Annotated in this window: 176 protein-coding genes and 2 pseudogenes; 112 read left to right on the plus strand and 66 right to left on the minus strand. The window is 57.0% G+C overall.

Translation table 11 applies throughout. The features are described from left to right. Positions 1-178: 178 nt before the first annotated feature. Genes bcsG through bcsE form a run of 3 tightly spaced genes read right to left on the minus strand, consistent with a single transcriptional unit; the run spans position 179 to position 3,604 of the window. Positions 179-1,858 carry a cellulose biosynthesis protein BcsG gene (gene bcsG, locus PU683_RS01865; RefSeq protein ID WP_277169841.1) on the minus strand — a complete coding sequence of 560 codons (1,680 nt, stop codon included), beginning with the start codon at positions 1,856-1,858 and terminating at the stop codon, positions 179-181. Beyond that, positions 1,848-2,048, minus strand: a complete 201-nt coding sequence (gene bcsF / locus PU683_RS01870) for a cellulose biosynthesis protein BcsF (RefSeq protein ID WP_277169842.1) — start codon at positions 2,046-2,048, stop codon at positions 1,848-1,850. The genes bcsG and bcsF overlap by 11 nt, the downstream gene beginning before the upstream one ends. Beyond that, entirely contained in the window at positions 2,045-3,604 is a 1,560-nt protein-coding gene (gene bcsE, locus PU683_RS01875) for a cellulose biosynthesis c-di-GMP-binding protein BcsE (protein WP_277169843.1), read from the minus strand. Before bcsE ends, bcsF begins: the two co-directional genes overlap by 4 nt. Positions 3,605-3,776: 172 nt before the next feature. Between bcsE and bcsR the strand changes: the two genes are divergently transcribed. The 9 genes and pseudogenes from bcsR (at position 3,777) to PU683_RS01920 (ending at position 19,401) form a co-directional block, all read left to right on the plus strand. After that, complete coding sequence (bcsR, locus tag PU683_RS01880; RefSeq protein WP_277169844.1) at positions 3,777-3,965, plus strand: cellulose biosynthesis protein BcsR; 189 nt, start codon at positions 3,777-3,779, stop codon at positions 3,963-3,965. An 11-nt stretch (positions 3,966-3,976) separates the two neighbouring features. Continuing rightward, positions 3,977-4,723: a cellulose biosynthesis protein BcsQ gene (bcsQ, locus tag PU683_RS01885; RefSeq protein ID WP_277169845.1), complete on the plus strand. Its 747-nt coding sequence runs from the start codon at positions 3,977-3,979 to the stop codon at positions 4,721-4,723. Further along, complete coding sequence (gene bcsA, locus PU683_RS01890; RefSeq protein WP_277169846.1) at positions 4,720-7,323, plus strand: UDP-forming cellulose synthase catalytic subunit; 2,604 nt, start codon at positions 4,720-4,722, stop codon at positions 7,321-7,323. Before bcsQ ends, bcsA begins: the two co-directional genes overlap by 4 nt. Positions 7,324-7,348: 25 nt before the next feature. Further along, positions 7,349-9,745, plus strand: coding sequence for a cellulose biosynthesis cyclic di-GMP-binding regulatory protein BcsB (gene bcsB, locus PU683_RS01895; RefSeq protein WP_277169847.1), 2,397 nt, complete (start codon positions 7,349-7,351; stop codon positions 9,743-9,745). A gap of 6 nt (positions 9,746-9,751) precedes the next feature. Further along, on the plus strand, positions 9,752-10,858 hold the full coding sequence (gene bcsZ, locus PU683_RS01900) for a cellulose synthase complex periplasmic endoglucanase BcsZ (RefSeq protein ID WP_277169848.1): 1,107 nt from the start codon (positions 9,752-9,754) through the stop codon (positions 10,856-10,858). Further along, on the plus strand, positions 10,840-14,328 hold the full coding sequence (gene bcsC, locus PU683_RS01905; RefSeq protein WP_277169849.1) for a cellulose synthase complex outer membrane protein BcsC: 3,489 nt from the start codon (positions 10,840-10,842) through the stop codon (positions 14,326-14,328). Before bcsZ ends, bcsC begins: the two co-directional genes overlap by 19 nt. A gap of 219 nt (positions 14,329-14,547) precedes the next feature. Further along, positions 14,548-16,194: pseudogene (locus PU683_RS01910) on the plus strand (EAL domain-containing protein); the annotation flags it as partial. A 213-nt stretch (positions 16,195-16,407) separates the two neighbouring features. Next, complete coding sequence (locus PU683_RS01915; RefSeq protein ID WP_277169851.1) at positions 16,408-17,694, plus strand: dicarboxylate/amino acid:cation symporter; 1,287 nt, start codon at positions 16,408-16,410, stop codon at positions 17,692-17,694. Between the two features lie 216 nt (positions 17,695-17,910). Beyond that, a complete protein-coding gene (locus PU683_RS01920; protein WP_277169852.1) occupies positions 17,911-19,401 on the plus strand; it encodes a M16 family metallopeptidase in 1,491 nt (496 codons plus the stop codon). 37 nt (positions 19,402-19,438) lie between these two features. On the opposite strand, the gene kdgK is transcribed toward PU683_RS01920, so the two are convergent. Next, the gene (gene kdgK, locus PU683_RS01925; RefSeq protein ID WP_277169853.1) at positions 19,439-20,368 is read right to left on the minus strand and encodes a 2-dehydro-3-deoxygluconokinase; all 930 of its coding nucleotides are present in this window, start codon (positions 20,366-20,368) and stop codon (positions 19,439-19,441) included. 231 nt (positions 20,369-20,599) lie between these two features. On the opposite strand from kdgK, the gene pdeH reads away from it, so the two are divergent. After that, a complete protein-coding gene (gene pdeH / locus PU683_RS01930; RefSeq protein ID WP_277169854.1) occupies positions 20,600-21,370 on the plus strand; it encodes a cyclic-guanylate-specific phosphodiesterase in 771 nt (256 codons plus the stop codon). A 67-nt stretch (positions 21,371-21,437) separates the two neighbouring features. Beyond that, positions 21,438-23,492, plus strand: a complete 2,055-nt coding sequence (locus PU683_RS01935) for an AsmA family protein (RefSeq protein ID WP_277169855.1) — start codon at positions 21,438-21,440, stop codon at positions 23,490-23,492. A 38-nt stretch (positions 23,493-23,530) separates the two neighbouring features. Here PU683_RS01935 and PU683_RS01940 read toward each other — a convergent pair whose 3' ends face one another. The 3 genes from PU683_RS01940 to PU683_RS01950 all read right to left on the minus strand — a co-directional run bounded on the left by PU683_RS01940 (position 23,531) and on the right by PU683_RS01950 (position 27,112). After that, positions 23,531-24,847, minus strand: a complete 1,317-nt coding sequence (locus tag PU683_RS01940; RefSeq protein ID WP_277169856.1) for an MFS transporter — start codon at positions 24,845-24,847, stop codon at positions 23,531-23,533. 270 nt (positions 24,848-25,117) lie between these two features. After that, positions 25,118-26,161, minus strand: a complete 1,044-nt coding sequence (yhjD, locus tag PU683_RS01945; RefSeq protein ID WP_277169857.1) for an inner membrane protein YhjD — start codon at positions 26,159-26,161, stop codon at positions 25,118-25,120. A 48-nt stretch (positions 26,162-26,209) separates the two neighbouring features. After that, positions 26,210-27,112, minus strand: a complete 903-nt coding sequence (locus tag PU683_RS01950; protein ID WP_277169858.1) for a LysR family transcriptional regulator — start codon at positions 27,110-27,112, stop codon at positions 26,210-26,212. 118 nt (positions 27,113-27,230) lie between these two features. Here PU683_RS01950 and PU683_RS01955 point away from each other — a divergent pair, with 118 nt between their 5' ends. Beyond that, positions 27,231-27,989, plus strand: a complete 759-nt coding sequence (locus tag PU683_RS01955; protein WP_277169859.1) for an SDR family NAD(P)-dependent oxidoreductase — start codon at positions 27,231-27,233, stop codon at positions 27,987-27,989. A 42-nt stretch (positions 27,990-28,031) separates the two neighbouring features. On the opposite strand, the gene PU683_RS01960 is transcribed toward PU683_RS01955, so the two are convergent. Then, positions 28,032-28,430, minus strand: coding sequence for a YdeI family stress tolerance OB fold protein (locus tag PU683_RS01960; protein ID WP_277169860.1), 399 nt, complete (start codon positions 28,428-28,430; stop codon positions 28,032-28,034). Between the two features lie 276 nt (positions 28,431-28,706). On the opposite strand from PU683_RS01960, the gene PU683_RS01965 reads away from it, so the two are divergent. After that, positions 28,707-30,299, plus strand: coding sequence for an STY4199 family HEPN domain-containing protein (locus PU683_RS01965; RefSeq protein WP_277169861.1), 1,593 nt, complete (start codon positions 28,707-28,709; stop codon positions 30,297-30,299). A gap of 369 nt (positions 30,300-30,668) precedes the next feature. Here the strand turns inward: PU683_RS01965 and PU683_RS01970 are convergent, their stop codons facing one another. From PU683_RS01970 to aguB, 3 genes are all read right to left on the minus strand, one after another. Then, the gene (locus tag PU683_RS01970; RefSeq protein WP_277169862.1) at positions 30,669-32,351 is read right to left on the minus strand and encodes an alpha,alpha-trehalase; all 1,683 of its coding nucleotides are present in this window, start codon (positions 32,349-32,351) and stop codon (positions 30,669-30,671) included. 408 nt (positions 32,352-32,759) lie between these two features. Then, positions 32,760-33,842 carry an agmatine deiminase gene (aguA, locus tag PU683_RS01975; protein ID WP_277169863.1) on the minus strand — a complete coding sequence of 361 codons (1,083 nt, stop codon included), beginning with the start codon at positions 33,840-33,842 and terminating at the stop codon, positions 32,760-32,762. Next, on the minus strand, positions 33,842-34,729 hold the full coding sequence (gene aguB / locus PU683_RS01980) for an N-carbamoylputrescine amidase (RefSeq protein ID WP_023481996.1): 888 nt from the start codon (positions 34,727-34,729) through the stop codon (positions 33,842-33,844). Before aguB ends, aguA begins: the two co-directional genes overlap by 1 nt. A 131-nt stretch (positions 34,730-34,860) precedes the next feature. Between aguB and PU683_RS01985 the strand changes: the two genes are divergently transcribed. From PU683_RS01985 to PU683_RS01995, 3 genes are all read left to right on the plus strand, one after another. Beyond that, positions 34,861-35,754 carry a LysR family transcriptional regulator gene (locus PU683_RS01985; RefSeq protein WP_277169864.1) on the plus strand — a complete coding sequence of 298 codons (894 nt, stop codon included), beginning with the start codon at positions 34,861-34,863 and terminating at the stop codon, positions 35,752-35,754. Positions 35,755-35,959: 205 nt separating this feature from the next. Next, entirely contained in the window at positions 35,960-36,493 is a 534-nt protein-coding gene (locus tag PU683_RS01990) for a type VI secretion protein (RefSeq protein ID WP_277169865.1), read from the plus strand. A 3-nt stretch (positions 36,494-36,496) separates the two neighbouring features. Continuing rightward, entirely contained in the window at positions 36,497-36,931 is a 435-nt protein-coding gene (locus PU683_RS01995) for a putative T6SS immunity periplasmic lipoprotein (protein ID WP_277169866.1), read from the plus strand. Between the two features lie 24 nt (positions 36,932-36,955). Here PU683_RS01995 and pqqF read toward each other — a convergent pair whose 3' ends face one another. The 9 genes from pqqF to PU683_RS02040 all read right to left on the minus strand — a co-directional run bounded on the left by pqqF (position 36,956) and on the right by PU683_RS02040 (position 45,768). After that, positions 36,956-39,133 carry a pyrroloquinoline quinone biosynthesis protein PqqF gene (pqqF, locus tag PU683_RS02000; protein WP_277169867.1) on the minus strand — a complete coding sequence of 726 codons (2,178 nt, stop codon included), beginning with the start codon at positions 39,131-39,133 and terminating at the stop codon, positions 36,956-36,958. A 2-nt stretch (positions 39,134-39,135) separates the two neighbouring features. After that, the gene (gene pqqE, locus PU683_RS02005; protein WP_277169868.1) at positions 39,136-40,269 is read right to left on the minus strand and encodes a pyrroloquinoline quinone biosynthesis protein PqqE; all 1,134 of its coding nucleotides are present in this window, start codon (positions 40,267-40,269) and stop codon (positions 39,136-39,138) included. Then, positions 40,262-40,540 carry a pyrroloquinoline quinone biosynthesis peptide chaperone PqqD gene (gene pqqD / locus PU683_RS02010; RefSeq protein ID WP_431190920.1) on the minus strand — a complete coding sequence of 93 codons (279 nt, stop codon included), beginning with the start codon at positions 40,538-40,540 and terminating at the stop codon, positions 40,262-40,264. The genes pqqE and pqqD overlap by 8 nt, the downstream gene beginning before the upstream one ends. Continuing rightward, a complete protein-coding gene (gene pqqC, locus PU683_RS02015; protein WP_277169869.1) occupies positions 40,540-41,295 on the minus strand; it encodes a pyrroloquinoline-quinone synthase PqqC in 756 nt (251 codons plus the stop codon). Before pqqC ends, pqqD begins: the two co-directional genes overlap by 1 nt. 8 nt (positions 41,296-41,303) lie before the next feature. Then, the gene (gene pqqB / locus PU683_RS02020) at positions 41,304-42,215 is read right to left on the minus strand and encodes a pyrroloquinoline quinone biosynthesis protein PqqB (RefSeq protein WP_277169870.1); all 912 of its coding nucleotides are present in this window, start codon (positions 42,213-42,215) and stop codon (positions 41,304-41,306) included. Between the two features lie 55 nt (positions 42,216-42,270). Next, complete coding sequence (pqqA, locus tag PU683_RS02025; RefSeq protein WP_277170473.1) at positions 42,271-42,342, minus strand: pyrroloquinoline quinone precursor peptide PqqA; 72 nt, start codon at positions 42,340-42,342, stop codon at positions 42,271-42,273. Positions 42,343-42,382: 40 nt separating this feature from the next. Beyond that, positions 42,383-43,423 carry a dipeptidase gene (locus tag PU683_RS02030; protein ID WP_277169871.1) on the minus strand — a complete coding sequence of 347 codons (1,041 nt, stop codon included), beginning with the start codon at positions 43,421-43,423 and terminating at the stop codon, positions 42,383-42,385. 65 nt (positions 43,424-43,488) lie between these two features. Then, positions 43,489-44,841, minus strand: coding sequence for a glutathione-disulfide reductase (gene gorA / locus PU683_RS02035; RefSeq protein WP_277169872.1), 1,353 nt, complete (start codon positions 44,839-44,841; stop codon positions 43,489-43,491). Positions 44,842-44,925: 84 nt separating this feature from the next. Continuing rightward, positions 44,926-45,768, minus strand: a complete 843-nt coding sequence (locus PU683_RS02040; protein WP_277169873.1) for a 23S rRNA (adenine(2030)-N(6))-methyltransferase RlmJ — start codon at positions 45,766-45,768, stop codon at positions 44,926-44,928. Positions 45,769-45,948: 180 nt separating this feature from the next. Here PU683_RS02040 and prlC point away from each other — a divergent pair, with 180 nt between their 5' ends. Together prlC and rsmJ are read left to right on the plus strand one after the other, a co-directional pair. Continuing rightward, positions 45,949-47,991 (plus strand): oligopeptidase A, encoded by a 2,043-nt coding sequence (gene prlC, locus PU683_RS02045; protein WP_277169874.1) that lies wholly within the window; start codon positions 45,949-45,951, stop codon positions 47,989-47,991. Between the two features lie 3 nt (positions 47,992-47,994). Continuing rightward, positions 47,995-48,747, plus strand: a complete 753-nt coding sequence (gene rsmJ, locus PU683_RS02050) for a 16S rRNA (guanine(1516)-N(2))-methyltransferase RsmJ (protein ID WP_277169875.1) — start codon at positions 47,995-47,997, stop codon at positions 48,745-48,747. A 65-nt stretch (positions 48,748-48,812) separates the two neighbouring features. On the opposite strand, the gene uspA is transcribed toward rsmJ, so the two are convergent. After that, positions 48,813-49,250: a universal stress protein UspA gene (gene uspA / locus PU683_RS02055; protein ID WP_277169876.1), complete on the minus strand. Its 438-nt coding sequence runs from the start codon at positions 49,248-49,250 to the stop codon at positions 48,813-48,815. 453 nt (positions 49,251-49,703) lie between these two features. On the opposite strand from uspA, the gene uspB reads away from it, so the two are divergent. Beyond that, positions 49,704-50,039 carry a universal stress protein UspB gene (gene uspB / locus PU683_RS02060; RefSeq protein WP_023481978.1) on the plus strand — a complete coding sequence of 112 codons (336 nt, stop codon included), beginning with the start codon at positions 49,704-49,706 and terminating at the stop codon, positions 50,037-50,039. A gap of 173 nt (positions 50,040-50,212) precedes the next feature. Here the strand turns inward: uspB and pitA are convergent, their stop codons facing one another. Further along, positions 50,213-51,709: an inorganic phosphate transporter PitA gene (gene pitA, locus PU683_RS02065; RefSeq protein WP_277169877.1), complete on the minus strand. Its 1,497-nt coding sequence runs from the start codon at positions 51,707-51,709 to the stop codon at positions 50,213-50,215. Between the two features lie 229 nt (positions 51,710-51,938). Here pitA and PU683_RS02070 point away from each other — a divergent pair, with 229 nt between their 5' ends. From PU683_RS02070 to PU683_RS02130, 13 genes are all read left to right on the plus strand, one after another. Next, positions 51,939-53,138, plus strand: a complete 1,200-nt coding sequence (locus tag PU683_RS02070) for a BaiN/RdsA family NAD(P)/FAD-dependent oxidoreductase (protein ID WP_277169878.1) — start codon at positions 51,939-51,941, stop codon at positions 53,136-53,138. Between the two features lie 387 nt (positions 53,139-53,525). Continuing rightward, positions 53,526-55,448: a type VI secretion system Vgr family protein gene (locus tag PU683_RS02075; RefSeq protein WP_277169879.1), complete on the plus strand. Its 1,923-nt coding sequence runs from the start codon at positions 53,526-53,528 to the stop codon at positions 55,446-55,448. Beyond that, the gene (locus PU683_RS02080) at positions 55,448-55,867 is read left to right on the plus strand and encodes a DcrB-related protein (RefSeq protein WP_277169880.1); all 420 of its coding nucleotides are present in this window, start codon (positions 55,448-55,450) and stop codon (positions 55,865-55,867) included. Before PU683_RS02075 ends, PU683_RS02080 begins: the two co-directional genes overlap by 1 nt. Positions 55,868-55,869: 2 nt before the next feature. Next, positions 55,870-60,390, plus strand: coding sequence for an RHS repeat-associated core domain-containing protein (locus PU683_RS02085; RefSeq protein WP_277169881.1), 4,521 nt, complete (start codon positions 55,870-55,872; stop codon positions 60,388-60,390). Between the two features lie 10 nt (positions 60,391-60,400). Beyond that, positions 60,401-60,841: an SMI1/KNR4 family protein gene (locus PU683_RS02090; RefSeq protein ID WP_277169882.1), complete on the plus strand. Its 441-nt coding sequence runs from the start codon at positions 60,401-60,403 to the stop codon at positions 60,839-60,841. 70 nt (positions 60,842-60,911) lie between these two features. Next, complete coding sequence (locus PU683_RS02095; protein ID WP_277169883.1) at positions 60,912-61,118, plus strand: hypothetical protein; 207 nt, start codon at positions 60,912-60,914, stop codon at positions 61,116-61,118. A gap of 12 nt (positions 61,119-61,130) precedes the next feature. Continuing rightward, positions 61,131-61,676: a hypothetical protein gene (locus PU683_RS02100; RefSeq protein WP_277169884.1), complete on the plus strand. Its 546-nt coding sequence runs from the start codon at positions 61,131-61,133 to the stop codon at positions 61,674-61,676. A gap of 131 nt (positions 61,677-61,807) precedes the next feature. Beyond that, the gene (locus tag PU683_RS02105) at positions 61,808-62,137 is read left to right on the plus strand and encodes a hypothetical protein (RefSeq protein ID WP_277169885.1); all 330 of its coding nucleotides are present in this window, start codon (positions 61,808-61,810) and stop codon (positions 62,135-62,137) included. 83 nt (positions 62,138-62,220) lie between these two features. After that, complete coding sequence (locus PU683_RS02110) at positions 62,221-62,607, plus strand: hypothetical protein (RefSeq protein ID WP_277169886.1); 387 nt, start codon at positions 62,221-62,223, stop codon at positions 62,605-62,607. A 40-nt stretch (positions 62,608-62,647) separates the two neighbouring features. After that, positions 62,648-63,109, plus strand: coding sequence for a HEAT repeat domain-containing protein (locus tag PU683_RS02115; RefSeq protein ID WP_277169887.1), 462 nt, complete (start codon positions 62,648-62,650; stop codon positions 63,107-63,109). Positions 63,110-63,271: 162 nt separating this feature from the next. Then, positions 63,272-63,772, plus strand: coding sequence for a hypothetical protein (locus PU683_RS02120; protein ID WP_277169888.1), 501 nt, complete (start codon positions 63,272-63,274; stop codon positions 63,770-63,772). Continuing rightward, the gene (locus tag PU683_RS02125; protein WP_277169889.1) at positions 63,769-64,122 is read left to right on the plus strand and encodes an SMI1/KNR4 family protein; all 354 of its coding nucleotides are present in this window, start codon (positions 63,769-63,771) and stop codon (positions 64,120-64,122) included. The genes PU683_RS02120 and PU683_RS02125 overlap by 4 nt, the downstream gene beginning before the upstream one ends. A 200-nt stretch (positions 64,123-64,322) precedes the next feature. After that, positions 64,323-66,215, plus strand: a complete 1,893-nt coding sequence (locus PU683_RS02130) for a methyl-accepting chemotaxis protein (RefSeq protein ID WP_431190921.1) — start codon at positions 64,323-64,325, stop codon at positions 66,213-66,215. A gap of 39 nt (positions 66,216-66,254) precedes the next feature. Here the strand turns inward: PU683_RS02130 and PU683_RS02135 are convergent, their stop codons facing one another. The 9 genes from PU683_RS02135 to PU683_RS02175 form a co-directional block, all read right to left on the minus strand. Further along, positions 66,255-67,247 carry an alpha/beta fold hydrolase gene (locus PU683_RS02135; protein ID WP_277169891.1) on the minus strand — a complete coding sequence of 331 codons (993 nt, stop codon included), beginning with the start codon at positions 67,245-67,247 and terminating at the stop codon, positions 66,255-66,257. A gap of 17 nt (positions 67,248-67,264) precedes the next feature. Next, positions 67,265-68,059, minus strand: a complete 795-nt coding sequence (locus tag PU683_RS02140) for an SDR family NAD(P)-dependent oxidoreductase (RefSeq protein ID WP_277169892.1) — start codon at positions 68,057-68,059, stop codon at positions 67,265-67,267. A 74-nt stretch (positions 68,060-68,133) separates the two neighbouring features. Next, on the minus strand, positions 68,134-68,547 hold the full coding sequence (nikR, locus tag PU683_RS02145; RefSeq protein ID WP_277169893.1) for a nickel-responsive transcriptional regulator NikR: 414 nt from the start codon (positions 68,545-68,547) through the stop codon (positions 68,134-68,136). After that, on the minus strand, positions 68,529-69,320 hold the full coding sequence (gene nikE, locus PU683_RS02150; protein ID WP_277169894.1) for a nickel import ATP-binding protein NikE: 792 nt from the start codon (positions 69,318-69,320) through the stop codon (positions 68,529-68,531). The genes nikR and nikE overlap by 19 nt, the downstream gene beginning before the upstream one ends. Further along, a complete protein-coding gene (gene nikD / locus PU683_RS02155; RefSeq protein ID WP_277169895.1) occupies positions 69,317-70,081 on the minus strand; it encodes a nickel import ATP-binding protein NikD in 765 nt (254 codons plus the stop codon). Before nikD ends, nikE begins: the two co-directional genes overlap by 4 nt. Beyond that, positions 70,081-70,914 carry a nickel ABC transporter permease subunit NikC gene (nikC, locus tag PU683_RS02160; RefSeq protein WP_277169896.1) on the minus strand — a complete coding sequence of 278 codons (834 nt, stop codon included), beginning with the start codon at positions 70,912-70,914 and terminating at the stop codon, positions 70,081-70,083. Before nikC ends, nikD begins: the two co-directional genes overlap by 1 nt. Next, positions 70,914-71,855 (minus strand): nickel ABC transporter permease subunit NikB, encoded by a 942-nt coding sequence (nikB, locus tag PU683_RS02165; protein WP_277169897.1) that lies wholly within the window; start codon positions 71,853-71,855, stop codon positions 70,914-70,916. Before nikB ends, nikC begins: the two co-directional genes overlap by 1 nt. Then, positions 71,852-73,423, minus strand: a complete 1,572-nt coding sequence (gene nikA, locus PU683_RS02170) for a nickel ABC transporter substrate-binding protein (protein ID WP_277169898.1) — start codon at positions 73,421-73,423, stop codon at positions 71,852-71,854. The genes nikB and nikA overlap by 4 nt, the downstream gene beginning before the upstream one ends. A gap of 258 nt (positions 73,424-73,681) precedes the next feature. Next, a complete protein-coding gene (locus PU683_RS02175) occupies positions 73,682-74,542 on the minus strand; it encodes a LysR family transcriptional regulator (protein WP_277169900.1) in 861 nt (286 codons plus the stop codon). Between the two features lie 98 nt (positions 74,543-74,640). Here PU683_RS02175 and PU683_RS02180 point away from each other — a divergent pair, with 98 nt between their 5' ends. The 8 genes from PU683_RS02180 (at position 74,641) to arnF (ending at position 82,918) form a co-directional block, all read left to right on the plus strand. Next, positions 74,641-75,150: a phenolic acid decarboxylase gene (locus PU683_RS02180; protein ID WP_277169901.1), complete on the plus strand. Its 510-nt coding sequence runs from the start codon at positions 74,641-74,643 to the stop codon at positions 75,148-75,150. A 410-nt stretch (positions 75,151-75,560) separates the two neighbouring features. Continuing rightward, entirely contained in the window at positions 75,561-76,697 is a 1,137-nt protein-coding gene (arnB, locus tag PU683_RS02185; protein WP_277170474.1) for a UDP-4-amino-4-deoxy-L-arabinose aminotransferase, read from the plus strand. A 1-nt stretch (position 76,698) separates the two neighbouring features. Continuing rightward, positions 76,699-77,682 (plus strand): undecaprenyl-phosphate 4-deoxy-4-formamido-L-arabinose transferase, encoded by a 984-nt coding sequence (gene arnC, locus PU683_RS02190; protein WP_277170475.1) that lies wholly within the window; start codon positions 76,699-76,701, stop codon positions 77,680-77,682. Further along, positions 77,679-79,658 carry a bifunctional UDP-4-amino-4-deoxy-L-arabinose formyltransferase/UDP-glucuronic acid oxidase ArnA gene (gene arnA / locus PU683_RS02195; RefSeq protein ID WP_277169902.1) on the plus strand — a complete coding sequence of 660 codons (1,980 nt, stop codon included), beginning with the start codon at positions 77,679-77,681 and terminating at the stop codon, positions 79,656-79,658. Before arnC ends, arnA begins: the two co-directional genes overlap by 4 nt. Before the next feature lie 2 nt (positions 79,659-79,660). Beyond that, positions 79,661-80,563 (plus strand): 4-deoxy-4-formamido-L-arabinose-phosphoundecaprenol deformylase, encoded by a 903-nt coding sequence (gene arnD / locus PU683_RS02200; RefSeq protein WP_277169903.1) that lies wholly within the window; start codon positions 79,661-79,663, stop codon positions 80,561-80,563. Next, entirely contained in the window at positions 80,560-82,200 is a 1,641-nt protein-coding gene (gene arnT, locus PU683_RS02205) for a lipid IV(A) 4-amino-4-deoxy-L-arabinosyltransferase (RefSeq protein WP_277170476.1), read from the plus strand. Before arnD ends, arnT begins: the two co-directional genes overlap by 4 nt. Continuing rightward, positions 82,197-82,535 carry a 4-amino-4-deoxy-L-arabinose-phosphoundecaprenol flippase subunit ArnE gene (gene arnE, locus PU683_RS02210; protein WP_277169904.1) on the plus strand — a complete coding sequence of 113 codons (339 nt, stop codon included), beginning with the start codon at positions 82,197-82,199 and terminating at the stop codon, positions 82,533-82,535. Before arnT ends, arnE begins: the two co-directional genes overlap by 4 nt. Beyond that, complete coding sequence (gene arnF, locus PU683_RS02215; protein ID WP_277169905.1) at positions 82,532-82,918, plus strand: 4-amino-4-deoxy-L-arabinose-phosphoundecaprenol flippase subunit ArnF; 387 nt, start codon at positions 82,532-82,534, stop codon at positions 82,916-82,918. The genes arnE and arnF overlap by 4 nt, the downstream gene beginning before the upstream one ends. Here the strand turns inward: arnF and PU683_RS02220 are convergent. Beyond that, entirely contained in the window at positions 82,915-83,964 is a 1,050-nt protein-coding gene (locus PU683_RS02220; protein ID WP_277169906.1) for an AI-2E family transporter, read from the minus strand. The genes arnF and PU683_RS02220 overlap by 4 nt on opposite strands. A 146-nt stretch (positions 83,965-84,110) precedes the next feature. On the opposite strand from PU683_RS02220, the gene PU683_RS02225 reads away from it, so the two are divergent. Beyond that, positions 84,111-85,316, plus strand: a complete 1,206-nt coding sequence (locus tag PU683_RS02225; protein ID WP_277169907.1) for an MFS transporter — start codon at positions 84,111-84,113, stop codon at positions 85,314-85,316. Between the two features lie 71 nt (positions 85,317-85,387). On the opposite strand, the gene PU683_RS02230 is transcribed toward PU683_RS02225, so the two are convergent. After that, positions 85,388-85,945, minus strand: a complete 558-nt coding sequence (locus tag PU683_RS02230; RefSeq protein WP_277169908.1) for a DcrB family lipoprotein — start codon at positions 85,943-85,945, stop codon at positions 85,388-85,390. 72 nt (positions 85,946-86,017) lie between these two features. Beyond that, positions 86,018-86,683, minus strand: a complete 666-nt coding sequence (locus PU683_RS02235; RefSeq protein ID WP_277169909.1) for a 7-cyano-7-deazaguanine/7-aminomethyl-7-deazaguanine transporter — start codon at positions 86,681-86,683, stop codon at positions 86,018-86,020. Positions 86,684-86,871: 188 nt separating this feature from the next. Here PU683_RS02235 and tusA point away from each other — a divergent pair, with 188 nt between their 5' ends. Next, a complete protein-coding gene (gene tusA / locus PU683_RS02240) occupies positions 86,872-87,117 on the plus strand; it encodes a sulfurtransferase TusA (protein ID WP_277169910.1) in 246 nt (81 codons plus the stop codon). Here the strand turns inward: tusA and zntA are convergent. From zntA to rsmD, 4 genes are all read right to left on the minus strand, one after another. Beyond that, the gene (gene zntA / locus PU683_RS02245) at positions 87,114-89,321 is read right to left on the minus strand and encodes a Zn(II)/Cd(II)/Pb(II) translocating P-type ATPase ZntA (RefSeq protein ID WP_277169911.1); all 2,208 of its coding nucleotides are present in this window, start codon (positions 89,319-89,321) and stop codon (positions 87,114-87,116) included. The two genes, tusA and zntA, sit on opposite strands and share 4 nt — an antisense overlap. Positions 89,322-89,396: 75 nt before the next feature. Next, complete coding sequence (locus tag PU683_RS02250) at positions 89,397-90,023, minus strand: lysoplasmalogenase (protein ID WP_277169912.1); 627 nt, start codon at positions 90,021-90,023, stop codon at positions 89,397-89,399. 122 nt (positions 90,024-90,145) lie between these two features. Further along, a complete protein-coding gene (locus PU683_RS02255; RefSeq protein WP_223284346.1) occupies positions 90,146-90,415 on the minus strand; it encodes a DUF1145 family protein in 270 nt (89 codons plus the stop codon). After that, positions 90,405-91,007, minus strand: a complete 603-nt coding sequence (rsmD, locus tag PU683_RS02260) for a 16S rRNA (guanine(966)-N(2))-methyltransferase (protein ID WP_277169913.1) — start codon at positions 91,005-91,007, stop codon at positions 90,405-90,407. Before rsmD ends, PU683_RS02255 begins: the two co-directional genes overlap by 11 nt. A 190-nt stretch (positions 91,008-91,197) precedes the next feature. Between rsmD and ftsY the strand changes: the two genes are divergently transcribed. From ftsY to PU683_RS02290, 6 genes are all read left to right on the plus strand, one after another. Further along, on the plus strand, positions 91,198-92,673 hold the full coding sequence (ftsY, locus tag PU683_RS02265) for a signal recognition particle-docking protein FtsY (protein WP_277169914.1): 1,476 nt from the start codon (positions 91,198-91,200) through the stop codon (positions 92,671-92,673). 2 nt (positions 92,674-92,675) lie between these two features. Beyond that, positions 92,676-93,344 carry a cell division ATP-binding protein FtsE gene (ftsE, locus tag PU683_RS02270; protein WP_187800386.1) on the plus strand — a complete coding sequence of 223 codons (669 nt, stop codon included), beginning with the start codon at positions 92,676-92,678 and terminating at the stop codon, positions 93,342-93,344. Next, complete coding sequence (gene ftsX / locus PU683_RS02275; RefSeq protein ID WP_277169915.1) at positions 93,337-94,395, plus strand: permease-like cell division protein FtsX; 1,059 nt, start codon at positions 93,337-93,339, stop codon at positions 94,393-94,395. The genes ftsE and ftsX overlap by 8 nt, the downstream gene beginning before the upstream one ends. Positions 94,396-94,661: 266 nt before the next feature. Continuing rightward, positions 94,662-95,519 (plus strand): RNA polymerase sigma factor RpoH, encoded by an 858-nt coding sequence (gene rpoH, locus PU683_RS02280; RefSeq protein WP_023482062.1) that lies wholly within the window; start codon positions 94,662-94,664, stop codon positions 95,517-95,519. 148 nt (positions 95,520-95,667) lie between these two features. Continuing rightward, complete coding sequence (locus PU683_RS02285; protein WP_277169916.1) at positions 95,668-96,933, plus strand: 4-aminobutyrate--2-oxoglutarate transaminase; 1,266 nt, start codon at positions 95,668-95,670, stop codon at positions 96,931-96,933. A 241-nt stretch (positions 96,934-97,174) separates the two neighbouring features. Then, positions 97,175-98,278: a branched-chain amino acid ABC transporter substrate-binding protein gene (locus tag PU683_RS02290; protein WP_139569052.1), complete on the plus strand. Its 1,104-nt coding sequence runs from the start codon at positions 97,175-97,177 to the stop codon at positions 98,276-98,278. Between the two features lie 124 nt (positions 98,279-98,402). Here the strand turns inward: PU683_RS02290 and panM are convergent, their stop codons facing one another. After that, on the minus strand, positions 98,403-98,786 hold the full coding sequence (gene panM, locus PU683_RS02295) for an aspartate 1-decarboxylase autocleavage activator PanM (protein WP_277169917.1): 384 nt from the start codon (positions 98,784-98,786) through the stop codon (positions 98,403-98,405). Between the two features lie 635 nt (positions 98,787-99,421). Here panM and PU683_RS22395 point away from each other — a divergent pair. The 10 genes and pseudogenes from PU683_RS22395 to ugpQ all read left to right on the plus strand — a co-directional run. Then, positions 99,422-99,559: pseudogene (locus PU683_RS22395) on the plus strand (leucine ABC transporter subunit substrate-binding protein LivK); the annotation flags it as partial. A gap of 56 nt (positions 99,560-99,615) precedes the next feature. Continuing rightward, complete coding sequence (gene livH / locus PU683_RS02305; protein ID WP_277169918.1) at positions 99,616-100,542, plus strand: high-affinity branched-chain amino acid ABC transporter permease LivH; 927 nt, start codon at positions 99,616-99,618, stop codon at positions 100,540-100,542. Further along, positions 100,539-101,816 carry a high-affinity branched-chain amino acid ABC transporter permease LivM gene (locus PU683_RS02310; RefSeq protein WP_277169919.1) on the plus strand — a complete coding sequence of 426 codons (1,278 nt, stop codon included), beginning with the start codon at positions 100,539-100,541 and terminating at the stop codon, positions 101,814-101,816. Before livH ends, PU683_RS02310 begins: the two co-directional genes overlap by 4 nt. Then, positions 101,813-102,580 carry a high-affinity branched-chain amino acid ABC transporter ATP-binding protein LivG gene (gene livG / locus PU683_RS02315; RefSeq protein ID WP_277169920.1) on the plus strand — a complete coding sequence of 256 codons (768 nt, stop codon included), beginning with the start codon at positions 101,813-101,815 and terminating at the stop codon, positions 102,578-102,580. Before PU683_RS02310 ends, livG begins: the two co-directional genes overlap by 4 nt. A 1-nt stretch (position 102,581) precedes the next feature. Continuing rightward, positions 102,582-103,295: a high-affinity branched-chain amino acid ABC transporter ATP-binding protein LivF gene (gene livF / locus PU683_RS02320; protein ID WP_277169921.1), complete on the plus strand. Its 714-nt coding sequence runs from the start codon at positions 102,582-102,584 to the stop codon at positions 103,293-103,295. Positions 103,296-103,788: 493 nt separating this feature from the next. Continuing rightward, positions 103,789-105,105: a sn-glycerol-3-phosphate ABC transporter substrate-binding protein UgpB gene (ugpB, locus tag PU683_RS02325; protein WP_277169922.1), complete on the plus strand. Its 1,317-nt coding sequence runs from the start codon at positions 103,789-103,791 to the stop codon at positions 105,103-105,105. A gap of 95 nt (positions 105,106-105,200) precedes the next feature. Further along, positions 105,201-106,088 (plus strand): sn-glycerol-3-phosphate ABC transporter permease UgpA, encoded by an 888-nt coding sequence (gene ugpA / locus PU683_RS02330; RefSeq protein ID WP_277169923.1) that lies wholly within the window; start codon positions 105,201-105,203, stop codon positions 106,086-106,088. Then, positions 106,085-106,930 (plus strand): sn-glycerol-3-phosphate ABC transporter permease UgpE, encoded by an 846-nt coding sequence (gene ugpE, locus PU683_RS02335; protein ID WP_277169924.1) that lies wholly within the window; start codon positions 106,085-106,087, stop codon positions 106,928-106,930. The genes ugpA and ugpE overlap by 4 nt, the downstream gene beginning before the upstream one ends. Position 106,931: 1 nt before the next feature. After that, positions 106,932-108,005, plus strand: coding sequence for a sn-glycerol-3-phosphate import ATP-binding protein UgpC (locus PU683_RS02340; protein ID WP_277169925.1), 1,074 nt, complete (start codon positions 106,932-106,934; stop codon positions 108,003-108,005). Next, the gene (gene ugpQ / locus PU683_RS02345; RefSeq protein ID WP_277169926.1) at positions 108,002-108,742 is read left to right on the plus strand and encodes a glycerophosphodiester phosphodiesterase; all 741 of its coding nucleotides are present in this window, start codon (positions 108,002-108,004) and stop codon (positions 108,740-108,742) included. The genes PU683_RS02340 and ugpQ overlap by 4 nt, the downstream gene beginning before the upstream one ends. On the opposite strand, the gene PU683_RS02350 is transcribed toward ugpQ, so the two are convergent. Continuing rightward, positions 108,739-109,257: a DUF2756 family protein gene (locus PU683_RS02350; protein WP_277169927.1), complete on the minus strand. Its 519-nt coding sequence runs from the start codon at positions 109,255-109,257 to the stop codon at positions 108,739-108,741. The genes ugpQ and PU683_RS02350 overlap by 4 nt on opposite strands. 123 nt (positions 109,258-109,380) lie before the next feature. On the opposite strand from PU683_RS02350, the gene ggt reads away from it, so the two are divergent. Beyond that, positions 109,381-111,141 (plus strand): gamma-glutamyltransferase, encoded by a 1,761-nt coding sequence (gene ggt, locus PU683_RS02355; protein ID WP_277169928.1) that lies wholly within the window; start codon positions 109,381-109,383, stop codon positions 111,139-111,141. A gap of 36 nt (positions 111,142-111,177) precedes the next feature. Here the strand turns inward: ggt and yhhY are convergent, their stop codons facing one another. Both yhhY and PU683_RS02365 read right to left on the minus strand, forming a co-directional pair. Beyond that, entirely contained in the window at positions 111,178-111,669 is a 492-nt protein-coding gene (gene yhhY / locus PU683_RS02360) for an N-acetyltransferase (RefSeq protein WP_277169929.1), read from the minus strand. Between the two features lie 217 nt (positions 111,670-111,886). After that, positions 111,887-112,495 carry a bactofilin family protein gene (locus PU683_RS02365; RefSeq protein ID WP_277169930.1) on the minus strand — a complete coding sequence of 203 codons (609 nt, stop codon included), beginning with the start codon at positions 112,493-112,495 and terminating at the stop codon, positions 111,887-111,889. A 235-nt stretch (positions 112,496-112,730) separates the two neighbouring features. Here PU683_RS02365 and PU683_RS02370 point away from each other — a divergent pair, with 235 nt between their 5' ends. From PU683_RS02370 to gntU, 5 genes are all read left to right on the plus strand, one after another. Beyond that, positions 112,731-113,768: an oxidoreductase gene (locus PU683_RS02370; RefSeq protein WP_277170477.1), complete on the plus strand. Its 1,038-nt coding sequence runs from the start codon at positions 112,731-112,733 to the stop codon at positions 113,766-113,768. A gap of 122 nt (positions 113,769-113,890) precedes the next feature. Then, on the plus strand, positions 113,891-114,586 hold the full coding sequence (locus PU683_RS02375) for a pirin family protein (protein WP_277169931.1): 696 nt from the start codon (positions 113,891-113,893) through the stop codon (positions 114,584-114,586). A gap of 102 nt (positions 114,587-114,688) precedes the next feature. Next, the gene (gene gntR / locus PU683_RS02380; RefSeq protein WP_277169932.1) at positions 114,689-115,684 is read left to right on the plus strand and encodes a gluconate operon transcriptional repressor GntR; all 996 of its coding nucleotides are present in this window, start codon (positions 114,689-114,691) and stop codon (positions 115,682-115,684) included. 137 nt (positions 115,685-115,821) lie between these two features. Beyond that, entirely contained in the window at positions 115,822-116,355 is a 534-nt protein-coding gene (gene gntK / locus PU683_RS02385) for a gluconokinase (protein ID WP_034814182.1), read from the plus strand. After that, positions 116,352-117,692, plus strand: coding sequence for a gluconate transporter (gntU, locus tag PU683_RS02390; protein WP_277169933.1), 1,341 nt, complete (start codon positions 116,352-116,354; stop codon positions 117,690-117,692). The genes gntK and gntU overlap by 4 nt, the downstream gene beginning before the upstream one ends. A 51-nt stretch (positions 117,693-117,743) precedes the next feature. Here gntU and glpD read toward each other — a convergent pair whose 3' ends face one another. After that, complete coding sequence (glpD, locus tag PU683_RS02395) at positions 117,744-119,249, minus strand: glycerol-3-phosphate dehydrogenase (protein ID WP_277169934.1); 1,506 nt, start codon at positions 119,247-119,249, stop codon at positions 117,744-117,746. A 188-nt stretch (positions 119,250-119,437) separates the two neighbouring features. On the opposite strand from glpD, the gene glpE reads away from it, so the two are divergent. The 3 genes from glpE to PU683_RS02410 are packed head-to-tail and all read left to right on the plus strand — an operon-like array spanning position 119,438 to position 121,432. Further along, a complete protein-coding gene (gene glpE / locus PU683_RS02400) occupies positions 119,438-119,767 on the plus strand; it encodes a thiosulfate sulfurtransferase GlpE (RefSeq protein ID WP_054802635.1) in 330 nt (109 codons plus the stop codon). Between the two features lie 58 nt (positions 119,768-119,825). Continuing rightward, positions 119,826-120,656, plus strand: a complete 831-nt coding sequence (gene glpG / locus PU683_RS02405; RefSeq protein ID WP_277169935.1) for a rhomboid family intramembrane serine protease GlpG — start codon at positions 119,826-119,828, stop codon at positions 120,654-120,656. Positions 120,657-120,673: 17 nt separating this feature from the next. Continuing rightward, a complete protein-coding gene (locus PU683_RS02410) occupies positions 120,674-121,432 on the plus strand; it encodes a DeoR/GlpR family transcriptional regulator (protein WP_277169936.1) in 759 nt (252 codons plus the stop codon). 3 nt (positions 121,433-121,435) lie between these two features. Here PU683_RS02410 and malT read toward each other — a convergent pair whose 3' ends face one another. Then, positions 121,436-124,141, minus strand: coding sequence for an HTH-type transcriptional regulator MalT (malT, locus tag PU683_RS02415; RefSeq protein ID WP_277169937.1), 2,706 nt, complete (start codon positions 124,139-124,141; stop codon positions 121,436-121,438). A 522-nt stretch (positions 124,142-124,663) separates the two neighbouring features. Between malT and malP the strand changes: the two genes are divergently transcribed. Together malP and malQ are read left to right on the plus strand one after the other, a co-directional pair. Further along, positions 124,664-127,057 (plus strand): maltodextrin phosphorylase, encoded by a 2,394-nt coding sequence (malP, locus tag PU683_RS02420; RefSeq protein WP_277169938.1) that lies wholly within the window; start codon positions 124,664-124,666, stop codon positions 127,055-127,057. A 9-nt stretch (positions 127,058-127,066) separates the two neighbouring features. Then, positions 127,067-129,148 carry a 4-alpha-glucanotransferase gene (gene malQ / locus PU683_RS02425; RefSeq protein WP_277169939.1) on the plus strand — a complete coding sequence of 694 codons (2,082 nt, stop codon included), beginning with the start codon at positions 127,067-127,069 and terminating at the stop codon, positions 129,146-129,148. Between the two features lie 191 nt (positions 129,149-129,339). Here malQ and gntT read toward each other — a convergent pair whose 3' ends face one another. From gntT to gntX, 3 genes are all read right to left on the minus strand, one after another. Beyond that, positions 129,340-130,656 carry a gluconate transporter gene (gntT, locus tag PU683_RS02430; RefSeq protein WP_277169940.1) on the minus strand — a complete coding sequence of 439 codons (1,317 nt, stop codon included), beginning with the start codon at positions 130,654-130,656 and terminating at the stop codon, positions 129,340-129,342. Between the two features lie 482 nt (positions 130,657-131,138). Continuing rightward, complete coding sequence (nfuA, locus tag PU683_RS02435; RefSeq protein WP_023481993.1) at positions 131,139-131,714, minus strand: Fe-S biogenesis protein NfuA; 576 nt, start codon at positions 131,712-131,714, stop codon at positions 131,139-131,141. A gap of 58 nt (positions 131,715-131,772) precedes the next feature. Beyond that, positions 131,773-132,456, minus strand: a complete 684-nt coding sequence (gntX, locus tag PU683_RS02440; protein WP_277169941.1) for a DNA utilization protein GntX — start codon at positions 132,454-132,456, stop codon at positions 131,773-131,775. Positions 132,457-132,494: 38 nt separating this feature from the next. On the opposite strand from gntX, the gene bioH reads away from it, so the two are divergent. Then, positions 132,495-133,265, plus strand: coding sequence for a pimeloyl-ACP methyl ester esterase BioH (bioH, locus tag PU683_RS02445; protein WP_277169942.1), 771 nt, complete (start codon positions 132,495-132,497; stop codon positions 133,263-133,265). Between the two features lie 42 nt (positions 133,266-133,307). On the opposite strand, the gene envZ is transcribed toward bioH, so the two are convergent. Both envZ and ompR read right to left on the minus strand, forming a co-directional pair. Further along, positions 133,308-134,660 (minus strand): two-component system sensor histidine kinase EnvZ, encoded by a 1,353-nt coding sequence (gene envZ / locus PU683_RS02450; RefSeq protein WP_277169943.1) that lies wholly within the window; start codon positions 134,658-134,660, stop codon positions 133,308-133,310. Continuing rightward, positions 134,657-135,376, minus strand: a complete 720-nt coding sequence (gene ompR / locus PU683_RS02455) for an osmolarity response regulator transcription factor OmpR (RefSeq protein ID WP_038629697.1) — start codon at positions 135,374-135,376, stop codon at positions 134,657-134,659. Before ompR ends, envZ begins: the two co-directional genes overlap by 4 nt. A 217-nt stretch (positions 135,377-135,593) precedes the next feature. Here ompR and greB point away from each other — a divergent pair, with 217 nt between their 5' ends. From greB to feoC, 5 genes are all read left to right on the plus strand, one after another. Beyond that, positions 135,594-136,067 (plus strand): transcription elongation factor GreB, encoded by a 474-nt coding sequence (gene greB, locus PU683_RS02460; RefSeq protein WP_277169944.1) that lies wholly within the window; start codon positions 135,594-135,596, stop codon positions 136,065-136,067. 101 nt (positions 136,068-136,168) lie between these two features. Beyond that, positions 136,169-138,505 (plus strand): Tex family protein, encoded by a 2,337-nt coding sequence (locus PU683_RS02465; RefSeq protein WP_277169945.1) that lies wholly within the window; start codon positions 136,169-136,171, stop codon positions 138,503-138,505. 448 nt (positions 138,506-138,953) lie between these two features. Further along, on the plus strand, positions 138,954-139,181 hold the full coding sequence (feoA, locus tag PU683_RS02470) for a ferrous iron transporter A (RefSeq protein WP_277169946.1): 228 nt from the start codon (positions 138,954-138,956) through the stop codon (positions 139,179-139,181). A gap of 30 nt (positions 139,182-139,211) precedes the next feature. Then, a complete protein-coding gene (gene feoB, locus PU683_RS02475) occupies positions 139,212-141,530 on the plus strand; it encodes a Fe(2+) transporter permease subunit FeoB (RefSeq protein ID WP_277169947.1) in 2,319 nt (772 codons plus the stop codon). 11 nt (positions 141,531-141,541) lie between these two features. Continuing rightward, positions 141,542-141,781, plus strand: a complete 240-nt coding sequence (feoC, locus tag PU683_RS02480) for a [Fe-S]-dependent transcriptional repressor FeoC (RefSeq protein WP_277169949.1) — start codon at positions 141,542-141,544, stop codon at positions 141,779-141,781. A 63-nt stretch (positions 141,782-141,844) separates the two neighbouring features. Here feoC and pckA read toward each other — a convergent pair whose 3' ends face one another. The 5 genes from pckA to PU683_RS02505 form a co-directional block, all read right to left on the minus strand. Further along, positions 141,845-143,464, minus strand: coding sequence for a phosphoenolpyruvate carboxykinase (ATP) (gene pckA / locus PU683_RS02485; RefSeq protein ID WP_277169950.1), 1,620 nt, complete (start codon positions 143,462-143,464; stop codon positions 141,845-141,847). A 336-nt stretch (positions 143,465-143,800) separates the two neighbouring features. Then, on the minus strand, positions 143,801-144,679 hold the full coding sequence (hslO, locus tag PU683_RS02490) for an Hsp33 family molecular chaperone HslO (protein WP_277169952.1): 879 nt from the start codon (positions 144,677-144,679) through the stop codon (positions 143,801-143,803). A gap of 24 nt (positions 144,680-144,703) precedes the next feature. Next, the gene (gene hslR / locus PU683_RS02495; protein WP_187800351.1) at positions 144,704-145,105 is read right to left on the minus strand and encodes a ribosome-associated heat shock protein Hsp15; all 402 of its coding nucleotides are present in this window, start codon (positions 145,103-145,105) and stop codon (positions 144,704-144,706) included. Continuing rightward, positions 145,105-145,782, minus strand: coding sequence for a GMP/IMP nucleotidase (gene yrfG / locus PU683_RS02500; RefSeq protein WP_277169953.1), 678 nt, complete (start codon positions 145,780-145,782; stop codon positions 145,105-145,107). Before yrfG ends, hslR begins: the two co-directional genes overlap by 1 nt. A gap of 65 nt (positions 145,783-145,847) precedes the next feature. Next, the gene (locus PU683_RS02505) at positions 145,848-147,983 is read right to left on the minus strand and encodes an intracellular growth attenuator family protein (protein WP_277169954.1); all 2,136 of its coding nucleotides are present in this window, start codon (positions 147,981-147,983) and stop codon (positions 145,848-145,850) included. 317 nt (positions 147,984-148,300) lie between these two features. Between PU683_RS02505 and nudE the strand changes: the two genes are divergently transcribed. After that, a complete protein-coding gene (gene nudE, locus PU683_RS02510; protein ID WP_277169955.1) occupies positions 148,301-148,861 on the plus strand; it encodes an ADP compounds hydrolase NudE in 561 nt (186 codons plus the stop codon). Between the two features lie 62 nt (positions 148,862-148,923). Here the strand turns inward: nudE and mrcA are convergent, their stop codons facing one another. Beyond that, positions 148,924-151,476 (minus strand): peptidoglycan glycosyltransferase/peptidoglycan DD-transpeptidase MrcA, encoded by a 2,553-nt coding sequence (mrcA, locus tag PU683_RS02515; protein WP_277169956.1) that lies wholly within the window; start codon positions 151,474-151,476, stop codon positions 148,924-148,926. Between the two features lie 119 nt (positions 151,477-151,595). Here mrcA and PU683_RS02520 point away from each other — a divergent pair, with 119 nt between their 5' ends. From PU683_RS02520 to trpS, 12 genes are all read left to right on the plus strand, one after another. Continuing rightward, on the plus strand, positions 151,596-152,381 hold the full coding sequence (locus tag PU683_RS02520) for a DNA utilization protein HofM (RefSeq protein WP_277169957.1): 786 nt from the start codon (positions 151,596-151,598) through the stop codon (positions 152,379-152,381). Then, positions 152,381-152,920 (plus strand): PilN domain-containing protein, encoded by a 540-nt coding sequence (locus tag PU683_RS02525; RefSeq protein WP_277169958.1) that lies wholly within the window; start codon positions 152,381-152,383, stop codon positions 152,918-152,920. Before PU683_RS02520 ends, PU683_RS02525 begins: the two co-directional genes overlap by 1 nt. Then, positions 152,904-153,365 (plus strand): HofO family protein, encoded by a 462-nt coding sequence (locus PU683_RS02530; protein WP_277169959.1) that lies wholly within the window; start codon positions 152,904-152,906, stop codon positions 153,363-153,365. Before PU683_RS02525 ends, PU683_RS02530 begins: the two co-directional genes overlap by 17 nt. Continuing rightward, on the plus strand, positions 153,355-153,702 hold the full coding sequence (locus tag PU683_RS02535; RefSeq protein WP_277169960.1) for a HofP DNA utilization family protein: 348 nt from the start codon (positions 153,355-153,357) through the stop codon (positions 153,700-153,702). Before PU683_RS02530 ends, PU683_RS02535 begins: the two co-directional genes overlap by 11 nt. Further along, positions 153,668-154,900, plus strand: a complete 1,233-nt coding sequence (gene hofQ, locus PU683_RS02540; protein ID WP_277169961.1) for a DNA uptake porin HofQ — start codon at positions 153,668-153,670, stop codon at positions 154,898-154,900. Before PU683_RS02535 ends, hofQ begins: the two co-directional genes overlap by 35 nt. Positions 154,901-155,186: 286 nt before the next feature. Next, positions 155,187-155,708: a shikimate kinase AroK gene (gene aroK / locus PU683_RS02545; RefSeq protein ID WP_002920267.1), complete on the plus strand. Its 522-nt coding sequence runs from the start codon at positions 155,187-155,189 to the stop codon at positions 155,706-155,708. A 54-nt stretch (positions 155,709-155,762) separates the two neighbouring features. Further along, positions 155,763-156,851, plus strand: a complete 1,089-nt coding sequence (gene aroB / locus PU683_RS02550) for a 3-dehydroquinate synthase (protein WP_277169962.1) — start codon at positions 155,763-155,765, stop codon at positions 156,849-156,851. A gap of 87 nt (positions 156,852-156,938) precedes the next feature. Further along, on the plus strand, positions 156,939-158,264 hold the full coding sequence (gene damX, locus PU683_RS02555) for a cell division protein DamX (protein WP_277169963.1): 1,326 nt from the start codon (positions 156,939-156,941) through the stop codon (positions 158,262-158,264). Positions 158,265-158,331: 67 nt separating this feature from the next. Then, positions 158,332-159,159, plus strand: coding sequence for an adenine-specific DNA-methyltransferase (gene dam / locus PU683_RS02560; RefSeq protein WP_023482009.1), 828 nt, complete (start codon positions 158,332-158,334; stop codon positions 159,157-159,159). A 55-nt stretch (positions 159,160-159,214) separates the two neighbouring features. Continuing rightward, positions 159,215-159,892 (plus strand): ribulose-phosphate 3-epimerase, encoded by a 678-nt coding sequence (gene rpe / locus PU683_RS02565; RefSeq protein WP_277169964.1) that lies wholly within the window; start codon positions 159,215-159,217, stop codon positions 159,890-159,892. Further along, positions 159,885-160,646 carry a phosphoglycolate phosphatase gene (gph, locus tag PU683_RS02570; protein ID WP_277169965.1) on the plus strand — a complete coding sequence of 254 codons (762 nt, stop codon included), beginning with the start codon at positions 159,885-159,887 and terminating at the stop codon, positions 160,644-160,646. Before rpe ends, gph begins: the two co-directional genes overlap by 8 nt. Further along, positions 160,639-161,643 (plus strand): tryptophan--tRNA ligase, encoded by a 1,005-nt coding sequence (gene trpS / locus PU683_RS02575; RefSeq protein ID WP_277169966.1) that lies wholly within the window; start codon positions 160,639-160,641, stop codon positions 161,641-161,643. The genes gph and trpS overlap by 8 nt, the downstream gene beginning before the upstream one ends. A 334-nt stretch (positions 161,644-161,977) precedes the next feature. Here trpS and cysG read toward each other — a convergent pair whose 3' ends face one another. The 3 genes from cysG to nirB all read right to left on the minus strand — a co-directional run bounded on the left by cysG (position 161,978) and on the right by nirB (position 166,332). Beyond that, positions 161,978-163,342, minus strand: a complete 1,365-nt coding sequence (gene cysG / locus PU683_RS02580; protein WP_277169967.1) for a siroheme synthase CysG — start codon at positions 163,340-163,342, stop codon at positions 161,978-161,980. Positions 163,343-163,465: 123 nt separating this feature from the next. After that, positions 163,466-163,792: a nitrite reductase small subunit NirD gene (gene nirD / locus PU683_RS02585; protein ID WP_277169968.1), complete on the minus strand. Its 327-nt coding sequence runs from the start codon at positions 163,790-163,792 to the stop codon at positions 163,466-163,468. After that, positions 163,789-166,332: a nitrite reductase large subunit NirB gene (gene nirB, locus PU683_RS02590; RefSeq protein ID WP_277169969.1), complete on the minus strand. Its 2,544-nt coding sequence runs from the start codon at positions 166,330-166,332 to the stop codon at positions 163,789-163,791. The genes nirD and nirB overlap by 4 nt, the downstream gene beginning before the upstream one ends. 240 nt (positions 166,333-166,572) lie before the next feature. Here nirB and PU683_RS02595 point away from each other — a divergent pair, with 240 nt between their 5' ends. The 6 genes from PU683_RS02595 to argD all read left to right on the plus strand — a co-directional run bounded on the left by PU683_RS02595 (position 166,573) and on the right by argD (position 171,531). After that, positions 166,573-167,871 carry a cytosine deaminase gene (locus PU683_RS02595; RefSeq protein ID WP_277169970.1) on the plus strand — a complete coding sequence of 433 codons (1,299 nt, stop codon included), beginning with the start codon at positions 166,573-166,575 and terminating at the stop codon, positions 167,869-167,871. Between the two features lie 155 nt (positions 167,872-168,026). Further along, on the plus strand, positions 168,027-168,599 hold the full coding sequence (ppiA, locus tag PU683_RS02600; RefSeq protein WP_023482023.1) for a peptidylprolyl isomerase A: 573 nt from the start codon (positions 168,027-168,029) through the stop codon (positions 168,597-168,599). 124 nt (positions 168,600-168,723) lie between these two features. Beyond that, positions 168,724-168,894 (plus strand): YhfG family protein, encoded by a 171-nt coding sequence (locus PU683_RS02605; RefSeq protein WP_023482040.1) that lies wholly within the window; start codon positions 168,724-168,726, stop codon positions 168,892-168,894. After that, positions 168,884-169,486 carry a putative adenosine monophosphate-protein transferase Fic gene (locus PU683_RS02610; RefSeq protein WP_277169971.1) on the plus strand — a complete coding sequence of 201 codons (603 nt, stop codon included), beginning with the start codon at positions 168,884-168,886 and terminating at the stop codon, positions 169,484-169,486. The genes PU683_RS02605 and PU683_RS02610 overlap by 11 nt, the downstream gene beginning before the upstream one ends. 173 nt (positions 169,487-169,659) lie before the next feature. After that, a complete protein-coding gene (pabA, locus tag PU683_RS02615) occupies positions 169,660-170,223 on the plus strand; it encodes an aminodeoxychorismate synthase component 2 (RefSeq protein ID WP_277169972.1) in 564 nt (187 codons plus the stop codon). 87 nt (positions 170,224-170,310) lie between these two features. After that, positions 170,311-171,531, plus strand: a complete 1,221-nt coding sequence (gene argD / locus PU683_RS02620; RefSeq protein ID WP_277169973.1) for a bifunctional acetylornithine/succinyldiaminopimelate transaminase — start codon at positions 170,311-170,313, stop codon at positions 171,529-171,531. On the opposite strand, the gene PU683_RS02625 is transcribed toward argD, so the two are convergent. Together PU683_RS02625 and crp are read right to left on the minus strand one after the other, a co-directional pair. Continuing rightward, positions 171,521-173,599: a YccS/YhfK family putative transporter gene (locus tag PU683_RS02625; RefSeq protein WP_277169974.1), complete on the minus strand. Its 2,079-nt coding sequence runs from the start codon at positions 173,597-173,599 to the stop codon at positions 171,521-171,523. The two genes, argD and PU683_RS02625, sit on opposite strands and share 11 nt — an antisense overlap. A 48-nt stretch (positions 173,600-173,647) precedes the next feature. After that, entirely contained in the window at positions 173,648-174,280 is a 633-nt protein-coding gene (gene crp / locus PU683_RS02630; protein ID WP_000242758.1) for a cAMP-activated global transcriptional regulator CRP, read from the minus strand. A 309-nt stretch (positions 174,281-174,589) separates the two neighbouring features. Between crp and PU683_RS02635 the strand changes: the two genes are divergently transcribed. Further along, a complete protein-coding gene (locus PU683_RS02635) occupies positions 174,590-174,994 on the plus strand; it encodes an OsmC family protein (RefSeq protein WP_277169975.1) in 405 nt (134 codons plus the stop codon). 30 nt (positions 174,995-175,024) lie between these two features. Here the strand turns inward: PU683_RS02635 and PU683_RS02640 are convergent, their stop codons facing one another. From PU683_RS02640 to PU683_RS02650, 3 genes are read right to left on the minus strand one after another with little or no spacing between them, the layout of a single operon-like run. Continuing rightward, entirely contained in the window at positions 175,025-175,894 is an 870-nt protein-coding gene (locus PU683_RS02640; protein ID WP_277169976.1) for a phosphoribulokinase, read from the minus strand. A 54-nt stretch (positions 175,895-175,948) separates the two neighbouring features. Next, positions 175,949-176,167 carry a YheU family protein gene (locus PU683_RS02645; protein ID WP_277169977.1) on the minus strand — a complete coding sequence of 73 codons (219 nt, stop codon included), beginning with the start codon at positions 176,165-176,167 and terminating at the stop codon, positions 175,949-175,951. Beyond that, positions 176,164-177,183 (minus strand): hydrolase, encoded by a 1,020-nt coding sequence (locus PU683_RS02650; protein ID WP_277169978.1) that lies wholly within the window; start codon positions 177,181-177,183, stop codon positions 176,164-176,166. The genes PU683_RS02645 and PU683_RS02650 overlap by 4 nt, the downstream gene beginning before the upstream one ends. A gap of 173 nt (positions 177,184-177,356) precedes the next feature. On the opposite strand from PU683_RS02650, the gene PU683_RS02655 reads away from it, so the two are divergent. After that, positions 177,357-178,469, plus strand: coding sequence for a toxic anion resistance protein (locus PU683_RS02655; RefSeq protein WP_277169979.1), 1,113 nt, complete (start codon positions 177,357-177,359; stop codon positions 178,467-178,469). Positions 178,470-178,483: 14 nt separating this feature from the next. Next, complete coding sequence (locus tag PU683_RS02660; RefSeq protein WP_277169980.1) at positions 178,484-179,449, plus strand: 5-bromo-4-chloroindolyl phosphate hydrolysis family protein; 966 nt, start codon at positions 178,484-178,486, stop codon at positions 179,447-179,449. A gap of 34 nt (positions 179,450-179,483) precedes the next feature. Here PU683_RS02660 and PU683_RS02665 read toward each other — a convergent pair whose 3' ends face one another. Then, complete coding sequence (locus tag PU683_RS02665) at positions 179,484-180,206, minus strand: NUDIX hydrolase (protein ID WP_277169981.1); 723 nt, start codon at positions 180,204-180,206, stop codon at positions 179,484-179,486. Positions 180,207-180,402: 196 nt separating this feature from the next. Between PU683_RS02665 and prs the strand changes: the two genes are divergently transcribed. Together prs and PU683_RS02675 are read left to right on the plus strand one after the other, a co-directional pair. Next, a complete protein-coding gene (prs, locus tag PU683_RS02670; protein WP_277170478.1) occupies positions 180,403-181,263 on the plus strand; it encodes a ribose-phosphate diphosphokinase in 861 nt (286 codons plus the stop codon). 12 nt (positions 181,264-181,275) lie between these two features. Then, the gene (locus tag PU683_RS02675; RefSeq protein ID WP_277169982.1) at positions 181,276-182,766 is read left to right on the plus strand and encodes a nicotinate phosphoribosyltransferase; all 1,491 of its coding nucleotides are present in this window, start codon (positions 181,276-181,278) and stop codon (positions 182,764-182,766) included. A 57-nt stretch (positions 182,767-182,823) separates the two neighbouring features. On the opposite strand, the gene PU683_RS02680 is transcribed toward PU683_RS02675, so the two are convergent. After that, on the minus strand, positions 182,824-184,728 hold the full coding sequence (locus tag PU683_RS02680) for an ABC transporter ATP-binding protein (RefSeq protein ID WP_277169983.1): 1,905 nt from the start codon (positions 184,726-184,728) through the stop codon (positions 182,824-182,826). Positions 184,729-184,907: 179 nt separating this feature from the next. Between PU683_RS02680 and kefG the strand changes: the two genes are divergently transcribed. From kefG to slyD, 4 genes are all read left to right on the plus strand, one after another. Further along, positions 184,908-185,459, plus strand: a complete 552-nt coding sequence (kefG, locus tag PU683_RS02685; protein ID WP_277169984.1) for a glutathione-regulated potassium-efflux system ancillary protein KefG — start codon at positions 184,908-184,910, stop codon at positions 185,457-185,459. Further along, positions 185,459-187,264: a glutathione-regulated potassium-efflux system protein KefB gene (gene kefB / locus PU683_RS02690; RefSeq protein ID WP_277169985.1), complete on the plus strand. Its 1,806-nt coding sequence runs from the start codon at positions 185,459-185,461 to the stop codon at positions 187,262-187,264. Before kefG ends, kefB begins: the two co-directional genes overlap by 1 nt. A 10-nt stretch (positions 187,265-187,274) precedes the next feature. Next, a complete protein-coding gene (locus PU683_RS02695; protein WP_023482007.1) occupies positions 187,275-187,475 on the plus strand; it encodes a YheV family putative zinc ribbon protein in 201 nt (66 codons plus the stop codon). Between the two features lie 94 nt (positions 187,476-187,569). Further along, positions 187,570-188,163 carry a peptidylprolyl isomerase gene (gene slyD / locus PU683_RS02700; RefSeq protein WP_023482004.1) on the plus strand — a complete coding sequence of 198 codons (594 nt, stop codon included), beginning with the start codon at positions 187,570-187,572 and terminating at the stop codon, positions 188,161-188,163. A gap of 97 nt (positions 188,164-188,260) precedes the next feature. Here the strand turns inward: slyD and PU683_RS02705 are convergent, their stop codons facing one another. After that, a complete protein-coding gene (locus tag PU683_RS02705) occupies positions 188,261-188,479 on the minus strand; it encodes a protein SlyX (RefSeq protein WP_277169986.1) in 219 nt (72 codons plus the stop codon). A gap of 229 nt (positions 188,480-188,708) precedes the next feature. Between PU683_RS02705 and fkpA the strand changes: the two genes are divergently transcribed. The 9 genes from fkpA to PU683_RS02750 form a co-directional block, all read left to right on the plus strand. Next, a complete protein-coding gene (fkpA, locus tag PU683_RS02710; RefSeq protein ID WP_277169987.1) occupies positions 188,709-189,557 on the plus strand; it encodes an FKBP-type peptidyl-prolyl cis-trans isomerase in 849 nt (282 codons plus the stop codon). A gap of 158 nt (positions 189,558-189,715) precedes the next feature. Then, positions 189,716-190,438 (plus strand): helix-turn-helix transcriptional regulator, encoded by a 723-nt coding sequence (locus PU683_RS02715; RefSeq protein WP_023482043.1) that lies wholly within the window; start codon positions 189,716-189,718, stop codon positions 190,436-190,438. Then, the gene (gene tusD / locus PU683_RS02720) at positions 190,438-190,824 is read left to right on the plus strand and encodes a sulfurtransferase complex subunit TusD (RefSeq protein ID WP_277169988.1); all 387 of its coding nucleotides are present in this window, start codon (positions 190,438-190,440) and stop codon (positions 190,822-190,824) included. The genes PU683_RS02715 and tusD overlap by 1 nt, the downstream gene beginning before the upstream one ends. Beyond that, positions 190,824-191,183 carry a sulfurtransferase complex subunit TusC gene (tusC, locus tag PU683_RS02725; protein WP_277169989.1) on the plus strand — a complete coding sequence of 120 codons (360 nt, stop codon included), beginning with the start codon at positions 190,824-190,826 and terminating at the stop codon, positions 191,181-191,183. Before tusD ends, tusC begins: the two co-directional genes overlap by 1 nt. A 7-nt stretch (positions 191,184-191,190) precedes the next feature. Next, on the plus strand, positions 191,191-191,478 hold the full coding sequence (tusB, locus tag PU683_RS02730) for a sulfurtransferase complex subunit TusB (protein ID WP_277169990.1): 288 nt from the start codon (positions 191,191-191,193) through the stop codon (positions 191,476-191,478). Between the two features lie 125 nt (positions 191,479-191,603). After that, positions 191,604-191,978, plus strand: a complete 375-nt coding sequence (gene rpsL / locus PU683_RS02735) for a 30S ribosomal protein S12 (RefSeq protein WP_003023654.1) — start codon at positions 191,604-191,606, stop codon at positions 191,976-191,978. 96 nt (positions 191,979-192,074) lie between these two features. After that, complete coding sequence (rpsG, locus tag PU683_RS02740; protein ID WP_007369802.1) at positions 192,075-192,545, plus strand: 30S ribosomal protein S7; 471 nt, start codon at positions 192,075-192,077, stop codon at positions 192,543-192,545. 100 nt (positions 192,546-192,645) lie between these two features. Then, complete coding sequence (fusA, locus tag PU683_RS02745; RefSeq protein ID WP_277169991.1) at positions 192,646-194,760, plus strand: elongation factor G; 2,115 nt, start codon at positions 192,646-192,648, stop codon at positions 194,758-194,760. 70 nt (positions 194,761-194,830) lie between these two features. Continuing rightward, positions 194,831-194,994: GTP-binding protein (locus PU683_RS02750; RefSeq protein WP_001445782.1), on the plus strand; the 164-nt coding region annotated here is incomplete at its 3' end.

The following is a 194,994-nucleotide window of genomic DNA, read 5'->3' on the forward strand; positions in this document are numbered from 1 at the left end:
TTACCCGGCCTACGTTAATGTGCGGTATGAATTTGCGGTGCGTGATGCCGGGTGGCGGCTACGCCTTACCCGGCCTACGCAAAGTGCGATGTGGATGACTGGAACCTTACCGGGGCTGCGAATACCACCGGAGCGGTTTTCGTAGGCCTGATAAGCGCAGCGCCATCAGGCAAGGGTTTTACTGCGGATAGGGCACCCAGTCGCCGCCGTTAAGCCGCACGTACGGTTTGTTCTGGTACTGGATCACCACCGCGTTGGCGTTCTCCGATACCGGTGCGGTTTGTGGCAGGTTACCGATCAACTTATCCCAGTCGACGCTATCCTGGGTGAAGATTTTGCCATCCAGCACACGGGTGACTATCTCCGAGACCGCGAGGAAGCTGCTCGGCTGGTTAATCACCAGCGGCGCACCCTGATGGGGCGCTTTCATGCCGAAAAACTTAATCGCTGTCGGCACGTTGGTGATGGATGGGCTTGGAATATCACGCAAGCCGGAAACCTGCATCTTATCCCCCTGCAATGCTGCCCCGTGCTCCGGCACCAGCACCACCATCACTTTACGCCCGGACTTATCGAGCTGCGTGAAGAAGGCATCCAGCTCATCAAACAGCTTCTGCGCGCGCAGTTTGTAATCCGCCGTTTTGCGATCGCCGGGATAGTGGTTGCCATCGTGTAGCGGCAGCAGGTTGTAGTACGTCGCGGTCGGTTTGCCCTGTTTGGTGATATCTGACTCCATCCAGCGGTTAAGCACCGCGGTATCGTCAAAAATCGGCGAGCCGTCAAAGGAGAGCAGCGTCGGCGGCAACCCCGCCTGGTTCATCAGCGGTGCCTGCATGCCGCCATTGTCGCGCACCTCTTTCAGGAAGCCGCCGAACTCGCCGTTATGATCCATCATCAGCTGCTGGGTAAAACCGAGTTTCGACAGGTTATCAAACAGGTAGCACTGGTTATTCGCCTGTTGATAGAGGTTCTTATGCGATGGCTGACCGCAGCTGGCGCGCAGCAGACGGATCGCCGCCGGGCCGCTGTAGGCGGTCGCCGAGTTGAAGTTTTTAAACTCAATATCGAAGTGCGACCAGAGCGGGTGCGACGCCAGGCCGGCGGCTTCAATATCGGCCCAGGAAAGGGAGCAGATATTAATAAACAGCAGATCGAACGGCTGCGCATCCGCAGGCAGCTGCGTCGGGAAGGTGCTCTGGCGCTTCTCTTCCGCCGCGTAGAAGCTGGCGAGCCACGCGTTGAGATTTTCCGAGGTTGGCGGGGCCGTTTGCGCCGGAATATCGCCGACCACTGGCGTATTGCCCGAGGCGGCAACCGTGGCTGCCTGCGAACCGCCGGTGGTAGTGACAGTGGTGGTCGGCTGGCCGCCGGGCCACAAATTAAAGGCCGGGCCGGTTAAGGTCAGCACGTTCAGCCAGATCATGATCGCCACCACAAACACCGTGACGCGTATCCACTGCGACAGGAAGAGCCACGCCACCAGCAGCACAAACACCGCGCCAATCATCTGCCAGTTGATAAAGCGCGTCACCAGATCGAGCAGGTAATCGGCGCTAAAGCCCGCCACCTGCGAGCCCTGGCTCATCATACTTTCAAGGCCGGGTAACCAGGTGTCGTGCCAGAAGAGACCGAAGCCGAGCGGGATTGCCACCCAGTGGCGCAGACGGTGCAGGCTCAGGCGTGGCAGCGGCATCAGCAGAAACGCCATAAACACCAGGTTCAGCATCGGATGGAAGTTGAGGTAGCCTGCCCACAGCAGCCCAAACTTCACCAGGAAGTAGAAGTTCCAGCCGGCAAGGCCGCGCCAGTATTGCCACAGCGGCGAGGGCGCAGAAGAGGGGATCGTATTATTTGTCATGTTTACGGTCTGCCTTGGCGTGCGAATCCCTGCGTAAAACGCCAATCGGTTTTACATAGCGGGGTTTAGTAAAAGTTAAACGGAGCGCGGTACGCAGCGGGCGCTGCCAGTGGCGCGCAAGGTACCCCAGCGGAAAGAAGATCAGCGCGCAGAGCACGATAAGCTGAATAATATCGCTGACTGACATCATGAGGAGGGCTCCGTCACATCGCTTAATAACCGGTGCGGTTGCGGAATACGACGCCAACTGGTGCCATCGTGTTCGGCATTAATCAACTTCTTCTCCTGGCGGGTGGCGGGCAGCGGTTTTGAGGCGCGCTCCGGCGGCAGGGCGCGCATCTGCACCACTTCGGCGGCGATCTGGTTATCTTCGAACCACACCATGCGGTTAGAGAAGATATCGCCCGTCGGCAGCGGGAAGATGTGGTTTAGCGCGGTATCGAGATCGTTAACCCGGCAGAAGGATAAGAAGAGCACCAGCCGGTTGTCGCTCATGCTGACAATATCGCCGACACGGTTTGGCCGACAGAGGGTGAGCGCCTGCTCAACGCGAATGCCCGGCACCGGGCGCAGCGCCACCAGCACCCCTTTACCATCCGGCGGCAGTAGCGTGTTGTTGACCATATTGCTCACCGCATCGCAAAACACCTCCCACGGCTGGAAGCCGCGCAGCTTCAGCGGCTGCGTCATCGACAGCAGAGTGGAGATATCTTCCGGCACCAGCCGTGTAAACTGCTGCCCCTGTACGCTCTCAATCAGCGTTAAGCAGCGCGACAGCGGCGCATTCCACGGGATCACCATATTGGCACCGCAGCCGAGCAGCAGGCGCTCATCGGTGGCGCGCAGGCTGGCGATGGTTTCACGAACAATAATTTTGAGATTGTTACCACGCTGGCGGCGCAGGGTGTGGATCTGGCGCGCCAGACCGTCGATTTGGCTATTTTGCGCGAGGACAAAAATCAGCGTCGCCGCCTGGCTGGCGCGCGCCTCTTCAAACAGCGCCTCGTTGGTGGCAAACAGGGCCCAGTGTTCGGAGAGCGGCGGCGCCCCCTCCAGCACGGCGACATTACTTAAAATACGTTTTTCATCGCTGCGCGGCTGCACGGAGGCCTCTTCCTGTCTGGCTAATTGCCACTGCCCTTCAACGTCGGTGAGCAGCAACTGCTGCCGGGCGCTGATGCCTTTTTCGTTGCACCACCACGCGACATCATAGAGCGGAATGCCATTTTGATAGCGCAGGCTCGCCAGACCAAAAAGCGAGCGATATTCACTCATCAGAATCGAGGATTGCTTATCATTGTTGCTGCTGGGGTTAATTACCACGAGGGTGCAGTTATTATATTTCGCCCATGCTTGAGTTTTTTCTAACCATTTGCGTAATTTAGGTGCGGGAATATTCTGCCATGCATTATTAGCACAGAGCAGGAGCACTAAATATTTGTCCGGGTCAATCGAGCTGAGTAAATCGCGGGTGAAAAAGTATAGACTATTTTCCTGTTTTGGCATGGAGAAGAGCTCGACTTTTTCCGGACCGTGATTTTTATCTAATTTTATGAGGTTTCGCAGGTCGTGACCCATGCCCGCTACCGCAACTTTCGCCGCCTTATCCTGCGCGGAAAGGGTTTGATTGAGCAGGCTCAGGGCGTCCTGCTCGCGGTCGGTATTTAGCCACCAGACCCCGCCCACAGGCATGTGACGCAATTCGTCCCATAATGATTGGATGCCGATAGAAAATATGGGGTTCACGGTGTCCCTCTTGCAGCGAATTTATCTGTAACTCAGTTTACTAGCGAAAGCCGAGAAATAAACCTAACATTGAAATTAAAGAACATCAGATTTAGCATGTAAACGCATTTTCCTGGGCACGATGCCCTGTGGCTTTTTACACCATTTTATATGCAACCGGGATCGGGCCAACATGACGAAAAATGAACCCGTTACGCAATCTGACCCGACTCTGGGTTACACATTCCAGAACGATTTTTTGGTACTTAGCCGGGTATTTTCCCTGCCTGAAATCGACTATGCCGATATTTCCCAGCGCGAACAACTGGCTGCTGCGATTAAGCGCTGGCCGCTGCTGGCCGAATTAGCCCGTCAACAATAAAGGACCCGTGGATGACCATCTTGGGACTACAGGGGATCCGTGGTGGCGTGGGGACGACCTCGATCACTGCGGCTCTGGCCTGGTCACTGCAACTCTTAGGTGAGTCGGTGCTGGTAATTGATGCCTGCCCGGATAACCTTCTGCGCCTCTCATTTAATGTTGAGTATGAGAACCCAACCGGCTGGGCGCGGTCGCTGCTTGACGGTAACGAGTGGCGCGATGCCGGCATGCGCTATACCACCCAGCTCGACCTGCTGCCGTTTGGCCGCCTGGCGGCCAACGAGTGGGAAAACGCCGCGCAGCTTGACGCAGTCGCCGGACAGTTGACCTCCGCGCTGACCGTATTAAAAACGCAGCAGGACTATCAATGGGTGCTGATTGACCTGCCGCACGGCGTATCACCGCTGGCGCGGCACTTTATCGATCTCTGCGACAATCTCTTCACCATTATCAAACCCGACACCAACTGCCATGTGCGCCTGCACCAGCAGCCGCTGCCTACCGGCGCGCATCTGCTAATTAACGATCTGCGCATTGGCAGCCAGTTGCAGGACGATCTCTGGCAGGTGTGGCTGCAAAGCCAGCCGCGCATAATGCCAATGGTCATCCACCGCGACGAGGCGATGGCAGAGTGCCTGGCCGCGAAGCAGCCGCTTGGCGAATACCGCAGCGATGCGCTGGCGGCAGAGGAGATCCTCACCCTGGCAAACTGGTGTCTGCTCCATTTCGCGCCCGCTACGCAAGGGAGTGAGGCATGAGTCGCCTCGCCACCTGGCTGCTTATTCCGCCGGTGAGCGCGCGGCTGAACGCGCGCTATCAGCATTATCGCCAGCATGGCGCGCCGCGCTTTAGCGCCGCGGCCGGCTGTTTCTGGGCGATCCTCGCCTGGATGTTTATCCCGCTGGAGCATCCACGCTGGCAGCAGCTGCGTGCGCAGCAGAGCCACTGGTTTCCGCATATCGATCCCGACCGCCCGCGGCCGCTCGACCCGGCGCGCTACATGATCCAGACCCTGTGGCTGATGGTGACGCTCCCGCTGGGCGAACCGAGATCGCCCCGTCGCCAGCACTTTGCCCGCATCCGCGTGCTGCGCGGGCGCTGGCACCACTTCCTCGAAACGCTGCCGGAGCGGATGTCGCAGCGCACCGGCCATCTCGACAATAAAAAAGAGCTGGGGCATATCCACCCGAAAGTGCGGCGCATTATTCTCGGCACCGTGGTGGCCTTCTCGTTCCTGCTGGCCATTTTGTGTATTACCCAGCCCTTTAACCCGCTATCGCAATTTGTCTTTTTGATTCTGCTGTGGGGCGTGGCGCTGCTGGTGCGGCGTATTCCGGGGCGCTTCTCGGTGCTGATGCTGGTGGTGCTCTCCCTGACGGTCTCCTGTCGCTATATCTGGTGGCGCTACACCTCTACGCTTAACTGGGACGATCCGGTGAGCCTGGTGTGCGGCCTGGTGCTGCTGTTTGCTGAAACCTACGCGTGGATTGTGCTGGTGCTCGGCTACTTCCAGGTGATCTGGCCCCTTAACCGCCAGCCGGTGCCGCTGCCGAAAGATATGTCGCTCTGGCCGTCGGTCGATATTTTTGTCCCGACCTATAACGAAGATCTCAACGTGGTGAAAAACACCATCTACGCCTCGCTGGGTATCGATTGGCCGAAGGAGAAGCTCAAGGTCTGGATTCTGGATGATGGCGGCCGCGAAGAGTTTCGCCAGTTCGCTAAACAGGTTGGCGTGGAGTACATTGCCCGTACCACTCACGAGCATGCGAAAGCGGGCAATATCAACAACGCCCTCAAGTATGCGAAGGGGGAGTTCGTGTCGATTTTCGACTGCGACCACGTGCCAACGCGCTCCTTCCTGCAGATGACGATGGGCTGGTTCCTGAAAGAGAAGAAGCTGGCGATGATGCAGACGCCGCACCACTTCTTCTCGCCGGATCCGTTTGAACGCAACCTCGGGCGTTTTCGCAAAACGCCGAACGAGGGCACGCTCTTTTACGGCCTGGTGCAGGATGGCAACGACATGTGGGATGCCACCTTCTTCTGCGGCTCCTGTGCGGTGATCCGCCGCGGGCCGCTGGATCAGATTGGCGGCATTGCGGTTGAGACGGTTACGGAGGATGCCCACACCTCGCTGCGCCTGCACCGCCTCGGTAATACCTCCGCTTATATGCGTATTCCGCAGGCGGCGGGACTGGCGACGGAGAGCCTCTCGGCGCATATCGGCCAGCGTATCCGCTGGGCGCGCGGCATGGTGCAGATTTTCCGCCTCGATAACCCGCTTATGGGCAAAGGGCTGAAGTTCGCCCAGCGGCTCTGTTACGTCAACGCCATGTTCCACTTCCTGTCAGGCATTCCGCGGCTTATCTTCCTGACCGCGCCGCTGGCGTTTCTACTGCTGCATGCCTACATCATCTATGCCCCGGCGATTATGATCGCGCTCTTCGTGCTGCCGCATATGGTGCACGCCAGCCTGACCAACTCGAAAATCCAGGGCAAGTTCCGCCACTCCTTCTGGAGTGAGATCTACGAAACCGTGCTGGCGTGGTATATCGCACCGCCAACGCTGGTGGCGCTGATTAATCCGCACAAAGGGAAGTTCAACGTGACCGCCAAAGGCGGGCTGGTCGAAGAGGAGTATGTCGACTGGGTGATCTCGCGCCCCTATATCTTTCTGGTGCTGCTCAACCTGCTCGGCGTGGCGGTCGGTATCTGGCGCTACTTCTACGGCCCGGAAAACGAGATCCTCACCGTCTTTGTCAGTATCGCGTGGGTGTTCTATAACATGGTGATCCTCGGCGGCGCGGTAGCGGTATCGGTGGAGAGCAAGCAGGTGCGTCGCGCGCACCGCGTTGAAATGACCATGCCTGCGGCTATCGCCCGCGAAGATGGGCACCTCTTCTCCTGTACCGTACAGGACTTCTCGGACGGTGGGCTTGGTATCAGGATCAATGGTCAGGCGCAGGTGCTGGAGGGGCAGAAGGTGAGCCTGCTGCTCAAACGCGGCCAGCAGGAGTACGCCTTCCCGGCGACCGTGGCACGCGTCAACGGCAATGAAGTGGGCCTGCAACTGCTGCCGCTGACCACCAGGCAGCATATCGATTTTGTGCAGTGTACCTTTGCCCGCGCCGATACGTGGGCGCTGTGGCAGGACAGCTTCCCGGAGGATAAACCTCTGGAGAGCCTGCTGGATATTTTAAAACTGGGTTTCCGCGGCTACCGCCATCTCGCGGAATTTGCTCCTTCATCCGTCAAGGTGATTTTCCGCTCGCTCACCGCGCTGGTGTCCTGGGTGGTGTCCTTTATTCCGCGCCGCCCGGAACGGAGTGTGGCCGTGCAGCAACCGATGACGTGATTGGCTTAACAATGATGAATACGCGATGAAAAGAAAACTATCCTGGATGTGTGCAGTGGCTATGGGGATGAGCACGCTGGCCCCGATGATGACCCACGCAGCGCCGGCGCAACCCGCGCCGAGCGTACCTGCCGTTGCGCCCGCGACTCAACCGGTGGTCACGCCTGCGCCGGGAGAGAGTGAGAGCGTTACGCCAACCATGCCGACGGAGGGCCAGACGACGACAGGCCAGGTGATGCCGGGCGCGCAGGGGGCGAATGCACCGGTAGTAGCGGTCGATGCGCCGTCGCGCGATGTGAAACTCACCTTCGCCGAGATCGCGCCGCCGCCAGGCAGCATGGTCTTGCGCGGTATCAACCCGAATGGCGGGATTGAGTTCGGCACGCGTAGCGATGAAGTGGTGTCGAATGCGGTGCTCAATCTTGAGTACACGCCGTCGCCGTCGCTGTTACCGGTGCAGTCGCAGCTGAAGGTCTACCTGAACGATGAGTTGATGGGCGTGCTGCCGGTAACCAAAGAGCAGCTGGGTAAGAAGACCCGGGCGCAGATGCCGATCAATCCGCTATTTATTACCGACTTTAACCGCGTGCGGCTGGAGTTTGTCGGCCACTACCGCGATGTGTGTGAGAACCCGGCCAGCTCAACGCTGTGGCTCGATATCGGGCGCAGCAGTTCCCTCGATCTGACCTACCAGAAGCTGTCGGTGAAAAACGATCTCTCCCACTTCCCGATTCCGTTCTACGACCCGCGCGATAACCGTCCGCTGACGCTGCCGGTGGTCTTCGCCAGCGCGCCGGATATCACGCAGCAGCAGGCGGCAGCGATTGTCGCTTCGTGGTTCGGTTCACGCACCGGCTGGCGCGGGCAGACCTTCCCGGTCTCCTATAACGCGCTGCCGGAGAGCAACGCCATCATCTTTGCCACCAACGACAAACGCCCTGATTTCCTTAAGGATTTGCCACCGGCGAAGGGGCCGACCATCTCCATGGTCAACCACCCGAGTAATCCGTACATGAAGCTGCTGGTGATCAGCGGGCGTGACGATAAGGATCTGCTGCAGGCGGCGAAAGGCATTGCCCAGGGCAATGTGCTGTTTCGCGGCGAGAGCGTGACGGTGGATGAGGTGAAACCGCTGCTGGCGCGCCAGCCTTACGATGCGCCAAACTGGGTGCGCACCGACCGCGCGGTGACCTTCGGCGAGCTGAAAAGCTACGAAGAGCAGTTGCAGGCGACCGGCCTCCAGCCTTCATCCATTAACCTGTCGCTGAACCTGCCGCCGGATCTCTATCTGCTGCGCAGCACTGGCATCGACATGAACCTTAACTATCGCTATACCGCGCCGCCGACCAAAGATGGCTCGCGGATGGACATCAGCCTCAATAACCAGTACCTGCAATACTTCAACCTGACCGGCAACCAGGAGAGCAACAATCTGCTGCTGCGTCTGCCGGTACTGCAAGGGCTACTTGATAGCAAAACCGATGTTTCGATCCCGGCGCTGAAGCTGGGCGCGGTGAACCAGCTGCGCTTCGATTTCCAGTATATGAACCCGATGCCGGGCGGCACGATTGAAAACTGCGTCACCTTCCAGCAGGTGCCGAACCGTGTGGTGATTGGCGATGACTCAACCATCGACTTCTCGAAGTATTACCACTTCCTTGCGATGCCGGACCTGCGTGCTTTTGCCAATGCGGGCTTCCCGTTTAGCCGCATGGCGGATCTGTCGCAGACCATCGTCGTGACGCCGCCGCAGCCGACGCCGGCACAGGTTGCCACGCTGCTTGACTCGTTAGGCACGGTGGGCGCACAGACCGGTTTCCCGGCCATTAACGTGCAGTTAACCAATGATGGCAACCAGATTAAGGATAAAGACGCCGATATCATGATCATCGGTGCCATTCCGTCAGAGCTGAAAGATGATAAGCATATCGATCTGCTGGTGAATGCTGCGCAGAGCTGGGTAAAAACCCCGCTGCGCCAGACGCCATTCCCGTCGATTGTGCCGGATGCCGCCGATCGCCAAGCCGATGCGCAAACCGGCATCACCTCAGATGGCCCGATGGCGGCGATTATCGGCTTCCAGTCACCCTATCACGATCAGCGCAGCGTGGTAGCGCTGCTTGCCGACAGCCCGCGCGGTTACGAGCTGTTGAACGGGGCGATTAATGACAGCGGCAAACGTGCGGCGATCTACGGCTCGGTCACGGTGATCCGTGAATCGGGCGTGAATGGTCTGCGTGTCGGCGATATTTATTATGTTGGCCACCTGCCGTGGTTCGAGCGCATCTGGTATGCGCTGGCGAACCATCCGGTGCTGCTGGCGGTGCTGGCGGCGCTCTGCGTGGTGTTAATGGCATGGGTGTTGTGGCGTCTGCTGCGTATCATCAGCCGCCGCCGTCTTGACCCTTCGGATCATGAGTAAACGGTAATGAAAAGCGTACGCTGGGTGGTGATGGCGATGCTGGTGCTGGCGGCGGTGAATGTGCGCGCCGCCTGTCACTGGCCGGCCTGGGACCACTTTAAACAGGCCTATATCAGCGAGGGCGGGCGGGTGATCGACCCGAGCGATTCGCGCAAAATCACCACCTCGGAAGGGCAGAGTTACGCGCTCTTCTTCGCGCTGGCCGCTAACGATCGCGCCATGTTCGATAACGTTCTGCGCTGGACCGAAAATAACCTCGCCGCAGGCTCGCTTAACAAACAGCTTCCCGCCTGGCTGTGGGGCAAGAAGGCTGATAATGGCTGGGAGGTGCTCGACACTAACTCCGCTTCTGACGCCGATATCTGGATCGCCTGGTCACTGCTGGAAGCGGGCAGGCTGTGGAAAGAGGATCGCTACAGCCAGCTGGGTAAAGCCCTGCTGACGCGGATTGCGAAAGAGGAAGTGGTCACAGTGCCGGGGCTCGGTTCCATGCTGCTGCCCGGTAAAGTCAGCTTCGCTGAACCGACGACGTGGCGCTTTAACCCAAGCTACCTGCCGCCGCAGCTGGCAAGCTACTTTACCCGCTTCGGCGCGCCGTGGTCGACCCTGCGTGAAACCAACCTGCGGCTGCTGCTGGAGACCGCGCCTAAAGGCTTCTCGCCGGACTGGGTGCGTTATGAGAAGGATAAAGGGTGGCAGTTGCAGGCAGAGAAAACGCTGATCAGCAGCTACGATGCCATCCGCGTCTATCTCTGGGTCGGGATGATGAATGATGCCGATCCGCAGAAGGCGCGCCTGCTCAACAAACTGAAGCCGATGGCGACCGCCACGATAAAAAATGGCGTGGTACCGGAGAAGGTGGATGTCGCCAGCGGGCAGATCCGCGGCGATGGCCCGGTCGGCTTTGCCGCCTCGATGCTCCCCTTCTTGCAGGATCGCGATGCGCAGGCCGTGCAGCGACAGCGCGTCGCCGACCACTATCCCGGCGATGATGCCTACTTCAGCTCGGTGCTGACGCTGTTCGGCCAGGGCTGGGATCAACACCGTTTTCGCTTCACCCCTCGCGGTGAGTTACAACCTGACTGGGGCCCGGAATGCACAAGTTCTCCGTAACGCTTCTTTGTGTTGCTATCGGCCTCTCGCTGGCGCCTGCTGCCGGAGCGGCTGAACCAACCAGCGCGCAGCAGCAGCTGCTGTCACAGGTGCGTCTGGGTGAAAGCGCCCGCCGCGAGGATCTGGTGCGCCAGTCGATCTACCGCCTTGAACTGATCGACCCTGATAACCCTGAGGTGGTGGCGGCGCGCATGCGCTATCTGTTGCGCCAGGGGGACCAGGCCGGTGCGCAAAAGCAGCTCGACCGCTTAAAGCAGCTGGCACCGGACTCCAGCGCCTATAAAGCGTCGGTTACCACCATGGCGCTCTCCTCGGCTGAGGGCCGCCAGGCGCTGCAACAGGCGCGTTTACAGGCTACCACCGGCCACACGCAGGAGGCGATTGCCGCCTATGACGCGCTGTTTAAAGGCAACCCGCCGGAGGGCGATATTGCCGTTGAGTACTGGCTGCTGGTGGCAAAAGTGCCGGCGCGCCACAACGAGGCGGTAAGCCGGCTGCAGGCGCTGAACAGCCGTAACCCTGGAAATGCGCAGCTGCAGGGCGGGCTGGCGCAGATGCTGTTTGCCGACGGTCGCGATGCCGAAGGCTATGCGCTGCTGGAGGAGATGGCGAAATCGAACGCCGGGCGCGACACGGCGGCGGGGCTCTGGTATCAGCAGATCCAGCGTATGCCGGTCAGCGATGCCAGCGTTAAAGCACTGCAACATTTTCTGACCCTCTTCTCCGCCGGCGACACGGTAGATAACGCCCGTTCGCTGCTGGCGGCGCAGCAAAAACAGCTTGCCGATCCGGCGTTTCGCGCCCGCGCGGCCGGCCTTGCGGCAGTGGATGCCGGGCAGGGGGCGAAAGCGATTAGTGAGCTGCAACAGGCGGTTAATGCCAACAACGCCGACAGCGAAGCCGTTGGCGCGCTGGGCCAGGCTTATTCACAAAGCGGCGATCGCGCCCGTGCGGTGGCGCAGTTTGAAAAAGCTATCGCTATGGATCCGAACAGCGGGAGTCGCAGCAAGTGGGACAGCCTGCTGCAAACCAACCGCTACTGGTTGCTGATCCAGCAGGGCGATGAGGCGTTAAAAGCCAACAATCCGGCGCAGGCTGAGCGTTACTACCAGCAGGCAAGGGCGACGGATAACAGCGACAGCTACGCGGTGCTTGGTCTCGGGGACGCGGCGGCGGCGCGCAAAGATAACGCCGCAGCAGAGACCTTCTACCGCCAGGCGCTGCGTATGGACAGCGAGAATACCAATGCCGTACGCGGGCTGGCCAATATTTACCGCGCCGAGTCGCCGGAAAAAGCCGAACGCTTTATCCAGTCGCTCAACGCCAGCCAGCGGCGCAGTATCGATGATATTGAACGCAGCCTGACCAACGATCGTTTAGCGCAGCAGGCCGGGGCGCTGGAGAGCAAAGGTGAGTGGGCGCAGGCCGCCGCCCTGCAACGGCAGCGGCTGGCGCTCGATCCGGGCAGCGTCTGGATCACCTACCGGCTGGCAAGCGATCTGCGTCAGGCCGGGCAGGGGAGCGAAGCGGACAGCCTGATGCGCCAACTGGCGGCGCAGAGAGCGGGTGATGCCGAGCAGGTTTACGCCTACGGCCTCTATCTCTCCGGCACCGAGCGGGCACAGGCAGCGCTAAACCACCTTAACACGCTGCCGAAAGCGCAGTGGAACAGCAATATTCAGGAGCTGGCCGACCGGCTGCAAAGCAATCAGCTGCTGGAGCGGGCGAACCGTCTGCGTGACAGCGGCCATGAAGAGGAGGCCATCGCGCTGTTAACCCAGCAGCCTGCCAGCACGCGTCTCGATTTAACTCTGGCCGACTGGGCGCAGCAGCGCGGCGATGCCACCGAGGCGGAAAAGTATTATCAGCGTGCACTCCAGCGGGAACCGGCTAATGCGGAGGCGCTGCTTGGGCTGGCTGAACTCTATGCCTACAGCGGCAATCCGCTGGCGGCGCGGGCGCAGCTGGCGAAACTGCCTGCGGCCTCAGCGACCGGTGAGCCGCCCTCGATCAATACCCAGCGACGGCTGGCACTGGTAGAGAACCAGCTTGGCGACAGCGCCACTGCACAACGCATTTTCAGCACCATTGTGCCGCAGGCCAACGCGCAGCCGCCGTCGATGGAGAGCGCGCTGGTGCTGCGCGATGCCGCACGGTTTGAGGCGCAGCACGGCGCGCCGCAGCAGGCGCTGGAGCACTATAAAGAGGCGATGGTCGCCGCAGGTATTACGCCGCAGCGCCCTGCCAATAATGATGCTTTTACGCGCCTGACGCGTAACGACGAGCGCGATGACTGGCTGAAGCGCGGCGTGCGCAGCGATGCGGCGGATCTCTATCGCCAGCAGGATCTCAACGTCACGTTGCAGCATGAGTACTCCGGCTCCAGCGGCACCGGCGGCTACTCCGATTTGAAAGGCCACACGACCATGCTGCAGGCGGATACGCCGCTGGCAGACGGACGGCTGTTGCTGCGCGCCGACATGGTGAATATGGATGTCGGCACCTTTAGCCAGAATGCCGATGGCACCTACGATCCGAACTTTGGGACTTGTGGCGATGTGCCGTGTGTTGGCGGTAACCGCCATCAGTCCGATCGCGGCGTCAGCCTCGGCGCGGGCTGGCGTAACGAGCGCTGGGGGATGGATATCGGCACCACACCGATGGGCTTCAACGTTGTCGATGTGGTTGGCGGCGTGAGCTACAGCGGGGATGTCGGGCCGCTCGGTTACACCGTTGATCTGCATCGTCGCGCTATCTCCAGTTCGCTGCTGGCATTTGGCGGGCAGAAAGATCCCAACACTGGCAAAACCTGGGGCGGGGTGCGCGCCAACGGCGCTACGCTGAGCCTCAGTTACGATAAAGGCGAAGCCAACGGCGTCTGGGCAAGCCTCGGTGCAGATACGCTGCAGGGGAAAAACGTTGACGATAACTGGCGCGTACGCTGGATGACGGGCTACTACTACAAGCTGATTAATGAGAATAATCGGCGCGTCACCGTCGGCCTGAACAACATGATCTGGCACTACGATAAAGACCTGAGCAACTACACGCTGGGCCAGGGCGGTTACTACAGCCCGCAGGAGTACCTCTCCTTTGCGGTTCCGGTGCTGTGGCGTCAACGCACGGAGAACTGGTCGTGGGAGCTGGGCGGGTCCGCTTCGTGGTCGCACTCGCGGAACAAAACCATGCCGCGCTATCCGCGCTTAAATCTCATTCCGGCAGATTTCCGCGCACAAGCACGCGATATCCCGGAGAGGGGAAGCCACAGTAATGGCTTTGGTTATACCGCGCGCGCACTGGTCGAGCGGCGGGTGACGAACAACTGGTTTATCGGCGCAGGCATTGATATTCAGCAGGCGAAAGATTACACCCCAAGCCACGGGATGATTTATGTGCGCTACTCTGCCGCGGGCTGGCAGGGCGACATGGATATGCCGCTGCAACCGCTGGTGCCGCAGGCCGACTGGTAAAAATAGACTATTCCTGGCGGAAGAGTGCCGCGTACTGGCTGCATTGCGCGGCGATTAACTGCATAAGATTCAAAGTGTTATTACATCTTTTTGCGCCACTCGTGGGCCAATGAGAATCTGCGTAGTCCCTTATCTTAATCGCATCGCGATAGAGTATACTCTGGCGGCAGAGTCATCCTGACCCATCCTCTGCGCCGATTGTTTCTCTGGAGAGTGATTTTGCGTGTTAGCCGTTCTTTAACCATCAAACAAATGGCCATGGTTGCTGTTGTCTCCATGTTCTTTGTGCTTATTTTTTGCGTTATTTTGCTGTTCCATTTCCTGCAGCAGAATCGCTATAACACGGCTACGCAACTGGAAAGTATTGCCCGCTCTGTGCGCGAACCCCTCTCGGCAGCAATTTTAAAGGCGGATATTCCTGAAGCCGAAGCAATTATCAAACAGATTAAACCCGCAGGCGTGGTAAGCCGAGCCGACGTGATGCTACCCAATCAGTTTCAGGCGCTGCGCATGCGCTTTATTCCCGAGCGCCCGGTGCCGGTGACCATCACCCGCATGTTTGAGCTGCCGATCCAGATCTCACTGCCCATCTATTCACTGGAGCGCCCGGTAAATCCGCAGCCGCTGGCCTACCTCGTGTTGCAGGCAGACTCGTACCGCGTCTATAAGTTTGTGATCAGTACGCTCTCGACGTTAGTGACGGCTTACTTACTGCTGACGTTAATGCTCACCGTAGCGCTGACCTGGTGCATCAACCGGCTGGTGATGCACCCGCTGCGTAAAATCGCCCGCGAGCTGGATGAGGTACCGCCGCAGGCGCTGCCCGGCCACCAGCTGCCGCTGCCGCGCCACCATCATGATGATGAAATTGGCCGCATTGTGCGCAGCTATAACCGCAATCAGCAGCAGCTCCAGCATCAGCAAGAGGAGAGCCATGCCCAAACGGTGCGTTTCCCGGTCTCTGAACTGCCGAATAAAGCCGTCCTGCTGGCGCTGCTTGAGCAGGCCGTAACCGCGGACGTACGCGCTGCGCTGCTGGTTATCTCCAGTGACACCCTGCGCGACACCGCCGGGGTGTTGCACGAAGAGCAGCGTGAAGTGCTGCTGCTGACGCTGGTGGAGAAGCTCAAATCGGTGCTGTCGCCGGGTATGATGCTGGCACAGCTTAATATCAGCGATTTCGCTCTGTTCGCGCCCGCTATCGAGGCGCCCTGGCAGGCGATGAAATTAAGTAAGCAAGTGCTCACTGTTATCAACGAGCGGGTACCGCTGAAGGGGATTCAGTTACGCCCGCACGCTAACCTTGGGGTAGCGATGACAGGCAGCGCGCACTCTGCTCAGGCGCTGTTGCAGCAGGCCGCTTCTGCGCTTACTACCGCCCAGCGTACGGGCAAAAACCAGATCCACTTCTTCGATGCGCAGCAGCGTGAAGCGGCCCAGCGCTGGCTCTTGCAGGAGGCTGAGATCCTTACCGCGCTTGAGCAGCAGCGTTTTGCGCTCTGGCTGCAACCGCTGCGCGCACAGCCGGATGGCGAAGTGGTCAGCGCCCGCGCGCTGCTGCGTTTACGTAAGCCTGATGATAATGAGGTCTCTGACGCGGCGCTGTTCTCGCAAATCGAGGCTTGCGGGCTCACCGGCAAAGTGTGCGACTGGATGCTGGAAGAGGCGTGTCACCTGCTGACTGACTGGCAGGCGCGGGGCATTACGTTACCGCTGGCGGTTGCGCTCCCTGCCGGGGCGCTACTGCAGCAGACGAGTGTGGCCAGCGTCGATGAGCGGCTGCGCCACTACGATCTTCCGCCTCAGAGATTACGCCTCGATATCTGCGAACGTCAGCTCTTTTCCGCTAAGGATGAGGTCGTGTCGCCGGATGCCTTTGAGAAGCGCTATCTGGCTGCGACGGACGTTGATTAAAATAGTTACTTTGTTACGGGATTGTGCGAGTCAGCTCAAAGTTTTTAACATTCTTGTTTCAGAAACGCCGTAAGCACATTTCTGTCATGTTGGACGGGTGTTATTTTTAATCCGCAGGCTAACCGAAAACCCTATAAAGCCTGAGGTTAATCTCAAGGACACCTTATGAAAACCTCCCTGTTTAAAAGTCTCTACTTTCAGGTCCTGACAGCGATCGCTATCGGTATTTTGCTTGGCCATTACTACCCTGAACTCGGCGCACAGATGAAACCTCTTGGTGATGGCTTCGTGAAGCTCATCAAGATGATCATCGCGCCGGTTATCTTCTGTACCGTTGTTACCGGTATTGCCGGTATGGAGAGCATGAAAGCGGTCGGGCGAACCGGCGCAGTGGCACTGCTCTACTTTGAAATCGTCAGTACGCTGGCGCTGATCATCGGCCTGATTATCGTTAACGTCGTGCAGCCCGGCGCGGGGATGAATGTCGATCCTTCCACGCTCGATGCGAAGGCGGTAGCGGTCTATGCCGAACAGGCGCAGTCGCAGGGGATTGTGGCGTTTATTATGGATGTCATCCCGGCGAGCGTGATTGGCGCTTTCGCCAGCGGCAACATCCTGCAAGTGCTGCTCTTCGCCGTGCTGTTTGGCTTTGCCCTGCATCGCCTGGGCCACAAAGGCCAGCTGATTTTTAACGTCATCGAAAGCTTCTCGCAGGTGATTTTCGGCATCATCAATATGATCATGCGCCTGGCACCCATTGGTGCGTTCGGTGCGATGGCCTTTACCATCGGCAAATATGGCGTCGGGTCGCTGGTGCAGCTGGGCCAGCTGATCATCTGTTTCTACGCCACCTGTATCCTGTTTGTGGTGATTGTGCTCGGCAGTATCGCGCGCATTACCGGGTTCAACATCTTCAAATTCATTCGCTATATCCGCGAAGAGCTGCTGATTGTGCTGGGTACCTCCTCCTCAGAGTCGGCGCTGCCGCGCATGCTGGAGAAGATGGAGCGCCTGGGCTGCCGCAAATCGGTGGTTGGGCTGGTGATCCCGACAGGCTACTCCTTTAACCTGGACGGCACATCGATTTACCTGACGATGGCGGCGGTATTTATCGCTCAGGCGACCAACAGCCACATGGATATTTTCCATCAGATCACCCTGCTGGTGGTGCTGCTGCTCTCCTCCAAAGGGGCGGCCGGGGTTACGGGTAGCGGCTTTATCGTGCTGGCGGCGACGCTCTCTGCGGTCGGCCATCTGCCAGTTGCGGGCTTGGCGCTGATCCTCGGCATTGACCGCTTTATGTCCGAAGCGCGTGCGCTGACCAACCTGGTCGGTAACGGCGTGGCGACGATTGTGGTGGCGAAATGGGTTAAAGAGCTGGATGAAAAACAGCTTAACGATACGCTTAATAATCGAACCAGCGCCGCAAAAACGTCAGAAATCTCTTCGTAATTTCAAGACTTACGCCCGTAGTCCTTGTCTGGCTACGGGCAGCTAAGCATAATTACCCCCTTGCTTCCGTCACAATTCACGCTGAATTTTCGGGATTCTTCACTTCGCGCTGTGACGTTTTGCGTTTCCTGCGGTCTAAAAGCGGAGTGTTTTATGTCTGTCCATTGACCTATGGGCGGCATACTTTTTAACCAGGAATGTTGATTAGGGGTTCTCATGCAGGGCACAAAAATTCGATTGTTAACAGGCGGGTTGCTGATGTTGGCAGCGGCCGGTTATGTGCAGGCAGAGGCGCTCCAGCCCGATCCGGCATGGCAACAAGGCAAGCTGGCGAATGGTTTCCAGTGGCAGGTTCTCTCCACACCGCAGCGCCCAAGCGATCGTATTGAAATTCGTCTCTCAATTGATACCGGCTCGCTCACCGAAAATGCGCAGCAGAGCGGTTTCAGCCACGTTATTCCCCGCGTTGCCTTAACCCACAGCGGCCGCCTCGAACCGGCGCAGGTGCGATCTCTCTGGCAACAGGGCATTGACCCGAAACGCCCGCTGCCGCCGACGCTGGTCTCCTACGAATACACGCTCTATAACCTCAGTCTGCCGAATAACCGCAGCGATCTGCTGAAAGAGGCGATGGTTTATCTGGCCGATGCCGCCGGGAAACTTACCATTACCCCTGAGACGCTCAATTACGCGCTGAGCAGTAATGATATGGTCGCGACCTGGCCTGCCGACACCAAAGAGAGCTGGTGGCGCTACCGGCTGAAAGGGTCGCCGCTGTTGAGCCACGACCCGGCGGCAGAGGTGAAAGCGCCGGTCGATGCCGCGCAGCTAAAAGATTTCTATGAAAAATGGTACACGCCGGATGCGATGACGCTGATTGTGGTTGGCAACGTCGACAGCCGCGCAGTTGCCGAGCAGATCACCAAAACCTTTGGCGAGCTGAAAGGCAAACGCCATACGCCGACTCCGGTCGCGACGCTTTCGCCGCTGCCGCATCAGCCGGTAAGCCTGATGAGCGAGGCGGTCACCCAGGATCGCCTGTCGATCATGTGGGAGTCGGCCTGGCAGCCGATCCGTGAATCGGCGGAGCTGGAGCGCTACTGGCGGGCAGATTTAGCCCGTGAAGCGCTGTTCTGGCACGTTCAGCAGAGCCTCAACAAGAACAACGCCAAAGATTTGAGCCTCGGCTTCGACTGCCGCGTGCTGTTCCAGCGTGCGCAGTGCGCCATTAACGTCGATTCGCCCAACGACAAGCTGAACGCCAACACCGGCGTGATTGCGCGCGAGCTGGCGAAAGTGCGCGAAAAAGGGCTGCCGGAAGAGGAGCTGAAAGCGCTGATTGCGCAGAAGTCTCTCGAACTGCAGAAGCTGTTCGCCACCTATGCCCGCGCCGATACCGATATTCTCATTAGCCAGCGCATGCGCTCCCTGCAAAACCAGGTAGTGGATATCGCGCCGGAGCAGTATCAGAAACTGCGCCAGCGCTTTCTCGACAACCTGACGCCGCAGATGCTGAACCAGGATCTGCATCAGCAGCTGTCACAAGATATGACGCTGGTGCTGATGCAGCCGAAAGGCGAGCCGGAGCATAATATGCAGGAGCTGCAAGCGACGTGGGAAGAGGTGATGAAACCGCAGACCGCCGCGCCCGCCGCCGCCAGCGACGATGTGCGCCCGGATGTGTCGGATATCCCGCCGCAGCAGTAAGTAAAAAGCCCTCGTTATTTAGCGAGGGCTTTAGCTGTTACGCCGGCATCGCGTCGCGCGGAATAATTGCGCCGCGATACTGAATAACGGTGCTGGCGGTGAGATGGCCGCGTTTCGCTGCTTTTGCAGCGTCGCCGCCGGTCAGCCGTACGGCAAGGTAGCCGGCGCTGAAGGAGTCGCCCGCAGCTGTTGTATCGATCACTTTCTCTTTCGGCAGCTTCACCGCCGGAACCTCAATCACCGTTTCGCCGGTGATCGCCACCAGGCAGGAGTCCGCGCCGCGCTTGATCACCACTTCACTGACGCCCGCTTGCTGGGTGCGCTCAATCACCGTTTCCACCGGCTGTTCGCCCCAGAGCAGATCTTCATCATCCAGCGTCAGGAAGGCGATATCGGTGCAGGCGAGCATCTGCTGATAGACCTCGCGGGTCTCCTCTTTGCTCGCCCACAGGCGCGGGCGGTAGTTATTATCAAAAATCACTTTGCCGCCGTTGGCGCGGCACGCTTTCAGCAGCGACAGCAGCTTCGCCCGGCTGCCGGGGCTTAAAATCGCCAGGCTAATGCCGCTCAGGTAGAGGTAATCAAAGGTCGCCAGCTGTTCGCAAATCGCGGCCGACTGCTCGCTCTCCAGCCAGAATTTCGCCGCCGCTTCGTTACGCCAGTAGTAGAAGGTGCGCTCGCCGCTGCTGTCGGTTTCGATGTAGTAGAGACCCGGCAGCCGGTTCTCCATCCGCTGCGTCAGGCTGGTATCAACCGCTTCCTGCTGCCAGGCGTCGAGCATCTGCTGGCTGAAGTTGTCGGTACCAAGCGCGGTAACGTAATGCACTGCCAGCGCCGAGGGATTGACCTGACGGGCGATATAAACAGAGGTGTTCAGCGTGTCGCCACCAAAGCCACGGTTAACTTCTGCGCCTTTTTGTGACAGCTCAATCATGCATTCGCCGATGACGGCAATTTTCCTGGACATAGTCGTAACCTGAATCAGATAAATTATCGCTAGTGTGCGATGGGGCTGTTTTGTGGTCAACTATATTAAAACAACGTTCCACTATTTTTTTGAGCTAACACCAACTCCCTGCAGTTAGCACGCTACGCTTTTTCCTTTTTGCATGGCGACGCGACGTAAAGTTATCTGAACAAGCGCCGATAACCTGTTGACGAGTTCTTCCAGGTCATCCCCATCGACAGGACAGCAGAAATGACGTTACAGCAGGTCAACACGCCGCCAGACATTCCTTTTACGAATGTCGAAAGCTTGCATGAGCACCGTTACTGGCTGCAGTGCGAGCGCGCGTACACTTATCAGCCCATCTATAAAACCGATGGTCGTCTGATGGCGATTGAAGTACTGACCGTCGTAACTCACCCCTCGCAGCCGGAAAAACGCATCGCGCCCGATCGCTACTTCTCAGAAGTGTCGGTGCGCCAGCGTATTGATGTGGTGCATGAACAGCTTGCCCTGCTGGCGAAGCAGAAGGCCTTCTTTGCGCAGCATGGCGTGCTGGCATCGGTGAATGTCGATGGCCCCACGCTGCTGGCGATGCGGCAATATGGCGAAATTATGGCGCTGGTGGATTCGCTACCGTGGATCCGCTTCGAACTGGTGGAGCATATCCGCTTACCCCAAGACTCGTCATTTGCTTCCATCTGCGAGATTGGCCCGCTGTGGCTGGATGATTTTGGTACCGGCATGGCCAACTTCTCCGCGCTGAGTGAAGTGCGTTACGACTACATCAAAATCGCGCGGGAACTCTTCATGATGCTGCGCAAAACGCCGGAAGGGCAGAATCTCTTCACCCTGCTGCTGCAACTGATGAACCACTACTGTCAGGGCGTGATTGTCGAAGGCGTCGAAACGCTGGAGGAGTGGCGCGATGTGCAAAACTCGCCCGCCTTTGCCGCCCAGGGCTATTTCCTCTCGCGCCCGGTTCCTTTAGCCAATCTTGAGAACGTGATACTCGATCTTTAACCGCTGCCCTTTCCGCCTGGTCTACTATCTTTATGAGAGGTAAGGCTTTAAAGGAAAAGGCATAACAATGACAAGAACGAGCAAAATAGTGACGGCGGTTATTTCGACGCTGCTGCTAGTGATTGTGGTCGCCATCGTCATCATTGCGACATTTGACTGGAACCGGCTTAAACCCACCATCAATGAAAAAGTCTCCACTGAGCTGAATCGCCCCTTCGCTATCCGCGGGGATCTGGGCGTCAGCTGGGCACGGCAAAAAGAGGAAGCGGGCTGGCGCAGCTGGATCCCGTGGCCGCATATTCACGCCGAAGATATTATTCTCGGCAACCCGCCAGGGATCGATGAGATCACGATGGTGCATCTGCCGCGTGTAGACGCGACACTCTCGCCGTTAGCGCTGTTTACCAAAACCGTTTACCTGCCGTGGATCAAGCTGCAACAGCCCGATGCGCGGCTGATCCGCCGCTCGGAAAAGCTCAACAACTGGACCTTTACCCTCGCGGCAGATGAGAATGCCGATCCCAACGCTAAACCCTCCTCCTGGTCATTCCGCCTCGATAACATCCTGTTTGATAAAGGGCGAATTGCCATTGATGACGCGGTCAGCCGCGCTGATATGACCATTCAGGTCGATCCGCTGGGTAAACCGCTGCCATTTAGCGAAGTGACCGGTAAAAAGGATGACAGCAACAAAGCGGGCGATTATGTCTTCGGTCTGAAGGCGAAAGGGCGCTACAACGGCCAGCCGCTGAGCGGTGAGGGCAAAATCGGCGGCATGCTGTCACTGCGCAGCGAAACAACGCCGTTCCCGGTGCAGGCGGATTTCCGCTCCGGTAACACCCGCGTGGCGTTTGTCGGCACGGTGAAGGATCCGATGAATATGGGCGGCGTCGATCTGAAACTGAAATTTGGCGGCGATTCGCTGGGCGATCTCTACGAGCTGACCGGCGTGCTGCTGCCCGATACGCCGCCGTTTGAAACGGATGGTCGGCTGGTGGCGAAACTCAATGGTGACAAAGGCGCAGTGTATGACTATCGCAACTTTAACGGTCATATCGGCGAGAGTGATATTCACGGCACGCTGACCTATACCAACGGCAAACCGCGCCCGAAACTGGAAGGCGACGTCGAGTCACGCCAGCTGCGTCTGGCGGATCTTGGGCCGCTGATTGGCGTTGATTCCGGCAAAGGGGCCGAGCAGTCGAAAAAATCGGAGCAGAAAAAGGGCGAGAAATCGGTACAGCCCGCTGACAAAGTGCTGCCTTACGACCGGTTTGAAACGGATAAGTGGGACGTAATGGATGCTGATGTGCGCTTTAAAGGGCGCCGCATTGAGCACGGCTCTTCTCTACCGATTAGCGATCTCACTACCCATATCCTGCTGAAGAATGCCGATCTGCGCCTGCAACCGCTGAAGTTTGGCCTCGCGGGCGGGATTATCTCATCCAATATTCACCTGCAAGGGGATAAGAAGCCGATGCAGGGAAGCGCCAGTATCCAGGCGCGTAAGCTGAAGCTGAAACAGCTGATGCCCGACGTTGAGCTGATGCAGAAAACCCTCGGTGAGATGAATGGCGATGCTGAATTCCGCGGTGTCGGTAACTCGGTTGCCGCCCTGCTCGGCACCAGCAACGGCAACCTGAAGCTGCTGATGAACGACGGGCTGATAAGCCGCAACCTGATGGAGATCGTTGGCCTTAACGTCGGGAACTATGTGGTCGGCCAACTGTTTGGCGATGATGAAGTGCGGGTCAACTGTGCGGCGGCTAATCTCGATCTGGTGAATGGCGTTGCCCGGCCGCAGATCTTCGCCTTCGATACGGAAAACGCGCTGATTAACATCACCGGCACCGCCAGCATGGCTTCTGAACAGCTCGATCTGACTATCAATCCGGAGAGTAAAGGGGTACGCATTGTGACGCTGCGTTCACCGCTCTATGTGCGCGGCAGCTTTAAGAACCCGCAGGCCGGTGTGAAACCGGGCCCACTGATTGCCCGTGGCGCAGTGGCGGCGGCGCTGGCGACGCTGGTGACGCCAGCCGCCGCGCTGCTGGCGCTTATCTCCCCGTCAGAAGGCGAAGAGAACCAGTGCCAGGCGATTTTGTCACAGATGAAACGCTAAACGAAAAACCCCTCTCTGGAGACAGAGAGGGGAAATCATCAGAGGGATTGGTGCTTTGTTTCGTGGGTCAGCAGCAGGGCGATAAGGGTTAACGCTGCCATTGCCGCCAGATAGCAGCCGACATACATCAGGCCATAGTTCGCCTGCAACCAGGTGGCGATGTAAGGGGCCACCGAGGCGCCAAGGATCGACGAGACGTTATAGGAGAATGAGGCGCCGGTATAGCGCACTTCCGTCGGGAACAGCTCCGGCAGCAGCGCACCCATCGGGCCAAAAGTCAGCCCCATCAGGCTCAGGCCAATCAGCAGGTAGGTCATCACCAGCACCGGGCTACCGGAACCCAGCAGCGGCGGGAAGACGAACAGCGCGAAGAGAATGATAAGCGTGGTGATGACAATCATGCTCTTGCGACGCCCATACGCATCTGCCAGCAGACCGGCAACCGGCACCATCACGCCAAAACCAATCACCGCCATCATCAGCATCCACAACACTTCATTGCGCGGCATGCCTAAGCCCTGCGGCGAGGTGCTGAAGGTCATCGAATAAACGGTCATGATATAGAACAGCGTATAGGTCGCCAGCATGATAAAGGTGCCGAGCACCGTTACGCGCACATGTTTTGTCAGCAGCGTGCCGAGCGGGATTTTTACCTGCTTCTTCGCCGCTGCCACTTTGGCGAAGACCGGCGTTTCATGCAGCGAAACGCGAACATAGAGACCAATCAGCACCAGCACGGCGGAGAAGATAAACGGCACGCGCCAGCCCCACTGCATAAACTGCTCATCGGTCAGCAGCCAGGAGAGCAGCAGAAAGGTGCCGTTCGCGAAGAAGAAACCGATGGGCGCGCCTAACTGCGGGAAGGAGCCATAGAGTGCGCGTTTGCGTGGCGGCGCGTTCTCAGTGGCCAGCAGCGCTGCGCCGCCCCATTCGCCGCCCAGCCCCAGCCCCTGTCCAAAACGGGCCAGCGCCAGCAGCAGCGGTGCCAGCACGCCAATGGTTTCATAACCCGGCAGCAGGCCGATGGCGACGGTAGAGATACCCATTGTCAGCAGCGACGCGACGAGAGTGACTTTGCGCCCGACGCGATCGCCGAAGTGGCCGAAAACGGCAGAGCCGATAGGACGGGCGATAAAGGCGATTGCGAACGTTGCCAGTGATTGCAGCGTGGCTGCGGTGGTGTCGCCCTGAGGAAAGAAGATATGCGGGAAAACGATAACCGCGGCGGTGGCGTAAATATAGAAATCGAAGAACTCAATGGCGGTGCCAATCAGCGAGGCGACGACGACTTTTTTGCGCGAGTTTACCGGCGGGTTTTCCTGCTCGTTGTCAAAGGTTGTGGCTGTAGCTTGCATAATGTTTTCTTATTTTTAGGCGAACGAACGAGCATATTAGCCACAGCAAAAGCGTTATTTCAATCTGTAACAAAACCGGCAGACGCGCAAAAAAGCAGCAAAAAGCGAATAATTTTCAGACTTACGATTTCACATCTATGAAATGCTTCACACATTTTAGAAGTTAGTGGATAAAACTGGTTTTCGGTTAAATAAAAGTTACGGACTGGATTTTCATGCTGGAATTATGGATCGGGCTGATATTTTCATTCTAACTATCAGCCCGATAGCTTATTTAGCGGTGCGACGACGGCGTCTGTCGGGCATCAGCGGGTCATCTTTATACTCGGCGGTGGCGATCCACGCCGCACAGAAAAGCGTCAGGCGGGCGAAGAAGTAGAAGAACGCCATCAAACCCAGCACGGAACCAAATGCCGCGCCGGAAGGAGATTTCACCAGCGACGGCAGTGTCCAGGTCATGATGATTTTGATCACTTCAAAGCCAATCGCGGCGATAAATGTTCCGCGGAGCAGCGCGCGCTTACGCGGGCGATGGCGCGGCAGCCGCCAGAAGATCCAGAAAAAGAGCAGGTAGTTGGCGAGCACTGAAATCATCAGGCCAATCAGCCCCCAGGCCGGCTTCAGCCAGTCGATGTAATCCAGGTGCAGCGTGGAGATGATCAGCTCCTGCGCCGCCCCGGCCACCGAAGTGATGGAGAGAGTGATGACCAGCGCCACCAGCAGGCCAATCAGCGAGATAAAGTCGCGGAAGTACTTTACCCAAATCTTCTCTTCATCCTGCGCGTTACGCTCCCAGACATCGCGCGACTGGGCGCGGATCGCTTCCCGCAGGTTGCCCATCCAGTTCACGCCGGAGTAGAGCGCGATAGCGAAGCCGACAATCCCGACGGTCGTGCGCTGCTCCACGGCGATATGGAGCGTGTTTTTCAACGTCGAGGCCATGGTCGGATCGCTGACGCTTTGCAGGATCTTATTAAAGATGTCCTGTAACAGGGTCGGATGCGACGCGAGGATAAACCCGGCGGTGGCAAACGAGACCATCATGATGGGGATCATCGACAGAAAGGAGAAGTAGGTTATCGCTGCGCCAAACTGGTTGCCCATGCGATCGTTAAAGCGCTCTGCGGCGCGGATCAGATGCGCAACCGCCGGTTTACGCTGGATCTTTTTGGCCGTATCGGTCACGGCGGCAATCGCCCCGCTATCTTTATCAGAGGTCTCTTTTTCCGGCTTTTCCGGAGTTTCTGCCATCTTCCTGACAGGCTCATAATCAAGGTCTTGCGTGGGGCGTTTTTCAACATCTTCCTTTTTCATCAGGTTTATTTCCTTCTCCTGAATGTGTGGTATGCAGAATTATAGTCGCTACTGGTCGACATAATCCTTCATCACGGTTGAGAGCCACTCCATAAATAGGTGTACGCGTCGCGAAAGGTTGCGTCGGTGCGGATAGATTAGCGAAACCGGCATCGGTTCGGCGCGATATTGCGGCAAAATCTCCACCAGCTTGCCGCTGCGTAACGCCTCGCGCGCGCCGACGCGCGGCACCTGAATAATGCCCAGCCCCGCCACGCAGGCGGCGTGATATGTTTCGGTGCTGTTGACGGTGAGGATACCGCCGGTTTTCACCCAGTGCGTCTGCTTATCCTGCCACACCTCAAAACCCTGCGGTCGCGCACCGAGGTTGACGGCGTAGTGCACCAGCGCGTGGGAGGCGAGATCCTCCAGCGACTCCGGGTAGCCAAAACGCGCCAGATAATCGGGACTGGCGCAGTTGATCATCGACAGCCTGCCAAGCTGGCGGGCAATCAGGCCTGAATCCTTCAGGGTGCCGACGCGCACCACACAGTCAAACCCTTCACGGATCACATCCACCAGCCGATCGCTGCTGCTTAGCTCCAGCTCAATGCCGGGGTAGTGCTGCAAAAAATCGGGCAGCCGTGGAATAACGAGGTTTTTTGCCACCCCGACCGGCATATCGACCCGCAAACGCCCGCTGATGGTTGAGGGATCGTGCAGGAACATCCCGTCCAGCTCCTCAATATTTGCCAACAGATCTTTCGCCCGCTCGTAATAGACCATGCCATCCTGCGTCAGCTGTACGCGGCGCGTGGTGCGGTGCAACAGCTGCGTACCCAGCGCGGTTTCCAGCGCCTGAATCTGCCGTGAGACACTCCCTTTCGGTAACCCCATTGACTCCGCCGCGTTAGAGAAGCTGGAGAGCTCCGCGACGCGGACAAAAAGCTGCATTGCGTAAATTTTATCCATCACTGTGCACTATTGTTGTTATTGATGAAACAGTAAAGCGCAATTTAGCACCTTTATTGTTCCGCGTGCAGCCAATAAGCTTTTTGTTGTGTACATTATCAACAAAGACGAGGTTTACATGACACAACCTATCGCAATCGTAACGGGTGGCAGCCGCGGGCTGGGTAAAAACGCGGTGCTGAAGCTGGCGGCGAACGGAATAGGCATCATCCTGACTTACAATACCAACCACGCTGAAGCGCAAAAAGTCGTGGAAGAAATTGAGCAAAAAGGGGGGAAGGCGGCGGCATTAGCGCTGAATGTCGGCGATATCAGCCAGTTTGATACCTTTGTCGCTCAAGTGCAGGAGCGGCTGCAAGCAGTATGGCAGCGCGATAGCGTTGACTATTTAGTGAACAATGCCGGAACCGGCATTCAGGCCGCCTTTGCCGAGACGCGTGAAGAGCAGTTTGACGAGATGGTCAATATCCACTTTAAAGGCCCGTTCTTCCTGACGCAGAAACTGCTGCCGCTGATAAAAAACGGCGGGCGCATTCTGAATGTTTCCACGGGGTTAACGCGTTTTTGCCAGCCGGGGCGCGCCAGCTATGCGGCGGTGAAAGGGGCAATGGAAGTGCTGACACGCTACCAGGCGAAAGAGCTGGGCGAGCGGGGGATTGCGGTCAATATCATCGCACCGGGCGCGATTGCGACCGATTTCAGCGGCGGTGTAGTGCGGGACAACGAGCAGGTCCACCACTATATCGCCTCGCAAACGGCGCTCGGGCGGGTTGGGCAGCCGGATGATATTGGCGATGCGATTGCCGTGCTTCTTAGCGACAAGCTGGCGTGGATGACGGCGCAGCGGGTGGAGGTCTCTGGCGGGATGTTCCTGTAATGCGCATAACGCCCGGCAGCGTGAAGGCTACCGGGCGCCCACTTACTCCACCTGGAAGTGCGTGACTTTAACGCGCTCAGGCTTCTGCTTTTTATCCAGCGAGCCGCTGATGCCCACCAGATCGTCCGGTGAGAAGGATTTACCTTCAAACACCGCCATCGGAATTTGCACCTGGATATGGCCCGTTTTATCGCGGAACTGATAGAGATCGTTCCCCTCTTTCTTCAGCAGATTGCCGCGCAGCGAGACGGAAGCGCCGTCATGCAGGCTCTTCGCCTGTTTCACGTTCATGCTGCGTGCATCTTCAATGCCCCGGTAACCGTCATCCATTTTATGTGGCGGCGGCGGGGCTTTATCCGCTTTCAGGCCGGGTGCCTCATCTGCAAATGCTGAGATCGAGAAAAGAGCTGCTAAGCAGGCGGAAAGCACGATTTTTTTCATAACTTCTCCTGATTGTTACCAGTACACAATGTTAAGCCTGGCAGAGAGCGGGCAACTGTACAGGCGATTTATCTGTTTTCCCGGCGCTATAAAAAAATCGGCTGCAGGTAAAAAATAAATATCGTGAATATTTGGGGCTGTTTTTATTATTCTGAAACAGGTATCACTGATAATCTTCCACCGCTGAGCTATCTTTTAGCGACTAATAACTAAAGAAAAAATTACCCGCTGACCGGGTCAGCGCAATATGTCTTAAGTTGTACTTAAGGGAAAATAATGACAACTCCTGCCCCTGTTAATACAGGTGAACAGTTTGAAAAATGCATCGCTATTATTCGCCAGGCTTCTGTCGAAATTTTGCTGCTGCTTAATGTGCATTTTGATGAAGGAAAAGATCCGCGCTGGTTTCTGGAACAGCTCGATGTTGCGCGCCTCAGCCTGGGGGGTTGGGGGGCGGTGGCGAAGAGGCTCAAGCTCAACGATGCGGAGTTAACGCAGTTCACGTTGCAGCTTCGTCACCTGCAGCAGCTGGTGCCACGCTATGAGAATGGGCAGAGCGTTACGGACAACCAGCTTATTGCCGCGCTGCGCTTTATCGCCGCGCTGGAGAACCTGCGTAAAAAAAATAAATTGCTGACCTACAGCACCGCGCTTGGCCCTAACGATCCGCTTTCGCAACAGAGCGGGCTGCAACACCTGCGTGCGATGGAAATGATGTTGAAAGGGCTGGTGATGCAGGCATGGCCCGATGCGGAGCGCCTGCGCAATCATCTGAAAACGCAGTTTGGTGCCGATCGTGTGCGACGCTGGCTGCGCCTCGGCGACCGGAATGATGTCTTAAGCGGCATGCGTTTTAGCGAGCTGGCGCTGCTCCTGGTGGATAAAAAAGAGTACGGCCAGCGCTACGCCAGCCTGTTTAATGATGCGCCCGGTCTGAGCCTGTTTGTTGAACCGCGCAAAACCCTGCAAACCCTGTTAGACGACGTGCGTGAAATCCGCGCCAGCGTCATTGCCGGCAATGCGTTGAGTTCTAACCAGTTAGCGATGCTTGAGGGCTACTATCCGCAGATCGCCGGGCCGGTACAGCGCGCCTACGATGAGGGGCGTGGCAAAATCAACCCCGCCGGGTTACTGAAAGAGGCGGCGGGCGAGCTGGAGTCCTACTGGGAGCAGGCGCGCAAAAAAGATCGCGCCGCGGGCGGCGATACGCAACCGATTCGCGACAGTATTGATAAACCCGCAACCCGGCAGGTGCGCAGCCGTGAAGAGCGCGAACAGATGGTCTCTGGCGTGCTGTGGGGCGCGGTGGGCGTCGTGGCTTTAGTGATTGTGATTGGCGCGTTCTGGCTCTTTATGGGCGGCGTCTCCGCGCCGGTGGCGCGTCAGACCAACATCACGGTGCCCATTACTGAGGAGCGTGAGAAGCCGTCGGCGAAAGAGGAGCTCAGCTCAATGGGGCTGGCGCGGGATGAGAACAACTTCCGCGCGGCGATTAACCGCAACGATACGCGCGTGGTGTCGCTCTTTCTGCGCACCGGCATGAACTGGAAACTCTCCTGGACCGAGCAGGCGGTGATGTCGGATCATAACGACGTGCTCGATCTGCTGCTGCGCTATCGGTTGCAGATGGATGAGAAGCGCCCGTGCCGCCGTTTTATTACTACCTTGACCCATGAGATGGTGGCGAACAATAAGCCGCTCACCGCCATCACCAAAAACTACCTGCAGGCCTTTTGCACCACCAAACCGGTCGTTGATCGTCAGCGTTATGAGATGGAGCAGGCGCAGCTGCGTTATGACGCCAGCCCGAGCGATGAGAACCGCAAGTGGGCAGAGACGCACACCGCCATTTATAACGCCATTGATTGAGTAAAGGCCGGAAGGTTTACGTAATCCCGTAGGCCTGATAAGGCGTAGCCGCCATCAGGCGTTGAATGCCGGATAGCGCTGGCGCTTATCCGGCCTACAGGCTCGCAGGGAGAGATTTTGTAAGCCTGATAAGGCGTAGCCGCCATCAGGCGTTGAATGCCGTATGGCGCTGGCGCTTATCCGGCCTACAGGTTCGCAGGGAGAGGTTTTGTAGGCCTGATAAGGCGTAGCCGATATCAGGCGTTGAATGCCGGATGGCGCTGGCGCTTATCCGGCCTACAGGTTCGCAGGGAGAGGTTTTGTAGGCCTGATAAGGCGTAGCCGCCATCAGGCATGGTTTGCCGGATGGCGGCCTACGGATGTGCAGCATTATTGCTCTTGCGGCTTTTCGTCCGGCTCGTCCATTTTTGGCTCGCCGTAGAGGCCAATCAGCCGGCGTACCACGCCGTTAGTCCAGCCGAAACCATCCTGCAACGGATACTCACCGCCGCCACCTTCGCGCGGCGTGCTGCTGGCGATATGGTACTTCTCAATCAGCTTGTGGTGCTGCTGGTAAAAGAGGTTTACCGTCTTCAGCCAACTGCGGGCAATCTGATCGCCCAGCTCATCATTACCGTAGAGCTTAAAGCCCTGGATCGCCATCCACTGCAACGGCGCCCAGCCGTTGGGTTTATCCCACTGCTCGGCGGTTTCATACTCTGTGGTCAGAATGCCGCCCGGCGTCAGCAGGCGAGTGGTGACCGCTTCCGCCAGCCGTTCGGCCTGTTCGTGAGTCGCCATGCCGACATAGAGCGGCACAATGCTCGCGGCAGAGAAGAGCGCCATCTCTTCACGTCGCCAGTCGTAGTCGCGGAAGCAGCCGCTCTCGTCATCCCACAGATAGCGATTGATGGCCGCACGGCGATCGCTCGCTTTCTGGCGGAACAGCGCTTCACGCTCCCGGTCGCCTTTTAGCCCGGAGATATTGGCGATCGCGCTCTCGAGCTTAAACATAAACGCGTTCAGGTCGATCGGGATGAACTGCGTGGTGCGGATGCTTGCCAGACGGTGCGCATCGCGCAGCCAGCGGGAGGAGTAGTCCCAGCCGGAGGCCGCACCAGCGCGCAGATCGCGATAAACCTCATTCGGCGGACGACCGGAGTGACGCGCGGTCTCCACATCTTCAATCCAGGATTCATCACGCGGCGTATCGCGGTCATCCCAGTAACGGTTAAGCAGCGAGCCGTCCGGCATACGCACCACGTGGCGGTAAGCCTGGTTCAGCACCAGCGACTCTGCGCCATCCATCCAGAAGTCATACTCCATCAACAGATGGTCGAGGTAGCGTCGCGCCCCGCGCACGCCATCCTCCTCAAACAGTTCGACCATCAGCGCAAACACGGGCGGCTGGGAACGGCTTAAGTAGTAGGTGCGGTTACCGTTAGGGATATGCCCGTAACGTTCAATCATCCACGCGAAGTTATCGGCCATGCAGCGCAGCAGGTCGTCGCGCCCGCTCTCTGCCAGCCCCAGCATGGTGAAATAGGAGTCCCAGTAGTAGGTCTCACGGAAACGCCCGCCGGGCACAATATAGGATTGCGGCAGCGCCAACAGGGAGGACCACGGAATATGGTCTCGTGGTTCACGAGTCAGTATCGGCCACAGCTGGTCGATATGCTCTTTCAGCGAGTTTTCCGGGTTGGAGACATACTCTTTGGCGTAGTTTTCCGGCATCCAGAAGTGCGCCTTCACGAACTGGCGTAAGTTGAATTCCGGTTTACGTTTAATTTTGCGATAGCGAATCAGGATATCGAGCGGATCCATCTTCGGCGCACAGTCCGGGAAGGTTTTGCTGTCGGCGAAGATGCGCGATGATTGCACATGCTCAAACAGTTCCAGATAACGATCGGCAGGCGTGAGCGCATCAGATGCGGGCATCCCCTCAATCATCTCCGGTTCCGGTTCCGCCTCGATCATTTCATCCAGTTTTAACTCGCACGGATCGGTGTCGTAGGTTTCGTCTTCGAATACCCATTCCATTAATTCTGCGCTTTGTAGTTTCTGGTTGAACATAGTGATGTTGGCCTCCGGATGTCGTCGTAAAAAACTACGGGTGTTGCCCGGCTATCTATAAAGCTTAGTCATTCGCTTCGATCTCTGGTGATCAAAGTGTGCGGTTGATCACGTTTTAAAATCGGCCTTACAGCAGCTAAAAATCCACAACTGGCTGATAAAGCACGAATAAATAACTTATTCCTGTGCTTTAAGTAGCGGTAAATTTCGGAGCATTCGTTTTGCAACGATTTGTGAATAAACCCGATATTACGCAGTTGACCACCGCAGAACAGGGTCGTTCATTTTATCGCTGGGGAAAGAAATCAGAATACGCTCTTATTACGTTAGAGCAAGGTTGCCTTACCCGCCATACGGCGCGAAAGAAAGAGTGGAGAATCCCGGCGACAGAGGCCGCCGGGAGGGGAATTAACGGGGGATTTGCTGCGTGATGCAGTGGATGTTACCGCCGCCGAGCAGGATCTCGCGAGCCGGCACACCGGTGATAATGAAATCCGGGAACATCTCACTAAACAGCGCCTGCGCTGCGCCATCGGTCGCCGGGTCCAGCAGCGGGAAAATGATCTGCTGATTGCTGACCAGATAGTTAACGTAGGAGCCCGCCAGGCGGTTGCCTTCATGACGCTCAATCGCCGTGCCTTTCTCGACATCGCACGTCTCTTCCGCGCGGGCATAAAGCGGCTGCGGAGAGGGCACTTTCCACACTTTCAGGCGACGACCCTGCGCGTCTTCCACGCTTTGCAGCACTTCAAGCGCTGCCATTGAGCGGGCGTATTGCGGATCGTTTTCATCATCGGTCCAGTGCAGGGCCACTTCGCCCGGGCGCACAAAGCAGCACATGTTATCGATATGACCATCGGTCTCATCGTTAAACACGCCATCCGGCAGCCAGATAATCTGCGATACGCCAAGATAGTCGCGCAACTGCTGTTCGATCTGCGCTTTGCTCAGGTTCGGGTTGCGGTTGGCATTGAGCAGACACTCTGCGGTGGTCAGCAGAGTGCCTTCGCCATCAACATGAATCGAGCCGCCTTCCAGCACCAGGTCCGTGTGGTAGCACGGCATCTGGTGATAGTTTGCTACCTGCTCTGCCACTAACTGATCGCGATCCCAGCTGGCGTAGAGACCGCCATTAAGGCCGCCCCATGCGTTGAACGTCCAGCTAATGCCGCGTTTTTCGCCCGCGGCGTTGGTCACGACCGTGGGGCCGGTATCACGCATCCAGGCGTCGTCACTCTCCATCTCTACCAGCGTGACGTCGGTGGGCATCACTGCCCGCGCTTTCGCCATTTCCGCTGCCGGCACGCCCATAATGACCGGCGTGGTGCGGGAGATCGCTTTTGCCACCGCAGAGAAAGCCTGCTGCGCGGGCGCGGCGTCAGCACGCCAGTTATCCGTACGGTAGGGCCAAATCATCCACACTGCCTGATGTGGCGCCCACTCGGCGGGCATGCTGAATCCGTCTTTCACCGGCATGGTCAGCTGTGACATTACTTGCTCCTCACGCTGCCATCAGATGTTGCCAGCGCGGTGTACATGTTCGGGCGACGGTCGCGGAACAGGCCCCAGGAGGCGCGCTGGGCGGCAATTGCATCAAGATCGAACGTGTGGACCAGCACGGCTTCGCTGGTTTTGTTTGCCTGCTCAACCAGCGCACCGGTCTGATCGGCAATGAAAGAGGAGCCGTAGAAGGTCATCTCCAGGCCTTCAATATATTTGCTGGCTTCGGTGCCGATACGGTTAGAAGCGATAACCGGTACAACGTTCGCGGCAGCGTGACCCTGCTGGACGCGGGTCCAGTGCGGCTGGCTGTCGATATCCGGATACGCCGGTTCTGAACCGATAGCGGTCGGGTAGAAAATCAGCTCCGCGCCCTGCAGAGCCAGGCAGCGAGCCGTTTCCGGGAACCACTGATCCCAGCAGATGCCGACGCCGATTTTCGCATAGCGGGTGTTCCAGACTTTGAAGCCGGTGTCGCCCGGGATGAAGAACTGTTTTTCCTGGTACGCCGGGCCGTTCGGAATGTGCGTTTTACGGTAGGTGTCGAGCACGCTGCCGTCGGCATCAATCATCACCAGCGAGTTGTAGTAGGCGTTGTTGCTCTTTTCGAACAGGCTCAGCGGCAGCACCACTTCCAGCTCTTTTGCCAGGGCAGAGAAATGTTTGATCAGCGGGCTGTTGTCCACTTCCTGCGCCAGCGCATAGTGCTCCGGGCTCTGATCGATGCAGAAGTAAGGTGCGGCAAACAGCTCCTGAATCAGGATCACCTGCGCGCCCTGGCGGTGGGCTTCACGTACCAGACGCTCAGCATTCTGTACGTTTTTCTCCAGATCCCAGGTGCATGCCATTTGGGTGGCGGCGACAGTTACATTTCTCATAAACATCTCCCGTAGGTCTCGGTTCGGTTAGTGCAAAATTTCAGCACTTATTGTGGCGCAAACTATAGCAACGATCTGCGTTATGAATAAAATGTATTGTTATCATAAAAACATGAACAGGATGCATAATAGTGGTCGATCTGAATTTGCTACGCCTTATCCCGATTCTGGCGAAAGAGAAAAACGTCACCCGCGCGGCGCAGAAGGCGAATTTATCCCAGTCGGCCTTTAGCCACGCGCTGAACCGTCTGCGTGAACAGCTTAAAGATGAGATGTTTATTCGTACCCATAGCGGCATGGAACCGACGCCTTATGCCGCGCGGATGATCCCGGTGATTGAGAGCGCGCTGAGCAAGCTCGATACCGCCACGCGCGGGCCAAGCCACTTCGATCCGGCGCGTGATGCGCACACCTTCTATATCGGTGCGGTCGACTACTTCGAATTTATGTTTATGCCGGTGCTGACCGCGCGCTTTAAAACCATTGCGCCGAATGTACGGCTTTCGGTAGATATCCTTTCGGAAACGATCAAGGTTGAACGTGTGGAGAACGGGCAGCTGGATGCGTTTATCGGCGTCGAAAATGTGCAGCACATACCGCACTACTTTAATAAGCACCGGCTTATCTCCGATCACTTCGTCGCCATCGCCTCGCTTGAGCGCAGCGATCTGCCGGAGCAGTTGACGATGCGCCATCTGGTCAGTGAGGCGCAGATCCACCTGCCCGCCGTCAGCTCTGGCGCGGATCATATCGACAACTGGCTCTTATCGCAGCACCTCTACCGCCCGCTGGCAACGGTAGTGCAAAGCTACGCCGTCGGCGGCCGTGTGGCCGTGGCATCGGGGTATTTAATGTGCGTTCCGTTTCGTATCGCCCAGGAGCTGGCAACGATGTTGCCGCTGCGCATCATGAGGCTGCCGGAAGGCGCGCCCTCCTACGATTTACTGCTGCTCTCGCACCGTCTCTATGACTATCAGCCCGCCGTGCAGTGGCTGATCGATGAATTAAAAACGGTGCGGATATAGGAGGGCGGAATCTCAACGTAAGCCGCTTGCACATCACTTCTACCAAATAGTTACTCCGTGAATGTTTAGACTCTTTCTTTTTTGGTCTCAATTTTTGGGGCTTGATTCTAAATAAATCCCTGAATAAATATGCCTGCTGGAATGCATTCCGGCGTGGCGTAATATTCGCTCGCAGGGAGAAAATAATTAATACATGGAGTTATATATGAGCAAAAAAGAGGGATCCCTTAGATTATTGACCTTAGGAGAGCTTCGGTTGGCCAGATCGGTTTTCGGTAACGCTATTCGTTATCATACTGTCTGGATACACCATGACAGCTATTTACCTTTCGGCTTGCAGTTTGATAATTATGTAATGTCACCCAATGGTGAAATCTATTTTCGCGAATGGTATCGGGATGATTTTTCGACAAAGGAGGCTGATCTACAACATCTTTTTATCCACGAAATGATGCATGTGTGGCAGCGGGAACGGGGGATGCAAGTCTTCTTACGCGGACTTTACAGCTGGCGCGCAGACTATGGCTACAGATTAGATGGACGCAAATTAGCGCAATATCCTCTTGAGCAGCAGGCTCAAATTGTCGCTGACCATTTCATACTTGAAACGCATGGGCTGCGGAAGTGGATTGAATTAAAAACCGCAGGAGTAGTAACGCTGAAAAATGTTGTGCAGTATGAAGAAGAATTAAAGAGCCTCTATAAAGTTGCATTAAGAAAATTTCCCACAGGGTTATAAAAAATGAAAAACTACTACGCCTTTCTCCCCTTATTATGCTTACCGTTACTTAGCGGCTGCCCAATGGGCGACCGCGTCGATCAGCGCTATAAGCCCGCAGAAACCGCCCCGGTGATGGTAAAAAACGCTCAGGTCTGTTTCACCATTAAAGAGGCTGAAGATTATCAGCCCGCTTTTATTTCAATCGCGCCGCGCACAACTCCGTACAAAGAGCGCTGGTATCAACAAGCGCCGCGGTTGACGGTAAAAGAGGGCGAAATGTGTATTCCACCTGGCCTCTATAAATTCCCTGACAGCGGGGAATTCATTACGACATTTGTGCTCTCCTCGAAAGCCAAAGCGCAGACCACGGCGTTTAATACGCGTCGCTTTAACGTTGCCTTCGCGATTGACGCAGGCCATGCGAAGCCTATCGCCATTAACGACAGCGAGTTTTAACGCGTTCCACTAAACGGTTCCTGTTTACTCCGCTTTCCCGCTTGTACCGCGCCAGGCATTCGGCATCTGCTGCGCCAGCCACGCGGCTTGCGGGCCGGGTGCTGCGCTGGCCTGCTGCACAAAGAATCCTTGCGCCTCTTCGCGTAGCGCATCCGGGGAGTGGGTAGGCGACTGCATCACCACTAATACACCTTGCCGATCCGCGCAGTAGTACCACTGGCACTGGGCGACGTAACCGAGGCTGCGCTCCACCCGCATCTGATGGAAGAAGAGCGGTTGGTAGCGCTGGATAAGCGCCTGCATCTTCTCAATCTCTTCTTCAAGCGGCAGGAACAGCAGCAGGGCGTTATCCTCCTCCTGCGTCTCCAGCATGAAGTGTCTCCCGGTCGCGATAAGCGGCGGCGCGTCGGTTTCAGCTGCTACGGGGAAGATAAAGTCGCTTAACAGCCGGGAAAGCGCCTCATACAGCCTCTCATCGCCGCCCGTCAGTTGAGCTTGCCACGCTTGTTGATCGGGGCGGGCGACAGAGTTTGTCAGTTCGCGCGGCAGCTGCGCCAGCAAGCGGCGCACGGCGCTGCCCTGCATCTCACGGGCGGTCTCCTGCGCCAGCGCAAGGCGCGCCTGTACGCTGGCGTTAGCATCGTCGCGTTGTAAAATCTGGGTCATTTCCGCCAGCAGGGACTGCATCAACAGCGGCTCTCCGCAGAGGTGAAGCTGCCAGATCCCCTGCTCACGCTGCACGGTCAACACGCCGCCCTGGCGCGCGGCCCATGCGCTAAGCGGCCGCAGGCGCGATGCCAGCCACCAGCCGGTTTCATCACTAAATGCCGTGGCAGGTTGAGGTCGCAGCCGCAGCGAAGCGTCGCCCTCTGCCGGTTGCCATGCCAGGGGCGCGGAGGCTGAAGGGAGCGCAGGCGCATGCAGCGGTGCAGGCGTCGGGAAAGGGGTAAATGAGACCGGCTCATCATCCGCCGTTTGCAGAGCAAAAGAGGCCAGCGTCAGGGCAAAGCCCTGGCTCTCAACGGTTTCCCCGCTCACCGCAGGCGAGGCCCATAACCGGCTGGCGTTTGCCGGAGTAAGGGCTGCCAGCAAGGCAGGCCAGCCGTCGGGATCGGGGGGCAACAGGCCAATCGCCCGCGCGCGCAGCGCTTCAAGCGGCGCGAGCTGCATAAAAGCGTGCTGCGTAAAGCGACAGAGCGCGCGGCATTGCGCCTCACTCAGGGCGCTGACGGCATCCAGCCAGCGGAAGAAGAGCGATTCAGCCTGTGCGGCGTTGACCGTCTCATCGCGCAGCGTAAAGGTGAGCCGCAGCCAGAGGGTTTCGGCATTCAGAGAATCGGCCTGCAGGTTAATGGCCGTCACCAGGTTGCGCTGGCGCCAGATATCCATCAGCCCGCCCGCGGTTTCGTCCAGCAGCAGAGTTTCCAGCAGACGCAGCGCGCCGCTGGTGGCAGCGGGAGGAGTAAAGCTCAGCACCAGCATGGTTTCGCGCGGCTGATGCAGCGCGCAATCTCCCCGCTTGAGGGTGAGCGGCATCACCGCATCGGCTTCTCTCGCGGAGGGGGGCGGTGCAGCGCTACAGCGCGCCAGCGCTTCGAGATTCTCCAGCGTCTGCGGCCCCTGTATAAAGAGACGCAGGTTCCCGGCGTGATAGTGCTGCTGGTGGAAAGCCTTAAGCGCCTGCTGAAGCGGGGCGGCCTCGTTGCCAAAGCTTGCGTGATTGCCGATGCGAAAACGCGCCAGCTGACCATCGCCATCCACTATTTTTAGCAGAGCAGCTTCGCGGCGCTTTTCGGCATCGTGCTGTAACAGGCGATACTCTGCGTCGATCACCGAGGCTTCTGCAAGGATCTCGCTCTCATTAAGCTGCGGCGTCACCAGCATATCGGTGAGGCGTAATAGCCCCGGCTCCAGCAGGTCCGCAGGCACCTCAAAAAAGTAGGCCGTCTGCGACAGCCGGGTCGAGGCGTTAAGCCGTCCACCCTGCGATGGTACCCAGCTGATTAAGCGCTGCGCCTGCGGAAAACCGAGGCTGCCGCGAAATAGCATATGCTCCAGCAGATGTGCCAGCCCCGGCCAGGCCTGCGGCTCCTGCAGGCTGCCGGCACCGACGCACCAAAGCGCCGCCGCCTGTCGCGCGCCGGGTTGATGCACCAGGGTGACGTGCAAACCATTGTCGAGGTGGAGCTGTCGGGTCTGCATAGTTAGCCTTTGACGATCAGTTGCGAGTTAACGCGGTTGCGAAAACGCAGTTCATGTACGCCGATGCGGCTATGGTTGGCCTCTTCACGCGCCGCAAGAATGGTGTCGTGATGCGGCGATTTGCTGCACACCGGGTCGGCATTCGCCGCGTCGCCGGTCAGCATATAGGCCTGGCAGCGGCAGCCGCCAAAGTCCTGCTCCTTCTCCGGGCAGGAGCGGCACGGCTCCGGCATCCACGCATTGCCGCGATAGCGGTTAAAGCCGAAGGAGTCATACCAGATGTGCTCCAGCGAGTGCTCCAGCACCGAGGGGAATTTCACCGGCAGCTGGCGCGCGCTGTGGCACGGCAGCGCGGTGCCTTCCGGCGTCACGCTTAAGAAGATCGCTCCCCAGCCGCCCATGCAGCCCTTCGGGCGCTCTTCGTAGTAGTCCGGGGTGACAAAAAGTAAGTTAGTCAGATTGCCGCTTTCCGCCATCTTCGCCCGGTAGTCGCTGACCACCGCTTCAGCGCGGGCAATCTGCTCGCGGCTCGGCAGTAAACCTTCACGGTTAAGCTGCGCCCAGCCGTAGAACTGGCAGGTCGCCAGTTCTACGTCATCGGCCTCCAGCTGTAACGCCAGCGCGATAATCCGGTCGATCTGGTCGATATTGTGTCGGTGCAGGACGAAGTTCAGCACCATCGGGTAACCGAGCGCTTTGACCGCTTTTGCCATCGCCAGCTTCTGGTGAAAGGCTTTCTCACTCCCCGCCAGCGCAGCATTTAGCGCCGGATCGCTGGCCTGGAAGCTGATCTGGATATGATCCAGCCCGGCATCGGCAAAGGTGTGCAGCTTCTTCTCATTCAGGCCAATGCCGGAGGTGATGAGGTTGGTGTAAAACCCCATTCCGCGCGCGGCGGCAATCAGTTCAGGCAAATCTTTGCGCAGCAGCGGTTCGCCGCCGGAAAAACCGAGCTGTACACTGCCCATTGCCCGCGCCTGGCGAAACACCTCAATCCACTGTGCCGTAGTCAGCTCCTGCTCCTGGGTCGAGAAGTCGAGCGGGTTGGAGCAGTAGGGACACTGCAGCGGGCAGCGATAGGTCAGCTCCGCCAGCAGCCAGAGCGGCGGATTGACGCTTTTGGCGACCTCACTCACGGAAAATCACCCACTTCTGCGCACAGGCCTGAACGAGGAAATCGAGCACGTCGGCGGCGAGCTCTTCGGCGTCGGGAAAACGCGCCTCCAGCGTGGCGATAATCTCGCCCACGCTTTTAATGCCATCGACTTCTGAGAGGATCGCAGTTGCGCTGTCGTTCAGCTTCGCCATCCCTTCCGGGTAGAGGATCACATGGCAATCCTGCGCGGCTTCCCACTGCAGGCGGTAACCCCGGCGGAAAGCGGGAATGTGATGTGACTGAATTTGCATTACACCAGTCTCCGTGTGTGCCATACCGCATCTGCGGTGACGGTGTGATAGGGGGCGCGATCGAGGCTGTAGGCCATCGTCATCGCATCGAGCATGCTCCAGAGGATGTCGAGCTTGAACTGCAGAATGTCGAGCATCCGCTGCTGCTTCTCAGCGGTGTCGCACCACGCCAGCGCCAGCGACAAACCGTGCTCAACATCGCGTCGTGCCTGGCCGAGGCGGCTGCGGAAGTAGTCATACCCCTGCGGTTCAATCCACGTGTAGTGCTGCGGCCAGCTGTCGAGGCGCGACTGGTGGATCTGCGGCGCGAAGAGTTCGGTCAACGAGCTGCATGCCGCCTCCTGCCAGCAGGCGCGGCGGGCAAAGTTGACGTAAGCATCCACCGCAAAACGCACGCCTGGCAACACCCGCTCTTCCGAGAGCAGGCTCTCGCGGGTTAACCCCACCGCTTCGCCAAGACGCAGCCAGGCTTCGATGCCGCCTTCGTTTTCCGCATCACCATCGTGATCGAGAATGCGTTGCACCCACTGGCGGCGCACCTCCGGGTGCGGGCAGTTCGCCATGATCGCCGCATCTTTCAGCGGAATGCTGGTCTGGTAGTAGAAACGGTTTGCGACCCAGCCCTGGATCTGTTCCCGCGTGGCTTCACCGTTATGCATCGCGATGTGATAAGGGTGATGAATATGGTAGTACTGACCCTTCGCCCGTAATGCGGTCTCAAACTCCTCGGGCGTCAGCCGTGTTGCCTGGCTCATGAAACCTCTTATAGCGTGATAACCATCCCGTCCCAGCTCACTTCAATCCCCTGTTGCTCAAGGCTCTGTCGTTCAGGGGAGGCTTCATTCAGGATCGGGTTGGTATTGTTAATATGAATTAAAATCTTGCGACGGGCGGGCAGCGATGCGAGCAGCGCCGCGAGGCCCTGCTCTTCGGCTAACGCCAGGTGACCCATCGCTTTACCGCTATGACCGCCCACGCCGGTGGCGCTCAGCTCGTTATCACGCCACAGCGTGCCGTCGATCAGCAGGCAGTCGGCGCGCTGCAACCACGGCATAATCGTCTCATCCGGTTCGCCGAGACCCGGCGCGTAAAGCAGGCTCTGCCCGCTGTTGCTGTCTTCAATAAACAGCGCCACGTTGTGCCCGGGGAGCGGGCGATCGCGGTAGGGCGAGTAGGGTGGTGCATTGCTCAGCAGTGGGATAGCGGTAAAGTGCAGTTGCGGGCAAACCGTCACCTGGAAGCGCGCCAGCGGCTCAACAGGATGATGTTGCAGCCCGCCATTCCAGTGGCTGAGCATCGGGAAGACGGGAAAGCCGGTGCTGAGATCCTCATGCACTTCCGGCGTGCACCACACCTGGTGTGGGCAGCCTTCGCGCAGGCTTAGCAGCCCCGCGCTGTGATCAATCTGGCTGTCGGTCAGGATAATCGCGCCAATGGCGGTACCGCGCAGCTGTTCCGGCCTGTTCAGTGCCGGCGTGGCGCGTAATTGCTGGCTGATATCGGGCGAGGCATTGCACAGCACCCAGTTTTTGCCATCATCGCTTATCGCAATGGAAGATTGCGTACGCGCCGAGGTTTGCATTGTGCCGTTACGCACTCCCGCGCAGTTCGGGCAGTTGCAGTTCCATTGGGGAAAGCCGCCGCCCGCTGCGGAACCTAAAACAGTAATCAGCATCTGTGTAAACCGGTAAGCAAAAAGAGGAAGCCCGCAGCGAGGCGGGCAGGCGCGTTTAGCGGTTGGAAATATAGAGAGTGACTTCCAGACCTAAGCGCAGATCCACAAACGTTGGTTTAGACCACATAACGTAACTCCTTGAGATGAGAGGAGGTAACCCGCTTAATTCAGTTACCCCAGGTCATATTCAGAACTCGCAGCCAGTTGCGCCAGGCAAGTTTTTCTGCCAACGACTGGCTGATGCCAGACGACGTCAGCAGGGCCATGAGTCGCGGTAACCCCGTGACATCGCCCAACTCTTCCGGCAGGTCGATGCCGTCAAAGTCGGAGCCGAATGCTACACGATCCTCACCAAGTTTAGTAAGCAGATAGTCGATGTGTTGGAAAATTTTGTGTAAAGGGGTGCAGGCGTCTCGCCTGCCATCTTCGCGCAGGAAGGCGGTGCCGAAGTTGACGCCCACCAGGCCGTCGCTGGCGGCAATCGCCTCCAGCTGGGCATCGGTGAGGTTGCGCGGCTGCGGGCAGAGGGCGTGCGCATTGGAGTGGCTGGCGACCAGCGGCGCATTGCTGAGGGCTGCGGTGTCCCAGAACGCCCGTTCATTCATATGCGAGAGGTCAATCAAAATTCGCCGTTGATTGCATGCACGGATAAGGCGTTTTCCCGCCTCGCTCAGGCCAGGACCGGTATCCGGCGAGCCGGGAAAGCGGCCATTTACCCCTTCGCCAAATACATTCGGCAGGTTCCAGAACGGCCCAATGCTGCGCACGCCGCGTGCGACCAGCGCATCAAGCGGTTCTAACTCTGCGTTGAGCGCGTCGGCACCTTCAATATGCAAGACCAGCGCTACTGTGCCGTCTTGCAGGCACTGCGCAATCTCCTGCGCGCGGTGGCAGACGCGCATTCTGCCCGCTGAGGCGTCAACCATGCGGTAGAAGAGATCGATCTGCTGGTGGGTGATCCGGAGCGGATCGTGCAGCGCCTGCGCTTCAGCGGGCGTGATGCCGCGCTGTTCTGCGATATAACGAGCAGGAGGGACAAAGACGGCAAACAGCCCCCCGGCAAAACCGGCGCGCTGCATACGGGGAAAATCGAGATGGCCGCCGTTAAGGCCGCTGAAAACCTGCTCGACAGGCGTGTTTGGCTGCTCCATCCACAGCCGCAGCAGCAGATCGTTATGACCATCAAACACGGGGAGTTGCGCCGCCATCTTTTCAAACCTTGTGTACTTGTGTAAAAGCAAAACTGGCCGCGGGGGCCAGTTTGCGTGGAGCATTAACGCATGGTAACGAACTCTTCCGCCGCCGTCGGGTGGATGGCGACAGTGTTGTCGAAGTCCTTCTTGGTCGCGCCCATCTTTAGCGCCACGGCGAAGCCCTGCAGCATCTCATCCATGCCGGAACCGATGCCGTGAATACCGACAATCTTCTCCTCTGGCCCGACGCAGACCAGCTTCATGCGGCACGGTTGGCGGTGAGAGGTGACGGCGGTATACATCGCAGTAAAGGAGGATTTATAGATCTTCACCTGGTCGTCGCCATACTGCTCGCGCGCCTGCGGTTCGGTTAACCCGACGGTGCCGATCGGCGGGTGGCTGAAGACCACGGTCGGAATATTGTTATAGTCCAGATGCTCGTCCGGCTTGTTGTTAAACAGGCGCTCGGAGAGGCGACGGCCAGCGGCGACGGCAACCGGCGTCAGCTCAACTGCGCCGGTGTTATCGCCTACCGCGTAAATACCGGGCACGCTGGTGTTCTGGAACTTATCCACTTCGATATAGCCCTTGTCGTTGGTTTTCACACCGGTGGCGGCAAGGTTGAAGTTATCGGTTTCCGGTTCGCGGCCAATCGCCCAGATCAGGCAGTCAACGGTCTGCGAACCACCATCTTCCAGCGTAATCGTCAGGCTACCGTCGCCGTTTTTCACCACCGTTGTCGGCACGGCGTGGGTATGCAGGATCGGGCCTTCTGCCGCCATCACTTCCACCAGCGTTTCGGAGATCATCGGGTCAAAGCTGCGCAGCGGCGCGTGTTTACGCACAAAGAGGTGCGTTTCGGCACCGAGGCCGTTGATTACGCCTGCCAGTTCGACGGCGATATAGCCTGCACCAACGACCGCAACGCGTTTCGGCAGCGCGGGCAGGGCGAAAAAGCCATCGGAATCAATGCCATATTCCGCGCCGGGAATCGACGGATGGCTCGGGCGACCGCCGGTGGCGATCAGGATGTGGTCGGCGGTAATCCTCTCGCCATTCACTTCCACGGTTTTGGCATCAACAAAACGCGCAAAGCCGCGGATCACATCCACATTATTTTTGCCCAGCACGTTGTCATAAGAGGTGTGAATACGGTCAATGTAGGCGCTGCGGCTGGCAACCAGTTTGCTCCAGTCGAAGTGATTCACCGTAGTGTCGAAGCCATAATCCGGGCCGTAAAGATGGATCGCTTCGGCGATCTGCGCCGCATGCCACATCACCTTTTTCGGCACGCAGCCGACGTTAACGCAGGTGCCGCCCAGCTCTTTAGCTTCGATCAGCGCGCATTTTTGACCATACATGGCGGCACGGTTGATCGAGGCGATACCGCCGCTGCCGCCACCAATGGCGAGGTAGTCATAATGTTTGCTCATGGTCGTTTCCTTAATCCTGAACGAAGTCGACAGTCGTGGCGCGATTGTAGCGCGCCGGGCGCAATGCGCCACCGATGGCTGCGATTACTCTGGTACCACCTGGTTGATAAGCGTATGGCCTGTACCGTTTGGCACCAGCTTTTTGTGCAGCCACGGCAGCACGGTGTTCATTTGCGCTTCCAGCTTCCACGGCGGGTTGATAACGATCATGCCGGAGGCGGTCATGCCGCGCTGGTCGCTGTCCGGGCGCACGCCCAGCTCGATTTGCAGAATATTGCGAATGCCGGTGGCTTCCAGATCGCGCAGCATGCGTTTGATTTGCTGGCGCATCACCACCGGATACCAGAGAGCGTAAACGCCGGTAGCGAAGCGTTTGTGGCCTTCGCTGATACCGCTTACCACCGCCTGGTAGTCAGTTTTGATCTCATACGGCGGGTCGATCAGGATCAGACCCCGACGGGAGACCGGCGGCAGTTTGGCTTTTAATTGCTGATAGCCGTCGGCGCGAGCCACGCGAGTGCGTTCATCTTTCTGGAACTCCTGGCGCAGCAGCGGGAAGTCGCTCGGGTGCAGCTCGGTCAACATCAGGCTATCTTGCTCACGCAGCAGCTGGCGGGCAATCAGCGGTGAACCTGGGTAGTAACGCAGCTGCTCGCCACGGTTAAAGTGACGCACCACATTCATGTAGGGTTCCAGCTCAGCGGGCAGATCGTCTTGCTGCCAGATGCGCGCGATCCCTTCCATATATTCACCGGTGCGCTCCGCATGCTCGCCGGAGAGCTGATAACGCCCCGCGCCTGCGTGGGTGTCGAGATAGAGAAACGGTTTCTCTTTCTCTTTCAGCGCTTCGATGATCAGGCTCTGAACGGTGTGTTTGAGGACGTCGGCGTGGTTGCCCGCGTGGAAGCTGTGGCGATAACTGAGCATAGCGTTGGAGATTCCAGAAATTAAACGAGATTTCGCACAGTCTATCGCAGATCGCGGCGGATTACCGCTCAACCCTCCGCTTATTGCAGCGATACCCGGCTTAAGCGCACCCTCCGGCATTGAAATCTCCATAAGTTAGCCCCATGCTAATCAAACACCCTTTTCAACAGGACTGCGCATATGACCAACCCCCTTTTGACGCCTTTCGAGTTACCGCCGTTTTCCCAAATTCGCCCTGAACACGTTGTCCCTGCGGTAACGAAAGCGCTGGACGACTGCCGAAACGCGGTTGAGAGCGTTGTCGCGCAGGGCGGCCCCTATACCTGGGCTAATCTTTGCCAGCCGCTGGCGGAAGTCGATGACCGTCTGGGTCGTCTCTTCTCTCCCGTCAGCCACCTGAATTCCGTGAAAAACAGCCCGGAACTGCGTGAAGCTTACGAACAGACCCTGCCGCTGCTCTCTGAGTACAGCACCTGGGTCGGCCAGCATGAAGGGCTCTATAACGCCTATCGCGATCTGCGCGACGGCGCCCACTATGCGGAACTGAGCGTTGCCGAGAAAAAATCGGTCGATAACGCCCTTCGCGACTTCAAACTGTCGGGCATCGGCCTGCCGAAAGAGACGCAGAAACGCTATGGTGAAATCGCCGCGCGCCTCTCTGAGCTGGGCAACCTCTACAGCAACAATGTGCTCGACGCCACCATGGGCTGGAGCAAGCTGGTTAGCGACGAGTCTGAACTCTCCGGCATGCCGGAAAGCGCCTTAGCGGCGGCGAAAGCGCAGGCGGAAGCCAAAGAGCAAGAGGGCTATCTGTTAACGCTTGATATCCCGAGCTACCTGCCGGTGATGACCTACTGCGACAACCAGGCGCTGCGCGAAGAGATGTACCGCGCGTACAGCACCCGCGCCTCCGATCAGGGGCCGAACGCCGGGAAATGGGATAACAGCCCGGTGATGGCAGAGATCCTCGCCCTGCGTCACGAACTGGCGCAACTGCTTGGCTTTGAGAGCTATGCGGATAAATCCCTGGCGACCAAAATGGCAGAGAACCCGGCGCAGGTGCTGGAGTTCTTAACCGATCTGGCGAAACGCGCCCGTCCGCAGGGCGAAAAAGAGCTGGCGCAGCTGCGCGCTTTCGCGAAAGCAGAATGTGGCGTCGACGATCTGCAACCGTGGGATATCGCCTACTACAGCGAAAAACAGAAGCAGCACCTCTACAGCATCAGCGATGAGCAACTGCGCCCCTATTTCCCGGAAAACCGCGCCGTTAACGGCCTGTTCGAAGTGGTAAAACGCATTTATGGCATCACCGCCAAAGAGCGTACCGATGTCGATGTCTGGCACCCGGAGGTGCGTTTCTTCGAACTGTATGACGAAAACAACGAGCTGCGCGGCAGCTTCTATCTCGATCTCTATGCCCGTGAGCACAAACGCGGCGGGGCGTGGATGGATGATTGCGTTGGCCAGATGCGCCGCGCCGACGGCTCGCTGCAAAAACCGGTGGCCTATCTCACCTGTAATTTTAACCGCCCGGTGAGCGGCAAACCTGCCCTCTTCACCCATGATGAAGTGATCACGCTGTTCCATGAGTTTGGTCACGGCCTGCACCACATGCTGACGCGGGTTGAAACCGCAGGCGTTGCGGGTATCAGCGGTGTGCCGTGGGATGCGGTCGAGCTGCCGAGCCAGTTTATGGAGAACTGGTGCTGGGAGCCGGAAGCGCTGGCGTTTATCTCGGGTCACTTCGAGACCGGCGAGCCGCTGCCGCAGGAGCTGCTGGATAAAATGCTGGCGGCGAAAAACTACCAGGCGGCGATGTTTATCCTGCGCCAACTGGAGTTCGGCCTGTTCGACTTCCGTCTGCATGCGGAATTTAACCCGCAAGCGGGCGCGAAAATCCTCGAAACCCTGGCCGAAATCAAACGCCAGGTGGCGGTGATGCCTGGGCCGTCGTGGGGTCGTTTCCCGCACGCCTTCAGCCATATTTTCGCGGGCGGTTACGCAGCGGGTTACTACAGCTACCTGTGGGCCGATGTGCTGGCAGCCGACGCTTACTCCCGCTTCGAGGAGGAGGGGATTTTTAACCGCGAAACCGGGCAGTCATTCCTCGATAACATTCTCACCCGTGGCGGTTCAGAAGAGCCGATGGAGCTGTTCAAACGCTTCCGCGGGCGCGAGCCGCAGATTGACGCGATGCTTGAGCATTATGGTATCGAAGGCTAACACTTGAAGATCTGCTTACTGGACGAAACAGGCACCGGAGACGGTGCCTTATCCGATCTTATTGCCCGCTTCGGGCTGGAGCCGGATGATGACAACCTGATGGCGCTGGTTCGCACGCCGACTCACCTTGAACTGCGTAAACGTGATGAGCCTAAACTCGGTGGCATCTTTGTCGATTTTGTTGCAGGCGCGATGGCGCACCGGCGCAAGTTTGGCGGCGGGCGAGGCGAAGCGGTGGCGAAAGCGGTCGGTATTAAAGGTAGCTATCTGCCGGAGGTGGTGGATGCCACCGCCGGGCTCGGGCGCGACGCCTTTGTGCTGGCCTCCGTCGGTTGTCGGGTCCGCATGCTGGAGCGCAATCCGGTGGTGGCCGCTCTGCTGGAGGATGGCCTGCAGCGCGGTTACGCGGATGCGGAAGTCGGTCCGTGGCTGCGCGAACGGTTAACGCTGATCCACGCCTCAAGTCTCTCGGGGCTGGCGGATATTTCGCCGCGTCCGCAGGTGGTCTATCTCGATCCGATGTTTCCGCATAAGCAGAAGAGCGCGCTGGTGAAAAAGGAGATGCGGGTCTTTCAGTCGCTGGTTGGCCCGGATCTCGATGCGGATGGCTTACTGGAGCCTGCGCGTCAGTTAGCGATTAAACGCGTGGTGGTAAAACGGCCCGACTACGCGCCGCCGCTGGCAGGCGTCGCCACGCAATCTGCGGTGGTGACCAAAAGTCACCGTTTCGATATCTACCCCGGCTCCGGGGAGTAAAAAAGCCCGGTGGCGTTGCGCGCACCGGGCGGTATTCAGGCTACTGACGAAAGGTCAACGAACGATTATTCGTCCTCTTCATCGCGCAGCGGGACAATCAGCATATCGACATGAACGGTGTTAATCAGCTGGCGCGCAGAGGACATCAGTTTGCTCCAGAAGTCCTGATGATGGCCGCACACCACCAAATCCATATCATATTTTTTGATCGCGTCGACCAGCACCTGGCCCAGATCGCCGCTGCCGCTCAGGGTCTCGGTAATCGGATAGCCTGCGTTGGTGGAGAGCTCCGTCAGCGCCTGGTGCGTTTCGTCGGAGATGCGCTTTTGCATATCGCCGAGGTTAACGTCGATAAGGCCGGTGTAGAGATCGGAGTAGTTCACATCGACATGAATCAGAGAGATCTTTGCGTTGTAAGGGCGCGCCATAGAGACGGCTTTATCAACCAGCAGCTTGCTTTCAGGGGAGAGATCGACGGCGATAAGGATGTGTTGGTAAGCCATAATGTTACTCCTTCCATAAGTTGTCGATGGCCATCCGGGTGAAACCCTGATGGGGTTGCGCTACGCTCGCATCCTGCGTTGTACGTGAGCGTTGCGCCCGACTTTTCAGGTCGCATTCAAAATGATTTCTACCTTATAACGCTCTAACAGCACCGTCAATCAACCTGGATCACGATTCACTTACGTAATATTTACAGCGAGATGCAGGGTTATGCGTTCGCTTGTGGCAAAAAAAGAGCGCGATCTCCTACACTATTAAGAAACCGTACGGAAGAGTGAGACGGTGTCCCGAAGTTGTCCTGATTATTTGCGCGAGGTCAACTACGGAACATCGCCTTCGTTGTAGTCCGTCCGGAGCCTTGGTTACACTCTTTGTTGTCTACCTTAATGGGGTTTTCAGGAGCGTGAGCGCTGGAGTGAAACTCTGTGGGCTCTCGCCGGGGAGGGGATATGGTGATCAGCACTGTTGCGCTATTTTGGGCTTTATGTGTGGTGTGTGTAGTTAACATGGCGCGTTATTACTCATCGCTGCGCGCTCTGTTAGTGGTACTTCGCGGGTGTGACCCCTTACTGTATCAATACGTTGATGGCGGCGGTTTCTTTACCGCCCACGGTCAACCCAGCAAGCAGATGCGGCTGGTGTGGTACATCTACGCTCAGCGTTACCGCGATCACCATGACGATGAGTTTATCCGCCGCTGCGAGCGGGTGCGTCACCTGTTTATTTTGACCAGTTCGTTATGTGGGCTGGTGGTGTTGAGCCTGATTGGGCTGATGATTTGGCACTGAGCGGCTTCAACAAAGGCCTGATGGCGCTGCGCTTATCAGGCCTACGGACGGCTGGACTCGGCTTTCGGCGTAGGCCGGATAGGGCGCGAGCCGCATCCGGCAATCAGCAGGGTTCCAGCAATAAAAAAACGGGTCAGTTTCCTGACCCGTTTTTTGTCTCTCTGAGGCTTACGTTAAATAAGCTTCAGCGCAATCCAGTACAGACCGCCGGAGAGGATAATCGACGCCGGCAGCGTGAAGATCCAGGCCATCAGAATGTTGGTTACGGTTTTACGCTGCAAACCGCCGCCGTCGACAATCATCGTACCGGCTACGGAAGATGAGAGCACGTGGGTGGTTGAGACCGGCATACCGGTATAGCTCGCCAGACCAATCGACACCGCTGCGGTCATCTGCGCGGACATCCCCTGGGCGTAGGTCATGCCTTTCTTACCGATCTTCTCGCCGATGGTGGTGGCAACACGACGCCAGCCAATCATCGTACCCAGACCCAGCGCCAGCGCGACCGCCATGATGATCCAGATTGGCGCGTACTCGATGGTGCTGAGCATATCGCCTTTCAGTTTCTTCAGCAGACGCTGATCGTCGGCGCTGATCTCCGGCTGCTTCGCCACTTTATCCGTGATATCGGAGAGGCAGAGCATAATCCGGCGCAGCTGACCGCGCTGCTCCAGCGGGATCTGGTCATAATTTTCAATCCCGGTGAGCATCGCTTTCGCACGGTCCAGCGCAGTGATAGCGCGGCCCGCGTGGCAGTGAAACTCGCCAGGGTTGGTGGCCACTTCTTCCGGCGTGGGGATCAGCGGATCGACACCGGTCGCTTTTTGCAGCAGCGCCGGGTGTTGCTGGAAGTAGGTTTCCACGTTGTTGACGGCATCACGCGTACGGGTGATGTCGTAACCGGAGGCATTCATATTGACCACGAAGCCCGCCGGCGCGACGCCAATCAGCACCAGCATAATCAGGCCGATGCCTTTCTGGCCGTCGTTTGCGCCATGAGAGAAGCTGACGCCGATAGCCGAGAGGATCAGTGCGATACGCGTCCAGAACGGCGGCTTTTTCTTGCCGTCGATCTTCTCGCGCTCCGCAGGCGTCATATGAATGCGCGCACGTTTCTTGGTGCTGCTCCAGTAGCGACGCAGCAGGAAGACCAGCCCGCCGGCAAATACCAGGCCGACGATCGGTGAAACGATCAGCGAACCAAAGATATTCAGCACTTTCGGGATGTTCAGCGCGTCGACCACCGAGGTGCCGGTCATCAGAGCATTGGTTAAACCAATCCCGATAATTGCGCCAATCAGGGTGTGAGAACTGGAAGCAGGCAGACCCAGATACCAGGTGCCGAGGTTCCAGATAATGGCAGCCAGCAGCATGGAAAAGACCATCGCCAGGCCGTGTGCGGAGCTAACATTCAGCAACAGGTCGGTTGGCAACATATGCACAATGGCATACGCAACGCTTAACCCGCCCAGCAAAACGCCGAAGAAGTTAAACACTGCCGCCATCACAACCGCCAGCTGAGAACGCATAGCGCGTGTATAAATCACGGTTGCAACGGCATTCGCTGTGTCGTGGAAGCCGTTAATGGCCTCGTAAAACAGAACAAAAACCAGTGCAAGCACGAGGAGTAGCCCGGTGTGGAGATCCAGGCCGGCAAACAAATGTACCATAGGTCGTTAAGCCATTTTGGGGACACGAACGCCGCGCATTATCAGGGACATTGGCGGTATGGGCAAAGTGAAATATCGACTTTTTTTGACATTATCTCTTACATTCGGCTGAATTTTTAAAATTATCTTATAAATTTCAAGGGCATGTTTCTTTTCTCTCCAAACCGCGCTGGTGTGACCACCCTGAACTCTTTACAATTCGCGACCAGGTAAAAGAGAGGGTGAAGATGTGGAAAGCTTTGATGCCATTATAGTCGGTGCTGGCGCGGCGGGGATGTTTTGTGCGGCGCTGGCGGGGCAAGCGGGTCGGCGCGTTCTGCTGCTGGATAACGGTAAAAAGCCGGGTCGCAAGATCCTGATGTCCGGCGGTGGGCGCTGCAACTTCACCAACCTTTATGTCGAACCGGCGGCCTATTTAAGCCAGAACCCCCATTTCTGCAAATCTGCCCTCGCGCGTTATACCCAGTGGGATTTTATCGATCTGGTGGGTAAGCACGGCATCGCCTGGCATGAGAAGACGCTTGGTCAGCTCTTTTGCGACGACTCTGCGCAGCAGATTGTCGATCTGCTGGTGGCAGAGTGTGAGAAAGGCAATGTCACCCAGCGTCTGCGCACGGAGATCCTCTCCGTCGAGCGTGATGACAAAGGCTATACCTTACAGCTGAACGGCGGCACGGTGCAGGCGGCGAAACTCGTTATTGCCTCCGGCGGGCTGTCGATGCCGGGGCTGGGCGCTTCGCCTTTCGGCTACAAAATCGCTGAGCAGTTTGGCCTGAAGGTGCTGCCAACCCGCGCCGGTCTGGTACCTTTTACCCTGCACAAACCTCTACTTGAGCAGATGCAAACCCTCTCTGGCGTCTCTGTACCCTCTGTTATCACTGCTGAAAACGGGACGGTATTTCGCGAAAACCTGCTCTTTACTCACCGTGGTCTGTCGGGGCCTGCGGTGCTGCAAATCTCCAGCTACTGGCTACCGGGCGAGTTCGTCACCATTAACTTAGTGCCGGAGTGCGATCTGGCGGAGTTTCTCAATCAGCAGCGCGATGCGCACCCCAATCAGAGCCTGAGAAACACCCTCGGCATGCAGTTGCCAAAACGCCTGGTTGAGTGTTTACAGCAGCTCGGGCAGATCCCCGATGTGACGCTGAAGCAGCTTAATAGCCGTGAGCAGGAGAAGCTGGTTGAGACCCTGACAGCATGGCGCGTCCAGCCTAACGGCACTGAAGGTTACCGCACCGCAGAGGTGACGCTCGGCGGCGTCGATACGCATGAACTCTCGTCGCGCACGATGGAGGCGCGAAACGTGCCGGGGCTCTATTTTATTGGCGAAGTGATGGATGTGACCGGCTGGCTGGGCGGCTACAACTTCCAGTGGGCATGGTCCAGTGCCTGGGCCTGCGCACAGGCGCTGGCAGAGCAAGAGGCATAAGCGCTTTTCGATCGCCCACGCTTTGTCGTAAGCAATGTTTCTCTGTCAGGCAATAAATTGCGAGAGCCCTCGCGAAACCGCAAAGTGAGCATTTGACTCTGCGGTCGCGTCCTAACACAATCCTTTTCACTTAAAGCAAATTACGCTGAAGGCCATTGATTTAAGCGTCTTTATTTTTGCGGGATCGCTATTAACTCGCTAAAAACAGGCGCTTTTTTTGGTAGGTTTGCTATGGATTAGGATAATTCCTGGCACTACTTTCGCCGAAAAATCAGACAATAGAGGCCTTTTCGCTTGCAGAAAGGGTGCGGTAGCTTTTTATCAAGCCCGCCACGTTAAACCGATGAACGCGCCTGGAGTGGTGCGTTTTATGTCAGGATCCGCTTTATGAGCAATCGCATCACTGTTCAGTTACCTGCCGAGGGGCTGCTCTTCTGGAAAATTTCTGGTCGTGAAGCCCTGTCCGAAGCATTCTCCTTTAACCTGCAATTGCTCGGCACTGACGCGCGCATGGATCGCAGCAAGCTGCTCGGTAAACCGGTCACCGTTACCCTGCCGACGCAGGGGCTCTCCGGTAGCCGCTACCTTAACGGTAAAATCACCCGCGTCGCCGTAAGCGCCGTCGAGCTGAGCGGTACGCGTTATGCCGTTTACCAACTTACCGTAGAGTCGGATCTCTGGCCGATGAAGCGCGACCGCAACCTGCGTATTTTCCAGGGCCAGACGGCGCCGCAAATCGTGAAAACCCTGCTGGGCGAATATCAGGTCAATATTGAAGATAAGCTGACCGGCAGCTACCGCACCTGGGACTACTGCGTGCAGTACCAGGAGAGCAGCTTCGATTTCATTAGTCGTCTGATGGAGCTGGAAGGCATTGCCTACCATTTCCATCATGAAGCGGACAAACACACATTGGTGCTGACCGACGCGGCCACCCAGCATCAGCCCTTCAGCGGCTATGAGTTTATTCCCTATCACCAGACACCCTCGGGCGGCAGTACCGATGAAGAGGGGATCAGCCAGTGGGCGCTGGAAGATAGCGTAACGCCGGGGCTCTACAGCCTTGATGATTACGATTTCCGCAAACCGAACGCGTGGCTTTTCCAGGCGCGGCAGAACCCGAACTCTCCCTCGCCGGGCACGATTGATGTTTATGACTGGCCGGGTCGCTTTGTTGAGCATGGGCATGGCGAATTCTACGCCCGTATTCGCCAGGAGCGCTGGCAGGTTGAGCATCAGCAAATCGAAGGTACCGCCACGGCAATCGGTATTGCGCCGGGCTGCACTTTCCAGCTCACCAACGCCGCGTTTTTTAATGACAATGGCGAATACCTTGTTACCGCCGCGCACTACAACTTTGAAGAGAACCGCTATGCCAGCGGCGCTGACAGCCAGACGGTGCACCGCATCGACTTCAGCGTTATTCCCTCCTCGGTGGTGTTTCGCCCGCCGCAGCACACTCCCTGGCCGCGCACGTACGGCCCGCAGACCGCGCGCGTCGTTGGTCCGCAGGGTGAGAGCATCTGGACGGACAAATATGGCCGCATAAAAGTGAAGTTCCACTGGGATCGGCTGGCGAAGGGTGATGACACCAGCTCCTGCTGGGTGCGCGTCTCCAGCGCCTGGGCCGGTCAGGGCTATGGTGGCGTGCAGATCCCGCGCGTCGGCGACGAAGTGGTGATCGACTTTATCAACGGCGATCCGGATCGCCCGATTGTCACCGGCCGCGTTTACAACGAAGCGAGCATGCCGCCCTGGGCGCTGCCTGCCGCCGCCACGCAGATGGGCTTCCTCAGCCGCTCGAAAGATGGCTCGGTGGATAACGCCAACGCCCTGCGCTTTGAAGATAAAGCGGGCGAAGAGCAGGTGTGGATCCAGGCCGAGCGTAACCTTGATACCCATGTGAAAAACGATGAGACGCGCAGCGTTGGCGGCTCGCAAACCGTGAACATCACGCGCGATCACACCGGCAAAGTGGCCGGGACGCACTTCCAGGCGACACAGCTTTCCCACGAAGAGGTGGTCGGTGGCGATTTTACACAGAAGGTTCAGGGCACTCTGACACTCGCCTCTGGCTCGAGCATAAAACTCGTTACCGGACAATCAGCCCTGATACTGGGTGCTAACGGCACGGTCACGCTGCAGTGCAATGATTTTAAAATCGACGCGCTGGGCAGCGGTCAGATTAATACAAAAGGATTGCTGGATTTGAATTTATCAACACCCGATAAACATGACGATGTTGCTCCTACCATCGACCAAATCCAGGCTGCGGTGAAAAAAGCATTTGATCAAGGGAAGGGTAAATAATGGCGGCCGCACAGTTTGTTATTTCGGAAGGCGTCCTCAACCTGCCGGAAGCATGCCAGGATCGCAGCATCAACGTGCTGCGCTTTAATGAGAGCAACGCGACGCTGGTGATCACCCGTGCGTGGGACATCAAGGCGGGCGAGGAAGAGGCGTTTCTCAGCCAGCAACTGGCGAAAGTGAAGCGCAGCATGAAGAAGGTAGTAATGGGCGACGTGGGAGATAACCAGGTGGCGAACCAGCCTGCCCGTGAAGTTTCACTGCGCTTTGAAAACCAGGGCGTGCTGGTGCATGAAAAACTGGCCATCACCCGCGCGGACGATCATCTGCTGGTGCTGACGTTCAGCCGCACCGCGCCGTTTGACGCACCGGCTGATGCCTTCTGGGCCTCGATCAAATCGGGCTTACAGTTAGGGGCGTAACGATGACGGATTACATCGCGGCCCGTATTGATGACCCACTGATTCACAGCTCGGTGCTGGCGGATTTTGTCGGTGGCTTAGTGGAAGGGGCGGTCGTCGCCGGGATCCTGCTTGCCGCCGGTACAGGTGTCGGTGCAGTGTTGGGCGGGGTGGCGATAGCCGCACTGGTCTTCAGCGGCGGTCTGCAAGAAATCGGCGACGCCGCCGGGAAGCTGGTCGACAGCCTGATAGACCCCGGGCCCCCCGACGCGCATATCGTTACCGGCTCTGAGAACGTGCATATCAAGGGCAAAAAAGCCGCGCGCGCCGCCGGAACCGTGGATCGCGATTATCTGCTCGCGCCTCCTGCTCCTGAAGAGAGCATCGACTGGGCAGCCGTCGGTGTGCTGGCGCTGGCCACTGCGGCTGAAGCGGCAAAACTCATCCTGACGCCCGGCGGCATGACGATGGCGCTTGCCGAACGCGCCAAAAATCTCACCCTTGATGACATGAAAAAGTGGGGCTCGAACCTGTGGGAATCGCTTTCGCAACCACTGGTTGAGAGCGCCGATCCCCATGCGACCCCGATGCCACTCGATACCGTCGACTGCAAAAAAGGCCATGCGGTCACCAGCAGTAACTTTATCGCCCAGGGTTCCAAAAGCGTCTTAATCAATAATCAGCCCGCAGCGCGCAATGGTGAGAAAAGCACCTGCGAAGCCGAAATCAAAGTTAGCGAAGATCCCCGTGTACGTATCGGTGGTGACACCATCACCGTTCGCGACATCCGTAGCGGCAAAAATCAGCTAGCCTACTTATTGGGTGGCATTTTAGGCTCAGCGGGGGTCGCTGAACTGCCCAATCTGGCAAGAATGGTCTGCCGACGCATGCTAACCCGCAGCGTGCTGAAAAATATCGTCTGTGCTTTTGGCAGCGCAGTGGTATCAGATACGGTTTCTTCAGTACTCATTACGGCGGCCAGCACCGCCTTACCTGTCAATATCGCCAGCGGCGCCAAGATCCTCGCCAAAGAGGAGGATCTCGACTTTGTGCTGGCGGATCGTATGCCGCTCTACTGGCAGCGTATCTACAACAGCCGCAACCGTGCCTCCGGCATGTTCGGCCCCGGCTGGATGATGCCGTTTGAGACGCGTCTTTACCGTCTGGCGGACAATCAGCTGATTTTCAAAGACATGAGCGGGCGCGAGCTGGGGCTTGGTGAAGTGCTCAGCGGCGACATGATCTCCTATCCGGATGAGGGGCTGAGGCTCTTCTCTGGCCCGAACGGTGCGATCGCGATCCAGACCGGCGAAGGCGATCATCAGGTCTATGAACCGGATCCTACCCGCCCGGGCGAGTGGCGCATGCACCGCATTTATGACCGCCATGAAAACGCCCACTACTTCAGCTGGAACGAACAGGGCCAGCTGGCGCGTATCTCCAGTGATAACGAAGCGCTGGATGTTGAGCTTGAGTACGACGCCCATAGCGGGCGCTTACGTGCGGTTTACCAGATTGTTGATGGCGCACGCCAGTTGCTGGTGAGCTATCGCTACAACGACCAGGCGCAGCTGATTGCAGTCATTGATGCCGATGAGGTGGTAACCCGCCAGTTCGGCTGGGACCGCGCCAGCGATATGCTGGCCTGGCACAGCTTCCCGACCGGCCTGAAAGTGCATTACCAGTGGCAGGCGAGCGCAGACGCCGGACACTGGCGCGTCAAGGCGTACCAGGTTCACGACGAGCAGGGTACGGTGCTGGAAAACTGGCGCATCGATGCCGACGAGAGCAAACGCTACGCCCGCGTCAGCAACGATGAAGGCGTGGTCAGCGAACACTACTGGGATGAGATCTACCGCATCACCGCGTACACCGATGTGCACGGCGGTAAATGGCAATTCAGCTGGGCAGGTCAGTCCGAACAGCTGTTGTCAGCCGTGCAGCCGGACGGCGGGCGCTGGGAGTATGCCTGGGACGATCGCGGCAATATGACGCTTGAGCGCGACCCGCTCGAACGCGCAACGCTGAAAACCTGGCATCCGCTGTATGACTTCCCGTTAAAAGAGGTGCTGCCGGATGGCGGCGTCTGGCAGTACGAATACAGCCTGGCGGGCGATGTGGTGGCGCTGACCGATCCGGAAGGCGGCGTGACGCGCTTCGAGTGGAACGATCAGGGCGACTTAATCCGCCGCATTGATGCGCTGGAGAACAGCCACCGCTTCTGGTGGGATGCGCTGGGCCAGCTGATCCGCGAAGAGGACTGCTCCGGTAATCAGAGCCAGAATCAGTATGATGGTGCCGGGCGCCTTATCCGCAGCACCGATCCGCTCGGCAATACGGACCGCTATGTCTGGAGCCCCGCCGGTCGCCTGCAGACCTACATCCGTGCCGACGGGCGCGAGACGAAGTTCAGCTACACAAAATCCGGCCTGCTCTGCGGACAGAGCGTCGATGGCGTCAGTACGCGCAGGGTGAAACTCAATGCGCGCGGCCAGGTGACGGAAGCCACCGATCCGGCAGGGCATGTGACCCGTTTCCGCTTCAACCGGGCGGGTCGCCTGGTGACGCTGACCAACGCCAACAACCAGGAGTGGCGTTTCGACTACACCCCGACCGGGTTGCTGACCTGTCAGCAGGATTACGCCGGGCGGCAGACGGAGTATCACTACAACGCCGCACAGCAGGTGGCTACGCTTGTACGCCACCCGGAGCGCGGCAGCGACCTGCCGGCGCAGGTGCTCAATTACGAATATGATGCCCTCGGGCGCATGACGGCGCGGGAAACCCCGGAGCACCGCACCGAGTACCGTTACAGCGCGCTGGCCACCGAAATCCGCCGTTATGCCTACACCGAGTGGCGTCAGGCCGCGGTGGAGATGCGCGAGCCGGCGCACAGCGAAGCCATCATCCTCGCGCGCAACAAGCTTGGCGACCTGGTCTGCGAGGAGAACCATTCCGGCGTCTATCAGCATGAATACGATGCCCTGAGCAACCTCAGTGCCACCACCTTCCCGGACGGGCGGGAACTGAAGTTCCTGCGCTACGGCACCGGGCACCTGCTGGAGATGCAGCTCTCCCTGAGCGGCAAAACGCTGCCGGTCAGCGGCTACCAGCGTGACCGCCTGCACCGTGAAACGCACCGCACGATGGGGGCGCTGGAGCTGGAGACGCACTACGACATGGCCGGGCGCATCACGCACCGGCGCTGCACCGACAACCTGCGCGACCGCCTGGTCTCGGAGCGCCGTTACCAGTGGGACCGTGCGGACCAGATAATCCGCCGCATGTATACCGACGGCGCACCATCCACCCCGGCGGAGAAGTACCGCCAGTCCCTGTGGGGCTACGACGCGGCCGGGCGCATGACGCAGAGCCTGCAGCCGGAAGGCGAGGAGCGTTTCTGGTATGACGCGGCGGACAACCGTACCACCCCGGATTTACAGCCGGTGTGGAACAACCTGCTGAAACGCCTGGACGGCGTCAGCCGGGAGTACGATGGTTTCGGGCGCATGACCGTGCGCCACGACACGCAGCGCGGCGTGACGCAGCGTTTCAGCTACGATGACGAGCACCGCATCAGCCGGGTGGAAATCGACGGCGACACGGAGTTCACAAAAGCCGAATACCGCTACGACGCCCTGGGTCGCCGCACTGAGAAACAGGTGTGGCGACGCCATGCCCGCAAACCGGAACGCACGCAGTACGCCTGGTCCGGGCTGCAGATGGTGGGTGAAACCAGCGACACTCACCCGGACGCGGCGGTGCAGTATATCTACACCGAAAACAGCTATGAACCGCTGGCGCGCGTTGACAGCCACGGCGAGCATGCGGACATCTTCTGGTACCACACGGAACTGAACGGCCTGCCGGACAGCGTGACCGACAGCCACGGTGACACGGTCTGGCGAGGAGCCTCCACCGCGTGGGGCCGCAGCCTGCGGGAAAGCACACCGGTCGACTGGGACACCCCGCAGAACCTGCGCTTCCAGGGCCAGTACCTGGATCGTGAAACGGGCCTGCATTACAACACCTTCCGCTACTACGACCCGGCCGGCGGATGTTACACGCAGATGGATCCGATTGGTTTGCTGGGCGGTATTAATTTATATCAATACGTATCTAATCCATTAAATTGGATGGATCCAGTTGGCCTATCAGGTTGCGCTATCGCAAGAGCATCTGATTATCGCCATACCTTGGGTGGAAAGCCTGGGGGTATTGGTAAAGGAAGGAATATTGCAACTTCTAACTATAATATAGATGGAATAACAGGGACTGCTGATGCCATCAGTGGAAAAGGTTCAATCCCCGGGTTTGTCGATATACCAGACCCAAATAACCGCTTATTTACAACGACCGTTGTTTCTCACCCACGGGCTTTTGATTCAGAAGCTAAAATATTAGAGCATATCGGCAGTAAGATAACGCCTGATGCTAAGGGTACAATTGATCTGTTTTCTGAATTGCCAATCTGCAAATCTTGCCAAGGGGTTATTCAGCAGTTCGAAAGTAAATATCCCGGAGTCAAGATAAATATTTTGTAAAGGAGATTCTATGGAACGTGTAGAGTTTGCTAATGAATTAGATCTTTTTATTGAGAAGATCCTTGAAAAAGGATTGTCAGTAGAAGGTTGTAGTAAAGACCAGATGATGAGCCTGGAAAGGCAATATGGCAGATTACCTGAGCTTTACAATATTTTTTTGGAGAAAATGGGAGTGTCTGCTGGAGATTTTAAAGAGGGTACGTGGTTCTTTTTTAGTGAATTACAAGATATTAATGACGAAACAGTAAATTTGATGAAAGAAAACAATGTTACGCCTCCCCATAATATGTTTGCATTTCTAATGCACCAAGGATATACATCATTGTTTTTTACCGATGTTGTTGATTCAGATCCTGTTATATATTGCTATACAGAAGGTGAAGATATAACTAATATTAATATGACTTTTAGTCAGTTTATGAAAGCTGAAATAAATGACTATTTGAATTAATTTAATAGCGAAGAGGTTCGCCGATTTTCTTTGAATTAACGCGGTCGTGTTTCCTTTCAATACATTATGAATGTATTTTAATTGCGCCAAGTGCGCCACCACCTTCCCGGACGGCCGGGAGCTGAAGTTCCTGCGCTACGGCACCGGGCGCCTGCTGGAAATGCAGCTCTCCCTGAGCGGCAAAACGCTGCCGGTCAGCGGCTACCAGCGTGACCGCCTGTACCGGAAGACGCACCGCACGATGGGCGCGCTGCAGCTGGGGAAACATTACGCCTGATCCTTCCTGCAGATGGTGGGTGAAACCAGCGACAGCCACCCGGACGCGGCGGTGCAGTATATCTATACCGAAAACAGCTATGAGCCGCTGGCGCGCGTCGACAGCCACGGCGAGCATACGGAAACTTTCTGGTATCACACAGCCAAGAATCGAGGAATAAATATGAAAAAAATCAACAATAGCTATATTTCGATGCTTTGGCAGGCACTTTCTGAAGATCCAAATATGGATGCTTCCCTTATTGGTTTAAACTTGTCCAATGGAAAAAGCTTATCATTAGCCTTCCGGAAGTTAATAAAGCCATCTTATGATAATTTTCCTTATTTTATAAAAGATAGATGTAAAAATAGCCTTGCATATGCGATTAATTTTTATGATGAAAAATTACTTTTGCGTCTTTATGAGTCTGCCGTCCCGCTTTTTGACCCACCTAACACTATGAGTATGAAACAGTTTTATGTAACCGTTTGGGAAGGTCTCTTTCCGGATGAAAATTTTTTAATAAATAATCCAGAGGAATACGTAGAAATTTCTTTTAATGGTTTATATACGAAATAGCATAATTTAATTATGGTTTAAATATAGCTCTGTCTTTCTCATCTCCCCAGTTATGCCCTAAAATCATCAGAGTATTTATCTTGATGTTTAGTTTACCCTCAATTTATCAATAACATCCAAGAGGAAATGAATTGAAATTGTTAAAAGAAAATGAAGAGATCACATTGTCAGGAGAGGAGGCCGTTAAAATATTAACTGATGTTGAATACATCCTTATTTCATTAAGAGATATCGCAAGGCATTATTACGATAACGTCGACGGTGAGATTACATCTGCGCATAGATCTGCCTATTGTGAAGAAACCACAAGATTTATAGATGAGAATGAGATTACCAAAAAGTTAGCAAGTATGAGAGCGGTAATTAGCGAAAAATTTAACCTTAAACCAGGTGTTGATGAAATGGATGATATTGAAAGAGAATTAGGAAATATTCGTTATTGGAAGCCATGCTTGGAATAGGTTGTTGATAAATAGGAACTTTATTGGGGTTGTTTATCGGCGCTGCTTTTTCATAAAGAGTAATATTATAATGGATTTTTATCTTGGATATTAAAAAGAGCAACCTTAAAGATGGTTTGGTTTTTAAAAATGAGGATAACCCACGCGAGTCTGTTATCGTTAATTTCTACACGTTTGTTAGCCTTGTTAAAGGCATAATGATTGCTTATGGTAAGAAATCTGCAGGCGAGGCTGAGTCTATAATTAATAACTCAGCTATGCTAACCGTACCACCCCAGAATTATCTGGGTGCTTGCTTGCTGGGACATGAGGAAGAATATTACTGGGCTATGGTTATTTCGCACGGTGATCGGTTTTTTGAAAAGGGATTTAGTTATGCTGCGCCTGATAGCTACGATGAGTGGGAAAGTAAATATATAGCAGACAACAAGCTCAAAACTCATAGTTTGCTATATAAGGATGAGGAGTGAGGAAATTGCAGGCAAATAAAAAGCGCTGATTCTAAAGTTAATGATGAAGCAAATTAATCTCTCTGATTTTCTGTGCCAGTTGGGTGATGGCTCTGGAGAGTTAGATCTTTGTAAGGAGTTAACCATTGCGCGGGAAGCTAAAGACGCGGAACTGGTTGATCTGCTTTTATATTTAAGCGCGGTAGTCAATTTTGATTACGATGATGTCGACATATTAAATCAGCTTGTGACAGATCCCTGGCATCAGAAGCATGAAGAGATCGTAGGATTGTTAGATCATTATCGGCACCCTTCCAGCGTGGACCCTCTTTATAAAGCCGCGCTGCTCAATCTTGAGTACAGGGATTACGATGAGGATTTCATACTGGCAAATAAATGCATACGGGCGCTGGAGAAAATAGGGGACCAAAAAGCTATTGAGAAAATGCAATTATTAGCCGACGCTGATAATGCGTTAATCCGTCAATATGCCAAAAAACACTTAAATAGAGTCCGGCGTTAAAGCAGAGCAACGTCACTGGATTAGCTCAACGTAAAGGCGTAAGGCGCGCTATCTGCAACAAGTCACCCTTCTTAAGATCTTACCCATGTCCCGCTGACGGGCCAAATTGACAACCCCACTTTGCCACGCTAGTTTTCCCGAAAGCCCTCGACCTGTTAAACCATGATTGATTTTAACGCCGACATTATTAGCTTCACTTCGCTTGCCAATATCCATCTTGGTCATTCCGTGGATATCTACCTTGAGGAGATGCTTACCCGTTTTACTGTCGAGACGAAAACGTATCCCCCTTCATCGCCGTTGGGCGGCGATATGCACGGCTATTTTCTTGATGACAACACGGTTTCGATCTTTACCGATGCGAACGACATTATCGTCTCTGTCGCCTGCAACCAGAACTATCGCGGTAGATACCAGAACAGGCTCTGTGCCGGTGTCACCATGGAGCGGCTTACGCTTCTCAGCAACAGCGTCCTGCTGCTTAACGGCGCTCTGATTGTTGATGATGATTACGGGCTCGCTTTCTCTCTCCCTTCGCCCTATGACGAAATTGCCGATCATCTCCAGCACATCCCTGGCGATCTGCAACTCGTTGAAATTGTCGTCAGCGACAACGCTTCGTGGGCCCCACAAGCTTCACGCAAAGGAGGTAAAAAAAGATGAATAACAGCCTGCTGCAAACCACCCTGGATGCGTTCAAAACCACCCACCATTTAACATTCCCCGAACGTTACACGCGCTTTCTCGCCGCGCAGCGCGACGCCACCGACATCGCCACCCCCGGAGGTGAGGTGATCTACCTTTTCGCCCACGACGATCTGCTGGAGCGAAACGACACCTATGCCATCCAGCAGGTGGAGCCTGAGTATCTGCTGATTGGGCAGGATGGCGACATCGGCTACTTTATCCACGGTAAATCGGGCAGTGAGACGATCTACAGGCAGGATCTGGGTGCACTTGGCGCGCTGCCAATGGAGCCTGCCGCTGAGAGTATCGACCAGTTGCTCGCCTGAACGTTTTGCCTTTGATTTTCCTCACAAAGCCAATTTCCTCGCTGCCCGCTCGCGTACCAGACAAAAATTTAATTTAAAGCCGGTATAACTTTTGCGCACATTCGTCCGATATATCCGTCATGCGCCCCGCGCCATGTCCTATCGGAGAAGTTATGTCACTCAAAAGAAACACCGGGAAAAAGCTCAAAGCCAGGACGCTGATGTTGATATCCATCTTTGTCACGATAACCGCCGGTTTTCTTGTGACCATTGGCCTGCTGATATGGCAAGCGATGGCGCAGCAGGAGGCGGTGGCGAAGAAACATCTGCAACAAATTGCCCAGACCGAAACCCTGCAGGTGAGCCAGCAGCTCGACTCTGCGCTGGTTGCGGCGCGGGATGTGGGTAACAGCGCCTGGTCACTGCGTGAAGCGGGCCTTGCGGATCGCAAAGGGCTGGATCAGCTCCTGCGCGACTATCTGCATGCGCACAGCGATTTCCTCTCAATGTCGCTGGCCTTTGAACCGAACGCTTTCGACGGTAAAGATGCCGAATTTGCCGGCAAACCGGAGCAGGACCCTGCTGGTCGCTACGCCCGTTATGTCGATCGCGACTCTGCGGGCAACCCGGCGCTGCATAACCTGCTCGATTACGAAACGCCCGGCAGCGGCAACTACTATGTGCTGCCGCGCCAACGGCAAAAAGAGGTGATCATCGAGCCCTATATCTACCCCTACAACGGCGTCGATGTGATGCTCACCTCCATCGCCGCGCCGATTATGCGCAACGGTAAATTCCAGGGCTCTGTCACGTCTGACTTCTCGCTGGAGACGCTGCAAAAACGGATTGGTGCCATCAAACCGTGGAACGGCGTCGGCTATGCCGTGCTGCTGTCGGCGGAGAATCACGTCGTCTCTAGCCCGGACAAAGCGGCCATCGGCAAGCCTTACAAAGGCAGCATAACGGGTAGCGAAGTGGTGCGTTTCGACGATCCGCAGCTTGGCGAACCGGCATTTATTACCTGGCGCACCATTGCGGTCGGCAACAGCGGCACGCCGTGGAAGCTGGCAATTATCACGCCGGTCAGCGTGGTGATGGCGGAAGCCTGGCACTTCCTGATGAACGCGATTGTGATGATGGTGCTGAGCATTATTATCGTCAGCCTGGTGGTGGCGTTGGTCTTTACCCGCAAAGTCGCGCGCCCGGTGGGCGGCGAGCCATCCGAAGCTGCTGAGATCGCCCTCTCGGTTGCGCAGGGGGATCTTAGCAGCACCATTCCCGTGCAGAGAGGTGACAACAGCAGCATCTTCTACGCGCTGCACGCCATGCAGGGGCAGCTGCACCGGATTGTCAGCACCATCACCGATGCCAGCAACTCGGTGCGTGCGGGCAGTAGCGAGATTGCCGCCGGTAACCTCGATCTCGCTTCACGTACCGAAGAGCAGGCGGCGGCGATTGTGCAAACCGCGGCGAGCATGGAGCAGATTGCCGTCACGGTGAAAAATAACGCCGATAACGCCCACAAAGCGACGCGTCTTACCGAACAGGCGACGGACATTGCCGGGCAGGGTGAAGCGCTGGTCGATGAAGTGGTGGATGTGATCAATAAAATCGATGAAAGTGCGCAGAAGATCGGCGATATCAACAGCATCATCGACGGTATCGCTTTCCAGACCAATATCCTCGCGCTGAACGCCGCCGTGGAAGCGGCGCGCGCGGGCGAGCAGGGGCGCGGTTTTGCGGTGGTTGCGGGTGAAGTGCGCAGCCTGGCGCAGCGCAGCGCCAACGCGGCGAAAGAGATCTCAACGCTGATTGATGAGTCGACCGGGCGCGTCAGCAAAGGCGTGGCGCTGGTGAATGAAACCGGCGCGATGATGAAGCAGATTATCGATGCGGTCTCTAATGTTCACCTGGTGATCAACGAAATTGTGCAGGCGCTGGATGAGCAGACCAAGGGCATCAATCAGGTCAGCGTGGCGGTAAACCAGATGGATAGCGCCACCCAGCAGAACGCCTCGCTGGTGCAGCAGATCTCCGCCGCAGCCATGTCGCTGGAGGAGCAGGCGAAATCACTGGAAGAGACGCTGGCCTTCTTCGCCGCGCGTCAGGTGTAACACAAAGGCCCGCGCTATGCGGGCCTTTCCCTTAACGCGTCACTTTGCCAGATCCTCGAGCAGTGCCCGGTGAAACGTCGCCGGGTCCTGCATCTGCGGCGCATGGCCTAAGCCATCAAACTCCACCAGCCGGGCATTGGGGATGAGCTCTGCCGCCTCTTTGCCCAATACCTTGTAGTTGCCGACCGCCTTTTTCACCTCTGGCGGCGCGTCATCGCTGCCGGGCGCGGTCGTATCACCGGTGCCGATAAATAACGTGGTAGGCACGCGTAAATCCTTGAACTCATAGAACACCGGCTGGGTGTAGATCATGTCGTAGATCAGCGCCGAGTTCCACGCCACGCGCGTCTTGCCCGGCCCGTTGTTTAACCCCGCCAGCATCTCAACCCATTTGTTGTATTCCGGCTTCCATTCACCCATGTAATAGGTCTTCTGCTCGTAAGCTTTAATGCTCTGCGCGGTGGTTTTCAGCTCGCGCTGATACCACGCGTCCACGCTGCGATAGGGCACGCCCTTCGCCTTCCAGTCCTCAAGGCCAATCGGGTTAACCATCACCAGCTTCTGCGTCTCTTTCGGGTACATCAGCGCATAACGCGTCGCCAGCATGCCGCCGGTAGAGTGGCCGATAATCACCGCTTTTTTCACTCCCAGCTTCGCCAGCAGCTGATGGGTATTCTCCGCCAGTTGCTGGAAGCTGTACTGGTAATTGGCCGGTTTAGTGGAGGTGCAAAAGCCAATCTGATCGGGGGCAATCACCCGGTAACCGGCCTCATGCAGCGCGGTGATGGTGCTCTCCCAGGTGGCGGCGCAAAAGTTTTTGCCATGCAGCAGCACCACGGTTTCGCCGTTCGGTTTATCGGCGGAAATATCCATATAGCCCATGCTTAAGGGTTGGCGCTGGGAGTGAAACTCAAAATGCATCAGCGGCCACGGGTAGGTGAACCCTTCGAGCTGCCCACCATACTCTGCGGCCTGCGCCGCGCCGGTGAACATCATCGCGAGCAGTAGCGCGCGGCGGGGAAAACGTCGCATACAACCTCCTGGCTCGTTTAAACGATATCGTCCACCACGCCGCCATCGACGCGCAGCGCCGCGCCGGAGGTCGCCGATGCCTGCGTCGAACAGACATAAACCACCATATTCGCCACCTCTTCAACGGTGGCAGCGCGCTGGATCACGGATGAGGGGCGATTCGCCATCACAAACTCTTTCGCCAGCGTCTCCAGCGACTTACCGGTTCTCTCCATCTCTTCCTGCATCATGCCGGCGAAACCGTCGGACATTGTCGGCCCCGGCAGCACGCTGTTAACCGTGACGCCGCTGCCGGCCACAAACTTCGCCAGCCCGCGCGCCAGCGACAGCTGCGCCGTTTTGGTCACGCCGTAGTGGATCATATCTGCCGGAATATTCAGGGCAGACTCGGAGGAGATAAACACCACGCGGCCCCAGCCCTTATCGACCATCGCGGGCAGCAGCGCGCGCGCCAGCCGCACGCCGGACATAACGTTGGTCTGCCAGTAGTTCTCCCAGGTGTCATCATCGGTGGCGTAGAAATCCTGCGGGCCATAAATACCGGCATTATTAACCAGGATATCGACGCCTGAGGCGGCCTCAAGCAGCGAAGAGACGCCCGCAGCCGAGCCAAGATCGGCTGCGGCGGTGCGCACGCGAGCGCCGCTCACTTGCTGCGTTAATTGCTCTTTTGCCTTGCTGACCGACTCGTCGCTGCGCCCGTTGAGGATCACCTCCGCGCCGCTCTGCGCCAGCCCGGTGGCAATCGCGAAACCAATCCCGCCCGTCGAGGCGGTGACCAGCGCCACTTTTCCGCTCAGATCAATCTTCATTATTCGCTCCTTATCGCGTGGATTTGGCAAATAAATAAGCCTGGCACATGTGGCGCGGTGCGGGCGAAAAAGCATCAGCTGTGGGTGTGTGGTTCCTGCGCCAGGCACTGTAAATGGCCGTGGCGCACGCCGCGCTGGGCGATCACCTCATCGGCGAAACGCTCAATCTCGCTACGTTTGCCTTTCAGTACGGCGATCTCAAGACAGTCGTCATGGCTGATGTGTACGTGCAGCGTGGCCACCGAGAGGTCGTGATGGTGGTGTTGAGTGGCGACCAGCCGGCTTGCCAGCTCGCGCTTCTCATGTTCATAGACGTAGGTCAGCACACCGTAGCCCGGTCTATCCTGATGAGCCGGAGCCTCCTGCGCCAGCGCGTTGCGCAGCAGATCGCGTACGGCTTCCGAGCGGTTGTGGTAGCCGCGCCGCTGGCTTAGCGCGTCCAGGGCGGTGAGCAGTTCGTCATCAAGCGTTAGGGTAACGCGTTGCATAGCGTGTTCCTCGGGCGAAGTGAAGGGAGGGCGGGTAACACCGCCTGTTGGAGTGCCTGGCCCGCAGGGGAGCTAAAGCGCAGCGGCGCACTGACGGTGAGGTTTTCGACTATCTGCCCGGCGTCCATTACCAGCACCCGCTGGCAGAAGCGCTCCACCAGGCGCAGATCGTGGGTGATAAACAGGCACGCCGCGCCGGAGCGCTGTTGCAGCCGTTGCAGCAGCGCAATGATGCCGCTTTGCATCACGCGGTCGAGGCTGGAGACCGCTTCATCCAGAATCAGTAACCGTGGAGAAACGGCCAGCGCCCGCGCGAGGCAGACGCGTTGCAGCTGGCCGCCGCTCAGCTGGGTGGGGCGTTTCTCCAGCAGATCCCTCTCCAGTTCGACATCTGCCAGCAGCTGGCCGATGCGCTGTAGCTGCTGCGCTTTGTTGAGACTGGCCAGGTGGCGCAGCGGTTCGCGCACGATGTCGCGCACCGTCATGCGCGGGTTAACCGCGCTGACCGGGTCCTGAAACACCATCTGCACATCGCGGCGAAAATCGCGACGTGCGCAGGCGTTAAGCCTCGAAAGCGGCATTCCTCGCCAGCAGATCTCTCCTTGCTCTGGCGCTTCCAGCCCGACCAGCAGGCGCGCCAGCGTGCTCTTGCCGCAGCCGCTGCGCCCGAGCAGGGCGACGATTTCACCCTGCTTCAGGGTCAGGGAGACATCGTTCAGCACCTGTTGATGACGGTAAGCGTGTGAGAGTTGGTTAACGGTGAGAATGCTCATTGCGCAAGCTCCATGCCGTAGAGCGCCAGGTGCGCGCTGACTAACTGGCGGGTCAGCGGGTGCTGCGGCGTATGGAAAATAGCCTCGACCGCACCGCGCTCGATGATGCGCCCGTTATCCATCACCGCCACCTCATCGGCGAGACGGGCCACCACGCCCATATCATGCGTCACCAGCAGCATTCCCGGCTGGCGTTGCTGCATCAGGGAGTCGAGCAGGTCGAGGATCCTGGCCTGAGCAATGGTGTCGAGATCGGTGGTGGGCTCATCGGCGATGAGAAAGGGGGCGTCGGCCAGCAGCGCCAGCGCAATCATCACCCGTTGCAGCATGCCGCCGCTCATCTCAAAAGCGTGAAGAGGAAGAACGCGGCGCGCATCGCGCAGGCCGACCGCCTCCAGCGCAGCGATAGCGTGCGCTTCACGGAACGGTTTGCCCAGCGCCAGGCAGCTCTCCCGCGCGTGGTCAGCCATGGTGCGCAGCGGGTTGAAAGCACTGCGAGGGTTCTGCATCACCGTTGCCACCGTCACGCCGCGCAGCGCCTGGGGGGAAACCGGTTGGCCGTCAATCAGCAGCGTGCCCGCCGTCTGCCGAACGCCTGCGGGCAGTACGCCAAGCGCTGCCGCGCAGGTGAGGGATTTACCGCTGCCGCTGGCGCCGACCAGCGCCAGCACCTGCCCGCGCCGTAGGGTAAGAGAGAGATCGTCAACCAGCGGTCGCGTGGCCGAAAGCGTGAGATGTTGCAGGCTCAATTGCATAGCCATTAGTGGGCGTGCTCCGTGACCAGATGCGGATCGAGATGGTCGCGCAGCGCGTCGCCCACCAGGTTAAAGGCCATGACGCTCAGAAACAGCGCCAGCCCCGGCCACAGCATCTGCAGCGGCTGCGTCCAGATAAACTGCCGCGCGTCATTGATCATCACTCCCCACTCCGGGGTCGGCGCGCTGACCCCGAGACCGAGAAAGGACATCCCGGCGACATGCAGCATCATATGGCCGATATCCAGCGTCGCCAGCACCAGCAGCGAGGGCACAATCGCGCCCGCCAGGTGGTCACGAAACAGCGACAGATAACCCGCTCCGCCCAGGCGCGCTGCCAGCACATACTCGCGGCTGCGCAGCGACAGCACCAGGCTGCGCACCATCCGCGCATACCAGGCCCAGTGAGAGAGGGCGATGGCGATAATCACATTGGTCAGGCCGGTGCCGAGCACGCCGACCATAAAAAACGACAGGACCGAGGTAGGAAAGGTCATAAAGAGATCGGCGATACGCATAATCAACTGATCCACGCGCCCGCCAAGCAGCCCGGCGCAGCCGCCGGCGCTAAGCCCCAGCATCAGCACCAGTAGCAGGCAGCAGAGCACCGACCCGAGCGACACGCGGGTAGCAGCCAGCAGCCGGGAGAAGATGTCGCGCCCGAGGTGATCCGTGCCGAGCCAGTGCTGGCTATCGGGCGGAAGTAGCCGCGCAGGCAGATCGATAGCCTGCGGATCGAAGGGCAGCCACCACTGGCAGCTCAGGGCGATGATAAACAGCAACGCCAGTATCAGCAGGGCGAGGCGCACCGGCCAGCGCGCGGTATGGATAAAGTGCATCAGCGCGCTCCTTCATGATGGCGTACGCGCGGATCGAGCGCGGCGCTCAGCAGATCCACCCCGAGGTTACAGAGGGCAAAAACGATCACCATCACCAGCGTAAAGCACTGGATCACCGGATAGTCGCGGTTGAAGATCGCCGACACGGCGTAGCGGCCAATACCGGGCCAGGCGAAGATGCTCTCAATAATCATCGTGCCGCCAATCAGCTCGCCAATGTGCATCCCCAGCGCGGTGATCACCGGCAGGGAAGCGTTGCGCAAAATATGCCGCCGCTCGGTCTGCTGCTCGCTTAGCCCGCGCAGCCGCGCCCAGGTGACGTGTCTCTGCCCGGCGGCCTCCAGCAGGCTGGCGCGCAGCAGACGGGCGTTAATGGCAAGCGACATCAGCGCGATGGAGACGGCGGGCAAAATCAGGTGCTGCCAGCCGCCGTACCCGAGCGCGGGCAGCCAGTGCAGCTGCACAGAAAAGAACATAACCAGCAGAAAAGCGAGCCAGAAGTTGGGCATTGAGACGCCAAGAAACGCCACCGCACGGACAACAACATCGGGCCACTTATCGCGATGTCGCGCTGCCCAGATGCCGAGCGGCAGCGATGTCAGCAGGATCAGCACCAGCGCTGCGCCCGCCAGCTGCAAGGTGGCGGGCAGAAAGCGCAGCACATCCTCCAGCACCGGGCGCTGGGTGGCATAGGAGAGGCCAAAATCGAGATGCAGCGCGCGCCATAACCAGTGGGCGTACTGATCGACTAACGGCTGATCCAGACCCAGCGCCACGCGCGTGGCGGCAATCATCTCCGGCGTCGGCGGCAGGTTCGACAAGCGCAGATAGTCCAGCGCCGGGTCACCCGTGCCGAGGCGCAGCAGCAGGAAAATCACCACCGAGGCGGCAAGGATCATCGGGATCAGCAGCAGCAGGCGTTTTATCACATAGCGGCTCATTGCGCGCTGCCCGGGGTGATCTGATCAAACGGGATCTCAGCGGCAACGGGTGCAAACGGGATCGCCCCCAGTTCCGGCTTCGCCACGACCATCGTCGACACATAACTGAGGGGCAAATAGACCGCCTCGGTATGCAGACGGGTAAGAATATCGCGGTAGAGCGCCTGCCGCGTAGCCTCATCGCGGGCGGTAAGCACCTCGCCAATCTCTTTATCAATCAGCGCCTTGTCTGGCAGACCACGCTGTGCCTGGTAATCGGCGTGCGAGGGCACACGCATGGAGCTGATAAAAGCATGGGGATCGTAGGGGGCGCCCCAGCTGCGGTTGAAGATCATGCCGAAGCGTCCGTCGCGCTGGCGGGCGTAGATGCTGCTCTCCTCTTCACCGACCAGCGCAATATCAACGCCGACCTGGCGCAGGTTGGCCTGAATAATCTCTGCCATCGATTTGCTCAGTGCGTCGGTGCCGGTAAAGGCCAGCGCGATATGCAGCGGCTGGCCCGCTTTCTCGCGAATCGTTTTTCCGGCGGGCAGCAGCCAGCCCGCTTTTTCCAGCAGTGCGTTGGCGCGGGCGGGATCGTACTGGCGTGCTTGAAGGCCAATATTGGCGTAGGGCACGCTCGGGGCGAAAAGTGTGTCGGCGACCTGCTGCGTACCGTACAGCGCGCCGTCGATAAGGGCTTTTTTATCCACCGCGTAGTTCAGTGCTTCGCGCACCGCCAGCTCATTGGTGGGTGCACGTGCGGAGTTGAGCGCCAGCATCACCGTTTCCACCGGCGCGGAGAGCTGGGTGCGCCACTGCGGGTTCTGGCGATAGCGGGCGAAGGTATCAAGCGTCAGCAGCCCTTCATTGCCGTAGAGCAGGTCAATCTCGCCGGTTTCAAACGCCACGGCGCGGCTGGTGGCATCGGGGATCACCTTAATCACCACTTTCGCCAGCGCCGGTTTTGCGCCCCAGTAGCGTTCATTGCGCACCATCACGTCATATTGATTTAAACGTGACGCCTGCAAGACCCACGGCCCAGTGCCGATGGGGGCGGCAATGCCGTTCAGGGTTTCGTGATTTTTAAACTGCGACGGGGCGATGAAACGAAACGGGCGCGGCAGGGCGAGCTCTTGCAGGAAAGGGTAGTAGGCGCTTTTAAGCGTGATTTGTAGCTGATTGGGGCTTAAGGCTTTCACCTCGCTTATCTGGTTCACCAACTCCAGCCAGGCGTGGCGCGAGCGGTTATCCAGCACCGCGCGGAAGTTCTCCACTGCCGCTTCGGCGTTAAAGGGTTCACCGTTGGAGAAGGTCACGCCGTTGCGCAGGGTGAAAACCCAGGTTTTGCCATCCGGGGAGTGGTGCCAGCCTGTCGCCAGCCACGGGCGCACGGTGCCGTCAGCCTGGTATTTCACCAGCGGTTCGTAAACCATGCTTTGCGCGAACATCTGGTTCGGGGTGTAGAGGTGAGGGTTGAGCGGGCCGACATTCACCGGCCAGGCGGTGGTGAGGGTCTCCGTTGCCGCGAAAGGGGCAAACGATGCGCAGAGCAGCAGCAGAGCGCCAGCATAACGGTAGAAAAACACGTAAGCGTCCTGACGAAACGTCATTGGCGGGAAAGTATGACGATTTTAGTTATTCATCATACGAATGAGATGTTCTGGATCAAACGGCGGGCAGTTGGGCGGGATTAATTTCGGCAGGTTCGGGAGCACATTGCCGGATGGCGGCTGCGCCTTATCCGGCCTACGGGGACGGGGGCTGTTGGTGGGAAGGGATTGCCGGATGGATGCGCGTGCGGAATACGTAGGCCCGGTAAGCGCAGCGCCACCGGGCGTTTTCGCTTACTGCGCTTTAAACAGCTGCAGCAGCATCTCTACCTGCTCATCAAGCGGGGCGAGATCTTTTTTAACGATAAGATGCAGCGGCGTGGCGCGACGCGCGCCGTGGTTAAGCGGCAGCGCTTTCAACTGACCACGTGCCAATAGCGGCGCAATACGCTCTTGTGGCAGCCAGCCGTAACCGACCTGATACTGCACCGCCTCGACGGCGGCATCAATGGTGGAAAAGGTCCACGCCTCCTGCGCAACCGGCGTCTGTCGGGCATCACTTTCGGTGATGCGGATCTGCGGCCAGGCGGCGAGCATCGCTTCGCTCACCTGCTGCGCTGCGCTGAGAGGGTGATCGCGATGCGCCACGCAAACAAAATCGATATTCATCAACCACTCGCCGCGCCCGGTCATGTCCTGGCGGCGGGTCAACACCATCACATCGGCCTGCGCGTAGCTCGGCGCATCGTCCGGGGCGCTCTCCAGCACTTCAGTCAGACGCACCTGTGTTTGCGGGTAACACTGCTGAAACTGGCGCAGGATGGCGAACAGTCGTGCGCGCGGAAAGATGCTGTCGACCACCAGATCCAGCCGGGTGCGCATGCCGTTACGCAGCGTGGCGGCGCGGGTCTCCACCCACTCAAAGGCTTTCAGCAGCGGCTTCACCTGGCTGAGCAGCAGCTCGCCCGCCGGAGTCAGCACCGCCCGTCGCCCCTCCGGCACCAGCAGCGCGACGCCAAGCCGCTCCTGCAGGAGCGCGAGGTTATAGCTGACCGAAGACTGGCTGCGGTGCGTCTCCTCCGCCGCTCTGGCAAAGCTGCCCAGTTCGACCACTTTTTGCAGCAGCGACCATTGTTCCAGCGTGCTCTTGTGCATAAATCATCTAATTTTTGAATGAATTTAATGCAAATATAGCGTTATTCATTGGTTTTTTGCAGAGGTACGATCTTCTCAACAACAAGAGGAGATGAGATATGAGCAGCTTTGATAAACATGATTTAAGTGGCTTTGTCGGTAAACATCTGGTCTACACCTACGATAACGGCTGGAACTACGAGCTGTATGTGAAAAACGCCACCACCATCGATTACCGCATTCACAGCGGGATAGTCGCCAACCGTTGGGTGAAAGATCAGCGGGTCTATATTGTTCGCATAGGCCAAAACATCTATAAAATCTCCTGGACCGAGCCGACCGGTACAGACGTCAGCCTGATTGCTAACCTCGGCGATCGCCTGTTCCATGGCACCATCTTCTTCCCGCGCTGGGTCATCAACAACCCGGAGAAAACGGTCTGCTTCCAGAACGATCATATTCCGCTCATGGAGTCCCTGCGCGAGGCAGGCCCGGCTTACCCGACGGAGGTGATTGATGAGTTTGCCACCATCACCTTTGTACGCGACTGCGGCGAGAATAATGAGCAGGTGATTGCCTGCCCGGCCAGTGAACTGCCGGCTAATTTCCCGCGCAACTTATCAGAATAGTTTCACATATATGCCGTGATTAATGTTGTGGCTAATGAAATAATTGTTTGCAGAAAAATAAGACTATTTGTAGTTTGTTGTCATTCCGTTTAAATAATTAAGATAACGCTCATTCATTGACTGGATGGGCGTTTTTTATTGCACTTTTTTGACAGCTGTCGCCATATAATAAACCTGATGAGTTATTTAAGTGATTATTTTTTAAGGTGTTTATGTTTTTATCTGTAAATTAATTTCTTAATCTTGTCCTAATCTTTTATTGCTACTCTCTCCATTGTCACTTTTTCGGTAAAAAGCACTGAAATCGTGTGTTCATTCTATTTTCATTTAGGTTTTGTGCGCCATTTTATTCCCATTACATGTTTCACTGTGGCAGGTTTCTAATATGCCGTTGATGCCAGGAAAAAATGATGAGTGAATTTTTACCCTTTTCACGCCCATCGATGGGGGAGGATGAACTCGCCGCCATTCAGCAGGTGCTTGCGTCGGGCTGGATCACCACCGGGCCAAAAAATCAGGCGCTTGAAGCGGCGTTTTGCACGCTGACCGGCAACCAGCACGCCATTGCCGTAAGCTCCGCAACGGCGGGGATGCATGTCACGTTAATGGCGCTGGGTATCGGCGCGGGCGATGAAGTCATTACTCCCTCAATGACCTGGGTCTCCACTCTCAACATGATCGTGCTGCTGGGCGCGACGCCGGTGATGATCGATGTCGATCGCGATACGCTGATGGTAACGCCCGAGGCGATCGAAGCGGCGATCACGCCGCGCACCAAAGCGATTGTGCCGGTGCACTATGCTGGCGCGCCGGTGGATATCGATGCCATTCACGCCCTCGGTGAAAAGTACGGCATTCCGGTGATTGAGGATGCCGCGCACGCCGCGGGCACTTACTACAAAGGCCACCACGTTGGCGCGCGCGGCTGCGCGATCTTCTCCTTTCACGCCATCAAAAATATGACCTGCGCCGAAGGCGGGCTGGTGGTGACCGATGACGAGGCGCTGGCAAACCGCATTCGCAGCCTGAAGTTCCATGGCCTCGGCGTGGATGCCTACGACCGCCAGACCCACGGTCGCGCGCCGCAGGCGGAGGTGATCTCGCCGGGCTTTAAATACAACCTGGCGGATATCAACGCCGCCATTGCGCTGGTGCAGCTCGACAAACTGCCAGCCGCCAACGCCCGCCGTCAGGAGATTGCCCAACGTTATCTGACTGAACTGGCCCAGACGCCGTTTCAGCCGCTGGCGCTGCCGTCGTGGCCACATCAGCACGCCTGGCATCTGTTTATTATTCGCGTCGACGAGCAGCGCTGCGGCCTCACCCGCGATGCCTTGATGGAGCGGCTAAAAGCGCAGGGTATCGGCACCGGCCTCCATTTCCGCGCGGCGCATACCCAGAAGTACTACCGCGAAAACTTCCCGACTGACCTTCCCCACACGGAGTGGAACAGCGCGCGTATCTGTTCCCTGCCGCTCTTTCCGGATATGACCCATGACGACACAACCCGCGTTATTGACGCGCTTAAACAGAGTGCAGGCTGCTGAGATGTTCACCCTCCCGCTTATCGAAAAAGTCTCGGTGGTGATCCCGGTTTATAACGAACAGGAGAGCCTGCCGGAGCTGATCCGCCGCACCACCACCAGCTGTGCGCAAATCGGTATCGATTACGAAATCCTGCTGGTGGATGACGGCAGCAGCGATGACTCCGCGCGGATGCTGACCGAGGCGGCAGAGCAGCCCGACAGCCATATCGTCGCGGTGCTGCTCAACCGCAACTACGGCCAGCACTCGGCGATCATGGCCGGTTTCAGCCATGTCACCGGCGATCTGGTCATTACGCTGGACGCGGATCTGCAAAACCCACCGGAGGAGATCCCGCGCCTGGTGGCAAAAGCGAACGAAGGGTATGACGTGGTGGGCACCGTGCGGCAAAAACGCCAGGACAGCCTGTTTCGCAAGCTGGCCTCGCGCGGCGTTAACCACCTGATCCAGCGCGCCACCGGTAAGGCGATGGGCGACTACGGCTGCATGCTGCGCGCCTATCGCCGCCATATTGTTGACGCCATGCTGCGCTGCCATGAGCGCAGCACGTTCATCCCGATCCTCGCTAACACCTTTGCCCGCCGGGCGGTTGAAATCCCGGTGAAGCACGCCGAGCGTGAATTTGGCGACTCGAAATACAGTTTTATGCGCCTGATTAACCTGATGTACGACCTGGTCACCTGCCTGACCACCACGCCCCTGCGCCTGCTCAGCGTTTTTGGCAGCATCATCGCGCTATTTGGCTTTTCGCTGTCGCTGCTGCTGGTGATCCTGCGGCTGGCGTTTGGCGCACAGTGGGCGGGGGAAGGGGTGTTTACCCTCTTCGCCATTCTCTTCACCTTTATCGGCGCACAGTTTATCGGCATGGGCCTGCTTGGGGAGTATATCGGGCGCATCTATAACGATGTGCGCGCCCGTCCCCGCTACTTTATTCAACGCGTTGTCCGCCAGGATCATGACGTTTTGCAAGAGGAAAAGAATCAATGAAAGCCGTTGTTTTTGCTTATCACGATATGGGCTGCGTCGGTGTGCTGGCGTTACTGGATGCCGGGTTTGATATCGCCGCGATTTTCACCCATGCCGACAACGCACAGGAAAATGCCTTTTTCGGTTCGGTGGCGCGCCTCGCCGCCGAGCGCGGTATTCCGGTCTATGCCCCGGATGAGGTGAATCATCCGCTGTGGGTTGACCGCATTGCCGCGCTGAAGCCGGACGTTATCTTCTCGTTCTACTACCGTAACCTGCTCGGCGAGGCAATTTTGAACAGCGCGCGCCTCGGCGCATTTAACCTGCACGGTTCACTGCTGCCTGCCTATCGTGGACGCGCGCCGCTGAACTGGGTGCTGGTGAATGGCGAAACGCAAACCGGCGTCACGCTGCACCGCATGATCTCCCGCGCGGATGCCGGGGCGATTATCGCTCAGCACGCGGTCGAGATTGCCGACGCCGATGACGCGCTGTCACTACACCGTAAACTGACCGAGAGCGCAAAACATCTGCTGGAAGGGGTATTACCAACGCTGAAAAGGGGAACCTTCAGCGAAACCGCGCAGGATGAGAGCAAGGCGAGCTACGTGGGCCGCCGCACGCCGGAAGATGGGCGGCTGGAGTGGGAAAAACCAGCGCAAACTCTGCACAACCTGGTGCGCGCGGTGAGCGATCCGTGGCCAGGGGCGTTCAGCTTTGTCGGCACGCACAAATTTATCGTCTGGAAATCCCGCGTACGCAGCGACGTGGCGCCCGCACGGGCGGGAACCGTTATCTCCGTCGCGCCGCTGATTATCGCCTGCGGCGAGGGTGCGCTGGAGGTAATAACCGGCCAGAGTGACAAGGGCGTCTATATGCAGGGCGCGCAGCTGGCGCAGTCGCTGGGTCTGGTAGCCGGCGCGCTGTTGAGCAGCAAACCGGTAGTGGCGGTAAAACGCCGCACTCGCGTACTGATACTCGGCGTAAACGGCTTTATCGGCAACCACCTGACAGAGCGCCTGCTGCGCGACGATAACTATGAGATTTACGGCCTCGATATCGGTTCCGACGCCATTGGCCGTTTTCTCGACTGCCCGCGTTTTCACTTTGTCGAAGGCGATATCAGCATCCATTCTGAATGGATTGAGTATCACATTAAAAAATGCGATGTGGTGCTGCCGCTGGTGGCGATCGCTACGCCGATTGAGTACACCCGTAACCCGCTGCGCGTCTTCGAGCTCGATTTTGAAGAGAACCTGAAGATCATCCGCGACTGCGTGAAGTACAACAAACGCATCATCTTCCCGTCGACGTCGGAAGTGTATGGCATGTGCACCGACAAAGTGTTTGATGAGGATAACTCGAACCTGGTGGTCGGGCCGGTAAGCAAGCAGCGTTGGATCTACTCGGTGTCGAAGCAGCTTCTCGACCGCGTGATTTGGGCATATGGCGAAAAAGAGGGGCTGCGGTTTACGCTCTTCCGTCCGTTTAACTGGATGGGCCCGCGTCTGGATAACCTCAACGCCGCGCGCATCGGCAGCTCCCGCGCCATTACTCAACTGATCCTTAACCTGGTGGAAGGTTCACCGATCAAGCTGGTCGAAGGCGGAAAACAGAAGCGCTGCTTTACCGATATCAGTGATGGCATCGAAGCGCTGTTCCGCATTATCGAAAACCGCGACGGGCGCTGCGACGGAGAGATTATCAATATCGGCAACCCGGAGAACGAAGCCAGTATCAAGGAGCTTGCCGAGATGCTGCTGGAGAGCTTTGAGCAGCATCCGCTGCGCCATCGCTTCCCACCGTTTGCCGGTTTCCGCGACGTCGAGAGCAGCAGCTATTACGGCAAAGGCTACCAGGATGTCGAACACCGCAAACCGAGCATTCGCAACGCCAAACGCTGCCTGCAGTGGGAGCCGACGGTGGCGATGCGCCAGACGGTTGATGAGACGCTCGACTTCTTCCTGCGTACGGTCGAACTGACGGATGAGCAATAAGCATGAAAAAAATCGGCTTACGTATTGATGTCGATACCTTCCGCGGCACGCAGCAAGGCATGCCGCGCCTGCTGGAGCTGCTGGAGAAACATCAGATCCAGGCGAGCGTCTTTTTTAGCGTCGGCCCGGACAATATGGGGCGGCATATCTGGCGTCTGCTAAAGCCGAAATTTTTCTGGAAGATGCTGCGCTCGCGCGCGGCATCGCTGTATGGCTGGGATATTCTGCTCGCGGGCACCGCGTGGCCTGGGCGCATCATTGGCGATGCCAATGCAGCGATCATTCGCCAGACTGCGCGAACCCATGAAGTCGGGCTGCACGCCTGGGATCACCACGCCTGGCAAAGCTGGAGCGGCGTCTGGGATCAGGCGCGGCTGGAGAGGGAGATCGCCCGCGGTCTCTCAGCGCTGGAGCGGATTATCGGCCAGCCGGTTACCTGCTCGGCGGCGGCGGGCTGGCGGGCGGATCAACGTGTTGTTAAGGCGAAAGCGATTTTCCCGTTCCGCTATAACAGCGACTGTCGCGGTAGCCAGCCTTTTCGCCCGCAGTTGACGGAGAATACCTACGCTGCGCCACAAATCCCCGTTTCGCTACCCACCTGGGACGAGGTGGTTGGCTCCGCGGTGAGCGCCGGGGGCTTCAACCGCTTTATCCTCGATCGCATGCATCGCGCCCACGGCACGCCGGTCTACACCATCCATGCCGAGGTGGAGGGGATTATGGGTGCCGACGCCTTTGATCAACTGCTGACACTGGCGGCGCGCGAGGAGATTACCTTTTGCCCGCTGGGGCAGCTGCTACCGGACGATGTCACGACACTGCCGCCCGGCAAAGTGGTACGCGGCGAAGTGGTTGGCCGTGAAGGGTGGCTGGGATGCCAAAAACTGTTGAGTGCACAACGATGAAACCTGCTCACTATGGTTTAGCGCTGCTGGCGCTGTTTGCCCTTTATTACCTTGCTCCGCTGGAGTACCGCCTGCTGTGGCAACCGGATGAGACCCGCTATGCGGAGATCAGTCGCGAGATGTTGCAGAGCGGTGACTGGATGGTGCCCCATTTTCTGGGGCTGCGCTATTTTGAGAAGCCGATCGCCGGGTACTGGATCAACACCCTCGCGCAGTGGGTATTTGGTCACAATAACTTCGCGGTACGCTTTGGCGCAGTCTTCTCCACCACCATTTCTGCCCTGCTGGTTGGCGCGCTGGCGTGGAAGATGTGGCGTGACAAGGCGACGGCGCTGCTCTCCGGCGTGATCTATCTGACCGTGCTGTTGGTGTACGGTGTCGGTACTTATGCGGTGCTGGATCCGATGATCGCCTTATGGATGACGCTGGCGATGTTCAGCTTCTGGCTGGCGGCGCAGGCTACCCGCCGACGCGGGAAAGCGGGCGGCTATCTGCTGCTCGGCATCGCCTGCGGCATGGGGGTGATGACCAAAGGGTTCCTCGCGCTGGCACTGCCGGTCATCGGTGTGCTGCCGTGGGTGATTGTGCAGCGGCGCTGGAAAGAGGTGCTGATCTGGGGCTGGCTTGCGGTGCTGGCCTGCGTGCTGACGGTGCTACCGTGGGGGCTGACCATTGCCGCGCGCGAGCCTGATTTCTGGCGCTACTTCTTCTGGGTGGAGCATATTCAGCGCTTTGCCCAGGAGGACGCGCAGCATAAAGCGCCGTTCTGGTACTACATTCCCTGTTTACTTGCCGGTTCGCTGCCGTGGCTTGGGCTGCTGCCCGGGGCGCTGAAAACCGGCTGGCGTGCGCGCAGTGACGCCTTCTACCTGCTCGGCTGGGTGGTGATGCCGCTGATCTTCTTCAGCATCGCTCAGGGAAAACTGCTGACCTATATTCTGCCCTGCTTTGCGCCGCTGGCGATATTGATGGCGCGTTATGCCCGCACGGTCGCGAGCGTCAAGGTGCTGCGTATCAATGCCGGGATCAATATCGCTTTCGGGGCTATTGGCGTGATCGCCGCGCTGGTGGTGTCGCCGTGGGGCGTGTTGAAGCACCCCGTCTGGCTGCCTATTGAAGATTACAAAGCCGCGCTCGCCGCCTTCATCTTCATGATGTGGGCGCTGGTCGGGCTGTTTACCCTCCGCTCCAGTGCTGAACGGTGGCCCTTCGCCGCGCTTTCGCCGCTGGCGCTGGCGCTGCTGGTGGGGTTTGCCATTCCCGATAAGGTGATGGACTCCAAACAGCCGCAGTTTCTGATCGCCTGTATTGATGATGCGCTGGCAGAGAGCCGCTATGTGTTGTCAGATAATCCTGGCGTCGCCTCCGGGCTCGCCTGGGAGCTGAAGCGCAGCGATATTCTGCTGTTCGGTTCGCGCGGCGAGCTGGCCTACGGCCTGGGTTATCCCGACGGCAAGGGGCGTTTTGTCGCTGAGCGTGATTTCACCGACTGGCTGGCCGTGCATCGCGAGCAGGGGATCGTCTCTCTGGTGCTGCACCAGTCGCAGGCCGATGAGTTTATGCACCTGCCCATTCCGAAGCCGGATAACGTCTATCAGCAGGGACGAATGGTGTTACTACAGTACTTTCCGCAATGAGTAGCTGGATCTGGCTCGGTGCCGCCAGTCTGTTGAGCTGCCTTGGGCAGCTGTGCCAGAAGCAGGCGACGCGCCCGGCGAGCGCTCTATCGCGCAGCCGGCATGTTGGCTTGTGGCTGGCGCTGGCGCTGCTGGCACTGGGCGCGGGAATGGTGCTGTGGCTGCTGGTGCTACAGCGCATTCCGGTCGGCGTCGCCTACCCAATGCTGAGCCTCAATTTTGTCTGGGTGACGCTGGCAGCGAGAGCGATCTGGCATGAGCGCATCACCCTGCGTCATGCCTGCGGTCTGGTGTTGATTATCGCCGGCGTGGCGCTGCTCGGGAGTTCATTATGAGGGGGCTGCACTGGGCGCTTTTCAGCGTGCTGCTGGTGAGTGGGGCGCAACTGCTACTGCGCGATGGCATGCTGTCGCTGCCGCCGCTCAGCGATCTGCGCGCCTTTTTGCTGGCGCTGCTGCACGGTCAGACCGGCACGCTGGCGCTGCTGTTGGGATTGATGGGCTATGTGGCGTCGATGGGGTGTTGGTATCTGGCCCTGCAGCGGATGGCGCTGAGCAAAGCGTATGCTCTGCTCAGCCTGAGTTACATTCTGGTGTGGGGAGCCGCCATCTGGCTGCCTGGCTGGCATGAACCCTTCACTCTGCGCGGTGCGTTTGGCGTTGGGCTGATTGTGGCGGGCGTGCTGGTTATCTTCCTGCCCGCCCGCCACAGAGATTAACCTGGCAGACGCGATTTCGGTCGGCCTGGGCCAAGCATAATCGCCAGTTTGCTGCCGCCGGTGGTGGTCTCCATCCAGATTTTGCATACGCTGGTGAGCGGCACCGAGAGCAGCATCCCTACCGGGCCGAGCAGCCATCCCCAGATTAATAATGAGAGGAAGACCACCAGCGTCGACATGCCAAGGCGGTGACCCATCATGCGCGGCTCGAGGATATTGCCAATCAGCATGTGCACCACCAGGAAGAGGGCACCGACTAACAAACATTCGTAAGTACCGTTGAACAACAGAGCCTGGATCATCGGCGGAATGGCGGAGATCACCGACCCGATATTCGGCACGTAGTTCAGCAAGAAGGCGAGCACGCCCCACATCAGCGCAAACTGCACATCCAGCGCCACCAGCCCGACCCAGACAATCAGCCCGGTCCAGACGCTGAGCAGCGTTTTCAGCGCCAGATAGTGCGAGACCCCTTTCAGCGCACGGTGCAGCCCGGCAATGTGAATCTGCGGATTATTCAGGGCAAAGCGCATTTTGTAGGGCACGTGGCGCACTTCAAACAGCATAAAGACCACCGTCATCACCAGCAGCACGACGCTTGCCATCGCATTCGATAACTGGGTCGCCATGGCGGTGGCGAAAGACATCATGCGGTCCGAGTCCATGCGCTGCAGCATACGCTCCGGCGAGAGATGCAGATGCAGGAATGGCAGCGCGTCCTGAAGCTGCAAGAATTTGCGTGTCAGTTCGCGGTTGTACCTCGGCAGCAGGGTCATAAAGTCATTCATCGACGCGGCAAGCACGGCAAATAACGCGGTGAGGAAGATCAGCATCACCACCACTACGATGGCAATGGCGGCGGGTCGCTTGATGCCGCGTCGTAAAAACCAGGTGACCAGCGGGTTGAGAACGATGGCGAAGAAGAGCGCCAGCAGAAGTTGCACAATAATATCGGCTGCGGCGTGGATACCGGCGAGGATAATCACCAGTGACGCCAGTTTGAGGAGAATATGGAGGCCCGCCCGGTCTGGCTGAGGTTGCATCATGAGTTATTCCTTTTTTTTCTTATTGCCAGTAAGTGTAGTGCGCCGCGCCACCTTCGCCTGACAGAGATAATCTTAAAGTCGTGCTGCTTTCTACCTTGTGTCGTGGTAATAGTGAAACACTGTTGTGAAATTCTGAGTAAATCCTGATGCCTGAACACCGCGCTGAACCGGCGCTGAGCGGATTACGCCTCAATCTGCGGATTTTGTCCGTCGTCATTTTTAACTTCGCCAGCTACCTCACCATCGGTTTACCGCTGGCTGTGCTGCCCGGTTTTGTCCATGACGTGATGGGGTATAGCGCCTTCTGGGCCGGGCTGGTGATCAGTCTCCAGTACTTCGCCACGCTGATCAGCCGCCCCCACGCCGGGCGCTATGCCGATCTGCTGGGGCCAAAGAGAGTGGTGATTTTCGGCCTGTGCGGGGCGTTTCTCAGCGGGCTCTGTTATCTGCTGGCGGGAGTGGGCCAGCTGTCGGGCGTGGTAAGCCTGGCGCTGATCTGCCTCGGGCGGGTAATTTTAGGCGTCGGCCAGAGTTTTGCTGGCACCGGTGCCACGCTGTGGGGCGTTGGCGTGGTTGGTTCAGTGCATATTGGGCGCGTTATCTCGTGGAACGGCATTGCCACCTACGGGGCGATGGCGCTTGGCGCGCCGCTCGGGGTGCTCTGCTATCACTACGGCGGCCTGCACGGGCTGGCGGTGACAATTATGGCCGTCGCGCTGCTGGCTGTGCTGCTTGCACTGCCGCGCGCGGCGGTAACTGCCCGCAAAGGCAAGCCGCTACCGTTTCGCGCCGTGCTTGGACGCGTCTGGCTCTACGGGCTGGCGCTGGCGCTCGGTTCAGCGGGCTTTGGCGTGATCGCCACCTTTATTACCCTCTATTACGATGCCCGAGGCTGGGACGGAGCGGCATTCGCCCTGACGCTCTTCAGCGTCGCGTTTGTTGGCGCACGCCTGCTCTTTCCCAACGGTATTAACCGCCTTGGTGGCCTCAACGTGGCGCTGATCTGCTTTGCGGTAGAGACCAGCGGTCTGGTGCTGGTAGGCCTGGCGCTCGATCCGTGGATGGTGAAACTGGGCGTCTTTCTGACCGGGGCCGGGTTCTCGCTGGTCTTCCCGGCGCTGGGCGTGGTGGCGGTAAAAGCGGTGCCGCAGCACAATCAGGGCTCTGCGCTGGCGACCTACACGGTATTTATGGATCTCTCGCTGGGCGTGACCGGCCCGCTGGCAGGGCTGCTGATGGCCTGGGCGGGTGTCTCTTCCATATACCTTGCTGCCGCCGGGCTGGTGGCGGTTGCGCTACTGTTAGCGTGGCGGTTAAAACAGAGAGTGGGGTTAACGCCGGATGGCGCATAAATGCTTATCCGGCCTACAAAAGCAAAAAAGGGAACCCGCAGGTTCCCTTTTTCTTTTCGATTCTTGCGCCGTTATTTCACGACGATGGTGTTGATGATGTTTTCGGCGGCGGTTTGCGCCTGCTGCTGGTTATCCGCTGGCAGCGTCACCTGAAGGGTGACCAGATGGTTATCAATTTTCCCCAGCACCACGGAGGACCATGCGGTCTGGCCTTTGGCGGAAATCACGCTGTCGAGCTGCTGCAGAGTCTGCCCTTTCAGCTCAACCGGACGGTTGGTCACCACCTGCAGCTGCGGGTCGCGGCTGCGCTGCTGATCTTCCAGACGTTTCGCCAGCACGCTCAGATCTTCCTGCGTGTTGTCGCCCACAATCACAATCACCGCTTTCTGACCGGTGGCGTCAGAGTAGACGTGCATGTTGTTGGATTGCGTGCCCAGCTTGCCGCTCTGATCGGTCATATCCGCAGGCAGCGAGAAGCTGAGTTTACCGTCGAGCAGGGTCACCGGCTGGCCGGAGGCGTTACTCTCTGCGGCAGCACCCTGTACGGGCTTTTTGCTGTCGCTGTTATCGCAGGCAGCCAGCCCCATCACCAGCAGGCCAATACCGACATATTTCACCAGATTGCGCATTGACATCTTCCTTTCAATAAACAGCCATAATGGCTCGTTGTTCCATATTATCACAACTGATAAGTCGTACCTTTAACCCGCCTGTAATGCAGAGATTTCAGATTTGTCTGCCAATCTTTTCAGCAACATATTCAACAGTACGCCGTACATCGGCAGGAAGAAGGCAATGCTGATAAGCACCTTAAAGCTGTAGTCCACCAGCGCGATTTCTGTCCAGTGCTGCGCCATAAAGGGGTCCGGGCTGTGCCAGAAGGCGATAAAGAAGAAGGCCACCGTATCGCTGGCGTTACCAAAAATGGTCGAGGCCGTCGGCGCAAGCCACCAGCGACGGCTCTGGCGCAGGCGGTTAAAGACGTGCACATCGAGGATCTGCCCCAGCGCATAGGCCATAAAGCTGGCGGCGGCGATACGCGCCACAAACAGGTTAAAGTGGGCGAGTGCGCCGAAACCTTGCCAGCTGCCCATATAAAACAGCGACGAGATAACGTAAGAGGCGAGCAGGGCGGGCACCATTACGGCAAAAATAATCTTACGTGCCAGCGGCGCGCCGAAGATGCGCACGGTGAGATCCGTTGCCAGGAAGATAAACGGAAAACTGAATGCGCCCCAGGTAGTGTGGAAGCCGAAAATGGCGACCGGGAGCTGCACCAGATAGTTACTGGAGATAATCACCAGCAGGTGAAAAAGCGATAGCCAGACCAGCGCCTTCATGCGCTGTGCGTTGGAAAAGTGCGTCATAGTGTGACCTTTTTGGTAAATGGGGTGAGGGAACCCAGTTCAATTTATGCTCTGCCAGGCAGAAGCCGCCGCATGATACTGCAATCATCGCGCGATGCAACGGCTAATTTTAACGCAATCGTTAACCTCCCTTGCGCCCGGAAAATGGCAGCGTAAACTAGGGCGGTTTTTTCACTTGTGAGATGAAGATGAGCGATCCGTTTTCTACCGCCGACCACACTCTTGATGCCCTCGGGCTGCGCTGCCCGGAGCCGGTAATGATGGTGCGCAAAACCGTGCGTAATATGCAGGTTGGCGAAACTGTACTGATTATCGCCGACGATCCGGCAACCACCCGCGATATTCCCGGCTTCTGCCGTTTTATGGAACATGAGCTGGTTGCCGAACAAACCGCGGCGCTGCCCTACCGCTATGTAGTGCGTAAAAGCCACTAATCTTTGCGGCGTAACAGGCGCAGCGCGTTGGCCGTGACCAGCACCGTTGCGCCGGTATCTGCCAGCACCGCCAGCCATAATCCGGTGATCCCCAACAGCGTAGTGACCAGGAAAATCCCCTTCAGCCCCAGCGCAATGGCAATGTTCTGACGAATATTGCGGTGCGTGGCGCGCGCCAGGCGGATCATCTGCCCAAGACCGGAGAGCCGGTTATGGGTTAACGCCGCGTCGGCGCTCTCCAGCGCAACATCAGTGCCGCTGCCCATCGCAATGCCGAGGGTTGCCGCTTTCATTGCCGGGGCATCGTTAATGCCATCGCCCACCATTGCCAGCGGAGCCTCTGCATTCAGGGCGCGCACGGCGCGGACTTTATCCTCCGGCAGCAGCCCGGCGCGGAACTCCAGCCCCAGCTCGCCGGCAATCGCTGCCGCTGCCCGCGGATTGTCGCCGGTCAGGATCACGCCTGTGATGCCAAGGTTATGCAGTTCCGCTACCGCAGCTTTTGCATCGTCGCGCAGGGTATCCTGCAGGGCCAGCGTACCGATAACGGTGTTATCGCGCAGCACTACTACCACCGTTTGCCCCTGTGCTTCCTGCTGCTCAATCTGCTTGCGCGCTATCTCATTCAGCATGCCCGCTGGCACCTTTTCCGGCGCGCTGATGCGTATCTCATGCGCTCCGATACGCGCTTCGATGCCTCTCCCGGCGAGCACGCGCTGCCCATCTGCCTGCGGAATAGCGACTTCACGACGCTGCGCCTCCTGCACAATCGCCAGCGCCAGCGGGTGCGTCGAGCCCTGCTCAACGCCGGCGCTGAGCGCCAGTAGCGTCTGCACATCGATTCCTGCAAACGGCTGAATGGTGACCAGCTGCGGTTTGCCGAGGGTCAGCGTGCCTGTCTTATCAAACGCTACCTGACGCAGCGTGCCAAGCTGCTCCAGCGCCGCGCCGCCTTTGATCAGTGCCCCACGACGTGCGGCCGCTGCCAGCCCGGAGGTGATGGCAGCAGGCGTGGAGATCACCAGCGCGCACGGGCAGCCAATCAGCAGCAGCGCCAGCCCTTTGTAGATCCACTCCAGCCACGGGGCGGAAAAGAGCAGGGGCGGAACCACCGCCACCAGCAGCGCGACGGCCATGATCGCCGGTGTATAAATGCGGCTGAAGCGATCGATAAAGCGCTCGATGGGCGCGCGGCGCTCTTCTGCCTCCTCAATCAGTTTCAGGATGCGGTCGATGGCGCTTTCACCCGATTTTGAAACGACGTCCAGAGTAATCAGCCGATCGACGCTGGTAGCACCTGCGGGCACGCTTTCGCCCGCGCTGCGCTCGACCGGCAGCGATTCGCCGGTTAACGCACTCTCATCAAAACTGGCGAACGGGGAGATCAGGCGACCATCTGCCGGTAAACGTCCACCCGCGGGAACTTCAATCGTATCGCCGGGTTGCAGCTGGCTGGCGGGGATGGTTTCACGCACACCGTTACGCACGCGAATGGCGCTGTCGGGTTTAAGCGCCATCAGCGCACTCACACCCTTGCGCGCCCGACTGGCGGCCCAGCCCTCAAGACGTTCGCCGATTAAAAATAGCAGCAGCACCATCGCCGCTTCGGCGCTCGCGCCAATAACCAGCGCGCCAGTCGCCGCCACACTCATTAAGGTTTCAATGGCGAACCAACTGCCGCTCTTCATCAGGCGCACGGCCTGGCGCGCAATTGGCCATAAGCCAACCAGCGTGGTGAGAACAAAGGCCGCCTGGCCGAAGGGGTGATTGAACTGCTCCAGCCCCCAGCTTAGGGCCATCATCACGGTGAGGAGGATCAGCGGCAGGTTATCGCGCAGGGGAGAAGGCGCAGGCGCGGGGGGGCTGTTTTCGCTACGAAGCTGGTAGCCCGCCTGCTTAACGGCTTGTTCTACGCGCTCGCGCACATCATGCTTTGCGATAACAATCAGCTTTTCGGTGGCAAAGGCGACCTGCACCTGGGTGATGCCCTCGAGCTGGCGCACCGCGTTTTCTACTTTACGGGCGCAGGCGGCACAATCCATGCCGCTCACTTGCCAGCTAAAGCGCTCGCCGGAGGCGTCCATTTCCGGCGCGGAACGGGTTGCACAGCGGGTATCGCTGCAACAGGGGGCGTTGCTTTCAGCAACGGGACGCAGTTTCAGCGCGGTAAAGTGCGGCGTTTTTTTGAGTTCGGGAGCAGGCATCGCATCCTCCGGTGAATGATAATTTTCTCATTAACCGGAGTATGCACTCTGGAGTCGACTCCAGAGTCAAGCGCTTTAGATATAGAGCGAACGGACGATCAGGAAGTGACCGGCAAAATAGCAGGCGGAGGAGATGGCGTTATCCGCGCTGAAGCGTTTACGGTAGTGGCTGCCGAGCCAGACAATATTGCCGATAAGCAGCAGCGACGCGCCGATAAATGCCGACAGCGCCTGGCTGGTCGGGCGGAAGAACCACAGTTCACCGGCCAGCCACACCATCACCAGTGTCATGGCAACAAACGTGGAAACCGCCATGCGCAGCTCCTCAAGACGCGTCCAGATCACCGCCAGCAGCAGGGCACCAATCACCAGCAGCACCAGCGGCAGTGGCCAGAAGAAGGAGAGCGTCATCTGGCTGGCGAAGTAGATCGTATAGAGCAGATGGGCAAGGAAGAAGGCGCCGATAGCGTAAAGTAACTTTTGGCGCGGCAGCAGCGTCAGGGCGTCACCGACCAGCGAGGCGCACAGACCCGCCAGCACCAGATAGCTGATGGCGTCGAACATTGGCGCTTGCCAGGCGAGCAGCAGTAGAAGCAGAAGGGTTACGGGTTTGAACACCCAGCGTTGCCACACCGGGCCACGATAGGAAGCGTCGACATACAACCAGCCGGAAAAGCAGACAGCAATAAATGACCACAGCATAATTAAGTCCCTGTAACTGTTATTGTTGCGTAAAACTCTCCCCTCAAGTGTAGTGGCGTAAAAAGGGGGATGACAATGCGAACTTCCCCCGATGTGCTGCAATTCCGCCTAATCTGACAGAGTTATCTCTTTGCTTTCAGCTTCTTCTGCCAGACCAGCAGTTCAAAGACGCCGAAAAGAAAAATGCGCAGTTGCTCGACTTTGGTCATTTGCGGTCCCTCTTTTGGCAGCGCGGTTTTCATCATCGTCGCCTGCAAGGCATGCATAAAGAAGGTGAAGACCAGCGCGACGTTGACAAAAATATTCAACGGGCGCGGAAAGGGGTGGATCAGATTGAAGATTAGAAAGGCCCAGATGCAGAGCATCATCAGACGACCCAGATTAATCAGCAACGGCATGCTTCTCTCCTTGTGCTTCGCGGTGATACAAACGGTATGCCACCTGACCCGCCACTTTTTCCCGGTGTAAGTGCCAGTGCGCAGGCACCGACGGTAAGCCATTTTCCACTTCGCTCTCGATATAAATGAGCGCGTCATCCGCCAGCCAGCCGTTGTTCTCCAGCAAACGGACGGTGTCATCCAGCATCCCTTTGCGAAACGGCGGATCGATAAACACAATGGTGTGCGGCGTGCCCGCGGCGGCTAAATAACTCAGCGTGTTGCTGTTAACGACTTTTGCGTTAGTGGCTTTAAGCGTAGCGAGGTTTTGCTGTAGCTGCTGGGCGACGCTGCGCTCCATCTCGACCAGGGTCGCGCTGGCGGCGTAGCGGGAGAGCGCTTCCAGCCCGAGCGCGCCGCTGCCAGCGAAGCAGTCGAGGCAGCGAGCATCAACCATTGACGGTGCCAGCCAGTTAAAAAGTGTTTCGCGCACGCGATCGGTGGTCGGGCGCAGGCCTGGGCTGTCGGGAACCGGTAATTTACGGCCTCGCCACTGCCCGCCAATAATACGAATTTGTCCGCTGGCGGCACGGTTGGGTTTCTTCATGGTCTTCGCTTTGCTCATCATTTCGGCCTGCTATTCTAGCGGGCAGATGAATTGCGTTAAACCCTAATCCTCAGGCCGTGATGAGAGATAAGGAAAGTGTTAGACTATCCGACTAATTCACCAATGATTTCAGTCCTGGTCGAGCAGACAGGCTGCGCTATAGAATCAACAGCGAGGAGTGTAGTCGCCAATGGCAAATGAAAAGAAACGTGGCTTTTTTTCCTGGCTGGGCTTTGGGCAGAAAGAGCGGGCCGATGAGGCGCAAGCTGAAGAGCAGAAACCGGCAGAACAACCGGTAGAAGAGACGCCGGTTGCAGAGCCTGCCGCCGACAGCGAAAAGTTCGCTGAAGAGGTTGTCGAGGTTAGCGAGCAGCTGGCGCATGAAGAGGCACCGCAGGCAGTCGCAGAAGAGAGCATTGCAGACGAGCAGGTTATAGACGAACCGGCTGTCGAAGAGCCCGTCGAAGAGATTATCGAAGCAGCACCCGTTGCTGCCGTTGAGCATGAAGCGCTGCCGCTGCCGGAAGAGCTTGCCGAACAGCGTATTGACGCCGAAGAGTGGCAGGCTGAAGCCGAGCCGCTGGTCACCGCAGACGTTGAAGTTGCAGAGCCAGTCGTTGAAGAAATAGAAGACGAAACGCTGCCGAGCGAGGAGGAGCTGGACGCGCTGGCGGCCGAAGCGGCGGAAGAAGCGGTGATGGTTGTGCCGGTTGACGAGCCGGTTCAGGAGCAGGAGAAGCCAACCAAAGAGGGTTTCTTCGCGCGTTTAAAACGTAGCCTGCTGAAAACTAAAGAGAATCTCGGTTCCGGATTTATCAGTCTGTTCCGCGGTAAAAAAATCGATGATGATCTCTTCGAAGAACTGGAAGAGCAGCTGTTGATTGCTGATGTCGGCGTCGAGACTACGCGGAAAATCATCACCAACCTGACGGAAGGGGCCAGCCGCAAGCAGCTGCGCGACGCGGAAGCGCTGTATGGCCTGCTGAAAGAGGAGATGAGTGAGATCCTTGCAAAGGTAGACGAGCCGCTGAATGTCGACGGCAAAACGCCGTTCGTCATTCTGATGGTTGGCGTTAACGGCGTCGGTAAAACCACCACCATTGGCAAGCTGGCGCGCCAGTTTGAGCAGCAGGGCAAATCGGTAATGCTGGCGGCGGGCGATACCTTCCGCGCAGCGGCGGTTGAGCAGCTGCAGGTATGGGGCCAGCGCAACGATATTCCGGTGATTGCCCAGCATACCGGCGCGGATTCCGCGTCGGTTATCTTTGATGCTATTCAGGCAGCGAAGGCGCGTAATGTCGATGTGCTGATTGCGGATACAGCCGGCCGTCTGCAGAATAAATCGCACCTGATGGAAGAGCTGAAAAAGATCGTGCGCGTGATGAAGAAACTGGATGAGAACGCGCCGCATGAAGTGATGCTCACGATTGATGCCAGCACCGGGCAAAATGCGGTAAGCCAGGCCAAACTGTTCCACGAAGCGGTCGGTTTAACCGGCATCACGCTGACCAAGCTTGACGGCACCGCGAAAGGCGGGGTGATCTTCTCGGTCGCGGATCAGTTCGGCATTCCTATCCGCTATATCGGTGTTGGCGAACGTATTGAAGATTTGCGTCCGTTTAATGCGGGCGATTTTATTGAGGCGCTTTTTGCCCGAGAGGATTAACAATGATTCGCTTTGAACATGTCAGCAAAGCCTATCTCGGTGGGAGACAAGCACTGCAGGGAGTGACCTTTCACCTGCAGCAGGGCGAGATGGCGTTTCTGACCGGGCACTCCGGCGCGGGTAAAAGTACCCTGCTGAAGCTGATCTGTGGGATTGAACGGCCAAGCGCCGGGAAAATCTTCTTCAGCGGCCACGAAATTTCCCGGCTGAAAAACCGCGAAGTGCCGTTTCTGCGCCGCCAGATTGGCATGATTTTCCAGGATCACCATCTGCTGATGGATCGCACGGTGTTTGATAACGTCGCGATCCCGCTGATTATCGCCGGTGCCAGCGGAGATGATATCCGTCGTCGCGTGTCGGCGGCGCTGGATAAAGTCGGGCTGCTCGACAAAGCGAAAAGCTTCCCGATTCAGCTCTCCGGCGGTGAACAGCAGCGTGTGGGAATCGCCCGCGCGGTGGTGAATAAGCCTGCCGTACTGCTGGCGGATGAACCGACCGGGAACCTGGATGAAGCCCTCTCTGAAGGGATTTTACGTCTGTTTGAAGAGTTTAACCGCGTTGGGGTGACGGTACTGATGGCGACGCACGATATGGGGCTTATTTCCCGGCGTTCGTACCGCATGCTGAGCCTGAGCGACGGCCATTTGCATGGAGGCCTGGCGGGTGAATAAGCGCGACGCAATCAATCACATTCGACAATTCGGCAGCAAGCTTGACCGTTTTCGCAAATCCTCCTCATCGGCGGGCGAGGGCAGCCGTAGCGCGCCACGGCGTAACAAACCGGCCTCCCGACCGCCTTCGCGTAAAACCAATGTTTTCAACGAACAGGTGCGCTACGCCTGGCACGGCGCGCTGCAGGATCTGAAGAGTAAACCGCTGGCGACGTTCCTGACGGTGATGGTGATTGCCATCTCGCTGACGCTGCCAAGCGTCTGCTATATGGTCTACAAAAACGTCAGCCATGCGGCTTCGCAGTACTACCCTTCGCCGCAGATCACTGTCTACTTCGATAAATCGCTGGATGATAACGCCGCGCAGCAGGTAGTCGGGCAGTTGCAATCCGAGCCGGGCGTCGAGAAGGTCAACTATCTCTCCCGCGAAGAGGCGCTCGGCGAGTTTCGTAACTGGTCCGGCTTTGGCGGCGCGTTAGATATGCTGGAAGAGAACCCGCTGCCGGCAGTGGCGGTAGTGGTGCCGAAAATCGATTTCCAGAGCACCGAGGCGCTGAACACGCTGCGTGATCGCATTACGCGTGTGCAGGGCATCGATGAAGTGCGCATGGATGATAGCTGGTTTGCGCGTCTGTCGGCGCTGACCGGGCTGGTCGGGCGCGTTTCAGCGATGATCGGCGTATTAATGATCGCCGCTGTCTTCCTGGTGATTGGCAACAGCGTGCGTCTTAGCATCTTTTCCCGTCGTGACACCATCAACGTGCAGAAGCTGATTGGCGCAACGGATGGATTTATTCTGCGCCCATTCCTTTACGGCGGCGCGTTGCTTGGCTTCTCCGGCGCGTTTTTATCGCTCATTTTGTCTGAAATTTTGGTGATGCGACTCTCATCGGCGGTGACGGATGTAGCGAAGGTCTTCGGCACTCAATTTGAGTTAAGTGGCTTATCTTTCGATGAATGTTTGTTGCTGTTACTGGTCTGTTCGATGATTGGCTGGATTGCCGCCTGGCTGGCGACGGTCCAACATTTACGTCACTTTACTCCGGACTAACGATTCTCTGGTATACTCCTCCCCTGCAATGACGAATACCGTTGCAGGGAGAGCGTATCCAACTGTCATGCTGTTCCCCGCGTCGGCTGTTCATCCGGATGTCACAATTTGTGCGTAATTTATTCACACGCCTACAAGGAACTTGTGGATAAAATCACTGTCTGATAAAAAAGTGAATGCTATTCTCGTTGCTCAAAAATGCTGGCATGTTTGTTGCCTGATGGGGACAGACCGCCGCCAGTTGATAGTGAATTGAGAGGATTTGAATGACCAAAGAAATGCAAACTTTAGCTTTAGCCCCTGTTGGCAACCTGGAATCTTACGTCCGGGCCGCTAACGCATGGCCGATGTTGACGGCTGATGAAGAGCGGGCGCTGGCTGAAAAGCTGCATTACCAGGGCGATCTGGAAGCAGCGAAAAAGCTGATCCTGTCTCACCTGCGCTTTGTTGTTCATATTGCTCGTAACTACTCGGGCTATGGTCTGCCGCAGGCGGATCTGATCCAGGAAGGAAATATCGGCCTGATGAAAGCGGTACGCCGCTTCAACCCTGAAGTCGGTGTGCGTCTGGTCTCTTTCGCCGTGCACTGGATCAAAGCTGAGATCCACGAGTATGTGCTGCGCAACTGGCGTATCGTGAAAGTCGCGACCACTAAAGCACAGCGTAAGCTGTTCTTTAACCTGCGTAAGGCAAAACAGCGCCTCGGCTGGTTTAACCAGGACGAAGTCGAAATGGTCGCCCGCGAACTGGGTGTGACCAGCAAAGACGTGCGTGAAATGGAGTCGCGTATGGCGGCCCAGGACATGACATTTGATATGTCTTCCGATGACGATGCGCAGGATGGCCAGCCGATGGCACCGGTGCTCTACCTACAGGACAAAACATCTAACTTTGCTGATGGCATTGAAGATGATAACTGGGAAGAGCAGGCAGCAAATAAGCTGACCGATGCGATGCAGGGCCTCGACGAACGCAGCCAGCAGATCATCCGCGCCCGCTGGCTGGACGAAGATAACAAGTCCACGCTGCAGGAGCTGGCCGACCGATACGGCGTTTCCGCCGAACGCGTACGTCAGCTTGAAAAGAACGCGATGAAAAAACTGCGCGCCGCTATCGAAGCGTAAGCGCCAGCCGCAAACAGACCGGGTCAGCGAAAGCTCACCCGGTTTTTTATTATCTGAATTTCCTCTCACTCCCGGCGCTGGTTAAAACGTCGTCTTAACGAAGGCGCTATATACTTACTCAGTGGGTTGGCACAGAGAGGGAAAAAAGGTGAAGAATAGTGAATTACATCAGCGGCGTGTAGCCGCGACGCCGCGCGGGGTGGGTGTGATGTGCGGCTTCTACGCTGAGAAAGCAGAAAACGCCACGCTGTGGGATGTCGAAGGTAACGAAGTGATTGATTTTGCCGCCGGGATCGCGGTGCTTAATACCGGTCATCGACACCCGAAAGTGATGGCAGCAGTTGAAAAACAGCTCCAGGCCTTCACGCACACTGCTTACCAAATCGTTCCTTACGAAAGCTATATTGCGCTGGCAGAGCGCATCAACGCGCGCGTACCCATTGATGGCCCGGCGAAAACCGCTTTCTTCTCCACCGGAGCTGAAGCGGTCGAAAACGCGGTGAAAATCGCCCGCGCGTATACCAAACGCCCGGGAATCATCGCCTTTGGCGGCGGCTTCCATGGGCGCACCTTTATGACCATGGCGCTGACGGGAAAAGTCGCACCTTACAAAATCGGCTTCGGGCCGTTTCCTGGTTCGGTTTATCACGCTCACTATCCAAATGAACTGCACGGCGTCAGTACTGAGCAGGCGTTGCAGAGCCTGGCGTATCTCTTCAAAGCCGATATCGCCCCCGATCAAGTGGCCGCCATTCTGTTAGAGCCGGTACAGGGCGAAGGGGGCTTTAATATTGCTCCGCCAGACTTTATGCAGGCGCTGCGCACCCTGTGCGACAGCCACGGCATTCTGCTGATCATCGACGAGGTGCAGAGCGGGTTTGCCCGTACCGGCAAGCTCTTCGCCAGCGAGCACTACGCCATCAAACCCGATCTCATCACCATGGCGAAAAGCCTCGCGGGCGGTCTGCCTCTTTCAGCGGTCGCCGGGCGTGCCGAGGTGATGGATGCCCCCGCACCGGGCGGTCTGGGCGGCACCTATGCCGGTAATCCGCTGGCTGTGGCGGCAGCGCATGCGGTGCTGGACGTGATTGACGAGGAGAAGCTGTGCGAACGTGCTAACCAGCTGGGCAAAGATCTGGTCGAAGTGCTCACTCATGCAAAAGCGCACTGCCCCTATATTGCCGAAATCCGCACGCAGGGATCGATGGTGGCGGTGGAGTTTACTGACCCGCAAACCGGCGCGCCGTCACCGGAGTTCACCAAACAGGTGCAGGATAAGGCTCTTCAGGCTGGGCTGCTGCTGCTCAGCTGCGGCGTCTATGGCAACGTTATCCGCTTCCTCTATCCACTGACTATTCCGGATGAGCAGTTCCGAAAAGCGCTGGATATTATTCAGCGGTCGCTCATGCAGTAATTATTCAGCCGCCTTATGGGCGGCTTTGTCACGTTCTCGCATCGCTCTGCCGCATAACCTGCAAAATTGCTATTCCTTATTCCATAAAATGGGGTATGTTTTAGCAGAGTATGCTGCTTACAGGGCACTATTCTGCACAATAACAAATATCATATTCTTTGCTTAGGGTGATAAGCGAAGCAATATTCCAGATAACAACATCACAACAATTGCAAAAACCATAACAATGGGGAAACTCAGGATGAAAATGAAGGGCAAAGCGTTACTGGCAGGATGTATTGCGTTAGCAATGAGCAACGTGGCATTCGCCAAAGATATCAAAGTTGCGGTTGTCGGTGCGATGTCCGGTCCGGTTGCGCAGTATGGCGATCAGGAATTTACCGGTGCTGAGCAGGCTGTTGCCGATATCAATGCGAAAGGCGGTGTAAAAGGCGACAAACTGGTCGTGGTGAAATATGACGATGCCTGCGACCCGAAACAAGCAGTAGCGGTAGCCAACAAAGTGGTTAACGATGGCATCAAATATGTTATTGGTCACCTCTGCTCCTCTTCAACTCAGCCTGCATCTGACATTTATGAAGATGAAGGCATCCTGATGATCACGCCTGCGGCCACCGCCCCTGAGCTGACCGCGCGCGGTTACAAACTGACGCTGCGTACCACCGGCCTCGACTCCGACCAGGGCCCGACCGCGGCGAAATACATTCTCGATAAAGTGAAGCCGAAGCGCATCGCCATCATTCATGATAAGCAGCAATATGGCGAAGGTCTGGCGCGCGCCGTGCAGGATGGCCTGAAAAAAGGCAATGCGAACGTGGTCTTCTTCGACGGTATCACCGCCGGTGAAAAAGATTTCTCCACGCTGGTTGCGCGTCTGAAGAAAGAGAATATCGACTTTGTTTACTACGGCGGTTACCACCCGGAAATGGGGCAGATCCTGCGCCAGGCGCGTGCGGCCGGTCTGAAAACCCAGTTTATGGGGCCGGAAGGCGTGGCGAACGTCTCACTCTCAAACATCGCCGGTGAGTCTGCTGAAGGGATGTTAGTCACCAAGCCGAAAAACTACGATCAGGTCCCGGCGAACAAGCCGATTGTGGATGCCATCAAAGGTAAGAAACAGGATCCGAGCGGCGCGTTTGTCTGGACCACCTACGCCGCGCTGCAGTCGCTGGCTGCGGGCCTGAACCAGTCTGACGATCCGGCGGAAATCGCAACTTACCTGAAGGGTCACTCCGTTGAAACCGTGATGGGGCCGCTGACGTGGGATGAGAAGGGCGACCTGAAGGGCTTTGAGTTCGGCGTCTTTACCTGGCATGCGAACGGTACTGCGACCGACGCGAAGTGATGAGTCACTGATCGTCGCCTTGCGTGCATTCGCCCCGGTCGCTTACGTCTGTAAGCGACCGGGGAGTAATAACCGGCTGCAACGCAACATTCCGCTCGGGCATTACCTACACTGCCCGCTATCTTTAGCGTTTCTCCCAACCCTTTTGCTGTGCGGTAAAGCCGAGCGCTTGTGCAAAGGCGCTCATTACGGCGCGATCTTCAACGCCGGTATCTGCGATCCACCAGCGGGTAATCGACGGATTATCGCGGATCACCTCCTCCACCAGGTATTGCCCGACGCCGCGACGGCGAGTGACCTCCCGCACACACAGCGAATCCAGCGCGCCTTCGGTGCCGCGCAACGTCACACGCACGGCGGCCAGCAGGCGGTCATTAAACCGCGCGGCATAAATACGGTGCGTGTCGTCAATATCAAGAGATATGGGGGAGCATTCCGGCCAGACTTTCGCTAAATCAATATGATCCTGCTCGCTGAAACTGGTCAGCCGGATAATGGTTAATTTCATCTACCGTTTGTCCAAAACGTGAAACAGGGTGTGAGTGTAAACAATTTCACCCGGCGTGGTTTGAGACTTTTTTATTTTTAATACAACAGGTGAATAGTTTTAGCGCAGCGACAGGTATAGCCAGAAACATCAGAGATCGAAAAAGACACAGGATTTTAACCTGAAGGAGGGCGTTTTCATCCGCGTATACTCCCGTTATTTTATGCTGTAAGCGGCGTTTTTAGATGTTTATCTCGCGTTGAATACAGAATATTATCTCTGCTTAATCGCCTGAAAAATAGAGTATTTAGTGTGGGTTATGCCAAAAAACCACGCTAACTCATTAAAGGCGCTGGTAAAAATAGCATTGTGCATTAAAAGTACAGAATGCTTTTTAACCACATAAAAACAATATTTTCACACAACATCACGAACGGGGTAGCAGGCATGAAAAGGCACGCGAAAACATTTGTCGCGCGAATGGTTGAAAGCCGGTCATGGCAGCGCGGTCTTGTTTAACGCTATTACCCTCAGGGAAGTAGTTTTTTCTGCGCTCAACGCTCATCTAAAGAAAGAAAATATCGTCTTTGTCTACTACGTTGGTTATTAACCGGAAAGTGGAGAGATGCTGCGCCGGGCGCGCTGAATGAGCCGCTGACCTGATTAACGCGTTTAAAGCCAACGGGGCTAAAACCGAAACAGGGCCGCCGAACTGGGATGAAAAAGGCGATCTGAAGGGATTTAAATTGAGTATTTTCCAACGACACGCCGATGGTTCGTCTTGTGTGGCGAAGTCACAGTCATCCCTCTCTTTGGACGAAAATCTTGAGAGATTTAAGAAGGTTAAGTTATGTCTGAGCAGTTTCTCTATTTCTTGCAGCAGATGTTCAATGGCGTCACGCTGGGCAGCACTTACGCCCTGATCGCGATTGGCTACACCATGGTGTACGGCATTATCGGCATGATTAACTTCGCCCATGGCGAGGTCTACATGATCGGCAGCTACGTCTCCTTTATGATAATCGCCGCGCTTATGATGATGGGCATCGACTCAAGCTGGCTGCTGGTCGGAGCCGGTTTCGTCGGCGCGATAATAATCGCCAGCGCGTACGGCTGGAGTATCGAGCGCGTCGCTTACCGCCCGGTGCGCAGCTCCAAGCGCCTGATTGCGCTGATCTCCGCCATCGGCATGTCCATTTTCCTGCAAAACTACGTCAGCCTGACGGAAGGCTCGCGCGACGTGGCCCTGCCAAGCCTCTTCAACGGCCAGTGGACTATTGGCAGCAGCGACAACTTCGCCGCCTCCATCACCACGATGCAGCTGGTTATCTGGATCGTCACCTTTGTCGCGATGCTCGCGCTTACGCTCTTTATCCGCTATTCCCGCATGGGACGCGCCTGCCGCGCCTGCGCAGAGGATTTAAAAATGGCGAGCCTGCTTGGTATCAACACCGATCGTGTTATCGCGCTGACCTTTGTGATCGGCGCAGCGATGGCGGCGGTTGCCGGCGTGCTGCTTGGCCAGTTCTATGGCGTGATTAACCCCTACATCGGCTTTATGGCAGGTATGAAGGCATTTACTGCCGCGGTGCTGGGCGGTATCGGCAGCATCCCTGGCGCGATGATAGGAGGGCTCATCCTCGGCGTGGCAGAAGCGCTCTCTTCGGCGTACCTGAGCACTGAGTATAAAGATGTGGTCTCGTTCGCGCTGCTGATTGGCGTCCTGCTGGTGATGCCGACCGGCATCCTTGGTCGCCCGGAGGTAGAGAAAGTATGAAACCGATGCATTTTGCGATGGCGCTGCTCTCCGCCGCCATGTTCTTCATTCTCGCGGGCGTCTTTATGGGCGTTCAACTGGAGCTGAATGGCACCAGGCTGGTGGTCGATAACGCGGCGGACATCCGCTGGCAGTGGATCTTTATCGGCACTGCGGTGGTCTTTTTCTTCCAGTTACTGCGCCCTGTTTTCCAGAAGAGCCTGAAAGGGGTCTCCGGGCCGAAATTTGTTCTGCCAGCTATTGATGGCTCAACGGTCAAACAGAAACTTTTCTTGCTGGCGCTGTTGGTTATTGCCGTGGTGTGGCCGTTTATGGTGTCGCGCGGCACCATTGATATCGCCACCATGACAATGATCTACATCATCCTGGGGCTTGGGCTTAACGTCGTTGTTGGCCTCTCCGGTCTGCTGGTGCTGGGTTATGGCGGTTTTTACGCTATTGGCGCTTACACCTTTGCCCTGCTGAACCACTATTACGGGCTTGGCTTCTGGACCTGTCTGCCGCTGGCGGGGCTGGTTTCCGCCGCCGCAGGTTTCCTGCTGGGCTTCCCGGTGCTGCGTCTGCGCGGCGACTACCTGGCGATTGTGACGCTGGGCTTCGGTGAGATTGTGCGCATTTTGCTGCTTAACAACACCGAAGTAACCGGCGGGCCAAACGGCATCAGCCAGATCCCGAAACCGACGCTGTTTGGCCTTGAGTTTAGCCGTACAGCGCGTGAAGGCGGCTGGGATACTTTCAGCCACTTCTTCAATGTGAAATACGATCCGAGCGACCGCGTGGTGTTCCTCTACCTGGTGGCGCTGCTGCTGGTGGTGGTGACGCTCTTCGTCATCAACCGCCTGCTGCGTATGCCGCTGGGCCGCGCCTGGGAAGCACTGCGTGAAGATGAGATCGCCTGCCGCTCGCTGGGCCTCAACCCGACGCGCATTAAGCTGACGGCATTTACCATCAGCGCTGCGTTCGCCGGTTTTGCCGGGACGCTGTTCGCTGCGCGCCAGGGCTTTGTCAGCCCGGAATCATTCACCTTTGCCGAATCGGCCTTTGTACTGGCGATTGTTGTACTGGGCGGAATGGGGTCGCAGTTCGCGGTGATCCTCGCCGCTATTTTGCTGGTGGTCTCGCGTGAACTGATGCGTGATTTTAATGAATACAGCATGTTAATGCTGGGTGGTTTGATGGTGCTGATGATGATCTGGCGTCCGCAGGGCTTGCTGCCGATGACGCGTCCGCAGCTGAAACTGAAAAACGGCCAGGCGAAAGGAGAGCAGGCATGAGTCAGCCACTGTTATCGGTAAATGGCCTGATGATGCGCTTCGGCGGTTTGCTGGCGGTTAACAACGTCTCGCTGGAGCTGCGTCCGCAGGAGATTGTCTCGCTGATTGGGCCGAACGGTGCGGGGAAAACCACCGTCTTCAACTGCCTGACCGGTTTTTATAAACCCACCGGCGGCACCATTATGCTGCGTGACAAGCATCTCGAAGGGCTACCAGGTCAGCAAATCGCGCGAATGGGCGTCGTACGCACCTTCCAGCATGTACGTCTGTTCCGTGAAATGACGGTAATTGAGAACTTGCTGGTGGCACAGCATCAGCAACTGAAAACCGGGCTCTTCTCTGGTCTGTTGAAGACGCCCGCGTTTCGCCGCACGCAGAGCGAAGCACTCGATCGCGCGGCGACCTGGCTTGAGAGGATAGGTTTGTTGGCACATGCTAACCGCCAGGCCAGCAATCTGGCCTATGGCGATCAGCGCCGTCTGGAAATTATCCGCTGCATGGTGACGCAGCCGGAGATCCTGATGCTGGATGAACCGGCGGCAGGGTTAAACCCGAAAGAGACCAAAGAGCTGGATGAGCTGATCGTCGAGCTGCGTAACCATCACAACACCACGATCCTGCTGATTGAGCATGATATGAAGCTGGTGATGGGTATTTCCGACCGGATCTATGTCGTTAACCAGGGGACACCGCTGGCCAACGGGACGCCGGAAGAGATTCGTAACAACCCGGACGTGATCCGCGCTTATCTGGGTGAGGCATAAGATGCAAAACGCAATGTTATCTTTTGACAAAGTTAGCGCCCACTACGGCAAAATCCAGGCGCTGCACGAGGTCAGTCTGCATATCAATCAGGGGGAGATAGTGACCCTGATTGGTGCCAACGGCGCGGGGAAAACCACCTTGCTCGGCACGTTGTGCGGCGATCCGCGCGCGACCAGTGGTCGTGTGGTATTCGATGGCAAAGATATTACCGACTGGCAAACGGCGAAGATTATGCGCGAAGCGGTGGCGATCGTGCCGGAAGGCCGCCGCGTCTTCTCACGTATGACCGTGGAGGAGAACCTGGCGATGGGCGGCTTCTTTGCCCACCGCGATCAATACCAGACGCGTATTAAATGGGTCTATGAGCTCTTCCCGCGCCTGCATGAACGCCGCATACAGCGCGCCGGTACTATGTCCGGCGGTGAGCAGCAGATGCTGGCGATAGGCCGCGCGCTGATGAGCCAGCCGCGCTTGCTGCTGCTGGATGAGCCATCGCTTGGGCTGGCACCGATTATTATTCAGCAGATCTTCGACACCATTGAGCAGCTGCGTAAAGAGGGGATGACCATCTTCCTCGTGGAGCAAAACGCTAACCAGGCACTGAAGCTCGCCGATCGCGGCTACGTACTGGAGAACGGGCATGTGGTGCTCGAAGATACCGGCGATGCGTTACTGGCGAACGAAGCGGTGAGAAGCGCTTACCTCGGCGGCTAACGCGTTGAAGTAAAAACATAAAAACCGGTCTCGCAAGGGCCGGTTTTTTTTCTGAAAAACGTACTTCAGCCATGCGGAGTGTGGTGGAGAGGAATACGATGCGGGCGGCGCTTGAGGCTTTTTGCCTCATGGGCTGCATTTAGAAGTAATACGCAGAAATGTTGTGAGGCAGAAAGATGAAAGCCCCGAGTCAATTTTTCAATTAACCCGAGGCTACACAGGCACCTAGACAACGTCAGCGTAGCCTCTTACCTGCTGAAAGGCAAGGAAGTGAAGCTGCGCAAACAAGGGGCTTCCTGGTTCGCCGGGAAGCCCTTTGTCTGACCCGCCATTTTTCCTTCATCTTTCCATCACTTGCGAGACATCTGCCTGACGCCTGGCTGTCACTTTTTTGTAATTAAATAGTTATTTTTCTGTCATTCGAGCGTGTCATGTTACCTCGCGAGCACAAAACGCGTGATATCGCGCATCCCGTATAACAAGAGAGAGCACAATGACGACGTTACGACATACAGCTTTGGGTCTGGCGCTGGGATTCGTTTTTGCCGGCAATGCCATGGCCGCAACCACTATCCCGTTCTGGCACTCTATGGAAGGCGAGTTAGGCAAAGAGGTCGACTCCCTGGCGCAACGTTTTAATGAGACCCACCCCGACTATAAAATCGTTCCGGTCTATAAAGGTAACTACGAGCAGAACCTGAGCGCGGGCATTGCCGCCTTCCGCAGCGGTAACGCGCCGGCGCTGCTGCAGGTTTACGAAGTGGGCACCGCGACGATGATGGCCTCCAAAGCGATCAAACCGGTTTACCAGGTCTTTAAAGATGCGGGTATTACTTTTGACGAAAGCCAGTTCGTGCCGACCGTTGCGGGTTACTACACCGACTCAAAAACCGGGCATCTGCTCTCTCAACCGTTTAACAGCTCCACACCGGTGCTTTATTACAACAAAGATGCGTTCAAAAAAGCGGGTCTGAACCCGGATCAGCCGCCGAAAACCTGGCAGGATCTGGCCGCTTATACCGCGAAGCTGAAAGCGGCGGGCATGAAGTGTGGTTACGCCAGCGGCTGGCAGGGCTGGATCCAGATTGAGAACTTTAGCGCCTGGCACGGTCTGCCGGTCGCGACTAAAAACAACGGTTTTGACGGTACCGATGCGGTGCTGGAGTTTAACAAGCCGGAGCAGGTGAAACATATCGCCATGCTGGAAGAGCTGAATAAGAAGGGAGAATTCAGCTACTTTGGCCGTAAAGATGAATCCACGGAAAAGTTCTATAACGGCGATTGCGCCATCACTACCGCCTCATCCGGTTCGTTGGCGGATATTCGGCACTATGCGAAATTTAACTACGGTGTTGGCATGATGCCGTACGACGCCGACGTTAAAGGCGCGCCGCAAAACGCCATTATCGGCGGTGCCAGCCTGTGGGTAATGCAGGGCAAAGATGAGGCGACCTACAAAGGCGTGGCGCAGTTCCTCGACTTCCTGACCAAACCGGAAATTGCTGCCGAGTGGCATCAGAAAACCGGTTATCTGCCTGTTACCAAAGCTGCGTACGATCTGACGCGCCAGCAGGGCTTTTATGACAAAAACCCGGGGGCGGATATCGCCACGCGCCAGATGCTGAACAAGCCGCCGTTAGCCTTCACCAAAGGGCTGCGTCTGGGCAATATGCCGCAGATCCGCACCGTGCTTGATGAAGAGCTGGAGAGCGTGTGGACCGGTAAGAAAACCCCACAACAGGCGCTGGACGCTGCGGTGGAGCGCGGTAACCAACTGCTGCGCCGCTTCGAGAAGTCAACGAAGTCGTAATGTTAAAGGCCGGAGCGGCACAGCGCGTGTCCGGCCTGTAAATCGGTCAATCTACCGCGTCGCCGCCCTCCGGCATTTTCAAAAAGAGTCTTGTTATGTCCTCATCCCGTCCGGTGTTTCGTTCACGCTGGCTACCCTATCTGCTCGTCGCGCCGCAGCTGGCGATTACGGTGATTTTCTTTCTCTGGCCTGCGGGCGAAGCGCTGTGGTACTCCGTGCAGAGCGTCGATCCCTTTGGCCTCTCCAGCCAGTTTGTCGGGCTGGATAACTTTACCGCGCTGTTTCACGACAGCTACTATCTCGACGCCTTCTGGACGACGATCCGCTTTAGTGCGATGGTCACCTTCAGCGGTCTGCTGGTCTCGCTGTTCTTTGCCGCGCTGGTGGATAACGTGGTGCGCGGCAGCCGCATCTACCAAACTTTGATGCTGCTGCCCTACGCCGTGGCGCCCGCGGTTGCCGCCGTATTGTGGATCTTTCTTTTCAATCCCGGGCGTGGATTGATTACGCACTTTCTTGAGCAGTTCGGCTACGACTGGAACCATGCGCAGAACAGCGGGCAGGCGATGTTTCTGGTGGTATTCGCCTCGGTGTGGAAGCAGATAAGTTACAACTTCCTCTTCTTCTTCGCCGCGTTGCAGTCCATTCCCCGCTCGCTGGTGGAAGCTGCCGCTATTGATGGCGCAGGGCCCATTCGCCGTTTCTTCAAACTTTCTCTGCCGCTTATCGCACCCGTGAGCTTCTTCCTGCTGGTGGTCAACCTCGTCTACGCCTTCTTCGATACCTTTCCGGTTATCGATGCGGCGACCGCCGGTGGTCCGGTGCAGGCGACCACCACGCTGATTTATAAAATTTATCGCGAAGGGTTTGCCGGGCTGGATCTCTCCACCTCTGCAGCGCAGTCGGTGATCCTGATGGTGCTGGTGATAGTGCTGACGGTGGTGCAGTTCCGCTATGTCGAAAGTAAGGTGCGCTACCAATGATTGAGAATCGCCCAGGGCTGACGCTGTTCAGCCATATCATGCTTATCGCAGGCGTTGCAGTGGTGCTGTTTCCGCTCTACGTCGCTTTTGTCACCGCCACGCTTGATATCAACGCGGTGTACGACACACCGATGACGCTGATCCCCGGCGGCCATCTTTGGGAGAACCTGCGCGCGATTTGGGTCAACGGCGTCGGCCCTCATAGTGCACCCTTCTGGCTGATGCTGACCAACAGCTTCATCATGGCACTGGTGATCACCGTGGGGAAAATTGCCGTCTCGATCCTCTCAGCTTTCGCCATCGTCTGGTTTCGTTTTCCGCTGCGAAACCTCTTTTTCTGGATGATTTTCAGTACATTGATGCTGCCGGTAGAGGTGCGCATCTTCCCGACGGTGGAAGTGATCGCCAACCTGAAGATGCTCGATAGCTATACCGGCCTGACCCTGCCGTTGATGGCGTCTGCCACCGCGACTTTTCTCTTCCGCCAGTTCTTTATGACTTTACCGGACGAGCTTATGGAAGCCGCGCGTATTGACGGCGCCTCGCCGATGCGCTTTTTCCGCGACATTGTGCTGCCGCTGTCGCGCACCAATCTTGCGGCGCTATTTGTCATCACCTTTATCTACGGCTGGAACCAGTATTTGTGGCCGCTGTTGATTATCAGCGATGTCAACCTGGGCACCGCCGTGGCGGGCGTCAAAGGGATGATGTCGAGTGGCGAGGGCACGACGCAGTGGAACGAGGTGATGGCTGCGATGCTGCTGACGCTGATCCCCCCGGTTGTTATCGTTTTAACCATGCAGCGCGCCTTTGTGCGCGGTCTGGTCGACAGTGAGAAATAAGATGTCATCTCTAAAATTACAGGCAGTGACAAAAAGTTGGGACGGCGGCAAAAGCCGGGTGATTGAGCCGCTGACACTGGATGTTGCCGATGGCGAATTTATTGTCATGGTGGGTCCATCTGGCTGCGGAAAGTCGACGCTACTGCGTATGGTTGCCGGTCTGGAGCGCGTCTCCGGCGGCGATATCTGGATTGACCGCCAGCGCGTCACCGAGACAGAGCCGAAAGATCGCGGTATCGCGATGGTGTTCCAGAACTATGCACTTTATCCGCACATGAGTGTGGAAGAGAACATGGCCTGGGGGCTCAAAATCCGCGGTATGGGCAAAGCGCATATCGCCGGACGCGTGGCCGAAGCGGCGCGTATTCTGGAGCTCGAAGGTCTGCTAAAGCGTCGACCGCGTGAACTCTCCGGCGGTCAGCGCCAGCGCGTGGCGATGGGCCGCGCTATTGTGCGCGATCCGGCGGTTTTCCTCTTTGATGAGCCGCTCTCCAACCTTGATGCCAAGCTGCGCGTGCAGATGCGTCTTGAGTTGCAGCAGTTGCATCGTCGCCTCAACACTACCTCACTCTATGTCACCCACGATCAGGTAGAAGCGATGACGCTGGCGCAGCGCGTGATGGTAATGAACAAGGGCGTTGCCGAGCAGATCGGTACGCCGGTTGAGGTGTATGAGAAACCGGCCAGCCGTTTTGTTGCGAGCTTTATCGGCAGTCCGGCGATGAATTTACTGGAGGGACGTATCAGCCAGAGCGGTACGCACTTTGAGCTGGCAAGCGGCATGGCGTTGCCGATTAACTGGCACTACCGCGGCTATGCCGGGCGGAAAATGACGCTGGGTATCCGCCCGGAGCATATTGCGCTAAGCTCACAAGCCGCAGGCGGCGTACCGCTGGTGATGGATACGCTGGAGATGCTCGGTGCAGATAACCTGGCCCATGGTCGCTGGGGCGAGCAAAAACTGGTGGCGCGTCTGTCGCATCAGGAGCGCCCGGCACCTGGTAGTACGCTGTGGCTCCATCTGGCGGAACATCACCTGCACTTATTCGATGGTGAAACAGGACAACGCGTATGAATAACTGGCCCTATCCCCGCATCGTCGCCCATCGCGGCGGTGGCAAACTGGCCCCGGAAAACACCCTGGCGGCGATCGATGTCGGCGCCAGATATGGCCACACAATGATCGAATTTGACGCCAAGCTGTCAAAAGATGGGCAGATCTTCCTACTGCATGACGATAACCTGGAGCGCACAAGCAATGGCTGGGGCGTGGCGGGTGAGCTGGCATGGAGCGATTTGCTGAAAGTCGATGCCGGGAGCTGGTACAGCAGCAAGTTTAAAGGCGAACCGCTGCCGCTGCTGTCTGAGGTGGCGCAGCGCTGCCAGCAGCATGGCATGATGGCGAACATCGAAATCAAACCGACAACCGGAACCGGCACGCTGACGGGCAAAGCGGTTGCGCTTGCTGCCCGCGCGTTGTGGTCAGAGATGACGCCGCCGCTGCTCTCTTCGTTTGAGATTGATGCGCTGGAAGCGGCGCAGCAGGCCGCTCCCGAACTGCCGCGCGGTCTGCTGCTGGATGCCTGGCGCGATGACTGGCAGGAGGTGACTGACCGCCTGGCCTGCACCTCTATTCATCTCAACCACAAACTGCTTGATGAGGCGCGCGTCCGCATGCTGCGCGACGTCGGGCTGCGCATTCTGGTTTATACGGTGAATCAGCCGGCGCGCGCGGCGGAGTTGCTGGCGTGGGGCGTCGATTGCATCTGCACGGACAATATCGACGCTATCGGGCCCCACTTCGGCGCTTAAGGCGTAGGCGGTGTGCTGTGCAGCATACCGCCGCTTTGCATTTGGGTCTGCGGCAGCATATGCGGCTGCTGCAGAGCTGAACCGCTGGCGCTGTTTTGCGGACGTAGCATCCCGCCGCCGTTACTGCTTTCCTGACTTAACACTCCTGCCTCTTTACTGCTCTGCTGGCTTAGCATCCCGCCACCGTTACTGCTGCCCTGGCTCAACATCCCGCCGTTGCTGTTGGGGAGCACTTGCTGGTGGGCGGGGTCGAGCTCCCCCGGCTGAGCCTGCCTTATTCGCTGTGAGTTATCGTTCATCTGCATTTGCAGGTTCTGCTGCTGCTGGCGGCTCTGTGTCTGCTGCTGCTGTTTCAGTAACCCTTGCTGCTGCTGTTGCTGGTTGAGCATTTGCGTCTGCATCCGCTGCTGGCTGGGCACGACATACCCCGGTTGGTTCGGGTTATTTGTCGGGTTAAGCGGCTGTGCGAAAGCGGTAAAAGGCAGCAGGGCTGCCACAATCACAAGGCGTTTCATTTTCATCTCCTCCCGTTGAGGCCTGCCCCTAAGTTTAGTCGCATTCCTGCATGACCATGATTTTTTGCGCATTGTGAACCAGACTTAAGCGGGAACTGTAGCCCTTCTTTGTGGAGAACGACGATGATCAAACAGCAGTTTGCGCGTTGGGCGGCAATTGCCGCGCTGACGGCGGGAGCATGTTTCAGTGTCGGCGCTGCGCCGCCACCGGCTCAGGCACCCGCGCCAGCCCCCGTTTCGTATGGGGTAGAAGCCGATGTCTTTCATCCGGTAGTAGCCCATCAGGGGATGGTCGCCTCGGTGGATGAGGCCGCGACCCGGGTGGGGGTGGAGATCCTTAAAGAGGGGGGGAATGCGATCGATGCGGCGGTTGCGGTAGGTTATGCGCTGGCGGTGACCCATCCGCAGGCCGGCAACCTGGGCGGCGGCGGGTTTATGATGATCCGCACCAAAGAGGGCAAGGTCACGGCGATCGATTTCCGCGAAATGGCACCCGCAGCCGCCACGCGCGATATGTTCCTTGATGAGCAGGGCAACCCGGACAGCAAAAAATCACTCACTTCACATCTCGCTTCCGGCACGCCTGGCACGGTCGCGGGCTTCTCACTGGCGCTGGAGAAGTACGGCTCGCTGCCGCTGAAAAAGGTGGTGCAACCTGCCATCAAACTGGCGAAGCAGGGCTTTACGGTTAACGATGCGCTGGCAGACGATCTCAAAACCTACGGCAGTGAAGTGCTACCGAACCACGACACCAGCAAAGCGATCTTCTGGAAAGAGGGCGAGCCGCTGAAGAAGGGCGACAAGCTGGTACAGGCGAATCTCGCAAAAAGCCTCGAACTGATTGCTGAAAAGGGGCCTGATGGTTTCTATAAGGGCACAACGGCAGAGCAAATCGCCCAGGAGATGAGCAAAAATGGCGGGCTGATCACCAAAGAGGATCTGGCGAATTATAAAGCTGTCGAGCGTACGCCGGTGAGCGGCGACTACCGCGGTTATCAGGTCTATTCCATGCCGCCACCCTCCTCTGGCGGGATCCATATCATTCAGATCCTCAACATTCTGGAAAATTTCGACCTGGCGAAATATGGTTTCGGCAGCGCCGATGCGATACAGGTGATGGCAGAAGCGGAAAAATATGCCTATGCCGACCGCTCTGAATACCTCGGCGACCCCGATTTTGTGAAGGTGCCGTGGCAGGCGCTGACCAGCAAAGCGTACGCCAAATCGATTGCTGAGCAGATTGATGTCAATAAAGCGCGTCCTTCCAGCCAGATCCGCCCCGGTAAACTGGAACCTTACGAGAGTAACCAGACCACGCACTTCTCGGTAGTAGATAAAGAGGGTAACGCCGTTGCGGTGACCTATACGCTGAATACCGTGTTTGGTAGCGGCATTGTTGCCGGCAATACCGGCATTCTGATGAACAACGAGATGGATGACTTCTCAGCCAAACCGGGCGTGCCAAATGTCTATGGTCTGGTGGGGGGCGATGCTAACGCTATCGGGCCGGGCAAACGTCCGCTCTCCTCAATGTCGCCGACCATTGTGCTGAAAGATGGCAAAACCTGGCTGGTGACTGGCAGCCCTGGCGGCAGCCGGATTATTACGACTGTGCTGCAAATGGTGGTGAACACCATCGATTACGGGATGAATGTCGCCGAAGCGACCAATGCGCCGCGTTTCCATCATCAGTGGTTACCGGATGAACTGCGTGTCGAGAAGGGCTTCAGCCCTGACACCCTGAAACTGCTGGAGCAGAAGGGGCAGAAAGTGGCCGTAAAAGCATCGATGGGCAGTACGCAGAGCATTATGGTTGGACCGGATGGCACGCTGTATGGGGCTTCCGATCCGCGCTCGGTAGACGATTTAACCGCAGGATATTAATGAAATATCCCTCTCCCGCCCGGGAGAGGGATCGTTTTAGCGCTTCATGCGCGCCATATAGTACGAATCGACATACTCGCCGTTACGTAATGAATGGCGTTTCGCCGTACCTTCCACTTCGAAACCAAACTTACGGTAAACCGCCAGCGCTGGCGCGTTATCGGCATATACCGACAATTCAATGCGATCGATACGCAGCCAGTTGTCACACAGGTGCACCATCTCCTGAATTAACGCGCTGGCGACGCCGCGGTTATGAAATTGTGGCGCAACCATAATGCCAAAGCTGGCGACGTGACTGCGGCGCGGGTTTTGCTCAACCATTAAACCGAGATGGCCAGCCACCTGCTCATCAAGCGTGGCAATCAGATCCCGGCGGCCCGGCTGCGGGGTTAAGCGTTTATGCCAGTGATCGGAAGAGGGATGAGGTAGCTGGAGTAGGTTTTGATACACCTCGGGCTGCGCATAAATCTGTCGTAACGGCTCGACATCGTGCATTTCAGCGTGGCGTATCACTATCTCGCTCATCCTGCTTCTCCTGTTGGGTGGGTTAGCTTTCACCTTCCGGTCTTTCTGGCGAAGCGTCAACTGCCATTTTTTGCCAAAGGGGGTAGACAAGTGCGAATGATAATGATTATTATTGCCATGCGTTCAGGGAAACCGTACGGTAATCCTGAAAGCACGACATTGCTCACATTGCTTCCAGTATTTCTTAGCCAGCCGGGTGCTGGCTTTTTTTTACCTGTTATTCAGCGGCTCGCTTCTTCTCTTTCTCAACGCCAAATTTCGCAATCGGCGCGGTGAGCTTCGCCTGCCCTGAGAAGGTGCCGCCTTTCTTGATGGTCAGCGCGCTGTAGGTCAACGTGCCGTTGATATTGCCATTCTCTTCGATATTCAGCGTTTCGCTGCTGCACTCGCCATTCACCGTGCCATCGATAAAGAGTTCGCGGCAGACGAGATTACCTTCAACCACCCCGTTACGCATAATGCGAATAATGTTGTCTTTCGCTTCGATATTGCCGGTAAGCGTGCCGTAAATATGCACTTGTCCGTTCGACGTAATATTGCCGACAAAGGTGGTGCCGCTGGCAACAACCGTGCTCTGCTTCTCATCGCGCAGCGTCTCTTTTTCGTTAATCAGTGAGGCTGCAATCGGTTGTAGTGGAGGCGTTTTTGGGGTTTTCTCTTTACCAAACATAGCGTTAACCTGATGTTGTACAAAATGTAAGAAGAAGCCGAGAAGCGTTAGCGATGCCGCAACCTGTGCCCAGAGCCGTGCGTCAACGCACCAGCTCCCCAGCGCGAAGGCCCAAAAAGCAAGAGCGAGATTGAAATACCAGTAGTGCTTATCCATGCTGTATTGCGCGCAACTCCCTGCGTAGTGGGTGCTTCTGACTTATGAAAGGGGCAAAAGGATTGCCGCATGTTTTATGCGGGAATTAGGGGGGGCAATCAAGTGCGTGGAAGAAAAATCGGAATTTATAAATAACTCAGAAGCATAACAATAATCGATAAATAGAGGCTTCTGGTTTTGGCTCTCGCCGTGCCTGGTCTAAGGTAAAGAGAGATATTTTGCAAAGGACGACATGATGACTCTACATTGCGCATTTATTGGATTTGGTAAAAGCACCACCCGGTATCACCTGCCTTATGTTCTCAACCGTAAAGCCAGCTGGCACGTGGCGCATATCTTCCGCCGCCACCCAAAGCCGCAGGAGCAACACCCCGATTATCAGCACATTCACTTCACCAGCGACCTGGACGAGGTGCTTAACGATCCGCAGGTCAAACTGGTGATTGTCTGCACCCATGCCGATAGCCATTTCGACTATGCGAAACGCGCGCTGGAAGCCGGCAAAAATGTGCTGGTCGAGAAACCGTTCACACCGACAATCGCTGAGGCGGTCACGCTGTTTGAGCTGGCGAAAAGCAAAGGCCTGACGGTGACGCCCTATCAAAACCGCCGTTTTGACTCCTGCTTCCTCACCACCAAAAAGGTGATTGAGAGCGGCAAACTGGGCGAGATTGTTGAGATCGAAAGCCATTTTGACTACTACCGCCCGGAAGCGGAAACCAAGCCCGGCCTGCCGCAGGATGGATCGTTTTATGGCCTCGGCGTGCATACCATGGATCAGATCATCTCGCTGTATGGTCGCCCTGATCATGCTGCATATGACATCCGCAGCCTGCGCAATAAAGCTAACCCGGACGATACGTTCGAAGCGCAGCTTTTCTATGGCGATCTGAAAGCGATTGTGAAAACCAGCCACCTGGTCAAAATCGATTACCCGAAATTTATCGTTCATGGTCGTAAAGGCTCGTTCATTAAATATGGCGTCGATCAGCAGGAGACCAGCCTGAAAGCCAATATCATGCCTGGCGACGCGGGCTTTGCCGCAGATGACAGCGTGGGCATTCTGGAGTATGTCAACGACGCGGGCGAAACGGTGCGTGAAGAGATTGCGCCCGAGAGTGGGGACTATGGCCGGGTGTACGATGCGCTCTATGAAACGCTGACGAACGGCGCAGAAAATTACGTCAAGGAAACTGACGTTCTTACTAACCTTGAGCTGCTTGAACGCGCCTTCGAGCAGGCATCACCCGCGACAATAACCCTCGCGAAATAAGGTAATAAGGCTCCTCTGGGCTTGTTCACTTTTTTTGAACAGAGGAGTCAATTTTCACCCTCTATGATTGGGCCATGATTGCGTCCACACTTACTCCATCGAAAACAGACGGGGTAAACAAGATGATCTTCTTACGCAAAGCAAATGATCGCGGACACGCTAACCATGGCTGGCTCGACTCCTGGCACACCTTCTCGTTTGCTAACTATTACGATCCAAACTTCATGGGTTTTTCAGCGCTGCGCGTGATTAACGATGACGTTATTGATGCGGGGCAGGGCTTCGGTACCCATCCGCATAAAGACATGGAGATCCTGACTTATGTGCTGGAAGGCGCGGTAGAGCACCAGGACAGCATGGGTAACAAAGAGCAGGTTCCGGCGGGCGAATTCCAGATCATGAGCGCCGGCACCGGGGTGCGTCACTCTGAGTACAACCCGAGCAAAACCGATCGTCTGCGCCTGTACCAAATCTGGATCATCCCGGAAACTAACGGTATTGAGCCGCGCTACGAGCAGCGCCGGTTTGACGCCACACAGGGCAAACAGCTGGTGCTTTCCCCGGACGCCCGTGACGGTTCGCTGAAAGTGCATCAAGATATGGAGCTTTACCGCTGGGCGCTGCTGAAAGATGAGCACTCTGTCCATCAGATTGCCGCCGAGCGCCGCGTCTGGATCCAGGTAGTAAAAGGTGATGTCACCATTAACGGCACTAAAGCGACCACCAGCGATGGCCTTGCTATCTGGGATGAGCAGGCGATATCGGTTCATGCCGACAGCGATAGCGAAATCTTGCTCTTCGATCTGCCGCCGGTGTGATGTGGCGTAAATAAACGCGCAATCCTGGGGTTTTGACCGCAAGATTGCGCATTGTCCGTGATAAACTGCGCACCCCTCACTTTTGCGTAAATTATCAGGGCGATGAAAAAGAAAAGACCCGTACTACAGGATGTGGCCGATCGCGTAGGCGTGACCAAAATGACGGTCAGCCGTTTTTTGCGTAACCCGGAACAGGTTTCCATCGCTTTACGCGGCAAAATCGCCGCCGCCCTTGATGAATTGGGTTATATCCCCAACCGCGCGCCCGATATTCTCTCCAACGCCACCAGCCGCGCCATTGGCGTGCTTCTCCCCTCTTTGACAAACCAGGTCTTCGCCGAAGTGCTTCGCGGCATCGAAAGCGTCACCGATGCGCACGGCTATCAGACCATGCTGGCGCACTATGGCTACAAAGCGGAAATGGAGGAGGAGCGGCTGGAGTCGATGCTCTCCTGGAATATTGATGGCTTAGTCCTCACCGAACGCACCCATACCCCGCGCACACTGAAAATGATCGAAGTGGCGGGCATCCCGGTAGTTGAATTGATGGACAGTAAATCCCCCTGCCTCGATATCGCCGTTGGCTTTGATAACTTCGAGGCCGCCCGGCAAATCACAAGCGCCATTCTTGTGCGCGGCCATCGTCGGGTCGCCTATCTCGGTGCACGTCTGGATGAACGTACTATCATCAAACAGAAGGGGTACGAGCAGGCGATGCTGGATGCGGGGCTGACGCCGTACAGTGTGATGGTGGAACAATCCTCCTCTTATACCGCCGGCATTGAGTTGATGCGCCAGGCACGCCGCGAGTATCCGCAGCTTGATGGGATTTTCTGTACAAACGATGACCTTGCCGTCGGCGCCGCGTTTGAGTGCCAGCGTCTGGGGCTGAAGATCCCACAAGATATGGCAATTGCCGGGTTCCACGGGCATGACATTGGTCAGGTGATGGAGCCGCGTCTGGCAAGCGTGCTGACGCCGCGTGAGCGCATGGGGCGCATCGGTGCGGAACGGCTGCTGGCGCGTATCCGTGGTGAAGTAGTTACGCCAAAAATGTTAGATTTAGGTTTCACATTGTCACCGGGTGGATCTATTTAGTCTGACAAATTTGAAGTAGCTCACACTTATTTATCTCTGGTCGCTGTGGATATTGCTTCTCTGGGATCGCGGCAGGACAATGTTACCGATAACAGTTACCCGTAACAATTCACTCTTGCACCCGTGGGGGCTACCCTTTGAGCACAACAAACCTTGATCACCATGTTTTCGTTCTGATGGGCGTTTCAGGCAGCGGCAAATCTGCGGTTGCCAGCGAAGTCGCGTATCAGCTTAAAGCTGCGTTTCTCGACGGCGACTTTCTCCATCCGCGAAGCAACATTAATAAGATGGCCTCCGGCGAACCGCTGAATGACGACGACCGCAAACCGTGGTTGCAGGCGCTGAACGATGCTGCCTTCGCCATGCAGCGCACCAACAAAGTGTCGCTGATCGTCTGCTCCGCGCTGAAAAAGCACTACCGCGACCTGCTGCGCGCCGGTAATCCTAACCTCTCCTTCATCTACCTGAAGGGCGAATTCGATGTTATCGAAAGCCGCCTGAAAGCGCGTAAAGGCCACTTCTTCAAAACGCAGATGCTGGTCACCCAGTTCGAAACGTTGCAGGAGCCGGGCGAAGATGAACGCGATGTGCTGGTGGTAAATATTGATCAACCGCTTGACGGTGTGGTCGCCAGCACCATTGAAGTAATAACCAAAGGCCGTGAGCAGTGAGTACATTAACGCTGGTATTAACCGCCGTCGGTTCTGTTTTACTGCTGCTGTTTTTAGTGATGAAAGCGCGAATGCACGCTTTCGTTGCGCTGATGGTGGTCTCGATTGGCGCCGGGCTCTTCTCCGGCATGCCGCTGACGAAAATCGCGCAGACCATGGAAAAGGGGATGGGCGGTACGCTCGGGTTTCTCGCCATTGTGGTAGCACTCGGCGCGATGTTCGGCAAAATCCTGCATGAGACCGGCGCGGTGGATCAAATCGCCGTCAAAATGCTTAACTCCTTCGGCCACAGCCGCGCGCACTATGCAATTGGTCTTGCGGGGCTGATTTGTGCCTTGCCGCTCTTCTTCGAAGTGGCGATTGTCTTGCTGATAAGCGTCGCCTTCTCAATGGCGCGCCACACCGGTACTAACCTGGTTAAACTGGTTATTCCGCTGTTCGCGGGCGTTGCGGCGGCGGCGGCATTCCTGCTGCCGGGGCCTGCGCCGATGCTGCTCGCCTCGCAGATGCATGCTGATTTCGGCTGGATGATCCTGATTGGCCTCTGCGCCGCGATCCCGGGTATGCTGGTCGCCGGGCCGTTGTGGGGCAACTTTATCAGCCGCCACGTTGAGCTGCATATTCCGGACGATGTCAGCGAGCCGCACCTCGGCGAAGGTAAAATGCCGTCGTTTGGCTTCAGCCTTGCGCTGATCCTGCTGCCGCTGGTGCTGGTGGGGATGAAAACCATCGCCGCGCGCTTCGTGGCTGAAGGCAGCACGCTTTATCAGTGGATGGAGTTTATCGGTCACCCCTTTACCGCCATTCTGGTTGCCTGCCTGGTCGCGATTTACGGTCTGGCGGTGCGTCAGGGAATGGAAAAAGATCGGGTGATGGAGATTTGCGGCCAGGCGCTGCAACCGGCGGGGATTATTCTGCTGGTGATTGGCGCAGGCGGCGTCTTCAAACAGGTGCTGGTCGATTCCGGCGTCGGCCCGGCGCTCGGCGAAGCGTTAACCGGCATGGGTTTACCTATCGCCGTGACCTGCTTCGTGCTGGCGGCTGCGGTACGTATTATCCAGGGTTCCGCGACCGTCGCCTGTCTGACCGCGGTGGGGCTGGTAATGCCAGTCATTGAACAGCTGCACTTCAACGGCGCGCAGATGGCGGCACTCTCCATCTGTATCGCGGGCGGTTCGATTGTCGTAAGTCACGTCAATGATGCCGGTTTCTGGCTCTATGGCCGCTTTACCGGCGCGACAGAAGCGCAAACCCTGAAAACCTGGACAATGATGGAAACCATCCTCGGCACCACCGGTGCGATTATCGGGATGATTGCCTTTACGCTGCTGAGCTAAAGGCAAAAGAAAACCCGGTGGTTTTAGGCCACCGGGTTTTTGTGTTAACGCTTAAGATGCCAGCGACAGTTCCGCTTTGTTATTGCGCGTCAGCCACTGAGCAACGCGCGCCTGCTCCTCTTCACTCAGCCACATGCCAAGTTTAGTACGACGCCAGATGGCATCATCGAGGCGACGCACCCACTCATGCTCCACCAGGTAACGCAGTTCGGCTTCATACAGCTCATGGCCGAAGTGCTCGCCCATGCCATCAAGGCTGGTGATACCTGACAGAATCAGTTCACTGTTGCTGCCATAGGTACGGGCATAGTGGCGCGCCAGCGATTCGCTGATGAACGGATATTGACGACGCAGTTTCGCCGCGTAATCATCACGATCGCCGTTGATATCGCCGCCGGGCAGAACGCACTCTTTGGTCCACGCCGGGCCGATGCCTTTATAGTACGGCGTCAGTTTTTCCAGCGCATGCTCCGCCAGCTTGCGATAAGTGGTGAGCTTCCCGCCGAAGACCGACAGCAGCGGCGCCTTACCGTTTTCGTCGTGAATATCGAGCGTGTAATCACGGGTGATCGCCTGCGGGGAATCCGATTCATCATCGCAGAGCGGGCGCACGCCAGAGTAGGTCCAGGCGATATCGTCACGGGTCAGCTGTTTCTTAAAGTGATCGTTATAGACGTTGAGCAGGTAGTTGATCTCATCATCGTCGATCTGCACGTTTTTCGGATCGCCGTGGTACTCAACGTCGGTGGTGCCGATAATGGAGAACTCATCCATCCACGGGATCACAAAGACAATACGTTTATCTTCGTTTTGGAGGATATAGGCCTGCTTCTGTGCATGGGCGCGCGGCACCACAATATGGCTGCCTTTGATCAGGCGAATGCCGTATGGCGAAGGCAGTTTCATGCCGTCATCAAAGAACTCTTTTACCCACGGGCCGGTAGCGTTGACCAGACCGCGCGCTTTCCAGCTGAACTTCTCGCCGGTATCGATATCTTCCGCTTCCACCACCCACAGGCCATTTTCACGACGCGCGCTGGTGGCACGGGTGCGGGTCATCACTTTGCCGCCTTTACGCTCAACCATCTGCGCATTCGCGAGCACCATGCGCGCATCATCGACCCAGCAGTCGGAATATTCGAATCCGCGCACGATTTCCGGCTTCAGCACCGATTCTGAGCCAAATCGCAACCCTTTCGACGCCGGCAGGCTGGTACGTTTGCCGAGGTGATCGTACATAAACAGACCGATACGAATCATCCACGCCGGGCGCAGGTGAGGGCGGTGCGGCAGGCGGAAACGCATCGGAAAGGCAATATGCGGTGCCATTTTCAGCAGCACTTCACGTTCGGCGAGCGCTTCGCTCACCAGGCGGAATTCATAGTGTTCAAGGTAGCGCAGGCCACCGTGAATCAATTTAGAGCTGTTGCTGGATGTCGCGCAGGCGAGATCCTGGGCCTCAAGCATGAGCACGGATAAACCACGCCCTGCGGCGTCAACCGCGATACCGGCACCGTTAATGCCCCCGCCTATCACAATCATATCTTTGGTTTCCATGCTATCCTCACGCACTTTCGTAAAAGCTCAAAAATGTTCGATATCGCTCATAATAGCAAAGGAACGCGCTTTTGGTAACATCAAAAAAACAATTTAGAGTGATATGCATAACATAATGGCGCTTCACCGGGGTCACGACGTACACTTGTCGCAGCCTAGCCATAATTCGTGTCAATTAAGAGAACGCCATGGATCAGTTTGAATGTATTAATGTTGAAGAGACCCACCAGAAATTGCAGCAGCAGCAGGCCGTGCTGGTCGATATCCGCGATCCGCAGAGTTTCGCGATGGGCCATACGCCGGGCGCGTTTCACCTCACTAACGACACGTTGGGCGCGTTTATGCGCGACAACGATTTCGACACGCCGGTGATGGTGATGTGCTATCACGGCAACAGCAGTAAAGGTGCCGCGCAATACCTGCTGCAACAGGGTTATGAAGAGGTCTACAGTGTCGACGGCGGTTTCGATGCGTGGCATCGCCACTTCCCGGCAGAAGTCGAGCACGGCACGCTTTAGGCGAAGCGCGACTCTCCGCTATACTGTCTCTCTTTGTATGGACTAAGCGACGCCCGTCATGTTGATGATTACCTCTTTTGCTAACCCCCGCGTCGCCCAGGCGTTTGTCGACTATATGCAGACTCAGGGCGTTATCCTGACGATCCAGCACCATGAGCAGACCGACATCTGGCTGGCGGACGAAAGCCAGGCTGAACGTGTGCGCAGTGAGCTGGCGCGCTTTCTGGAAAACCCTGCCGATCCGCGCTATCTGGCAGCGAGCTGGCAATCGGGGCAGACTGACAGCGGTCTGCACTATCGCCGTTTCCCGCTCTCCGCCGCCCTGCGCGAGCGCGGCGGGCCACTGACCATTGCTATCTCCGTGCTCTGCATTATCGTCTTCCTGCTGATGAACGTGATGGGTGATGAAGTCGTGATGGCGTGGCTCGCCTGGCCGTGGGATGAGAGCCTGCGTTTTGAAGCCTGGCGCTATTTCACCCACGCGATCATGCACTTTTCACTGCTGCACATCCTCTTTAACCTCTTCTGGTGGTGGTATCTTGGCGGCGCGGTGGAGAAGCGGCTCGGCAGCGGCAAGCTGGTGGTGATTACGCTGATTAGCGCGCTGCTGAGCGGTTTTGTGCAGCATCAGCTTACCGGCCCCTGGTTCGGCGGCTTATCCGGCGTGGTTTACGCGCTGATTGGCTATGTCTGGCTGCGCGGCGTGCGTGATCCACAACCGAAGGTGGCGCTTCCGAACGGCCTGTTTATCTTTACGGTGTTATTGATGGTGGCGGAATGGTTCGGCTTAACCGGCTTCGCCATTGCCAGCGGTGCGCATACGGCAGGGATAGTGATTGGCCTGGCGATGGCGCTGGTGGACTCGCAGAATGTGCGAAAACGAACATAATTATCCAGGGATACATCATGAAACAGACACAGCGTCACGACGCGATTATCGAGCTGGTTAAACAACAGGGATATGTCAGTACCGAAGAGCTGGTCGAGCAGTTCTCCGTCAGCCCGCAGACGATTCGCCGCGATCTGAACGATCTGGCCGATCAGAACAAAATTTTGCGTCACCACGGCGGCGCGGCGCTGCCTTCAAGCTCGGAAAACACCTCGTGGCACGACCGTAAAACGACGCTGGCGGCGGAAAAAGAGCGTATTGCCCGCCGCGTTGCCGAGCAGATCCCCAACGGCGCGACGCTGTTTATCGATATCGGCACCACGCCGGAAGCGGTCGCCCATGCGCTGCTTGACCACAGCGAGCTGCGGATTGTCACTAACAACCTCAACGTCGCCAATACGTTGATGAAGAAGTCAGATTTTCGCGTCATTCTGGCGGGCGGTGAACTGCGCAGCCGCGACGGCGGTATCGTTGGCGAAGCGACCCTCGATTTTATCTCCCAGTTCCGTCTCGATTTCGGCATCCTGGGCATCAGTGGCATTGACGCTGACGGCTCGCTGCTGGAGTTTGACTATCATGAAGTGCGCACCAAGCGCGCGATTATTGAGAACTCGCGCCATGTGATGCTGGTGGTCGATCACTCGAAGTTTGGCCGCAATGCGATGGTCAATATGGGCAGCATCAGCCTTGTCGATGCGGTCTACACCGATGTGATGCCGCCCGCAGGCGTGATGCAGGTGATCAGCCACAACAACGTGCAGCTGGAACTCTGCTAACCGCTATACCCCGTAGCCCATAATCTTCAGCAACCGCTGGGCGTGCTGCACCGCATCCTGACGGTGGGCGACGCCCAGTTTCTGATAGAGGTTGCGGATATGGGTTTTGATGGTCGTCGCAGCGACAGCCAGCTCGCCGGCGATCTGCTCGTTACTGTATCCGGAATAGATGAGCCCCAGCACCTGCCACTCGCGCTGCGTCAGCGGGCTGGTGCGGATCAGCTCCGGCACTTCCGGATGCGTCAGTAAGCGCTCGACAAAGCTCTCATCAAAGTGGGCGAATTTATGTCGGTGATGTTGATTGATTTCGCGCAGAATGCGCTGGGCGCGGTGCTGATCCAGTTCCGGCAGCGTGTTGAGCTGAATGAGCTGGCGCAGCTGCTGCGCCATCGGCTCACCCTCAATCACAAAGTGGCTGATAAACCCCGTGCGGTTGGCGAGCTGCAGCGCTTCAAGCAGAACGCGCTGGGCATCGTTTTTGCGCCCGGCATGCCAGTAAAGCTGGTTGAGCAGCAGCAGGTTGCGGTTGATATCGCTCATCAGACGCAGGCTGCGCGCGTTTTCGTTTAGCTCCTCCAGCACCATCTCTGCCGGGTCAAAATCCCCCAGCAGGATCTGCGCACGGGCAATGTTGCGCCACTGACTTTGCAGGAAGTGATTATTCGCAAAGGCCGGTTTCGGCGTCTGGCGCAGCCACTGCGCGGCGGCGTTTTTGTCCCCGATCATTTGCCAGTAGATCATCCGCACTTTATCGGCGTTTGATACCCAGTCGCTGTGATACTGACCATTGCCGAGCAGGTTCTCCAGCCGGTGCAGATGGCTGCGGGCGTTATCCAGATCGCCGCGTGCCAGTGAGATCTGAACAATCAGCGCCAGGCACTGCAACTGCTGCTGCGGTTGCAGCGCAGAGAGCACCTCCATACCCTGACGCGCGGCGGCTTCCGCTTCGTCGAGCCGCGCCCACGCCCACAGCAGCTGGGCGCGAATGCGGAGTAAAAACTCATGCATCGGCAGCTGTTCAAGGTGCTGCTCGCGGATAAGCGCAAAAGCTTTCTCCTGCATCTCCCACGCGGCCTGCAAAAAGCCCTGGGCAAAGAGAATTTCGCTCTGCTGGATCAGGCTCCACAGCGCGTAGTGCCAGACATCGTGACGGCGCGCCATCTGCTCGGTTTGCTGCATCACCGCCAGAGAGTTGGCCAGCTCGCCTTTGCAGTGCAGCACTTCGCCATGCACTGACGTGGCGACAATCCGGCTGTAGTAGTTAGCCAGCGGCAGTTCGTCGAGCGCCACCATCGCCAGGCGTTCCGCTTCCACCGGATCGCCGTCATTGATTGCCACCTGGGCGCGCAGGGCGTTGAAATCGCCGTGCAGCGAGGCATCCATCTGGGTCGTCATCTCCTGCTCGGCGCGTGCCAGCAGGGTATTCACTTCGCTATAGCGGTGCTGGCTTTGCATCAGCCATGCCTGCAGCAGCACCAACCGCGGGTTCTCCAGCAGGCTCTCCCACGGCAGCGCTTTCAGCGACTCCTCCAGCAGGCTCAGCTCACTGTGGTTAAACAAACCCCACGCGTGATTAAGCAGAATATCGCGCAGCATGACGCCGTCGCCCGCCGCCAGCGCGTGATGGATCGCTTCGCTCGGGAAGCCTTGCGCCATCCAGCTCTCGGCTGCCGCACGGTGAATATTAGGCAGCTCTGTTGCCAGTTCCCACTGGCAGCGCTGGCGCAGGAAACTGCCGAACAGCGGGTGGTAGCTAAACCACTCGCCGGAGTCATCCATGCGTTGCAAAAAGAGCCCCTGACGCTCAATCTCCTCCAGCCGCATCTGCCCGTTCTCTTCGCCGGTGACGCGCACGATCAGCGCATCGTTCATCGAGCGGAGCAGGGCGCTCTTCAGCAGGAAGTGGCGAGTGGTGGGATCGACATTATCCAGCACCTCATCGACCAGATAATCGGAGAGGTGGCTGGCGTTAATACCCGCGAGGCGGCGGGCGGAGTGGTGTGGTGCGCTGTGATTTTGCCGCGCGGAGAGGGCGATCAGCTGCAGCGCCGTGGCCCAGCCTGCGACATCATCACACAGCCGGCTGCTTTCAGCCGCTTCGATCGGCGCATTCAGGCGGCAGTCAAAAAACTGTTTCGCCTCCTGGTGGGTAAAGGCCAGCTGTTGGCTACCCACTTCGAGCAGCTGTTCGCGTACGCGCAGGTTAGCAATCCCCAGCTGCGGGAGGTTACGCGAGAGCACAATCAGGGTCAGGTTTTCCGGCTGATGGCGCAGGAAGAAGCGCATCGCATCGTGGATCACCGGGTTAGTAATCAGATGGTAATCATCAATCACCAGGTAGAGCGGGCGCTGCCATTCTGTCAGTTCGACAAACAGTTGCGAGAAGAGTGAAGGCAGGCTGACGTACTGGCGCTTTTGCGCCATCACTTCGCTACTGACGCAATGCCCGCCGGTGGCCTGCTGCACCGCGGCGATAAAGTAGCTGGCGAAGCGCTCCTGCTGATTGTCCCCCTCATCGAGCGAGAACCAGCCGACGTCGCTTTTCCCCGCCGCCCATTGCGAGACGAGGGTAGTTTTGCCGTAGCCCGCAGGGCTGGTTACCAGCGCAAGCCGATAATTGTTGGCGCCGGAAAGTTTCGCCAGCAGACGTTCGCGAACCACCGTATGGTCGAGACGAACCGGGCGACTTAATTTGGACGGAATCAACATAGTTATCACTTCACTGTGAGGGAGAACTGAGATGCGATTTTTTTTGTGCTTCGTAATTAATCTCAATAAGGTCGGACAGATGAGCAGATATTGCAAGCTATGTCCGGATCTGACGATTGTGAATTTGCACTATGTCACAGTTCTATTTATGTGCCGAATAAATTCAGCCCAGACGCGGCGGGCAGCGGCGTAAAAACGGGCAATTTTTCCGCAGAGAAAGAGGCCATATTAATGGGCCGCGTAAAATGAGGGCGCAATTAGCGACGCGGTGATGTCGTCGCGCGCAAAATATTATTTCGCGGTGTTCTCTGCGCCCGTAAAACAATTTATTACCGAAACGCCATTTCATTAACAGCTCCGCGTGCGATAAAAAAACGCTATTTTTAGGCGGCAGCGATCACACTTTTTCGCTCATCCCCGCTACTCCTCCCTGTCTAATCCCCGCCAGGATGAGGAAGTCATACCCGTAGATCTGCACACTAGCGTCAATGTCGATTATCTTCACACAGGACCCGGATTTTTATGACAAAGCCAACGTTTGATAAAGCGCAATTTGAAGCGGCCCTGACGCGCCAGTGGCAGCGTTTCGGGGTTCACTCTGCAACGGAAATGACAACTCGCCAGTGGTGGCATGCCGTAAGCGGCGCGCTGGCGGAACTGTTGGCAGCGCAGCCTGCGCCAAAAGCGGCGAAGGAACAGCGCCACGTTAACTACATCTCAATGGAGTTCTTGATTGGCCGCCTGACGGGCAACAACCTGCTGAACCTCGGCTGGTATGAGGCGGTCGGCGAGGTATTGCAAGCGCACGATATCCAGTTGACCGATCTGCTGGAAGAGGAGATCGATCCGGCGCTCGGCAACGGCGGTCTGGGGCGTCTGGCAGCCTGCTTCCTCGACTCAATGGCGACCGTCGGTCAGCCTGCCACCGGGTATGGCCTCAACTACCAGTACGGGCTGTTTCGCCAGTCCTTTGTCGACGGCCAGCAGCATGAAGCGCCGGATGACTGGCACCGCCGCAGCTATCCGTGGTTCCGCCATAACGAACAGCTGGATGTGCAGGTCAACATCGGCGGCAAAGTGAGTAAAGAGGGGCAGTGGCAACCGGCCTTTACCCTTGTGGGCGAAGCCTGGGATCTGCCAGTGATTGGCTACCGCAACGGCATTACGCAGCCGCTGCGCCTGTGGCAGGCTACCCATGCGCATCCCTTCAACCTCACCAAGTTCAACGATGGCGACTTCCTCCGCGCAGAGCAGGCGGGTATCGACGCTGAAAAGCTCACCAAAGTGCTCTACCCGAACGACAACCACCAGGCCGGTAAGAAGCTGCGTCTGATGCAGCAATATTTCCAGTGTGCCTGCTCGGTGGCCGACATCCTGCGCCGTCATCATCTGGCCGGGCGCAAGCTTGCTCAACTGCCGGATTACGAAGTGATCCAGCTTAATGATACCCACCCGACCATTGCCATTCCCGAGCTGCTGCGCGTGCTGCTTGATGAGCATCAGCTGAGCTGGGATGACGCCTGGGCGATCACCAGCCGTACCTTCGCCTACACTAACCATACGCTGATGCCGGAAGCGCTCGAGCGCTGGGATGAGTCGCTGGTAAGAGCGCTGCTGCCACGCCATATGCAGATCATCAAGCGCATCAATGAGCGCTTTAAAGCGCAGGTTGAGCAGACCTGGCCGGGTAATAAAGCGGTGTGGGCAAAACTGGCGGTGGTACATGACAAACAGGTGCGCATGGCCAACCTCTGCGTGGTCGGCGGTTTTGCTGTCAACGGCGTGGCCGCGCTGCACTCGGATCTGGTGGTGAAAGATCTCTTCCCGGAATATCACCAGCTGTGGCCGGGCAAATTCCATAACGTCACCAACGGCATCACGCCGCGCCGCTGGATCAAACAGTGCAACCCGCTGCTTGCTGCGCTGCTTGATAAGACGCTGAAAAAAGAGTGGGCCAACGATCTCGATCAACTGATCAATCTTGAGCAGTACGCCGACGATGCAGCGTTTCGCCAGCGCTATCGCGACATTAAGCGCCAAAACAAAGTGCGGCTGGCGGAATTCGTTAAAGCGCGCACCGGCATTGTGATCAACCCGGAAGCTATCTTTGATATTCAAATCAAGCGCTTGCATGAGTACAAACGCCAGCACCTTGGCCTGCTGCATATCATTGCGCTCTATAAGGAGATGCGCGAAAACCCGCAGGCGAACCGCGTGCCGCGCGTCTTCCTGTTTGGCGCAAAAGCGGCGCCGGGTTACTACCTGGCGAAGAATATCATCTACGCTATCAACAAAGTGGCAGACGTCATTAACAACGATGCATCGATTGGCGACCAGCTGAAAGTGGTGTTCCTGCCGGATTATTGCGTCTCGGCGGCGGAAAAACTGATCCCGGCGGCGGATGTCTCCGAGCAGATCTCAACCGCGGGCAAAGAGGCCTCGGGCACCGGCAATATGAAACTGGCACTCAATGGCGCATTGACGGTCGGCACACTGGATGGCGCTAACGTTGAAATCGCTGAGCAGGTGGGCGAAGAGAATATCTTTATCTTCGGTCACACCGTTGAGCAGGTGAAGGCGTTAAAAGCGAAAGGTTACGACCCGGTCAAGTGGCGTAAAAAAGATAAGCGGCTTGATGCGGTGCTGAAAGAGCTGGAGAGCGGAAAATACAGCGGCGGCGATAAGCATGCCTTCGACCAGATGCTGCACAGCATCGGCAAACAGGGCGGCGATCCCTACCTGGTGATGGCGGATTTCGCCGCCTATGTCGAAGCGCAAAAGCAGGTGGATGTGCTCTATCGCGACCAGGAGGCCTGGACGCGTGCGGCGATCCTCAATACCGCGCGCTGCGGCATGTTTAGCTCTGACCGCTCGATCCGTGATTACCAGACCCGCATCTGGCAGGCAAAACGTTAAGGAAGCGCAATGCAGAGTAAACGTCTGGAACAGGCCGCGCTGACGGCAGGAATCAGCCCAAATTACATCAATGCGCACGGGAAACCGCAGTCCATCAGCGCGCAGACCAAACAGCGGTTACTGGATGCGATGCACCCTGTACCGGCGGCGCAAAGTGCTGCACCTGTGCCTGCGGTACAGGTGTTTATTCACGGTAAAAAGAAGCGGCTGGTGGTCTCCGGTAAGGGGCAATACCAGTGGCAACTGGCGACCGAGGCGGGCAAAACCTATCAGGGTGAGGTGAGCGGCGGTGACGATCTGCCGCTACCAGGTGGCCTGGCGCTGGGTTACCACACCCTGACGCTGACGCAAAAAAAGCAGCAGTGGACGTGCCGGGTGATTATCGCCCCCGCCCGCTGTTATGAGCCGCAGGCGCTGCGTGACGGTAAAAAACTGTGGGGTGCCTGCGTGCAGCTCTATACGTTACGTTCTGCAAGCAACTGGGGGATCGGCGATTTTGGCGATCTGAAACAGATGCTCTCAGGCGTCGGCGAACGCGGCGGCGCGTTTATCGGGCTTAACCCGATTCATGCGCTCTATCCCGCTTACCCGGAGAGCGCCAGCCCCTATAGCCCGTCGTCTCGCCGCTGGCTGAACATTATCTATATCGACGTTAACGCGGTTGAGGATTTTGCGCAGAGCAAAGCGGCGCAGGCGTGGTGGAAAAAAGCAGCGACGCAGAAAGCGCTGCGCGCCGCGCGCGAGAGTGAGTGGGTCGATTATTCGGCCGTCACCGCGCTCAAGCTGACGGCACTGCGTATGGCGTGGCAAGGTTTCAGCCAGCGCGGCGAGGGGGATGAGCAGTTTGCCGCCTTCCGCGCCTTCGTTGAGCAAGAGGGCGACAGCCTCTACTGGCAGGCGGCATTCGATGCGCTGCATGCTTTCCAGGTGCAGGAAGATCCGCTGCGCTGGGGCTGGCCGGCCTGGCCTTCGGGCTACCAATCGATCGATAGCCCGGAGGTGAAAGCCTTTTGCCAGCAGCATGCCGATGAGGTCAATTTCTACCTCTGGTTGCAGTGGCTGGCATTTACCCAGTTCGCAGAGTGCTGGCAAACCAGCCAGGGTTACCAGATGCCGATTGGCCTCTATCGCGATCTGGCGGTGGGCGTGGCGGAGGGTGGTGCGGAGACCTGGTGCGATCGAGAGCTTTACTGCCTGAAAGCCTCCGTTGGCGCACCGCCGGATATTCTCGGGCCGCTGGGGCAAAACTGGGGCCTACCGCCGATGGATCCGCACGTCATGCAGACGCGCGGCTATGCGCCGTTTGTCGATCTGCTGCGTGCGAATATGAAAAATTGCGGCGCGCTGCGTATCGATCATGTGATGTCGATGCTGCGTCTGTGGTGGATCCCCTACGGCGAAACGGCGGATCAGGGTGCCTATGTCCACTATCCGGTTGACGATCTGCTGGCGATCCTCGCGCTTGAGAGCCACCGTCACCAGTGTATGGTGATTGGCGAAGATCTGGGTACTGTTCCGCAGGAGATCGTCGGCAAGCTGCGGCGCAGCGGCGTTTACTCCTACAAAGTGCTCTATTTCGAGAACGACGATAAGGTGTTCCATGCCCCGCAAGCGTGGCCGGCGCAGTCGATGGCGGTTGCGACCACCCACGATCTGCCGACCCTGCGCGGCTACTGGGAGAGCGGCGATTTAACCCTTGGCAAAACGCTGGGTCTCTATCCGGATGAAGAGCTGCTGAGCGGTTTATATGAGGACCGTGAGCAGGCCAAACAGGGGCTGCTGACGGCACTGCATCAGCATGGCTGCTTGCCTCAGCGCGCGGGGAAAAAGGCGTTACGCATGCCGATGTCATCGGTCCTCAATCGCGGTTTACAGCGCTATATTGCGGACAGCAACAGCGCCCTGCTGGGGCTGCAACCGGAGGACTGGCTCGATATGTCGTCGCCGGTTAACGTGCCCGGTACCAGCGATCAGTATCAGAACTGGCGGCGTAAGCTCGCGGTCTCGCTGGAGGAGATGTTTGCCGATGAGAGCGTGAACAAGCTGATCAAGGATCTTGACCGTCGCCGTAAGGCCGCCGGAAAGCGGTAATAAAAATGCCCGGCCGCATGGTGCGCCCGGGCATGCTGCCGGATGGCGGCTGCGCCTTATCCGGCCTACGCCTTTTCAGTCACACTGAACCTGTAGGCCGGATAAGCGAAGCACCATCCGGCATTCGGTTTCAGCCCATCGAACCACATTCGCAGGCCGGATAAGCAAAGCGCTATCCGGCAATGGTTGCCTCAGACCACCATTCCTAACAGCAAGCAACCCACCAGGCCACATACCGAGATAATGGTTTCCAGCGCTGACCACGAACGCATGGTTTCGCCGATGGTCAGGTTGAAATACTCCTTAAACAGCCAGAAGCCCGGATCGTTGACGTGCGAGAAGATCACGCTTCCGGAGCCAACGGCAATCACCATCAGTTCAGGGCTTACCCCGGTTGTCGCGATCAGCGGTGCTGCGATACCACCTGCGGTAATCGCCGCAACGGTCGCGGAGCCGAGCGCAATACGCAGCACGGCGGCAATCGACCAGGCCATAAACAGCGGAGAGAGGTTGGTGGCGTGCATCATTGAGGCGATGTACTTGTCCACGCCGCTGTCGACCAGCACCTGCTTAAACGCGCCGCCGCCGCCGATGATCAGCAGCATCATGGCGATGATTTTGATCGAGCTGGTCAGCGTGTCGTTGATATCGTCCATTGAACGGCCACGATTCAGACCAAAGGTGAAGACCGCAATCAGCACCGCAATCATTGTCGCCATAACCGGGTCACCGAAGAACTCGGCGTAGGGCAGCAGGGCGTGGCCTTTCGGCAGCACCATCTCCGCCACAGCGCGCAGCGCCATCAGGATCACAGGAACCAGCGATGTCCAGACGCTGACGCCAAAGCCCGGCATCTCCTCTTCGCTAAAGGTTTTTGCGTTATAGAGCCCTTCCGGGATCGGTTTATCAATATTTTTCAGGAAACGGGCGTAGACCGGGCCTGCGAGGATCACCGTCGGAATACCGAGCAGCGTACCGTAGAGCAGGGTTTTACCCATATCGGCGTGGAAAATGGTGGCGATAGCGGTTGGACCCGGATGCGGCGGCAGGAAGCCGTGCGTCACGGAAAGGGCCGCGGCCATCGGCACGCCAACGTAGAGCAGGGGGATGCGTGCGGAAGCGGCGACGGTAAAGACCAGCGGCAGCAGCAACACGAAACCCACTTCATAGAAGAGGGCGAAACCGACGGTAAAGCCGGTTAATACGATCGCCCACTGGATATGCTTGCGACCAAATTTTTCAATCAGCGTGGTGGCAATACGCTGCGCGCCGCCGCAATCTGCCAGCAGCTTACCCAGCATGGCGCCGAAGCCCATGATCAGCGCAAGGCTGCCCAGCGTTCCGCCAACGCCGGCTTTGATCGATTTAATCACGGCATCCAGCGGCATGCCCTGCATCATCCCCACGGCAAGCGCGACGAGGATCAGAGCGATAAACCCGTTCATTTTGAAACGGATCATGAGGAGCAGTAGGAGAGCAACACCGATAGCAACGATGACTAATGGCATGATTTACCTGGCCTTTAATTTGTTATGGGTAACGTCAGTGTTTTCAGGCAGCCGCTTTCAAAAGGTGAAATCGCGCTGCGGCACCGTTTCGGCTTACATCCATTGCTGAAAATTGTAGTCGGATGTTTTTTATCTTGTCGGTGCCTGCCGGGATGATACGGGTAACATCCCGATAAAGAGAATCACCCGGCGGATCAAAATGTAAGAAGTGAGAACTTCGTCAAACTAACAGCCCAGCAAAATCACGGGGTTATTTGCCGGATGGCGGCGTCTTATCCGGTCTGTGAAGGCGGGCGGAGCAGGATTATCGCTGGAGAGGCTTGTCTGCCTGCGTCTTATCCGACATGGGGGCAGGGGCCAGGCTTGTAGTATGGAGGGGGCATTACCGGATGGCGGCTGCACCTTATCCGCACTGCGGGATCAGGTGGAAGAGGCCCGGTAAGCGAAGCGCCACCGGGCAATACTCAAAAGCGCAGGGAGGCTTAGTAGTAGGAGTGCTCGCCGCGCTGGTGCTCGGTGAGGTCACGCACGCCGGCGAGTTCCGGGAACTCGTTCAGCAGCTGCTTCTCAATGCCCTCTTTCAGGGTTACGTCAACCATGGAGCACCCGTTACAGCCGCCGCCGAATTGCAGAATGGCGTAGCCTTCATCGGTGATCTCCATCAGCGTAACGCGACCACCGTGGCCTGCGAGCTGTGGGTTGATTTGTGATTGCAGTAAATACTCTACGCGCTCCATCAGCGGGGCGTCGTCAGAGACTTTACGCATTTTGGCGTTCGGGGCTTTCAGCGTCAGCTGTGAGCCCAACTGGTCGGTGACAAAATCGATTTCCGCATCTTCAAGATACGGCGCGCTCAGCTCATCGACATAGGCAACCAGTTGTTCAAATTTCAGCGCGGTATCGGTGGCTTCGACCGCATCCGGCGGACAGTAAGAGACACCACACTCTGCGTTTGGCGTGCCTGGATTGATCACAAATACGCGGATTTGTGTCCCTTCTTCCTGATTCGCCAGCAGTTTGACAAAGTGCGCTTGGGCAGCGTCGGAAATACGGATCATAGCAATGGCCTAATAGTTGACTATTTTACTCGGTTATAATACGCCCATCATCGAGGGTCTACAAGGTTCGACACAGGCACCAGACCTGAACAGTGGCTGCGCCGCTGCGTAAAAGCAGCTGGCTGATCTCTGCGACCGTGCTGCCGGTGGTGACGACATCATCCACAACAACGATATGGAGACCCGCGACCGGCAATTCAAGACGGAAGGCGTTTTTCACGTTCCTTTTACGTAGCCGTGCCGCCAGCTGATGCTGAACCGATGTCGCCCGCCTTCGCCTGAGCGCCGCGTGCGGGTAAGGACAATGCAGCCAGCGCGAAAGGCTTCTGCACAGTAGATCGCTCTGATTAAACCCCCTTCGCCACTGGCGGCGGGCATGTAGCGGCACGCTTACCAGCATATCCGGCGGCGGCAGGGGGTGGATGCGCCGCGCACTCTGTACCGCCAGTAGCAGCAGGCGCGCCAGCGCGGGCGCCATCTCGGGGCGCGGATGGAATTTAAACTGATGCACCAGCAGGCTGAGCGGCGGGGCATAGCGGCTGACGGCAATCAGCCGTTGCCAGGGCGGTGCGCGGCGTAAGCAGCGTCCGCAGGGAAGCTGTTCACTGGCGGCGGGTAAACCGCACAAAGGGCAAACTTTTTCGCGCCGTTGCAGGCTGCGCGTACAGCGCGAGCAGATGCCCCAGTGGCTAAGCATTAATGGCATCAGGCATAGCCAGCACAATCCCGGCACTGTTAGCATGTTGCACCTCCTTGTGTGAAAGAAGAGAACGATAACTGATGAGTGACATCTGGTGGCAAACCAAAGGCGAAGGAGATGTGCATCTTGTGCTGCTACACGGCTGGGGACTGAATGCACAAGTATGGGATGGCATTACGGCGGAACTCAGCTCGCATTTTACCCTGCACCTGGTCGATCTTCCGGGGTATGGCCGCAGCCGTGATTTTGGCACCCAGACCCTGGCACAGATGGCGCAGTGTGTTTTAACGCAGGCGCCGGAAAAGGCGATATGGCTTGGCTGGAGCCTCGGCGGGCTGGTGGCAAGCCAGATTGCGCTGCAAGCGCCGGAACGGGTAAGCGCGCTGGTCACCGTCGCCTCTTCGCCCTGTTTCAGCGCGCGGGAAGCGTGGCCGGGGATCAAACCTGAAGTGCTGGCCGGTTTTCAGCATCAACTGAGTGAGGATTTTCAACGCACGGTTGAGCGTTTTCTGGCGCTGCAAACCATGGGCAGTGACACCGCACGTCAGGATGCGCGCCTGCTGAAAAGCGCCGTCTTGTCGCTGGATATGCCGTCGACAGAGGTGCTGAATGGCGGGCTGGAGATCCTGAAGAGGGTCGATCTGCGTGAGGCGTTACAGAACCTGTCGCTGCCGTTCTTGCGCCTGTATGGTCATCTTGATGGGCTGGTGCCGCGTAAGATTGTGCCGCTGCTGGATGAGATGTGGCCCTCAAGCGAGTCAATTATTTTCCCGAAAGCGGCCCATGCGCCGTTTGTGTCGCACCCTGAAGCCTTTTGCGATGCGCTGCTGGCGCTGAAAGCGAAGCTATAGAAGGGGAAAAGCGCTTTGCCAGACGAGCAAAGCGCCACAGGTTTACACCTCTTTGAGCTGCCCGTTCTGGCGAAGGACAGGGATCGGCAGCCAGGCGCGAATGCAGAGCCCGCCGCGCTCGCTGGTGCCTAACTCCAGCAGACCGTTATGGTTATCCACAATGCGCTGCACAATCGCCAGGCCTAAGCCGGTACCGCTGGTGCTGCGGGCACTGTCGCCGCGCACAAATGGCTGGAAAAGGTGCTCGCGCTGCTCCGGCTTGATGCCCGGACCATCATCTTCCACCTGGAACCAGGCGCGGTTCAGCTCCGTGCCGCTGCTGACTTTGATCCAGCCATTGCCGTAGCGCGCCGCGTTGACCACCATATTAGCGACCGCGCGTTTAATTGAGAGCGGATGCATGCGCACGATGATTTCACCCTCTTGCAGACCGGTGTCGATTTCACGCTCGTAACCGCTCTCTGCCGCAATCACTTCCCCAAGCACGGCGTTAAGATCCGCCGCTTCCATCGGCATCTCCTGCCCGGTGCGCAGGTAGTCGATAAACTGCTCGATAATCGCGTTGCACTCTTCGATATCTTTGTTGATGGATTCAGCCAGATAGCCATCCTCTTCACCCATCATCTCGGTCGCCAGGCGAATACGCGTTAACGGCGTACGCAGATCGTGGCTGACGCCCGCCATCAGCAGCGTACGGTCATCCGCCAGCTGTTTGACGCCCGCCGCCATCTGGTTAAAGGCGCGGGTCACCGAGCGCACCTCCGATGCGCCATACTCCCGCAGCGGCGGCGGGATCTGCCCTTTCCCCACTTTCAGGGCGGCATGTTCGAGGTCAACAAGGGGGCGGTTCTGAATACGGATAAAGAGCCACGCGCCGCCAATCGCCAACAGCATGATCGCCAGCGTATAGCGAAAGAGCGGGGAAAAATCGCCCTGATGAATCTCCGTGAGCGGTACTCGCACCCAAATGTTGGGCGACAGCCAGGTTTTCAGCCACACCACCGGCGAGCTTTTGTTCACCTCAACGCGTACTTCGGTCGGGCCGCCGAGCTGCTGCGCCATCTGCTGGCTCAGGAACTCATAGTGCTGCGCCCAACGCAGGCCAGCATCTTCCGCCGCCTCGTTGGAGTAGAGAGAGATGCCTAATTCGCGATAGATCTCGCGGCGAAATGCCGGGGGCACCACCAGCTGCGTGCCATCCTCCAGCTGCAGTTTATCGGTCATCAGCATACGGACTTCGTAAGCGAGAACCTTATTAAACTGCTGAAGGCTTGGCAAAATGGCGAAATTCAGTACCACCAGGTACGTCGTCACCAGGCTGACGAACAGCAAAGTGACGATGAGCAGCAGCGTGCGGGCAAAGGAACTTCGCGGCGAGAAACGCACTCGCATCATGCTTTAGTGCCGTCCGGTACAAATACGTAGCCCAGGCCCCAGACGGTCTGAATATAACGCGGATGTGCCGGATCCTCTTCCACCATGCGGCGCAGGCGGGAGATCTGCACGTCGATGGAGCGCTCCATCGCCGAGTATTCGCGGCCGCGCGCCAGGTTCATCAGCTTATCGCGCGACAGCGGCTCGCGTGGGTGGCTGACCAGCGCTTTCAGCACCGCAAACTCACCGCTGGTGAGCGGCATCGGCTCATCTTCGCGGAACATTTCGCGCGTGCCGAGGTTGAGCTTGAACTTGCCAAAAGCGATAACCGCTTCTTCCTGAGAGGGCGCGCCTGGCAGTTCATTGGCCTGACGACGCAGCACCGCGCGGATACGTGCCAGCAGTTCACGCGGGTTGAAGGGTTTGGGAATATAGTCGTCGGCACCAATCTCCAGCCCGACAATGCGGTCAACCTCTTCACCTTTTGCCGTCACCATAATGATCGGCATCGGGTTGCTCTGGCTGCGCAGACGGCGGCAGATGGAGAGACCATCTTCGCCCGGCAGCATCAGGTCCAGTACCATCAGATGGAAGGATTCGCGGGTTAACAAGCGATCCATTTGCTCCGCGTTAGCCACGCTACGAACCTGGAAGCCCTGCTCAGTAAGGTAACGCTCGAGCAATGCGCGCAGACGCATATCGTCATCCACGACCAGAATCTTATAATTCTCTTGCATTGTTTTTACTCCCAAAGGTTCCGACAATAATGTTTCCGTATTCTAAAAAAGTGCGCGTTAACGACCAGCGAAATCTGGTATACATTCTAGTCGAAATTGTTACAAAGCATATTTAACAGCAGCTTATATGCATATTGCATCACATAAAGCATGATTAATCCGCGCGTTACCGCGTTCCGTTTGTAAAGTGCAGCGAAGACATTAATAAGGCTCATCAATGAAAACGCCCCTGATTACCCGTGAAGGTTACGACAAACTGAAGCAGGAACTCGATTTTCTCTGGCGTCAGGAGCGCCCGGAAGTGACAAAAAAGGTCACGTGGGCGGCAAGCCTCGGCGACCGCAGCGAAAACGCTGATTATCAATACAACAAAAAGCGCCTGCGCGAAATCGATCGTCGCGTGCGCTACCTGACAAAATGTCTCGAAAATTTAAAAATCGTCGATTATTCGCCGCAACAGGAAGGAAAGGTCTTTTTTGGTGCCTGGGTGGAGATTGAAAATGACGATGGCGGCACGCTGCGTTTTCGCATCGTCGGCTACGACGAAATTTTCGGTCGCAAAGATTACATCTCCATCGATTCACCGATGGCCCGCGCGCTGCTGAAAAAAGAGGTGGGTGATGTGGCGGTAGTGCAGACGCCGGGCGGCGAAGCGACATGGTACGTCAACGAGATTGTCTATGTGAAATAAGTGCCCGGATGAGTCTGAGAGCGCCTGCCGATGGCTGGCATTTTGCTGTGCCAGTCCGTATAACTGTCCCCTGATTTTTTGTTCAGAAGATGATGAAAGACATGATGAATGATTCGCTCTGCCGCATTATTGCGGGTGAACTTAAGGCACGAACCGAACAGGTGGAATCCGCCGTTCGCCTGCTTGATGAAGGCAACACGGTCCCGTTTATTGCGCGTTACCGTAAAGAGGTGACCGGCGGTCTGGACGACACGCAGCTGCGTCAGCTGGAAACCCGTCTCGGCTACCTGCGCGAGCTGGAAGAGCGTCGCCAGGCGATCCTGAAATCGATCGGCGAGCAGGGCAAACTGAGTGATGAACTGGCGCAGGCGATTAACGGCACCCTGAGCAAAACTGAACTCGAAGATCTCTATCTTCCCTACAAACCGAAGCGGCGTACGCGCGGGCAGATTGCCATTGAAGCGGGTCTCGAGCCGCTGGCCGATTCGCTGTGGAACAATCCATCGCAGGATCCCGAAGCCCTCGCAGCCACCTTTGTGGACGCCGACAAAGGCGTTGCCGACAGCAAAGCGGCTCTCGACGGCGCGCGTTATATCCTGATGGAGCGCTTCGCGGAAGACGCGGCGCTGCTGGCGAAAGTGCGTAACTACTTGTGGAAGAACGCCCATCTCGTCTCGACAGTTGTTGCCGGGAAAGAGGAGGAGGGGGCCAAGTTCCGCGATTACTTCGATCATCATGAACCGCTCTCCACTGTCCCGTCACACCGGGCGCTGGCGATGTTCCGCGGGCGTAACGAAGGCATTCTGCAACTTTCGCTGAACGCCGATCCGCAGTTTGATGAGCCGCCAAAAGAGAGCCACGGCGAGCAGATCATCATTGACCACCTTGACCTGCGCCTGAATAACGCCCCGGCGGACAGCTGGCGTAAGGGCGTGGTGAGCTGGACCTGGCGCATCAAAGTGCTGATGCATCTGGAAACGGAGCTGATGGGCACGGTGCGTGAGCGCGCGGAAGATGAGGCGATCAACGTTTTCGCCCGCAACCTGCACGATCTGCTGATGGCTGCGCCAGCCGGTCTGCGCGCAACGATGGGTCTCGATCCCGGTTTACGTACCGGGGTGAAAGTGGCGGTGGTCGATGCCACCGGCAAACTGGTCGCGACCGATACCATCTACCCACACACCGGCCAGGCGGCAAAAGCGGCGGTGGCTGTGGCGGCGCTATGCGAGAAGCATAACGTTGAGCTGGTGGCGATTGGTAACGGCACTGCCTCACGCGAAACCGAGCGCTTCTTCCTGGATGTGCATAAGCAGTTCCCGAAGGTGACGGCGCAGAAGGTGATTGTCAGCGAAGCGGGAGCGTCGGTCTACTCCGCCTCCGAGCTGGCGGCGCTGGAGTTCCCGGATCTGGACGTCTCGCTGCGCGGCGCAGTGTCGATTGCCCGTCGTTTACAGGACCCACTGGCTGAGCTGGTGAAGATCGACCCCAAATCTATCGGCGTCGGCCAGTATCAGCATGATGTCAGCCAGAGCCAGCTGGCGCGTAAACTCGATGCAGTAGTGGAGGATTGCGTGAACGCCGTCGGCGTGGATCTTAATACCGCCTCCGTGCCGCTGCTGACGCGCGTGGCCGGGTTAACCCGCATGATGGCGCAGAACATTGTCGCCTGGCGTGATGAGAACGGTCAGTTCCAGAACCGCCAGCAGCTGCTAAAAGTGAGCCGCCTCGGGCCAAAAGCCTTTGAGCAGTGCGCGGGATTTTTGCGTATCAACCACGGCGATAACCCGCTTGATGCCTCCACCGTTCACCCGGAAACCTACCCGGTGGTGGAGCGCATTTTGGCGGCGACAGAACAATCTCTGCGCGACCTGATGGGCAACAGTACCGAGCTGCGCAAGCTGAAAGCGTCAGAGTTTACCGATGAGCAGTTCGGCGTGCCGACGGTGACCGACATCATCAAAGAGCTGGAGAAACCGGGCCGCGATCCGCGTCCGGAGTTCAAAACCGCGACCTTTGCGGAGGGCGTTGAAACCCTCAACGATCTTCAGCCGGGCATGGTGCTGGAGGGGGCCGTAACAAACGTCACCAACTTCGGCGCGTTTGTGGATATCGGTGTCCATCAGGATGGGCTGGTGCACATCTCTTCCCTGGCGGATAAATTCGTCGACGATCCGCATACGGTGGTGAAAGCGGGCGATATCGTGAAGGTTAAAGTGCTGGAAGTGGATCTGCCGCGTAAACGTATCGCCCTGACTATGCGTCTCAATGAGCAGCCGGGTGAAAGCGCGCCGCGCCGCGGTGGCAACGGCAATGATCGTGACAATGGCAACCGCAACGCTGCCCGTCCGGCGAAAGCGCCGCGCGGTCGCGACACGCAGCCTGCCGGCAACAGCGCGATGATGGATGCGCTGGCGGCGGCGATGGGTAAGAAACGCTAATCGAAACGCCCTCTTCACGCGAAGGGGGCGTTTTTTCTTCCGCCTGTTATTTTCCCGTTGCGTTTCGCGTTTTATTTTTCGCTGAAGAAAATCGTGAGGAAATTTAGGCTATTCCGCGCGCTATTAGCGCTCCCGTTAATATTTGCGGCAGTTATGATATTTCTATGTGTTATTAAACAGCGCAGCCAAATATAAATTTATTCTTATTATTCCGAATGCATTGCTGCTATTTGTTTGTGAACGTTCCGATGTATAAAATATTGCGCTACATCAAGAATAGGGCAACTTTTCAATTATCCCCGCCGCAAGCGCACGCTTTGGATTGCCGATAGAAACCATTCTCATTATCATCGCAACCACAGGTTCTCTCCTCCTCACTTTGATGACCATCGGTACGTCTTAACGACGCATGAGTAATATTGACTCGAAGAAAAGATAAGTAGGTTCTATGCAATTCTCTCCTGATAGCGCGTGGAAAATTCTCGGTTTCTCATCAGAAATAAGCCCGGCATGGCGGCAGAAACTTTTATCCCTCGGCATGTTGCCCGGCTCCTCTTTTAATGTTGTTCGCGTTGCCCCATTGGGCGATCCGGTGCATATCGAAACGCGCCGCGTTAATTTAGTGTTAAGAAAAAAAGATCTCGCCTTTCTTAAATTAGAAGTGGTTTCACGTTAAGCAAAACGTTTTCGCGGGGTGCGAAAGAAAATGAAAAAAATGACCATTGGCTTAATTGGCAACCCCAATTCAGGCAAGACCACACTATTCAATCAGTTAACCGGTGCGCGTCAGCGCGTCGGCAACTGGGCCGGGGTCACCGTTGAACGCAAAGAGGGACTCTTCACCACCACCGACCACCAGGTCACGCTGGTTGATCTCCCCGGTACCTACTCGCTCACCACTATTTCCGCACAAACCTCTCTCGATGAGCAGATTGCCTGCCACTACATTCTGAACGGCGATGCCGATCTGCTGATAAACGTAGTGGATGCTTCCAACCTCGAGCGCAATCTCTATTTGACGTTGCAGCTGCTGGAGCTTGGCGTACCCTGCATTATTGCTCTTAACATGCTGGATATCGCCGAGAAGCAGAAGCTGCGCATTGATATCGATGCGCTGGCCAGCCGCCTCGGCTGCCCGGTGATCCCGCTGGTTTCCACGCGCGGGCGCGGTATCGAGGCGCTGAAACTCGCCATCGATCGCCATAGCGTCAATGACAATGTCGAACTGGTCCATTACGCGCTGCCGCTGGCGCGCGAGGCGGATACGCTGGCCGGGCAGATGCGCGAAGCGCTTCCCTGGCAGCAGCGGCGCTGGATGGGTTTGCAGATGCTGGAAGGGGATATATATAGCCGCGCCAACGCCGGAATTTCCGACAGCCAGTTCAACGCCGCGCTCTCCCGCTTGCAGGCGGAGATGGACGATCCGGCGCTGCATATCGCCGATGCACGTTACCAGGCCATCGCCGCGATTTGCGATACCGTCAGCAATACGTTGACCGCCGAGCCAGGCCGTTTCACCGCCGCCGTTGACCGTATTATTCTCAACCGCTTTCTCGGCTTGCCGTTCTTCCTGTTTGTCATGTACCTGATGTTCCTCTTCGCCATCAATATCGGCGGGGCCTTCTCACCCATCTTTGACGCCGGTTCCGTGGCGATCTTTATCCATGGCATTCAGTGGCTCGGTTATACGCTGCACTTCCCGGAGTGGCTGACGGTCTTTCTCGCGCAGGGGCTGGGCGGCGGTGTCAACACCGTGCTGCCGCTGGTGCCGCAGCTGGGGATGATGTACCTCTTTATGTCTTTTCTTGAAGACTCCGGCTATATGGCACGCGCCGCGTTTGTGATGGACCGCCTGATGCAGTCACTGGGTCTGCCGGGTAAATCCTTTGTGCCGCTGATTGTTGGCTTCGGCTGTAACGTGCCGTCAGTGATGGGCGCGCGTACGCTCGATGCGCCGCGCGAGCGCCTCATCACCATCATGATGGCGCCGTTTATGTCCTGCGGCGCGCGGTTGGCGATCTTTGCCGTCTTTGCCGCCGCCTTCTTTGGTCAGCAGGGCGCGATGGCGGTCTTCTCCCTCTACCTGCTGGGTGTGGTAATGGCGATCCTCACCGGGCTGATGCTGAAATACACGCTACTGCGCGGTGAAGCGTCACCGTTTGTGATGGAGCTGCCGGTCTACCATGTTCCGCATCTGAAAAGCCTGCTGCTGCAAACCTGGCAGCGGCTGAAAGGCTTTGTCATCCGCGCCGGGAAAGTGATCATCATCGTCAGCATTTTCCTCAGCGCGATGAACAGCTTCTCGCTGAATGGCCGCACGGTGCATAACATCAACGACTCGGCGCTGGCCTCCATCAGCCGCCTCTTTACCCCGCTGTTGGAGCCGATTGGCGTACAGGGCGATCACTGGCAGGCGACGGTCGGGCTGGTTACCGGCGCGATGGCGAAAGAGGTGGTTGTCGGCACGCTAAACACGCTCTACACCGCGGAAAATATTGAGCAGGAGGCTTTTAACCCGGCCACGTTCAGCCTGAGCGATGAACTGCTCGCCGCGCTGGAAGAGACCGGCAGTTCCATCAAAGCGACCTTCAGCCTGAGCGTGCTTGCCAATCCGATCGAAGCCAGCAAGGGCGACGGGGAGATGGCGACGGGTACCATGGGGGTGATGAGCCAGAAATTCGGCAGTGCGGCCGCGGCCTACAGCTACCTGATTTTTGTCCTGCTCTACGTGCCGTGCATCACAGCGATGGGCGCGATTGCCCGCGAAGCCAGCCGCGGCTGGATGGGCTTCTCGGTGCTCTGGGGGTTAAATATCGCCTATTCGCTCTCTACGCTCTTTTATCAAACCGTCACCTTCCATCAGCATCCGCTCTACAGCCTGACCTGCATTCTGGCAGTGGTGGCGTTTAACGTGCTGGTGATTGGCGTGTTGCGCCGGGCGCGCAGCCGCGTGAACGTCAATCTGCTGGCTACGCGCAGAACGGTGGCCAGCTGCTGCGACAGCCCGGCGAGCGACTGCCATTAAGGAGCAGAGTGATGGCATCCCTTATTGAGGTACGCGATCTGCTGGCGTTGCAGGGGAGGATGGAGGCAAGCCAGCTCAGCCTCGCCCTGCAGACGCCTAAAGCGTTGATCGACGCCATGCTGGCGCGGCTGGAGGCGATGGGGCGCGCGGTGCGTGTTGAGGAGGAGGTGAGCGGTTGCCTGACCGGCAGTTGCAAAGCATGCCCACAGGGCAAAGCCGCCTGCTCACGAGAGTGGTGGATGCTGCGCTAACCCGTTCATTGCCAAGTAAAAAACCCGCCGAGCGGCGGGTTTTGTCTCTCTTGCGTAACCGGATTACACTTTCGGCCCGGCGCTGACCAGCGCGGCGCCCGCAGGCGTATCGGTATACTTCTCGAAGTTCTCGATAAAGAGTTTTGCCAGCTGCGTGGCTTTCTCTTGCCACTGCTCCGGCGACGCGTAGGTTCCGCGCGGATCGAGAATACGGCTCTCAACGCCCGGCAGCGAGGTCGGGATCGCCAGGTCAAACATCGGCAGGGTAAAGGTTTCAGCATCGTCCAGCGAACCATTAAGAATGGCATCGATAATCGCGCGTGTGTCTTTAATGGAGATGCGTTTGCCGGTGCCGTTCCAGCCGGTATTCACCAGGTAAGCCTGCGCCCCGGCGGCCTGCATCCGTTTTACCAGCACTTCGGCATACTGCGTCGGGTGCAGCGACAGGAACGCGGCGCCAAAGCAGGCGGAAAAGGTCGGTGTCGGCTCGGTGACCCCGCGCTCGGTGCCGGCCAGTTTCGCGGTAAAGCCGGAGAGGAAGTGATACTGCGTCTGGCTGGCGGTCAGGCGCGACACCGGCGGCAGCACGCCGAACGCATCCGCCGTCAGGAAGATCACTTTGGTTGCGTGACCTGCTTTTGAGACCGGTTTAACAATATTCTGGATATGGTAAATCGGGTAGGAGACGCGGGTGTTCTCGGTTTTCGACGCATCGTCGAAGTCGATGCTGCCATCGGCGCGCACGCTGACATTTTCCAGCAGCGCATCGCGGCGAATGGCATGGAAAATATCGGGCTCCGCCTCTTCAGAGAGGCGAATGGTTTTCGCGTAGCAGCCGCCTTCAAAGTTGAAGACGCCATCGTCATCCCAGCCGTGCTCATCATCGCCAATCAGGCGGCGTTTTGGGTCGGTTGAGAGAGTGGTTTTACCGGTCCCGGAGAGGCCAAAGAAGACGGCAACATCGCCTTTCTCGCCGACGTTCGCCGAGCAGTGCATTGACGCAATCCCCTGCAGCGGCAGCAGGTAGTTCATGATAGAGAACATCCCTTTCTTCATCTCACCGCCGTACCACGTCCCGCCAATCAGCTGGATGCGTTCGGTCAGGTTGAAGGCAACAAAGTTCTCTGAGTTGAGGCCCTGCTCTTTCCACTGCGGGTTGGTGCACTTCGCGCCGTTCATGACGATAAAGTCCGGCGTGAAATCTGCCAGCTCTTCGTCGTCCGGACGGATGAACATGTTTTTAACGAAGTGCGCCTGCCAGGCCACTTCCGTAATAAAACGCACCGCGAGGCGGGTGTCCGGGTTGGCGCCGCAGAAGGCATCGACAATAAAGAGGCGCTTGCCCGACAGCTGCTCCGTGACGAGGCCTTTCAGATGCTGCCACACTTCCGGCGAGAGCGGCTTATTGTCGTTCTTGCCTTTGCCTTTATCAGACCACCATACGGTGTCGCGGGTAGTATCATCGCGAACAATGTACTTATCCTTCGGCGAGCGGCCGGTAAAGATGCCGGTATCGACGGCGACCGCGCCGGAGGTGGTCAATACGCCGCGCTCATACCCTTCCAGGTCCGGACGAAGTTCCTCTTGATACAGCGTTTCGTAATCGGGGTTGTAAACGACATCCTGAACATCGTTGATTCCATAAGCCTTGAGATCTTGCGGGGTTAAACTCTTAACACGCATGTCACTGCTCCTTAGCCAAAATGTACTACCTGAAAGTGTAGGGGTGATTCTTTGCCACTACCGGGACGAGGTTCATAGATTTACCTGGCTCGAAAACCCAGCCTGACGAAAACGCTGTGATTGAGGTCACTTAATGGCACGGATTATGCCAAAATTTATTACATTCATCGGGGAAATGTTCTTAAAACGGCGCGGGACGCCATTTTTAACCTTTGCTTTGTGACTGTAATCGCTTTCATGAAAGAGAATTACGTAACACTTACAGGCAGGATTTTAACGGAAACGTGATCGGCGAAACAAAAACGCCGCCCTGAAGGCGGCGATTGATAACTGCTGTTAATGAACCTGCGGATCGGCAGGAGAGGCGTTATTGCGGATTTCCGCAATATCCATCGCATTGAAGAGGTAGTGGTTGCCGCAATAATCGCAGTGCATATCGATTTCGCCCTCTTCGGCGAGGATGCTATCCACTTCCTCATCCGGCAGGGTTTTCAGCGCGCCGGCGCAACGCTCGCGTGAGCAGGTGCATTTGAACTCAACGTCCTGCGGATCGTAAAGGGTGACCTCTTCTTCATGATAGAGACGCCACAGCACTTCGTTGGCTGGCAGGGTAAAGAGCTCTTCTGCTTTAACGGTTTCTGTCAGCACGGCCAGGTGTTCAAAGTCTTCCGCCTGGGTATCCTGCGCGGGCAGCACCTGCAGCAGCATACCGCCTGCCGCTGGCTGGCCTTCAACCTCACCGGTGCGGATGAAAAGGCGCGTCGGCAGCTGTTCGGAACGCTGGAAGTAATCTTCGAGGCATTCGGCCAGCGTCTCGCCTTCAAGGCCAACCACGCCCTGATAGCGTTCGCCCTCTTCCGGCGTAATGGTAATCACCAGATAACCGTTACCCACCAGCGTTTTCAGGCTTGCATCGTCCGCAACCTCCCCCTGTACGCGCGCGACGCCGCGCATCTGCTGACGGTTATTGCCGTTGATCACCGCGAGGCTCATCGGGCCATCACCCTGCACCTGAACGGTAATATCACCGGCAAACTTCAGCGTCGCGGTCAGCAGGCTGGTGGCGACCAGCAACTCGCCGAGGAGGTTTTTCACCGGCAGAGGATAGTTGTGATTTTCCAGCACCTCTTTCCAGGTATTGGAGACGGTTACCAGCTCGCCGCGCACGGCATAGTTCTCAAAAAGGTAGCGGTGTAATTGGTCTTGATTGGCCATGTTTCTCTCTCTTGCGGGTGCGCGTTACTCGCTGCCACCGGATTTAAATTTCATCAGATCGCGGCGCTCCTTCTTATCCGGGCGGCGATCGGGATGCGGCATGGTCAGCGCATTGAGCTTGCGGGCCTGCGCCATTTTTTCGCGTTTCTCAATGCTCTCTGCCGTCTCTTCATACAGTTCAACGGCTTCGCTTGCCGGACGGCGCTGATCGGTAATCCCTTTTACGATCACGGTTCGCTCATCATTGCCCTGACGCAGGGTCAGGGTGGCGTTCAGCTCGACGATTTTACTCGGCTTGCTGCGTTGCCCGTTGTAGTGCACCTTCCCGCCGTCGATCATCTCGCGGGCGAAGGCGCGGGTCTTATAAAAACGCGCTGCCCAGAGCCATTTATCCAGGCGGACCTCTTGCGCAGGCTGCTGTTTCATTACATCTCCTTTAGAAGCGAGGGGAGTAAGCGGCGGTAGTCGTTCATGGCCGGATGGCGCAAATAGCGCTTATCCGCCAACCCGGAGTCTGGATTAGCGACGCCGAGACAGTAGCGAATACCAAATGTCGCGGCGGCATCGAGAATCGGCTCGCTGTCATCAATGAACAGCGTCTGCGCGGGATCAAGGCCGGTATGACTGGCGACAGCCTGCCACAAGCGCTGATCCTCTTTCGGATAACCAAATGTATGGGTGGAAAGTAATAAATCAAGGTGCGCCGCCAGGCCCGTATGCTCAAGCTTAACCGCCAGGTTGTGCGGGTGCGCGTTGGTCAGCAAAATGCGGCGCTTGCCGCTTTTTTTCAACGCATCAAGAAACGGGACCGTATCTTCACGCAGTACGGCGCGCGCCCCTTGCTCGGTGGTCATGGCGCAAATATCCAGCCCAAGCCGTTCGCTCCAGTAGTCCAGACAGTACCAGTTTAGCGTATGCTGCACGTCGTGATAGGCCTGGCTGATGACGCTTTGCGCCTCCTGCGGCGTTAAACCCGCTTTCTCGCTGTAGGTTTGCGGCACCAGTTGCTGCCAGAAATAGGTATCGAAGGCGAGATCGAGCAGCGTGCCGTCCATGTCCAGCAGAACGGTATCCACCTCCTGCCAGGCAATATCAATGTGCATGAAAAGGGCTCCAGCCAGAGAAAATCTGCGCGCAAGGTTAACACAGCTCGCGCAGCAGATCGTTATCAGCCGAGGCTATCTTCGCTAGGGATCAGGCGGGGGTTGAGGCAGCTCTCATAGTACTGCTGAATCTCTTCAATACGCGTGCGGTTACGCTGGTAGCGGCGCAGCGCCAGCACGCCATTGTAGATGCTGCACAGGAGCATCGCCGCCAGCAGCAGGGTCGTGGCGGCATAGCGCCATAAACCGGCAGCATCCGGCATGCGGTGCAGGCTGATATGTTTAGTGCCGTTGGCATCGGTCACAAGGCTTGTGATGATCCCTTCCGCGTGGAACGGCGTCTGCATCAGCATCTGTGCCAGACGCTGGAACTCGGCCCACTGCTCCTGCGCCGGGTAGTCATAGAGCGCCATCGGCGGCCACGGCTGATCGACCAGTTCATTACCCTCTTCGCTGACAATCAAGAAGCCGCCCGGAGCCGGGCTGTTCAGCGCCTGCGCCGCGCGCGTGGTTTCACGCATGATAAACGGCGCGGTCGAGGTAGTGACGAGGTTGTCGAGGGATTCTGCGCTCACCGGGCGCAGCAGCACATTGACCCCGGTAAGCTTGCCTTCGCTGGCGCGCTTGGTCAGCGTCTCCCAGTCTTTGCTGTTACCGAGGTTGACCAGCGCATTTTTAAGCCGCAGACACTCATCTTCAGCCGCGCAAAGCTCCTGCGTTTTCAGCACGATATCAGCGAAATCATCCAGCAGAACCATGCCGGATTTTTGAATGGCGGAGCGTAACACCGGGCTGACGCGGGAATCCTCTTCCGTGGTCGGATGCAGCTGCTGGCTCACCGCCTGCGCCAGCGCGGTGGCTTTGGTCACAATGTCCGATTCCGGCAATGGCAGGGGAGGGGCGTTGTTCCAGATAATTTGTGAGCAGTCGAACGGCGTAAACGGCGACGTCTGACGCGAGGCCCAGTTGCTCTGCGTGTGGATATTACACATCCCGGTGCCGCTGATGCGTAGCGTATCGCCAATGCGCAGACCCGCGGCTTCCAGCTGATTGACGCTGCTGGCTTCAACGGTCTGTGCGCCTTTAATCCACGAAACGGTGAATTTGATCGGCATATCCAGCGGCACCCAAATCAGCAGCATCGCCAGCACTACCAGCGAGCCGAGCGAGATCACTGCGCTGCGCACCCAGTGCTGCAGCGGGAAGTTCTTTACCTCGTCGTGCAGTGACAAAAAGCGCCCCTGGCGCACAACGTGACGATCGAGATAGATATCAATATCGGTTTGCTGACCTAAATCGCGGGTGATAAAGGGCTGCCAGTGCTTTGGATAAATCAGGTCGATAATACCGAGCGAGATGTTGTTCATCTGCTCCTGATTGTTTTCACCGAACAGCCCCCAGCGCTTTGGCGTGCCGCGCAGACAGTGAATTTCGCGCAGCGTGTTTTTTGCCGGCGGCGCATAAAGCCCCCACAGACCGGCCGCCAGCAGCAGCGCACCGCCGCCCGCCATCCACGGCACAAAGACTTCCGGCGATGCCAGGCAGAAGAAGAACATCAGGAATGAGGCACAGATCAGCAGCGCTTCGCGCATGCCGTCCGGACGGTTCAGGGTATGTTCATAGGGGGTTTCGCGGCGAATATTGAGCAGTTCAATCTGCTCACTCTCTTCACCGCGGATCGCCGAATGGGTTGAGCCGATATGCTGCAATTCGCTGCCGCGCTCTTCATACATACACTCGCTGAGCGTATGCCCATTGAGAGCAATCACCAGCGGCATTGAGTCAGTACGAATCAGCTCAACATTATTCTCATCATTAATGTATTGCTCCCACGATGGCGGGAGATGGACCTCAACGGAGTCCAGGTAGTAACGCCACTTATTTGGCGCGTCGGTAGTGATGCCATAGCGCGTGATGGGATGGGCGACAAACAGCACCGTATTGCTATGCGCATTGAGTTTGATGGAGACAGGAGCGGCAGTGGCGCCCGTCAGACCAGGGGTATTTTGGGTACGGGAAAGCGTTTCCAGATAGCGTTCAACGGCGTCGCGCTCCTCTGGTGTCAATTTGCGGGCCGTCGCGCCGGAGAATGCCGGTAAATAAGGCAATCGGTATCGACGTTGCGACCTGTACCTGTAAATCCATCCGGCGAGGAATGCGCAGGCCAGCATAGCAACTAAAAAAATCAAAATGGTGCTCATGCTTTCCCCATCTTACTTTTTCAAACAGGTGTAGTCAGTTGCACCCTTCCCGTAAATATCTAATGTGGTTGGCCGCGATAAGCAAGAAATTAACTTGAGTATTTTTAAGCGCATACCATCGTTGGGAAGAATAGCAAAAGCCCCCTGGCGGGAATATCAGCAAATTCTTAGTTTTATTTCAAGCTATTGACTTTTTAGTGAAAATGCGAATTGATTTCAGATAGGTTGCAACAATGTAAATAAGCGGCAAAGGAGATTGCCCAGGGCGTGCGTAGTGTCGCACAATAACGAAAGTTTCTCTGCAAAGACCGATAATAATGAGCAAATCATTGCAAAAACCCACCATTCTCAACGTCGAAACCGTGGCGTCGTCGCGACTTTTTAACGTCGAAAGCGTGGATCTGGAATTTAGCAACGGTGTGCGTCGGGTCTATGAACGCATGCGCCCCTCTAATCGTGAAGCGGTGATGATTGTGCCGATCATCGACGATCACCTGATTCTGATCCGTGAATATGCGGTTGGAACCGAATCCTACGAGCTGGGTTTCTCCAAAGGTCTTATCGACGAGGGGGAGAGTATATATGAAGCGGCCAACCGGGAGCTAAAGGAAGAGGTTGGATTTGGCGCGAACGAGCTCACTTTTCTGAAAAAACTGAGCATGGCACCCTCCTACTTCTCCAGCAAGATGAATATCCTGGTAGCGGAAAATCTCTATCCAGAATCACTGCCGGGCGATGAGCCTGAGCCACTGCCGCAGGTCCGCTGGCCGTTAAAGCACCTGATGGATCTGCTTGAAGACCCCGATTTCCACGAAGCCCGCAATGTCAGCGCACTCTTTCTGGTGCGTGAGTGGCTCAAAGGGCAAGGGCGGCTTTAATCGCTGTAATAAATAAAAGAAAGGGCGCGAAAGCGCCCTTTTTTATACTGCTCACCGCTGCGTCAGAACAGCTCGTGCGTCTCGCCATTATCGATAAGCGTGGTGCCCGCTTCATGAACTGCCTGCTGAGTCGGCTGCGTTCCTTCGATAAAGTACTCCTGACGGCTGCTACCGCCATTGGCTAGCTGCCCGGTGCTACGGTCAATATTGACCGTTACCACGCCCGGCGGCGGCGTAAGCGGATCTTCCGGCACGCCCTCCAGCACGGCTTTCATGTAAGCATCCCATGCTGGCTGTGCGCTCTTCGCACCGCCTTCATAGCCGGAAATCTGATCCTTAATCGCGCCAGAAGCGCTGGTGCGGCCAAGGTTGCGGCGATGATCGTCAAAGCCAATCCACACCGAGGTCACCACGCCTGGGCCGTAACCTGAGAACCAGGCATCTTTCGAACTGTTGGTGGTGCCGGTTTTGCCGCCGATATCATTGCGTTTGAGATCGCGACCCGCGCGCCAGCCGGTACCTTGCCAGCCCGGTTCCCCAAAGACGTTACTGTTCAGCGCGCTCTTAATCAGGAAGGAGAGCGGCGTACTGATGACGTGCGGCGCGTACTCCTCCGCACCGGTGCGTTCAACCAGCGCCTGGTTTGCCTGCTCCAGCTGCGGCATCGGGACGGCAGGATTTTGCTGCTCCTGCGAGGTGGCGACGTTTTCCATATCCTTGTTTTCCAGCACATTCGACTTCGGCGTCTCGCCATAAATCACCGGAATATCGCAACTGGCACAGGCGACCTTCGGACGCGCTTCAAACAGCTTATCACCCTGAACATTCTCGATTTTGCTGATGAAATAGGGATCAACCAGGAAGCCGCCGTTGGCCATTACCGCATAACCGCGCGCCACCTGCAGCGGAGTAAAGGAGGCTGAGCCGAGCGCAAGGGATTCGGTATGTACAATGTTTTGCGCCGGGAAACCGAAGCGCTGCAGATACTCTGCCGCGTAATCAACGCCCATCGCACGCATCGCGCGTACCATCACCACGTTTTTCGACTGCCCCAGACCCTGGCGCAGGCGGATCGGCCCGGCATACTCATCCGGCGAGTTCTTCGGCCGCCAGTCGGAGCCAGCGCCCGCATCCCAGCGCGAAATCGGCGCATCGTTAAGGATGCTTGCCAGCGTCAGGCCTTTATCCATCGCAGCGGTATAAAGGAACGGTTTGATGTTCGATCCAACCTGGCGCAGCGCTTGTGTGGCGCGGTTAAACTTGCTCTGGTTGAAATCAAAACCGCCCACCAGCGCCATCACCGCGCCGTTATGGGGGTTGATCGACACCAGCGCTGAGTTGACGTCCGGCACTTGTCCCAGCCACCAGCTGTCGCCTACCTGGCGAACCCAAATCTGCTGACCCACCTGAACGGCGTCGGTCACTTTGCGCGGCGTTGGACCCTGCTGCGTATCCGAGCGGTAAGGGCGCGCCCAGCGAACACCTTCCAGCTTCAGCGAGACCGTCGAACCGTCCGCCAGCATTGCGGTGGCTTCCTGCGGATTGGCGCTGGTGACAACGGCAGGCGACAGCGGTCCGTAAGTCGGCAGCGCTTTCAGAGAGTCAGTGATTTTTTTACTCTCCCACGCCGCTTCACCCACTTTCCACAGCACGTTCGACGGGCCGCGATAGCCGTGACGCATATCGTAATCCATCACGTTATTGCGCACCGCATCCTGCGCGGCCTGCTGCACTTTGCGCGTGACTGTGGTGTAAACACGATAACCATCTTCGTAGGCTTTATCACCGTAGCGGCTCACCATCTCCTGGCGCACCATTTCGGAAAGATAGGGGGCAGAGAAGGCGATTTCCGGCGCATGGTAGTTGGCATCAATAGCTTCGCTACGCGCTTCGTCAGCCTGCTGCTCGCTGATATACCCTTCGCTCTGCATACGCGCCAGCACTACATTGCGTCGCGCCGTGGCACGGTCGAGAGAGTAGAGCGGGTTAAAGGTAGAGGGCGCTTTCGGCAGCCCGGCAATCACTGCGATCTCGCTTAAGGTGAGTTGGTCGACACTTTTACCAAAGTAGACCTGCGCCGCCGCGCCCACGCCGTAAGCGCGGTAACCGAGATAAATTTTATTGAGGTAGAGCTCAAGAATTTCGTCTTTGCTCAGCAGTTGCTCAATGCGGATTGCCAGGAACACCTCTTTGATTTTACGCATCATTGTGCGTTCCGGGCTTAAGAAGAAGTTACGCGCCAGCTGCTGCGTAATGGTACTTGCACCCTGCGAGGCGTGGCCGGAGAAGAGCGCGACGCTGGCCGCACGGAAAATCCCGACCGGATCGACGCCGTGATGCTCATAAAAGCGGCTGTCTTCCGTGGCGATAAAGGCTTTCACCATCACTGGCGGAATGTGATCCAGCGTCAACGGGATACGGCGCTTTTCACCGTACTGCGCGATCAGCTCGCCGTCAGCGCTATAGACCTGCATTGGAATCTGCAGCCGGACATCCTTCAGCGTGGCGACGTCAGGTAACTGCGGCTCAATATATTTGTACAGACCGTAAATCGAGCCTGCTCCCAACAGAATGCAAAAGACTGCAAGGATGAATAAATACTTTACGAACTTCACTGGAGATTTCCCATTTAGAGTCACTTGGGCAGTTTATAAACAACCGCGCGGTAGTATAAAGGCAAGCCTTAAGCATTGATATAGCGTCCGCCAGCGAGACGATAAGGAGATCGTAATTTATGACATTCAGGCACTGGCAAATTGGTGTGCATATTCAACAGGATGGCGTCTTTGTCGTGGCGCTTTCCGCCGGGCGATACGGGCGAGCGCTGCGCCGCTGGTGGCATCTTCCGCTCCCCAGTGGCGCGGTGGTTCAGGGGCGGATTAAAACGCCGGAGCAGCTGCTCAATGCCCTGCGTCCCTGGCGTACTGCCTTGCCGCAGCGCCACTGCGCGCGTATCGCCTTTCCCGCCGGGCAGACGCTGCAGCGAAGATTACCGCGCCCGGCGGTGACGCTGCGTGAACCCATGCTGACCAGCTGGGTTTCACAGGCGATGGCGCGCGAGCTGGAGATGGCACAAAGCGATCTCTGTTTCGACTTTACCGAGGATGAGCCCGCCAGGAGCTATGGCGTGACCGCCGCACAGAACCGGGATATCGCCGTGCTGCTGGAGATCGCACAGCAGCTTTCACTCCATCTCTCCTCTATTACGCCCGATGCCTGCGCCCTGCAGCCGCTACTGCCCTCCCTGTCGGCACCGGCGCGCTGTCTCGCCTGGTGCGATGAGCGCCAGTGGCTCTGGGCGACAAAAGAGAGCTGGGGGCGGCGAGCGCGTGAAGAGGCGCAGGATGTGACGCAGCTTGGCGCACTGCTCGCACTTCCCCCGGATGAGATCATCCAGTGTGGCGAAGGCGCAGGTGAATTTGACTGCTGGGGCGCGGTACCGTCGCGCCAACCGCCTCTACCGGATGCGAGCCAGCGCTACGCCATTGCGTTGGGGCTGGCGATTGCCAGGGGGTACTGATGCGTCCTGCGGTCAATTTTATGCCGTGGCGGCAGCTGCAGCGGCGGCGATGTTTGCGCTTCTGGGCGGTGACAGCGGTGTTAAGCGTGATGAGCCTGTTCCTGGGCGGCACGTGGTGGCATGCGCAGCGGGCCCAGGCCTGGCATAGCGATACACTCTGGCTGGCGGCGGATCGGGCGCTGCTGGTCGTGCTGCATGCACAAGAAGAACCGCTTCGTCTGCGACAACAGCAGTGGCAACTGGCGCAGGAGAAAGCGCGCCGGCGGCAGATCACAACCGCCTGGCGGCAGACGTTGCTCACGCTTGCGGCCGCGCTACCAGAAAACGCCTGGCTGACCCAACTGCGCTGGCGGCAGAACCAGCTAGAAATTAACGGCCTGGCGCGTGCCGTCAGCGCCCTTAGCGAGTTTGAGCCGCGGCTGCAAAAGCTGGCGGGGTTTCACCTCCAGCCGATGGAGAGCGTCTCGCGTAATGGGCAGGGGCTCTGGCAATTTACCTATCAGCTGAGCCGGGAGCAGATCGATGGCGCTAAACCCTGATGTGTGGCTCGCCCTTTCGCCGCGCATGCGGGCGGTCTGCTGGCTGGCCGCAACGCTTATCGGCATATTGCTTATCGGGTGGTTCGCCATCCGACCGCTGAATCATGCGCAGCGCCTTACGCTTCGCCAGCAGAGTGCGCTCCAGCTGGAGCTACAGGCAGAGTGGCGAAAGCTTCGCGCGCTGGCATTGCCCGAGGAGCAGATTGAGCTCTCAGAGGTGCGTCGCTTTAGCCCACTCGACTTTCATGGCCAGACGCGGCAGCTCTTGCGCTGGCAGCCGATGCAGAGCGGCGGTGAAATGGTGCTGGAAAGCCGCTGGCCGCAGGCCGTAGAGACCTTTCTGCTGCTGGCGGAGCGCGACATGCAGATCCCCGCATTTTCTCTTTCCGCCAGCGACAACGGGCTGCGCTTTACGCTGCAACTGGAGCATGACGATGATCGCTAAACGCCTGCTTTTTACCTTCGGGATGGTCTGTGTGCTGTGCGGTATGCGCGATCCTTTTCAGCCCCCGCCGGATCGCTGCCAGCTTGCACAGCTCCATGCCTGGCAGCTGCATGGCGTTATCGAAAGCGGGCAGCGGCTGGCCATCATCCGCGACGCGGCGGGGCGCTGGCATCGGGTTCGCGTGGGCGACACACTTTCCCCCGGATGGCGCGTTACCGCCATCGACGCGGATGAAACAGAGATAACAACAGGGAAGAGCTGCGCCCCCTCGACATGGCGCTGGAAACGAAAAGGAACTCAGGATGCGAAAATCGATAGCGAGCATCGTACTCTTTAGTCTGCCGCTGGCCTGCGTCAGGGCAGCGCCGCTGGTGACAATGAGCGTTGACGAGGTGCCGGTTGCGCAGGTGCTGCAGGCCCTGGCGACGCTGGAAAAACAGAATCTTATCATCCCGCCAGAGGTGAGCGGTGTGGTCTCCCTTAACCTGACTGAAGTGCCCTGGTTGCAGGCGATGCAGACCGTTGCAGCCAGCGCAGGGTTAATCCTGAATCAGCAAGGCGCTATCTGGCAGGTGCATACCGCGTCGTGGCAGCAGAAGAAGCTGGCGGAGCAGGAGGCGGCCCAGGCGCGGCGTAAAAAGAGTGCGCCAACGCTGACGCGCGGCATTGTGCTACGCCATGCGAATGCCGCCGAGCTGGCAAAAGCCGCAGAGAAGCTAATCAGTGCCCAAGGGACCCTCACCGTCGATGTGCGTCTTAACCGGCTGCTGGTACGTGATAATAAAGAGAGCCTCGCCGCGCTGGAGAAGTGGGTCGCGCAGATGGACCTGCCGGTTGAGCAGGTCGAACTGGCGGCATGGATCGTGACTATTAATGAAAAAAGTCTGCGCGAGCTCGGGGTGAAGTGGGGGCTCGGGCAAGAGCCTGCCGCCACGCGCGGTCAGGTGAGTAACCTGGTGGCAGATCACAGCGTCGCCAGCGCCACAACGCGTATCGGCTTTAATATCGGCAGTATTAATGCGCGGCTGCTTGAACTGGAGCTCTCCGCGCTTGAACAAAAGCAGCAACTAGAGATTATCGCCAGCCCGCGCCTGCTGGCCTCACATCTGCAGCCTGCAAGTATTAAGCAGGGGAGTGAAATTCCTTACCAGGTGGCTAACGGTGAGAGCAATACGGCAGTTGAATTTAAAGAAGCGGTGCTGGGCATGGAAGTGACCCCAACGGTGCTGCCGGATGGGCGGGTCCGCTTGAAGCTGCGCATCAGCCAGAATATGCCCGGTCAGGTACTGCAACAGGCCGGCGGCGAAGCGCTGGCGATTGATAAGCAGGAGATTGAAACCGTGGTAGAGGTTAAAAGCGGCGAAACGCTGGCATTGGGTGGCATCTTTTCGCAAAAGAAGCGTAACGGCAGAGCCCAGGTACCGGGTCTTGGCGCTATTCCCGGCTTCGGTCGTCTGTTTCGCCAGGATGCAAAAGAGGGGGAGCGCCGCGAACTGGTGGTCTTTATTACCCCCAGGCTGGCAGCGGTACATTAAATCTGCCGTAACGCCCCTTTTTCGCCGTAACTTGGCCCAGGTGTTTGACGTGGGAGATGATTTAGCTTACAAGGAGTACCGATTTGAGTGTCAGCGGTCTCCGTATAATAAAGGGCGGTAAGAGGGATAACGTGTTTATTCAGTTGCCAAACAAGCCGGAGTACTGAGATAATTTTCGATCTGACTCTCGCACTATCGCATATGAGGTTTCAGTTCATGTCCTGCTACGCCGCACGTTTGCGAAGCGGGTTTATCATCAACGAATAGTCTTAGTAGTACCGAAAAAATGGCAGAGAAACGCAATATCTTTCTGGTTGGGCCTATGGGTGCCGGCAAAAGCACTATTGGGCGTCAGTTAGCTCAACAACTCAATATGGAATTTTACGATTCTGATCAAGAGATTGAGAAACGAACCGGAGCTGATGTGGGCTGGGTCTTCGATGTTGAAGGTGAAGAAGGTTTCCGCGATCGCGAGGAAAAGATCATCAATGAGCTGACGGAGAAGCAGGGCATCGTTCTGGCGACCGGCGGCGGCTCTGTGAAATCCCGCGAAACCCGTAATCGTCTCTCCGCCCGCGGTGTAGTGGTGTATCTGGAAACCACTATCGAGAAGCAACTGGCTCGTACTCAACGTGATAAAAAACGTCCGCTGCTGCAGGTGGACGCGCCGCCGCGTGAAGTGTTGGAAGCGCTGGCCGACGAACGCAATCCGCTTTACGAAGAGATTGCCGATGTGACCATTCGTACTGACGATCAGAGCGCGAAAGTGGTAGCGAACCAGATTATTCATATGCTGGAAAGCAACTAAATCAGGCTTAATAGACGGCCTGCAGGTTTAAGCAACTAAGGTGGATGTCGCGTCATGGAGAGGATCACCGTTACTCTCGGGGAACGTAGTTACCCTATCACCATCGCGGCTGGTTTGTTTAACGATCCAGCTTCCTTCGCGCCCCTGAAGTCTGGTGATCAGGTCATGCTGGTCACCAACGAAACACTGGCTCCGCTCTACCTTGATAAGGTGCGTGGCGTGCTGGAACAGGCCGGTGTAAATGTCGATAGCGTGATCCTGCCTGACGGCGAGCAGTACAAAAGCCTGGCAGTGATGGATACGGTGTTCACCGCACTGTTGCAAAAACCACATGGGCGCGATACCACACTGGTCGCGCTCGGCGGCGGCGTAATCGGCGATTTAACCGGTTTTGCTGCGGCCAGCTATCAGCGCGGCGTGCGCTTTATCCAGGTGCCGACCACGCTCCTTTCTCAGGTTGACTCCTCCGTTGGCGGTAAAACGGCGGTAAACCACCCCCTTGGCAAAAACATGATTGGCGCGTTCTATCAGCCCGCGTCGGTTGTAGTCGATCTCGATTGCCTGGCAACCCTTCCTGCCCGTGAACTCTCCTCCGGTCTTGCGGAAGTGATCAAATACGGCATTATTCTCGACGGCGCATTCTTTAGCTGGCTGGAAGAGAATATGGACGCTCTGCTGCGCCTCGATGGTGCGGCGCTGGCTTACTGTATTCGCCGCTGCTGCGAACTGAAAGCCGAGGTCGTTGCCGCCGATGAGCGCGAAAACGGCTTACGTGCTTTACTCAATCTTGGGCATACCTTCGGCCATGCGATTGAGGCGGAGATGGGTTACGGTAACTGGCTTCACGGCGAAGCCGTGGCTGCCGGAATGGTGATGGCGGCACACGCGTCAGAACGCCTCGGGCAGTTTAGCGCAGCAGATACGCAGCGCATCAAAGCGCTGCTGAAACGTGCCGGTTTACCCGTTGAAGGTCCGCGTGAAATGGCGGCGCAGGCTTACCTGCCGCACATGATGCGCGATAAAAAAGTGTTAGCGGGAGAGATGCGTTTAGTGCTTCCGCTGGCCATAGGGAAGAGTGAAGTTCGCGGCGGAGTGTCGCACGACGTAGTACTTAGCGCTATTGCTGATTGCCAGCAGGCGTAACGATAAGAAAGGTCTGTTCACGCGCTGCGTGGCGTTTAACTTCGGGCGATATGCATCAGTGGCATACGCCTTTGTGTGGGGTGTTAAATGGATGAATTCAAACCAGAAGACGAGCTGAAACCCGATCCCAGCGATCGTCGTACTGGTCGTTCTCGTCAATCTTCCGAGCGTGTCGATGAGCCGCAGATCAACTTTGATGAGGTTGATGTTGATGCCGACGATCGCCGTCCTGCGCGCACGCGCCGGGTGCGTGACGAGCGCGAAGAGGAGAGCTATCAAGAAGATGAGGCCGCTCTGGACGAGGAGCCGCAGGAGCGTCGCCCGCGTAAGCGTAAGAAAGCCGCTGCCGCAGTGAAACCGGCGTCCCGCCAGTATCTGATGATGGGTATCGGTATCCTGGTGTTACTGCTGCTGATTATCGGCATCGGCTCTGCGCTGAAATCCCCCGCGCCTGCTAGTAATGAACAAAACACGTCGGGCGAGAAAAATATCGATCTCGGCGCGACGAATAACGCTGCCGATCAGGCAAACGGCGCACAGCCCGCACCGGGCGCGTCACCTTCGCAGGCACAGAACGCAGGCAGTGCGCCAGCTCAGCAGGATGTGACACTGCCGCCGATCTCCTCTACGCCATCGCAAGGCCAGCCATCCGCTACGCCGGAAGGGCAAAATCGCGTTGAAGTGCAGGGCGATCTCAACAGCGCGCTGTCGCAGCCGCAGAGCCAGACGCAGCTTGATAGTGCGGCCAGCTCGACGCTGCCGACCGAACCGGCGACGGTTGCACCGATTCATAACAGTAATGGCAACAGCAACTCCACCGCCGCGCGAAATCAGCAGCAGCCTGCCTCCGGTGAAAACCGCACGACGGCACCGCGTAACGAACGTAAGCAGATGGTCATTGAACCGAAGCCGACCGCGAAGACGCCGGTAGCGAAAAGCGAGCCGAAAGCGGAATCCCGCCCGGTCGCCCAGCCGCCGAAACGCACGGAAAGCACCGCTTCTGCGCCAGTGAAAGCCCCAGCGACAACGTCGACAGCAGCACCGTCAACGGCGGCATCCACTCCGAAGACCACAGCACCGGCGGCAACCGCAAGCAGCACACCCGCTGCCAGCGGAACGGCTTCTACCGGCAATGTCGGTGCGCTGAAATCGGCTCCGGGCAACCACTACACCCTGCAGCTGAGCAGTTCTTCGAACTACAACAATCTCAATGCGTGGGCGAAGAAAGAGAACCTGAAAAACTTCGTGGTCTACCAGACAACGCGTAACGGTCAGCCGTGGTACGTGCTGGTGAGCGGCGTCTATGCCTCGAAAGATGATGCTAAGCGCGCAGTCTCTGCGCTGCCAGCGGATGTGCAGGCGAAAAACCCGTGGGCGAAGCCGCTGCATCAGGTGCAGGCCGATCTTAAGTAATGTGTAAAGCGCAGGATGCTGTCGGAGCTTTCTCCACAGCCGGAGAGAGTGTAAGTAATCAGTCAGCATGAAAAAGAATCGCGCTTTTCTAAAATGGGCAGGGGGGAAATACCCCCTGCTCGACGATATCGGAAGGCACTTGCCGAAGGGAGAGTGCCTGATCGAGCCTTTCGTTGGCGCGGGCTCGGTGTTTCTCAACACCTCCTACTCCCGCTATATCCTTGCAGATATCAACAGCGACTTAATCAGCCTCTATAACATCGTTAAAGAGCGGCCTGATGAGTATGTTCACCACGCGCGCGCGCTGTTTGTGCCCGCGGTGAACCAGTCCGAAGTCTATTACCAGCTGCGTCAGGAGTTTAACCAGTGCCAGGAGCCGTTCCGGCGCGCGCTGCTGTTTTTATACCTCAACCGGCATGGCTACAATGGTCTGTGTCGTTACAACCTGCGCGGGGAGTTTAACGTGCCGTTTGGGCGCTATAAAAAACCCTACTTCCCGGAAGCGGAGTTGTATCACTTTGCAGAAAAAGCGCAGAATGCCTTCTTTTACTGCGAATCTTACGCCGAGAGTATGGCGCGGGCGGATGCGAATTCGGTGGTCTATTGCGATCCGCCCTATGCGCCGCTCTCTGCGACAGCCAACTTTACGGCGTACCATACCAATAGCTTTACCCTTGAGCAGCAGGCTCATCTTGCCGCGATTGCGGAGAGCCTGGTGCAGAACCGAATCCCGGTATTGATTTCCAACCATGACACGCTGTTGACGCGTGAATGGTACAGTCAGGCGAAATTGCACGTGGTGAAAGTGCGACGCAGTATCAGCAGTAATGGCGGGACGCGAAAAAAAGTGGATGAGCTGCTGGCGCTCTATCGCCCGGCTCCCGCGCCTCGCTAACCCTGCGTTCACCGCGCCGCCGCCTGCCGAAACCTACTTTCTCAAGGAGATGCGGATGAAACAGTATTTAATTGCCCCTTCGATTCTGTCGGCTGATTTTGCTCGCCTGGGCGAAGACACCGCCAGCGTACTGGCGGCGGGCGGCGACGTTGTCCACTTTGATGTGATGGACAACCACTACGTACCGAACCTGACCATCGGCCCGATGGTGCTGAAAGCGCTGCGCAACTACGGCATCACCGCACCTATCGATGTGCACCTGATGGTGAAACCGGTTGACCGTCTGGTGCCGGACTTTGCCGAAGCCGGGGCAAGCATTATCACCTTTCATCCTGAAGCTTCTGAACATATTGACCGCACGCTGCAACTGATCAAAGAGCATGGCTGCAAAGCGGGGCTGGTGTTTAACCCGGCCACGCCGCTGAGCTATCTCGATCATGTTATGGACAAGCTGGATGTGATTCTGCTGATGTCCGTAAACCCCGGTTTTGGCGGTCAATCCTTCATTCCCCATACGCTCGACAAGTTGCGCGAGGTGCGTCATCGCATCGACGCATCCGGCCTCGATATCCGTCTTGAAGTGGACGGCGGGGTGAAAGCGAGCAATATCGGCGAGATCGCGGCAGCCGGCGCGGATATGTTCGTGGCGGGCTCGGCGATTTTCAATCAGCCGGATTACAAACAGGTTATTGATGAAATGCGTAGCGAACTGGCGAAGGTAAGTCATGGATAAATTGCAGTCGATTCGGGGTGTCGCGTTCGATCTCGACGGCACATTAGTGGATAGCGCGCCGGGACTCACCGCCGCCGTAGACAGCGCACTGTATGCCCTTGAGCTTCCACAGGCTGGCGAAGCACGCGTCATTACCTGGATTGGAAACGGCGCTGATGTGTTGATGGAGCGCGCCTTTAACTGGGCTCGCCAGGAGCGTGCCATTCAGCGCGCCTCGCAGGGCAAGCCCGATATTGATACCGGCGACGTGCCGCAGGCCGAGCAGATCGCGATGCTGCGTAAGCTCTTCAACCGTTACTATGAAGAGACCGTGGAAGAGGGCAGCGTCCTGTTCCCGGACGTGGCGCAAACCCTCGCGGCGCTGCACGAAAAAGGGCTGCCGCTGGCGCTGGTGACCAACAAGCCGACGCCGTTTGTTGCGCCGCTGCTGGATGCGCTGGAGATTGCCCACTACTTCACTTTTGTCGTCGGGGGTGATGATGTGGTGAATAAGAAGCCGCACCCGGAGCCGCTGCTGCTGGTGTGCGACAAGCTGGCGATTCAACCCCATGAGTTACTCTTCGTTGGCGACTCACGCAACGATATCCGCGCCGCGCAGGCGGCAGGCAGCGTCTCCGTTGGCCTGACCTACGGCTATAACTATGGTGAAGCGATTACCCTAAGCGAGCCGGACTACGTCTTCGACCGCTTTAAGGATTTACTGCCCGCGCTCGGGCTTCCGCTCAGTGAACATCAGGAAATGAAAAATGACTAAGCCCATCGTTTTTAGTGGCGCACAGCCCTCAGGTGAATTGACCATTGGCAACTATATGGGTGCGCTGCGTCAGTGGGTGAACATGCAGGACGACTATCACTGTATCTACTGCATCGTTGACCTGCATGCCATCACCGCCCGTCAGGATCCGGAGAAGCTGCGTAAGGCGACGCTGGATACGCTGGCGCTCTATCTGGCGTGCGGCATTGACCCGCAGAAAAGCACGATCTTTGTGCAGTCCCACGTTCCTGAGCATGCCCAGCTGGGTTGGGCGCTGAACTGCTACACCTACTTCGGCGAGCTGAGCCGCATGACCCAGTTCAAAGATAAGTCCGCACGTTACTCAGAAAACATCAACGCCGGCCTGTTTGATTATCCGGTGCTGATGGCGGCAGATATTCTGCTTTACCAGACTAACCAGGTGCCGGTCGGCGAAGATCAGAAGCAGCATCTGGAGCTGAGCCGCGATATCGCGCAGCGCTTCAACGCCATTTATGGCGAGGTGTTTAAAGTGCCTGAGCCGTTTATTCCGAAGTCCGGTGCGCGCGTGATGTCGCTGCTGGAGCCGACTAAGAAGATGTCCAAGTCGGACGACAACCGCAACAACGTCATTGGCCTGCTGGAAGATCCGAAGTCGGTGGTGAAGAAGATCAAACGCGCCGTGACCGACTCCGACGAGCCGCCGGTTGTGCGTTACGATGTGGCGAATAAAGCTGGCGTATCTAACCTGCTCGATATCCTCTCCGCCGTGACCGGCCAGAGCATCGCCGAACTGGAGCAGCATTTCGAAGGCAAGATGTATGGTCATCTGAAAGGCGAAGTGGCGGACGCGGTTTCCGGCATGCTGACCGAGTTGCAGGAGCGCTACCATCGCTATCGCAATGACGAAGCTTTCCTGCAGCAGATCATGCGCGAAGGTGCGGAAAAAGCGAGCGCGCACGCTTCAGAAACCCTGAAGAAAGTGTACGAAGCGATTGGTTTTGTCGCGAAGCCGTAAGCGCTGATTGCCGGATGGCGGCGTAACGCCTTATCCGGCCTACGGGTTAGCATGGTTTCGTAGGCCTGATAAGCGCAGCGCCATCAGGCATTGTGCCCGGCGCTGATTGCCGGATGGCGGCGTAACGCCTTATCCGGCCTACGGGTTAGCACGATTTCGTAGGCCTGATAAGCGCAGCGCCATCAGGCATTGTGCCCGGCGCTGATTGCCGGATGGCGGCGTAACCGCCTTATCCGGCCTACGGATTAGCATGGTTTCGTAGGCCTGATAAGCGCAGCGCCATCAGGCATTAACCTCCGCATCCTCGGGCAGGTAGCGCCATCAGGCATTGTCTTTAAAACCACTTCAACTTATCGCGTAACGCGACAACCCTGCCGACGATAATCAACGACGGGCTTTTCACCTGCTGCGCCAGCTCGCCAAGCTGCGACAGCGTGCCGCTTACGACCCGCTGCTGCACCGACGTGCCATTTTCTACCAGCGCTACTGGCATATCCGCCTGCATACCGTGAGCGATCATTTGCGCCTGAATCGCCGCCGCCTGATTCAGCCCCATATAAAACACCAGCGTCTGCTTCTCTGCCGCCAGGTTAGCCCAGTCCAGCTCACTGCCGGTTTTCAGGTGACCCGTGACCAGCCGCACGCTCTGGGCGTAATCCCGGTGAGTCAACGGAATGCCCGAGTAAGCTGAACAGCCGGAAGCTGCGGTAATCCCCGGCACGACCGAGAAGGGAATACCCGCATGACACAGCGTTTCCAGCTCTTCGCCGCCGCGCCCAAAAATAAAGGGATCGCCGCCTTTTAACCGCACTACGCGCTTCCCGCTCTGCGCCTCGCGCAGCAGGATCTGGTTAATCTCCTCCTGCGGCACGCAGTGATAGCCCGCGCGTTTACCCACGAACACGCGGTCGGCGTCGCGGCGTACCAGATTCATGATCTCATCGGAGACTAGCCGGTCATATACCACCACATCCGCCTGCTGGATTTGCTGTAAGCCTTTCAGCGTCAGCAGCCCGGCATCGCCAGGGCCGGCGCCCACCAGCACCACTTCACCGCGATTATCCAGCGGCTCGCTCAGCATCTGCTCGGTGATGCTCTCCACGGCGGTCATGTTCTGATTCGCCAGCGATTGTGCCAGCCGATCGTTAACGAAGAGCTTCTCCCAGAAACGGCGACGCTCGCTCATGGTGGCGAAATGGCGCTTCACGCGGCTGCGCAGTTGCCCGGCAAACTTCGCCACATGGCCAAGGTGTTGCGGCAGCAGCGACTCCAGCTTCTCGCGCAGCAAACGCGCCAGCACCGGCGACGTGCCGCCCGAGGAGATCGCGACCATTAGCGGCGAGCGGTCAATAATCGACGGCATGATAAAGCTCGCTTCTTTCGGCGCATCGACCACATTGCAGAAGATACGACGAGCTTCTGCCGCGTCGCTAACCTGCTGATTTACCGCGTCGTTATCGGTAGCGGCAATCGCCAGCCAGCACTCATCAAGCAGCGTTTCGCTAAACTCGCCTTCGACCAGCGTCAGCATGCCTTCCGCGGCCCAGGCGGTAAATTGAGGAATAAAGGTGAGAGCATTGACGGTGAGCCGCGCGCCCGCATCAAGCAACAGACGCGCTTTGCGCTCCGCGACGTCGCCGCCGCCGACCAGCAGACAGGCGCGTCCCCGTAATTGACAGAAAATTGGCAGGTGATCCACGACATTACCCCGGTATTGTAGTTATAGGCTGAAGCGGACACCGCGCGGCGAGAGCCGCGGGTGCTAAGCATGAGCCGTAGCATAACAGCAAGCTGTCGCTACGGCCGTTGAGAGGGCAGGGGATTATGCTTTGATCTGCACCTCACCATCCTTCACTCGTGCTTCAAAATGGGCAACTGAACGGCTTTCATCTTCCATACAGAGGCCATCGCGCAGACGGAAGCGCTGTTTTTTTAACGGACTGGCAACCCAAAGTTCGCCCTGATGTTCGGCGATAATGCCGCGTGAGAGCACGCTCGACTGAAAAAACGGGTCGATATTGCTGATGGCGTAAACCTGGTCATCGTGGCGCGGGCGGAATATTGCCACCTGCTCGCCATTGACCAGCGCGCAGACGCCGGTTGCCGGGACAATCTCATCAATATTACAGACGGTGTTCCACTGGCTCATGCGTTCTCCTCCACTAACATCACCGGAATACGTTCATAGGGGGTCGCCGGCCGATGCTGCGCGCGCTCCGCAACCACCTGCACGTTCGGATCGCGGCGATCGCTATTGATAAAGTGCTTGAAGCGCGTTTGCGCCGCCGGGTTATTGACGGTTTCTGTCCACTCGCAAATCACCGCTTCGCGCAGGCGGTTCATCTCTGCTTCCAGTTGTGCATCAAAGCCCAGCTTGTCGTCGATAATGACGCTACGCAGATAGTCGATGCCGCCCTCCATCCCCTCAAGCCACGAGGCGGTACGGGTCAGTTTGTCGGCGGTGCGAATGTAGAACATCATAAAACGGTCGAGGTAACGCAGCAGGGTCTCGCGGTCAAGATCGGCCGCCAGCAGATCCGCATGGCGCGGTTTCATACCGCCATTACCACATACATAGAGATTCCAGCCCTTCTCCGTGGCGATGATCCCCACGTCTTTCCCCTGCGCTTCCGCACACTCACGGGTACAGCCGGAGACACCAAACTTCATTTTGTGCGGAGTACGGATGCCTTTGTAACGGTTTTCCAGCTCGACGCCGAAGCCGACGCTGTCGCCAACGCCATAGCGGCACCAGGTCGACCCGACGCAGGTTTTCGCCATACGCAGCGCTTTAGCGTACGCGTGGCCGGTTTCGAACCCGGCATTGATTAACTGACGCCAGATTTCTGGCAGATCGTCTTTTTGCGCACCGAACAGGCCGATGCGCTGCGAGCCGGTGATTTTGGTATAGAGGTTGAACTCGCGCGCGATACGTCCTACTTCCATCAGCCCTTCCGGCGTGATTTCGCCGCCCGCAGAGCGCGGGATAACCGAGTAGGTACCATCTTTCTGGATATTGGCGAGGAAGTTGTCGTTGGTATCCTGCAGCGGCGTGTGCTGTGGTTTCAGGATGTACTCGTTCCAGCAGGAGGCGAGCAGCGAGCCGACGGTTGGTTTACACACTTCGCAGCCATAGCCGGTACCGTATTTCGCCAGTAGCTCTTCAAAGGTTTTAATCCCTTCCACCTGAATGAGATGGAACAACTCCTGGCGAGAGTAGGCGAAGTGTTCACACAGGTTATTGGTGATTTCGATACCCTGTTTCGCCAGTTCGGCATTCAGGACCTGCGTGACCAGCGGAATACAGCCGCCGCAACCGGTGCCGGCTTTGGTTTCCGCTTTCAGTGCGGCCACGGTGTGGCAGCCTTTGTTGATCGCTGTAATCAGGTCGCCTTTGGTGACGTCGAAGCAGGAGCAGATTTGCGCGCTGTCTGGCAGCTTATCGACGCCGATTGAGGGTTTACCGCCGCTGGCGTGTGCCGGCAGGATCAACGCGTCGGGGTTTTCCGGCAGTTCGATAGCGTTGAGCACCAGTTGCAGCAGGTTGCCGTAATCGCTGGTGTCACCAACCAATACGGCACCAAGCAGCGTTTTGTTATCAGGGCTGACAATCAGACGCTTATAAACCTCTTTGCTTTCGTCGAGGTAGACGTAGCTGCGCGCGCCCGGTGTGCGGCCGTGTGCATCGCCGATACCGCCAACATCCACGCCGAGCAGTTTCAGCTTGGCGCTAAGATCCGCGCCTTCAAAGGCGTTTTGCGTGCCGAGGATATGGTCAACCGTCACCTGTGCCATTTTATAGCCCGGCGCGACCAGGCCATAGACGCGGTTATTCCAGCTGGCGCACTCGCCGATGGCGTAAATATTGGGATCGGAGGTCTGGCAGCAGTCGTTGATCACGATGCCGCCGCGCGGGGCGACTTCAAGCCCACATTGAGTCGCCAGCTTGTCGCGTGGACGGATACCGGTGGAGAAGACAATAAAGTCCACTTCCAGCTCGCTGCCGTCGGCGAAGCGCATGGTTTTGCGCGCCTCAACGCCCTCCTGCACGATCTCTTTGGTGTTTTTGCTGGTGTGCACACGCACGCCCATGCTTTCGATTTTACGTCTTAACTGTTCGCCGCCCATCTGATCGAGTTGTTCTGCCATCAGCATTGGGGCGAATTCGATAACATGGGTTTCGACGCCTAAGTTTTTCAGCGCGCCTGCGGCTTCCAGACCGAGCAGGCCGCCGCCAACCACCGCGCCACGGCGGCTACGACGTGCGCATGACTCAATGGCATTCAAATCCTCAATGGTGCGGTAAACAAAGCAGTCCTGGGTTTCAGACCCTTTGATCGGTGGGATCCACGGGTAAGAGCCGGTGGCCATAATCAGCTTATCGTAATAGACCGTACGGCCTGCGCTGGAGTGGATCACTTTTTCCTGGCGGTTAATCGTGATAGCGCGTTCGCCTACCAGCACTTTGACGCCATGTTTTTCGTAGAAGCCTTCGCGAACTAACGACAGCTCTTCGGCTGTATGGTGGGAAAAATAGGATGACAGGTGGACGCGGTCGTAGGCTTTACGCGGCTCTTCACAGAATACGGTAATGTCGAACTGGCTGGCGTCGGCTTTGTCGAGAAGGTCCTCGATAAAGCGGTGGCCGACCATGCCATTACCGATGATAGCGAGTTTGACTTTGCTCATTTTTGCCTCGATTTCTTTTTTACTACCTCCTACCTTAACGATTCAGCCTGCCTGATTATTGATGTATATCAATTGCACCTTAACCTACCCCTTAATGAGTATGATGCTGATTTTTCATCATTTTTATAAGTGGCAGATATCATTCGTATTTATGTGTTGAGGAATTTCTATACTGAAAGAGACGTTTTTTAAAACGAGGTTAGCCACAAAATATCTTAGGGAGATAGAGGAGGTAATGCGATGTCAGCAACACCACTATGGTTAGTCCAGAATGTGCACTTGCCCGATCGCGAAGGAGTCTGGCAAATCGCCATTGAGAATGGGCGATTTGGAGAAATTACACCGATGGGCGAGACCCACAGTGAGGCACTTGACGTGCTTGATGCCGACGGTGGTTTAGCGCTGCCGCCGTTCGTCGAACCGCATATTCATCTGGACACGACGCAGACGGCTGGCGATCCCCGCTGGAACGAGTCCGGTACGCTGTTCGAAGGGATTGAGTGCTGGGCCGAACGAAAAGCGCAGCTCTGCCACCAGGATGTGAAACAGCGCGCCTGGCAGACGCTGAAATGGCAAATGGCCAACGGCGTCCAACATGTGCGCACGCACGTTGATGTTTCCGATCCGCTGTTAACGGCGCTGAAAGCGATGCTGGAGGTGAAAGAGGAGGTCGCGCCGTGGATTGATCTACAAATTGTTGCCTTTCCGCAGGAGGGGATTCTCTCCTACCCGAATGGCGCAGCGCTGTTAGAAAAAGCGCTTCAGTTGGGTGCTGATGTGGTCGGTGCCATTCCGCATTTTGAGTACACGCGTGAATACGGCATTGAGTCACTGAATATCGCTTTCGACCTGGCGCGTGAGTATGAGCGTCCGCTGGATATCCACTGTGATGAGATTGATGATGAGCAGTCGCGCTTTGTCGAGACCGTCGCCGCGCTGGCACTTGAAATGGAGATGGGCTCGCGCGTTACCGCCAGCCATACCACCGCCATGCACTCCTACAATGGCGCTTATACATCCCGCCTTTTCCGCCTGCTGCAACGTTCCGGCATCAATTTCGTGGCCAACCCGCTGGTTAACATTCACCTGCAGGGACGGTTTGATGACTACCCGAAACGGCGGGGCGTTACGCGGGTGAAAGAGTTGCTGGCGGCAGGGATGAATGTCTGCTTCGGCCACGATGATGTGTTTGATCCCTGGTATCCGCTCGGCACCGGCAATATGTTGCAGGTACTGCATATGGGGCTGCATGTTTGTCAGCTGATGGGCTATTCACAGATTGAACAGGGGCTGCACCTGATTACGCATAACAGCGCCAAAACGATGGGCCTGAAAGAGTACGGCATTGCGCCAGGAGTGCCTGCCAATATGATTATTCTGCCTGTTGAAAACGGCTTTGAGGCGGTGCGCCGCCAGGCACCGGTGCGCTGGTCTATTCGTCACGGACGCATCATTGCCAGCACGCAACCGGCGCAAAGTTGGGTGCGGTTAGAGCAGGGGTGCGAAGAGGTACATTTTAACCGGATGCCGCAAGCGTAGCGGTGTGCCAGGCCGTTAAGACGCACGAATTTGGCGGTCTGGCGTTACATCTGTTACCAAATACGTAAAATTAAGTAAAAGGCTGGCCTGCTGGCTGACTGCTCTTTAGAATCAAGCCACTCGCTTTCGTTACTGCACTTCGTTAAGGAAACCTTATGGTTAAATCGACTCTGGCGGCTATGGCGGCTCTGCTCGCCCTTTCTGCTCTCTCCCCTGCTGCGCTGGCCGCAAAAGGCGACCCGCATGTTCTGCTCACCACCTCCGCCGGTAATATCGAACTGGAGCTGAACAATCAGAAAGCCCCTGTGTCGGTGAAAAACTTCCTTGATTACGTGAATAACGGTTTTTATAACAACACCACTTTTCACCGGGTAATTCCTGGTTTTATGGTCCAGGGCGGCGGCTTTAACGAGCAGATGCAGCAGAAGCAGCCTAACCCGCCAATTAAGAACGAAGCGGATAACGGCCTGCGTAATACGCGCGGCACTATTGCCATGGCGCGTACGGCGGATAAAGACAGCGCCACCAGCCAGTTCTTCATCAACGTTGCCGATAATGCCTTCCTTGACCATGGCCAGCGTGACTTTGGCTATGCGGTATTTGGCAAAGTGGTCAAAGGCATGGACGTAGCGGATAAGATCTCTCAGGTGCCGACGCACGATGTTGGCCCGTATCAGAATGTCCCGTCAAAACCAGTTGTTATCCTCTCCGCGAAAGTGCTGCCATAAGTTTCCCCACACGGGCTTTGCGGCCCGTGTTTTACCGCTTCCCTGCGTAACGCGAAATTACTGCTTATAATTTTTTGGGCATGTACATCATTTGGGTATGTATATCGCTTAACTGGGAGGCGCTATGCCGAAAAAACTCACCGACAGGCAAAAATCCCGACTCTGGGAGCAGCAGCGCAACATCAATTTTCAGGCCAGCCGCCGGCTGGAGGGCGTTGATAGCGAGCTTGTTACGCTGAATGCGGAAGAGGCCACTTTACGTCTTGAAGAGCTGCGGAGGCAAAATGAGCGATAAATTCGGCGACGGGCGCGACCCGTATCTTTTCCCCGGCCTGAAAGTGATGCGCAATCGCCTGGGCATCCGCAATGCGCAGGGGCTTGAGAAGGAGGCGTATCACTTTACCGCCCTGCGTGCCGCAACGCTGGAACTGGGGCCGATTGCCCGTGGCCTGCCGCATCTGTGCGCCATTCATCGCCATCTTTATCAGGATGTGTTCGACTGGGCCGGGCAGATCCGCGAAGTCGATATCTACGAGGGCGATACCCGCTTTTGCCACTTCGAGTATATCGAGAAAGAGGGTAATGCCCTGATGCAGCAGCTCGAAGATGAGGAGTGGCTCGTTGGGCTTGAAAAAGAGGCGTTTATCGCTCGCCTGGCGCATTATTACTGCGAAATTAACGTCCTGCATCCGTTCCGCGTGGGTAACGGCATTGCGCAGCGCATCTTCTTCGAGCAACTGGCGCTGCACGCGGGCTTCTCACTCGACTGGCGCAATATCGATCCCGACGACTGGCGCAACGCCAACCAGGCGGGCGCGATGGGCGATCTCGAACCGCTGACCGCAATCTTTAGTAAGGTAGTGAGCGAGGCGCGTGAGGGCGAGTAAACCTTTTTGTCGGATGGCGCTAACGCTTATCCGCTGCAAAACGTTGTACGCCGGATAAGCGATAGCGCCATCCGGCGTATTTCACTCAGGTAACCCGTTTTTTATCTTTGCGAAGTGCCGTATAGTTTTGCGCAAATTGCATCAAACGCGGCACATCCATTGGTTGAATACACATGATCCTGCTTATCGACAACTACGACTCCTTCACCTGGAACCTCTACCAGTACTTTTGCGAGCTGGGCGCGCATGTGGAGGTAAGGCGTAATGATGAGCTGACGTTAGCGGACATTGCGACATTGGCGCCGCAGAAAATCGTTATTTCACCGGGTCCCTGCACCCCGGACGAGTCGGGGCTGTCACTGGCGGTGATTGCGCACTACGCGGGCAAGCTGCCGATCCTCGGGGTCTGCCTCGGTCATCAGGCGATTGCGCAGGCGTTTGGTGCCACCATTGTGCGCGCTGCGAAAGTGATGCACGGCAAAACCTCTCCCATTACGCATTCCGGCAACGGTGTGTTTAGCGGGTTAAAGAATCCGTTAACCGTTACGCGTTATCACTCTTTGGTCATCGACCCGCCCACCTTACCTGGCTGCTTCGAGGTTACGGCCTGGAGTGAAAGCGACGAGATTATGGGTATTCGTCATAAAGAGTGGGATCTGGAAGGGGTGCAGTTCCACCCTGAAAGTATTCTGAGCGAGCAGGGGCATCAGTTGCTGGAAAACTTCCTTTCGCGGTGATTTGTGGTTGCCATCTAGTGATTTTTTATGCATATTTCGTGATTATATTTTCACTATGAATGCAACATAACACGGGATGGGCAACCTATGGCAACTCAGCAAGACGCGGTGACACGTGCAAACTTCGATGACGTTATTCTGCCAATTTACGCACCGGCCGAGTTTATCCCGGTAAAGGGAAAGGGCAGCCGCGTCTGGGATCAGCAGGGTAAAGAGTACGTTGATTTTGCCGGCGGTATTGCGGTAACTGCCTTAGGTCACTGCCATCCGGCTCTGGTAGAGACGCTGAAAGCACAGGGCGAGACGCTCTGGCACCTGAGCAATGTCTTTACCAACGAGCCCGCTCTGCGTCTGGCGCGCAAGCTGGTGGATGCCACCTTTGCCGAGCGCGTCGTGTTTATGAACTCCGGCACTGAAGCTAACGAAACCGCCTTCAAGCTGGCGCGCTTTTATGCAACAACGCGCCATAGCCCGTACAAAACCAAGATCATCGCTTTTCACCAGGCTTTTCACGGGCGCTCTCTCTTTACCGTGGCTGTCGGCGGTCAGCCGAAATACTCCGATGGCTTTGGCCCGAAACCGGCCGATATCGTGCATGTTCCTTTTAACGATCTTCACGCGGTTAAAGCGGTGATGGACGATCACACCTGCGCCGTGGTGGTAGAGCCGATTCAGGGTGAGGGCGGCGTTACTGCCGCCACGCCTGAGTTCCTCAAAGGCCTGCGTGAATTGTGCGATGCGCACAACGCGCTGCTGGTGTTTGATGAGGTGCAGTGTGGCATGGGGCGCAGCGGTGAACTTTTCGCTTACATGCACTATGGCGTGACGCCGGACATCCTGACCAGCGCCAAAGCCCTCGGTGGCGGTTTCCCGGTCAGCGCCATGTTGACGACCCACGAAATCGCCAGCGTCTTCCACGCCGGCTCTCACGGCTCCACTTACGGCGGCAATCCGCTGGCCTGCGCGGTGGCCGGTACCGCGTTCGATATCATCAATACCCCTGAAGTGCTGAAGGGCGTCACGGCTAAACGTCAGCGCTTTGTTCAGCATCTGCAGCAGATTGATGAGCAGTACGATCTCTTCAGCGATATTCGCGGGATGGGATTGTTGGTGGGTGCCGAGCTGAAGCCGCAATACAAAGGCCGTGCGCGTGACTTCCTGCACGCGGCTGCCGCCGCGGGCGTGATGGTGCTGAATGCCGGTCCGGATGTGATGCGTTTTGCGCCGTCGCTGATTATCGAGGATCAGGATATCGACGAAGGGATGCAGCGCTTTGCGCAGGCCGTTGCGCGCGTGGTTAACGCGTAAGGCGTCGGCGTAGCCAGATGCCGTGATGCGGGCGCTGACGCCATGCCACTGATGAGATGGTGTGCATGGTGCTCAGATGCCCGATAATACGCTGCAGATGGTGCTCCAGTGTGCTCATTGGACCATGGGTCAGCGTCTCCGGCCCTTCCATAATATTCACATCTCCGGACTCTCCCGGTCTGTCATACTCCAGCCGCTGCTGACAGCGTTGCAGCGCAATTTCACATGACTCGAGATAACGCTGCGCCAGATCCGGTGTCAGCATGGTGTGCTCTCGCGCAAGCGTCGTCATAGCGTTGATATGTTCGACAATAAACTGGCTGTGGGTGACCCACAGTTTCATATCGCTCAGATAGCGGCTGTTAAAGCCGGGCTCCTGCATCGCCTGGTTGAGAGAGTTGAAAAGGGCGTTGTGCGCCTGGTTTACCTGCATACGCTGCCATGCCAGCGGCGTTGCTTCAGGGTTGTTGCTGAGGATCAGGCGAATCGCATCCTGGTAGGCCTCCAGCGCATCATGCGCATTCTGGCGCAGCAGGCCGCTCTGCCACTGCGGCCATAGCCACACCATTCCGCCAAATGCAATCAGGCAGCCAATCAGCGTATCGACAAGACGAGCGATAATAAACTGGTCGCCGTTCAGCGTCAGGATTTGCAAGGTATAGACCGCCGTAATCGTGAAACCGACCGTCGCCCAGCCGTAGCTTTTGCGGATAATCAAATAGCTACTCAGGGTGATCAGCAGCATCGCCGCCAGGGTAAACCCGAGCGGCACATGAAAGTGCAGCGTCATACCCGCCACCACCAGCCCGGCCAGTGTGCCGGCGGCACGGTTAACAATCCGTACCCGCGTCGCGCCATAACCGTTCTGCGTCACCACCATCACCGTCATCATGATCCAGTAGGGCTTAGGCAGATTTAATGCGCTGCCCATCAGGCTGGCGATGCTGAGCATCACGCTGATGCGCGCGGCATTGCGCAGGGCGGTCGATTTCAGCGACAGATAGCTTTTCAGCGCCGGGATCAGCGGCAGCCGCTCCTGCTTGTCTTCCATCAGATCGCGAATATAGAGCGGGCGCTGGGTGCGCAGCACGCGGGCGATGCGGCTAAAGTGCCAGGCACAGAACTGCCCGACCGGATTATCAGGGTGCTGACGGGCAATTTTTTCCAGCGCGCCGACCTGCTTCTCCATGGTGAAGCGGGTAGGGTAGCGATGGTAGAGGATGTCATCTGCCAGCACGCGCAGACGAGCCGCAACGGTTTGCGCATTCCAGCGAATCACCTGCTCAGCGTGGGTCTGTTCGACCAGCTTCTGCACCTTTTCCGGCTGATGCAGGCTGACAGAGATATGCTCCTGCAGATCCAGCCCGACCTGAAAGACGCGCAGCAGGCGCTTGTAATCATTGTTCTGATTGGCCGCCAGCATATGCAGCTGCTGGTAACACTGGCTGATCAGATCCACCGCTTTCTGTTGGCGGTCAAGCAGCGGCGGCAACGCGGTTTCCGGATCGGCGTGCTGGGTTAACAGGCTATATTTCGCTTCGCAATAGTCTGCCAGCTGACGGTAGAGCAAGCTGAGGGATTCGCGCAGCGGTTGTTCGCGCCATAGCCAGAACCAGAACCAGTTAAACAGCCCGTACCACAAGGTGCCGAGGGTGTAGATAAGCAGTGGCTCCCACACCGGCATATTCCCGGCGAGGCTGAGGGTAAAGATGGCGGCGATCAGCGATGCCGGCAGCAGGCGGCCATGCAGCGCACTGATGTCGCCCGTCACTCCGAGGAGCAGCGTCAGCCCCGTCATGATCACCGGCAACGGCAGATTTTCCGCCAGCAGAAGCTGCACTGCCAGGCTACAGCCAGCAAAAAGCGAGCCGCCGATAATCAGCCGTTTAAAGAAGCGTTTATGGGGAGTATCAAGGCCAGCGATATTACAGCAGGCGGGAACCAGCGAGAAGAGAAGCCCCTGTTGCAGATGGCCGAGCAGCAGCCCAACCGCCACAGGCAGGCACAACACCAGCGTTTGTCGCAGTGCGTAGTTGATCTCGGGGTGATAAATCAGCCTGCGCCACATGGGAAAACAAAAACGGCGCACCGCATGAGCGATGCGCCATTTCGCAGATTAACGCGTACCGTAGACGACGATAGTTTTACCGTGGGCGGAGATCAGGTTTTGATCTTCGAGCATTTTCAGAATGCGGCCAACCGTTTCACGGGAGCAGCCGACGATCTGACCGATTTCCTGACGGGTAATTTTGATTTGCATACCGTCCGGGTGGGTCATGGCGTCCGGCTGTTTCGCCAGGTTCAGCAGAGTCTGTGCAATACGGCCTGTCACGTCGAGGAACGCCAGGTTACCGACTTTCTCCGAGGTCACCTGCAGGCGACGCGCCATCTGCGAGGAGAGGCGCATCAGAATATCCGGATTCACCTGGATAAGCTGACGGAATTTTTTGTAGGAGATCTCCGCCACTTCACAGGCGGTCTTGGCGCGAACCCAGGCGCTGCGCTCCTGACCCTCTTCAAACAGGCCCAGTTCACCAATAAAATCGCCCTGGTTAAGGTAAGAGAGGATCATCTCTTTACCCTCTTCATCCTTGATGAGCACTGCCACTGAGCCTTTAACGATGTAATACAGCGTTTCCGCTTTTTCACCCTGATGAATCAGCGTGCTCTTCGACGGGTACTTATGAATGTGGCAATGAGACAAGAACCATTCGAGAGTCGGGTCTGTTTGCGGTTTGCCAAGCACCATGCGCGATTATCCTCTGTTATAAGCTGGCTCCAGAAACGGCGTGAATCATTCAGCTTCTGGGGTTGCAATCAAAGCTTCCCAAATCCCGGGAAGTGGACCGTCAGCGACATCTGCGGTCTCTAATGTATGATATCCCTTGCGTACATTCGTAACGTCAATGTTTCTCTGTAGCATGTAGACTGTTTTAGCATAGCTTTTGGCGCCTGTCTCCTGGTGTCTCGCTTCAGCATGACGCAGGTCGCCTTCCGTTGCGCGTTTTGTTATGTACGCGTAATCTGTGAAAAAATTTGCCATACCGGAGTGATGAAGATGCAGGCACGAGTGAAATGGGTTGAAGGGTTAACGTTCCTTGGTGAGTCCGCTTCCGGCCACCAGATTTTGATGGATGGTAACTCCGGGGACAAGGCTCCCAGCCCGATGGAGATGGTCCTGATGGCCGCCGGTGGTTGCAGCGCGATTGATGTGGTGTCGATCCTGCAAAAAGGGCGTCATGACGTGACCGACTGTGAAGTGAAGCTGACTTCCGAGCGCCGTGAAGAAGCACCGCGCTACTTTACTCATATCAACCTGCACTTCATCGTCACCGGTAAGGCACTGAAAGATGCTGCCGTCTCGCGCGCGGTCGATCTCTCGGCGGAAAAGTACTGCTCCGTGGCGCTGATGCTGGAAAAAGCGGTCAAGATTACCCACTCCTTTGAGGTGACCGAAGCCTGATGAGCACGCCCGGCGGCGTTGCCCGCCGGGCTATTGAATCTTCTTGCCTTCCATCAGCCGTTGCACCAGCGGCGTCATAATCAGTTCCATCGCCAGCCCCATTTTTCCGCCCGGCACCACCAGCGTATCCATATGCGAGATAAACGAGCCCTGCAACATCGCCAGCAGCCACGGATAATCGATCCCCTCCAGATTGCGGAAATGAATCACCACAAAGCTCTCATCCAGAGAAGGGATGCCTTTGGCGGCGAAGGGGTTGGAGGTATCGACGGTGGGAACGCGCTGGAAATTGAGATGCGTGCGGGAGAACTGCGGCGTGATGTAGTTGATGTAATCCTCCATCGAGCGCACCACTGAATCCATCACCGCTTCACGGGAGTGGCCGCGCTCGCTGGTGTCGCGGATCATCTTCTGGATCCACTCAAGGTTAACAATCGGCACCACACCCACCAGCAGATCGACATGGCGCGCCACGTCATGCTGCGGCGTCACCACACCGCCGTGCAGCCCTTCATAGAACAGCACATCGGTCGGCTCCGGCAGCGGCTGCCACGGGGTAAAGGTTCCCGGCACCTGATTCCACGGCACGGCTTCATCGTAGGTATGGAGATATTTCCGCGCCTGGCCCTGGCCGCTCTGGCCATACTCACTGAAGGTCTGCTCCAGCAGGCCGAAATCGTTCGCTTCCGGGCCAAAATAGCTGATGTGCCGCCCAAGATCGCGGGCTTTGCGGATCGCCATGTCCATTTCCGGACGGGTATAACGATGGAAGCTGTCACCTTCCACCTCCGCCGCATGCATATTGAGTTGGGCGAAAATCTTACGGAAGGCGAGGCTGGTGGTGGTGGTTCCCGCGCCGCTGGAGCCAGTGACGGCAATGACCGGATGTTTGGCGGACATAGCAACTCCCTGAAGAAAAGCTGTTGTTCAGTATTAAAGCCGCCCGGCATCCGGTTAGTCGTGGAACTGCCCGCGCGGCATTATATTCACCGTTTCGTGCAGTTCTGACCATACCAGAACGGCCTCGCCGCGCTGCAATTGCCGTTTTACGTCGGCGACCTTTTGCTCAAGTGAACGCTCATGTTCACCATAATCGGTGCCTTCGCGCAAGACAAAGCTCTCAATCAGATTGTCGAGCGTGTCGGCGTCGAGTTCTTGCCACGGAATAATCATGATGCTCCCAGATAAGCGGATAACCACTCCGGAATGCGCCTTTCAAGCCACATCTCCGGGCGACGAAGCGTGCCGCCGACAAAGCCGACGTGCCCGCCATGTTCCGTCAATTGATACTCAATATTAGCGGGTAATTGCGCAAGATCGGGGATTACGTGATGATCCATAAACGGATCATCCTTGGCGTGAATGATAAGCGTCGGTTTACGAATCTGCGGCAGCAGCGGCATGGCGCTACAGCGGCGATAGTAATCAAGCGCATCGTCGAAGCCGTGGATTTTCGAGGTAATCACATCATCAAAATCGCGGATGCGCCGCATTTTACGCAGCACTTCCATGGTCGTTGGCAGCGAACCGGGATAGGCGCGCAGTTTCCGCGCAGCATTGGCCTTCAGTAGGTTGAGCAAATAACGCTGATAAACGCGTGAGAAGCCCTTATCCATATGATAACTGCAGGCCTCCAGCACCAGCGGCGCGGAAACAATTACCGCCGCATCGACGGGAAGATCGTCATCCGCTTTCGCCAGCAGGCAGCCGAGCATATTTCCACCCAGCGAGTATCCCACCGCCGCGGTCGGCGCCTCGCCAAGCTCCTGACGCAGCCAGGTGAGAAACCAGGTGCCATCTTCGGTTTCGCCGGAGTGATAGATGCGGTTCAGGCGATTCGGGATCCCGCTACAGCCGCGAAAATGCATCACTACGCCCAGCCAGCCGCGCTGTTTCGCCGCATTGATTAGGCCATGCGCATAGGGGCTGTGCAGGCTCCCTTCCAGACCATGAAATACCACCAGCCGCGGTTTGTGCCGTGCCTGGTTTGGCTCTTCGCTCCACGCGAGATCGACGAAATCCCCGTCCGGCAGCTCAAGGCGCTGCCACCAGGGTTCAAACGCGACGCGACGGCGAATAAGACGCGGTAGCATGGTTTGAAGATGTGGGTTGCTCGCGCCACGCATCGGCTGGAAGGTGGAAGCAACGCGTTGATCTGCATCGAGAAGTGCAGGTGTAATTTCTGCCATTTCATCAAAATAGGTAGGTAAATAGGCGGTTATTATACTTGCTAATAATTGGCCTGTTTAATACTTTGCTGCTGTTGTACCGTATTGACCGACCGGGGCAGCGGTAAAAAGAGGTATCACAACCCGCGCTGACACTGCGCCTGCCTGCGATTTCATCCTCAAGGACACCTAATATGACTGACATTACCTCCTCTGGCCTGGCAGCAGCGCAGCCATTAAATGATTTGCCGGAGACGGATAATTTGACCCCCGAGCAGCAGACGCAAATTCAGACGATGGTGAAAGAGATCGATATTTACGATCCGGCCTACTCGCTCGGTTTCGGTGCGAAAACCATGCAAACGATGTCGCAATTCTCTGACTCATTGATGCAGCAAGTGCGGGCAAAAGATGCGGGCATTATCGGTTCGCAACTTACCGATCTGCTGCAAAAAATTAAGCAGGTCGATATCAGTGCCTTTGAGCAAAAGCCGGGTTTTCTGGCCTCGCTGCCGCTTGTGGGATCACTCTTCAATCGCATTGAGCGCACCATGCTGGAGTACAAAACGCTTTCAGCTCAGGTGGAAGACATTACTGATAAGTTGAATAACGCGATGGTCGACCTGCTGCGTAATATCTCGACGCTACAAATCCTGTTTGAGCGCAACCGCGATGTTTTCCAGCAAATTACCCTGCATGTTATCGCCGGTAAGCAACGTCTTGAGCAGGTAAAACAGGAAGAGCTGCCCGCTCTGCAAGCACAGGCGGCGTCCGATCCGATGATTGCCCAGCGCGTGCGCGACCTGCTCGACGGTATTGCGCGTTTTGAGCGTCGTCTGCATGACTTGATGCTGTCACGCACCATCGCCATGCAGAGCGCGCCGCAAATCCGTCTGATGCAGAGCAACAGCCAGTCGCTGGCGGAAAAGATCCAGAGCAGCATTCTCTCCACCATTCCGGTGTGGAAAAACCAGATTGCCCTCTCGCTCTCTTTGCAGACGCAGCGCCAGGCCGCGAAGCTGCAAAAAGATGTTGCCGATACCACAAACGATTTGCTGCGCCGCAACGCTGAGATGCTGCAGACCGGTACGATTGAGACCGCCCGCGAAGTCGAGCGCTCGGTTGTGGATATCGAGACGCTGCGCGATGTGCAGTCACGCCTGCTTAACACGATTGAAGAGTCCGTGAAGATCGCAGCCGATGCGCGCCAGCGCCGTCAGGAAGTGGAAAAAGAGCTCGGCACGATGGAAACCGATCTGCGCACGCGTCTGGCCGCTATCGCCAGCGGTAATCAGGCTAAGGCCTGAGTCAGGAAAAGAGAATGGGCAATAAAATTACCTACATGCTGGATAAAATCTACAGCAACCGCGTAAACCGGGTCACTATACAGATCGTCCTCTGCTTGCTGGGATTCCTTTATGGCAGCCAGAAGGCGAAAGAGGTGCTCGATCCATCTGATGTTCCTGTGCTTATGCAGATCCTGGCATGGTTCAGTTTTGTCTTGCTGGCCCGCACGCTCTTTTATGACCGCATTGCGCTGGGAATAGGCGCCTTCGCGGGCTTTGTCTGGCTGATGTTTTATGATGCAGCGACGATGCCATTTGCCGCGGCCACGGTCGCGATGTTGGTGCACGCTTACCGAAGCCGGTACTCGCTGGGGCGCATTCATGTCTGGTATCTGTTTGTGTGGTTATTTGCGGCAGTGGGGTATGCCCACGTCAATGAAGCCTTTTCACCGATATTAGGCTGCTTGTTCTGGGTTATCCTGATCGGCGGCATAGTGTTTCGTAAAATAGACCGCAAGCGCCAGGCGCGCGAAGCACGCGAACTTGAGCTGCACATTGCGCACATGGAAAAGCTTAAGCAGGTCAAGTCGCAACCTGTTGAGGAGCCGTCATCGCTCGAGCAGCAACTCTATCGGCTGGTAAACAAGTACACCTTACCCGATACGCTGGTTGTTCACCTGACAGGCATTGTCACGCTGGCAGAAAAGATCCTGCAGTGCATGAAGTCCGATCCCAGAGATGTGGGACCAGGGAGACGTTTCCTTGAGCGCTATTTGCCGCTCCTGGAAAATATTGCGGCCAGGGGGCAGATACTTTCCGAACAACTGAGTGACGAGGCGCAACGGCAAAAGGCGATAACAGAGCTGGCAGCAGTGCTTGAACGCGTTGAGCGCGCGTTTGAACAGCAGCATCAAGCCCTGCTGGAGAATGACTCGCTTGATTTAGATGCGGAGTTACTGACCCTGGACAACATGCTGAAAGCGGATGGCTTCGGTAAATAACACACTCTGCACCCGTTGCTCCGCGGGTGCTGTTTTAGCTGTCTGCCAGCAGGTTGCGTGAAAAGAGGTGGATATCGGCATCCGCTTTACGTCGCCATAAGCGCGCTTTTCGCGCCCCGGTGGCCACGCTCTCCCCGGTCTCTTCAAACATGCCGGAGGCTTCAAAACGGCGGATCAGGCTTTTACGCTGGATCGGCTGGCCGAGAATGATCTCCGTCGCTTCCTGCAGTTGGCTCTGGGTAAAGGTCTCAGGCAAACAGTAAACGGGCAGGAGCGAGTACATCGTTTTTTGCCGCAGGCGGCGCAGCGCGGCGCGGATAATCTCGCCGTGATCGAAGGCTAGCTCAAGCTCATCAAGAGTGGCAACCGGCACCCATCTGGCATCGCTGACGCTTGCGATATGCGGCGCGCAGGCAACCCACGAAATAAGCGCATACCAGGCGACGGTCAAACTCCAGCCGCGCGGATCGCGCTCTGGCCCGGAGAAGGTATCCAACTGCTCCAGCCACGAAGGCGAGACGCCGGTTTTTTCCGTCAGCTTGCGCAGCGCCGTGGCGCGGGTAGAGCTATCCTGCGCCATATCAATAAAGCCGCCGGGCAATCCCCAGCGCCCTTGTTGCGGCTGGCTGGCGCGCTCAACCAACAGCACGCAGAGTGTCTGCTGATGCAGGCTAAACAGCACGCTATCGACCGTCACCAGCGGCGAGGGGAACCGGCTCGGATCGTAGGAATCGAGATATTCTGCTTCGCTGATCATCACTGACTCACCTTATTTCACACGCAGCAAGTTTATCAGCCTACCCAGGGGCGGCAAGCGAACTTTTATTTTATCTATTTTCAGCGACTTATATATTCAGTATAAAAATAATCCAGATGGGGGCTTGCTTAATAGTGTCTTATGGACAATATTAAATGTGTCCAAGGGACATTAACTAATGCAGGTGAGGTGTATGATGGCGAGCAGAATCGAACTCTTTATCGATAATCAGAACGTTGAAATCGAACACGGCGTGTTCCCCGATGGCGCGGTCTGGCTGAAAGTGACGGGCGAACTGCCCACTTTCGCCCAGCTGATGCGTATCCGGGTCGCCGCCATGCGCGATATGAATGACTTTATGCTGCTGGCGCAGCTGGTAGACGCAGTACGCCACGTTACTGATGTTGCGGTTAGCCATCTGCAACTCGCCTGGCTGCCGTGGGCACGCCAGGATCGCCATATGGTGGCGGGCGACAGCTTTGCGCTGAAGGTCTTCGCCAACCAGCTCAACACCCTGAACTTCGACAAAGTCTTTATTCTCGATCCCCACAGCGATGCCGCCGCAGCCGCGATTAACAACTGCGTCGCCATTCCCCAGGAAACCTGCCTGCTGCAGAGCGAGACGCTGCGCCGCGCCATTGCGCAGGGCGAACTGATGCTGGTGGCGCCGGACGCGGGCGCGCTGAAGAAGATCCACAACGTGGCGAAAGCCACCGGCGCAGAAAATTACGCCATCCTGACCAAAGAGCGTGATGTTGCCAGCGGCAATCTGACCGGCTTTGCGCTGGTAGCAGGCGAAGTAGCGGGGAAAGATCTGCTAATCGTTGACGATCTCTGCGATGCGGGTGGCACCTTCATCGGCTCGGCGCAGGTGCTGCGTGAAGCGGGCGCGCGCAGCGTCAGCTTATATGTTACGCACGGCATCTTCTCTAAAGGCGTCGACAACCTGCTCAATAACGGCATTGACGCTATCTATACCACCACCTCGTTTACTTCGCCGACGCTGGCTTCGCCGCGCGTTGAACTGATCGACATCGCCACGTTATTTCGCGCTTAAGGGGACCTCACCATGAAACTGAATCCGATTCTGGCCATCGACGGCTATAAAGTGTCACACCGCGTACAGTATCCGCAGGGCACGACAAAGGTTTACTCCAACTTCACGCCGCGCAGCGACCGCTTTTTCCAGTCGCCAGTGGCTGATGGCAAGCTGGTCTTCTTTGGCCTGCAGGGTTTCCTGAAGTGGTTTATGGTCGATCTCTTTAACGATGCCTTCTTTGCCCGCCCGGAAGAGGAGGTGGTGAATGAGTACAAAGAGGTAATGGACAGCTATCTGGGCAAAGATAGCGTGGCAGTCGATCATATCCGCGACCTGCACCGTTTAGGCTACCTGCCGCTGCACATCAAATCGCTGGATGAGGGGAGCAAAGTGCCGATGAAGGTGCCGGTACTGACCATCACCAACACCCGCGAGGAGTTCTTCTGGCTGGTGAACTACCTGGAAACGGTGCTCTCTGCCGAGTTGTGGAAAGCCTCGACCAACGCCACCATCGCGCACCACTACCGCAAAATTTGTGAACAGTGGGCGGCGATAACCTGTAGCGACCTCTCGCACCTGGATTTTCAGTGCCATGACTTCTCGTTCCGCGGCATGGCGGGTCTGCACGATACCGCCCAGGCGGGCGCTGGCCACCTGCTGAGCTTTAAAGGCACCGACAGCATTCCTTCACTGCTCTATGCCCGCGATTTCTACACCGGCGGAGAGGAGTACTTTATCGGCGCAAGCATTCCGGCAACCGAGCACAGCGTGATGTGCATGGGCGAACATGAGCATGAAATTGAGACTTTCCGCCGCCTGATTGCCGATATCTATCCGCAGGGCTTTGTCTCCATCGTCTCTGATACCTGGGATTACTGGCGCGTGATCACGGAATATACCCGCGAGCTGAAATCACTGATTCTGGGACGTGAAGGTCGCGTTGTCTTCCGCCCGGACAGCGGCGATCCGGTGGAGATCCTTTGCGGCACCGGTGCGGATGATGACACGCGCGCCGAGCGCAGCCCGGAAGAGAAAGGGTCGGTTGAAGTGCTGTGGGAGATTTTCGGCGGCACCATTAACGAGAAGGGCTACAAGGTGCTGGATCCGCATGTCGGCCTGATTTATGGCGACTCGATTACGCTGGCGCGCGCGAATCAAATCCTCTCACGGCTGGAAGCCAAGGGCTTCGCCAGCTCCAATGTGGTATTTGGTGTCGGCTCTTTTACCTACCAGTACAACACCCGTGACACCTTCGGCTTTGCGATGAAGGCGACCTGGGGCGCAGTGAAAGGTGAAGGGCGGATGATCTTTAAAGAGCCGAAAACTGACAGCGGCCTGAAGCGTTCGGCGCGCGGGCTGTTACGGGTTGAGCGCGATGAGCAGGGCGAACTGCAACTGCATGATGAGCAAACCTGGGAGCAGGAGCAGGGCGGGGAGCTGAAAACCCGTTTCCTCGATGGCAAGCTTTATGACACCGAGCACTTTGAGACGATACGCCAGCGCCTGGCTAACCAGCGTTAAATTTTGACTGGCGGTACGGCTGTACCGCCATCATTCTTATCCCATCGCAGCGGGGTGTTACTCTGCCTGCAGCATCGCCTCCAGCTGCTCCTGCGCTTCGAGCCACGCCATTTCACACTCTTCAAGGCCCGCTTTTGCCGTCGCCTGCTGTTGCAGACAGGTGGTCAGCTCCGCTTTACGGCTCTGATCGTACAACCCGCTGTCACCAAGCTTCTCCTCCGCGTCGGCCAGTTGCGCATTGAGCTTCTCCATCTCTTTTTCCAGACGAGCGATCTCTTTACGCAGCGGCTGCGTTTGCGTGCGCAGCTCCGCTTCACGACGCTTTTGATCTTTACGCGCCTGGGCGCTGTTGCCATTCTCTTTTGCCGCTTCTGTCGGCTGGCTCTCCTGCTTTTGCACGTCGCTCAGCCACTGCTGGTAATCATCCAGATCGCCATCGAATGGCTCCACTTTGCCATCGTGTACCAGGTAGAGATCGTCCGTAGTCGAGCGTAACAGGTGACGGTCGTGCGACACCACCACCAGCGCGCCTTCAAACTCAATCAGCGCGTCAGTGAGCGCCTGGCGCATATCGAGATCGAGGTGGTTCGTCGGTTCGTCAAGCAGCAACAGGTTCGGGCGCTGCCAGACGATCAGCGCCAGCACCAGCCGCGCTTTTTCGCCGCCGGAGAAGCGCTCTGTCGCTTCGGTGACCTTATCACCCTGGAAGCCGAAGCCGCCGAGATAATCACGCAGCTTCTGCTCCAGCTCCTGCGGTGCCAGGCGCGCCAGGTGTTGCAATGGTGATTCGTCGGCGCGTAAAAACTCCAGCTGATGCTGGGCGAAGTAACCCAGTTTGATCCCTTTCGCCAGGCCGATTTCACCGCTCTGCGCCGCCAGTTCGCCCGCCAGCAGTTTTATCAGCGTCGATTTACCGGCGCCGTTACGCCCCAGCAGACCGATGCGCGAGCCGGGTACCAGGTTGAGCTTGATGGCGTTCAGAATGGTGCGATCGCCATAGCCGGCACTCACCTTCTCCATCTTCAGGATCGGGTTTGGCAGGCTTTCCGGCGCGCGGAAGCTGAAGTGGAACGGGTTATCAACGTGCGCAGGGGCAATCAGCTCCATGCGCTCCAGCATCTTGATACGGCTTTGCGCCTGCTTCGCCTTACTCGCCTTGGCTTTGAAGCGATCGATAAAGCTTTGCAGATGGGCAACGCGCTGTTGCTGGCCTTCATAGGTAGCCTGCTGTTGCGCAAGGCGCGTGGCGCGCTGGCGCTCAAACGAGCTGTAGTTGCCGGTGTATTCAAACAGGGATTGCTGCTCAATGTGCAGGATCTTATCGACTACCGGGTCGAGAAAATCGCGGTCGTGCGAGATAAGAATCAGCGTGCCCGGATAGTTCTTCAGCCACTTCTCCAGCCAGATAACAGCATCAAGATCGAGGTGGTTGGTCGGTTCATCAAGCAGCAGTAAATCGGAGCGGCAAATCAGCGCCTGCGCGAGGTTTAAGCGCATGCGCCAGCCGCCGGAGAAGGCGCTCACCGGGCGGTCGAGCTGCTCGTTAGAGAAGCCTAAACCGTGCAGCAGGCTGGCGGCCCGGGAGCGCACCGTCCAGGCATCGATAGCATCAAGCTTGCCGTGAACCGTGGCGATGGCATTGCCGTCGTTGCGCTCGTTGGCGGCATTAAGCGCCGCTTCCAGCTGGCGATATTCGCGATCGCCGTCTATCACATAATCTATCGCCGCTTCGTCGAGCGCGGGTGTTTCCTGGTTGACCCACGCCAGCTGCCAGGTGCCGGGGAAAGTGGCACTGCCACCATCAGCGCTTATCTCGTTTTTCAACAGCGCGAGCAGGGTCGATTTGCCGCAGCCGTTTTTACCCACCAGGCCCACTTTTTGGCCCGGATTGATGGTGGCTGTGGCGTTGTCCAACAGGACACGCACGCCGCGACGAATTTGTAGCGAGGAGAAAACAATCATAAGACGCCGTATGTTCAGACTATGTTAATTTGTCTTTATGGTAATGTAAGGCCACGGCGAAATGCCGCACCGGGGCCGCAATGTTAGCCCAAAATGAAGACGATAGACAAAAGCATTCTGGCCGCGCCACCGGGCGCTGGTTTGCAGAGACGAGAGAATTTAGACCCGGGAGGGGAGTGATGTCGCAGACAGCAAAAGTGTTGCTGATCTATGCCCATCCGGAATCACAGGACTCGGTGGCGAACCGGGTTTTGCTTAAGCCGGCCACGCAACTGGAGAACGTAACGGTGCACGATCTTTACGCCCGTTACCCCGATTTTTTTATTGATATTCCCTATGAACAGGCGCTATTGCGCGAGCATGACGTTATCGTTTTTCAACATCCCCTTTATACCTACAGTTGTCCGGCACTGCTGAAAGAGTGGCTCGATCGTGTATTGAGCCGCGGCTTTGCCAGCGGTACAGGCGGGAATGAACTGGCGGGAAAGTACTGGCGTAGCGTGATCACCACCGGTGAGCCGGAGGCGGCTTATCGTCATGATGGTCTCAACCGCTACTCCCTCAACGATGTTTTACGCCCCTTTGAGTTGACCGCTGCGATGTGCCGCATGCACTGGCTCAGCCCAATTATCATCTACTGGGCACGCCGGCAGTCGCCGCAGGAGCTGGCGCATCACGCCAAAGCCTACGGCGACTGGCTGGCTGCGCCACTGCCGCCGGGAGGCCGTTAATGGAAGGTTCCGCACTCTTACTGGCCGGCGTCCTGTTCCTCTTCGCGGCCGTGGTCGCCGTGCCGCTGGCCGCGCGTTTAGGTATTGGCGCCGTGCTGGGCTATCTGCTGGCGGGTATCGCCATCGGCCCATGGGGACTCGGGTTTATCAGTGATGTTGACGAGATCCTCCACTTCTCTGAGCTGGGCGTGGTGTTCCTGATGTTCATTATTGGGCTCGAACTTAACCCGTCGAAATTGTGGGAGCTGCGTCGCTCGATTTTTGGTGTCGGTGCGGCGCAGGTGCTGTTAAGTGCGGCGATCCTCGCAGGTCTGCTTATGCTGACGCAATTCTCCTGGCAGGCGGCGTTAATTGGCGGTATTGGTCTTGCGATGTCATCGACCGCGATGGCGCTGCAACTGATGCGCGACAAAGGGATGAACCGCAGCGAGTCTGGCCAGCTCGGCTTTTCGGTGCTGCTCTTCCAGGATTTGGCGGTGATCCCGGCGCTGGCGCTGGTGCCGCTGCTGGCAGGCAACGGCGACGATCATCTTGACTGGATGAAGGTGGGCATGAAGGTGCTGGCCTTTGCCGGGATGCTAATTGGTGGGCGTTACCTGCTGCGCCCGGTGTTTCGTTTTATCGCCGCTTCCGGCGTGCGCGAGGTTTTTACCGCCGCGACGCTGCTGCTGGTACTGGGGTCGGCGCTGTTTATGGATGCCCTCGGCCTGTCGATGGCGCTGGGCACCTTTATTGCTGGCATTCTGCTGGCAGAGAGCGAATACCGCCACGAGCTTGAGATTGCCATTGAGCCGTTTAAAGGGCTGCTGCTGGGGCTGTTCTTTATATCTGTCGGCATGGCGCTAAACCTCGGCGTGCTCTATACCCATCTATTGTGGGTGGTGGTGAGCGTTGCTGTGCTGGTCGCCGTAAAATCACTGGTGCTCTACGGGCTGGCGCGCATTTACGGTCTGCGTAGCTCAGAGCGGATGCAGTTTGCCGGTGTGCTGAGCCAGGGCGGTGAGTTCGCGTTTGTGCTCTTTTCTACTGCTTCATCGCAACGGTTGTTCAAAGACGATCAGATGGCGCTGCTGCTGGTGACGGTTACGCTGTCGATGATGACCACGCCGCTGCTGATGCGCGCCATTGATAAGCTGCTCTCCCGGCGTTTCAACAAGCCGGAAGATGAAGATGAAGCGCCGTGGGTCGATGATGATAAGCCGCAGGTAATTATTGTCGGCTTTGGCCGCTTTGGGCAGGTGATTGGCCGCCTGTTGATGGCCAACGAGATGCGTATCACCGTGCTGGAGCGTGATATCAGTGCCGTGAACCTGATGCGTAAATATGGCTACAAAGTCTATTACGGTGATGCAACGCAGCTGGAGTTATTGCGTTCAGCAGGCGCGGAGGCCGCACAATCGATCGTCATTACCTGTAACGATCCGGTCGATACCATGAAGCTGGTGGAGCTTTGCCAGCAGCATTTTCCCCATCTGGCGATTCTGGCACGAGCGCGGGGACGTGTTGAAGCGCATGAGCTGTTGCAGGCGGGCGTAACGCAGTTTTCGCGCGAAACCTTCTCCAGTGCGCTGGAGTTGGGGCGCAAAGCGCTGATTTCATTGGGTATGCATCCGCATCAGGCTCAACGGGCGCAGTTGCACTTCAGGCGGCTTGATATGCGCATGCTGCGCGAGCTGATGCCGGTGCATACCGATACGGTACAAATTTCCCGCGTACGTGAAGCGCGCCGCGAGCTGGAGGAGATTTTCCAGCGTGAGATGCAGCAAGAGCGGCGTCAGCTCGACGGCTGGGATGAGTTTGAATAAGGGGAGTCGAATGGCTGTTCGTAAACGTTTTATTGCCGGTGCGACCTGTCCGTCATGCCAGGCGAAAGACTCAATGGCGATGTGGCGCGAAAATAACGTCGATATTGTTGAGTGTGTTAAGTGCGGGCATCAGATGCGCGAAGCAGATAAAGAAGCGCGCGATCATGTTCGCAAAGATGAGCAAGTTATCGGGATTTTTCATCCGGACTAGCGATATCAGGCAGGATTTTTTAAGCTTAAGGGTACACGGGTGCAGAATTCCGTTACAATCTGCGCCAGTAATTTTCCCACGCTCAGGAGATATCATGAAAGTAGCAAAAGACCTGGTGGTCAGCCTGGCCTATCAGGTACGTACAGAAGACGGTGTATTGGTTGATGAGTCTCCGGTGAGTGCACCGCTGGACTACCTGCACGGTCACGGCTCCCTGATCTCCGGTCTGGAAAACGCGCTGGACGGTCATGAAGTCGGCGACAAATTCGATGTGGCTGTTGGCGCGAACGACGCTTACGGCCAGTATGACGAGAACCTGGTGCAGCGCGTACCGAAAGACGTCTTTATGGGCGTTGACGAACTGCAGGTTGGCATGCGCTTCCTGGCTGAAACTGACCAGGGTCCGGTGCCGGTTGAGATCACCGAAGTGGAAGATGACCACGTAGTGGTTGATGGCAACCACATGCTGGCGGGTCAGAACCTGAAGTTCAACGTCGAAGTTGTCGCGATTCGCGAAGCAACCGAAGAAGAGCTGGCGCACGGCCACGTTCATGGCCCGCACGGTCACGATCATGACCACGACCACGGTCACGATGGCTGCTGCGGCGGTCACGGCCACGATCACGACCATGGTCACGACCACGGTGGTAAAGGTGGTTGCGGTAATGGCGGTTGCGGCTGCCACTAATCTTTCGCGGCGCAGGTGCGTTGGCTAATAGACAGAGAAGCCCGGTAAGCATTAACCCACCGGGCAAAAAAGCGGGGAAACCCGCTTTTTTTACGTCTTAATAATGGGGCGGGGGTGTCTCTTCCGACGGGGACGCCAGATGTGAAGGCTGGCTGGCTTTCACTTTCTCCACCAGCAAACGCAGATGTTCGCGCAGCTTCGCCATTTCCAGCTCATGAGCCACCACCGTCTGGTTGAGCTCTTCAATGGTCATTTCCTGAAAAGCCAGTCGACTCTCCAGTTCAGCCAGTCGCGCTTCTATCGATAACTCATGCATCTTTTCACCTCCGGGTAATATCCGGGTCGATTGGGGTAATCGGGCGGATTCTACTTAACTTTGCGCGAAGGTACAGCCTTCAGGCAGAAACTTATTTAAACAAAAATAGTCACAGATCGGGTGAATTCGGGCAGAGTCCTTATGTTGATTTCCGCCGCAACACTTTATAGTACGCTTCTTACTTTATGTTTAACCCTGGGGCGAGATGCCCCGGTCCCTGGAGAAATGGATGAAATCACTGTTTAAAGTCACGCTGCTGGCGACCACCATGGCTGTAGCCCTTCATGCACCGCTCACCTTAGCTGCGGATGCCGCAACCAAAGACAAGGCTGCTGCAACTGACAGCAAATCGGCATTCAAAAACGACGACCAGAAATCAGCTTATGCGCTGGGTGCGTCACTGGGCCGTTACATGGAAAACTCCCTGAAAGAGCAGGAGAAGCTGGGCATCAAACTGGATAAAGACCAGCTGATCGCCGGTGTGCAGGACGCCTTTGCCGATAAGAGCAAGCTGAGTGACCAGGAGATCGAACAGACCCTGCAGGCGTTTGAGACTCGTGTGAAAACTGCCGCTCAGGATCGCATGGAAAAAGACGCGACTGAAAACGAAACCAAAGGCAAAGCCTTCCGTGACGCCTTCGCAAAAGAGAAGGGCGTGAAAACTTCCAGCACCGGTCTGCTCTACAAAGTAGAGAAAGCGGGTACCGGTGATGCGCCGAAAGATAGCGACACTGTGGTTGTAAACTACAAAGGTACGCTGATTGATGGTAAAGAGTTCGACAACTCTTACACCCGCGGCGAACCGCTCTCCTTCCGTCTTGATGGCGTCATCCCTGGCTGGACTGAAGGCCTGAAAAACATCAAGAAAGGCGGCAAAATCAAGCTGGTGATCCCGCCGGCGCTGGCATACGGTAAAACGGGCGTACCGGGTATTCCGGCTAACTCTACCCTGGTGTTCGACGTTGAGCTGCTGGATATCAAGCCGGCACCGAAAGCGGACGCTGCGGCACCGGAAGCGGCTCCAGCCGCAGGCGATAAAGCGGATGACGCAAAAGACGCCCCCGCTGCGAAGAAGTAAAAGTGTGAAACGCGCCGCCTCAGAGCGGCGTTTTTTTTGCATCGCGGATATAATTCTGGAAAGCATAACCTACGATGTATTAATTTATATCCCCCTGCAAATACTGAGCCTGCCCTGAAAACTTAACGACAGGCTCCTGAAAAGGAGTGTTTTTTTTCATGTCCAGGTCGCTATTAACCAACGAAACCAGTGAGCTTGACCTCCTGGATCAACGTCCTTTCGATCAGACCGACTTCGATATCCTCAAATCCTACGAAGCGGTAGTGGACGGGTTAGCGATGCTCATTGGTTCGCACTGCGAAATCGTGTTGCACTCCTTACAGGATCTCAAATGCTCTGCCATCCGCATCGCTAACGGTGAGCACACCGGGCGTAAAATCGGCTCGCCGATTACCGATCTCGCGCTGCGTATGTTGCACGATATGACCGGTGCCGACAGCAGCGTGTCGAAGTGCTACTTCACCCGCGCGAAAAGCGGCGTACTGATGAAGTCGGTGACGATTGCTATCCGCAATCGCGATCACCGGGTGATTGGCCTGCTCTGCATCAACATGAATCTGGATGTGCCCTTCTCGCAGATCATGAGCACCTTTGTACCGCCGGAAACGCCGGATGTTGGCTCCTCGGTTAACTTCGCCTCGTCTGTTGAAGACCTGGTGATGCAAACTCTTGAGTTCACCATTGAAGAGGTGAACGCTGACCGCAACGTCTCTAACAACGCTAAAAATCGTCAGATCGTGCTCAACCTCTACGAGAAGGGCATCTTTGATATCAAAGACGCCATTAATCAGGTGGCTGACCGCCTCAATATCTCCAAGCACACGGTCTACCTCTACATTCGCCAGTTCAAAAGCGGCGATTTCTCTGGGCAAGGTCATTAATGCGTTTTGCGTTGATGGTCACCGGCCCGGCCTATGGCACACAGCAGGCAAGCAGCGCGTATCAGTTCGCGCTGGCGCTGCTGGAGGCCGGGCATACGCTTGTGAACGTCTTTTTCTACCGGGAAGGGGTGAGTAACGCGAACGCGTTGACTGCGCCAGCCAGCGACGAGTTTGATCTTGTGCGCGCCTGGCAACGTTTACATGCTGAGCAGCAGGTTGAGTTGCATATCTGCGTAGCGGCGGCGCTGCGCCGTGGCGTGGTTGATGAGAGCGAGGCTGCGCGGCTGGCATTAGCGGGCGCGAATCTGCAGGAGGGATTTTCGCTTACCGGCCTTGGCGCGCTGGCGGAAGCGGCGCTGACCTGTGACAGAGTGGTGCAGTTCTGATGAAGCGAATCGCCTTTGTGTTCTCCTCCGCGCCGCACGGCTCCTCCGCCGGGCGTGAAGGGCTGGATGCAGTACTGGCCACCTCCGCGTTAACAGAAGAGATTGGCCTCTTTTTTATCGGCGATGGGGTGCTGCAACTGCTGGCAAACCAGCAGCCGGGCAAGATCCTGGCGCGCGACTATATTGCGACTTTTAAGGTGCTGCCGCTCTACGATGTTGAAGAGGTCTGGCTCTGTGCGGCTTCCCTGCGTGAACGCGGCCTCGGCGATGAGAGGGCGTTTATCCTGCCTGCTCAGCGTCTGGAACCGGACGCGCTGCGCGAGCAGCTTGAGCAGTACTCCGTCGTGCTGAATTTTTGAGGCTCATATGCTGCTGACTCTATCCCGCTCACCCTGGCAGTGCGATATGACGGCGCTACTGCGTGTCCTGCGGCCCGGTGACGATCTGTTACTCCTCTCGGACGGGGTATTGGCCGCTCTTGATGGTTCGCCGTTCGTTGAATTACTGCTCAATGCCCCCATAACTCTGCATGTGCTGAAAGATGATGTTGACGCGCGTGGTCTCGCTGCGCAAATTTCGAGCAGTGCCGTCAGCGTTAGCTATACTGATTTCGTTAGCCTGGCGGTGAAAAACACCGTTCAGCTGAATTGGTAATGCAGGGAACGCTGTATATTTCTTGACACCTTTTAAGCACAGCCATAAAATTCTGCGTCCTCATATTATATGAGGCCGTTTTATTACGTGTTTACGAAGCAAAAGCTAAAACCAGGAGCTATTTAATGGCAACAGTTAACCAGCTGGTACGCAAACCACGCGCCCGCAAAGTTGCGAAAAGCAACGTGCCGGCGCTGGAAGCATGCCCGCAAAAACGTGGCGTATGTACTCGCGTATATACCACCACCCCTAAAAAACCGAACTCCGCGCTGCGTAAAGTTTGCCGTGTTCGTTTAACCAACGGTTTCGAAGTGACTTCCTACATCGGTGGTGAAGGTCACAACCTGCAGGAGCACTCCGTGATCCTGATCCGTGGCGGTCGTGTTAAAGACCTTCCGGGTGTTCGTTACCATACCGTTCGTGGCGCGCTTGACTGCTCTGGTGTTAAAGACCGTAAGCAATCTCGCTCCAAGTATGGTGTGAAACGTCCTAAGGCTTAATGGTTCTCCGTTAAGTAAGGCCAAACTGTTTTAACTTAATGTCACACTAAACTCTTAGAGTTTTGGACAATCCTGAATTAACAACGGAGTAATTCCATGCCACGTCGTCGTGTTATTGGTCAGCGTAAAATTCTGCCGGATCCTAAGTTCGGATCAGAACTGCTGGCTAAATTTGTAAATATCCTGATGGTAGACGGTAAAAAATCTACTGCAGAAGCAATCGTATACAGCGCGCTGGAGACCCTGGCTCAGCGCTCTGGTAAAAATGAACTGGAAGCTTTCGAAGTAGCTCTCGAAAACGTGCGCCCGACTGTCGAAGTTAAGTCTCGCCGCGTTGGTGGTTCTACTTATCAGGTTCCGGTTGAAGTTCGTCCGGTTCGTCGTAATGCTCTGGCAATGCGTTGGATCGTTGAAGCTGCTCGTAAACGCGGTGATAAATCCATGGCTCTGCGCCTGGCGAACGAACTTTCCGATGCTGCAGACAACAAAGGTACTGCAGTGAAGAAACGTGAAGACGTTCACCGTATGGCCGAAGCCAACAAGGCGTTCGCACACTACCGTTGGTAATCCCTTCGGAGTTCTAGTCAACTGGCGGGCGCTTCAAGTAAGTCGCCCGCCGTTTGGCAACTTAATTCTGAACGCCTAAAAGACACAAACGAGGAATCAAATGGCTCGTACAACACCCATCGCACGCTACCGCAACATCGGTATCAGTGCGCACATCGACGCCGGTAAAACCACCACTACCGAACGTATTCTGTTCTACACCGGTGTAAACCACAAAATCGGTGAAGTTCACGACGGCGCCGCAACCATGGACTGGATGGAGCAGGAGCAGGAGCGTGGTATCACCATCACCTCTGCAGCGACTACTGCATTCTGGTCTGGTATGGCGAAGCAGTATGAACCGCATCGCGTAAACATCATCGACACCCCGGGGCACGTTGACTTCACTATCGAAGTAGAACGTTCCATGCGTGTACTGGATGGTGCGGTAATGGTTTACTGTGCCGTTGGTGGTGTTCAGCCACAGTCTGAAACCGTATGGCGTCAGGCTAACAAATATAAAGTTCCGCGCATCGCGTTCGTTAACAAAATGGACCGCATGGGCGCTAACTTCCTGAAAGTTGTTGATCAGATCAAAACCCGTCTGGGCGCGAACCCGGTTCCGCTGCAGCTGGCAATTGGCGCTGAAGAAGGTTTCACCGGTGTTATCGACCTGGTGAAAATGAAAGCGATCAACTGGAACGATGCTGACCAGGGCGTTACCTTCGTTTATGAAGATATCCCGGCTGAGATGCAGGCACTGGCTGACGAATGGCACCAGAACCTGATCGAATCCGCGGCTGAAGCTTCAGAAGAGCTGATGGAGAAATACCTGGGTGGTGAAGAACTGACTGAAGAAGAGATCAAAACTGCTCTTCGTCAGCGCGTTCTGAACAATGAAATCATCCTGGTAACCTGTGGTTCTGCGTTCAAGAACAAAGGCGTTCAGGCGATGCTGGATGCGGTAATTGATTACCTGCCGTCCCCGACTGACGTTCCTGCGATCAACGGTATGCTGGACGATGGTAAAGATACTCCGGCTGAGCGTCATGCTAGCGACGAAGAACCGTTCGCTGCGCTGGCGTTCAAAATCGCAACTGACCCGTTCGTTGGTAACCTGACCTTCTTCCGCGTTTACTCCGGTGTGGTTAACTCTGGTGATACCGTACTGAACTCCGTGAAATCTGCACGTGAGCGTTTCGGTCGTATCGTTCAGATGCACGCTAACAAACGTGAAGAGATCAAAGAAGTTCGCGCGGGCGATATCGCTGCAGCGATCGGTCTGAAAGACGTGATCACCGGTGATACTCTGTGTGACCCGGATCACCCGATCATTCTGGAGCGTATGGAATTCCCGGAGCCGGTAATCTCCATCGCTGTAGAACCGAAAACCAAAGCTGACCAGGAAAAAATGGGTCTGGCTCTGGGCCGTCTGGCTAAAGAAGACCCGTCTTTCCGCGTATGGACTGACGAAGAATCTAACCAGACCATCATCGCTGGTATGGGCGAACTGCACCTCGACATCATCGTTGACCGTATGAAGCGTGAGTTCAACGTTGAAGCTAACGTGGGTAAACCTCAGGTTGCTTACCGCGAAGCGATTCGCGCGAAAGTTACCGATATCGAAGGTAAACACGCTAAGCAGTCTGGTGGTCGCGGTCAGTACGGTCATGTTGTTATCGACATGTACCCGCTGGAGCCGGGCTCTAACCCGAAAGGTTACGAGTTCATCAACGACATCAAAGGTGGTGTAATTCCTGGCGAATACATCCCGGCCGTTGATAAAGGCATCCAGGAGCAGCTGAAGTCTGGTCCGCTGGCTGGTTACCCGGTAGTTGATCTGGGCGTGCGTCTGCACTTCGGTTCTTACCACGACGTTGACTCCTCTGAACTGGCGTTTAAACTGGCTGCGTCTATTGCCTTTAAAGATGGCTTTAAGAAAGCGAAACCAGTTCTGCTTGAGCCGATCATGAAGGTTGAAGTAGAGACTCCGGAAGAGAATACCGGTGACGTTATCGGTGACTTGAGCCGTCGTCGCGGCATGCTGCGCGGTCAGGAATCTGACGTGACTGGCGTTAAGATCCACGCTGAAGTTCCGCTGTCTGAAATGTTCGGATATGCAACTCAGCTGCGTTCTCTGACCAAAGGTCGTGCATCATACACTATGGAATTCCTGAAGTATGATGATGCACCGAACAACGTTGCTCAGGCCGTAATTGAAGCCCGTGGTAAATAAGCCGCAGGGTTAAAACCAAAGTCCCGTGCTCTCTCTATTGAGGGAGAGCACTATAGTAAGGAATATAGCCGTGTCTAAAGAAAAATTTGAACGTACAAAACCGCACGTCAACGTCGGCACAATCGGCCACGTTGACCATGGTAAAACGACTCTGACCGCTGCAATCACTACCGTACTGGCTAAGACCTACGGCGGTGCTGCTCGCGCATTCGACCAGATCGATAACGCGCCGGA

Origin of the sequence: Candidatus Kosakonia sp. 282A-S69 (genome assembly GCF_029433855.1) — a bacterium.
Taxonomy (GTDB): domain Bacteria; phylum Pseudomonadota; class Gammaproteobacteria; order Enterobacterales; family Enterobacteriaceae; genus Kosakonia; species Kosakonia cowanii_A.

What these genes read in the sequence shown, in the direction of transcription:
- bcsG (WP_277169841.1), bottom strand. Translation starts at nt 1,858, where the DNA reads ATGACAAATAATACGATCCCCTCTTCTGCGCCCTCGCCGCTGTGGCAA.
- bcsF (WP_277169842.1), bottom strand. Translation starts at nt 2,048, where the DNA reads ATGATGTCAGTCAGCGATATTATTCAGCTTATCGTGCTCTGCGCGCTG.
- bcsR (WP_277169844.1), top strand. Translation starts at nt 3,777, where the DNA reads ATGACGAAAAATGAACCCGTTACGCAATCTGACCCGACTCTGGGTTAC.
- bcsQ (WP_277169845.1), top strand. Translation starts at nt 3,977, where the DNA reads ATGACCATCTTGGGACTACAGGGGATCCGTGGTGGCGTGGGGACGACC.
- bcsA (WP_277169846.1), top strand. Translation starts at nt 4,720, where the DNA reads ATGAGTCGCCTCGCCACCTGGCTGCTTATTCCGCCGGTGAGCGCGCGG.
- bcsB (WP_277169847.1), top strand. Translation starts at nt 7,349, where the DNA reads ATGAAAAGAAAACTATCCTGGATGTGTGCAGTGGCTATGGGGATGAGC.
- bcsZ (WP_277169848.1), top strand. Translation starts at nt 9,752, where the DNA reads ATGAAAAGCGTACGCTGGGTGGTGATGGCGATGCTGGTGCTGGCGGCG.
- bcsC (WP_277169849.1), top strand. Translation starts at nt 10,840, where the DNA reads ATGCACAAGTTCTCCGTAACGCTTCTTTGTGTTGCTATCGGCCTCTCG.
- PU683_RS01915 (WP_277169851.1), top strand. Translation starts at nt 16,408, where the DNA reads ATGAAAACCTCCCTGTTTAAAAGTCTCTACTTTCAGGTCCTGACAGCG.
- PU683_RS01920 (WP_277169852.1), top strand. Translation starts at nt 17,911, where the DNA reads ATGCAGGGCACAAAAATTCGATTGTTAACAGGCGGGTTGCTGATGTTG.
- kdgK (WP_277169853.1), bottom strand. Translation starts at nt 20,368, where the DNA reads ATGTCCAGGAAAATTGCCGTCATCGGCGAATGCATGATTGAGCTGTCA.
- pdeH (WP_277169854.1), top strand. Translation starts at nt 20,600, where the DNA reads ATGACGTTACAGCAGGTCAACACGCCGCCAGACATTCCTTTTACGAAT.
- PU683_RS01935 (WP_277169855.1), top strand. Translation starts at nt 21,438, where the DNA reads ATGACAAGAACGAGCAAAATAGTGACGGCGGTTATTTCGACGCTGCTG.
- PU683_RS01940 (WP_277169856.1), bottom strand. Translation starts at nt 24,847, where the DNA reads ATGCAAGCTACAGCCACAACCTTTGACAACGAGCAGGAAAACCCGCCG.
- yhjD (WP_277169857.1), bottom strand. Translation starts at nt 26,161, where the DNA reads ATGAAAAAGGAAGATGTTGAAAAACGCCCCACGCAAGACCTTGATTAT.
- PU683_RS01950 (WP_277169858.1), bottom strand. Translation starts at nt 27,112, where the DNA reads ATGGATAAAATTTACGCAATGCAGCTTTTTGTCCGCGTCGCGGAGCTC.
- PU683_RS01955 (WP_277169859.1), top strand. Translation starts at nt 27,231, where the DNA reads ATGACACAACCTATCGCAATCGTAACGGGTGGCAGCCGCGGGCTGGGT.
- PU683_RS01960 (WP_277169860.1), bottom strand. Translation starts at nt 28,430, where the DNA reads ATGAAAAAAATCGTGCTTTCCGCCTGCTTAGCAGCTCTTTTCTCGATC.
- PU683_RS01965 (WP_277169861.1), top strand. Translation starts at nt 28,707, where the DNA reads ATGACAACTCCTGCCCCTGTTAATACAGGTGAACAGTTTGAAAAATGC.
- PU683_RS01970 (WP_277169862.1), bottom strand. Translation starts at nt 32,351, where the DNA reads ATGTTCAACCAGAAACTACAAAGCGCAGAATTAATGGAATGGGTATTC.
- aguA (WP_277169863.1), bottom strand. Translation starts at nt 33,842, where the DNA reads ATGTCACAGCTGACCATGCCGGTGAAAGACGGATTCAGCATGCCCGCC.
- aguB (WP_023481996.1), bottom strand. Translation starts at nt 34,729, where the DNA reads ATGAGAAATGTAACTGTCGCCGCCACCCAAATGGCATGCACCTGGGAT.
- PU683_RS01990 (WP_277169865.1), top strand. Translation starts at nt 35,960, where the DNA reads ATGAGCAAAAAAGAGGGATCCCTTAGATTATTGACCTTAGGAGAGCTT.
- PU683_RS01995 (WP_277169866.1), top strand. Translation starts at nt 36,497, where the DNA reads ATGAAAAACTACTACGCCTTTCTCCCCTTATTATGCTTACCGTTACTT.
- pqqF (WP_277169867.1), bottom strand. Translation starts at nt 39,133, where the DNA reads ATGCAGACCCGACAGCTCCACCTCGACAATGGTTTGCACGTCACCCTG.
- pqqD (WP_431190920.1), bottom strand. Translation starts at nt 40,540, where the DNA reads ATGCAAATTCAGTCACATCACATTCCCGCTTTCCGCCGGGGTTACCGC.
- pqqC (WP_277169869.1), bottom strand. Translation starts at nt 41,295, where the DNA reads ATGAGCCAGGCAACACGGCTGACGCCCGAGGAGTTTGAGACCGCATTA.
- pqqB (WP_277169870.1), bottom strand. Translation starts at nt 42,215, where the DNA reads ATGCTGATTACTGTTTTAGGTTCCGCAGCGGGCGGCGGCTTTCCCCAA.
- PU683_RS02030 (WP_277169871.1), bottom strand. Translation starts at nt 43,423, where the DNA reads ATGGCGGCGCAACTCCCCGTGTTTGATGGTCATAACGATCTGCTGCTG.
- gorA (WP_277169872.1), bottom strand. Translation starts at nt 44,841, where the DNA reads ATGAGCAAACATTATGACTACCTCGCCATTGGTGGCGGCAGCGGCGGT.
- PU683_RS02040 (WP_277169873.1), bottom strand. Translation starts at nt 45,768, where the DNA reads ATGCTCAGTTATCGCCACAGCTTCCACGCGGGCAACCACGCCGACGTC.
- prlC (WP_277169874.1), top strand. Translation starts at nt 45,949, where the DNA reads ATGACCAACCCCCTTTTGACGCCTTTCGAGTTACCGCCGTTTTCCCAA.
- uspA (WP_277169876.1), bottom strand. Translation starts at nt 49,250, where the DNA reads ATGGCTTACCAACACATCCTTATCGCCGTCGATCTCTCCCCTGAAAGC.
- pitA (WP_277169877.1), bottom strand. Translation starts at nt 51,709, where the DNA reads ATGGTACATTTGTTTGCCGGCCTGGATCTCCACACCGGGCTACTCCTC.
- PU683_RS02075 (WP_277169879.1), top strand. Translation starts at nt 53,526, where the DNA reads ATGAGCAATCGCATCACTGTTCAGTTACCTGCCGAGGGGCTGCTCTTC.
- PU683_RS02080 (WP_277169880.1), top strand. Translation starts at nt 55,448, where the DNA reads ATGGCGGCCGCACAGTTTGTTATTTCGGAAGGCGTCCTCAACCTGCCG.
- PU683_RS02085 (WP_277169881.1), top strand. Translation starts at nt 55,870, where the DNA reads ATGACGGATTACATCGCGGCCCGTATTGATGACCCACTGATTCACAGC.
- PU683_RS02090 (WP_277169882.1), top strand. Translation starts at nt 60,401, where the DNA reads ATGGAACGTGTAGAGTTTGCTAATGAATTAGATCTTTTTATTGAGAAG.
- PU683_RS02095 (WP_277169883.1), top strand. Translation starts at nt 60,912, where the DNA reads ATGTATTTTAATTGCGCCAAGTGCGCCACCACCTTCCCGGACGGCCGG.
- PU683_RS02100 (WP_277169884.1), top strand. Translation starts at nt 61,131, where the DNA reads ATGGTGGGTGAAACCAGCGACAGCCACCCGGACGCGGCGGTGCAGTAT.
- PU683_RS02115 (WP_277169887.1), top strand. Translation starts at nt 62,648, where the DNA reads ATGATGAAGCAAATTAATCTCTCTGATTTTCTGTGCCAGTTGGGTGAT.
- PU683_RS02120 (WP_277169888.1), top strand. Translation starts at nt 63,272, where the DNA reads ATGATTGATTTTAACGCCGACATTATTAGCTTCACTTCGCTTGCCAAT.
- PU683_RS02125 (WP_277169889.1), top strand. Translation starts at nt 63,769, where the DNA reads ATGAATAACAGCCTGCTGCAAACCACCCTGGATGCGTTCAAAACCACC.
- PU683_RS02130 (WP_431190921.1), top strand. Translation starts at nt 64,323, where the DNA reads ATGTTGATATCCATCTTTGTCACGATAACCGCCGGTTTTCTTGTGACC.
- PU683_RS02135 (WP_277169891.1), bottom strand. Translation starts at nt 67,247, where the DNA reads ATGCGACGTTTTCCCCGCCGCGCGCTACTGCTCGCGATGATGTTCACC.
- PU683_RS02140 (WP_277169892.1), bottom strand. Translation starts at nt 68,059, where the DNA reads ATGAAGATTGATCTGAGCGGAAAAGTGGCGCTGGTCACCGCCTCGACG.
- nikR (WP_277169893.1), bottom strand. Translation starts at nt 68,547, where the DNA reads ATGCAACGCGTTACCCTAACGCTTGATGACGAACTGCTCACCGCCCTG.
- nikE (WP_277169894.1), bottom strand. Translation starts at nt 69,320, where the DNA reads ATGAGCATTCTCACCGTTAACCAACTCTCACACGCTTACCGTCATCAA.
- nikD (WP_277169895.1), bottom strand. Translation starts at nt 70,081, where the DNA reads ATGGCTATGCAATTGAGCCTGCAACATCTCACGCTTTCGGCCACGCGA.
- nikC (WP_277169896.1), bottom strand. Translation starts at nt 70,914, where the DNA reads ATGCACTTTATCCATACCGCGCGCTGGCCGGTGCGCCTCGCCCTGCTG.
- nikB (WP_277169897.1), bottom strand. Translation starts at nt 71,855, where the DNA reads ATGAGCCGCTATGTGATAAAACGCCTGCTGCTGCTGATCCCGATGATC.
- PU683_RS02175 (WP_277169900.1), bottom strand. Translation starts at nt 74,542, where the DNA reads ATGCACAAGAGCACGCTGGAACAATGGTCGCTGCTGCAAAAAGTGGTC.
- PU683_RS02180 (WP_277169901.1), top strand. Translation starts at nt 74,641, where the DNA reads ATGAGCAGCTTTGATAAACATGATTTAAGTGGCTTTGTCGGTAAACAT.
- arnB (WP_277170474.1), top strand. Translation starts at nt 75,561, where the DNA reads ATGAGTGAATTTTTACCCTTTTCACGCCCATCGATGGGGGAGGATGAA.
- arnC (WP_277170475.1), top strand. Translation starts at nt 76,699, where the DNA reads ATGTTCACCCTCCCGCTTATCGAAAAAGTCTCGGTGGTGATCCCGGTT.
- arnA (WP_277169902.1), top strand. Translation starts at nt 77,679, where the DNA reads ATGAAAGCCGTTGTTTTTGCTTATCACGATATGGGCTGCGTCGGTGTG.
- arnD (WP_277169903.1), top strand. Translation starts at nt 79,661, where the DNA reads ATGAAAAAAATCGGCTTACGTATTGATGTCGATACCTTCCGCGGCACG.
- arnT (WP_277170476.1), top strand. Translation starts at nt 80,560, where the DNA reads ATGAAACCTGCTCACTATGGTTTAGCGCTGCTGGCGCTGTTTGCCCTT.
- arnE (WP_277169904.1), top strand. Translation starts at nt 82,197, where the DNA reads ATGAGTAGCTGGATCTGGCTCGGTGCCGCCAGTCTGTTGAGCTGCCTT.
- arnF (WP_277169905.1), top strand. Translation starts at nt 82,532, where the DNA reads ATGAGGGGGCTGCACTGGGCGCTTTTCAGCGTGCTGCTGGTGAGTGGG.
- PU683_RS02220 (WP_277169906.1), bottom strand. Translation starts at nt 83,964, where the DNA reads ATGATGCAACCTCAGCCAGACCGGGCGGGCCTCCATATTCTCCTCAAA.
- PU683_RS02225 (WP_277169907.1), top strand. Translation starts at nt 84,111, where the DNA reads ATGCCTGAACACCGCGCTGAACCGGCGCTGAGCGGATTACGCCTCAAT.
- PU683_RS02230 (WP_277169908.1), bottom strand. Translation starts at nt 85,945, where the DNA reads ATGCGCAATCTGGTGAAATATGTCGGTATTGGCCTGCTGGTGATGGGG.
- PU683_RS02235 (WP_277169909.1), bottom strand. Translation starts at nt 86,683, where the DNA reads ATGACGCACTTTTCCAACGCACAGCGCATGAAGGCGCTGGTCTGGCTA.
- tusA (WP_277169910.1), top strand. Translation starts at nt 86,872, where the DNA reads ATGAGCGATCCGTTTTCTACCGCCGACCACACTCTTGATGCCCTCGGG.
- zntA (WP_277169911.1), bottom strand. Translation starts at nt 89,321, where the DNA reads ATGCCTGCTCCCGAACTCAAAAAAACGCCGCACTTTACCGCGCTGAAA.
- PU683_RS02250 (WP_277169912.1), bottom strand. Translation starts at nt 90,023, where the DNA reads ATGCTGTGGTCATTTATTGCTGTCTGCTTTTCCGGCTGGTTGTATGTC.
- rsmD (WP_277169913.1), bottom strand. Translation starts at nt 91,007, where the DNA reads ATGAAGAAACCCAACCGTGCCGCCAGCGGACAAATTCGTATTATTGGC.
- ftsY (WP_277169914.1), top strand. Translation starts at nt 91,198, where the DNA reads ATGGCAAATGAAAAGAAACGTGGCTTTTTTTCCTGGCTGGGCTTTGGG.
- ftsE (WP_187800386.1), top strand. Translation starts at nt 92,676, where the DNA reads ATGATTCGCTTTGAACATGTCAGCAAAGCCTATCTCGGTGGGAGACAA.
- rpoH (WP_023482062.1), top strand. Translation starts at nt 94,662, where the DNA reads ATGACCAAAGAAATGCAAACTTTAGCTTTAGCCCCTGTTGGCAACCTG.
- PU683_RS02290 (WP_139569052.1), top strand. Translation starts at nt 97,175, where the DNA reads ATGAAAATGAAGGGCAAAGCGTTACTGGCAGGATGTATTGCGTTAGCA.
- panM (WP_277169917.1), bottom strand. Translation starts at nt 98,786, where the DNA reads ATGAAATTAACCATTATCCGGCTGACCAGTTTCAGCGAGCAGGATCAT.
- livH (WP_277169918.1), top strand. Translation starts at nt 99,616, where the DNA reads ATGTCTGAGCAGTTTCTCTATTTCTTGCAGCAGATGTTCAATGGCGTC.
- PU683_RS02310 (WP_277169919.1), top strand. Translation starts at nt 100,539, where the DNA reads ATGAAACCGATGCATTTTGCGATGGCGCTGCTCTCCGCCGCCATGTTC.
- livG (WP_277169920.1), top strand. Translation starts at nt 101,813, where the DNA reads ATGAGTCAGCCACTGTTATCGGTAAATGGCCTGATGATGCGCTTCGGC.
- livF (WP_277169921.1), top strand. Translation starts at nt 102,582, where the DNA reads ATGCAAAACGCAATGTTATCTTTTGACAAAGTTAGCGCCCACTACGGC.
- ugpB (WP_277169922.1), top strand. Translation starts at nt 103,789, where the DNA reads ATGACGACGTTACGACATACAGCTTTGGGTCTGGCGCTGGGATTCGTT.
- ugpA (WP_277169923.1), top strand. Translation starts at nt 105,201, where the DNA reads ATGTCCTCATCCCGTCCGGTGTTTCGTTCACGCTGGCTACCCTATCTG.
- ugpE (WP_277169924.1), top strand. Translation starts at nt 106,085, where the DNA reads ATGATTGAGAATCGCCCAGGGCTGACGCTGTTCAGCCATATCATGCTT.
- PU683_RS02340 (WP_277169925.1), top strand. Translation starts at nt 106,932, where the DNA reads ATGTCATCTCTAAAATTACAGGCAGTGACAAAAAGTTGGGACGGCGGC.
- ugpQ (WP_277169926.1), top strand. Translation starts at nt 108,002, where the DNA reads ATGAATAACTGGCCCTATCCCCGCATCGTCGCCCATCGCGGCGGTGGC.
- PU683_RS02350 (WP_277169927.1), bottom strand. Translation starts at nt 109,257, where the DNA reads ATGAAACGCCTTGTGATTGTGGCAGCCCTGCTGCCTTTTACCGCTTTC.
- ggt (WP_277169928.1), top strand. Translation starts at nt 109,381, where the DNA reads ATGATCAAACAGCAGTTTGCGCGTTGGGCGGCAATTGCCGCGCTGACG.
- yhhY (WP_277169929.1), bottom strand. Translation starts at nt 111,669, where the DNA reads ATGAGCGAGATAGTGATACGCCACGCTGAAATGCACGATGTCGAGCCG.
- PU683_RS02365 (WP_277169930.1), bottom strand. Translation starts at nt 112,495, where the DNA reads ATGGATAAGCACTACTGGTATTTCAATCTCGCTCTTGCTTTTTGGGCC.
- PU683_RS02370 (WP_277170477.1), top strand. Translation starts at nt 112,731, where the DNA reads ATGACTCTACATTGCGCATTTATTGGATTTGGTAAAAGCACCACCCGG.
- PU683_RS02375 (WP_277169931.1), top strand. Translation starts at nt 113,891, where the DNA reads ATGATCTTCTTACGCAAAGCAAATGATCGCGGACACGCTAACCATGGC.
- gntR (WP_277169932.1), top strand. Translation starts at nt 114,689, where the DNA reads ATGAAAAAGAAAAGACCCGTACTACAGGATGTGGCCGATCGCGTAGGC.
- glpD (WP_277169934.1), bottom strand. Translation starts at nt 119,249, where the DNA reads ATGGAAACCAAAGATATGATTGTGATAGGCGGGGGCATTAACGGTGCC.
- glpE (WP_054802635.1), top strand. Translation starts at nt 119,438, where the DNA reads ATGGATCAGTTTGAATGTATTAATGTTGAAGAGACCCACCAGAAATTG.
- glpG (WP_277169935.1), top strand. Translation starts at nt 119,826, where the DNA reads ATGTTGATGATTACCTCTTTTGCTAACCCCCGCGTCGCCCAGGCGTTT.
- PU683_RS02410 (WP_277169936.1), top strand. Translation starts at nt 120,674, where the DNA reads ATGAAACAGACACAGCGTCACGACGCGATTATCGAGCTGGTTAAACAA.
- malT (WP_277169937.1), bottom strand. Translation starts at nt 124,141, where the DNA reads ATGTTGATTCCGTCCAAATTAAGTCGCCCGGTTCGTCTCGACCATACG.
- malP (WP_277169938.1), top strand. Translation starts at nt 124,664, where the DNA reads ATGACAAAGCCAACGTTTGATAAAGCGCAATTTGAAGCGGCCCTGACG.
- malQ (WP_277169939.1), top strand. Translation starts at nt 127,067, where the DNA reads ATGCAGAGTAAACGTCTGGAACAGGCCGCGCTGACGGCAGGAATCAGC.
- gntT (WP_277169940.1), bottom strand. Translation starts at nt 130,656, where the DNA reads ATGCCATTAGTCATCGTTGCTATCGGTGTTGCTCTCCTACTGCTCCTC.
- nfuA (WP_023481993.1), bottom strand. Translation starts at nt 131,714, where the DNA reads ATGATCCGTATTTCCGACGCTGCCCAAGCGCACTTTGTCAAACTGCTG.
- gntX (WP_277169941.1), bottom strand. Translation starts at nt 132,456, where the DNA reads ATGCTAACAGTGCCGGGATTGTGCTGGCTATGCCTGATGCCATTAATG.
- bioH (WP_277169942.1), top strand. Translation starts at nt 132,495, where the DNA reads ATGAGTGACATCTGGTGGCAAACCAAAGGCGAAGGAGATGTGCATCTT.
- envZ (WP_277169943.1), bottom strand. Translation starts at nt 134,660, where the DNA reads ATGATGCGAGTGCGTTTCTCGCCGCGAAGTTCCTTTGCCCGCACGCTG.
- ompR (WP_038629697.1), bottom strand. Translation starts at nt 135,376, where the DNA reads ATGCAAGAGAATTATAAGATTCTGGTCGTGGATGACGATATGCGTCTG.
- greB (WP_277169944.1), top strand. Translation starts at nt 135,594, where the DNA reads ATGAAAACGCCCCTGATTACCCGTGAAGGTTACGACAAACTGAAGCAG.
- PU683_RS02465 (WP_277169945.1), top strand. Translation starts at nt 136,169, where the DNA reads ATGATGAATGATTCGCTCTGCCGCATTATTGCGGGTGAACTTAAGGCA.
- feoA (WP_277169946.1), top strand. Translation starts at nt 138,954, where the DNA reads ATGCAATTCTCTCCTGATAGCGCGTGGAAAATTCTCGGTTTCTCATCA.
- feoB (WP_277169947.1), top strand. Translation starts at nt 139,212, where the DNA reads ATGAAAAAAATGACCATTGGCTTAATTGGCAACCCCAATTCAGGCAAG.
- feoC (WP_277169949.1), top strand. Translation starts at nt 141,542, where the DNA reads ATGGCATCCCTTATTGAGGTACGCGATCTGCTGGCGTTGCAGGGGAGG.
- pckA (WP_277169950.1), bottom strand. Translation starts at nt 143,464, where the DNA reads ATGCGTGTTAAGAGTTTAACCCCGCAAGATCTCAAGGCTTATGGAATC.
- hslO (WP_277169952.1), bottom strand. Translation starts at nt 144,679, where the DNA reads ATGGCCAATCAAGACCAATTACACCGCTACCTTTTTGAGAACTATGCC.
- hslR (WP_187800351.1), bottom strand. Translation starts at nt 145,105, where the DNA reads ATGAAACAGCAGCCTGCGCAAGAGGTCCGCCTGGATAAATGGCTCTGG.
- yrfG (WP_277169953.1), bottom strand. Translation starts at nt 145,782, where the DNA reads ATGCACATTGATATTGCCTGGCAGGAGGTGGATACCGTTCTGCTGGAC.
- PU683_RS02505 (WP_277169954.1), bottom strand. Translation starts at nt 147,983, where the DNA reads ATGAGCACCATTTTGATTTTTTTAGTTGCTATGCTGGCCTGCGCATTC.
- nudE (WP_277169955.1), top strand. Translation starts at nt 148,301, where the DNA reads ATGAGCAAATCATTGCAAAAACCCACCATTCTCAACGTCGAAACCGTG.
- PU683_RS02520 (WP_277169957.1), top strand. Translation starts at nt 151,596, where the DNA reads ATGACATTCAGGCACTGGCAAATTGGTGTGCATATTCAACAGGATGGC.
- PU683_RS02525 (WP_277169958.1), top strand. Translation starts at nt 152,381, where the DNA reads ATGCGTCCTGCGGTCAATTTTATGCCGTGGCGGCAGCTGCAGCGGCGG.
- PU683_RS02530 (WP_277169959.1), top strand. Translation starts at nt 152,904, where the DNA reads ATGGCGCTAAACCCTGATGTGTGGCTCGCCCTTTCGCCGCGCATGCGG.
- PU683_RS02535 (WP_277169960.1), top strand. Translation starts at nt 153,355, where the DNA reads ATGATCGCTAAACGCCTGCTTTTTACCTTCGGGATGGTCTGTGTGCTG.
- hofQ (WP_277169961.1), top strand. Translation starts at nt 153,668, where the DNA reads ATGCGAAAATCGATAGCGAGCATCGTACTCTTTAGTCTGCCGCTGGCC.
- aroK (WP_002920267.1), top strand. Translation starts at nt 155,187, where the DNA reads ATGGCAGAGAAACGCAATATCTTTCTGGTTGGGCCTATGGGTGCCGGC.
- aroB (WP_277169962.1), top strand. Translation starts at nt 155,763, where the DNA reads ATGGAGAGGATCACCGTTACTCTCGGGGAACGTAGTTACCCTATCACC.
- damX (WP_277169963.1), top strand. Translation starts at nt 156,939, where the DNA reads ATGGATGAATTCAAACCAGAAGACGAGCTGAAACCCGATCCCAGCGAT.
- dam (WP_023482009.1), top strand. Translation starts at nt 158,332, where the DNA reads ATGAAAAAGAATCGCGCTTTTCTAAAATGGGCAGGGGGGAAATACCCC.
- rpe (WP_277169964.1), top strand. Translation starts at nt 159,215, where the DNA reads ATGAAACAGTATTTAATTGCCCCTTCGATTCTGTCGGCTGATTTTGCT.
- gph (WP_277169965.1), top strand. Translation starts at nt 159,885, where the DNA reads ATGGATAAATTGCAGTCGATTCGGGGTGTCGCGTTCGATCTCGACGGC.
- trpS (WP_277169966.1), top strand. Translation starts at nt 160,639, where the DNA reads ATGACTAAGCCCATCGTTTTTAGTGGCGCACAGCCCTCAGGTGAATTG.
- nirD (WP_277169968.1), bottom strand. Translation starts at nt 163,792, where the DNA reads ATGAGCCAGTGGAACACCGTCTGTAATATTGATGAGATTGTCCCGGCA.
- nirB (WP_277169969.1), bottom strand. Translation starts at nt 166,332, where the DNA reads ATGAGCAAAGTCAAACTCGCTATCATCGGTAATGGCATGGTCGGCCAC.
- PU683_RS02595 (WP_277169970.1), top strand. Translation starts at nt 166,573, where the DNA reads ATGTCAGCAACACCACTATGGTTAGTCCAGAATGTGCACTTGCCCGAT.
- ppiA (WP_023482023.1), top strand. Translation starts at nt 168,027, where the DNA reads ATGGTTAAATCGACTCTGGCGGCTATGGCGGCTCTGCTCGCCCTTTCT.
- PU683_RS02605 (WP_023482040.1), top strand. Translation starts at nt 168,724, where the DNA reads ATGCCGAAAAAACTCACCGACAGGCAAAAATCCCGACTCTGGGAGCAG.
- PU683_RS02610 (WP_277169971.1), top strand. Translation starts at nt 168,884, where the DNA reads ATGAGCGATAAATTCGGCGACGGGCGCGACCCGTATCTTTTCCCCGGC.
- pabA (WP_277169972.1), top strand. Translation starts at nt 169,660, where the DNA reads ATGATCCTGCTTATCGACAACTACGACTCCTTCACCTGGAACCTCTAC.
- argD (WP_277169973.1), top strand. Translation starts at nt 170,311, where the DNA reads ATGGCAACTCAGCAAGACGCGGTGACACGTGCAAACTTCGATGACGTT.
- PU683_RS02625 (WP_277169974.1), bottom strand. Translation starts at nt 173,599, where the DNA reads ATGTGGCGCAGGCTGATTTATCACCCCGAGATCAACTACGCACTGCGA.
- crp (WP_000242758.1), bottom strand. Translation starts at nt 174,280, where the DNA reads ATGGTGCTTGGCAAACCGCAAACAGACCCGACTCTCGAATGGTTCTTG.
- PU683_RS02635 (WP_277169975.1), top strand. Translation starts at nt 174,590, where the DNA reads ATGCAGGCACGAGTGAAATGGGTTGAAGGGTTAACGTTCCTTGGTGAG.
- PU683_RS02640 (WP_277169976.1), bottom strand. Translation starts at nt 175,894, where the DNA reads ATGTCCGCCAAACATCCGGTCATTGCCGTCACTGGCTCCAGCGGCGCG.
- PU683_RS02645 (WP_277169977.1), bottom strand. Translation starts at nt 176,167, where the DNA reads ATGATTATTCCGTGGCAAGAACTCGACGCCGACACGCTCGACAATCTG.
- PU683_RS02650 (WP_277169978.1), bottom strand. Translation starts at nt 177,183, where the DNA reads ATGGCAGAAATTACACCTGCACTTCTCGATGCAGATCAACGCGTTGCT.
- PU683_RS02655 (WP_277169979.1), top strand. Translation starts at nt 177,357, where the DNA reads ATGACTGACATTACCTCCTCTGGCCTGGCAGCAGCGCAGCCATTAAAT.
- PU683_RS02660 (WP_277169980.1), top strand. Translation starts at nt 178,484, where the DNA reads ATGGGCAATAAAATTACCTACATGCTGGATAAAATCTACAGCAACCGC.
- PU683_RS02665 (WP_277169981.1), bottom strand. Translation starts at nt 180,206, where the DNA reads ATGATCAGCGAAGCAGAATATCTCGATTCCTACGATCCGAGCCGGTTC.
- prs (WP_277170478.1), top strand. Translation starts at nt 180,403, where the DNA reads ATGGCGAGCAGAATCGAACTCTTTATCGATAATCAGAACGTTGAAATC.
- PU683_RS02675 (WP_277169982.1), top strand. Translation starts at nt 181,276, where the DNA reads ATGAAACTGAATCCGATTCTGGCCATCGACGGCTATAAAGTGTCACAC.
- PU683_RS02680 (WP_277169983.1), bottom strand. Translation starts at nt 184,728, where the DNA reads ATGATTGTTTTCTCCTCGCTACAAATTCGTCGCGGCGTGCGTGTCCTG.
- kefG (WP_277169984.1), top strand. Translation starts at nt 184,908, where the DNA reads ATGTCGCAGACAGCAAAAGTGTTGCTGATCTATGCCCATCCGGAATCA.
- kefB (WP_277169985.1), top strand. Translation starts at nt 185,459, where the DNA reads ATGGAAGGTTCCGCACTCTTACTGGCCGGCGTCCTGTTCCTCTTCGCG.
- PU683_RS02695 (WP_023482007.1), top strand. Translation starts at nt 187,275, where the DNA reads ATGGCTGTTCGTAAACGTTTTATTGCCGGTGCGACCTGTCCGTCATGC.
- slyD (WP_023482004.1), top strand. Translation starts at nt 187,570, where the DNA reads ATGAAAGTAGCAAAAGACCTGGTGGTCAGCCTGGCCTATCAGGTACGT.
- PU683_RS02705 (WP_277169986.1), bottom strand. Translation starts at nt 188,479, where the DNA reads ATGCATGAGTTATCGATAGAAGCGCGACTGGCTGAACTGGAGAGTCGA.
- fkpA (WP_277169987.1), top strand. Translation starts at nt 188,709, where the DNA reads ATGAAATCACTGTTTAAAGTCACGCTGCTGGCGACCACCATGGCTGTA.
- PU683_RS02715 (WP_023482043.1), top strand. Translation starts at nt 189,716, where the DNA reads ATGTCCAGGTCGCTATTAACCAACGAAACCAGTGAGCTTGACCTCCTG.
- tusD (WP_277169988.1), top strand. Translation starts at nt 190,438, where the DNA reads ATGCGTTTTGCGTTGATGGTCACCGGCCCGGCCTATGGCACACAGCAG.
- tusC (WP_277169989.1), top strand. Translation starts at nt 190,824, where the DNA reads ATGAAGCGAATCGCCTTTGTGTTCTCCTCCGCGCCGCACGGCTCCTCC.
- tusB (WP_277169990.1), top strand. Translation starts at nt 191,191, where the DNA reads ATGCTGCTGACTCTATCCCGCTCACCCTGGCAGTGCGATATGACGGCG.
- rpsL (WP_003023654.1), top strand. Translation starts at nt 191,604, where the DNA reads ATGGCAACAGTTAACCAGCTGGTACGCAAACCACGCGCCCGCAAAGTT.
- rpsG (WP_007369802.1), top strand. Translation starts at nt 192,075, where the DNA reads ATGCCACGTCGTCGTGTTATTGGTCAGCGTAAAATTCTGCCGGATCCT.
- fusA (WP_277169991.1), top strand. Translation starts at nt 192,646, where the DNA reads ATGGCTCGTACAACACCCATCGCACGCTACCGCAACATCGGTATCAGT.